Source organism: Pseudomonas sp. PONIH3 (assembly GCF_002934345.1).
GTDB classification, from domain to species: Bacteria; Pseudomonadota; Gammaproteobacteria; order Pseudomonadales; family Pseudomonadaceae; genus Aquipseudomonas; species Aquipseudomonas soli.
Map to the genome: position 1 here is coordinate 4,853,315 of NZ_CP026386.1, position 227,461 is coordinate 5,080,775.

Below are 227,461 nucleotides of genomic sequence, written 5' to 3' on the forward strand. Positions count from 1 at the left end.
CGGTCAGGTGATGAAATGGATTCACCATTATGGTGTCGATGATTTCGCCGCCATGACGAACGTCGGCAAGGTCTTGCGCGAAAAGCTCGAGGCCGTTGCCGAGATTCGGGGCCCGGAAGTGGTCAGCGAAGATATTTCCGCCGACGGTACCCGCAAGTGGGTGGTCCGCGTTGCCTCTGGCAGCTGCGTCGAGACCGTCTACATCCCCACCGACGATCGCGGCACCCTCTGCGTGTCGTCGCAAGCCGGCTGCGCCCTGGACTGCAGTTTCTGCTCCACCGGCAAGCAAGGCTTCAACAGCAACCTCACCGCCGCCGAAGTGATAGGCCAGGTGTGGCTTGCCAACAAATCCTTCGGGACCGTCCCGGCCAAGATCGACCGCGCGATTACCAACGTGGTCATGATGGGCATGGGCGAACCCCTGCTGAATTTCGACAATGTCATCGCCGCCATGAAGATCATGATGGAAGATCTGGGCTATGGCATTTCCAAGCGTCGCGTGACCCTGTCCACCTCGGGCGTGGTACCGATGATCGACGAGCTGGCCAAGCACATCGACGTGTCCCTGGCCCTGTCGCTGCACGCGCCGAACGACGAGCTGCGTAACAAGCTGGTGCCGATCAACAAGAAGTACCCGCTGAAGATGCTGCTGGATTCGTGCATGGGCTACATGTCCACCCTCGGCGGCAAGCGCGTGCTGACCATCGAGTACACCCTGCTCAAGGACGTCAACGACCAGCCCGAGCACGCCGCGCAGATGATCGAGCTGCTGCGTGATGTGCCGTGCAAGATCAACCTGATCCCGTTCAACCCGTTCCCGCACTCCGGCTACGAGCGGCCGAGCAACAATGCCATCCGCCGCTTCCAGGACCTGCTGCATCACGGCGGCTTCAACGTGACCACGCGCACCACCCGCGGTGATGACATCGACGCCGCGTGCGGTCAGCTGGTGGGCCAGGTCAACGACCGGACCCGGCGTAGCGAGCGCTACATCGCCGTACGTCAGCTGGCTGCCGACGAGCCGCAAGACAGCGCCGTGCGCCCCTGACGAGCCACTGCCCCATGAGCCTGCGCACCGCGCTGTCGATCCTGACGCTTTCGCTGCTGGCCGGCTGCGTGTCCGGCGGCGCGGGTGATCCCCTGGGCAACCGCCAGGGGCGCGAAGCGGCCCGGCAGGCCTATGTGCAGTTGGGCCTAGGGTATTTGCAACAAGGTTTGACCGAACGCGCCAAGGTTCCCTTGGCCAAGGCCCTGGCCCTCGATGCCCGTGACGCCGACGCCCATGCCGCGCTCGCCCTGGTATTCCAGGCCGAGGATGAGCCCGCCCTGGCCGGCGAGCATTTCGAAAAAGCCCTGGCCATCCGCCCGGATGACACGCGAATCCGCAACAACTACGGCGGTTTCCTATATGCTCAGGGCCATTTCGACGAAGCCCACGCGATGTTCCTCCAGGCTGCCGCCGATACCCTGTATCCTGAGCGTTCGCGCGTCTACGAGAACCTCGGGCTCACCGCCTTGAAGCGCGGGCAGGGCGCTCAGGCCCGCGAATATCTGGAAAAGGCCCTTCGGCTCAATCAGCGGCAACCGAAGGCTTTGCTCGAAATGGCTGAGTTGTCCTACGAAAACAGGCATTATGTGCCGGCCCGGAATTACTACGATCGATTCAGCCAGCTGAGCGACCAGAATGCCCGCAGCCTGCTGCTGGGCCATCGCCTGGCACTTGCCCTTGACGAGCAGGGCACCGCAGCCCGCTTGGGCCAGCAATTACAACGACTTTATCCCGGTACGCCGGAATATCAGCAATACCTGTCGGAGCAACGATGAAAGCCGCGCACACTGAAGTAGCAGCAGCGACTCGCCAGAACCCCGGTGACGTCTTGCGCCAGGCCCGCGAAAACCGCGATTGGAGCCAGGCTGAGGTCGCTCGCAAGCTCAACCTCACGGTATCTTCGCTGAACAACCTGGAAAACGGCGCCTTCGACAAGCTGCCCGGGCATACCTTCGCCCGTGGCTACATCCGCGCCTATGCCAAGCTGATGGACATGGACCAGGCGCCCCTGGTCGAGGCCTTCGACCAGATCACCGGGACCCACGCCAAAGGCAGTGAGGTGCATGCTCTCGGCCGCATCGAAGAGCCGGTGCGCCTGTCGCACAACATCCTGCGCGTGGTCAGCCTGTTGCTGCTGGTCGCCGTGGTCGGCGGTGGTTTCTTCTGGTGGCAGGACCAGAGCAGCCTGCGCGGCAAGGACCTGGCCAAGATCGCCCTGGAGCACGTCGAGGTCGAGAGCGCCGACGGCACCACGCAGATTCACCCGCTGGACGAACCGGAAGACCAGGCCGTGAGCGAGGGCCAGCAGGCCGAAGGCCAGGCCCTGCCGCTGGAACCGAGCAGTGCCGAGCAGGCGCCGGTCGCTGAGGCCCAGGCGCCAGTCGTCTCCGTTGCGCCTGCCACGCCAGCCACCAGCGCCGCGCCGACTGCCGCCGCGCCTGTGGCACCGGTTGTCGCGCCAGCCACCCCCGCCGTGCCTGCCGCCACCGCGCCAGCCGCCGCCGCTGCGGTCGCACCGACTGCACCCGCTGAAGCCGCACCGGCCCCGGCCGGCAGCGCCAAGGTTCATATCCAATTCACCGCCGATTGCTGGACCCAGGTCACCGACGGCAACGGCAAGGTGCTGTTCAGCGCCATCAAGCGCAAGGGCGACAGCCTGGAACTGACCGGCAAGCCACCGTTCGCGGTGCGCCTGGGCTTCGCCCGCGGCGCCCAGGTGAGCTACAACGGCCAGGCGGTCGATGTCGCCCCGTTCACCAGTGGCGAAACCGCTCGCCTGAAGTTGGGACAGTAATTCATGCACGGCGAATCTCCGATCAAACGTCGCGAATCCCGCAAGATCTGGGTCGGCAATGTGCCGGTGGGTGGTGATGCGCCCATCGCGGTGCAGAGCATGACCAACACCGACACCAACGATGTCGCGGCCACCGTGGCGCAGATCCAGCGCCTGGTCGATGCCGGCGTGGACATCGTCCGTGTCTCGGTGCCGGACATGGACGCAGCCGAAGCCTTCGGCAAAATCAAGAAACTGGTCAGCGTGCCGCTGGTCGCCGACATTCACTTCGACTACAAGATCGCTCTGCGCGTGGCCGAGCTGGGTGTCGACTGCCTGCGCATCAACCCTGGCAACATTGGCCGTGAAGACCGTGTGCGCGCCGTGGTCGATGCCGCCCGCGACCGTGGTATCCCGATCCGCATCGGCGTCAACGCCGGCTCCCTGGAAAAGGACCTGCAGAAGAAGTACGGCGAGCCGACCCCGGCGGCGCTGGTCGAATCGGCCCTGCGTCACGTCGAGCACCTCGACCGCCTGGATTTCCAGGACTTCAAGGTCAGCGTCAAGGCCTCCGACGTGTTCATGGCCGTCGAAGCCTATCGCCTGTTGGCCAGGCAGATCATCCAGCCGCTGCACCTGGGCATCACCGAAGCCGGTGGCCTGCGCTCGGGGACGGTGAAATCCGCCGTCGGCCTAGGTATGCTGCTGGCCGAAGGCATCGGTGACACCATCCGCATTTCCCTGGCCGCCGATCCGGTCGAGGAAGTGAAGGTCGGCTACGACATCCTCAAGTCGCTGCACCTGCGTTCCCGTGGCATCAACTTCATCGCCTGCCCGAGCTGCTCGCGGCAGAACTTCGATGTGGTCAAGACCATGAACGAACTGGAAGGGCGCCTGGAGGACCTGCTGGTGCCGCTGGACGTGGCGGTGATCGGTTGCGTGGTCAACGGCCCGGGCGAAGCCAAGGAATCGCACGTGGGCTTGACCGGCGGCACGCCGAACCTGGTGTACATCGACGGCAAGCCATCGCAGAAGCTGAACAACGACAACCTGGTCGACGAGCTGGAAAAGCTCATTCGCCAGAAAGCGGCCGAGAAGGCCGAGGCCGACGCGGCGCTGATCGCCCGCGGCTGAGACACAGATTCGTAAGGACTATTCGTGAGCAAATCGCTGCAAGCCATCCGTGGCATGAACGACATCCTGCCCGACCAGTCGCCGCTGTGGCGCTACTTCGAGGGCACCGTGGCTGGCTTGCTGGACAGCTACGGCTACAGCCAGATCCGCACGCCGATTGTCGAGTTCACCGAGCTGTTCAAGCGCTCGATCGGTGAAGTCACCGATATCGTCGAGAAGGAGATGTACACCTTCCAGGATAACAAGGACTCGCTTACCTTGCGCCCGGAAGGCACCGCCGCTTGCGTGCGCGCAGTGCTCGAACACGGCATCATCGGTAATGGCCAGGTGCAGAAGCTCTGGTACGTGGGCCCGATGTTCCGCCACGAGCGCCCGCAACTGGGACGCTACCGGCAGTTCCACCAGATCGGTGTCGAGGTGTTCAACCTGGCCGGCCCGGATATCGACGCCGAACTGATCATGCTCACCTGGCGCCTCTGGGCGTTGCTGGGTATCCAGGACGCAGTGACCCTGGAGCTCAACAGCCTTGGCACCAGCGAAGCCCGCGGGCGTTATCGCGATGCACTGGTGGAGTTCCTGTCCCAGCGCATTGATCAGCTGGACGAAGACAGCCAGCGCCGCCTGAAGAGCAATCCGCTGCGTATCCTCGACAGCAAGAACGCAGGCACCCAGGCCGCCCTGGTGGGCGCGCCGAAGCTCGAAGAGTACCTGGACGAAGAGTCCCGCGTGCATTTCGAGGGTGTGAAGGCGCGTCTTGACGCTGCTGGCATCCCGTTCGTGATCAATACCAAGCTGGTACGCGGCCTGGACTACTACAGCAAGACCGTATTCGAGTGGGTTACCGACAAGCTCGGTGCCCAAGGCACGGTCTGCGCCGGCGGGCGTTACGACGGCTTGGTCGAGCAGATGGGCGGCAAGCCGACCGCTGGCGTTGGCTTTGCCATGGGTATCGAGCGCCTGCTGCTGCTGATCGAAACCCTCGGCCAGGTGCCTGAGTCGATCAGCCGTACCATCGACGTCTACCTGTGCGCCTTTGGGGAGCAGGCCGAGCTTGCCGGGCTGAAGATCAGCGAGCAGCTGCGTGATCGTCTGCCGAACCTGCGCCTGGCGGTCAACGCCGGTGGCGGCAACTTCAAGAACCAGTTCAAGAAGGCCGACAAGAGCGGCGCGCTGTTCGCCCTGATCCTCGGCGACGACGAGCTGGCCAAGCAAGAGATTGGCGTGAAGCCCCTGCGTGGCCAGGGCGAACAACAGAACATTGCCTGGGATGCGCTTGCTGCGCACCTGGAAACCGCGATCGCCCAGGCGTGATGCGGTCCGACAACGAATAGGCGAATAGGAGTATTGGGGTGTCGAGTACCGATGATGAAGGCCTGGCAGCGGCCAAGGACTGGTGGAACCGCAACGGCAAGCCACTGCTGACCGGCGCCCTGCTGGCCGGTGTGGTGGTGATGGGCTGGCAGACCTGGCACAAGTACCAGGCCAACCAGTCCCAAGGCGCTTCGGCGCTGTACCAGGCCCTGCTGGAAACCTCGCTGACGCCGGATGGCAAGCCTGACGCGAGCAAGGTGGCGGAGCTTTCCGGCAAGCTCAAGAGCGAGTTCGGCGGCACTGCCTACGCCCAGTACGGCAGCCTGTTCGTCGCCAAGGTGGCGGTCGAGAGCGGCAAGCTGGACGACGCGGCGAGCGAACTCAAGAGCGTGATGGACAAGCCGGCTGACGCCACCCTGAGCGAGATTTCGCGCCAGCGCCTGGCCCGTGTGCTCGCGGCACAGGACAAGGCCGAGGACGCCCTCAAGCTGCTCGACGGCGACACCGACAAGGCCTTCCTGGCCAGCCGTGAAGAACTCAAGGGCGACCTGCTGGTGCAGCTGGGCCGCGCCGACGACGCGCACGGCGCCTACGAAAAAGCCAAGGCCGCGCTGTCCGACGACGCCGCGATCGGTGGCCTGCAACTGAAGCTGGATGACCTGGCCAAAGGGGACGCCTGAAGTGAAGGGTTGGAAACAAGCAGCAGTGCTCACCCTCGCCGTCCTGGCGGCGGGTTGCAGCAGCAACAGCAAGAAGGAACTGCCCCCGGCCGAGCTGACCAAGTTCACCGAGGAAGTGGTACTGAAGAAGCAGTGGAGCCGTTCGATCGGTGACGGCCAGGGTGAGACCTACAACACCCTGGTGCCGGCCATCGAGAACGACCGCATCTACGCTTCCGACGTCAACGGCGAAGTCTTCGCGCTGAACCGCATCACCGGTGACGTGGTGTGGAAGAAGGACCTCGAGCTGCCGGTTTCCGGCGCCGTGGGCGTGGGCTATGGCCTGGTCATGCTGGGTACCCTGAAGGGCGAGGTCATTGCCCTGGACTCCAGCACCGGCGAGGAGCGCTGGCGCTCGCGCGTCTCCAGCGAAGTGCTGGCACCGCCCGCCAACAATGGTGACGTGGTGGTGGTGCAGACCCAGGACGACCGCCTGGTCGGCTTCGACGCCGCCACGGGTGACCGTCGCTGGATCTACGAGAACAGCCCGGCCGTACTGACCCTGCGCGGTACCGGTGCGCCGGTGGTGACCAACCGCCTGGCCGTTGCCGGCCTGTCCACCGGCAAGGTGGTGGCGGTCGACATCAGCAACGGCGTGCCAGTGTGGGAAAGCCGCGTGGCTGTGCCGCAGGGCCGTTCCGAGCTGGACCGCGTGGTAGACATCGACGGCGGCCTGCTGCTGTCCGGTGGCACCCTGTACGTCAGCACCTACCAGGGCCGCGTCGCCGGCCTGGACCTGGAAAGCGGCCGAGTGCTGTGGCAGCGCGATGCCTCCAGCTACGTGGGTGTCGCCCAGGGCTTCGGCAACGTCTATGTCAGCGAAGCGTCGGGCACCGTGCAGAGCGTCGACGAGCGTTCTTCCAGCTCGCTGTGGAGCAACGACTCCATGGCCCGCCGTCAGCTGTCGGCGCCGGAAGTTTTCTCCAGCTATGTGGCCGTCGGTGACTTCGAGGGTTACCTGCACCTGCTCAGCCAGGTCGATGGCCGTTTCGTCGGCCGTGAGCGTATCGACAGCGATGGCCTGCGCGCCCGCCCACTGGTGGTCGGCGACACCATCTATGTCTTCGGCAACAGCGGCAAACTCGAGGCACTGACCATCCGCTGAAGCTATGCTTGGGCCCGTTCGCGGGCTCAGGTTGCGGCGTAGGAAACGCCGCCCGAACTCCGGCCGCTGCCTTGCAGCGGCCTTTGCATTTTCAAGAATTCAAGAGTGGAGAGCCGCATGGTTCCCGTAATCGCCCTGGTGGGCCGCCCCAACGTCGGCAAATCCACCATGTTCAACCGCCTGACCAAGACCCGCGATGCCATCGTCGGTGACCTGTCGGGCCTGACCCGTGACCGCCAGTATGGTGATGCCAGCTGGCAGGGTCGTTCCTACATCCTGATCGACACCGGCGGTATCACCGGTGACGAGGTGGGCATGGACGAGAAGATGGCCGAGCAGTCGCTGATGGCCATCGAGGAAGCCGACTACGTGCTGTTCCTGGTTGATGCCCGGGCCGGCATGACCGCCGCCGACCAGATGATCGCCGATCACCTGCGCAAGCGGAACAAGGAAGCGATCCTGGTCGCCAACAAGATCGACAACATCGATCCCGATATCGCCCGCGCCGAGTTCTCGCCGCTGGGCATGGGCAACGCCATCCCGGTGGCGGGCTCCCAGGGCCGCGGCATCAACGCCCTGATGGAGTCTCTGCTCGGCCATATTCCCCGTGATCCCGAGGAAGAAGCCCTCGACGAGGATGTCGCCGAAGGCGAAGAAGCCACGCGCATCCCCGGCCCGAGCGAGAAAGACGGTATCAAGATCGCCATCATCGGCCGCCCCAACGTTGGCAAGTCGACCCTGGTCAACCGCATGCTCGGCGAAGAGCGCGTAGTGGTGTACGACCAGCCGGGCACCACCCGCGACAGTATCTACATTCCGTTCGAGCGTGATGGCGAGAAGTACACCTTCATCGACACCGCCGGTGTGCGCAAGCGCGGCAAGATCCACGAGGAAGTCGAAAAGTTCTCGGTGGTGAAGACCCTGCAGGCGATCAAGGACGCCAACGTGGTGATCTTCGTCATGGACGCCCGCGAAGGCGTGGTCGACCACGACCTCAACCTGCTGGGCTTCGCCCTCGACGCCGGCCGCGCCGTGGTCATCGCCCTGAACAAGTGGGACGGCATGGAGCCGGGCGAGCGCGACTACGTGAAGACTGAGCTGGAGCGCCGGCTGTTCTTCGTCGACTTCGCCGACATCCACTTCATCTCGGCGCTGCACGGCACCGGCGTGGGCCATCTGTACAAGTCGGTGCAGGCCGCGTTCAAGTCGGCGGTCACCCGCTGGCCGACCAGCCGCCTCACGCAGATCCTCGAAGACGCCATCAGCGTGCACCAGCCGCCGTTGGTCAACGGCCGCCGCATCAAGCTGCGCTATGCCCACCTCGGTGGCGCCAACCCGCCGCTGATCGTGATCCACGGCAACCAGACCGACAAGATCCCCAACTCCTACTCGCGTTACCTGGAGAACACCTACCGCCGGGTGCTCAAGCTGGTCGGCACGCCGATCCGTATCGAGTACAAGGGTGGTGACAACCCGTTCGAGGGCAAGAAGAACACCCTCACCGATCGCCAGGTCAACAAGAAGCGCCGCCTGATGTCGCACCACAAGAAGGCCGAGAAGAAGCGCCGCGACAAGCGCTGATTCCGTGCTGGCTTCATCGCCGGCTAGCCGGCTCCCACAGCGTAAGCACAAGCCACAATACCTGTGGGAGCCGGCTTGCCGGCGATAGGGCTCTTTGATCCACCGCAATCCCCCTATTGTTTCAACCTTTTTCCTGACCGCTCGTTCCGCTATGCTCGGATCCACCCCCGTGCCGGACAAACCCCAGGAAAGAGGGCTCCATGATCCGCAGCAAACTGCCGAACGTCGGCACGACCATCTTCACCACCATGTCGCAACTGGCCATGCAGACCGGTGCGCTCAATCTGTCTCAGGGCTTCCCTGACTTCAACGGCCCCCAGGCCCTGCTCGATGCCGTTGGCCGCCACGTGGCCGCCGGGCATAACCAGTATTCGCCGATGACTGGCCTGCCAGCCCTGCGCCAGCAGGTTGCGGCCAAGATCGCCCGGCTGTATGGCGTGGCAGTGGATGCCGACCAGGAAGTGACCATCACCCCCGGCGCCACCGAGGCGATCTTCTGCGCGATCCAGGCGGTGATCCACCCCGGTGACGAGGTGATCGTCTTCGACCCCAGCTACGACAGCTACGAGCCGTCGGTGGAACTGGCCGGTGGCCGCTGCGTGCATGTGCCGCTGCGCGACGGCAGCTTCAGCATCGACTGGCAGAAGTTCAGCGATGCGTTGAGCCCGCGCACGCGCATGGTCATCCTCAATTCGCCGCACAACCCCAGCGGCGCGTTGATCAACCGCGACGACCTGGACCAGCTGGCCGCGTTGATCGGCAACCGCGATATCTACCTGGTCAGCGACGAAGTCTACGAGCACCTGATCTACGACGGTGTGCGCCACGCCAGCGTGCTGGCCCACGCGCAGTTGTACAGCAAAGCCTTCGTCATCAGCTCGTTCGGCAAGACCTACCACGTCACCGGCTGGAAAACCGGCTACGTGGTCGCGCCACCGGCCCTCAGCGCCGAATTGCGCAAGGTGCACCAGTACGTCAACTTCTGCGGCGTCACGCCCTTGCAGTGCGCGTTGGCCGACTTCATGGCCGAGCACCCTGAGCACATCGACGAACTGCCGGCCTTCTACCAGGCCAAGCGCGACCTGTTCTGCGATTTACTGCAGGCCTCGCGTTTCACCTTCACCCGCACCCCGGGCACCTATTTCCAACTGGTGGACTATTCGCAGATTCGCCCCGACCTGAACGATGTCGACATGGCGCTGTGGCTGACCCGTGAGCATGGCGTGGCCAGCATCCCGGTGTCGGTGTTCTACCAGCAACCCATCCCCGAGCAACGCCTGGTACGCCTGTGCTTTGCCAAACGCGAGGAGACGCTGCGCCAGGCAGCGGAAAGACTATGCGCGATTTGAGCCAACTGCCGAACCTGAAAATCGCCCTGGTGCAGACCACCCTGGCCTGGCACGACCGGGAGGCGAACTACGCGCACTTCGAGGAACTGATCACCCAGGCCGGTGAGGTGGACCTGGTGGTCCTGCCGGAAATGTTCACCACCGGGTTTTCGATGGAGTCCGAAAGCCTGGCCGAGCCGGAAAACGGCCCGACCTACAAATGGCTCAAGGCCCAGGCGAAGAAAGCCAACGCCGTGATCACCGGCAGCGTGATCATCCAGGCCGCCGACGGCAGCCATCGCAACCGGCTGCTGTGGGCGCGGCCCGATGGCGAGATCCTGCACTACGACAAGCGCCACCTGTTCCGCATGGCCGGTGAGCACAAGCACTACACCCCGGGCGAGCGCCAGGTGCAGTTCGAGCTCAAGGGCTGGCGGATTCGCCCGCTGATCTGCTACGACCTGCGTTTCCCGGTGTGGAGCCGCGATGCCCAGGACACCGACCTGCTGCTGTACACCGCCAACTGGCCGGCGGCGCGGCGCCTGCACTGGAACCGGCTGCTGCCGGCACGGGGCATCGAGAACCTGTGCTTCGTGGCAGCGGTGAACCGGGTCGGCACCGATGGCAAGGGCTTCGCCTACTCCGGCGACAGCCAGGTGCTGGACTTCCAGGGTGAGAGCCTGCTCAGCGCGGGCGAGGCCGACGGGGTGTTCACCGTGGTGCTGCGGGCGGCGGAGCTGGCCGCGTATCGGGCGCGGTTCCCGGCCAACATGGATGCCGATACCTTCGAATTGCATTGACCCCATCGCAGGGCAAGTCGGGACGGCGCCCCGACTTGCCCTGATGCTTTATTCAGTCAGTACACATCCCGCCGATAGCGCCCATCCTCGATCAGCTGCTGCACCCGCACCTCACCAAGCATGCCCTGCAGCGCTGCATCAACGCCGGCAGCCATGCCGTGCAAACTGCCGCAGACATACACGCAAGCACCGTCATCGACCCAGCGCTTGAACTCGGCGGCCTGCTGCAACAGCACGTCCTGCACGTAGATCTTCTCTGCCTGGTCCCGTGAGAAAGCCAGGTCCAGCCGCTGCAGGTCGCCGCTTGCCACCCAGCCTTGCAGTTCTTCACCGCACAGCAGGTCGTGCGCCCGGTTTCGCTCACCGAACAGCAGCCAGTTGCGCTGCTCACCCGCCGCGATGCGCGCCTTGAGCAGGCTGCGCAGGCCAGCCAGGCCAGTGCCGTTACCGATCAGCACCAGGGGGACCGATCCGCCGGGCAGGTGGAAGCCGCTGTTGCGACGCAGGCGTGCGCTGACGCTGCCATCGAGTGGCAGATACTCGGTCAGCCAGCCGGAACCCAGGCCCAGGCTGCCATCGGTGTGGCGCTCCTGGCGCACGATCAGCTCCAGCGCGCCGTCGCTGGCGATGGATGCAATCGAGTATTCGCGGGCGGCCAGCGGGATCAGGGCATCGACCAGCGCCTGGGCATGCAGGCCGACCAGGTGTTCGCGGCCGACCGGTAGCTGGCGGCTGGCCAGGGCCTGCGCCAGGCTTTCCTGCAGGCCGTCGAGTTGCACCGGGCAACGAGGGTCGAGGCCCAGGCCTGCCAGGAAGGCATCGACACGGGGCTGGCCATTGCGCGGCAGGATCTCGATCAGGTCGCCTGCTTCCCAGGTTGCGGGCATTTGCGCCTGCAGGCCCAGCAGGTAGACCGGCGCGCCCTGGCTGCCCGGGTTGAGCAGTTCACGGCGCAGCAGGCGCCAGTTGCCGAAGCTCGGTGGTTGCCAGGCAGCGACCGGAAGAGTGCCGGTCAGTTGCGTCAGTTCCTGTTGCCACAGCGCAAGCGCGGCAGGGTCGGCATTGTCCACTTCCACCGGGCTGAAGGCGCAGGTGGCGCCGCGCTCGCCGAGCCAGGCCTGGAGGCGGCGGGCGAAGCCGCAGAAGTGCGGGTACTGGCGGTCACCCAGGGCGAGCAGGGCGTAGTCCAGGTGCTCCAGCGCCCACGGCTGGCCGAGGACCTTGCGCTCGAAGCCGCGGGCACTGTCCGGGGCTTCACCGTCGCCGAAAGTGCTGACCACGAACAGTGCGCGGTTGGCATTGCGTAATTGGGCTTCGCCCAGCTCGGCCAGCGGACGGACCTGCACCGGCAAGCCGGCAGCTTGTAGCTGGCCGGCGCTCTGCCAGGCCAGCTGTTCGGCGAAACCGCTCTGGCTGGCGAAACCGATCAGCCAGCTGTCGCCGGCGTTGCCCTGATCACCCACCGCGCCACGGGCGGCGCGTACCTGGCGTTTCTTGCGGCGGCGGTCGAGGTACAGCAACCAGCCGGTGACGAAGAACAGCGGCATGGTCAGGCTGGCGAGGGTGACGATGATGCGCCCGGGCAGGCCGAAGTACTCGCCGACGTGCAGGGCATAGACGCTTTGCAGCAGTTGCGCCTTGAACGACTTGTCGGCATAGCGTTCGTGACGCTTGACCTGACCGCTGGCCGGGTCGAGGGTCAGGGTGTTGAAGGCCCGCTCGTGCTCGGCGCCCCGCAGCAGGTAGAACAGCGTCGCGGGCTGGCCGCCGGCCGGTGGCAGGCGCAGGTTGTAGGTGGCCAGGTCCGGGCCTGCAGCTGCCTTGAGGTTGGCCCAGATGGCGTCATAGTCCACCACCCGAGGCGGGGCGTTCTTGTCCACTTTGGGCGGGCCATGACGACCGCCACGGCCTTCGCCGCGTTTCTGCTCGCCCGCCGCAGGCTGGTCGGCCAGCAGGCGGTTGAGGCCCGCGCGGTACCACTCGTAGGACCAGAACAGCCCGGTCAGGGCGAACAGCAGGTAGAACAGCAGGCACCAAGTGCCGAACACCGCGTGCAGGTCCCAGTTGAAGGCGCGGCCTTTCTTTGCCCAGTCGAGGGTCAGCCAGGTCCGCCAGTTCAGGGCCTTGCGCGGCCAGCGCAGGTACAGCCCGGAGAGGCAGAAGAAGATCAGCATCAGGGTGCAGGCGCCGGTGATCTGCCGGCCGGTGTCGCCCATGGCCAGGAACCGGTGCAGGTTGAGCATGAGGTTGAAAAAGCCAAGGCCTGCGACTTCACCCTTGAGCTCGCCGGTGTACGGGTCGGCATAGCGCAGCGCGCCACGGCGCTCGCCGGGGGCCGGGGTGAAGAAGATCCGCGCCGCGTTGCCGTCGCGGGTATCGACCCAGAGCATGGAGATCTGGTCGCCTTGCGCGGCCTCGACCCGACGCACCAGCTCGGCCGGCGGCAGCACGCCTTCCTGGCGTACCTCGACCTTGAGCACCTCGGCGTTGAACGCGCGCAGCAGTTCTTCCTGGAATGACCAGATCGCGCCGGTGATGCCCATCAGCGCCAGAACCAGGCCGGCGGTGATGCCAAGCAACCAGTGCAATTGGAACAGCGTCTTCTTCACCACATCGATCACCTTGGTCTTGCCGCCAGCAACTGCGCGGCGTGCATTATGCCTTGATACGCAAAAGCCCCGTTCAATCGATTGAACGGGGCCTGGGGTGCGGCTTTTAGAAGTGGACGCTGGTGGTCAGCAATGCCGTTCGTCCCGCTGCCTGGTTGGCGAAGTGGGTGGAGAACGCCTTGTCGTAGTACACCTCGTTGGTGAGGTTCTGCACGTTCAACTGCAGGTCGATGTTCTTGGTCAGCTTGTAGGCCGCCATGGCGTCGTAGCGCACGTAGCTGTCGACCATGGTGGTGTTGGCCACGCTGCCGTAGACGTCGTCGACATAGAAGGCGCCGCCACCGACTGTCAACTTGGGCGTCAGCTGGTAGGTGGTCCACAGGCTGGCGCTGTTGTTCGGCGTGTTGGGCAGCTGGTTGCCGTCGTTGGCCTTGCCCAGCGGGCCACCGTCGATCTGGCGGGCCTGCATGTAGGTGTAGCCGGCGAACACCTGCCACTTGTCGGTCAGCTTGCCGCTGGCCGACAGCTCGATGCCTTGCACGCGGGTTTCACCGACGTTCTCGTAGGTGTTGGTGTTGACCTGGACCCGGGCGTTTTCCTTCTCGGTGCGGAACAGCGCCGCTGCCAGGGACAGGCGCTGGTCGAGCAGGTCCCACTTGGTGCCGAGCTCGTAGTTGGTGGTTTCTTCCGGCTCCATGTCACTGCCCAGCAGGTTGCCGGAGCGGTCGGTGGTGTTGCCCAGCGGGTTGCCTTCGGTACCTTCGCCGAGCATGGCGCCAGGCGGCGTGGCCGAGGTGGCATAGGACACATAGATGCTGCCGTTGTCGGCTGGCTTCCACACCAGGCCCAGCTGGCCGGTGATGAACTCGCTGGTGTCCTGGCCCTTGGCGGGCACGCCCTTGGCGCTCACCGCGGTGCTGCCGTCGGCATTGTAGCCACGGTAGTCGGTGTCGAAGTGGTCATAGCGCAGGCCCATGTTGAGCAGCCACTGCGGGGTCAGCTCCAGGGTGTCGAACACGTAGAGTGCGCGGGTCTTGCTGCTGGTCTTGGTGCCGGCGTAGTTGCGCGCGACGGTGCCGACCCAGGCATCGTCCGGGTTCGGGTTGTCCAGCGAGGTGCAGCTGCCGCCGCTGCCCGGCCCGGTGCAGGTGAGCTTGCTGTTGGGGGTGACAGTGTAGCTCTGGCGGTCGGACTCTTCCTTGGTGAACTCGACGCCGGTGGAGAAGCTGTTCTTCAGGCCGCCCAGGTAGAACTCGCCGAACAGGTCGGTCTGGTTGGTGGTGGTGGCGGTGTTGCCCACACGGGTGTTGGCGCGACGCCAGACGCCGTTGTTGTTGACGTTGCCGGCGCTGTCGTCAGGCTGGGTCAGCACATAGTCCTGCATGCTGTTGCCGTGGCGCAGGGTGTTCTTGATGGTCAGCGTGTCGGACAGGTCGTGCTCGATGGCGAAGGTCGCGATATCGACACGGGTCTTGCGGAAGTCGCGGCCGGTCAAGCCGTAGAAGTTGTCGCTGTCGCCGCCGTCCACCGGTTTGTCCGGATGGGCAGAGGTGCGTGCGGTGCTGCCAGCCCGTGGCACGCTGTAGGGGATGCCCGAATCCGGCAGGTCGTCGCTTTCCAGGTGGTAGTAGTCGAGATTGACGCGGGTCGGCGTGCCCAGGCCGAACGCCAGCGACGGGGCGATGCCCCAGCGGTCGTAGTTGACCTTGTCGCGGCCGGCGACGTTGCTCTCGTGGGTCATCAGGTTCAGGCGCCCGGCGACGCTGTCGCTGAACTGGTAGTTGCCGTCGAAGGTGTAACGCTGGGTCTGGTCGCTGCCCCAGGTCCAGGCGCCGTCCAGCGAGTTGCCCAGGTGCGCGCGCTTGCTCACCAGGTTGATGGTGCCGCCGGCTGCACCGCGGCCACCAATGGCCGAGTTCGGCCCCTTGGCCACTTCGACAGACTCGATGGCGAAGATTTCGCGGGTCTGGGCGCCGGTGTCACGCACGCCGTCCAGGTAGGTGTCGCCCTGGGCGTCGAAGCCGCGGATGAAGGGGCGATCGCCCTGCGGGTTGCCGCCTTCGCCGGCGCCGAAAGTGATCCCGGGCACAGTGCGCAGGGCGTCCTGCAGGGACATGGCGTTGGTGTCCTTGATCACCTGCTGGGGAATTACCGTGATCGAGCGCGGCGTGTCCACCAATGGCGCGGTGTACTTCTGCGACGAGGCCTTGTCGACCCTGTACTCGGTGCTTGCCTGTTCGGCCTTGCCATTGACGCTGGTGGCGTCGAGGGTGATGGCGTTGCTGGCGGCCGGGTCGGCGGCATATGCCGAGGTGGCGGTGATCGCCATGCCGATGGCGGAGGCGAGCAGACGTGGTGAACTCACAGCAGATGGCACGTGACGCATTGTTGTAGACCTTCCCCAAGGTATGAAGGCCGCGGATGTTAATGTAAGCGAATGTAAGGAACAATTGAGAAGCGTTACCATTCGCCGGAAATTTACATTCTTTACAATTTGGCGTTACGGTTTTAACGGTCTCGTGCGTCTTGCCCTGGTGAAAGGGGGGTGAAAGGGGCTTGTGGTGAGTAAAAGGTAATCAATATCATTGACGCCCCTATCGCTCTCGGTGCCGTCGCCATGCTGCTTCACATCCCAGGCCTGTTCGAGGCCGATGAAATCCTGCGCATTCGCGAGGCCCTGGAGCAGGCCGACTGGGCCGATGGCAAGATCACCGCCGGATACCAGTCGGCCAAGGCCAAGCACAACCTGCAGTTGCCCGAGGGCCATGCGCTGGCCAAGGAAATCGGCAGTGCGTTGATCGAGCGGCTGTGGCGCAACCCGTTGTTCATGTCCGCGGCGCTGCCGCACAAGGTGTACCCGCCGCTGATCAACTGCTATCGCGAGGGCGGCAGCTTCGACTTCCATATCGACAATGCCCTGCGCCAGCCCAAGGGCAGCCCGGAGCGCGTGCGTACCGACCTGTCCTCGACGCTGTTTCTCAGCGACCCGGACAGCTACGACGGCGGCGAACTGGTGATCCAGGACACCTACGGCGTGCGCCAGGTCAAGCTGGCCGCCGGCGACCTGGTGCTGTACCCCGGCACCAGCCTGCACAAGGTCAACCCGGTCACCCGCGGGGCGCGCTATGCGGCGTTCTTCTGGACCCAGAGCCTGGTGCGCGAGGACAGCCAGCGCACCTTGCTGTTCGAGATGGACAATGCCATCCGCCATCTCGGCGCCGATGTGCCGGAGCACCCGTCGCTGCTGCAACTGACGGGCACCTACCACAACCTGCTGCGCCGCTGGGCCGAGGTCTGAGCCGTGTCTTATCAATTGCGCCGTGAGGAAGTGGTGGATGTCGCCGGGCTGAAGGCGATGCTCGAGCACAGCCCGGGGCAGGCCGCGCAGGCGATCCTCACGGCGGCAGGGCAGGGGGCGGTCGAGGCGCAGCTGTTGCTCGGGCAGATCCTGCTCGATGGGCGCGGTATCGAAGAGGATGCCACCGTGGCCCGCCGTTGGTTCGCCATTGCCGCCCAGGGCGGCAGCGCCATGGCCCACAACATGCTTGGCCGTTGCCTCGAGCACGGCTGGGGGGGCGAGGTGGATCTCGCCCAGGCAGCCATTCACTATGCCCGGGCGGCCGACGCCGGGCTGGACTGGGGGATGTACAACCTGGCCAACCTGTTGGCCACCGGTCGTGGGGTGGCGGCCAACCAGTCCCAGGCGTTGATGTGCTACGAGAAAGCCGCGCAGTTGGGGCATGCCAAGTCGATGAACCTGTATGGGCGGTATCTGGAGCAGGGCATTGCCACCGCCGCGAGCCCGGTGCGGGCCATGCGCTGGTACCGGCGTTCTGCCGAGGCGGGGGATTTCCGCGGGATGTTCAGCCTGGCGCTGGTGCTGGTCGAGCGGGGGCAGATAGCCGAGGCCGGGCCTTGGCTGGACCGGGCCAGGGTCGAGGGCAACCTGAATTTCCTGCGCAGTGCGCTGGCGACGTTGCAGGGGGCGGGGCCGGTCTTGATGGCTTTTGCGGCGCGTTATGCCGAAGAGATCGAACAGCGTGGTACTTGAGTATGTCTGTTCCGGTCATATCGTGGGGCAAGCCCGCTTCCACGGGTATTCACGACGGGCGTGGGCTTGCCCCGCGATAGAATTGAAAACGGGGCCTTGCGGCCCCGTTGTGCATTACAGGTAGTAAGCCTTCAGCGGCGGGAAACCGTTGAACTCCACCGCGCTGTAGCTGGTGGTGTAGGCACCGGTGGACAGCCAGTACAGGCGGTCGCCGATGGCCAGGTTCAGCGGCAGGCCATACTTGTAGTTCTCGTACATGATGTCGGCGCTGTCGCAGGTCGGGCCGGCGATCACCACTTCCTCGGCCTCGCCTTTCTTCTCGGTCCAGATCGGGAACTTGATCGCCTCGTCCATGGTTTCGATCAGGCCGGAGAACTTGCCCACGTCGGTGTAGATCCAGCGCTCGACGGCAGTGCGCGACTTGCGTGCCACCAGCACCACTTCACTGACCAGGATGCCGGCGTTGGCGATCAGCGAACGGCCAGGCTCGAGGATGATTTCCGGCAGGTCGTCGCCGAAGTCTTCCTTGAGGAAGCGGATGATCTCCTCGGCGTAGGTCTCGAGGCTGTTGGTGCGGGTGATGTAGTTGGCCGGGAAGCCGCCGCCCATGTTGATCAGCTTCAGCTCGATGCCGTCTTCTTCCTTCAGGCGCTCGAAAATCACCTTGACCTTGGCGATGGCCGCGTCCCACACGCTGATATCGCGCTGTTGCGAGCCGACGTGGAAGGAGATGCCGTAAGGCACCAGGCCCAGGTCGCGGGCGAGGATCAGCAGGTCCATGGCCATGTCGGTCTGGCAGCCGAACTTGCGCGATAGTGGCCAGTCGGCGGTGGTGGAGCCTTCGGTAAGAATACGCACATAGACTTTCGAGCCCGGCGCGGCCTTGGCGATGTTGCGCAGGTCGGCCTCGGAATCGGTGGCGTACAGGCGCACGCCTTTCTCGTAGAAGTAGCGGATGTCCTTGGACTTCTTGATGGTATTGCCGTAGCTGATACGGTCCGCGCTGACGCCGCGGCCGAGCACCTTGTCCAGTTCATAGATCGAGGCGATGTCGAAGCTCGAGCCCTTTTCCTTCAGCAGGTCGATGATCTCGACCGCAGGGTTGGCCTTGACCGCGTAGTAGACCTTGGCGAATTCGAACCCGGCGCGCAGGTCGTCATAGGCCTGGCTGATCATCTGGGTATCGATGAGAACGAACGGGGTTTCCTGCTTGTCGGCGAACGCCTTCATTTTCTGGAAGGTGTCACGCGCAAAGTAGTCTTCGACCTGGATCGACATGCTCAGGGGCTCCATGGGCAAACTGAAAAGATAAGTGGCAGCAACTGAACGTCCTCCGTATCCCCACTTTGGTTCGCCTACTTCCCAAGGCATGTCGCCGAAAGCAAAAAGGTCAGTCGTGCCGGAAAAGGCGGATGACCTTGCTGTCTCGTCGTCAGTACTTGAGCCGGATGGATCGTTTCCAGCATGGACGTTCGGCGCGCACTTTAGGACGTGAAAACGGCAATATCAACAGGCAATCCCGGGGTGCTCGTCGCCTGTCGCGGAGCTGCCGTTGTGATAACCGACTGATGTGCGCCCGGTAGGTTCCTGAAAAGGCCACCAGCGTAAAAAATTGTGGAATAGGTGGCGATCTGGCCGCGATCGGCTGACAGCTTCATTCTTTGCATGATGGCTCTGGTTTCGCTGCGAAAGGGCGGAGGAAACCCTGGGTGACCGTTTGTCGGGGTTTGAGGCAGAGCGGCGAATGGTTACGGAGTGTTCAAATTTATGGCCACATGCTCAGCCCGGTTTTTACCGCAAAATTGGCCATAAATTTTTTGTTACGCAGAGCCCGTCGTGGCCATTGGTCGTGCAAGGGACATGTCGATTGCCGTCCTTGATGAGAAACATTACTATTCGCGACCTCATCTGCCTCCCTGACGACCCCGACCGTGTCCGGACCCAAAGGCTTCCTCGACCATTACCAAGAGCTGATCGGCACCTGGACGCGCAAACTGCGCAGTCGACAGCAGGCCGAGGACCTCACCCACGATGCTTTTGTGCGGGTGCTGGAAAACCCGCGCGAGCAGGTCGAACAGCCACGCGCCTATCTGCACCAGACCGCCCGTAACATCGCCGTCGACGGCTTTCGCCGCGAGGACCGGCGCCAGGCCCTGGAGCTTGAGACCTTCGCAGGGGGCATGGCCGCAGGGGACGACCCGGAAGCGTATGTACATGCCCTGGAACTGGCCGACAGCGTCGAGCGTGCGCTGGCCGAGCTGCCGCTGAATTGCCGCAGGGTGTTCATCTGGCAGAAGCTCGAAGGCCTGACCCAGGCCGAAATTGCCGAGCGCATGGGTTTGACTAAGAACATGGTCGAAAAGTATATGATCCGCACGCTCCGACATCTGCGTGAGCACCTGGATGTGTCGGCCAGATGAGTCAGGAGACCCCTTCGATGAAACAGCACGCGCCCGATCCCGTGGGCGAGCAGGCGGCCAGCTGGTTCGCCCGCGCCCAGGACGCGCCGCACGACAATGCCGTGCAGGCGGCGTTGCAGGCGTGGCTGGCGCAGCACCCCTCAAATCGGCAAGAGTACGAGCGCGTGGCGCAACTGTGGCGCGCCGCCGACTTCATTCCGCGTCAACGCCTCGAAGCGCTGTGCCAGCCCGAGCCGGTACGTCAGTTGCCGCGCCGCCGCCTGCTGCGCCAGGCATTGGCGGCCGGCGTGGCGGTGGTCGCGCTGGGGCTGGGCTGGACAGGTTGGCAGTATCAACAGCTCAACCATAAGGACACGTTGACTACGGCCCTGGGCGAGCGGCGTCAGGTCGAACTGCCGGACGGTTCACGGCTGGAGCTCAACAGTGCCACCCAGGTGCAGGTGATGTTCTCTGCGGGGCAGCGCCATGTGCGCCTGGGCGCGGGCGAGGCGATGTTCATCGTCGCCCATGACAGCGATCGTCCCTTCGTGGTGAGCACTGCCCAGGGCGATGTCACCGTCACCGGCACCCGCTTCGATGTACGCCAGGATCCGAACAGCACCCGCGTGGCGGTGGAGCAAGGTTCGGTGAAGGTACAGGGCGCGGGCGAGTCGCTGGCGCTGCTCACTGGGGGCCAGGGTTCGCATATCGATGCGCAGGGCAAGGTCGCCGCGCCCTATGCCATCGATGCCAACGCGGTGACCGCCTGGCGCCAGGGCAAGCTGGTATTCGACAACGCGCCGCTGAGCGATGTCGTGGCGGAAGTCTCGCGCTACCGTGCCCGGCCACTGCATGTGGCGCCCGGCAAGGCCGCCGCGCTGCGCCTGTCGAGCACCTTCAGCACTGACGACCCGGACGCCCTGTTGCGGGCCTTGCCGAGCATCCTGCCGGTGCGGGTGAAGACCCTTGCGGACGGCTCCAGCGAAATTGTTCTGAAATAGATTCAGGTTTTTTTCCGTTCGTTCGTCTTCCCCGCCAGCTGCAACTGCCAAGCATTTCCATTTGCGTGCGGTTGGCGTTTATCCCGACTCTCAGGACCCATCGAAGACGTGAACAACAATAATTCCCTTCTCCAGCTGCGCCGCCTGGCGCTGGCCCTGGCGGTCAGCGCCGCCGCCGGCAACAGCTACGCCGACAACATCCAGATCCAGGCCCAGCCATTGGCGGGCGCGCTCAAGCAATTGGGCCAGCAGACCAACCTGCAACTGTTCTTCAGTCCCGAGCTGGTGGATGGCAAGCAGGCCCCGGCGGTGTCCGGCAACCTGGCGCCGGAGCAGGCCCTGCAGCAACTGCTGCAAGGCAGCGGGCTGACCTTTGAGCAGTCCGCCGACACCGTGGTGGTCAAGCCGGCCCAGGCCGCTGGCACCCTGACCACCGGTAGCCTGGAGCTGGCGCCCACCGATATCAAGGTGGTCGGGGACTGGCTGGGCGACGCCGAGCAGAGCGTGGTGCAGAATCACCCGGGCGCGCGCACCGTGGTACGCCGTGAAGCGATGGTGGAGAAGGGCACGATGAACGTGCGTGACGCCCTGCGCGGTATCCCGGGCGTGCAGGTGCAGGATTCCAACGGCACCGGTGGCAGCGACCTGTCGCTGAATGTCGGCGTGCGTGGCCTGACGTCGCGCCTGTCGCCGCGTTCGACGGTGTTGATCGATGGCATCCCGGCAGCCTTCGCCCCCTACGGTCAACCACAGTTGTCGATGGCGCCGATCTCCTCGGGCAACCTCGACAGCATCGATGTGGTTCGTGGTGCAGGCTCGGTGCGCTATGGCCCGCAGAACGTCGGTGGGGTGATCAACTTCGTCACCCGGGCGATCCCCGAGAAGGCCAGCGGCGAGCTGTCCACCACCCTCGAGACTTCGCGCGATGGCGGCTGGAAGCACACCGAGTCGGCCTTCGTCGGCGGCACCGCCGACAACGGCATGGGCGTGGCGTTGCTGTATACCGGCGTGAATGGCGATGGCTATCGCGAAAGCAACAACGACAACGATATCGACGATGTGATGCTCAAGACCCACTGGGCTCCGACCGATGTCGATGAGTTCTGGCTCAATTTCCACTACTACGACGGCCGTGCCGACATGCCGGGCGGCCTGACCCAGGCCCAGTACGATCACAACCCGTACCAGTCGGTGCGCGACTACGACTACTTCAGCGGCCGGCGCAAGGACGTGTCGTTCAAGTGGCAGCGGCAGATCGACGATGCCACCCAGTTCGAGGTGCTGACCTACTACACCGACAGCTTCCGTGGCAGCGCCATCGCCGCCCGCGACCAGAAGACCCTGTCGTCGTATCCGCGCAACTACCACACCTTCGCCATCGAGCCACGCCTGTCGCGGATCTTCTTCGTCGGCCCGACCACCCAGGAAGTCAGCGTCGGCTATCGCTACCTGAAGGAAGCGATGCGCGAGCAGTCCACCCGCCTGGCGCTGGTCGACAACGTGCCGACCGTGACACCGACCTCCGACGGCCATGTGTTCCAGGACCGCAGCGGTGGCACCGAGGCCAGCGCCTACTACATCGACGACAAGATCGACGTCGGCAACTGGACCATCACTCCGGGCATCCGCTTCGAGCACATCAACACCGACTGGCGCGACCGACCGGTGCTGGACGCCAACTACCGTCCGGTGCCGGAGAAGAACCGTAGCATCACCAGCAACGAACCGCTGCCGGCGCTGAGCGTGATGTACCACATGTCCGACGCCTGGAAGCTGTTCGCCAACTACGAGACCTCGTTCGGCAGCCTGCAGTACTTCCAGCTGGGCCAGGGCGGCGTTGGCGACAGCACGGCAAACGGCCTGGAGCCGGAGAAGGCGAAGACCTACGAAATCGGCACGCGCTATGACAACGGCCACTGGGCCGGTGAGCTGACAGCCTTCTACATCGACTTCGACGATGAGCTGCAATACATCAGCAACGATGTCGGCTGGACCAACCTCGGGGCGACCAAGCACCAGGGCATCGAGGCTTCGGCGCGCTACGACCTGTCCGGCCTGGACCCACGCCTGCAGGGGCTGTCGGTGAATGCCGGCTACACCTACACCCGTGCCACCTACGAGGGGGAGATCCCTGGTTTCAAGGGCCGTGACCTGCCGTTCTATTCGCGCCAGGTAGCCACCGCCGGCGTGCGCTACGAGGTCAACCGCTGGACCTGGAACCTGGATGCCTACGCCCAGTCGAAGCAGCGCGCGCCGGGCACCGGGATGAACGCCAATGGCAGTTTCAACGGCAACTACATCACCGAGCCAAGCGCCGACGGGCAGTATGGCGATATTCCGGGCTACGTCACCTGGCATGCCCGGGGGGGCTATGCGTTCGGGCCGCAGCTGTCGAACCTGAAGCTGGCCGCCGGGGTGAAGAACCTGTTCGACAAGCAGTATTTCACCCGCTCCAGCGACAACAACGCGGGGATCTATGTGGGTGAGCCGCGCACGTTCTATGTGCAGGCCAGTGTAGGGTTCTGATCCAAGATTGCCGGGGCGCAAAGCGCCCCCCGGCTTTCTATCAGGAGGTCACTGCCTCGGCCGGCGACACGATCGAGGTCTTCGCTCCGCGCGAGCGCCCAGAACTCAGGTACGCCGCAATCGACTCCTGCGTCACCTCGCCCAGGAACACCTGCTCGGCATCCAGCACCGGCAACCACGCCCGGTTGAACTCGTACATGCGCGACAGCAGGATGCGCAGGTGCTCGTCGTGCGCCGCGGTGGCATTGAACGGACGCAGGAAGGCACCGCAGGTTCCTTGCTGGCGGTGCATGTCGCGGCGGCGCACATAGCCCAGCGCCTTGTTCGCGGCGTCTGTCACCACTGCATAACGGCGGTCGTGCTCATCCAGCAGCTCCAGCGCCTCGCTCACCGGTGTTTCCGGGCTCAGCGACGGCGCGTTGTCCGCCGCATCCTCGGCGCGCACCAGCAGCAGGCGCTTCAGGGTGCTGTCCTGGCCGACGAAGTTGCTGACGAAATCGTCCACCGGGTGTGCCAGCAGGGTGTCCGGGTGATCCAGTTGCAACAGCTTGCCAGCGCGGAAGATGGCGATCTTGTCGCCCAGCTTGATGGCTTCGTCGATGTCATGGCTGACCATGATCACCGTCTTGTTCAGTGCCCGCTGCATCTCGAAGAACTCGTTCTGGATCATCTCGCGGTTGATCGGGTCGACCGCGCCGAACGGTTCGTCCATCAGCAGCACCGGGGCCTCGGCGGCCAGGGCGCGGATCACGCCGATGCGTTGTTGCTGGCCGCCGGACAGTTCACGCGGGTAGCGTTGCAGGTACTGCTTGGGCTCGAGCTTGATCATGTGCATCAGCTCGCGGGCGCGGTCATGGCATTTCTGCTTGTCCCAGCCGAGCAGGCGCGGCACCACGGTGATGTTCTCCTCGATGGTCATGTTGGGGAACAGGCCGATCTGCTGGATCACGTAGCCGATACGCCGGCGCAGCGTCACCTCGTCCAGGCCGGTGGTGTCCTCGCCATCGATGAACACTTGCCCGGAGGTCGGGGTAATCAGGCGGTTGATCATCTTCAGCGTGGTGCTCTTGCCGCAGCCGGAGGGGCCGAGGAACACGCAGATTTCGCCTTCGTTGACGGTGAGGCTTACCGAGTCGACGGCTTTGACGTCCTTGCCGTTGACGTTGAAGGTCTTGCTGAGGTTCTTCAGTTCGATCATGAGCGCAGTCCTTCTGGAGTCAGGGCACGTTGCAGGGCTTGCAGGAGCAGGTCGGCGATGATCGCCAGCAGGCTGACCAGCACCGCGCCGACCAGCAGCATCGACATGTCGCTGCGGCTGATGGAGGTGAGAATGAGCACGCCCAGGCCGCCGGCACCGATGGTCGCGGCGATGGTCATCACGCCGATGTTCATCACCACGGCGGTGCGCACACCGGCGAGGATCACCGGCACGGCGATGGGCAGCTCGACCATGCGCAGGCGCTGGCCGAAGGTCATGCCGATACCGCGGGCGGCTTCACGAATACCGGGCTCGACGTTGGTCAGGGCCAGGTAGGTGTTGCGCAGGATCGGCAGCAGTGAATAAAGGAACACCGCGGTGATTGCCGGCAGCGGCCCCAGGCCCTGGCCGAATTTCGAGTAGAACGGCAGCAGCAGGCCGAACAGGGCGATGGAGGGGATGGTCAGCAGCACCGTGGCGCTGGCCTGCAGGGGGCCGGCGAACACCGGGAAGCGGGTCATCAGGATGCCCAGCGGCACGCCGACAAGGATCGCCAGGCTTACCGCGATGCCGACCAGCATGATGTGCTGCCAGGTCAGTTGCAGGACCTGTGCCCAGTCGAGGTGGGCGAAGGTGTCGAGCAGGTTCATGGCTGTACCTCGCTGAGTGGGTGCTCACGCAGGAACGCGGCGGCCACCACCGTCGGGCTCTGGTGCTCGACATCGACCTTGGCGTTGAGCTGGCGCATGGTCTCGTCGTCCAGTTGCTCGGCCAGCGGCTTGAGCAGGGTGGCCAGGCGAGGGTGGGCGTCGAGCACGGCCTGGCGCAGTACCGGGGCGGCGGTGTAGTCGGGGAAGTAGTGCTTGTCGTCCTCCAGCAGCTTGAGGTCGAACGCGCTCAAGCGCCCGTCGGTGGTGTAGACCAGGCCGGCGAACACCTGGTTGTTGCGCATGGCGGTGTACACCAGGCCGCCGTCCATCTGGCGGATGTTGCGCCGGTCCAGCGGCAGCTCGTACAGCTCGCGCAGGCCGACCAGGCCATCCGGGCGGTTGGCGAACTCGGTGTCCAGCGCCACCAGGTGGTTGCGGTCGGGCTCGTCACGCAGCACCTGGTTGAGGTCGCTGATCGAGTTGATCTGCGGGTAGGCCTCGGCGACGGCCTTTGGCAGGCCCAGGGCGTAGGTGTTGCTGAACTTCGACGGAGTCAGCCAGACCAGGCCCTTTTTCGCGTCGAGTTCTTTCACTCGCGCATAGGTGGCTGCGGCGTCGGGCATGCGCTCGTCGATATGGTTGTACGAGACCAGCGATACGCCGGTGTATTCCCACATCAGGTCGAGCTGGCCGGTTTCCTGGGCCTGGCGGGCGATATTGCTGCCCAGGCCGGTGGTCACCCGCACATCGAAGCCGTTGGCGCGCAGATACTGGGCGGTGATCTCGGCGAGCACGGTCTGTTCGGTGAACACCCGGGCACCGATGCGCAGCTGTGGTTTTTCCGCTGCCTGGGCAACGCCTGCGCAAAGCAGGGCCGCGCCCAGGAACAAGGCGATGGTTTTCTTCATGCTTTGCCTCTTGTTATTGGGCCAGGCCACGTTCCAGCCAGCGCTTGCTGGAGAAACTCACCAACGCATCGAGCGCCAGGGCCAGCAACGCCGTGCAGGCGGCGCCGAGCAGCAGCTGCGGTTGGTTGTTCAGGGCGATGCCGGGGAAGATCAGGCTGCCCAGGCTGTTGGCGCCGATCAGGAACGCCAGCGGCGCGGTGCCCACGTTCAAGGCCAGGGCCACGCGCACGCCGCCGACGATGATCGGCACGGCGTTGGGCAGCTCGACCTGCCACAACTGCTGGCGCGCGGTCATGCCGATGCCGGTGGCGGCTTCCTTGAGCGAGGCGGGGACGTTTTTCAGGCCCTCGTAGGTGTTGCGCACGATGGGCAGGAGGGAGGCGAGGAACAGTGCGAAGATCGCAGGACCTGCGCCGATGCCCAGGATACTCAGGGCAATGGCCAGGACGGCCAGGGGAGGAATGGTGTTGCCAACGTTGAACAGCTGCATGAAGCGCTCGGCCTTGTCGACCCGATGCGGTCGACTCAAGGCAATGCCGGCGGGGATGCCCACGGCCAGCGCCGCCGCCATCGAAGCCAGCACCAGGATCAGGTGCGCTTGCAGGTAGAACCCAAGATCGTCGCGGTAGCGGGCGATCGTGTCGATGCCGATCCAGTGGACCAGCAGGGCCAGGATGACGAGCACGGCGGCCCATCCCAACAGCCCTTTTCCGTAGCGTGCAGCCACAGGCGGACTCCTTTTTTATAGTCGGCGATCACACCCCCGTGCGGCCGGCCATTCCTGGCGGCGGGTGGTGTGCTCGCGAGTAGCAGCCGATGCGCGGCATCAGGCCATGAGCCGAACCCCGTCGGGCTCGTGAAGCAGGTGAAACCAGCCCTGAAGCGAAGCGGCTTGCAGGGGAGTGGACGTCTCCGTGAGCGTAAAGGTTCCCATCTGGGGCGGCATTTGGCCAGTGTTAATCACTGGGCTCTAGGAATTTTTACGCGAAAAAAAAGCGCGGATATTACGTGGAGGCGTTGAAGTACCTGCTATCGAGGCGTTTGCCGACGCGACGTTGGATGGCCCTGGGCTAGGCGATGTATGCGTGGCTGTCGTGATTCCTCGAATGCCATGTTCGGGCCGCCTTTCGTATCTTCGGTTTTGGCCCGCGCCCCGACTTCAGGTATGATATCGCCCCTTTTTGAATCCCCAGTCAGGCGATTTCCCATGACCAACCAGGCCGCCGAAGTCGCGAAGCGCCGCACTTTCGCAATCATTTCCCACCCCGACGCCGGTAAGACCACCATCACCGAGAAGCTCCTGCTGATGGGCAAGGCCATTGCCGTCGCCGGTACCGTGAAGTCGCGCAAGTCCGACCGCCACGCCACCTCCGACTGGATGGAAATGGAGAAACAGCGCGGCATCTCCATCACCACCTCGGTGATGCAGTTCCCCTACCGCGAGCACATGATCAACCTGCTCGACACCCCCGGCCACGAAGACTTCTCGGAAGACACCTACCGCACCCTGACCGCGGTGGACTCGGCGCTGATGGTGCTCGACGGCGGTAAAGGCGTCGAGCCGCGCACTATTGCCCTGATGGATGTGTGCCGCCTGCGCGACACGCCGATCGTCAGCTTCATCAACAAACTCGACCGTGACATCCGCGACCCGATCGAACTGCTCGACGAAATCGAGGCGGTGCTGAAGATCAAGGCCGCGCCGATCACCTGGCCGATCGGTTGCTACCGCGACTTCAAGGGCGTGTATCACCTGGCCGGCGACTACATCATCGTCTACACCCCGGGGCATGGCCACGAGCGCACCGAGGCGAAGATCATCGAGAAGCTCGACTCCGATGAAGCCCGCGCTCACCTGGGTGACGAGTACGACCGCTTCCTCGAACAACTCGAGCTGGTGCAGGGCGCCTGCCACGAGTTCGACCAGGACGCGTTCATCAACGGCCAGCTGACCCCGGTGTTTTTCGGGACCGCATTGGGCAACTTCGGTGTCGACCATGTGCTCGACGCGGTTGTCGACTGGGCGCCGCGCCCACTGGCCCGTGTCGCCCACGAGCGCACCGTGGAACCGGTGGAAGAGAAATTCACCGGCTTCGTGTTCAAGATCCAGGCGAACATGGACCCGAAACACCGTGACCGTATCGCCTTCATGCGCATCTGCTCGGGCAAGTACGAGAAGGGCATGAAGATGCGCCACGTGCGTACTGGCAAGGACGTGCGCATCGGCGATGCCCTGACCTTCTTCTCCTCCGAGCGCGAGCAGCTGGAAGAGGCCTATGCCGGCGACATCATCGGCCTGCACAACCACGGCACCATCCAGATCGGCGACACCTTCACCGAAGGCGAGGCGCTGGGCTTCACCGGCATCCCGCACTTCGCCCCTGAGCTGTTCCGCCGCGTGCGCCTGAAGGACCCGCTGAAATCCAAGCAGCTGCGCCAGGGCCTGCAGCAGCTGGCCGAAGAGGGCGCGACACAGGTGTTCTTCCCCGAGCGCAGCAACGACATCATCCTCGGCGCGGTCGGTGTGCTGCAGTTCGACGTGGTCGCCAGCCGCCTGAAGGAAGAGTACAAGGTCGAGTGCGCCTATGAGCCGATCACCGTCTGGTCGGCGCGCTGGATCAGCTGCGACGACAAGAAGAAGCTCGAGGAATTCCAGAACAAGGCGGTGGAGAACCTGGCCATCGACGGCGGTGGTCACCTGACCTACCTGGCCCCGACCCGGGTCAACCTGGCGCTGATGGAAGAGCGCTGGCCGGATGTGAAATTCCGCGCGACTCGCGAGCACCACTAAGAGCAGCTGCAAGCTTCAAGCTGCGAGCGTCAAGAAGAGGCGGGCCCGGAAAGGCCCGCCTTTTTCTTGTCGCTTGCAGCTTCAAGCTTGTAACTGACGTATGTCAGTTGCCGGCTTTTATGCTGGTCCAGATCCGCGTCCTGATGCGGTCGATCTTCGCCGGCATTGCTTCCAGCGCATACAACTTGCCCATCACGTCGTCACTCGGGTAGATCATCGTGTTGCCCTTCAGCGCCGGGTCCACCAGCGCATCCGCCTGCTGGTTGCCATTGGCGTACTGCACGAAGTTGCTGATGTTGGCCATCACTTCCGGCTGCAACAGGTAGTTCATGTACGCATACCCGGCCTTCTCGTCAGGTGCATCGGCCGGCATGGCCACCATGTCGAACCACATCGGCGCGCCTTCCTTCGGGATCGAGTAGCCCACCTTCACCCCGTTCTTGGCCTCCTCGGCACGGTTCTTCGCCTGCAGCACGTCGCCTGAGAAACCCACCACCAGGCACACGTCGCCATTGGCCAGGTCGCCGGTGTACTTCGAGGAATGGAAGTAGCTGATATACGGGCGCACCTGCATCAGCAACGCCTTGGCCTTGTCGTAGTCCGCCGGGTTCTGGCTGTGGTGGGGCAGGCCCAGGTAGTGCAGGGCGATCGGCAGCAGCTCGGGGCCGTTGTCCAGCACCGCCACGCCGCAGCTCTTTAGCTTGGCGAGGTATTCGGGCTTGAAGAACAGGTCCCACGAATCGATGGGCGCATTGTCGCCGAGCACCGCTTTGACCTTGTCGATGTTGTAGCCAATGCCGGTGCTGCCCCACAGGTACGGGAAGCCGTACTGGTTGCCCGGGTCGTTGACCTCCAGGGCCTTGAGCAGCACCGGGTTGAGGTTCTTCCAGTTGGGCAGTTGCGACTTGTCCAGCTGCTTCAGGGCCTTGCCCTGGATCTGCCGGGCCATGAAGTGGTTGGAGGGGAATACCACGTCGTAGCCGGAGTTGCCGGTCATCAGCTTGCCGTCGAGGGTCTCGTTGCTGTCGAACACGTCGTAGGTGGGATTGATGCCGGTGGTTTGCTGGAAGTGCTTCAGGGTGTCCGGGGCGATATAGCTCGACCAGTTATAGATCTTCACCGAGTCGGCGGCACTGGCCACGCTGGCGGCCAGCATCAGGGGAGCGAGAAGGAGAGTGCGCATGTCGGGGTTACCTTGCTTTGTCTGTTGTTATCGAAGGCAGGCGATCAGCGGATCAGAAAATGAGGACGTAGGTCTTGCGCACGGTCTCCTGGATATCCCAGGTGCCGAGGCTGTTGGCCGGTAGCATCAGTGCGTCTCCGGCTTCTATGACCAGGGGCTCGCCACCGTCGGGGGTGAAGGTGCAGCGGCCCTTGATGAAATGGCAGAACTCCTGCTGCATGATCTGCCGCCGCCAGCGCCCCGGGGTGCATTCCCAGATACCGGTCTCGACGCCGTCGTTGCGTTCGACGCAGGTGACCGAAGTCACTGCGACCGGCTCGCCGAGGGGCATGGCGACCGGGGTGCTGCTGTCCAGGATGGCGCTGTCGGTGTGCTTGAACTGGGTGATGCTCATGACCAGTGGATCCTGTGTGGTGGTGAGGGGAAGTCAGTGCATGAAGCCTTCCATGAAGTCGGCCAGCCCACTGGCCAGGCGTCGCCGCCAGGGCGCGCTGGCGGGGTTGGCGAGGGTCCGGTCCTCGTGGACGAAACTCTGGATGATCGCGTTGTAGCCCAGCCAGCGGCACGGCTCGGGTGGCCAGCTGGCCAGGCTCGACAGCGGGCGGTTGTCGTGCACCCAGGGCTGCGCGGTCAGTTCGTTGTGCTGACCGAGGATCAGCGCGGCCAGGGTGCGTCCACCGAGGTTGGTGGCGCCGACACCCTCGCCGCCATAACCGCCGGCCAGGGCGATGCCGCGCTGGCGGTCGCAGAGCATGTGGGGGCGGAAACGCCGGGCCATGCCGAGGTTGCCGCCCCAGGAGTGGGTGATGCGTACGTGCTTGAGCTGTGGGAACAGTTCGCCGAACAGGTAGCGGCGCAGCTCCACCTCGTCGGTGGTCAGGGTGAAATCCTCGCGCAGACGGCCTCCGAAGCGATAGCCGCCGCGGGCACCGAACACCAGGCGGTTGTCGGCGCTGCGCTGGCCATAGGTGACCTGGCGGCTGTTTTCGCTGAAGGCCTGGCCCTGGCCCAGGCCGATCTGCTCCCAGGTCGACTCCGGCAGCGGCTCGGTGGCCACCAGCAGGCTCTGTACCGGCAGCTGGTGCCGCCCGAGCGGTGGCAGGCTGGCGGCGTAGCCTTCCACGGCCGGCACCACCCAGTGGCTGCGGATGCGTGCCAACGGGGTGCGCACTTCGCCGGTCTGCCAGTCTATGGCTGGGGTGTTCTCGTAGATCGGCACGCCCATGGCCTCGACCGTCCGTGCCAGGCCACGCACCAGCCTGGCCGGTTGAATGGTGGCGACGTGCGGGCTGTAGAGGGCGCCGTAGGGGTTGCTTACCTTCAGCTGGGCATCCAGCTGTTCCGGACGCAGCCAGCGGTAGTCGTCTTCATTCATGCCCTGGCGGTAGAGGTCGTCGAGCCAGGCGCGCAGGTTGCGTTCCTGTTCCGGGTAGCGGGCGGCGCAGTAGAGCACGCCGCCTTTGCGGTAGTCGCAGGCGATGCCTTCGCGCAGCAGCACGTCGTGGACTTCGTCGGGGATGCCGTGCAGCAGGTCGATGCTTTCACGCCGTTGCTGCGGCGAGAGCGTGGCCAGCAGGCGGTCCTCGCCCAGCAGGTTGCCCATCAACCAGCCGCCATTGCGTCCGGAGGCGCCGAAGCCGGCGATGTTGGCCTCGATCACCGCGATGTTCAACTGCGGCGCCTGGCGCTTGAGGTAGTAGGCCGTCCACAGGCCGGTGTAGCCGGCGCCGATGATGCACACGTCGAGATCCAGGTCCTGGCGCAGGGCCGGGCGCGCGCACAACGGCTCGTCGAGCTGGTCCATCCACAGGCTGATCGTGCGCAGGGGTTGCATCGGGTCGGCCTCCACATCCGTTCAAGGTATGTGGACGATCCTAGTGAAGCGCGGTGAGGGCTGTCTTACGTGCGTGCACGCAGGGAAATTTGCTTGAGGTAGGCCTTGGGCGACAGGCCGGTGTGTTCGCGAAAGCACTTGTAGAACGCCGACAGCGAATTGAAACCGGCGTTGAACGCCAGGTCATCGACGGGCGCCGTAGCGCAGCTATTGTCCAACCGGCTCAGCAGGTGCTGCAGGCGGGCCTGGTTGACGTAGCGGTAGAAGCTCTGGCCAAGCACCTGGTTGAGCAGGTAGGAAATCTGGTTGCGGCTGTAGCCGCTTTCGTCGGCGACCTGCTGCAGGTCCAGTTCAGGGTCAAGGTAGGGGCGTTGGGCCTGGAAGTAGTGCTCCAGGTCCTGGGCCATGGTCGACAGCTGGCGTGGCGACAGGCCAAGCCGGCTGGTGGCCGGGCGCGGACCACCGGCGGGCCTGCCCTTGGCATCGCCGCGCACCAGCGTGGCGTATTCGTTGACCTGCCAGATCAGCCCGTCCCTGACCGTGATCGCCTCGCTGGACTGGAACGCCACCAGGCCGTCGCCGCCTTGTACGGTGACCTGGTACTGGATGAACGCGGTGCAGCCATCGACGCGGATGCGGTCGCTGTGGACGATGTCCTCCCCGGCCTCGTGGGGCAGGCTGGCGCGCACGTAGTCGCGCAGCTGGCTGAAACCGAGCACGCGGTTCTGGAAGAAGTCGTGGTACTGGATATCCGGGTGGTACAGGGCCATCACCCCGTCCAGGTCGCGATGCTTCCAGCACAGGTGGTAGCGCATGACGGTGGCGGCGGTGAGCGGGGTCTGCCCAGGGCCGTCGGGGACGGTGGTGATAGACATGCCGTGGATGGTGCCTCGCCGCGTCCCGGTCTGACAAGAACCAGCCCGTGTGCACAGGTCGCAGCCAGGGTTGCAGAAGGCCCTGCCGTTTCCGACCCGATCTGGCATTTTGCATGATGTTCAGATGTTGCCTACAAGCCAACCGCCTGATTTATAAAGAAGTCATGTTTTGACACAAAGTGGCACAGCCCCTGCACTGCCTTACCCGAGAAAGGACCTCCCCCTCAGATAAAGGCGTCGAATCATGATCACACCTGCCGACTACCCCACCAACGACCCCAATCGCTCCGGTGTTTCCTGGGCCGCGATATTCGCTGGCGCAGCAGCAGCGGCGGCCTTGTCCCTGATCCTGTTGGTACTGGGAACAGGATTGGGCCTGGCCGCTACCTCGCCTTGGGCCGACGAAGGCGCCAGCGCCAAGGCGCTTGGGATTTCCACCATCATCTGGCTACTGATCACACAGATACTGGCCTCGGGCCTAGGTGGTTACATCGCCGGTCGCCTGCGGATGAAATGGGCCAACCTGCACGGTGATGAAGTGTATTTTCGGGACACTGCACATGGCTTCCTGGCGTGGGCGGTTGCCACGCTCGTGGCGGCCATGCTGGTGCTCGGTACTGCTGGCAACTTGCTGGGCGCCGGCGCCACCGCTGTGTCCGGAGCGGCTACAACTGCCGCTGCGGGCGTGGCTGGCAGCGACAGCCAGGGCAAGGACCCGATGGGCTACTTCGTCGATAGCCTGTTCCGTGCTCAAGGCCCGGTGGCGGTCAGTGACGACGCTGCAAATGGTGTGGCAGCGCGTATTCTGACCCGCTCGCTGGCTCAGGGCGGCACGCTTGCGCCGGAGGACCGGACCTACCTGGCCCAGGTGGTGGCCCAGCGCACTCGCCTGACCCAGCCCGAGGCCGAAGCACGCGTTGATCAGGTCTATGCGCAACTGCAGCAAGCCAAGGTCGAAGCCAAGCAAGCTGCGGATGCTGCGACAAAGGCTGCGGCCTGGACCGCGTTGTGGACCTTCGTCGCCCTGCTTTGCGGCGCCTTCTTCGCCAGCCTGGCGGCACTCTTCGGTGGCCGGCAGCGTGATCGGGTTCAGTGGCTCGAAGCCAGTCAAGCAGACTACAACTTGCGCCACGCCTCCGCACCGATTCGATAACCCGCACAGGAACAAGGAGAAACATCATGCGCTCATTATTGCTGTGGATGCTCGGGGTACCTATTCCGGTGATCATCCTGATTGCACTGTTCATGCACTGAGAAATGAAAACGCCGCCCCCGAAGGGCGGCGTTTTCATTGGCGCATAACGCTACAGGAACTGCTCGGCGTAGTGGCAGGCCACCTGCCGCGTGCTCACTTTGCGCAACGCTGGGACTTCCTTGGCGCATCGTTCGGTGGCATACGGGCAACGTTTGTGGAAGGCACAGCCATCCGGCGGGTTCAACGGATTGGGCAGCTCACCGGCAATGCGGATCTTCGGTTTCAGCGGATCTGGATGGATCGCCGGGGTCGCAGACAACAGCGCCTGTGTATATGGGTGCAGCGGCTTGTCGTAGATGTCCTGCTTGGGCCCCATCTCCGCTGGCCGACCGAGGTACATGACCAGCACCTGGTCCGCCACATGGCGCACCACCGCCAGGTTGTGGGAGATGAATACGTAGGCGGTGTTGAACTCCTTTTGCAGGTCCATGAACAGGTTCAACACCTGGGCCTGGATTGACACGTCCAGCGCCGAGGTCGGCTCGTCGGCCACCAGTACCTTGGGTTGCAGCATCATCGCCCGGGCCAGGGCGATGCGCTGGCGTTGACCGCCAGAGAACATGTGCGGATAACGCTGGTAGTGCTCGGGGCGCAGGCCCACCTGCTCCATCATCTTCTGCACTTTCTCGCGGCGTTCCGCCTTGCTCAGCGAGGTATTGATCAGCAGCGGTTCGGCCAGCTGGTCGCCGATCTTCTGCCGTGGGTTGAGCGAGGCATACGGGCTCTGGAACACCATCTGCACGTCACGGCGCAGCTGTTTGCGCTGGTCCTTGCTGGCGCCCTTTACCTCCTGGCCGGCGATCTGCAGCGAACCGGAGGAAGGCTCCTCGATCAGGGTCAGGGCCCGCGCCAAGGTCGACTTGCCGCAACCGGATTCACCGACCACGGCCAGGGTCTTGCCGGCCTCCAGTTCGAACGACACGCCATTGAGCGCTCGCACCAGCGCTTGGCCCTTGAACAGGCCGCGGGATACTTCGTAGTGGCGGGTCAGCTCACGAGCGGAAAGTACGACGGCCATCACGCCACCTCCTGGTTCAGCGGATAGAAGCAACGCACCAGGCTGTGGGCCTGGGGATCGAGGGGCGGGCGCTGCCGGCGGCAGTTTTCCTGCACATAGGGGCAGCGCGGCGACAGCAGGCAGCCTTGTGGGCGGTCATAGCGGCCGGGGACGATGCCAGGCAGGGTGGCCAGGCGTTCGGCGCCGATGCTGTGCTCGGGAATGGCCGCCAGCAGCGCTTCGCTGTAAGGGTGGGCGGGTACGTCGAACAGCTCGGGCACCTGGCCTACTTCGACTGCTTGCCCTGCGTACATCACACACACGCGCTTGGCGGTTTCGGCGACCACGGCCAGGTCGTGGGTGATCAGAATGAGCGCCATGTTGCGCTCTTTCTGCAGGTTGACCAGCAGCTCCATGATCTGCGCCTGGATGGTTACATCCAGCGCGGTCGTGGGTTCATCGGCGATCAGCAGTTTCGGCTCGCCGGCGATGGCCATGGCGATGGCCACGCGCTGGCTCATGCCGCCGGACAGTTGGTGCGGGTAGGCGTCGAGGCGGCTTTCGGCAGCCGGGATCTCGACCTTCTTCAGCAGTTCCAGGGCGCGCTGGCGCGCAGCCTTGCCCTTGAGGCCGAGGTGCTGGCGCAGCACTTCCTCGATCTGGTAGCCCACGGTGTAGCTGGGGTTGAGCGCGGTCATCGGGTCCTGGAAGACCATCGCGATGTCCTTGCCCACCACCTTGCGGCGCTGGCGGCCGCTGAGCTTGAGCATATTGGTGCCGGCGAAGTCGAGCACGTCCGCGGTGATGCGCCCGGGGGCTTCGATCAGCCCCATCAGCGCCATCATGGTCACCGACTTGCCCGAGCCAGATTCGCCGACGATGGCGAGGATCTCGCCGGCATCCACGCTCAGGTCGAGGCCGTCCACCACAGGCACGGCATTGGCGTCGCCGAAGCGCACGTTCAGGTTGTTGATCTGCAACAGTGACATGGCGATCTCCTCAGGCGGCGTTCTTGAGTTTCGGGTCCAGCGCGTCGCGCAGGCCGTCGCCCATCAGGTTGATTGCCAGCACACTGAGCAAAATGGTCAGGCCGGGCAGGCTAACCACCCACCAGGCGCGTTCGATGTAGTCGCGAGCTGAGGCCAGCATGGTGCCCCACTCGGGGGTTGGCGGCTGCACACCGAGGCCGAGGAAGCCCAGGGCTGCGGCGTCGAGGATCGCCGAGGAGAAGCTCAGGGTAGCCTGCACGATCAGCGGCGCCATGCAGTTGGGCAGCACGGTGACGAACATCAGTCGCGGCAGGCCGGCACCGGCCAGGCGCGCGGCGGTGACGTAGTCACGGTTCAGTTCGCCCATCACCGCGGCGCGGGTCAGGCGCACGTAGGACGGCAGCGAGACGATGGCGATGGCGATCACGGTGTTGATCAGGCCTGGGCCGAGGATGGCGACGATGGCCACGGCCAGCAGCAGCGAGGGCAGGGCCAGCATCACGTCCATCAGACGCATGATCGAGGGGCCGAGGATCTGCGGGAAGAAGCCGGCAAACAGGCCCAGCAGGATACCCGGGATCAGCGACATCACCACCGACGACAGGCCGATCAGCAGCGACAGTCGAGCGCCCTGGATTAGCCGCGAGAGCAGATCGCGGCCCAGCTCATCAGTGCCGAGGATGAATTGCCAGGTACCGCCTTCGAGCCACACTGGCGGCGTGAGCAGGAAGTCGCGGTATTGCTCGCTGGGGTTGTGCGGCGCCACCCAGGGGGCGAACAGGGCGCAGAACACCACCAGGCACATGAACGCCAGGCCGGCCACCGCGCCTTTGTTGCGCGAGAAGGCCTGCCAGAATTCTTTATATGGCGAGGGATAGAGCAAGCTTTGGTCGACCACGCTGGGCGGGGTGACGGATTTTGGAATCGGGCTGGTCATGGCGTAGTCCTCAGCGCTGATGACGGATGCGTGGGTTGGCCAGGCCGTAGAGGATGTCCACGACGAAGTTGACCAGGATCACCAGGCAGGCGATCAACAGGATGCCGTTCTGGACCACGGGGTAGTCACGGGCACCGATGGCTTCGATCAGCCATTTACCGATGCCCGGCCAGGAGAAGATGGTTTCGGTGAGCACGGCGCCGGCCAGCAGCGTGCCGACCTGCAGGCCGAACACAGTGAGTACCGGGATCAGCGCGTTGCGCAGGCCGTGGATGAATACCACGCGCGACGGCGACAGGCCCTTGGCGCGGGCGGTACGGATGTAGTCCTCGCGCAGCACTTCGAGCATCGACGAACGGGTCATGCGGGCGATCACCGCCAGCGGGATGGTGCCCAGCACGATGGCGGGCAGGATCAGGTGCATCAGCGCATCCTTGAACGCGCCTTCCTCGTCGCTGAGCAGGGTGTCGATTAACATGAAGCCGGTTTTCGGCTCGATGTCGTAGAGCAGGTCGATGCGCCCGGAGACCGGCGTCCAGCCCAGGCTCACCGAGAAGAACATGATCAGGATCAGGCCCCACCAGAAGATCGGCATCGAGTAGCCGGCCAGGGAGATGCCCATCACCCCGTGGTCGAACAGCGAGCCGCGCTTGAGCGCGGCGATCACCCCGGCCAGCAGGCCGATGACCCCGGCGAACAGCAGGGCGGCCATGGCCAGCTCCAGGGTTGCCGGGAACAAGGTGAGGAATTCGTTCCATACGCTTTCACGGGTGCGCAGGGATTCGCCCAGGTCGCCCTGGGCGAGCTTGCCGACATAGTCCAGGTACTGGGCCGGCAGTGGCTTGTTCAGGCCCAGGCGCTCCATGGCCTGGGCATGCATTTCGGGGTCCACCCGGCGTTCGCCCATCATCACTTCGACGGGGTCGCCGGGGATCAGGCGTATGAGCGCGAAGGTCAGCAGGGTGATACCGAAGAAGGTCGGAATCAGCAGACCCAGGCGTCGGGCAATAAAACTCAACATTGTCAGGGGTACCTCATCAGCCGGAAACGGCGTGCCGCCGGGGCCTCTTGCACAAGGTCCGGCGGCTGTTGTTGTTCTACTTCACCTGGGTGGTGGCGAAGTTGTTGTTGGTCAGTGGGTTGATCACATAGCCTTCGACGTTCTCGCGCATGGCGGTGAACATCTTCGGGTGGGCCATGCTGATCCACGGTTGGTCTTCATCGTACACCGCCAAGGCCTCGTTATAGAGCCTGGCGCGTTCGTCGTTGTCGATCACTTCGCGGGCGCGGGTGATCAGGTCCTGGAATTTCTGGTTGCACCAGCGTGCATAGTTCTCGCCGCTTTTCACCGCGTCACAGCTGAGCATCGGCGTGAGGAAGTTGTCCGGGTCGCCGTTGTCGCCGGCCCAGCCCGCCGACACCAGGTCGGCCTCGCCCTTCTTGGCGCGACGCAGCATCTCGGCCCATTCCATCACGCGGATGTCGAGCTTGATGCCGATCTTGGCCAGATCCGACTGCAGCATTTCGGCGGACAGGCGCGGGTTGGGGTTGGTCGGGCCACCGCCGTTGCGGGTGAACAAGGTGATCACCGTGCCCTCCGGCACGCCGGCTTCCTTGAGCAGGGCGCGGGCCTTGTCGAGGTCATGGGGTGGGTTCTTGTTGTCGGTGTTGTAGCCGATCATGGTCGGTGGATACGGGTTGACCCCAACCAGGGCGTTGCCCTTGCCGAACAGCTGGTCGACGTGGGTCTGGCGGTCGAAGGCCATGTCGATTGCCTTGCGCACGCGCACATCGCTCAGGTATTTGTGCTGGGTGTTCATCGAGATGTAGCCGGTAACCAATGCTTCGATCTCGGCGACCTTGAGTTTCGGGTCGGTCTTGATACCCGGCACGTCGTCAGGCTTGGGATAGAGGGCAATCTGGCATTCGTTGGCGCGCAGTTTCTGCAGGCGCACGTTGCTGTCGGTGGCGATGGCGAAGATCAGCGCATCGGCAGGTGGCTTGCCACGGAAGTAGTCCGGGTTGGCCTTGTAGCGGACGTTGGCGTCCTTGTTGTAGCGCTGGAACACGAACGGGCCGGTGCCGACCGGCTTGCTGTTGAGGTCGCCGGTCTTGCCGGCCTTGAGCAACTGGTCGCCGTACTCGGCGGAGTAGATCGAGGTGAAGGCCATGGCCAGGTCGCGCAGGAAAGGCGCTTCCGGGCGGGTCAGGGTGATCACCACGGTGTGATCGTTGGTCTTTTCGACCGACTTGAGCAGGTCCTTGAAGGCCATGCTCTCGAAGTAGGGATAGCCGACGCTGGTCTTGTCGTGCCACGGATGGTCTTTCTTCAACTGACGGTTCAAGCTCCACAGCACGTCATCGGCGTTGAAGTCGCGGGTGGGCTTGAAGTAGTCGGTGGTGTGGAACTTGACGCCTTCGCGCAGGTGGAAGGTGTAGACCAGGCCGTCGGGGCTGACGTCCCAGCTGGTGGCCAGGGCCGGTTGGATCTCGGTGGTGCCGGGCTTGAAGTCGACCAGGCGGTTGAAGATGGCCTCGGCCGTGGCATCGGCGGTGACGGCGGTGGTGTACTGGACGATGTCGAAGCCTTCCGGGCTGGCTTCGGTGCACACCACCAGCGGCTTGGCCGCCAGATTCGATGCGGCGCCCAGGATGACGGCTGCCAGGGCAGCACGTAGCGGTAGCAATTTCATGGAACCTCCCTGCAGTGCTAGTTCCAGCGTAGCCGCCACGGCCCGTGGGGAGGCGGGCCGTGGCGCCAACGGTCAGAGGATGTTGAACGGAATGGTGGTGACGACGCGGAACTCGTCGAGACTGCCGTCGCTCTGCGCCTTGCTGGCACGGTGGGCGGTATAGGTGGCGCGGATGGTGGTGTCCTTCAGCATGCCGCTCTGCACCGCGTAGCTGGTGCCGATGCCCCACTCGTAGTGGTTCTCGCCGTCCTGGCCGCGCACGTCATAGGCGGTGCCCTTGTAGTGGGTACCGTCGATATCCCAGCCGCGGGCGTTGTAGACGTTGAACTTCAGGCCCGGCACGCCATACGGCGCCATGTTCAGCACATAGCTGATCTGCAGGGATTTCTCGTTCGGGCCGTTGAAGTCCGACAGCAGGGAGTTGGCCAGGTAGATGCCGTTGGTCTCGTGCAGGTAGTCGAAGTACTCGTTACCGTTGACCTGCTGCCAGGAGGCGGTGAGGGTGTGGGCCTGGTGGGTCAGGCCGAACGACAGGCTGTAGGTGTCGTTGTCGATCTCGCCCATCTTCTTGCTGCCTTCGTCCACGGTCTTGTAGTAGTTAAGACCGGTGGTCAGGCTCAGCACCGCGCTGTCGCCCAGCACGTGGTTGGCGCCGAAGTAGTACTGGTTCCAGAAGTCCTCGACCTTGGTCGCGTAGAGGCTGGTGGTCAGGCTCTTGAGCGGCTGGTAGTTGATGCCGACGGTGCTGGCGCGGTCGGTTTCCCTGCCGTTGCCGTATTCGCTGCGGAACTTGCTCAGGCTCTGCTCGGTACGCGGCGAAACGCGGTCGAAGGTACCCACGTCGAACGACAGGTTCTCGAACTCGGCGCTGTGCAGGAACGCGCCCTGGAAGCTCGATGGCAAGGCACGGTTACCGATGTAGGCGATCATCGGCGTGTCGACCGATTGACGACCGACGGTCAGCGTGGTGTTGGAGATGCGCGCCTTGACATTGCCCAGGCCCATCTTGCTCCACTGGCCGATCGGGTCGCCGTCGCTGTGGGTCAGGGTGCGGTTGTTCGGGCCGGCCACGGCGGCGCGGCCCTGCTCGAGGGCGATGGCATTGTAGGCCGCGGCCTCGACGGCGAAGCCCACGGTACCTTCGGTGAAGCCCGAGCTGTAGTTGAGGATGGTGCCCTGCACCCAGTTGTCGCGGCTGTGGGTGTCGTGGCGGGTGCCGTCGCCCTTGGTGTATTTCCACAGCGGCGCGCGGGTGGCGCGTTCGCGGGCATACCAGTTGCGGGTGCTGCCGGTCAGACTCTGGCCATCGATGAAGCCTTTGGCCTCGGCCTGTTCACTGCTGGACTTGAGCGCGAACGGCACGAAGTCCTGGCTTGCGGGTTCGGCCTGGGCGAGGGCGCAGAAGGCGCCGACGGACAAGGCCAGTGCGGTGGTGGTGGTACGAATCAACATGAAAGCTCCCTGATATTTTTCTAGTTATCACCCGACCTTGTGGGCCGGGCTTGTCACGGTGACGCGGTACTGCAGTGTCTGCCTGGGGGTTGCCAGGCAAATCCGGGCTGCACGCCGTCGCGGGAGTGGGTCGCATTCCCGGCCGGGCGTTGCAGGGTCAATCGATGCTGACGCCGGAGAAAACGTTGCGTCCGAAGGGGCTGACCTTGAAGTCTTTCACGCTGATGCTCAGCGGCTGGTTGACCGTGGAGTGCGCAACCGGGGTAATCGGCACCTGTTGCTTGAGACGTTGCTGGGCTTGTTCGTAGAGGCTGGTGCGCTGGTCGCGGTCGGTGACCTGCTTGGCTTTTTTCACCAGTGCGTCGTATTGCGAATCGCACCACAAGGAGTAGTTATTGCTGCCGATGGCGTCGCAGCTGAACAGGGTGCCGAGCCAGTTGTCCGGATCACCGTTGTCGCCGGTCCAGCCGATCAGGGCGATGTCATGCTCGCCGTTCTTCATGCGCTTGAGGTATTCACCCCATTCGTAGCTGACGATGCGCACCTTGAAGCCGAGCTTGCTCCAGTCGGACTGGAGCATTTCGGCCATGAGCTTGGCGTTGGGGTTGTAGGGGCGTTGTACCGGCATGGCCCACAGGGTGATCTCGGTACCTTCCTTGACCCCGGCCTGCTTCAGCAGTTGCTTGGCCTTTTCCGGGTCGAACGGGGCGTCCTTGATCGATTTGTCGTAGGACCATTGGGTCGGCGGCATGGCGTTGACGGCGGTCTGGCCGGCATCCTGGTAGACCGCCTGGATGATTGCCTGCTTGTTCACTGCCATGTCCATGGCCTGGCGCACCTCAAGCCGGTCGAAGGGTGGGTGCTGGGTGTTGTAGGCGATGTAGCCAAGGTTGAAACCGGGTTGTGTCATCACCTGCAGCTTGCCGTCTGCCTTGAGCGCGGGCAGGTCGGCCGGGCGCGGGTGCAGGGTGATCTGGCATTCGTTGCGGCGCAGCTTCTGGATGCGCACCGAGGGGTCGACGTTGATCGAGAACACCAGGTTGTCGATCTTCACCCGGTCCGGCGCCCAGTATTCCTTGTTGCCCTTGAAGCGGATCTGCGAATCCTTCTGGTAGCGCTGGAACACGAACGGACCGGTGCCGATCGGCTTCTGGTTGATATCGCTGGCCTTGCCGCTGGCCAGCAGGTGGTCGGCGTACTCGGCGGAGAGGATCGAGGCGAAGGCCATGGCGATGTTCTGCAGGAACGCGGCGTCGACCTGGTTGAGGGTGAAGACCACGGTCAGCGGGTCGGTCTTCTCGACCTTGGCGATGTTCTTGTCCAGCCCCATGCTGATGAAGTACGGGAACTCGGTGGGATAGGCCTTGCGGAAGGGGTGATCCTTGTCGAGCATGCGGTTGAAGGTGAACAGCACGTCGTCGGCGTTGAAGTCGCGGCTGGGCTTGAAGTCCTTGTTGCCATGGAACTTCACAGCGGGTCGCAGGTGGAAGGTGTACTTCAGGCCGTCCTCGGACACCTGCCAGTCGGTGGCCAGGCCCGGCTGCACGGCAGTGCCGCCGCGCTCGAACTCGACCAGGCGGTTATAGATCGGTTCGGCGGCGTCGTTGTCGGTGGCCGCGGTGTACTGGGCGGTGTCGAAACCTGCCGGGCTGCCTTCGGAGCAGAACACCAGGTTGTTGGCGAGGCTCGCGGGAGCCTGGCTCAGCAAGCCGAGGGCAAGCAGGGTGGAACTCAGTGTGGTAAGGCGCATGGCAGATCCTTTGTCCGTGTTTTCAGGCCGCGACAGGCAAAACGCGGCTGCTGCATCCCGGTCCTGACGATAGGCGCGCCAGAATGCGGGAACCAGGGTTCGCTACTGATTTGAGGGCGGGAGCGTTCTGGCGAATGCGAGGGAATAACCCTGCGTATCGCCCGATCATGTCACCGCCCCGCCGGCAAACGCCGGCGGGGCGGTCACGACCGTTACTTGTCCACGCTGACCCCGTAGAAGGAGTTCAGGCCGAAGGGGCTGATCTTGAAGTCCTTCACTTTCGCGCTCATGGGCTGATACACGGTGGAGTGGGCGATCGGGGTGATCGGCACCTGCTCCTTGAGGATGTGTTGCGCCTGCTTGTACAGCTCGGTGCGTTTGGCCTGGTCGGGGGTGGCCTTGGCTTGCTTGATCAGGTCGTCGTAGGGCTTGTAGCACCACTTGGAGAAGTTGTTGCCATCCATGGCATCGCAGCCATAGAGCGTGCCCAGCCAGTTGTCCGGGTCACCATTGTCGCCGCTCCAGCCAATCAGCATGGCGCCCTGCTCGCCGCCCTTGGAGCGCTTGATGTACTCGCCCCACTCGTAGCTGACGATCTTGGCCTTGATGCCGACCTTCGCCCAGTCGGACTGGAGCATCTCGGCCATCAGCTTGGCGTTGGGGTTGTACGGACGCTGCACCGGCATGGCCCACAGGGTGATCTCGGTGCCTTCCTTGATGCCGGCTTCCTTGAGCAGCTGCTTCGCCTTTTCAGGGTCGTACTTGGCGTCCTTGATCGTGGTGTCGTAGGACCATTGCGTCGGCGGCATGGCGTTGACCGCCAGCTGGCCGGCGCCTTGATAGACTGACTCGATGATCTGCGGCTTGTTCACCGCCATGTCCAGCGCTTCGCGCACCTTGAGCTGCGACAGTGGGTTGGGTTCGTTGCTGCCCTTGACCTTGTCCATCACGTTGTAGGCGATGTAGCCGAGGTTGAAGCCAGCCTGGTCAGGCATCTTCAGCTTCGGATCCTGTTTGAGCGGTGCGATGTCGGCCGGACGCGGGAACAGGGTGACCTGGCATTCGTTCTTCTTGAGTTTCTGCATGCGCACCGAGGCGTCGGTGCTGATTGCGAAGATCAGGTTGTCGATCTTCACGTCCTCGGGCTTCCAGTAGTCCTTGTTGCCCTTGTAACGGATCTGCGCGTCCTTCTAGTACTTGCTGAACACGAACGGGCCGGTGCCGATGGGCTTCTGGTTGATATCGGCAGCCTTGCCCTGCTTGAGCAACTGGTCGGCGTATTCGGCGGACTGGATCGAGGCGAAGCTCATGGCCAGGTTCTGGATGAACGCGGCGTCGACGTCGTTGAGCGTGAACTTCACAGTGTGCTCGTCGACCTTCTCGACCTTGGCGATGTTCTTGTCCATGCCCATGTCGGTGAAGTAAGGGAACTCGGTGGGGTAGGCCTTGCGGAAGGGGTGGTTCTTGTCGAGCATGCGGTTGAAGGTGAAGAGCACGTCGTCGGCGTTGAATGCACGGGTCGGCTTGAAGTACTCGGTGGTATGGAACTTCACGCCGTCACGCAGATGGAAGGTGTACGTCTTGCCGTCGTCGGAGACTTCCCACTTGGTGGCCAGGCCCGGGATCACTGCGGTGCCGCCACGCTCGAATTGAGTCAGGCGGTTGAACATGGTTTCGGCGGAGGCGTCAAAGTCGGTCCCGGTGGTGTACTGGCCAGGGTCGAAACCGGCCGGGCTGCCTTCGGAGCAGAACACCAGGTTGGTCGCGGCGAGGGCGGATGGAGCGCCGGCTAGCAAGCCTGCACTGACCAGGAACGGGATGACTGCGTGTTTGAGCATGGTGGCCTCATTGTTGTCATTTTTCGAATTGAGGCGGCCTCGTGAGCCGACCTGCGGATACTTATGCAGGGGGTATTCCCAATGCAACACTCAGCAGGATGGTTGACGCCAAAAACGTGGTACTGACGTACATGGATGTCGCATCCATATAACTTTGGCGAATGTTGAACGTTTGCGAGGGGGAAAAGGGCGAAAATTTCAGGATATTTCGCACTTTATATGACAAGCAGACGCACCCGTTTGGTGCGTAGGAAAGGTCTGAAACGGCTGTCCGAGACGGTTTTGACCATCTCGGACATCCAGTCGAGTGGGTCAGGGCACCTGGACTTCGATCAGGCCGTCGGCACTCATGCTAACTTCGCTGGTTCCGGCTTCGATATCCGGTGCCGGCGCGGATTCATCGGCGGCGCCCTTGGCCATCATCGCCATCGGTGCGTTGCGCAGGTAGGGGCGTGGGTAACCGCTGCTGTTGAGGTTCAGGCTGACCACCTTGTAGCCTTTGCCGCCCAGGGCATCGGTGGCCAACTGGGCGCGGGCCTTGAACGCGGCAACGGCATCCTTGAGCAGCTCGTCTTCATTGGACTTGCGTGTGGCCGGGGCAATGGAGAAGTCCATGCCGCCCATCTTCAGGTCTTGCAGCAGGTCACCGGTGAGCTTGGACAGGGCCGGGAAGTCGGCACTTTCCAGGCGCAGTTCGGCGCGCTCGCGCCAGCCGGTGATCTTCTGGCCCTTGGTGTCGTAGATCGGGTAGCTGTTGCGGCTGCCCTGGCTGATCTTCACGTCCTTGACCTGGCGGGCTTGCTGCATGGCCTTGTTCATGGTCTCGGTGATCTCTTTGGCCAGCTTGCCCGGGTCGGTGTTCTGCGCTTCGCTGTACAGCGTCACGACCATCAGGTCGCGTGCCACTTCCTTGCTGACTTCGGCACGCAGCGACACCTGGTTGTAGCGTGGCTCGTCGGCCGCCAGGGCCGGCAGGCTGGCGAGCATGCCGCAGGACAGGGCAACGGCGGCGGCGCCGCGACGGGTAATGTGCATGTGGAGCTCCTTGGCAGGGTAAGGCGTGGATGAGCAGATCCGTTCCACGCATGGCCGATCAGACCGGTGACAGTGTAGAGGGTTCAAAAGTGCCATCATGAATCTATGACAAAGTGTGGCGCTTTGCCGCATCGCTGCAGTGGAGCGCCCGGCTTCGGTATACTCCAGCCGATTTTCCTGGAGCACTCATTGGGAGAGCTCATGCTCGCCGTCGCACATCCGTTGTCTGCCACACGCCAGAACCTGTGGCGCCTGACCTTCATCCGCATCCTCGTCCTGGCGGCCCAGGCGGGCTCGGTAGGCGTGGCCTACTGGACCGAGCTGCTGCCGCTGCCGTGGTTCTCGCTGGCAGTCACGCTGGCCCTGTCGTCGCTGCTGTGCGCGTTCACCGCCCTGCGCCTGCGCCTGTCGCTGCCGGTCACCGAGCTCGAGTACGCCCTGCAGCTGGCCTGCGACCTGCTGATCCACAGTGCCCTGCTTTATTACTCGGGCGGCTCGACCAACCCCTTCGTCTCCTATTACCTGGTGCCATTGGCCATCGCCGCGGTGACCTTGCCGTGGCTCTACTCGCTGGTGCTTTCAGGTATCGCCCTGGTGGCCTACAGCCTGTTGCTGGTGCAGTACTACCCGCTGGAAACGCTGCCGCTGGCGCGTGACACCATGCAGGTCTACGGCATGTGGCTGAGCATCGCCCTGGCCGCAGGGGTGATCACCTTCTTCGCCGCGCGCATGGCCGAGGAGTTGCGCCGTCAGGAGAACCTGCGTGCCGAGCGCCGCGAGGAAAGCCTGCGCGACGAGCAGTTGCTGGCCGTGGCCACCCAGGCCGCTGGCGCCGCCCACGAACTGGGCACGCCGCTGGCGACCATGAGCGTGCTGCTCAACGAAATGCGCCAGGACCACGCCGACCCGCTGTTGCAGGAAGACCTGCAGATCCTTCAGGACCAGGTCAAGCTGTGCAAGGAGACCCTGCAGCAGCTGGTGCGCGCCGCCGAGGCCAACCGGCGCCTGGCGATCGTCGAGCAGGATGTCACCGCCTGGCTCGACGAGGCGCTCAACCGCTGGCACCTGATGCGCCCGGAAGCCAGCTACCGCTTCCAGCGCCTGCGCGATGGCGTGGTGCCGCGGCTGACGCCGCCACCAGACCTGACCCAGGCCCTGCTGAACCTGTTGAACAATGCCGCCGATGCCTGCCCGGACGACCTGGAGGTGCGCCTGGACTGGGACGCCCAGGATATCGTCATCAGCATCCGCGACCATGGCCCCGGCGTACCGCCGGCCATCGCCGAGGCTATCGGCAAACCTTTCATTACCACCAAGGGCAAAGGCTTCGGCCTTGGCCTGTTCTTGAGCAAGGCCAGCGTGACGCGTGCGGGCGGTTCGGTGAAACTCTATAGTCATGAGCAGGGTGGCACCCTGACCGAATTGCGCCTGCCCCATGGCAAGCGAGGAGATGCATGATGAGCGAAGAAAACCAGGTCGAAGGCGAAGAGCTGCCGCACCTGCTGCTGGTGGATGACGACGCCACCTTCACCCGGGTGATGGCCCGGGCGATGTCGCGTCGTGGCTTCCGTGTGAGCACTGCGGGTTCCGCTGAGGAAGGCTTGAAGCTTGCCGAGCAGGACCTGCCCGACTACGCCACGCTGGACCTGAAGATGGAGGGCGACTCGGGGCTGGTCTTGCTACCCAAGCTGCTGGAGCTGGATCCGGAGATGCGCGTGGTGATCCTGACCGGTTACTCGAGCATCGCCACGGCGGTCGAGGCGGTCAAGCGCGGGGCCTGCAACTACCTGTGCAAACCGGCCGACGCCGACGATGTGCTGGCGGCGCTGCTCTCGGAGCATACCGACCTGGATACCCTGGTGCCGGAAAACCCGATGTCGGTGGATCGCCTGCAGTGGGAGCACATCCAGCGCGTGCTGGGCGAGCACGAAGGCAATATCTCCGCCACGGCGCGGGCGCTGGGCATGCACCGGCGCACCTTGCAGCGCAAGCTGCAAAAGCGCCCGGTCCGGCGCTGAAGTCCACTTGGGGCGCTGCGCGCCCCATCGTCGCGGTTCGTCGCCACGAAAGGGCCACGTAGTGGCCCCCTGCGTTTTGTCAGGCTTTCCCTCCCGAGCGGTCAACCCGCACCGCAAGCTGTCCTGCTCCCGATGGCGCCTCGAACGCCATCTGTCCCCCTGCCGGCACTTTCGCCCGGCCAATCACCTTGCCATCACGCAGCAATTCCAGCGGCATACCTTCCATCGACTGGCCCGAAGCCAGTTCCAGTTTGACCTTGATATTCATCGGTGACCTCCTTGTCACGCGTTGCGATCGATATAGAGCGTTGTCTTTGCGTCCAGGCTGGCGATCAGTTCCGGCGAACCGCCGCGGAACTGGCGGAACAGGTTGCGCCCGCGTTGCTTGCCGTCCGCAGGCACCTGAACGCTCGGGTGGAACTGGTCGGTGAGCTCGGCATAGCCGCTCCATGGGCCAATGTACGACTCGTTAAGCTGGTCGGTGATGCTGAAGGCATAGCGCACCGCGTTGCCCCGTTGCCAGTTCAGGCCATCGGGCTCAAGGCGCTCCCAACCGGTGATCACCGGCGCGGTGGCGGGGGCATCGATGAAGCCGGTGGGCTTGTTCGGCTTGTAGTCCTTGAGCAGCAGGTAGGTGCTCCAGCCCCACCAGTCGCCGATGCGGTTACGGTCGTTGAGGTCGTTGACGTCCTTGCGCCGCAGCACCGCCTTGCCGTCCTGGAGGTACAGCGCGGCGAAGTTGCCGGGCACCAGGTCCTGTTCGGCGGCGCGCAGGTCGGGCGCCAGGCGCAGGGCCGAAAAGTCCTTGGCCTGGGGCGCGCGGCCCTCGGCGAAGGCCTGGAACACTTCATCGACCGAGCGCTGCACGGCGCGCGCCACTTGACGACGGTTGGCCACATCGACGCTGTCGAAGTAGCGCTTGTCGCCGTAGGCGCGCCATTGCTCGCCCTCGGCATTGCGCACGGCCAGGCCGTACTTGCTGTCCTCGTCGTGCATGAAGCGCGAGATCAGCGAGCCGACGTCGCTCGGCGTGACGGTGTCGGCCAGGGCCTTGCGCGGCACCCGCAGGTGGCCGGCGGAGAACAGGTCGGTGAGGAAGTGGTCGGCGAAGGCGTTCATTGCATAGGCCAGTTGCAGGTCGCGCTCGGCGCCGCTGGCGCGGGCTTTCAGCGCCTGCTGCAGGGCGGCGGCGTGGCCGGCCTGGTAGGCCAGCAGCGCCCAGGGGCCGAAGTGGTCCCAGTTGCTGGCGGCCAGTTTCAGGTAGCGGCCCAGGGGGAACAGGTCGGAGGCGAAGCTGCCGCCGCCGGTGATGCGGTTCCAGCGTGCCGACAGGCTGTCGCCCAGTGCATCATAGGCTTCATGGGGCTGCCGGCCGTCCTTGATGGCCTGGTTGGCGGCGCGGATTTCTTCCTGCATGACCGCGAGGATCTGTTCGGCTTCCGCCTTGGCCGCCTGCAGGCGCGCCAGGGAGTCGAAGGCCTGGATGAAGCGCTCGATCCGTTCGGCGTCGGTGCCGCCATCGGCGATCGGGCGCTCGGGCAAGCCATAGAAATCGCCGCCCAGGGCGATCACCTGGCCATAGGTCAGGTTCAGGCCGTTGGGCAGTGGCAGCGGCGACTGATGGGCGGGGATGCCCGGTTGGCCCACCTCGTAGCGCAGCAGGGCGTTGTCGCCGATGGCGGTGTGTTCGGCGCCTTCGAAGAAGAGCTCCGGGCCGCGCTGAGCAGCTTTGCCGCCAGCCGACGGTGGCGCAGGGCGGTGATACTTGAGGGTGTGGTGACCGTGCATGACCAGTACCAGATGGCTGTCGGGGCCGGGCAGGGCGATACCGTGCTCATCGAACAGCTGGTCGAGGTCAGCGACCACCAGCGTGGCATGGGCCTTCGCGGCCACAGGTGCAGCGTGCATTCCTGACATGATTTGCTCCTTGCAATGTCTGGACAATCCATTTTTTTACTGTATGCATATACAGTAGTACATATCATATGCAGGAAATTTCCTAGGTCAAGAGCCCTTTGTGCTGGCATCTGGCAGCTGTGGCGGGCGCAAGCCCCCGGCTCTCACGTATGATTGCGCTCCCTAACGGCATTTCCCGGGACCACGTTGCATGCTCGCCCTACTCATCCAGACACTGAACATCACGGCCCCTGTGTTCGCCATGCTGTTCATGGGCGTGCTGCTCAAGCGCATCCGCTTGATCGACGACAACTTCAACCGGGTCGCCTCCAAGCTGGTGTTCAACGTGTGCATGCCGGCGCTGCTGTTCCTCGGCATCTACCACGCCGACCTGGGGTCGGCGGTGAAACCAGGGGTGATGCTCTACTTTGTCGGCGCGACGCTGGCGTGCTTCGGTCTGGCCTGGGGCCTGGCGATCTGGCGCTGCCCGCGGGCTGACCGCGGCATCTACACGCAAGGCGCGTTTCGCGGCAACAACGGCGTGATCGGCCTGGCACTGGCGGCCAGCCTGTATGGCGACTACGGTATATCCCTCGGCGCGGTGCTGGCCGGGTTGGTGATCCTCATGTACAACTCGCTGTCGGCGGTGGTACTGGCGGTGTACAGCCCGGACCTGAAGTCCGACCCGTGGAGCATCTGCAAGAGCATCCTCAGCAACCCGTTGATCCTCAGCGTGCTGGTGGCAACACCCATGGCCTACGGCCAGGTGCCGCTGCCCAACTGGCTGCTGACCTCCGGCGACTACCTGGCGCAGATGACCCTGCCGCTGGCGCTGATCTGCATCGGTGGCACCCTGTCGCTGGCGGCCTTGCGCGACAGTGGCAGGCTGGCCGTCGATGTCAGCCTGGCGAAGATGGTCTGGCTGCCGCTGCTGGGCACCCTGGGTGCCTGGTTGTGCGGGTTCCGTGGTGCCGAGCTGGGCATCCTGTTCCTCTACATCGCCAGCCCCACTGCGGCGGCCAGCTATGTGATGGCGCGGGAGGCCAACGGCAACCATGAACTGGCGGCGTCGATCATCGTGATCACTACACTGATGGCCGCCGTCACCACGAACGTCGGGATTTTCTTCTTGCAATGGGGTGGATGGATCTAGTCCAGTTGCAAGCAAAACCAATAACACTGCCTCACCTAAAGGACACTTCATGCAAGACCAGAGCACGCCCGAGCGCTTGCAGCGCGGGCTGAAGAATCGCCATATCCAGCTGATCGCGCTGGGCGGGGCCATTGGCACCGGGCTGTTCCTGGGCATCGCCCAGACCATCCAGCTGGCCGGCCCGTCGGTGCTGTTGGGCTATGCCATCGCCGGCCTGATGGCCTTCCTGATCATGCGCCAGTTGGGCGAAATGGTGGTCGAGGAGCCGGTCGCCGGCAGTTTCAGCCACTTCGCGCACCAGTACTGGAGCGAGTTCGCCGGTTTCGTCTCGGGCTGGAACTACTGGGTGGTGTACGTGCTGGTCGGCATGGCCGAGCTCACGGCCGTGGGGATCTATGTGCAGTACTGGTGGCCGGACTTCCCGACCTGGGCCACTGCGGCGATTTTCTTCGTGGTGATCAACGCCATCAACCTGACCCAGGTGAAGGTGTATGGCGAAATGGAGTTCTGGTTCGCCCTGGTGAAGGTGGTGGCCATCGTCAGCATGATCGGCTTCGGCGCCTGGCTGCTGGGCAGCGGCCACGGCGGGCCGGATGCCAGCGTCGCCAACCTGTGGCAGTACGGCGGCTTCTTCCCCAATGGCGTCACCGGGCTGATCATGGCCCTGGCGGTTATCATGTTCTCCTTTGGCGGCCTGGAGCTGGTGGGCATCACCGCCGCCGAAGCGGCCAACCCGCGTGAGAGCATCCCGAAGGCGACCAACCAGGTGGTCTATCGCATCCTGATCTTCTACATCGGCGCGCTGGCCGTGCTGTTGTCGTTGTATCCCTGGCAGAAGGTGGTGCAGGGCGGCAGCCCGTTCGTGATGATCTTCCACGAACTGGACAGCGACCTGGTGGCGACCATCCTCAACATCGTGGTGCTGACCGCCGCGCTGTCGGTCTACAACAGCTGCGTGTACGCCAACAGCCGCATGCTGTTCGGCCTGGCCACGCAAGGTGACGCGCCGCGCCAGCTGCTCAAGGTCAGCCGCCGTGGCGTGCCGCTCACCGCGCTGGGCGTGTCGGCCTTTGCCACCGGCCTGTGCGTGCTGATCAACTACCTGATGCCGGGCGAGGCCTTCGGCCTGCTGATGGCCCTGGCGGTATCGGCGCTGGTGATCAACTGGGCGAGCATCAGCATCACCCACCTGAAGTTCCGCAAGGCCAAGCTGGCGGCCGGCATCACGCCGTTCTACAAGAGCCTGTGGCACCCGCTGAGCAACTACCTGTGCCTGGCGTTCATCGTGCTGATCCTGGTGGTGATGTACCTAACCCCGCCAATCCGTATCTCGGTGATGCTGATCCCGGCGTGGATCGCCGTGCTGTGGGTGGCGTTCCGGATGAAGAAGGCACGTCAGGCCTGATCTGCTCCATGTCGGTTTCAGGATCGCAGTGGCGATAACATCGCCACTGCCAACCACGAAACTCGAATTTCTTGCTCTTGCTCTTGCTCTTGCTTCTAAGCGCACGGTAGCCCAGGCGCCGCCGATTGCGACTTCAGGAGGCCGAGTGCAGGGCTTGCGTAGGGAGGCGACGGGCATGGATGCCCGTCGAGCGCCGATCAGGCCATGGATGGCCCGTCGGCGCGTACTCCCGGAGCAAGCCCGGAGCGAGGGAACCCCGGAGCGCAGCGCAGGGGCCGTATGAACGGAGCCGAACGGTTTTGCTTACTTTTCCCAAGAGAAAAGTAAGCCGCCGTAAAGGCGGAAAGGTGACTAAAAGTCGACATCTTCCGGGAATGTGCATGTAAAACTCAAAACAGCCACTTAAAGAACAACACCTCCCGTCCCTTGCACCACCCCCACCAACCCGCTATCGTCAAGCAATTCATCCGATGACTGGACGTAATCCCCCCGTGACCCCGCTCATCAAACGCAGCCTGGTAGAACAAGCCGTAGACCAACTCCGCGAGCGCATCGCCCAGGGCACCTGGTCAGTAGGCCAGCGCTTGCCCACCGAACCGGAGCTGGCCAGCGACCTGGGCATCAGCCGCAACACCGTGCGCGAGGCCATGCGCGTCCTCGCCTTCAGCGGCCTGGTGGAAGTCCGCCAGGGCGACGGCAGCTACCTGCGCACCGCCGTGGACCCACTGCATGCCGTACAGGTGATGTCGCGCTGCGCCGTCGAACACGCCCGCGAAACCCGCCATATCCTGGAAACACAAGCCATCGGCCTGGCCGCGTTGCGCCGCACCGAAGCCGACCTGCAGGCACTGCGCGACGCCCTGCAACACAGCGCGCAGCACTACCACGGCGATGTGGATGCCTATGTCGAATGCGACCTGGTCTTCCACCAGCGCCTGGTGGACGCCGCCCACAACCCCGCCTTGAGCGAGCTGTACCGCTACTTTTCCGGTGTGGTCGGCGCGGCCCTGCAGCACAACATGACGACCGTCCCCCGTTGCCAGGCCGTGTTCGACCTGCACGGGCAGATCCTCGACGCCCTCGAACAACGTGATCCGGAGCGGGCCAAGCACCTGAGCCGGACCCTCATCGAATCCTGACCACGAGAAGGCCATGGCCGAACAACTGACCCGCAACACCGCGCCCCGCGAGGCGGACCTCGAAGAACTGCTGATCGACGCCGAGGCCGACGATGAGCAAGTCCAGCAACAGCCCGTGGTGCTGCGCCGGCCCTGGCTGTTGTTGCTGGGCCTGGTACTGGTGGCGCTGAACCTGCGTCCGGCGCTGTCGAGCATGTCGCCCGTACTCGGGCAGGTGTCCGAAGGGCTGGGGCTCAGCGCATCGCAGGCGGGCCTGCTGACCACCTTGCCGGTGCTGTGCCTGGGGCTGTTCGCGCCGCTGGCGCCGATCCTGGCACGACGCTTCGGCAGCGAACGGGTCATCCTCGGCATCTTGCTGACCCTCGCGCTGGGCATCCTGGTGCGCAGTGCCCTGGGCGCCACCGGCGTGTTCATCGGCAGCCTGATGGCCGGTGCGAGCATCGGCATCATCGGCGTGCTGCTGCCCGGCATCGTCAAACGCGATTTCCCTCAACATGCAGGCACCCTGACCGGCGTCTACACCATGGCGCTGTGCCTGGGCGCGGCAATGGCCGCCGGTGCCACGGTGCCCTTGACCCGCCACTTCGATGACAGCTGGGCGCTGGGGCTGGGCTTCTGGGTGCTACCGGCGCTGCTGGCGATGCTGGTGTGGCTGCCGCAGTCGCGCCAGGGCCATGGCGTGCACAAGGTGGCCTACCGGGTGCAGGGCCTGTGGCGTGATCCGCTGGCATGGCAGGTGACCCTGTACATGGGCCTGCAGTCGTCGCTGGCGTATATCGTGTTCGGCTGGTTGCCGTCGATCCTGATCGGCCGTGGGCTGAGCCCGACCGAGGCGGGGCTGGTGCTGTCCGGCTCGGTGATCGTGCAACTGGTCAGTTCGCTGAGTGCGCCATGGCTGGCGACGCGCGGCAAGGATCAGCGCCTGGCCATCGTGGTGGTGATGCTGGTGACCCTGGGCGGGCTGTTCGGCTGCCTGTACGCGCCACTGGAAGGGCTGTGGGGCTGGGCGATCCTGTTGGGGCTGGGCCAGGGCGGCACCTTTGCCCTGGCGTTGACCTTGATCGTGCTGCGCTCCAAGGACGCCCATGTGGCGGCCAACCTGTCGAGCATGGCCCAGGGCGTGGGCTACACGCTGGCCTCCATGGGGCCGTTCGCGGTGGGGCTGGTGCATGACCTGACCGGGGGCTGGGGCGCGGTTGGCTGGATCTTCGCGGTACTGGGGATCGGCGCCATTGTGTTCGGGTTGGGTGCCGGGCGTGCGTTGCATGTGGGTGTGGTCAGCGAGCGGGTCTGAGAGCTGTCGGCACATGCCTGGGGCTTCGGCACCATTCATGGCGCAAATGGCTGTGGCGCCAAAGCCGGGCGGGGACTATCTTGCGCTTCTCGAGCCCCAGTACGGATAACCGCCAATGAGCGATGCCAACAGCGCCCTGATCACCCGTTTCTACCAGGCCTTCCAGCGCCTGGACGCCGAGGCCATGGTGGCCTGCTACAGCGACGACATCGTTTTCAGCGATCCGGTCTTCGGCACCTTGCGCGGGCAGGATGCCGGGGACATGTGGCGCATGCTCACCCGCCGTGCCAAGGACTTCACCCTGACCTTCGACAGCGTGCGCAGCGACGAGCGCGGTGGCGGCGCGCACTGGGTGGCGACCTATCTGTTCAGCCAGACCGGGCGGGTGGTGGTCAACGATATCCAGGCGCGCTTCGTGATCCGTGACGGCCTGATCTGCCAGCACGACGATACCTTCGACCTGTGGCGCTGGTCGCGGCAGGCCCTGGGCATGCCGGGCGTGCTGCTGGGCTGGTCGCCGATGCTGCAGAACAAGGTGCGCCAACAGGCGTTCAAGGGGCTTCGCGCATTCCAGCAGGCGTGCTGAGGCGTTAAGCTGGCGGCCTTCTTCCGTTGCACCGAACCGAGCCGTGAGCGAAACAGCGCCTTCCCCCGACTGCAAACCCTGGTACGTCTATCTGGTGCGTGCCGCCAATGGCTCGCTGTACTGCGGTATCAGCGACGATCCGCAGCGGCGCTTCATCAAGCACCAGAAAGGGCAGGGCGCGCGGTATTTCAAGACCAGCCCGGCGCAGGCGCTGGTGTATGTGGAGCAGTGGCCGGACAAAGGCGAGGCGCTGCGCCAGGAGCGTTTGGTGAAGAAGCTGCGCAAGGCGGCGAAGGAGGCGTTGGTGGCCTCCTATATTGGTCTCGCCACGGACCCATGACACGTTGCGGCGCCTTGGCCATGCTGTGCGGGCGCCATCGCGGGGCAAGCCCGCTCCCACGTAGCTAGGTACTGCGAAGTCCTGGCGTGGGAGCGGGCTTGCCCCGCGATCTGGCTTAATGCAACGTCGGTGCCTGTGCCGGCACCTGTACCTGGATCAACGCCGCTTCGAGCAGCACACGCAGCGACTCCATCTCATGCATCGACGCCATCATCAGCACGGCGGCCGGCGACTTGGGTTTGAGCTGCACGGCATGATGGGCCACGGTCAAGGCGCACAGGGCGTACTCGGTGGCCTGGATGAGGGTGTCTTCGAGGGAATGAGGGTTGTGGGGTGGATCGGGGACAATCTTCAGCATTGGCTTGGCTCTCTCAGAAGGGCCACCACCAACTGCTGTCAAACAAGTGGGTGGCAGCTATGCGTGGGTTGACAGACCGGTGAGAGAACCTGACCCGGCGCACACGAGGTGCCCCACGCACAACCGCCATAGAGCAAGCCATGCAAAAGGTTCTCAGCGGCCTGTCAAAGCCGATCGCTGAATATGCAGCGACCGCCCGAGACTAGAGGCCAACCCAGACCACCGCAATGGCTTGAAAGGGCTTGGGAGTATGTTTGGGAAATGGACTACAGGGAATGGGGAAAGTCTTATAAATCGAAGATCTTTCCGAGGTTGCCGGGGCTGCGCCGCAGCCCCAGACGATCTCAATCCTTGCGTCGCTTCAACTGGTCGATCAGTTGGGTCGGCAGGCCTTTGATGACCAGCGTCCCGGCTTCTTCGTCATACTCGACCTTCGAGCCGAGCAGGTGCGCCTCGAAGCTGATCGACAGCCCTTCGGCACGCCCGGTGAAGCGGCGGAACTGGTTGAGGGTGCGTTTGTCGGCCGGGATCTCCGGCGACAGCCCATAGTCGCTGTTGCGGATATGGTCGAAGAACGCCTCGGGGCGGTCTTCGTCGATCAGGCTGGAGAGTTCTTCCAGCGTTACCGGCTCGCCCAGCTTGGTCTGGGTGGTGGCGTAGTCGACCAGGGTCTGGGTCTTCTCGCGGGCGGATTCTTCCGGCAGGTCCTCTTTCTCGACGAAGTCGCTGAAGGCCTTGAGCAGGGTGCGGGTCTCGCCCGGGCCGTCCACGCCTTCCTGGCAACCGATGAAATCGCGGAAGTAATCCGAGACTTTCTTGCCGTTCTTGCCCTTGATGAACGAGATGTACTGCTTGGAGTTCTGGTTGTTTTTCCACTCGGACAAGTTGACCCGCGCCGCCAGGTGCAGCTGGCCCAGGTCCAGGTGACGCGAGGGGGTCACGTCGAGCTCGGCGTTAACTGCCACGCCTTCACTGTGATGCAGCAGGGCGATGGCCAGGTATTCGGTCATGCCTTGCTGGTAGTGGGCGAACAGCACGTGGCCGCCGGTGGACAGGTTGGATTCTTCCATCAGCTTCTGCAGGTGCTCGACGGCCACGCGGCTGAAGCTGGCGAAGTCTTTCTCCCCGTCCTGATATTGCTTGAGCCAGCCACTGAACGGGTAGGCGCCGGACTCGCCGTGGAAGAAACCCCAGGCTTTGCCTTGCTTGGCGTTGTAGCTGTCGTTGAGGTCGGCCAGCAGATTTTCGATGGCGTCGGAGGCCGCCAGTTCGCTGTCGCGAGCATGGAGCACGGCGGGGCTGCCATCGGGCTTCTTGTCGATCAGGTGAACGATGCAATGACGGATTGGCATGTAATTCTCGGTGATAGGAGCGGTGAAAAGCCGCGCTGCAAAAGGCGCTCAGTTTAACCCAGGGCGAGGGTGATGCAGTGGCCAGATGTTGGCGTATATGTCGGTTGTTCGTTTTTTGTTCAAATATTTGCGATTTTTCTGAAAGCCCCGAAAAACCTGAACAAAAACGCAGTCGGCAGCGGATATTTATCGATTCCTGTGGTAGCTTTGCGCGGTCTTGCGCCCCTTGGGTGGCGCATTGCTGGCAGATCGCTTGCGCAGTGTCGAACCAAACGCCGATTTGCGTATCTATGTTAATGGCCAATTAAACTGACCCACCTCTGGCCAACAATTTTGACCCACCCATAGTGGCATTGGCCACCGACCATGTAGCGTCACCCGCCTTATGCACAGGCCGGGGACAGATCATTGAAGGAGTGGGTTGTGATTCACAAGATCAAGGGGTTGTATGACCAGGGCCGAGGCCTGTCGGTCCGTGCCATCAGTCGTGAGCTGGGGATTTCCCGGAACACCGTACGCAAGTATCTCCACCTGGATGAGATGCAGATCAGCGCTACCATTGCTGACCCTTCACGCACCAAGGTGCTCGACGAGCACCGCGATTATCTGATTAATCAGTTGGGTCAGTTTCCAGCCCTGAGCGCAGTCAAGCTGGCCCGTCGCCTGAGGGAGCGCACCACCGAGCTGGCGGTGTCAGACCGGAGCATTCGCCGCTATGTGCAAGCGCTCAAGCAGCAGGTTGCCAGTGGCCAGTTGCGCTATTACGAGCCGGTCGTTGAGTCAGTGCCTGGCGTGCAGTGTCAGGTCGACCCCGGTGAGCTGCGAGGCGTCATGATTGGCGGCCTGGAGCGTGTCGTTCATTTTGTGGTGTTTGTGCTGTCCTGTTCACGGCTGATGTATGTCGGTCTGAACTTCCGGCCGCTGGATACCGAACGGTTTATCCAGATGCACGACGAGGCCTTCCGCTACTTCGGCGGCGTCACCGAGGAGTGCATCTACGATCAGACCAAGATGGTGGTGATCAACGAGCAGTACCGTGAGCTGACGCTGAACCAGCGCTTCCACCAGTATGCGACTACCGTCGGGTACCGCATCCATGCCTGCGAGGGCTATGACCCGGAGAGCAAGGGCAAGGTGGAGGCCGGGGTCAAGTACGTCAAGCGTGACTGCTTCTACGGCGAGCACTTCCAGGACGAGGCCGCCGTCCGACAGCACCTGAATGATTGGCTCGAGACTGTCGCCAACGCACGCGTGCACGGCACGACGGGGCAGCATCCAAGAGCGCATTTCGAGGCACTGGAGCGTAGTCAGCTCAAGCCCTATCTCGTCCCGCAGAACCTGCTGCACGTGGCGCCGACAAGGGAGACCCGCAAGGTCGACAAGACCGGCTTGATCTCATGGCAGGCCAACAAGTACTCGGTACCCATGGCCTGGCAGCAAGCCCGTGTCGGTGTCAGCGCACAGGACAACCAGTTGCTGATCCATGACCTGGAGAGCGGTGAACTCATAGCCACCCATGACCTGTGCAAGGCCAAGGGCCGGATGATCAAGAACAACAACCATTACCGAGACCATGCCCAGCGCATTACCGACCTGGAGCGCGGCATCGACTCGATCCTGCCCGATGCCCTTGGGGCAACCCTGTGCCAACTGCTCAAGCGTACTTCGCCGCGTATCTACAAGGATCAGCTGGTTGCTGCACGCGACCTGCTCATGGCCCATGCGCCGGTTGATACGGCGTTGCTCGGCGAGTTGTGCGAGCGCAGTGAACTGACCGCCACCGGGCTCAAGCGCTACCTCGAAGCATGGCAGCAAGCCAAGGCGCGGGGCCGGATCATCGGCGACCATGACTATGCGCCAGAGGCCGGTAGCCAGGTTAGTCACGCCGACCTGAACGCTTATGCCCGCATTGGCCAGTCGACTGGCCACGGGGTGACCCAATGAGCCTGCTCGACAGCACTATCGCGCAGTACCGAAGCCTGCGCCTCAGCGCGACCGCGGGTGAGCTGGCCACCCTGCTGGCCAGAGCCGAAGCCAATGAACTGTCCTACCTGAGCTTCGCCCAGTCACTGGTCGAGCATGAGCTTAACGCCCGCTCCAGTAGCCGCGTAAGCCGCAACCTCAAGCAGGCGCAGTTCCCCTCGGAGAAGCATCTGGAGGCCTTCGATTACCGGCACCAGACCACCATCACCAAGCGCCAGGTCAGCACCTTGCTGGACTTCAGCTTTATCGACAACCGCGACAACCTGGTGTTCATCGGACCACCGGGTGTGGGCAAGACCCACTTGGCCATTGGGATTGGCCACAAGGCGGTTCAGGCGGGCTACAAGGTGCTGTTCCGCACGGCTCTGGCGTTGGTCGAGGATCTGGAGCTGGCGGAAATGAAGGGCGAGCTGAAGAAGCGCCTTAATCAGCTGAGCAAATACGACGTGCTGATCATCGATGAGCTGGGCTACCTGCCGATGACGCGCCAAGCCCGGTACAACCTGTTCCAGTTAATCAACAACCTGTACGAGTACCGCTCGGTCATCCTGACCACCAACAAGGACTTCACCAGCTGGGGCGAGTTCTTCCATGACGACAACGTGGCCGTGCCCATCATCGACCGCGTGATCCACCATTCACACATCTTTATGCTGGGAGGTGAGAGCTATCGTTTGAAGCAGAAAACCGGCGGTTAGCGGTGAGCAAGTGGGTCAATTCTATTGGCCAAAAGTGGGTCAAAATTAATGGCCATTGACACGTATCTACATACGCGATCGACGCGGCCTCTGGATTGTCCCGGGCTGGCCCGACCACCGACCAAGCACGCTGCACAACTACTGAATTTGATAGGGAAGGAACACCACCATGGCACTGACCAAAGACCAACTGATTGCCGATATCGCTGAAGCCATCGACGCGCCGAAAACCACCGCGCGTAACGCTCTGGAGCAACTGGGCCAGATCGTCGCCGACCAACTGGAAAACGGCGCCGAAATCACTCTGCCAGGCATCGGCAAACTGAAAGTCTCCGAGCGCCCTGCCCGTACTGGCCGCAACCCTTCGACTGGCGCCGCCATCGAAATCGCTGCCAAGAAAGTCGTCAAGTTCGTTCCTGCCAAAGCCCTGAGCGACTCGATCAACAAGTAATTGTTGATTTGACGAAACCGCGCCCGGCTTGCCCGGGCGCGGTTTTTTCATGCCCGGGATTTGCGCAGGGTGCGCCATTGCTGGCGTGCACTCTCGTCGTGGAAACTCCAGGCAACCATGCGGCTCTGCTTCTGCCCCTGGCCCATTTCGACGATGCGCAGGTCCTTCACCCCGGCCTTTTTCAAGGCTGCCTCGATACCCGGCAGGTTGCTGGCCTTGGACACCAGGCTGGTGAACCACAGCACCTGGGCGGCGTACTGCGCGCTTTCGGCGACCAACTGGGCGACGAAGCGGATCTCGCCACCTTCGCACCACAGTTCATTGTTCTGCCCCCCGAAGTTCAGCACCGGCAGCTTGCGCTTGGGGTCCTGCTTGCCGAGGTTCTTCCATTTGCGTTGGCTGCCGCGGGTGGCCTCCTCGCGCGAGGCGTGGAAGGGCGGGTTGCACAGGGTCAGGTCAAAGCGCTCGTCGGCCTGCAGCAGGCCGCTGAGGATGCGCTTGCGATCCGCTTGCAGGCGCAGGCCGATGGCCTTGTCGAGCTTGTTGGCCTGGACGATGGCCTTGGCCGAGGCCAGGGCCACGCTGTCGATGTCGGAGCCTGTGAAGCGCCAGCGGTAGTCGCTGTGCCCGAGCAGGGGGTAGATGCAGTTGGCGCCGACGCCGATATCCAGGGCGTGCACCTGGGCGCCACGGGGGATTTCACCGCCGTTGTCTTCGCCCAGCAGGTCGGCCAGCACATGGATGTAGTCGGCGCGGCCGGGGATCGGCGGGCACAGGTAGTCGGCAGGAATGTCCCAGTGCTGGATGCCGTATTGGGCCTTGAGCAGGGCGCGGTTGAATACCCGAACGGCTTCAGGGTTGGCGAAGTCGATGCTGGGTTTGCCGTAGGGGTTGGTGATGGTGAAGCGGGCCAGGTCCGGATGTGCCTTGATCAGGGCGGGGAAGTCGTAGCGGCCCTGGTGGCGGTTGCGCGGATGCAGGGTGGGTTTCTGGGTCATGGTGGGGTCCTGAAAAAGCATCGCCGGCAAGCCGGCTCCCACAGGATAGTGCAGTACCTGTGGGAGCCGGCTTGCCGGCGATGGGCTGCGAAGCAGCCCCCTATGGCTTCACGTTTGAATTACAGCGCAGCAATCCGCGCATGCTGTTCGGTGAAGTTGGCCAGGGCCTGCTCCGATTCGGCCAGCTTGGCGCGTTCCTTCTCGATCACCGCAGGTGGGGCCTTGTCGACGAAGGCGGCGTTGGACAGCTTGCCGCCGACGCGCTGCACTTCACCCTGCAGGCGCTGGATCTCCTTGCTCAGGCGCGCAAGCTCGGCGTCCTTGTCGATCAGGCCGGCCATCGGCACCAGTACTTGCAGGTCACCCACCAGGGCGGTGGCCGACAGTGGTGCTTCGTCCTGTTCGCCGAGCACGGTGAACGACTCGACCTTGGCCAGCTTCTTGAGCAGCGCTTCGTTTTCCTGCAGGCGACGCTGGTCGTCGGCATTGGCGTTCTTCAGGAACAGCGGCAGCGGCTTGCCCGGGCCGATGTTCATCTCGGCGCGGATGTTGCGCAGGCCGACCATCAGCTCCTTGAGCCACTCGATGTCGCCTTCGGCGGCGGCGTCGATGCGGCTTTCGTTCGCTTCAGGCCATGGCTGCAACATGATGGTCTTGCCGTTGATGCCGGCCAGTGGCGCGATGCGCTGCCAGATCTCTTCGGTGATGAACGGCATGAACGGGTGGGCCAGGCGCAGGGCCACTTCCAGCACGCGTACCAGGGTGCGGCGGGTGCCGCGGGCGCGCTCGACCGGGGCATTCTCGTCCCACAGCACCGGCTTGGACAGCTCCAGGTACCAGTCGCAGTACTGGTTCCAGATGAACTCGTACAGCGCCTGGCTGGCCAGGTCGAAGCGGAACTGCTCGAGCTGGCGGGTCACCTCGGCTTCGGTACGCTGCAGCTGCGAGATGATCCAGCGGTCGGCCAGCGACAGCTCGTAGGCCTCGCCGTTCTGGCCGCAGTCCTCGCCCTTGTCCAACACGTAGCGGGCGGCGTTCCAGATCTTGTTGCAGAAGTTGCGGTAGCCTTCGACGCGGCCCATGTCGAACTTGATGTCACGACCGGTGGAAGCCAGCGAGCAGAAGGTGAAGCGCAGGGCGTCGGTGCCGTAGCTGGCGATGCCTTCGGGGAACTCGGCCTTGGTCTGCTTGGCGATCTTCTCGGCGAGCTTGGGCTGCATCATGCCGCTGGTGCGTTTTTCCAGCAGGGCGTCGAGGGTGATGCCGTCGACGATGTCCAGCGGGTCGAGGACGTTGCCCTTGGACTTGGACATCTTCTGCCCCTGGCCATCACGCACCAGGCCGTGCACGTAGACGGTCTTGAACGGTACCTGCGGGGTGCCGTCCTCGTTCTTGATCAGGTGCATGGTCAGCATGATCATCCGGGCGACCCAGAAGAAAATGATGTCAAAGCCGGTCACCAGCACGTCGGTGGAGTGGAACTTCTTCAGGAACTCGGTCTGTTCCGGCCAGCCCAGGGTGGAGAAGGTCCACAGGCCCGAGCTGAACCAGGTGTCGAGCACGTCGTCATCCTGGCGCAGTTTCACATCGTTGCCCAGGTTGTGCTTGGCGCGCACTTCGGCCTCGTCGCGGCCGACATAGACCTGGCCGGCCTCGTCGTACCAGGCCGGGATGCGGTGGCCCCACCACAGCTGGCGGCTGATGCACCAGTCCTGGATGTCGCGCATCCACGAGAAGTACATGTTCTCGTACTGCTTGGGCACGAACTGGATGCGGCCGTCTTCGACGGCGGCGATGGCAGGCTCGGCCAGCGGCTTGGTGGAGACGTACCACTGGTCGGTCAGCCATGGCTCGATGACGGTGCCGGAGCGGTCGCCTTTCGGTACTTTCAGGGCGTGGTCGTCGATGCTGACCAGCAGGCCTTGGGCGTCCAGGTCGGCGACCATCTGCTTGCGCGCGACGAAGCGGTCGAGGCCGGCGTACTGGGCCGGCAGCGAGGTGTCGAGCTGCTCGTTGACACTGCCGTCGAGGTTGAATGCCTGCACCGCGGCCAGCACGGTGGCGTTCTTGTCGAAGATGTTCAGCAGCGGCAGGTTGTGGCGCTTGCCGACTTCGTAGTCGTTGAAATCGTGGGCCGGGGTGATCTTCACGCAGCCGGTGCCGAATTCGGGGTCGCAATAGTCATCGGCGACGATCGGGATCAGACGACCGACCAGCGGCAGTTTGACGAACTTGCCGATCAGGGCCTGGTAGCGCTCGTCGTTCGGGTTGACGGCAACGGCGACGTCACCGAGCAGGGTTTCCGGACGGGTGGTGGCGACCACCAGGTGGTCCTTGCCGTCGGCGGTCTTGGCGCCGTCGGCCAGCGGATAGCGCAGGTTCCACAGGTGGCCCTTCTCGTCGTGGTTTTCCACTTCGAGGTCGGAGATTGCCGTGTGCAGCTTGGTGTCCCAGTTGACCAGGCGCTTGCCGCGGTAGATCAGGCCGTCTTCGTGCAGGCGCACGAAGGCTTCCTTGACCGCCTCGGAGAGGCCGTCGTCCATGGTGAAGCGCTCACGGCTCCAGTCCACCGACGAGCCCAGGCGGCGGATCTGGCGGCTGATGTTGCCGCCCGACTGGTCCTTCCACTCCCAGACCTTCTCCAGGAACTGCTCACGGCCCAGGTCGTGGCGGTTCTGGCCCTTGGCCTCGAGCTGGCGCTCGACCAGCATCTGGGTGGCGATACCGGCGTGGTCGGTACCCGGCTGCCACAGGGTGTCGCGCCCTTGCATGCGGCGGAAACGGATCAGGGCGTCCATGATCGCGTTGTTGAAGCCGTGGCCCATGTGCAGGCTGCCGGTCACGTTCGGCGGCGGGATCATGATGGTGTAGGACTCGCCTGCACCTTGTGGGGCGAAATAGTTCTCGGACTCCCAGGTGTTGTACCAGGAAGTTTCGATGGCGTGCGGCTGGTAGGTCTTATCCATGCGCGGCGGGACCCTTAGGCATTAATTCGGGAAAGCCGGGAAGTATAACCAAGCTGCGCGTTTCAAGACAGGTGTAGCGGGCAAGCCCGCTTGTGGAACGGGCTTGCCCCGCGATGCGGACGAAGGGTTACTCGGAACGCTTGAGCAACCGCTCCAGCCGCGCATCGAGGCGGCGCTTGATCTCGGTCTCGATGTGCGGGGTGAAGTCGTTGATCACGTCCTGCATGATCGACTGCGCCGCGGCGCGCAGTTCGGCGTCCAGATGCAGCAGGGTGTCCTGGCGGCGGGTCTGGGCATCCTCTTCGGGTGCCGGAGTCGGTGCCGGCGCTGCGGCGGCGGGCGCTTCGGCGCTCGGCTCGTCGAGCAGCAGGGGGATCTGCTCCACGGTTTCGGTCAGCAGGGGCGGTTGCAGGTCGGCGTCACCCAGCAGCTCGCGGATCGACTCGAGGTCGTCGAGCAGGTGGGCGGAATGGGTCAGGGAGTTCAGCTGCTTGTCCATCGTCGTCAAAGTCGCTGTAAGCGGTGGTCTTGCAGAGCATAGCCCTGTTCGCGGTAGAAACGGAATCGCTCGCGAGCGGCCAGGCGGATGGCCGGCTCCTCGACGACGATTTCGGCGACCCGTTCGAACTGGCCGACAAAGGCCGGAACCTCGCCACCCAGGTTGATCAGCAGGTCACGGTGTTGGCCAGCATCGGCGCCGACACCCAGCGCGACAACGGCGTCGGGGTGCTGTTCGGCATGGTCGTGGGGCAAGAAGGCCTCGCCCTTGAACTGCCACAGGCGCAGGTCAAGTTCGCTGCGCTGCGCCTCGTCCTGGCAGTGCAGGTAGACCCGGTGGCCGAGGCGCCAGGCCTTTTCGCACAGCTTGCAGGCGAAATCCAGGCGCACCGACAGCGAGTCGCTGGGCAGGATGTAGAAATCGACTTTGCTCATGATCGTTAAGTGCCGGCCGGTGGCGCAGGGACGCCACCGGCTGCGCGCCATCAGGCGCCGGCGCGGTCCAGCAGGTACTGGGTGAGCAGCGGTACCGGGCGGCCCGAGGCGCCCTTGTCCTTGCCGCCGCTGATCCAGGCAGTGCCGGCGATGTCCAGGTGCGCCCAGTGGTAGGCCTTGGCGAAGCGCGACAGGAAGCAGCCGGCGGTGATGGTGCCGGCCTTCGGGCCACCGATGTTGGCGATGTCGGCGAACGGGCTGTCCAGCTGCTCCTGGTACTCATCGAACAGCGGCAGCTGCCAGGCGCGGTCGTCGGCGCGCTTGCCGGCGTCGAGCAGTTGGCCGACCAGGGCGTCGTCATTGCCCATCAGGCCGGAGGTGTGGCTGCCCAGGGCGACGATGCAGGCGCCGGTCAGGGTGGCGATGTCGATCACCGCCTGTGGCTTGAAGCGTTCGGCGTAGGTGAGGGTGTCGCACAGCACCAGGCGGCCTTCGGCGTCGGTGTTGAGGATCTCGACGGTCTGCCCGCTCATGGTGGTGACGATGTCGCCCGGACGGGTGGCGCCGCCGCTCGGCATGTTTTCGGCGCAGGCCAGCAGGCACACCAGGTTGATCGGCAGTTGCAGCTCGAGCACGGCGCGCAGGGTGCCGAACACACTGGCGGCGCCGCACATGTCGTACTTCATCTCGTCCATGCCGGCGCCGGGCTTGAGGCTGATGCCGCCGGTGTCGAAGGTGATGCCCTTGCCGACCAGCACGAACGGTTTTTCGCTCTTCTTGCCGCCCTGGTAGTTGAGCACGATCAGCCGTGGTGGCTGGTCGCTGCCCTGGCCCACGGCGTAGAACGCGCCCATGCCCAGGTCCTTGATCTTCTTCTCGTCCAGCACCTCGACCTTGAGACCCTTGTGCGCCTTGCCCAGGTCCTTGGCCTGTTCGGCGAGGAAGCTCGGGTGGCAGACGTTCGGCGGCAGGTTGCCCAGGTCGCGGGTGAAGGCCATGCCGGTGGCGATGGCGCTGGCATGCTTGACGGCGCGCTCGGCCTCGGCCTGGCCGGCCTTGGCGGTGAGCAGGGTGACTTTCTTCAGGGCGCGCGGTTCGGCCTTCTGGCCCTTGTAGCGGTCGAACACGTAGTTGCCGTCGAGCAGGGTCTCGGCCAGCAGGCGGTACTTGCCGTAGTGGCCATCGCGGCCGGTGACGGCGATGTCGTCCAGAGCCAGCACGGCGTCGCCGCCACCCAGGCCCTTGAGCACGCCGGCGACGCTGGCCACCAGCTTGCGCCAGGCGCGGTCGCCGAGGGCTTCGTCCTTGCCGCTGCCGACCAGCAGCACGCGCTCGGCCTTCAGGCCCGGCAGGCAGTGCAGCAGCAGGGTCTGGCCCGGCTTGCCGGCCAGGTCGCCGCGCTTGAGCAGCGCGCTGATGGCGCCTTCGGTGGCCTGGTCGACGGCCTTGGCGGTGGCGCCGAGCTTGCGGCCTTCACCCACCGGCACGACCAGGGTTGCGGTCTTGACGGATACAGCGGCTACGCTTTTTACAACCAGTTCCATGTCTGGGGTCCCCGAATGATCTGTCAGTTGGCGCTGTCTTGGGCAAGCGCTCGTCAAACCGCCCCGGCAACCTTTGCCGGCCAGCGGAAAAGCTGCCAGTTTGAGCTTGCCGCGACCTTGCTGACAACCCCGTCATGCGCCAAGGTGCGCGGCCAAGTGACAGGCGCCGTCAATCACAGGATAATGCGCGCACTTTTACATGGAGGTTCGCCTTGGCGAACCGGCATTGGTCTTGGCTGTCCGAATCGTTCGTCTGGCTTTGAACCCCTGACAACCCAGGAGTGTCTGGTTTGATCGTCTTTCGTTATCTGTCCCGCGAGGTCCTGGTGACCTTGAGCGCCGTCAGCGCCGTGCTGCTGGTGATCATCATGAGCGGGCGCTTCATCAAGTACCTGGCCCAGGCGGCCCAGGGCATGCTCGACCCGGGCGTGCTGTTCATGATCATGGGGTTCCGCCTGCCGGGCTTCCTGCAACTGATCCTGCCGCTGGGGCTGTTCCTCGGTATCCTGCTTGCCTATGGCCGGTTGTATCTCGAAAGCGAGATGACCGTGCTGTCGGCCACTGGCATGAGCCAGCAGCGCCTGCTTGCCGTGACCATGGTGCCGGCGGCACTGGTCGCCCTGCTGGTGGCCTGGCTGAGCCTGAGCCTGGCCCCCCTGGGGGTTGCCCAGGTGCAGAAGATCATCGCCCAGCAGGATACCCTGACCGAGTTCGACACCCTGGTGCCGGGCCGTTTCCAGACCCTGCGCGATGGCTCGCGGGTGACCTACACCGAGCAGCTGTCCGATGACCGCATCAACCTGGCGGGCGTGTTCATCTCCGAGAAACGCTTCAACCAGGACAAGACCAAGGACCGCGCGCCTTCGGTGCTGGTCGCCGAGAAAGGCCACCAGGAAGTGCAGGCCGACGGCAACCGCTACCTGGTGCTGCAGAACGGATACCGCTACGACGGCAATCCCGGCCAGGCCGACTACCGTGCGATCAAGTACGACACCTATGGCGTGCTGCTGCCAAAGCCTGAGGTCGCCGAGGAGGTGACCGAGCGCGAGGCCATCCCGACTTCTGACCTGTTCGGGCATCAGGGGCTGCGTGAGCGCGCCGAGCTACAATGGCGCCTGTCGCTGCCGCTGCTGGTGTTCGTGGTCACCCTGCTGGCGGTGCCGCTGTCGCGCGTCAACCCGCGCCAGGGCCGCTTCCTCAAGCTGCTGCCGGCGATTCTCCTGTACATGGCCTATCTGACAATGCTGATTTCCGTGCGTGGCGCCCTGGAGAAGGGCAAGTTGCCTATCTCGCTGGGTATCTGGTGGGTCCATGGCCTGTTCCTGCTGATCGGCCTGGCGCTGATGTACTGGGAGCCGCTGCGTCTGAAGCGTGCCGCTCGCCGTGCGGAGGTGGCCCGTGGTTAAACTGGACCGCTACATCGGCCAGAGCGTGCTGCTGGCCATTCTCGCCGTGCTGGGCATCATCCTCGGCCTGGCCTCGTTGTTCGCCTTCATCGATGAGATGGGCGACCTGAGCGACACTTACACGGTCATGGATGCCAGCAGCTTCGTGCTGCTCACCGCGCCGCGCCGGCTCTACGACATGCTGCCGATGGCGGCGCTGATCGGCTGCCTGATCGGCCTGGGCAGCCTGGCCAGCAGCAGCGAGCTGACCATCATGCGCGCTGCCGGTGTGTCCATCGGGCGCATCGTCTGGGCGGTGATGAAGCCGATGCTGGTGCTGATGCTGGTCGGCCTGCTGATCGGCGAATACGTGGCCCCGGTGACCGAGAACAAGGCCCAGGCCGACCGTTCGCTGGCCCAGGGCGGTGGCGAGGCGCAGAGTTCCAAGCGCGGCATGTGGCACCGCCAGGGCGAGGAGTTCGTGCACATCAACTCGGTGCAGCCCAATGGCCTGCTGCTGGGCGTGACCCGCTACCGCTTCGACAGCGAGCGCAAGATCCAGACCTCCAGCTTCGCCCGCCGGGCGCAGTACGTCGATGGCAAATGGATGCTCAACGATGTGGCCACCACCTACTTCCGCGGTGACCACACCGAAGTGGTCAAGAGCCTAGAAGAGGTGTGGGACGTGTCGGTGACCCCGGAGTTGCTCAACACCGTGGTGCTGGCACCGGAGTCGCTGTCGATCACCGGGCTGTGGGACTACATCCACTACCTTTCCGACCAGGGGCTGAACAACGCCCGCTACTGGCTGGCGTTCTGGACCAAGGTCCTGCAGCCGGTGGTCACCGCGGCGCTGGTGCTGATGGCGATTTCGTTCATCTTCGGCCCGTTGCGTTCGGTCACCCTTGGCCAGCGCGTGTTCACCGGTGTGCTGGTGGGCTTCGTATTCCGCATCGCCGGGGAACTGCTGGGCCCATCGAGCCAGGTGTTCGGCTTCCCGCCGCTGCTGGCGGTGGTGATTCCGGCCGGCATCTGTGCGCTGGCGGGCTTGTGGTTGATGCGCCGGGCGGGTTGATGGCCTGAGCTGCATAAAGAAGCCGACCCTTGGGTCGGCTTTTTTGCGAGTGCATTTCGCAGGCCTGATGCCCGCGCAGCTCACTTCTTGCGCTTGGGCAGGCGTACCAGCTGGGTCTCGGAATAGATGTCGTGCCAGCTGCGTTTACGTTTGTCGAACAACGACCAGATGAAACCCAGCCCCAGGCACAGCCACGACGCGATCGACACCACGAAACGCAGCAATGCCTGCCAGAGGCTGATGGCGCTGCCATCGGCGTTCTGCACGCGCATGCCCCATACCTGCATGCCCAGGGTCTGGCCACCGTGGGTCCAGAACTTGGCGAAGAAGCCGAACAGGGCGAACAGCAGGATCGTCGACAGCAGCGGGTCGCCGTCCAACGCACCGGCCTCGGTCAGCTCGCGCATGCGCGCCTCGCCGATGATCGCCATCTGGATCATCTTGTAGGCGCCGGCAGTCACGATCAGCAGGGCCGTGCACAGCAGGAAGTCGTAGAACATCGCGGCCAGGCGACGGCCCAGGCCGACCGGCGGGAAATCACCCTGGGGGTTGAGCAATGGCTTGGACATGCATGACAGCTCCAGATGGCAAAGGCCCATTCTATGGAATTGCGCGCACAAAAAAGCCCCTGTGCGTCAACACAGGGGCTTTTTATCGGAAGATCAGCCTTCGGCCTGCACTTCGTCAGCCTGCATGCCTTTCTGGCCCTGGACGGCCACGAAGGTCACTTTCTGGCCTTCTTTCAGGCTCTTGAAGCCGTTGCCTTGGATGGCGCGGAAGTGCACGAACAGATCCGGACCGCTTTCTGGGGTGATGAAGCCGTAACCTTTTTCGTCATTGAACCACTTGACGGTACCGTTCTGACGCTCAGCCATTGTCTTATTTCCTATGAAGCTTAAATATTGATGACAGTTTCTTTCACACTTTTTGTAAGTGAAAGACTACTGGGCTGGGTTGCAGGAAAGTAAGAGACGTCGAACGGGTTGTAGCAGATTGCGGCTACTGGCCCAGGTCACGAACTGTTGCGACCCATGCAAACACAGTGCAGTGACTCTACGCCAACTGCCGAGCGAAAAACAAGCCCTTGCGACGGGTGAAAATCAGGCTTTTCCCGATCACCGAACGATTTGTCGGAAACGCCGTGGCGCCTGGCCTGGCGCTATGTTCAGAAGTTATTGGACAGGTTCGAAAACGAATATGTCGAACCCGTCCAATCCACTCATTCAGCCACGGTAGTAACGTTGCGCCACGAAAGGCATTTTGCTGACTTTCATGGCAACTTGCTTGCCGCGCACCATTGCAAACAGTGCAGTGTCCAGGGTGGTGTGTTCGTTATCGACATAGCCCATTGTGACCGGCGCGCCGAGCGTCGGGCCGAAGCCGCCGCTGCACACCTCGCCGACCACCTTGCCTGTCGCGTCGACGATCTGCGCGCCTTCACGCACCGGGGTGCGCTCCTGGGGCAGCAGGCCTACGCGCTTGCGCGCCACGCCGGACTGTTGCTGGGCAAACACGGTGTCGGCACCCGGGAAACCACCGGCCCGTGCGCCGTCGGCGCGGCGCACCTTGGAGATGGCCCACAGCAGGCTTGCCTCGATCGGCGTGGTGGTGGTGTCCATGTCGTGGCCGTACAGGCACAGGCCGGCCTCCAGGCGCAGTGAGTCGCGTGCGCCCAGGCCGATTGGCTGTACCTCTGGCTCGGCCAGCAGCCGGCGCGCCAGCGCTTCGGCCTTGTCGGCCGGCACGGAAATCTCGAAACCGTCCTCACCGGTGTAGCCCGAGCGGCTGACATAGCAGTCGGCGCCGAGTAGTTGAACAGGCTGGAACTGCATGAACGTCATCTTCGCCACCGCAGGTGCCAGGCGCTCCAGCACCTTGACCGCCGCCGGGCCTTGCAGCGCCAGCAGGGCGCGTTCCTCGAACAGTGGCTGGATCTCGCAGCGGCTGCCGATGTGCTGGCGCAGGTGGGCCAGGTCCTGCTCCTTGCAGGCGGCGTTGACCACCAGGAACAGGGTGTCGTCACCGAGGTTGGCGACCATCAGGTCGTCGAGGATGCCACCCTCGGCATTGGTGAACATGGCATAGCGCTGCATGCCCACCGGCAGGTCGATGATGTCCACCGGCACCAGGGTTTCCAGGGCCTTGGCGGCGTCGTTGCCGCGCAGGATGATCTGGCCCATGTGCGAAACGTCGAACAGGCCGGCCTGCTCGCGGGTGTGCAGGTGCTCCTTGAGCACGCCCAAGGGGTATTGCACGGGCATGTCGTAGCCGGCGAACGGCACCATGCGCGCGCCCAGTTCCAGGTGCAGGGCGTGCAGCGGGGTCTTGTGCAGTGTTTCGGACATCGGTGACTCCTTGGTTTTTATTCGGGTCAACATTCGATGATGTTGACGGCCAGACCGCCGCGGGCGGTCTCCTTGTATTTGCTTTTCATGTCGGCGCCGGTCTGGCGCATGGTGCGGATGACCTTGTCGAGGGAAACATAGTGCTGCCCGTCGCCGCGCAGGGCCATGCGCACCGCGTTGATCGCCTTCACCGAGCCCATGGCGTTGCGCTCGATGCAGGGCACCTGGACCAGCCCGCCAATGGGGTCGCAGGTCAGGCCCAGGTTGTGTTCCATGCCGATCTCGGCGGCGTTCTCCACCTGTTGCGGGGTACCGCCCATCACCTCGCACAGGGCGCCTGCGGCCATGGAGCAGGCCACGCCGACCTCGCCCTGGCAGCCCACCTCGGCCCCGGAGATCGATGCGTTCTCCTTGTACAGAATGCCGATCGCCGCGGCAGTGAGCAGGAAGCGCACCACCCCGTCCTCGTTGGCGCCGGGCACGAAGCGCATGTAGTAGTGCAGCACCGCGGGGACAATGCCGGCCGCGCCATTGGTCGGTGCCGTGACCACGCGTCCGCCGTAGGCGTTTTCCTCGTTCACCGCCAGGGCGTAGAGGTTGACCCAGTCGAGCACCGACAGCGCATCACGCAGGCTGGCTTCCGGATGCCGGCTGAGCTGGCGGTACAACGCCGGAGCCCGGCGCTTGACCTTCAGCCCGCCAGGCAGGATGCCTTCGTGCCGGCAACCGGCCTCGACGCAGTCCTGCATCACCTGCCAGATGCGCAGCAGGCCGGCACGGGTCTCGGCTTCCGGGCGCCAGGCGGCCTCGTTGGCCAGCATCACCTGGCTGAACGACAGGTGCTGCGCGGTGCAGTGGTCGAGCAGTTCCTTGCCGGTCTTGAAAGGGTAGGGCAGCACGGTGCTGTCCTCGACGATGCGGTCATGGCCGGCCGCATCCTCGTCAACCACGAAACCGCCTCCCACCGAATAGTACTCGCGGCTACGGATCTGCAGGCCGGCGGCATCGAAGGCGCGGAAGATCATGCCGTTGGGGTGGTAGGCCAGCGGTTTGCGGATCATCGCCAGGTGCTGTTTTTCGACGAAGTCGATGTCGTGTTCACCGAGCAGGCTGAGCCGACCGCTTTCACGAATGGCTTGCAGACGGGCGGGGATGGCTTCGGTATCGACGCTGTCCGGATGCTCGCCTTCCAGGCCAAGCAACACGGCCTTGTCGCTGCCGTGGCCCTTGCCGGTGGCGCCGAGGGAGCCGTACAGCTCGGCCTTGACCGTGGCCGTGCCGGCCAGCAGGCCATCACGGCGCAAGCCTTCGGCGAAGCGCGCGGCGGCGCGCATCGGCCCGACCGTGTGCGAGCTGGAGGGGCCGATGCCGATCTTGAACAGGTCGAAGACGCTCAAAGACATGCTGCTTCCTCCTGATGATGGCCAGTAAGCCCATTGGGGGCTGCTACGCAGCCCATCGCCGGCAAGCCGGCTCCCACAGCTTAGCGCTGAACCTGTGGGAGCCGGCTTGCCGGCGATGGGGCGCACAGCGGCCCCACCCGATCAGACGTCCTGGTAACTCTCGATCGACGGGCAGGCGCACACCAGGTTGCGGTCGCCGAACACGTTGTCGACCCGGCCGACCGGTGGCCAGTACTTGCCTTCCACCAGGCTCGGCAGTGGATACACCGCCTGCTCGCGGCTGTAGCCGTGGGCCCATTCGCCGGCCAGCTCCGCCGCGGTGTGCGGGGCGTTCTTCAGCGGGTTGTCGTCCTTGTCCAGGCTGCCGTTCTCGACCGCGCGAATCTCTTCGCGGATCTGGATCATGGCGTCGCAGAATCGATCCAGTTCCTCTTTCGACTCGCTTTCGGTCGGTTCGATCATCAGCGTGCCGGCCACCGGGAAGGACATGGTCGGGGCGTGGAAGCCGAAGTCGATCAGGCGCTTGGCGACATCGTCGACGCTGATGCCGCTGGTGTCCTTGAGCGGACGCAGGTCGAGGATGCACTCGTGCGCCACCAGGCCGTTGCCGCCGGTGTACAGCACAGGATAGTGCTCTTCCAGGCGACGGGCGATGTAGTTGGCGTTGAGGATCGCCATCTGCGAGGCGCGCTTGAGGCCCGCGCCACCCATCATGCGAATGTACATCCAGGTGATCGGCAGGATGCTGGCGCTGCCGAACGGTGCGGCGCATACCGCGCCCTGGGTGTTTTCCAGCTGGGCATGGCCCGGCAGGAATGGCGCCAGGTGCGCCTTGACGCCGATCGGGCCGACGCCCGGGCCGCCGCCGCCGTGGGGGATGCAGAAGGTCTTGTGCAGGTTCAGGTGCGAGACGTCGCCGCCGAACTTGCCCGGGGCGCACAGGCCGACCATGGCGTTCATGTTGGCGCCGTCGATGTACACCTGGCCGCCGTTGTCGTGAATGATCGCGCAGATCTCGCCGATGGCTTCCTCGAATACGCCGTGGGTGGACGGGTAGGTGATCATGATCGCCGCCAGGCGCTCGCGGTGCTCGATGGCCTTGGCACGCAGGTCGTCGATGTCGACGTTGCCGCGCGCGTCGCAGGCGGTCACCACCACGCGCATGCCGGCCATGTGCGCGGTGGCGGGGTTGGTGCCGTGGGCCGAGGACGGGATCAGGCAGATGTCACGGTGGCTGTCGCCACGGCTGCGGTGGTAGGCGCGGATCGCCAGCAGGCCGGCGTATTCGCCTTGGGAGCCGGCGTTGGGCTGCAGTGACACGGCGTCATAGCCGGTGGCGGCGCAGAGCATGGCTTCCAGCTCGCTGGTCATCTGCAGGTAGCCCTGGCTTTGCGCGGCCGGGGCAAACGGGTGCAGGTTGCCGAACTCGGCCCAGGTCACCGGGATCATTTCGCTGGCGGCGTTGAGCTTCATGGTGCACGAGCCCAGCGGGATCATGGTGCGGTCCAGGGCCAGGTCCTTGTCGGCCAGGCGGCGCAGGTAGCGCATCAGCTCGGTTTCGCTGTGGTAGCGGTTGAACACCGGGTGCTCGAGGATGGCCGACTGGCGCAGCAGGCCGGCCGGCAGGCGCACGGCGACGGTGTTGGCCAGGGCGGTGAAGTCAGGGCTGGCCTGGCCGTCGGCGAACAGCTGCCACAGGGCCTCGACATCGGCCTGGGTGCTGGTTTCGTCCAGCGACAGGCCCAGCTGGGCGGCGTCGACCTGGCGCAGGTTGATGCCCTGGACGCGGGCCTTGTCGTGCAGCGCGCTGGTGCTGGCACCGGTGGCCAGGGTGAGGGTGTCGAAGAAATCGCCGGTGACCACCTTGATGCCCAGCTTGGTCAGGCCGGTAGCGAGGATCGCGGTCAGCGCATGGGTGCGCTCGGCAATGCGCTTGAGGCCGGCAGGGCCGTGGTACACGGCGTACATGCTGGCGATATTGGCCAGCAGCACCTGGGCGGTGCAGATGTTGCTGGTGGCCTTCTCGCGGCGGATGTGCTGCTCGCGGGTCTGCATGGCCAGGCGCAGGGCCGGCTTGCCGAAGCGGTCGATCGATACCCCGACCAGACGGCCCGGCATGTCGCGCTTGAAGGCGTCGCGGGTGGCGAAGTAGGCCGCGTGCGGGCCACCGAAGCCCAGCGGCACGCCGAAGCGCTGGGCACTGCCGATGGCCACGTCGGCGTCGAATTCGCCCGGCGGGGTGAGCAGGGTCAGGGCCAGCAGGTCGGCGGCCACGGCCACCAGGGCGCCTGCGCCGTGGAAGCGCTGCACCACCTCGCGGTAGTCGAACACATCACCGTTGCTGGCCGGGTACTGCAGCAGGGCGCCAAAGAAGGCGCTGACGTCGCCCAGTTCGCGCTCGTCGCCCACCACCACCTCGATGCCCAGCGGTTCGGCGCGGGTGCGCAGCACGTCGAGGGTCTGCGGGTGGCAGTGCACGGAAGCGAAGAAGGCATGGCTGGCCTTGTTCTTCGACAGGCGCTTGCAGAAGGTCATGGCTTCTGCGGCGGCGGTGGCCTCGTCGAGCAGGGAAGCGTTGGCGATCGGCAGGCCGGTGAGATCGCTGATCAGGGTCTGGAAGTTCAGCAGCGCTTCCAGACGGCCCTGGGAAATCTCCGGCTGGTACGGGGTGTAGGCGGTGTACCAGGCCGGGTTCTCCAGCAGGTTGCGCAGGATCGGCGCCGGGGTGTGGGTGTTGTAGTAGCCCTGGCCTATGTAGCTCTTGAACAGCTGGTTCTTGGCGGCGATGGCTTTCAATGCGGCGAGGGCATCGGCCTCGCTCTGCCCGTCGTGGCTGCCGAGCACGCTGGTGCCCTTGATGCTGTCGGGGATGACGGCGGCGGTCATCGCGTCCAGCGAGTCGAAGCCCAGGGTCGTGAGCATGGCCTGCTCGTCAGCGGCGCGTGGGCCGATGTGGCGGGCAATGAATTCGTTGGCGGTGCCGAGGTTGATGGTCATGGTGATTCCTCAGGCGTCGTCGTTGGCTTTGAGCAGGCGGTCGTAGGCATCCTGGTCGAGCAGGGCATGCACTTCGCTCATGTCGGCGGGCTTGAAGCGGAAGAACCAGCCTTCGCCCAGCGGGTCTTCGTTGACCAGCTCGGGGTTGTCGTTGAGGCCTTCGTTGACCGCGACCACTTCACCGGCCAGTGGCATGTACACGCCGCTGGCGGCCTTGACCGACTCCACGGTGGAGGCTTCGGCGCCCTTGTCGTACTGCTGCAGCTCCGGCAGTTGCACATAGACCACATCACCCAAGGCGTTCTGGGCGTAGGCGGTGATGCCCACGGTGACGCTGCCATCGGCTTCGACGCGCAGCCATTCGTGATCTTCGGTGAAACGCAACTCGCTCATGGGAATTCCTCGGGAAGCAGGGGCGTTGGGCGCGGTAGGCTCCGCGCTCTTAAGGTTGGAATTCCCTTAGCAATAATGCGGCCAGTCTTAAAAATCCTTATAAATCAATTGGTTAGTTTGTTAATGCAATCGATTTGTCATTTTTGTGGAATGAAATCGATACAGGAGAAGGGTGATTCAAAAGCACAGTGGGATCAAACCCTTGTACCCAGGCACCCAGATGGGTGTGTAGCGAATTCTGTACAGTGGAATGATTTTAATACGGCCTGCTTCCGGAGCGGGACTGGGCCGGCGAAGCAGCATCAGGCCTTGTTTGGAATACCGTACTTGCGCAAGCGCTGGGCTATCGCGGTATGCGAGGTTTGCAAGCGCCCCGCCAACTGCCGCGTCGAGGGATAGCTGGCATACAGGCGTTGCAGCAACTCCCGCTCGAAATCCCCCACGGCCTGTTCCAGGCTGGCCACCTCGCCATCCTGCCCGCGGGCCACCGAGGTGCCGGCGATGTCCAGGTCGCCGATGTCCACCACGTTGCTTTCGCAGATGGCCGCGGCGCGGAAGATCACGTTCTGCAACTGACGCACATTGCCCGGCCAGGGGTTGCCCAGCAGCGCCGGATGGGTAGCGGGCGCCAGGCGGCAGGGCGGGCGCTGGATCTGGGTGCAGGCCTGCTGCATGAAGTATTGCGCCAGGGACAGGATGTCCTGGCCGCGATCACGCAGGGGCGGCACCTGCAGGTTGAGCACGTTGAGGCGGTAGAACAGGTCTTCACGGAAGGTGCCCTCGGCGACCATGCGCTCAAGGTCGCGGTGGGTGGCGCTGATGATGCGCACATCCACCTTCACCTCGCGGTCGCCGCCGACGCGGCGGAAGCTGCCGTCGCTGAGGAAGCGCAGCAGTTTGGCCTGCAGGTACGGCGACATCTCGCCGATCTCGTCGAGGAACACCGTGCCCTGGTTGGCCAGCTCCATCAGCCCGGGCTTGCCGCCGCGCTGCGCGCCGGTGAAGGCGCCTGGGGCGTAGCCGAACAGCTCGCTCTCGGCCAGGCTCTCGGGCAGTGCCGCGCAGTTGAGTGCGAGGAACGGCGCGGCATGGCGGCTGCTGATGGCGTGGCAGGCGCGGGCCACCAGCTCTTTGCCGGTGCCGGTTTCGCCATGCACCAGCAGCGGCGCGTCGAGGGCCGCCACGCGCAGGGCGCGGGCCTTGAGGGTGCGAATCGCCGGGGAGTCGCCGAGCATGGCGTCGAAGCCTTCGGCGTGGTCGTGGTGCAGGGCCGACAGCCGCTCGCCCATGCGGTTCGGCGGGTACAGCGTCAGCAGGCCGCCGGCGTGGGTGATCGGCGTGGCGTCGAGCAGCAGGCTCTGGCCGTTCAACTGCATTTCGCGCATGGGCAGGTGGAAATTGTTGTCCAGCAGGGCCTGCAGCAGCTCGGGGTCGCCGAACAGTTCGCCCACCGAACGCCCGGCGGACTCACGCCCGCACAGGGCGATCAGCGCAGGGTTGGCCAGCAGCACCTTGCCCGCGCTGTCCACCGCCAGCACCGGGTCGCTCATGGCGGCGAGCAGGGCGTCGAGTTGCAGGTGCCGGCGTTGGCCGGGGAGGATGTCGACCACTTCCACCGATTGCACGCCGCGTACCTCGAACAGCGCGTCGTGCAGCTCTTCGAGCACGGCGGGGCTCAGGGTCGGGGCGTCGATGTAGACGTTCGGCGGGACCATCTCCACGGCATCGAGGTTGAGGTTGCGGGCGCCGAGCAGGGCCAGGACTTCCTGGGTGATGCCGACGCGGTCGATGAAGCTGACGTGGATGCGCATGGGGAGATCGGGGCAGTGGCCAAGCGAGTGCGCCAGTATGCCTTGGGAAGGGCTCTAAACCCAATCGCGGGGCAAGCCCGCTGCCACGAAGCCCCGCGATTGCACTCAGCCCAGATGCTCAGGCTTGATCGAATCACCCGATTTGACATCGAGCTTCTGGCGAATGTCTTCGAACATGTAGTCGTAGAGCTTGTGCGGCGAACCGAGGCTCTCGAATTTCTTCGGCGCTGGCAGGTACGACTGGGCCTTGCGGCTCAACTGCATCAGAAAGCTGGGTAGCACCTGGTCCTTGGCCAGGAAGAACTTCTCATCGACGGCCTTGCCCTCGATGTGGCCATGCATGCGGAACTGGATACCGCGGCCTTCGCTGGGATCCGATACGGCCTCGTAGTCGATGCACAGGTCGTAGCTGTGGTCGTTGGTGTTCAGCGCAGTGCGCTCGATATGCACGTGACCGGGTTGATACTGGGCCATGGCGAGGTCCTCCGGAAGGTTGAAAACGGCCGGTGCCAGGCACCGGCCAACTGCGTTCAACGGTAGCTGATTCCCGGCTTGGCGGTGGAAACGCGGGTACCGGCGGTGCCTTTGACGATGTCCTCGATGTTCTCCAGCGAGCTGATTACCGCGACCTTGCCGGTATGCCGGGCGAAATCGCAGGCAGCCTGCACCTTGGGCCCCATGGAGCCGGCGGCAAAGCCCAGCTTCTCGAGCTCGTCGGGGTGCGCCTGGGCGATGGCTTTTTGTGTCGGCTTGCCGAAATCGATGTACGCAGCGTCGACGTCGGTGGCGATGATCAGCAGGTCGGCATCCAGCTGTTCGGCCAGCAGCGCCGAGCACAGGTCCTTGTCGATCACCGCCTCGATGCCCTTGAGCTTGCGGTTTTCGTCGTACATGGTGGGGATACCGCCGCCGCCGGCGCAGATCACGATGCTGCTTTTTTCCAGCAGCCACTTGATCGGGCGGATCTCGAAGATGCGCTTGGGTTTCGGGCTGGCCACCACCCGGCGGTACTTGTCGCCGTCGGGCTTGACCACCCAGCCCTTGTCCTTGGCCAGGCGTTCGGCTTCGTCCTTGGCGTACACGGGGCCGATGAATTTGGTCGGGTCCTTGAACGCCGGGTCGTTGGCGTCCACTTCAACCTGGGTGAGCAGCGTGGCGAACGGCACCTCGAAGTCCAGCAGGTTGCCCAGTTCCTGCTCGATCATGTAGCCGATCATGCCTTCGGTCTCAGCGCCAAGCACGTCCAGCGGATAGGCTTCATCCGGCTTGTACGACAGCCCCTGCAGCGACAGCAGGCCGACTTGCGGCCCGTTGCCGTGGGCGATGACCAGTTCGTTGCCGGGATGGATCTTGGCGATCTGTTCGGTGGCGGTGCGGATATTGGCACGCTGGTTGTCGGCGGTCATCGGCTCGCCGCGGCGCAGCAGGGCGTTGCCGCCCAATGCAACAACGATACGCATGGGGAATGTCCTTTGCGGATTTAGGGTAAGCGCCTCGTTCCTTTGTGGGAGCCGGCTTGCCGGCGATCACCGGCGAAGCCGGTGCCATGCACCGTGTTGCCCGTATAGCCGGCAAGCCGGCTCCCACAGAGTCAAGGCCGCTGTCAGAGATCAGCCAGGGTCGACACGAGGATCGCCTTGATCGTGTGCATGCGGTTTTCCGCCTGCTCGAAGGCGATGCACGCCGGCGACTCGAACACGTCATCGGTCACTTCGATGCCGTTGGCCAGGTGCGGGTACTGTTCGGCGATCTGCTTGCCGACCTTGGTCTCGGAGTTGTGGAACGCCGGCAGGCAGTGCATGAACTTGGTGCGCGGGTTGCCGGTGGACTTCATCAGCTCCTTGTTCACCTGGTACGGCAGCAGTTGCTGGATACGCTCGCCCCAGGCCTCGACCGGTTCGCCCATTGATACCCATACATCGGTGTGGACAAAGTCGACGCCCTTGACCGCGGCTTTCGGGTCTTCGGTCAGGGTGATGCGCGCGCCGCTTTCTTCTGCGTACTTTTTGCACCGTTCGACCAGGTCGTCATGCGGCCACAGGGCCTTGGGCGCGGCGATGCGCACGTCCATGCCGAGCTTGGCGCCGATCAGCAGCAGCGAGTTGCCCATGTTGTTGCGGGCATCGCCCAGGTAGGCATAGCTGATGTCGTGCAGCGGCTTGTCGCTGTGCTCGCGCATGGTCAGCACGTCGGCGATCATCTGGGTCGGGTGGTATTCGTCGGTGAGGCCGTTGAACACCGGCACGCCAGCGAACTTGGCCAGTTCCTCGACGATCTCCTGCTTGAAGCCGCGATACTCGATGGCGTCGTACATGCGCCCGAGCACGCGGGCGGTGTCCTTCATGCTTTCCTTGTGGCCGATCTGCGAGGAGTTGGGATCGATATAGGTGACGTTGGCGCCCTGGTCGTAGGCGGCGACTTCGAAGGCGCAGCGGGTGCGGGTCGAGGTCTTCTCGAAGATCAGGGCGATGTTGTTACCTTTCAGGTGCTGCTGCTCGGTGCCGGTGTACTTGGCGCGCTTGAGGTCGCGGGACAGGTCAAGCAGGTAACGCAGCTCGCGGGTGGTGTGATGTTCGAGGCTGAGCAGGTTACGGTTGTGGATGTTGAACGCCATGATGATTCTCCTTGAGTTCGGTAATCCCCCGGCCGCCGCTGGGTGAGCACGGCCGGGGTGATGGACGTTTAGTAGTCGATAGGGTCGCGCACGATCGGGCAGGTCATGCAGTGACCGCCGCCGCGGCCCCGGCCCAGTTCGCCGGCGCTGATGGTGATGACCTCGATCCCGGCCTTGCGCAGCAGGGTATTGGTGTAGGTGTTGCGGTCATAGCCGATGACCACGCCGGGCTCCACGGCCACCACGTTGTTGCCGTCATCCCACTGTTCGCGCTCGGCGGCGAAGCTGTTGCCACCGGTCTCGACCACGCGCAGCTTGACCCCCAGGTGCTCGCCGACCACCTCGATGAATGACTTGTTCTCGCGGCGCACGTCCATGCCGTAAGGCTTGCTTTCGTCCGGGCGAATGATGAACGGCACGATCTCTCTCACCACCTCCGGGAAGACCGTGACCAGGTCGCGGTCGCAGAAGCTGAACACGGTGTCCAGGTGCATCGCGGCGCGGGATTTGGGCAGGCCGGCGACGATGACTTTTTCCACCGCGCCTTTGGCGAACAGGCTCTGTGCCAGCTGGCCGATGGCCTGACGCGAGGTGCGCTCGCCCATACCGATGAGCACCACGCCCTTGCCGATCGGCATCACGTCGCCGCCTTCGAGGGTGGCGTTGCCGTGGTCCTTGTCCGGGTCGCCGTACCAGACCTGGAAGTCGGCGTTGGTGAACTCCTTGTGGAACTTGTAGATGGCGGTGGTCAGCAGGGTTTCCTGGCGTCGCGCCGGCCAGTACATCGGGTTGAGCGTCACGCCGCCGTAGATCCAGCAGGTGGTGTCGCGGGTGAACTGGGTGTTTGGCAGCGGCGGCAGGATGAAGCTGGAGTGGCCCAGGTAGTCGTTGTACATCTTGACCACGCTGGCGCCTTCGCTTTCCGGCAGGTCCTGGCCTGCCACGCCGCCGATCAGGAATTCGGCCAGGTGGCGTGGGTCGAGGCCCTCGAGCCAGCTACGCACTTCGTTGGTGAGGCCGACGCCGACGGTGTCGGAGGTGATCTTGCGGTCGAGAATCCACTTCAGCGCTTCAGGTTGCTGGACGATGTCGGTCAGCAGGTTGTGCATCTCCAGGACATCGACGCCGCGCTCACGCATCTTGGTGACGAAGTCGAAGTGATCGCGCTTCGCCTGGTCGACCCAGATCACATCGTCGAACAGCAGTTCGTCGCAGTTGCTCGGGGTCAGGCGCTTGTGCGCCAGGCCCGGGCTGCAGACCATCACTTTGCGCAGCTTGCCGGCTTCGGAATGAACGCCGTATTTCTGTTTCTCAGTGGACATGGTGAATCCTCCTGTAATGCGAAGACATGGGTTCAGAGCGTCAGGAAGCCGTCATACAAGCCGTAGGCAGCCAACAGGGCGCCCGCGACCACGGCGGCGAAGATCAGTTTTTCCACGCTGGTGAAGATCGGCTGGCCGACCTCGCGCTTGGCCTTGGCGAACAGGATCGCGCCGGGGGCGTAGAGCAGGGCCGAGAGCAGCAGGTACTTGACGCCACCGGCGTACAGCAGCCAGATCGCGTAGAGCAGGGCGATGCCGCCGATGATCAGGTCTTTCTTGCGTTCGGCCAGGGCCTGTTCGTAGGTTTCGTTGCGCCAGGCGAGCAGGAAGGCATAAGCCGCCGACCACAGGTAAGGCACCAGGATCATCGAGGTGGCGAGGTAGATCAGCGACAGGTAGGTGCTGTTGGAGAACAGGGTGATGACCAGGAAGATCTGCACCATGGCGTTGGTCAGCCACAGGGCGTTGGCCGGCACATGGTTGGCGTTCTCGCGGCGCAGGAACTCCGGCATGGTGTGGTCCTTGGCGGCGGCGAACATGATCTCGGCGCACAGCAGCACCCACGACAGCAGCGCCCCCAGCAGCGAGATGATCAGGCCGACGCTGATCAGCACCGCGCCCCAGTGGCCTACCACATGTTCAAGCACGGCAGCCATCGACGGGTTCTGCAGCTTGGCCAGCTCGGGTTGGGTCATCACGCCCAGCGACAGCACGTTGACCAGCACCAGGAACAGCAGCACGGTAATAAAGCCGATGACCGTGGCCTTGCCGACGTCAGAGCGCTTTTCCGCACGAGAAGAGAAGATGCTCGCGCCCTCGATGCCGATGAACACCCACACGGTGACCAGCATCATGTTGCGCACCTGGTTCATCACGCTGCCCAACTCCGGTGTGCCCACGGCCCAGATATCCGCGGTGAACACATCGAGCTTGAACGCGAACAGGCAGATCAGGGCGAACAGGGCCAGCGGCACGACCTTGGCCACGGTGGTGACCAGGTTGATGAACGCGGCTTCCTTGATGCCGCGCAATACCAGGAAATGCACGGCCCACAGCAGGACCGAGGCGCCGATCACCGCCGCCGGGGTGTTGCCCTCACCGAAAACCGGGAAGAAGTACCCCAGGGTGCTGAACAGCAGCACGAAATAGCCGACGTTGCCCAGCCAGGCGCTGATCCAGTAGCCCCAGGCTGAGGAAAAGCCCATGTAATCGCCAAAACCAGCCTTGGCGTAGGCGTACACGCCGCCGTCCAGGTCGGGTTTGCGGTTGGCCAGGGTCTGGAATACGAAGGCGAGGGTGAGCATGCCCACCGCGGTGATGGCCCAGCCGATCAGCACCGCGCCGACACCGGCACTGGCGGCCATGTTTTGCGGCAATGAGAAGATCCCGCCGCCGATCATCGAACCCACTACAAGTGCAACAAGCGCACCCAGTTTTAGTTTTCCGGGAGAATCAGACATTTATCGACTCCGTACCAGGAGAAAGTTGACCTCAGAATAAATCTGACGCCTGGATCATTCGCTGACTTAGATCAGTTCATGCCAGCATGAAGGTAAGAAAAAACCTTCATGCGTCTCCTGGAGGATGCCGACAGCTTCGTTGCAGGCCTTGTACGCTGGCACCTCCATGTCCTTCTGGAGCAAGCGCTCCGTTTTGCCTGCGAACCATGAAGTTAGTCTCGGCGGCGGCAAAAACTGAGTGCAACACCTGACCTTTCCGGTACGGTGCTGCCACTATGTCTTATACCGAACTCAGCGTTGAAGAGCGCGCCACCATTCAAATCGGTCGTACTCAAGGCTTCAGCCTGCGTAGGATTGCCTGCTTGATCAACCGATCCCCTTCGACCATCAGCCGGGAGCTGCGCCGCAATCGAGATGTCTGTGGCGGCTACTCGGCCCACGCGGCCCAGCAGCAGATGCAGGCTCGCCGCCAGGTGTGTCGACCGAAGCGAAAGCTGTTGCCGGGTGGTGAGCGCTTCGAGTTGGTGGCGCATATGCTCCGTGAGCGTTTGTCTCCCGAGCAGATTGCCGGCAAGCTGCGCAGCATGAACATTCCCAGCCTCAGAGATGCCTACGTCTGTCGCGAGACGATCTATAACGCGATCTATGCCCTGCCGGTCGGTGAACTGCGCAAGGAGCTGATCATCTGCCTGCGGCAAAGCAAGACGACACGCCGACCGCGCTCTGGTGGTGTGGATCGGCGCGGCCAGATCCCCGAGATGGTCAGTATTCATGTGCGCCCGCCGGAGATTGAAGACAGGCAGATGCCGGGGCATTGGGAAGGCGACCTCATCAAGGGTAAGGCCAACGCCTCGTCCGTCGGTACGCTGGTGGAACGCACCAGTGGCTACCTGATGCTGGTAAAGATGAACGACGCGACGGCGACTTCGGCGCTGGAAGGCTTCAGCGCCGCGCTCAATGGCATGCCGCTGGAGATGCGAAAGAGCATGACTTACGACCAGGGCCGGGAGATGGCGCGACACGCCGAGATCACCCAAAGAACCGGCGTGGCGATCTACTTCTGCGACCCGCACAGCCCTTGGCAGCGCGGTAGCAACGAAAACATCAATGGCCTGATCCGCCAGTACCTGCCCAAAGGCACAGACCTGTCGGTACACAGCCAGGAAGAACTGAATGCCATCGCACTGCAACTGAACATGCGTCCGCGTAAGCGCTTCGACTTCAAATGCCCAATCGAAGTTATGGGCGAGGTGATGCAGAAGGCCATGGCTATGCGGCATGATGCTCCAGTTTCAATTCAATGACCGTGTTGCACTCAGCTCCTGCAACCGCCCTCTTTTAGGCTTTTCGCAAATTTTTCACAGTAAATAGCGACGTATTTAGGTGGGGAGTGAGATACTTTGCAATTGTCACTTTTCACTCCCCCGCGCTATAGACAGTCCGGTTATGAGTGCTATAGCTTTAATGGCTCGATTCAATAAGAAACTTGTAACATTCATGTTGCCAAATACGTTTACGCGCACCCGCGCACGAGGAGCCCCATGAGCGAACCGGGACAGAAGCTACGCCTGGGCGCGCTGATCGCGTTGGTGGTCGGTTCGATGATCGGCGGTGGGATCTTCTCGTTGCCGCAAAACATGGCGGCGCGCGCCGATGTCGGCGCAGTGCTGATCGGTTGGGGCATCACCGCGGTGGGCATGCTGGCATTGGCCTTTGTGTTCCAGACCCTGGCCAACCACAAACCTGAGTTGGACTCCGGGGTGTACGCCTATGCCAAGGCCGGTTTTGGCGACTACATGGGCTTTTCTTCGGCCTGGGGCTACTGGATCAGTGCCTGGTTGGGCAACGTTGGCTATTTCGTGCTGCTGTTCAGCACCCTCGGTTTCTACTTCCCGGTGTTCGGCCAAGGTAATACGCCGATGGCCATCGGCTGTGCTTCATTGCTGCTGTGGGCGGTGCACTTCCTGGTGCTGCGTGGCATCAAGGAGGCGGCCTTCATCAACCAGGTGACCACTGTGGCCAAGGTCGTGCCGTTGCTGATATTCATCGTCATCGCGGCTGTCGCCTTTCGCGCCGATATTTTCACCCGCGACATCTGGGGGATGAGCAATCCGCAGTTCGGCAGCGTCCTCGAGCAGGTCCGCAACATGATGCTGGTGACGGTGTTCGTGTTCATCGGCATCGAAGGTGCGAGTGTCTATTCGGGGCGAGCGCTGCGTCGCACTGATGTGGGCAAGGCCACGGTGATCGGCTTTCTCGGCGTGCTGGCGCTGCTGGTGCTGGTCAACGTGTTGTCGCTGGGGGTCATGACCCAGCCGGAACTTGCCGGGTTGCAGAATCCATCGTTGGCGTCGGTGCTGGAGCACATCGTCGGGCCCTGGGGCGCATTACTGATCAGCCTCGGCCTGGCGGTGTCGTTGCTCGGGGCGCTGCTGTCGTGGGCGCTGTTGTGTGCCGAGATCCTCTTCGCCACTGCCCGTGACAAGACCATGCCGCGGTTCCTGGCGCGAGAAAACGCCAACCATGTGCCGGCCAACGCCTTGTGGCTGACCAACGTGATGATTCAGGGCTTTTTGCTGATCACACTGTTCTCCGCCGGTACCTATACCAGCCTGATCTACCTGGCGTCGTCGATGATCCTGGTTCCTTACTTCTGGTCGGCGGCCTATGCGGTGTTGCTGACCGTGCGAGGCGAGAGCTACCAGGGGCAGGCGGGGTTGCGGCGCAAGGACATGCTGGTTGCCGTGATCGCGCTGTCATATGCGGTGTGGTTGCTGTATGCCGGTGGGCTCAAGTACATCCTGCTGTCGGCGTTGCTCTATGCCCCGGGGGTGATCCTGTTCGCCCGGGCCAAGCGCGAGCAGGGGCAGGTGCTGTTCACCGCATGGGAGAAGCTGATTTTCGCGGCGGTGCTGGTGGGCGCCGGGTTGGCGGCGTATGCGCTGTATTCGGGCTTGCTTAGCCTCTGACTGCTCATGTCAGGCGCGATTGAATCAATTTTGCAATTCGACGCTGCCTTGCGGAACATGCCGTTCCGGGCGTGACCAGATCCATAGGTTGCCGAGCGCCATGCCGCCGATGGCAAGGAATACGGGCCAGTGGTGCTCGAGGACGATCAGCATGAGGCTTGCGCATAGCAACATGCTGATAGTGGCGCTGATCTTGGCGCGCCGCTGGATCACCTTGCCGTTGCGCCAATTGAAGAGGATCGGGCCGAACAGTCGGTGGTTCTCGAGCCACGCGGACAGCCGCGGCGAGCTGCGGGTAGCGGCCCAGGCGGCGAGGAGGATGAACTCGGTGGTGGGCAGCCCGGGAATGACGATGGCGACCAGGCCAATGCCCAGGCTCACATAGGCCAGGATCGCATACAGCAGGCGGGATACTTTGGAGCGGGCGATTCGGGTCATGGTCTCACTGCAACGGTGCGGCCGCCCGCAGACGGCCGGGTAAAGCGTGTCAGGCCAGCGCCGCGTCGGCGGCATAGGCATGCTTGAGCAGCTCGGTGAAGCGCTCGAAGGCGGCGACCGCGCCACGTTCGGCGGCGGCGTCTTCCTCGGGCGACAGGTCCAGGCTGTCGAGGATGCGGGTGAACTGTTTCCAGCCTTCGGCGCGACCGCCGGCCGGTTCGCCCAGGTGACGGGCACCGAAGGTTTCGGACAGTTCCAGGGCCACGGCGCGCTTGATCAGGAATGCGGCGCCCAGTTTGGAGCCTTCGGAGACGAAGATCCAGCCCAGGGCTTCGCCCAGGCTTGGCTTGCCCAGGGCGCCGGCGAAGGGCGCGGGCACTTCGGTGTCGAGGTCGGCCAGGTCGAGGCGGGCCTGCTCGGCGCGGCAGCGCTCGGCCAGGTCGGGGACGATGGCGATCAGTTGCGGGTCGGTGTACAGCGCCTGCAACTCGGACTGGAACAGGTACTGGGCGACCACGAAGCGGGCGAAGCTCTCGCGGCTGTCGAACGGCTTGTGCGACTTGACCAGGGCGTCCAGCTCGGTGTGCGGGGCATGGGTGACCTGGTTCAGGCGCTGGGAGCGCAGGTTGGCGCGTTCGGTGGAAGGGGCGGTCATGGGGGCATCCTTGGAAAATGGGGCGTCTAGTGACAAGACGAAACAGAAGACGCGGAACAGTAAAAAAACCTCACCTGCGAAGTGAAATCATTCGCACAGGGCTCGATGCAGCGCCGGGCAAGCCCGCTCCCACGCGGGAACTGGGGGAACGAGCTTGTCCGGCGATGGCGATCTCAACCCGTCAGATGTCCCACACCAGGTTGATGGCAAAGTTGCGGCCCGGCATGGTCAGGCGATCGAGATTGGCCGGCTGGGTCACTCCCGCTTCGCCAAGCGCGTCGTAGCCACGTACGTCATCCCACTGCCAGTACTTCTTGTCGGTCAGGTTGTAGAGGCCTGCGTTGACGGTGATGTCGTCGGTCACTTTGTAGTAGCCGGTCAGGTCCAGCACGCCGTAGCCAGGCGTGCGGAACTGCTTGCTGGCGCCATCGGGGGCGAAGAAGGTGGAGTCGTCGACGCGGTCCTTGCGCTTGACCAGGGTCCAGCTCAGCAGCCCCCCATAGTTCTGTTGCTCGTAGCCCAGGCCGAGGACCGCGGTCAGCGGGTTGACGCTGTTCAGTGGCTGACCGTTGTCATCGTTGCGGCCGCGGGCATAGGCCAGCGAGCCTTGGGTGTACAGGCCCTGGGCAGCGCCGAAGTGGTCGAGGTTGAGGCGGCCCTTGAACTCCGCGCCCTTGATGGTGGCGTGCTTGATGTTGTTGGCCTGGAAGGTCGAACCCAGGTTGGCCGACTGCACGGCGTCTTCGTTGATGAAGTCGCGGTACTTGTTGTAGAACACCGCGATATCGAAGTTGCCGGCCTCGAAGTTACCGCGCAGGCCGGTTTCGTAGCTCTTGCTCTTCTCTGGCTCGAGGTCCGGGTTGGGTTGGACGCTGTAGCCCAGGGTCGGGTTGTCGAAGCGGCCGAACATGGCCTTGGCGGTCGGGGTACGGAAGCCCTCGGCGTATTGGCCGTACCAGGTGTAGTTGTCGTTGAAGGCATAGGTCACGCCGAATTTTGGCGAAACGCGGTGCCATTTCTTGTCTGCGTCGTCGATGGCCCCAGGCGCTGCACCGTTACCCTGGACCCCGCGCAGGAACTCGCTGGTCATCTGCGGTTCCATGCGGGTGTAGTCGTACCGAGCGCCGGGCAGGAAGGTCCAGTTGTTCCAGCGGATTTCGTCCTGGGCGAACAGGCTGTAGGTGTTGACCGTCGGGTCGGGGAAGTCGCTGACCCGTACCTGGCCGTCGCCGGGGCTATTCTGGCCGATCGCCGTACAGCTGCCGCCGACGTTGAGGCAGGTGCCGGTACCGCTGCGTGAACCGGTGATCTTTTCATGCTTGAGGGTCGTGCCGTAGGTCAGCAGGTGGTCGGTGGCACCCAGGCTGAAAGCCTTGTCCAGCTGGGCGTCGAATACCCACTGGCGGTCCTTGTAGGTGGTCTGGCGATCGCGGAACACCTGGCGGCCACTGGCGAAATACAGCTCGTCGGTGCGTTGGTCGGTCTTGGCGATCTGGTAGTTCAGGCTCCATTTCACGTGGTCGGCGACCAGGCTTTCAAGGCCGAACTCATGGTTGATGCCAAAGCGCTCGCGGGTAACGGTGTCGTCGCCCTGGCGCATCCGATACATGTTCGAGGCGCCGCGGCCCGGAATGAAGGGGCCTCCGACGGCGCTGAGGATGTTCTGGTCGCGGTCGTCCTTGTAGTGCTCGTAGGTGAAGCCGAAGCGGGCATCGTCGGCGTAGTTCCAGCCAAGCTTGGCCAGGACGTTGGTGGTGCGCACGTCCTCCGGGTTGGCCTTGCTGCGGTTCAGGCCGGTGCCGCCGTGTTCGCCATACGATTCGGTTTCATGGCCGTTACGTTGGCTCAGGTGCAGCAGGCCATCGAAATCGCCCTGGCGACCGGCGACGGTAGCCGAGGTCAGCCAGCTTTCGTCGGCCGAGCTGTAGCCGGTCTTCAGACGGGCGCCGACATCCTTGCCCGGCTTGATGATGTCCTCGGGATCGAGGGTGTAGTAGCTCACCGCGCCGCCGATGGCGTTGCTGCCGTACAGCACCGAGGCCGGGCCGCGGAGGATCTCGACGCGCTTGACGATTTCCGGGTCGACATAGTTGCGCTGGGTCTGGGCGTAGGGGCCATAGAAGAAACTGTCGGGGATCGACACGCCGTCGACCTGGGTCAGGATACGTTCACCGTCGATGCCGCGAATGTTGTAGCCATTCAGGCCGCTGCGCTGGCCGACGCCACCGACGGAAACACCCGGCTCATAGCGCACCAGTTCCTTGATGTCGTTGACGTTCTGCCGGTCCAGTTGCTCGCGGGTCTGCACGCTGACGGTGCTCGGCACCTGGCTGACGTCCTGGGCGCTGCGGGTGGCGCTGACGGTCACCTGCTGCAGGGCGATGGCGTTGCCGGCGGCCTGGCGTTCCAGCACCACGTTGCCATTGCTGATCTTGCGGTAGCCCAGGCCGGTGCCGCGCAGCAGGCGCTGCAGCGCCGCTTCCGCGGCCAGCGATCCCTGTACGCCCGGCGAGGCCACACCGTCGGCCAGCTCGGCACTGAAGCCGACCTGCCAGCCGGTGACCTGGCTGAAGGCATTGATGGCTTCGACCAGCGGTTGCTGGGCGATGGCGAAGCGGTAATCGCCCATGCGCGGGCTACTCGCCTGGGCCGGTTCCACGGCCAGCGCGGGCAGGCTGCAGGCGCCGCTGGCGAGCAAAGCCAAGGTCAACAGGGACAATTGCCCGCAGCGGCGGGAAGAAGAGGACGGGCGAGTTTGACCTTTGGGCATCGAAAGCGCTCCCTGTCGCGCGTGAGTCATAGACAGTGTTTGTTCTCGTTTTCGAACGAGAATCAATCGTATTGGCTATAACGAGACGGGCGAGGTGTGGCGATCGCGTAAAAAAACTTGCAAGGTCAGTTAAGAATTACCACGGCTGGGTATTCATGCAGTTGCGCCGAGGTGATGTGGGCCAGGGCACGCAGCGTTTCCAGCGGCTGGTCGAGGCGATAGTTGCCGGTGACCGCGACCTGCTCCAGGTGCGCGTTGCGGTTGATGATCCAGCCCGGGTAGTAGCGGCGGACCTCCGCGAGCACCTGGCTCAGCGGGCAGTTCTCGAACACCAGGCGGCCTTCGATCCAGGCCAGGTCCTTGCTCATGTCGGGGCGCTGGCGCTGGCCGAAGCCCTTGGGGCCGACGCTGATGCTGTCGCCGGCGCTCAGGCGGATGCGTTGGTCGCTCGCGGCCTGCAGGTCGACATCGCCGCGTTGTACCCGCACCTGGGCCTCGCCATCGAGGTAGCGTACGGCGAAATCGGTGTCGCGCACGCTGGCGCGCAGTGGGCCGGCCTGGACTTCCAGCGGCGGCTGGCTGGCGTTGGACACCTGGAAATACGCCTCGCCCTGCAACAGCCGGGCGACCTTGCGGCCTTCGCGCTCGTCGCTGGCAAAGGCCGAATTGGTGTTGAGCAGCACCTTGGCGCCGTGGTCCAGCTCCAGGCGCTGGCGCTCGCCGACCACGGTCAGATGGTCGGCCTGCAGGCGCACTGGCAGGTTGCCGAACGTGAACAGCCCGACCAGCAGCACCGCGGCGGTGGCCAAAGGTTTCCAGTGGCTGCGCAGGCGCCCGGCAAGCGAGCGCTTGCGCCTTTGCTGCAGTTGCCCGGCCACCTGGCGCAGCGATGCGCCGTTCCACATCGCCTCGGCTTCGACATAGGCCTCGGCGTTTTCCGGCTCGGCGCCCAGCCAGTGCTCGAAAGCGCGGGTGTCGTCTTCGCTGGCGCATTGCAGGCGGATCAACCAGTCCAGCGCCTCTTCGCGGGCACGGGCGCGGGCATCAGGCTCGGCGGGTGACGGGCGAGGGGTGGGGTGGTCGGTCACGACGGATCCTTGCATTGGGCATTTTTTGCGCATGATCAGTGCAGACCTTGCCCATGGCAAGGGCTTTGCGCTGACCAGCGGCGAGCGGTCGCGTCACTGGTGACGATCGGCCACGCCCATGCAGATGGCCATGATCAGTTTCAGCTCCTTCTGCACGGTGCTGGCCGAGACGCTCAACTGCTCGGCGATTTCCAGGTAGCTGGCGCCGTGCAGGCGGCTGAGGATGAAGATGCGCTGCTGGCGTTCGCTCAACTGGCCGAGGCTGACGCTCAGGTGCTTGAGCAGTTGCTCGGCGTGGGCGGCATCCTCGCTGCTCGCGGCAGGGGCTGCGACGTTATGCAGGACCTGTTCGGGCACGTCGTCCACCAAGGTGCGCGCTTGCACCCGGCGCGTGCGCAGGTGGTCCAGGGCAAGGTTGCGGGCGGTCTGGAACACGAAGGGTTCCAGGTGCTCGATCGGGCGCTCGCCCAGGGCGCGGGTGACCCGCAGATAGGTTTCCTGCAGCAGGTCCTCGGCAGTGCTGGGGTTGCCCACCATGCGCTGCAGCGTGCGCAGCAGGGTGAGACGCTGGGTGAGGAACACTGAGTTGAACCGGGACTGACTCACGGGGGAACCTGGGCGTTTTGGGATGAATGATAATGCTTATCATCACCGACCAAGGTCAAGCATGGAAATGTCACGAATGAGTAAAGCTTGTGGCAGCAGCCCACTCCCACAAGACCTTACTCTGAAGACCTGACCCTGCCTTAACGCGCGTTGAACAACGCCAGGCAATTGTCCAGCATGCGGTTGGAGAAGCCCCACTCGTTGTCGTACCAGGCCAGCACCTTGAGCATCCGCCCGTTGGCGCGGGTGTGGTTGGCGTCGAAGATCGACGACAGCGGGTTGTGGTTGAAGTCGCACGACACCAGTGGCAGGGCGTTGTAGCCCAATACCCGGGAATGACGGCTGGCCTCGAGGAACAGCTGGTTGACTTCTTCGGCGCTGGTTTCGCGCTGCAGGTTGACGGTGAGGTCGACCAGCGACACGTTGATCACCGGCACCCGTACGGCCATTCCGGTGAGCTTGCCGGCCAGTTCCGGCAGCACCAGGCCCACGGCTTCGGCAGCGCCGGTCTTGCTCGGGATCATCGATTGGGTGGCCGAGCGGGCGCGATACGGATCGCTGTGGTAGACGTCGGTGAGGACCTGATCGTTGGTATAGGCGTGAATGGTGGTCATCAGGCCTTGCTCGATGCCGAACTCGCGGTGCAGCACCTGGGCAATCGGCGCCAGGCAGTTGGTGGTGCACGAGGCGTTGGAGATGATCTGGTGCGAGGCGCGCAGCACATCGTGGTTGACCCCGTAGACCACGGTGGCGTCGACACCCTTGGCCGGGGCGCTGACGATCACCTTGCCGGCCCCGGCGCTCAAGTGCGCCGCGGCCTTGGCACGTTCGGTGAACAGCCCGGTGCATTCGAACACCACATCGATGGCCAAGGTTTTCCAGGGCAGCTCGGCAGGGTTGCGGATGGCGCTGACGGCGATACGGTCGCCATTGACGGTGAGGCTTTCGTGGTCGGCCTCGACAGTGGCGTCGAAGGTGCCGTGGACGCTGTCGTACTTGAGCAGGTGGGCATTCATCGCGCTGTCGCCCAGGTCGTTGATGGCGACGACCTGCAGGTCCTGGCGGTAGCCCTGCGTGTACAGTGCGCGCAGGACGTTGCGTCCGATGCGGCCGAATCCGTTGATGGCGATGCGTAGGGTCATGGTATTACCTCTGGCAGTCGGGTGAAGCCTGTGGCACAAAGGACAGCTTCACTGAAACGGTTTTGTTGTTGGAATTACAAGATTATTCACCGAGAGATAGAAAACAAGCCTTTTTGCTGGCAGTATTTTGTTTAAACATACAACGAGTGGTTGGGTTGTCCCCTTGTCGAGCGGTGCTGGCGCCTTTTCATAGAGACTAGGTCGCAATCGTTTGGAGGGAAAATGCCCCAGTAAAGCCGCCCCACAGTTAGCCTGGAGTCCAGTACATGCATCCGCGCATCCTTGAGGTCACCGAACGGCTGATCGCCCGCAGCCGCCGTACCCGTGAACGCTACCTTGAGCTGATCCGTGGGGCGGCCAGTGACGGACCCATGCGCGCCCAGTTGCAGTGCGCCAACTTCGCCCATGGCGTGGCCGGCTGCGGCGGGGACGACAAGCAGACCCTGCGCCTGATGAACGCGGCCAACGTGGCCATCGTCTCGGCCTACAACGACATGCTCTCGGCGCACCAGCCGTACCAGCACTTCCCCGAACAGATCAAACAGGCGCTGCGTGAAGTCGGTTCGGTCGGCCAGTTCGCCGGCGGCGTGCCGGCCATGTGCGACGGCGTCACCCAGGGCGAGCCGGGCATGGAGCTGGCCATCGCCAGCCGCGAGGTGATCGCCATGTCCACCGCCATCGCCCTCTCGCACAACATGTTCGATGGCGCGCTGATGCTGGGCATCTGCGACAAGATCGTCCCCGGGCTGATGATGGGCGCCTTGCGTTTCGGCCACCTGCCGACGATCTTCGTGCCGGGCGGGCCGATGGTCTCGGGCATTTCCAACAAGGAAAAGGCCGATGTGCGCCAGCGCTACGCCGAGGGCAAGGCCACCCGCGAGCAACTGCTCGAATCGGAAATGAAGAGCTACCACGGCCCCGGTACCTGCACTTTCTACGGCACCGCCAACACCAACCAACTGGTGATGGAGGTCATGGGCCTGCACCTTCCGGGCGCCTCGTTCGTCAACCCCTACACGCCGCTGCGCGATGCCCTTACCGCCGAGGCCGCGCGCCAGGTCACGCGCATGACCAAGGCCAGTGGCAGCTTCATGCCCATTGGCGAGATCGTCGACGAAAAGGCCCTGGTCAACTCGATCGTCGCCCTGCACGCCACCGGCGGCTCGACCAACCACACCCTGCATATCCCGGCCATCGCCCAGGCCGCCGGCATCCAGCTGACCTGGCAGGACATGGCCGACCTGTCCGATGTGGTGCCGACGCTGTCCCACGTCTATCCCAACGGCAAGGCCGACATCAACCACTTCCAGGCCTCCGGCGGCATGGCCTTCCTCATTCGCGAGCTGCTCGACGCGGGCCTGCTGCACGAGGACGTCAACACCGTGGCCGGGCACGGCCTGCGCCGCTACACCCAGGAGCCGTTCCTCGAGGATGGCCGCCTGGTCTGGCGCGAGGGGCCGCGGCACAGCCTCGACGAAAGCATCCTGCGCCCGGTGGCGCGGCCGTTCTCCGCCGAGGGCGGGTTGCGGGTGATGGAAGGCAACCTTGGCCGTGGCGTGATGAAGGTTTCCGCCGTGGCGCCCGAGCACCGGGTGGTCGAGGCGCCTGCCCGGGTGTTCCATGACCAGCAGTCGCTGGCCGATGCGTTCAAGGCAGGCGAGCTGGAGCGGGACTTCGTCGCCGTGGTGCGTTTCCAGGGGCCGCGCTGCAACGGCATGCCCGAGCTGCACAAGCTGACGCCTTTCCTCGGCGTGCTGCAGGATCGCGGCTTCAAGGTGGCGCTGGTTACCGACGGGCGCATGTCCGGTGCTTCGGGCAAGATCCCGGCGGCCATCCACGTCTGCCCGGAGGCTTTTGATGGTGGCCCGCTGGCGCGGGTGCGCGATGGTGATATCGTGCGCGTCGATGGTGCCGAAGGCACGCTGCGGATCATGGTCTCGGCCGAGGAACTGGCCGGCCGTGAACTGCCAGCGCCACCCAAGGGTAACGACCTGGGCTGCGGGCGTGAGCTGTTCGGCTTCATGCGTGTGGCGTTCAGTTCCGCCGAGCAAGGCGCGAGCGCCTTCACCTCGGCTCTGGAGAACCTCGAATGAAGGCCTTGCTGGTCGGCGACATCGGTGGCACCAACGCGCGTTTCGCCGTGTGGCGCGACGAAGAACTGCAGGCGGTCCAGGTGCTGGCCACCGCCGACTACACCAGCCCCGAACAGGCCATCGAGGCCTACCTGGCCGACCAGGGTATCGCCCGTGGCGGCCTGGCGGCGGTGTGCCTGGCGGTGGCAGGCCCCGTGGACGGCGACGAGTTCCGCTTTACCAACAACCACTGGCGCCTGAGCCGCAGTGCGTTCTGCCAGACGCTGCAGGTCGATCGCCTGTTGTTGATCAACGACTTTTCCGCGATGGCGCTGGGCATGACCCGCCTGCGCGCAGGCGAATTTCGTGAAGTCTGCGCAGGCCTCGCCGATCCATCGCGCCCGGCGCTGGTGATCGGCCCCGGCACCGGCCTGGGCGTGGGCAGCCTGCTGCGCCACGGTGAGCATTGGCTGGCACTGCCGGGGGAGGGCGGGCATGTCGACCTGCCGGTGGGCAATGCCCGTGAGGCGGCGATCCACCAGGAAATCCATCGGCAGATCGGCCATGTCAGTGCCGAGACCGTGCTCAGTGGCGGTGGGCTGGTGCGCCTGTACCAGGCCATTTGTGCGCTCGATGGTGCTGCGCCGACGCACAAGACCCCGGCGCAGATCACCGACGCGGCGCTGGCCAACGAGCCACGGGCGCTGGCGGTGGTCGAGCAGTTCTGCCGGTTCCTCGGCCGGGTGGCGGGCAACAATGTGCTCACCCTCGGGGCGCGGGGTGGCGTCTACATTGTCGGTGGCGTGATTCCCCGTTTCGCCGAATTGTTCCTGCGCAGCGGCTTTGCCGCGAGCTTCGCCGACAAGGGCTGCATGAGCGGGTATTTCGCCGGGGTGCCGGTGTGGCTGGTGACGGCGGAGTTTTCCGGGTTGCTGGGGGCCGGAGTGGCTTTGCAGCAAGCGCTGGACCTCTAACCGACGGAGCCGCACTGCGGCCCCCCACAGCAGGCATCAAGATCTGCGTTTACAAAAGGACTGACCATTGTGACCACTGCCGGCAAATCGATCCTGATGGTCGACGACGACCAGGACATCCGCGAACTGCTGCAGACCTACCTCGCCCGCTGCGGCCTGCAGGTGCACGCCGAACCTGACGGCCAGGGCTTTCGCCGCGCCCTGGACGCCAACTCCTACGACCTGGTGATCCTCGACGTGATGCTGCCCGACGAAGACGGCTTCAGCCTGTGTCGCTGGGTTCGCCAGCACCCGCGCCAGGCGCGGGTGCCGATCATCATGCTTACCGCCAGTTCCGATGAAGCCGACCGGGTCATCGGCCTGGAGCTGGGCGCCGATGACTACCTCGGCAAACCCTTCAGCCCGCGTGAGTTGCAGGCGCGGATCAAGGCCTTGTTGCGTCGTGCCGATTTCGGCCAGGCGGCGCCGGCCAGTGCGGTGCTGGCCTTCGATGACTGGCGCCTCGACACGATCAGCCACCGTCTGTTCCACCGCGACGGCGAAGAGGTGATCCTCTCCGGCGCCGACTTCGCCCTGCTCAAGCTGTTTCTCGATCACCCGCAGCAGATCCTCGACCGCGACACCATCGGCAACGCCACCCGTGGTCGCGAGCCGATGCCGCTGGACCGTATCGTCGACATGGCGGTCAGCCGCCTGCGCCAGCGCCTGCGCGACACGGAAAAACCACCCCGGCTGATCCGTACCGTGCGCGGCAGCGGCTACCTGCTGGCGGCCAATGTCTGCCCGGCCTGACGAGCGTCGCTGGCGCCTGCTGCCGCGCTCGCTGCTGGGGCGCATGCTGCTGCTTACCTTGCTGGTAGTGTTGCTGGCCCAGGGCCTGTCCAGCGTGATCTGGGTCGCGCAATTGCGCGCCAGCCAGCTGCAGGGCTTGCGCGCCAGCGCCAGCAGCCTCGCGCATTCGATGAGTGCCAGTGTCAGCTACTTCCGTTCGCTGCCGGTGGCCTACCGGCCCATGGTGCTGGACCAGTTGCGCAGCATGGGTGGCACGCGCTTCTTCGTCTCGCTCAACGTCAAGCCGCTGGAAATGCCGGTGTTGCCGATCACCCCGCGCAAGCAGGCGGTGATCGACGTTTTTCAAGAGGTGCTGCACGAGCGCCTTGGCCAGCAGATGGAGATCTCCGTTGAGTTCGTCAGCCCTGACGATCTGCGCATCTTCAACAGCGGCCTGAAACTCGATGAGCTGCCCCGCTCCTGGGCGCACTATTCGCTCACCCTCGAGCCGCTCAACCCGCCGGTACTGGTGACCCAGCTCCGCCTCGGCGAGGGCGAGTGGCTGTACATCGCCTCGCTGTTGCCTGAGCCCTACACCAGCCTCGAGGCCGAACGCCTGCCGCGTCAGCAGATCGGTTTCATTGCCCTGACTACCGTGCTGTTGTTGCTGTTCATCGGCCTGCTGGTGCACTGGCAGAGCCGGCCGCTCAAACGCCTGGCACGGGCGGCGCGGGAAATGTCGCTGGGTGCCGACGTGGCCCCAGTGGCCGAGGGCGGCGGTAGCGAGGTGGTCGAGGTGGGGCGGGCGTTCAACAACATGCGCGAGCGGATCAGCCGCTACCTGACCGAGCGTTCCCAGCTGTTCAGCGCCATTTCCCACGACCTGCGCACACCGATCACGCGCCTGCGCCTGCGGGTGGAGCTGCTTGAGGACGAGAAGCTGCAGGCCAAGTTCAGCCGCGACCTCGATGAGCTGGAGCTGCTGGTCAAGGGCGCCCTGCAATGCGTGAAGGACACCGATATCCACGAGAACATCGAGCCGATCGATCTCAACCAGGTACTGGAGATGCTGGCCGAGCCTTATCTCGGCGATGGGCGCATCACCGTGGAGGGGCAGGCATTGGCACCGTACCCCGGAAAATCGCTGGCCTTGCGCCGCTGCATCGGCAACCTGATTGACAACGCCATCAAGTACGGCGAGCGCGCGCAGCTGCGCATCATCGATACCGCCGAGAGCTTCGTGCTGCAGGTGGACGACCAGGGGCCGGGGGTGCCCGAACAGCGCCTGGAGCAAGTGTTCGAGCCGCACTTCCGCCTCGCCGGGCAGCAGCAGGGGTATGGGCTGGGGCTGGGCATCGCGCGCAACATCGCCCATAGCCATGGCGGCGAGGTGAGCCTGTTGAACCTGCGCGAAGGTGGGTTGCGGGTGACCTTGTACCTGCCGCGTTCAGCCGAATGAGCCCTTGCTACGCGATAAGCGCTTCGATGTAACGATGTGGTGACAATCGAGCCGGGCTTCGTGACATGCCAGCCAGGACCGCTGGCTAGAATCGGCTGACAACAACAAGGAAGGTGCACCCATGGCCATCAGCTGGCTTGACTCCCCGACACACCATGCCTGGCTCGACGCCGAGGCCCTGCGCCTGCTCGCCTTCGCCAGGACTTCGCGCCTGCCCCAGGGGTTCGGCAACCTCGATGACGAAGGCCGCCTGCCCCGTTGCGCCCTGGCCGAGACCATGAACACCGCGCGCATGACCCACAGCTTTGCCCTGGCGCATATCCAGGGCGTTCCGGGTTGCCGCGAACTGGTCGGGCATGGTGTCGAGGCCCTGCAAGGCCCGTTGCGCGACAAGGAGCATGACGGTTGGTACGCGCAGCCTGAAGGTCATGGCGACACCGGCAAGGCCGCCTACCTGCACGCCTTCGTCGCCCTCGCCGCCAGCTCGGCGGTGGTGGCGGGCATCAGCCAGGCGTCGGCGTTGCTGGAGGCGGTGACCCAGGTCATCGAGCAGCGCTTCTGGTGCGAAGAGGAGGGCGCCCTGCGCGAGTCGTTCTCCCGCGACTGGCTGCACGCGGAGGCCTACCGGGGCGCCAACAGCAACATGCACGGCGTCGAAGCCTTCCTCTCCCTGGCCGACGTGACCGGCGACACGCAGTGGTTGCTGCGCGCCCAACGGATCGTCGAGCGCTTGATCCTGACCCGCGCCGCTGCCGACGGCATGCGCGTCACGGAACATTTCGATGCGCAGTGGCAGGCGCTCCCCGACTACAACCGCGAAAACCCCGTCGATGGCTTCCGTCCTTACGGGACCACGCCCGGCCACGCCTTCGAATGGGCGCGCCTGGTACTGCACCTGGAGGCGGCCCTGCAAAGGGCGCAACTGCCTGCGCCCGAGTCCTTGCTGCCCGCCGCCCGGGGCCTGTTCGACAGCGCCTGTCGCCACGCCTGGCAGGCAGATGGCGCGCCGGGGCTGGTCTACACCCTGGACTGGCACAACCGCCCGGTGGTGCGCGAGCGCCTGCACTGGGTGCATGCCGAGGCCTGTGCCACTGCCGCGGCGCTGTTGCGACGTACCGGTGAAGCCCAGTACGAACACTGGTACCGCTGCTTCTGGGACTTCATCGCCAGTCACTTCATCGACTGCGCCCACGGCAGCTGGCACCACGAACTCGACCCGGCGCTGCTGCCCAGTGCGCGCATCTGGGGCGGCAAGCCCGACCTCTACCACGCCTACCAGGCCTTGCTGCTGCCACGCCTGCCGCTGGCGCCGAGCCTGGCCACGGCGCTGGCTTTGTAACCAGACGATGACATTCGCGCATCCGTTCGTTACCTGGCGCCGGGCGCGACCTCCCTACACTCCATGCCATGCAAGCGACAGTCTTGCCTCGCATAACAACAAGAAAGGTAATCCCATGCATCCGACGCTTCGTCTCGCCGCCGCGATCTCCTTCGCCTCCCTGTTCTCCCTCAGTGCCCAGGCCGCCGACTCCAAAGGCAGCGTGGAAGTCGTCCATTGGTGGACCTCCGGCGGCGAGAAGGCCGCAGTCGACGTGCTCAAGGCGCAGGTCGAGAAGGACGGCTTCACCTGGAAGGACGGCGCCGTGGCTGGCGGCGGTGGCGCCACCGCCATGACCGTGCTCAAGAGCCGCGCCGTGGCTGGCAACCCGCCCGGGGTCGCGCAGATCAAGGGCCCGGATATTCAGGATTGGGCCGCCACCGGGTTGCTTGATCCCGACGTGCTCAAGGACGTGGCCAAGGACGAGAAGTGGGACGGCCTGCTCGACAAGAAAGTCGCCGACACCGTCAAGTACGACGGCGACTACGTGGCCGTGCCGGTGAACATCCACCGCATCAACTGGCTGTGGATCAATCCGGAAGTGTTCAAGAAGGCCGGTATCGACAAGGCCCCGACCACCCTTGAGGAGTTCTACGCCGCCGGTGACAAACTCAAGGCCGCCGGCTTCATCCCGCTGGCTCATGGTGGCCAACCCTGGCAGGACAGCACCGTATTCGAGAGCGTGGTGCTCTCGGTGATGGGCGTCGAGGGCTACAAGAAGGCCCTGGTCGAGCTGGATGAAAAGGCCCTGACCGGCCCCGAGATGGTCAAGGCGCTCACCGAGCTCAAGAAGGTCGCCACCTACATGGACCCGGACGGCAAGGGCCAGGACTGGAACCTTGAAGCGGCCAAGGTCATCAACGGCAAGGCCGGCATGCAGATCATGGGCGACTGGGCCAAGAGCGAATGGACCCTGGCGAAGAAGACCGCCGGCAAGGACTACCAGTGCGTGGCCTTCCCGGGCACCGACAAGGCCTTCCTCTACAACATCGACTCGCTGGTGGTATTCAAGCAGAAGGACAAGGGTACCGCTGCAGGCCAGCAGGACATCGCCCGCAAGGTCCTGGGCGAGGACTTCCAGAAGGTCTTCAGCATCAACAAGGGCTCGATCCCGGTGCGTAACGACATGCTCGCCGACATGGGCAAGTACGGCTTCGACAGCTGTGCCCAGACGGCGGCCAAGGACTTCCTGGCCGACGCCAAGTCCGGCGGCCTGCAACCGAGCATGGCGCACAACATGGCCACCACCCTGGCGGTACAAGGGGCATTCTTCGATGTGGTGACCAACTACATCAACGATCCCAAGGCCGATCCGGCCGACGCGGCGAAGAAGCTGGCCGCAGCCGTCAACGCCGCCAAGTAAGGATCTGACGGCCCTATCGCCGGCAAGCCGCGGCGGCGAACCGCGGCTCCCACAGGTACAGCGGAGCACACCTGTACCTGTGGGAGCTGGCTTGCCAGCGATGAGGCCCGCGCAGGCAATCTCGCATCGGGAACCCAGATCATGACTACAGCAACCGCCCGCCTGCGGGCCTCACCCCTGGACGCGCTGCAGCGTTGGCTGCCGAAACTGGTGCTGGCGCCAAGCATGTTCATCGTCCTGGTGGGCTTCTACGGCTACATCCTGTGGACCTTCGTCCTCTCGTTCACCACCTCGACCTTCCTGCCCACCTACAAGTGGGCAGGCCTGGCGCAGTACGCCCGGCTGTTCGACAACGACCGCTGGTGGGTGGCGAGCAAGAACCTGCTGCTGTTCGGCGGGTTGTTCATCGGCATCACCCTGGCCATCGGCGTGTTCCTTGCCGTGCTGCTCGACCAGCGCATCCGCCGCGAAGGCTTCATCCGCACCATCTACCTGTACCCCATGGCGCTGTCGATGATCGTCACCGGTACCGCCTGGAAGTGGCTGCTCAACCCCGGCATGGGCCTGGACAAGCTGCTGCGTGACTGGGGCTGGGAAGGCTTTCGCCTGGACTGGCTGATCGACCCCGACCGGGTGGTCTATTGCCTGGTGATCGCTGCCGTGTGGCAAGCCTCGGGCTTCATCATGGCGATGTTCCTCGCTGGCCTGCGCGGCGTCGACCAGTCGATCATCCGCGCCGCGCAGCTCGATGGCGCCAGCCTGCCGCGCATCTACTGGACCGTGGTTCTGCCCAGCCTGCGCCCGGTGTTCTTCAGTTCGCTGATGATCCTCGCGCACATCGCGATCAAGAGCTTCGACCTGGTGGCGGCGATGACTGCGGGCGGGCCGGGCTACTCCTCGGACCTGCCAGCGATGTTCATGTACTCGTTCACCTTCAGCCGTGGGCAGATGGGCATGGGCTCGGCCAGCGCCATCCTCATGCTGGGCGCGATCCTGGCGATCATCGTCCCCTACCTGTACTCCGAACTACGGGGCAAACGCCATGACTAGTCCTGTCGACAAACCCGCGCTGAACCTCAGCCGCATCGCCATCCATGCGGTGCTGCTGCTGGCGGTGCTGCTGTACCTGGTGCCGCTGGTGGTCATGCTGCTGACCAGCTTCAAGACCCCCGAGGACATCGGCAGCGGCAACCTGCTGAGCTGGCCGGCGGCGTTCACCGGCATCGGCTGGGCCAAGGCCTGGGCCACGGTCAACGGCTACTTCCTCAACTCGATCCTGATCACCGTGCCGGCGGTGCTGATCTCCACGGCGATCGGCGCGCTCAACGGCTATGTGCTGTCGATGTGGCGCTTCCGTGGCTCGCAGCTGTTCTTCGGCCTGCTGCTGTTCGGCTGCTTCCTGCCGTTCCAGACCGTGCTGCTGCCGGCCTCGTTCACCCTCGGCAAGCTGGGCCTGGCCAGCACCACCAGCGGCCTAGTGCTGGTGCATGTGGTGTACGGCCTGGCCTTCACCACATTGTTCTTCTGCAACTACTACGTGAGCATCCCCGAGGCGCTGGTCAAGGCCGCACGCCTGGACGGCGCCGGGTTCTTCACCATCTTCGGGCGGATCATCCTGCCGATGTCGACGCCGATCATCATGGTCTGCCTGATCTGGCAGTTTACCCAGATCTGGAACGACTTCCTGTTCGGCGTGGTGTTCTCCAGCGGCGACTCGCAACCGATCACCGTGGCCCTGAACAACCTGGTCAATACCAGCACCGGGGCCAAGGAATACAACGTCGACATGGCCGCGGCGATGATCGCCGGGCTGCCGACGCTGCTGGTCTACGTTATTGCGGGCAAGTATTTCGTGCGCGGGCTGACCGCCGGCGCGGTCAAGGGGTAAGTCATGGCAACACTCGAACTTCGCAATGTGCACAAGACCTATGGCGCTGGCCTGCCGGACACGCTCAAGGATATCCAGCTGGCGATCAAGGACGGCGAGTTCCTGATCCTGGTCGGGCCCTCGGGCTGCGGCAAGTCGACGCTGATGAACTGCATCGCCGGCCTGGAAAGCATCAGCGGCGGGGCGATCCTCATCGACGACGAGGATGTCAGCGGCATGAGCCCCAAGGATCGCGACATCGCCATGGTGTTCCAGTCCTACGCGCTGTACCCGACCATGAACGTGCGCGACAACATCGCCTTTGGCCTGAAGATCCGCAAGATGTCCCAGACCGCCATCGACGAGGAGGTGGCGCGGGTCGCCAAGCTGCTGCAGATCGAGCACCTGCTGGGGCGCAAGCCCGGGCAGTTGTCCGGCGGCCAGCAGCAGCGCGTGGCCATGGGCCGGGCGCTGGCGCGGCGGCCGAAGATCTACCTGTTCGACGAACCGCTGTCGAATCTCGACGCCAAGCTGCGGGTAGAGATGCGCACCGAGATCAAGCTGATGCACCAGCGCCTGAAGACCACCACGGTGTATGTCACCCATGACCAGATCGAGGCCATGACCCTGGGCGACAAGGTGGCGGTGATGAAGGACGGCATCATCCAGCAGTTCGGCACCCCGCAGCAGATCTACAACGACCCGGCCAACCTGTTCGTCGCCAGCTTCATCGGCTCGCCGCCGATGAACTTCATCCCTGTGCGCCTGATGAAGCAGGACGGCCGGGTGCTGGCACTGCTCGACAGCGGCCAGGCGCGCTGCGAGCTGCCGCTGGGCGTGGCGGCGGACGAGCTGGAAGGGCGCGAGATCATTCTCGGCGTGCGCCCTGAACAAATCTCGCTGGGCGCTGCGGAGGGCAACGGCATGCCCGCGATCCGCGCCGAAGTACAGGTCACCGAGCCCACTGGCCCGGATCTGCTGGTGTTCGTCACCCTCAACCAGACCAAGGTCTGCTGCCGCCTGGCGCCGGATGTGGCGTGCCGGGTGGGCGACAGCCTCAACCTGCAGTTCGACCCGGCGCGGGTGTTGCTGTTCGACGCCGGCAGCGGCGAGCGCCTCGACCTCGCCGCCAGTGGCACTGCCATCAAGGACAACGTGACTCGCTTCAAAGGCCGTTGAATCGTCTAGAACAATGCATAACAAGAAAAGAGGACGCAAAGGGATGGAACATCGCAATCGCATCAAGACCTTGGGATCGCTCGCCTTGCTGGCGGTGGTCGGCAGCAGCGGGGCCCAGGCCGCCGAGGCTTTCTCGTCGGAATCGAAATGGATGACCGGCGACTGGGGCGGCACCCGCACCGAGCTGCTGGAGAAGGGCTACGACTTCACCCTCGACTACGTTGGCGAAGTGGCCGGCAACCTGCACGGTGGCTACAACGACGACAAGACCGCGCGCTACAGCGACCAGTTCGCCCTGGGCGCGCACCTGGACCTGGAGAAGATCTTCGGCTGGAAGGACACCGAGTTCAAGCTGGCGATCACCGAGCGCAGCGGCCGCAACCTGTCCAACGACCGCATCAGCGACCCGCGTGCCGGGCAGTTCAGCTCGGTGCAGGAGGTCTGGGGGCGCGGCCAGACCTGGCGCCTGACGCAGATGTGGGTCAAGCAGAAGTACTTCGACGGCGCGCTGGACGTGAAATTCGGCCGCTTCGGCGAGGGCGAGGACTTCAACAGCTTCCCCTGCGACTTCCAGAACCTGGCTTTCTGCGGCTCGCAGGTGGGCAACTGGGTCGGCGGCATCTGGTACAACTGGCCGGTCAGCCAGTGGGCGCTGCGGGTCAAGTACAACATCACCCCGGAATTCTTCGTCCAGGTCGGTGCCTACGAGCAGAACCCGTCGAACCTGGAGACCGGCAACGGCTTCAAGCTCAGCGGCAGTGGCACCAAGGGCGCGATCCTGCCGGTGGAGGCGGTGTGGTCGCCGAAGGTCAACGGCCTGCCGGGCGAGTACCGCCTGGGCTACTACTACAGCACTGCCAAGGCCGACGACGTGTACGACGACATCAACGGCAACCCGCAGGCGCTGACCGGCGCGGCGTTCAAGTCGCACTCCAGCAAGCACGGCTGGTGGGTGGTGGCGCAGCAGCAGGTCACCGCCCATGCTGGCGACGTCAACCGCGGCCTGAGCCTGTTCGCCAACTTCACCGTGCATGACAAGGCCACCAACGTGGTCGACAACTACCAGCAGGTCGGCATGGTCTATAAAGGCGCCTTTGACGCCCGGCCCAAGGACGATATCGGCTTTGGCATCGCCCGTATCCACGTCAACGACGATGTGAAAAAGCGCGCCGAGCTGCTCAATGCCCAGTCCGGCATCAATGACTACGACAACCCAGGCTTTGCACCGCTGCAGCGCACCGAATACAACGCCGAGCTCTACTATGGCTTCCACGTCACCAACTGGCTGACCGTGCGCCCGAACCTGCAGTACATCAAGAGCCCGGGCGGTGTGGATGAAGTGGACAACGCGCTGGTCGCGGGATTGAAGATTCAGTCGTCATTCTGAGAAAAATTGTTGTAAATTTACGCCATCCATTTCGGCCTCCCGCTAACCACTGGTCTGCAGTGGTTAACGGGCACAGGCTGAGACAGCGCTATCTCGAACAACAAAAGAGCTTGGAAACCATGCCTGAACATCCGCTACATCGCTTCTTCACCTCGCAACGGCCGAGGCCGACCTTCGAGTGGGAGCGTTACCAGCAGCGCGATGTGCTGATCATCGACCACCCTCGCTGCCAGGCGGTGTTCAGCCGCCAGGGCGGGCAGCTCCTGCACTTTCAACCCGCCGGTGAGAAACCCTGGTTGTGGTGCGCCGAGCAGTGGCCGCAGGTGGGGGCCATCCGTGGTGGCGTGCCGGTGTGCTGGCCCTGGTATGGCCGCCATCCCAGCGAGGACCTGTGGCCGGCCCATGGCTGGGCGCGCCTGCTGGACTGGAAGCTGGTGGACAGCCGCGAGGACGAGGAAGGGGTGACCCTGAAATGGCGCCTGGACCTGTGCGACTGGCAGGTCGACCTGCATGCCCGGCTCGGGGCGAGCATGGAGCTGAGCCTGAGCACCGAGCACCAGGACAGCGAACCGTGCCAGCTGAGCCATGCGCTGCTGGCCTACTGGCGGATCAGCGACGTGTCGAAGATAGCGCTATCCGGGCTGGAGGACATCGACGGCTACGACCGCCTCAATCGCCAGGCCTGCCGCGAAGATGGCGCGCTGACCCTCAAGGGCGGTTGCCAGCGGGTCTATCCCGGCACGCCGCGGGTGCAGCTGCAGGACCCGGCTTGGCAGCGCGAACTGTGCATCGATACCGGCGACAGTGACGACACCGTGGTCTGGCACCCTGGCAATCGGCCCTTGATGGGCGTGAGCGGGCGGGAGTGCCAAGGCTTCGTCTGCGTGGAGGCGGCCAGCGGCAGTGACGAGGGCCTGAGCCTGGCGCCGGGCGAGCGGGCGCACCTGCGTTTGCAGGCGCACCGGCTCAGTTGAGGTCGTCGTCCTCGATCGGGTAGCGGCTGGCATTGAGGCTTTCCTTGATCTTGCGCAGGTGTGGCTGGAAGTCCACGCCGCGGCGCAAGGTCATGCCGGTGGCAAGCACATCGAGCACAGTGAGCTGGATGATCCGCGAGGTCATCGGCATGTAGATGTCGGTGTCCTCCGGCAGCGGGATATGCAGGCTGAGGCTGCAAGCCTGGGCCAGGGGCGAGCCGGCGGCGGTGAGGCCGAGCACCGAGGCGCCGTTTTCCCGCGCCAGGCGCGCCACCTCGACCAGCTCGCGGGTGCGCCCGGTGTAGGAAATGATCACGAACAGGTCGCCGGTATGGGCCACCGAAGCCAGCATGCGCTGCATCAGCACATCGGCGTGGGCCGACACGGCGAGGTTGAAACGGAAGAACTTGTGCTGCGCATCGAGGGCCACCGGGGCCGAGGCGCCGAGGCCGAAGAAGTGGATCTGCCGGGCCTGGATCATCATGTCCACGGCGCGGCTGACCTGCTGCGGGTCGAGCGCCTGGCAGGCGCTGTCGAGCGAGGCAATGGCACTGCCGAAGATCTTCTGGGTGTAGGCGGCCGGATCGTCGTCGGCCTCCACTGCACGGCTGACATAGGCGGCGCCGCTGGCCAGGCTCTGCGCCAGTTGCAGCTTGAGTTCGGGGTAGCCGCTGACGCCGAACGAGCGGCAGAAGCGGTTGACCGTCGGTTCGCTGACACTGGCTGCCTGGGCCAGGGCGGCGATGCTGAAGCGGGTGGCTTGTTGCGGGTTGAGCAGGATGACTTCGGCGACCTTGCGTTCGGCCTTGTTCAACTCGTCGAGGCGGCCCTGGATCTGTTCCAGGAGGTTTCGCACGCGGTCCATGGTGTGTCCTTGGGTCGGGAAGCAGGCTTTTTTGCGCTGGTGTGTATCCTACTGTCGGTAAGATTGTCACACCACTTGTCTGTAATGGCTGTATTGGATGTTGTGGTTTTTACTACATTAACCCTTGAAAAGCAGGGTTGAAACCGGTATTCCTAGTCCAACATTTATAAAAGAACCAACATCATGGCCGCGATCAGTGTCGAACCCTGCACCTTCGCCCTCTTTGGCGCCCTAGGCGACCTGGCATTGCGCAAGCTGTTCCCCGCGCTCTACCAGCTCGACCGCGCCGATCTCCTGCACCCCGACACCCGCCTGCTGGCCCTGGCCCGCGAGCCGGGCAGTGTGCAGGAGCACATGAACAACATCGAAGCTCATCTGCGCCGCCACGTGCCGGAGGCCGAGATCGATGCCGCTTCCCTGGGGCGCTTCCTCGCGCGCCTGAATTACCTGCACCTGGACTTCGTCGAGCCCGAGGGCTACCAGGCCTTGGCCGAACAGGCACCGAGCGAGCAGCCGCTTATCGCCTACTTCGCCACGGCGGCGGCGGTCTACGGCGCGATCTGCGAGAACCTCGACAAGGCCGGCCTGGCATCGCGTACCCGGGTGGTGCTGGAAAAGCCCATCGGCCACGACCTGGAGTCGTCGCGCCGGGTCAACGACGCCGTGGCGCGGTTCTTCCCCGAGAGCCGGGTCTACCGTATCGACCACTACCTGGGCAAGGAGACGGTGCAGAACCTGATCGCCCTGCGCTTCGCCAACAGCCTGTTCGAAACCCAGTGGAACCAGAATTCCATCTCCCATGTGGAGATCACCGTCGCCGAGAAAGTCGGCATCGAGGGCCGCTGGGGCTACTTCGACAAGGCCGGCCAGCTGCGCGACATGATCCAGAACCACCTGTTGCAGCTGCTCTGCCTGATCGCCATGGACCCGCCCAGCGATCTCTCGGCCGACAGCATCCGCGACGAGAAGGTCAAGGTGCTCAAGGCCCTGGCACCGATCACCGGAGAAGGGCTGAGCACCCATGTGGTGCGTGGCCAGTACATCGCCGGTTTCAGTGACGGCAAGCCGGTGCCGGGTTACCTCGAAGAGGACAACGCCAACGCCCAGAGCGACACCGAGACCTTCGTCGCCCTGCGCGCCGATATCCGCAACTGGCGCTGGTCGGGCGTGCCGTTCTACCTGCGCACCGGCAAGCGCATGCCGCAGAAGCTGTCGCAGATCGTCATCCACTTCAAGGAAACCCCGCACTACATCTTCGCCCCGGAACAGCGTTTGCAAATCGGCAACAAGCTGATCATTCGCCTGCAGCCGGACGAGGGTATTTCGCTGCGGGTGATGACCAAGGAACAGGGCCTGGACAAGGGCATGCAACTGCGCAGCGGCCCGCTGCAGCTGAATTTCTCCGACACCTGGCGCAGCGCGCGGATCCCGGACGCCTACGAGCGGTTGCTGCTGGAAGTGATGCGCGGCAACCAGAACCTGTTCGTGCGCAAGGACGAGATCGAATACGCCTGGAAATGGTGCGACCAGCTGATCGCTGGCTGGAAGCACACCGGCGACGCGCCCAAGCCCTATGCGGCCGGTTCCTGGGGGCCGATGAGCTCGATTGCATTGATTACACGTGATGGGAGGGCCTGGTATGGCGATATCTGAACTGCAACTGCCGGCGACCGTGAAGGTTCATCAGCTGGCCGATCCGAAAACCCTGGCGGCGACCCAGGCCCATGATGTGGCTGAACGCCTGCGCCAGGCGATCACCAGCAAGGGGCAGGCCTGCCTGGTGCTGTCTGGCGGCCGTAGCCCGGTGCCGTTTCTCGAGAAGCTGGCCGGTGAGGCGCTGGACTGGACCCGGGTCACCGTGAGCCTGGCCGACGAGCGCTGGGTGCCGGTGGCGCACGACGACAGCAACGCCGGCCTGCTGGCTCGCCACCTGTTCAAGGGACCGGCGGCCAAGGCTCGCTTTATCGGGCTCTACCAGCCCGCAGCGACCCTCGAAGCCGCTGCCGAGCAGGCCGACCAGGTGCTGGCCGACCTGCCGCCGATCGATGTGCTGGTGCTGGGCATGGGCGACGATGGTCATACGGCCTCGCTGTTCCCGGCCAGCCCCAACCTGCGCCAGGGCCTGGCCAAGGTCGGTGAGCGCCGCTGCCTGCCGATGCTGGCACCCAGCGTGCCACACCAGCGCCTGAGCATGACCCGCGCACTGCTGGCCACTGCCGGCCTGACCCTGTTGTCGGTGCAGGGCGCGGCCAAGCTAGCCACCCTGCGCACCGCGCTGGCGGCCGAAGACCCAACCGAAATGCCGATTCGCGCCTTTCTTCACGACCCCCTGGACATCTACTGGTGCCCATGAGCCAAGGATCCATTGTCATGACCACCCTCGAACGCCCACAGCCTTTGCTCTCGATGGCCGACAAAGCCGCGCGGATCGACGCGATCTGCAACAAGGCGCGCATCCTGCCGGTAATCACCATCGCCCGTGAGGAAGACATCCTGCCCCTGGCCGATGCCCTGGCCGCCGGCGGCATCCGCACCCTGGAAGTGACCCTGCGCTCGCAACACGGCCTGAAGGCCATCCAGGTGCTGCGCGAGCAGCGCCCGGAGCTGTGCGTCGGCGCTGGCACCGTGCTCGACCGCGGCATGTTCGCGGCGGTCGAGGCGGCGGGGGCGCAGTTCGTCGTCACCCCGGGCATCACCCAGGATATTCTCGAGGCGGGTGTGGACAGCGACATTCCGCTGTTGCCAGGCATCAGCACGCCGTCGGAAATCATGATGGGCTACGCCCTGGGCTATCGCCGCTTCAAGCTGTTCCCCGCCGAGATCAGTGGCGGCGTGGCGGCCATCAAGGCGTTCGGCGGCCCGTTCGGCGACATTCGCTTCTGCCCCACTGGCGGGGTCAACCCGGCCAACGTGCGCAACTACATGGCCCTGCCCAATGTGATGTGTGTGGGCGGCACTTGGATGCTCGACAGCAGCTGGATCAAGAACGGCGACTGGGCGCGGATCGAGGCGTGCAGCGCCGAGGCGATGGCGTTGCTGGACTGACAGATTTCGTTGTGTGCTACACGGCTTGTGGGGCGCTTGGTCGGCGCCCCTTTTTTTCGCCTGCGATTTGGGTGCTGCCGGTTCCGGCTCTATCGCGGGGCAAGCCCGCTCCCACGAGCCCGCGATGGGCTCGGGAAAACCAACAAAAAAGCCCGCATCGAGGATGCGGGCTTTGGTTATCAGCGTTGGCTTACGCCGCTTTGGCCTGCTGCTGGCTCAGCGAGCGGTTCAGTGCGCTGAACAGTGCCTTGAAGCTGGCGGTGGTGATGTTCTCGTCGATGCCCACGCCGTGCACCGGACGCCCGCCGGCCACGCGCAGCTCGATATAGGCCGCGGCCTTGGCATTGGTGCCGGCGCCGATGGCGTGTTCGTTGTAATCCATGATCTCCACGGCGATCGGCAGGCCGGCCACCAGTGCTTCGAGGGCGCCGTTGCCCTTGCCGTGCCAGTGCAGGGTGGTTTCGCCTTCACCGGAGACTTCCACTTGCACGTGGCTGCTGCCGTTCTCTTCCTGCAGGCGGTGGCTGACCAGGGCATATGGCGCGTTGGCCTGGAGGTATTCCTTCTGCAGCAGTTTGTAGATCTGCTCGGCGGTCATTTCCAGGCCGAGACGGTCGGTTTCGCCCTGTACCACCTGGCTGAACTCGATCTGCATGCGGCGCGGCAGGCTGATGCCATATTCCTGCTCGAGCAGGTAGGTGATGCCGCCCTTGCCCGACTGGCTGTTGACGCGGATTACCGCCTCGTAGCTGCGGCCGATGTCGGCCGGGTCGATCGGCAGGTATGGCACTTCCCACAGCTCGCCGTCCTGCTGCTTGGCGAAGCCCTTGCGAATGGCGTCCTGGTGCGAGCCGGAGAACGCGGTGTGCACCAGGTCGCCGACGTACGGGTGACGTGGGTGCACCGGCAGCTGGTTGCACTCCTCGACGACCTTGCGCACGCCGTCGATATCGGAGAAGTCCAGCTGCGGGTCGATGCCCTGGGTGTAGAGGTTCAGTGCCAGGGTCACCAGGTCGACGTTGCCGGTACGCTCGCCGTTGCCGAACAGGCAGCCTTCGGCGCGGTCGGCGCCAGCCATCAGGCCCAGCTCGGTGGCGGCGATACCGGTGCCCCGGTCGTTGTGGGTATGCAGGCTGATGATCACGCTGTCGCGGCGGTTGACGTTACGGCAGAACCACTCGATCTGGTCGGCGTAGACGTTCGGCGTGGCGACTTCGACGGTCGCCGGCAGATTGAGGATGATCTTGTGCTCAGGGGTCGGGTTCCACACCTCGATCACCGCGTCGCACACCTCTTTGGCGAACTCCAGTTCGGTGGCGCTGAAGGTTTCGGGCGAGTACTGGAAGGTCCACTGGGTTTCAGGCTGCTGCGCCGCGTACTTGACGAACAGCTTGGCGGCGTTGACCGCGATGTCCTTGACGCCCTGCTTGTCCTGGTTGAAGACGATGCGGCGGAACGACGGGCAGGTGGCGTTGTACAGGTGAACGATGGCCTTCTTGGCGCCGCGCAGGGATTCGAAGGTACGCGCGATCAGGTCTTCACGGGCCTGGGTGAGCACCTGGATAGTGGTGTCGTCCGGGATGTGGCCGTCTTCGATCAGGGTGCGCACGAAGTCGAAGTCGGTCTGCGATGCGGACGGGAACGAGGCTTCGATTTCCTTTACGCCTACTTGTACCAAGGTCTTCCAGAAACGCAGCTTCTTCTCGGCATCCATCGGCTCGATCAGCGACTGGTTACCATCACGCAGGTCGGAACTGCACCAGATCGGCGCCTGGGTGATGGTCTTCGACGGCCAGGTACGGTCAGGCAGGTCGATGGTCGGGAAAGCGCGGTACTTCTTCGATGGATCTTTGAGCATGGTCATGGAAGCAATCCTTTTATGTGCGGCCGTGATCGGGCCTGCCGAACGTGTACGAGATGAAAAGGCGAGGCGACGCGATTCACCCTGGTAGTCGGGCGCTGACCAGGCAGAGGCTGCGGTGTTGTTGGAGGAGGGTGCTGAAGATGTTCATATGCTCAACCCTAACCAGTGGGTTTGGGTATGGCAAGCATTGCGAGAAAATTGAGAGGAATGCTTAAAAAAACGAATTTACTGAGTTTTTATGGCTTTTAAATTTGACCTGATGAGATTTTATTGCGTTAAGTTTTTTCATTGCGCAAGTCGCGGGGCAAGCGTGGGCTACGTGGGGGCGGGCTCGCCCCGCGATTGCGATTTCAGGGCTGGAACGCGCCGATGAAGATCGCCGGATCCACCCGCGCATCGTTGAGGCTGACGTTCCAGTGCATGTGCGGGCCGGTGGCCCGGCCAGTGGAGCCCACGCGGCCCACCACCTCGCCACGGCGCAGCGCCTGGCCCGGCTTCACGTCGATCTTCGACATGTGGCAGAACATGCTGATGAAGCCTTGCCCATGGTCGACGAACACCGTGCGGCCATTGAAGAAGTAGTCGCCCACCAGGATCACCTTGCCATTGGCCGGGGTCTTGATCGGCGTGCCGGCGGGCACGGCGAAGTCCAGGCCGGCATGGGGGTTGCGTTCCTCGCCATTGAAGAAGCGGCGCACGCCGAACTTGCTCGACAGCGGGCCGTTGACCGGCTTGTCGAGGATCAGGTTGCTCGGAAGCGCAGGGCTGAAACTGCGGTAGGCCTTTATCTGCTCGGCCAGTTCGCGGTCGATGCGCTTGAGGTCCTGCGGTTCAGGGTTGACCTGGCGCTTGTTCTTCAAGGTGATGTGCTGCTCGGGGTACTTCTTGCTGCCGACACTGAAAGGAATGTTGCGCCCACCCTGGGTCAGCACGGCACTGCCGGGCTTTTGCGTCAGTGGAATACCGACGATGGCCAGCCAGTTGTCCTGCTCCCTGACCACCAATACCGGTTTGCCATCGAAGCGCGCGGTCGGGGCGCTGGCGGCCGGGCCCAGGTCGACCACCGCCACGCCGCCGGGCACGGGCTTGTTGAGGGCGCGGGTGATGTAGCTGGCGTGGGCGGCCGTGACCGGCAGCAGCAGGGCAAGGGCAAGCAGGGGCGCGAACAGGCGTGGCATGTGTCAGTCCAGTAGCGAGAGGGTGACCGGGGTCTGGTGGTTGTCCTCGACCCGCACCTTGAGCTCGCCTTCGTTGAGGCGGGCGGTCAGGCGTTGGCCGTTGTGGGTTTGCGCGGCGCTGCGGATGGCCTGGCCGCGCTCATCCAGGAGGATGCTGTAGCCGCGGGCGAGGGTGGCCAGCGGGCTGACCACCTGCAGGGTCTGCAACTGTGCCTGGAAGCGCTGGCGGCGGTCCTTGAGCACGTCGCGCATGGCCCGCGGCAGGCGTTCGGCGAGGCTGTCCAGGCGCTGCTTGAGCAGTTTCAGGCTGCGCCCCGGATGTTGCGCGGCCAGGCGCGTGTCGAGGCGGCCGAGGCGTTGCTGGCGCTGGTTCATGTCGAGCATGAAGGCGCGGCGCAGGCGCATGTCCAGGTCGTCCAGGCGCTGGGCCTGCTGGCGCAGGCGCTCGCCGGGGTGGCGCAGGCGTCGGGCCAGCCCGTCGAGGCGCAGGCGGTCGTGGGCCAGGCGGTTCTGCATGCGCAGCAGCAGGCGCCGTTGAAGGCCGTCGAGGCGCTGCTGCAGGCCGCTGCTGTCGGGGGCGAGCAGCTCGGCGGCGGCGGACGGCGTGGGGGCGCGCACATCGGCGACGAAATCGCTGATCGACACGTCGGTCTCATGGCCCACGGCGCTGACGATGGGCGTGACGCAGGCGGCCACGGCGCGGGCCACGGCCTCTTCGTTGAAGCACCAGAGGTCTTCCAGGGAGCCACCGCCACGGGCCAGGATCAGCGCGTCGAAGCCTTGCCGATCGGCCATCTGCAGGGCGCGGACGATCTGGCTGATCGCCTCGCGGCCCTGCACCGCGGTGGGGATCAGGTTCAACTCGACCTGCGGCGCACGGCGGCCAAACACACTGATGATGTCGCGAATCACCGCGCCGGTGGGCGAGGTGATGATGCCGATGCGTTGCGGGTGCGCCGGTAGCGGCTTCTTGCGTTCGGTGCTGAACAGCCCCTCGGCGCCGAGCTTTTCCTTCAGCGCCTCGAACGCCAGGCGCAGGGCACCGTCGCCGGCCGGTTCGACCGTATCGAGGATAAGCTGGTAGTCGCCACGCCCTTCGAACAGCGAGACCTTGCCGCGCACCCGTACCGCCAGGCCGTCACGCAGGGCCTGGCGCACCCGGGCGGCGTTCTGCCGGAACAGCGCGCAGCGGATCTGTGCGCCGCTGTCCTTGAGGGTGAAATACATATGGCCGGAGGCCGGGCGGGCGAGGTTGGAAATCTCGCCTTCCACCCAGACGCTGCGGAACACGTCCTCGAGCAGCACGCGGGCGCGGCCGTTGAGCTGGCTGACGGTGAGGACCTCGCGGTCCAGGCCGAGTCGTTCGAAAGGGTCTCTGATCATGGCGGGCATCATAAAGGAGCGAAGGCCTGGTTGTCTGTGCCGGCCTCTATCGCGGGCTTGACCCGCGATGAGGCCTTCAGCCTTGCATGATCGCCACGAACTGGCCCACCAGTTCCCCGGCATCCCGCCGGCAAGCCAGCGCCACGGTACTTTGGCACGCCTCGTCCAGCGGCACGAAATGCACCGCCGGCGGGGCAATCTCGCGCATGCTCGCCGGCAACAACGCCACCCCGAACCCGGCCTGGATCAGTTGCAGTTGCGTGGTCTTGCGCGATACCACCTGTGCTGCCTGCGGAAAGAACCCCGCATTCATGCACAGCGACGCCGACAGGTAGCTCAGGCCGCCACGCTGGCGATTGGGGATGGAAATGAAACGTTCCTCGCGCAGTTGGTCCAGTCGAACACTGCTTGCCGTGGCCAGTGGGTGGCCCGCCGCCACTGCCAGCAGCAGGGGTTCGTCGAACAGCGCATGCAGCTCCACGCCTTCATGCTGGCGCAGCACCGGCAGGCGCAACAGGCCGATCTCCAGGCGGCCTTCGGCGATGTCCTCCAGTTGCGCCTCCGACGATTGCTGAGCGATCTCCAGGGAAACGCCGGGATTATTCTCGAGGTAGCCGCCGAGGCGCTGCAGCAAATGGCCGGTCAGCGGCACGGTGCTGGAGTGGTTCAGTCGCAGGCTGCCGCGCAGGCCCTGGCCGATTTCCCGGGCCAGGCGCTCGGCCTTGTCCAGGTCGGCAAGCAGATGGCGGGCGCGCTCGAGAAAGGCCAGCCCGGCGACGGTCAGCCGTGGCTGGCGGGCAGTGCGTTCGAACAGGACGGTACCCAGGTGAAGCTCAAGCTCCTTGATCTGTCGGCTGAGGGCCGACTGGGCAATATACAGCCGCTCGGCGGCGGCGCTGAAACTGCCGGCCTCGGCGATTTCGACGAAGTAGCGCAGCTGGCGGATCGAAGTCATGTCATGCCTTTTCGAGATGTCTAGTGGCAAAAAAGCATATTAGTCGGCATGGCTCGTCACTGGCTAACCTTCAGTTGTCTTCAAGGGGACTGCCGCGATGCTCGCTCAACTGTCGTTTTCCACGTTCGACTGGCTGCCCATCCTGCTGGGAGTGGGGGTGGCCTATATCGTCTTCGGTATTGCCGGTTTCGGCACTGCGCTGGTCGCTGGCCCCGTGCTGATCCATTTCATGCCGTTGTCACGGATCATTCCGTTGCTGGTGCTGCTGGATTTCGTCGCAGCCTTCGGCAACCTGCTGCCGTCGCGGCGCGATGTGGTGCGCGGCGAGTTGCTGCGCCTGCTGCCGTTCATGGCCGTGGGTTGCGCCCTGGGCGTGGTGTTCCTGCTGCGGCTCAAGTCCGATGTGTTGCTGTTGCTGATGGGCATCTTCGTGACCGCCTATGCGGTCTATGGCCTGGCGGTCAAGGTACGCCCGGCTAGCCTGTCGGGCGCCTGGGCGGTGCCCATGGGCACGGTGGGCGGGTTGTTCGGCGCCTTGTTCGGCAGTGGTGGATTCCTCTACGCGATCTACCTCAGTGCCCGCCTGGAGGCCAAGGAACAGGTGCGCGCGACCCAGGTCGCGCTGATCAGCTGCAGCACGGTGGTGCGCCTGTCGCTGTTCCTGCTCGCCGGGGTGTATGCCGATACCAGCCTGTTGCTGCTCGCCGCCTGCCTGCTGCCGGTGATGTTCGCGGGCACCTGGTTGGGGAGGCGACTGACCTTGAAACTGTCTCGCGAGGCCTTCATCCGCCTGGTCACCTGGTTGGTCCTGGCCAGCGGCCTGGCCTTGATCGGTCGCTACCTGAGCGCCTGAGCAGGCGCTAGAATTGCGCCATTACCGCAGTCCGCAGGCCCGCCTCACCCATGAATACCCAGAGCATCATCGTCCCCAAACTGTCCACCGTGCCCGTCCATGAGGCCCGCGCCCGTGCCATCCTGCGCTGGTTGGTGCGCGAAAAAATCGTCGAGGAACAGTTGAGCACCTGTGGGCGCACCGGCAACCGCATGGGCCATGCCCTGGCGGAGGGGGCGCGCAAGGTGGCCCTGCATCCCGAGAAGTTGCCGTTCGGCGAGCAGGTCAACGGCCTGGAGGTAATGCTCAAGCGTTGCATCTACACCCCCACCGACGGTTTTCTCGAAGAAGCCGGTTGCCCGGAGTGCCGGCGCGAGGTCGGCGAGCCGCTGTTCGAGAGCCTGGAGGAGTGGATGCCGGGGGTGAGTGACAACTTCACGTGCCCGCTGTGCGGCTTCGAAGACGACATCAATGGCTTTCTCTATTTGCAGCCGTGTGCCTTTTCCAACCTGGGGTTCATCTTCAATAACTGGGGCGAGGCCGGGTTTACCCAGGCCTTCCTCGACAGCTTTGCCGACTGGTTGGACCAGCCAGTGGCGGTGGTGCAGGTAAAACTGCCGCAAGGCTGACCGAAGGCCCTTATTTTGCATTGAGCGGCGCGCCATGGATGGGTATAATGGCGCGCTTCCATTTTTCCCTCCCGGGAGCCCCCGCGATGCTGCGTATCAGCCAAGAAGCCCTGACCTTCGACGATATCCTCCTTGTACCTGGCTACTCCGAGGTACTGCCCAATGAAGTCAGTCTCAAGACCCGTTTGACTCGTGGCATCGAGCTGAACATTCCCCTGGTCTCCGCCGCCATGGATACCGTGACCGAAGCGCGCCTGGCCATCGCCATGGCCCAGGAAGGCGGCATCGGCATCATCCACAAGAACATGACCATCGAGCAGCAGGCCGGCGAAGTACGCAAGGTCAAGAAGTTCGAGGCTGGCGTGGTCAAGGACCCGATCACCATCGACGCCGACGCCACCGTGCGCGACCTGTTCGACCTGACCCGCTTGAACAACATCTCCGGTGTTCCGGTGCTGGAAAACGGTGACCTGGTCGGCATCGTCACTTCCCGCGACGTGCGCTTCGAAACCCGCCTGGACGCCAAGGTCCGCGACGTGATGACCCCCAAAGAGCGTCTGGTCACCGTCCGCGAAGGCGCCGACAAGAACGAAGTCCGCGAGCTGCTGCACAAGCACCGCCTGGAAAAAGTCCTGATCGTCGACGACAAGTTCGCCCTCAAGGGCATGATGACCGTCAAGGACATCGAGAAAGCCAAGGCCTACCCGCTGGCCAGCAAGGACGACCAGGGTCGTCTGCGCGTGGGCGCCGCGGTCGGCACCGGCAAGGACACCGGCGAGCGTGTTGCCGCCCTGGTAGCCGCCGGCGTTGACGTGGTTGTCGTCGACACCGCCCACGGTCACTCCAAAGGCGTGATCGACCGCGTTCGCTGGGTGAAAGAGACCTACCCGCAAGTGCAGGTGATCGGCGGCAACATCGCCACTGGCGCTGCCGCCAAGGCCCTGGCCGAAGCCGGTGCCGACGCGGTCAAGGTCGGTATCGGCCCAGGCTCGATCTGCACCACCCGTATCGTCGCCGGTGTCGGCGTGCCGCAGATCAGCGCCATCGCCAACGTCGCCGCCGCACTGGAAGGCACTGGCGTGCCACTGATCGCCGACGGCGGCATCCGTTTCTCGGGTGACCTGTCCAAGGCCATCGTCGCCGGTGCTTCCTGCGTGATGATGGGTTCGATGTTCGCCGGTACCGAAGAAGCACCGGGTGAAGTCGAACTGTTCCAGGGTCGTTCCTACAAGGCCTACCGTGGCATGGGCTCGCTGGGTGCCATGGCGCAGGCGCAAGGCTCGTCCGACCGTTACTTCCAGGACTCCTCGGCCGGCGCCGAGAAGCTGGTGCCGGAAGGTATCGAAGGTCGCGTGCCGTACAAAGGCGCCCTGGCCGCGATCATCCACCAGCTGATGGGCGGCCTGCGTTCGTCCATGGGCTACACCGGCAGCGCGACCATCGAAGAGATGCGTACCAAGCCGGAGTTCGTGCGCATCACCGGTGCCGGCATGGCCGAGTCCCACGTGCATGACGTGCAGATCACCAAGGAAGCCCCTAACTACCGCGTAGGCTGAGGCTTCCAGCAATTACCGAACGGGGCTGTCATACACAGCCCCGCGTCGTTTCCGATTTCCACTGACGAGATTGAGTCATGGCCCTCGACATTCACGCTCACCGTATCCTGATCCTCGATTTCGGTTCCCAGTACACCCAGCTGATCGCCCGCCGCGTGCGCGAGATCGGTGTGTATTGCGAGCTGCACCCGTTCGACATGGACGATGAAGCGATCCGCGAATTCAACCCGCGCGGCATCATCCTGGCCGGTGGCCCCGAGTCGGTCCACGAGGCCAACAGCCCGCGCGCGCCGCAGGCCGTGTTCGACCTGAAGGTCCCGGTGCTGGGCATCTGCTACGGCATGCAGACCATGGCCGAGCAGATGGGCGGCAAGGTCGAAGGTTCCGACCTGCGCGAGTTCGGCTACGCCCGCGTCGACGTGGTCGGCAAGAGCCGCCTGCTCGACGGCATCGAAGACCATGTCGACGATGACGGCGTGCTGGGCCTGGACGTGTGGATGAGCCACGGCGACAAGGTCACCCAGATGCCAGGCAACTTCAGCGTGCTGGCCAGCACCCCGAGCTGCCCGATCGCCGGCATGTACGACGATGCCCTGGGCTACTACGGCGTGCAGTTCCACCCGGAAGTGACCCACACCAAGCAAGGCGGCCGTATCCTGTCGCGCTTCGTCCAGGACATCTGCGGCTGTGAAGCCCTGTGGACCGCTTCGAACATCGTCGAGGACGCCATTGCCCAGGTACGTGCACAGGTTGGTTCGGCCAACGTTCTGCTGGGCCTGTCCGGCGGCGTCGACAGCTCGGTTGTTGCCGCGCTGCTGCACCGCGCCATCGGCGACCAGCTGACCTGCGTGTTCGTCGACAACGGCCTGCTGCGCCTGCACGAAGGCGACCAGGTGATGGCCATGTTCAAGGAGAACATGGGCGTCAAGGTGATCCGCGCCGATGCCGAGAAGCAGTTCCTCGACAACCTGCAAGGCGAAGCCGACCCTGAGAAGAAGCGCAAGATCATCGGCCGCACCTTCATTGACGTGTTCGATGCCGAGGCCAGCAAGCTGGAGAACATCCAGTTCCTCGCCCAGGGCACCATCTACCCCGACGTGATCGAGTCGGCCGGCGCCAAGAGCGGCAAGGCTCACGTGATCAAGTCGCACCACAACGTCGGTGGCCTGCCGGAGGAAATGAATCTCAAGCTGGTCGAGCCACTGCGTGAGCTGTTCAAGGACGAAGTGCGCAAGATCGGCCTGGAACTGGGCCTGCCGTACGACATGGTCTACCGCCACCCGTTCCCGGGCCCAGGCCTGGGCGTGCGTATCCTCGGTGAAGTGAAGAAGGAATACGCCGACATCCTGCGTCGCGCCGACCACATCTTCATCGAAGAACTGCGCAAGGCCGACTGGTACCACAAGACCAGCCAGGCGTTCGTGGTGTTCCAGCCGGTCAAGTCGGTCGGCGTCGTCGGCGACGGCCGTCGCTACGCCTGGGTCGTGGCCCTGCGTGCCGTCGAGACCGTGGACTTCATGACCGCGCGCTGGGCGCACCTGCCGTACGAGCTGCTGGAAACCGTCAGCGGCCGTATCATCAACGAAATCGACGGTATCTCCCGCGTCACCTATGACGTGTCGAGCAAGCCGCCAGCGACCATCGAGTGGGAATGATCCCGAGTCGCGGTTGAATGAAACGGGCCTGCATTGCAGGCCCGTTTTTTTGGGGGGGCTGAACCCTACTCAGCCCCGGGAGAATGCCCAAAATACGCCTTGTAGGCATGGCAGAAATTGGCCGGGTTGGCGTAGCCGACATGATAGGCAACCTGCGATACCTGCCAGCGACGCTCCAGCAGCAGGGCGCGGGCCAGCTCCATTCTCTGTTGCCGAACATACTGCAAGAGCGACCGACCGTATTCGTGGCTGAAAGCGCGGCGCAAGGTGGTCTCGCTCACCCCCAGCTGGCGAGCGAGTGCGGCAGCAGTGGGCGGTGCGTTCAGGTTTTCATCGAGCTGGCGGCGCGTTTCAATGGCCAGGTCGCGGCGCCCCCGGTCTTGACTCTTCTCGGCGGATCTGTGCCCGATCAGGTGGCTGGCCAGTTCCAGCAAGATGGCCAAGCTCAGGCTCTCGCAATGCAGGCGCCTGAGTCCGCCGGTATAGGGTGACAGATACAGCTGCCGGAACAGGCGGCTCACCGCTGGACACTGCGGTAGCTGGTCGAAGCGCATGCCGTCGGCGACAAGTGCCAACAGGGGCTTGAGCTGCGCGTCCTCCCGGGCCAGCTCTTGCAGGTAATCGCCGGCAATACGTACTCCGGCCATGCGGGCATGACTGTTGGCGGGCAGTTGGTCCTGCGCCTCCAGGCTTTCACCCAGGCTCAGCATGTGCAACTGGCCAGGGGCATAACTGTTGAGCCTTCCGTCCACCGTGTGCTGCCACGCCCCGTCGAACACCTGCACGATGCACAGGCTTTGCGGCAGCACCTTGTCGATCCTCAGCGGCTCTGGAAACTGCAGGTTGCAATCGAAGTATTGCAACCCGCTGTGTACCGTCTGCGCCCGATAGTGGCCGGTCGCGCTACCCATCACTCGCGCGCTGCTCGCATCCAGTACACCAGCATCAGCGAGTGACCCGGGGCTATCGAATGAAAAGTCGGTGTCGAGGTAGGGGCTGATCGATCGCATGTGCGCTTGGCATCCTTGGCTGAGGGCGGCATGGCCGCGAATGGTAACGCGTGCACATTTTCAGCGACAGCCGTTGTGCGTAGGGTGCTGTCTGTTGTGCAAGCCGGTCAGCGGGGTTGGCTAGTCGGGCCAGGCTTATTTCAATGGGCGTTTGTTTCGATTCAGGATGGAGAAGACATGCTCGCTTATCGCAAATGGACAGCCCTGGTGGTGGCTGCGTTCGCCCTGTGGCTGGGCCAGGTTCACGCTGAACAACGGCCGGAAGTGGCCGACCAGGTAGTTGCCTACATGGGGGCGCAAGGGACCAAGGTGTGGACGCTGCGTATCGGTGAACGTGCCGCCAACGAAGCGCTGGTACAAATCGAAGGCATCGATCACGACTGGAACATGCGCATCCAGAAAATGCAGGTGGAGAAGACCAGCAAGGACACCCGCTACTCCACCACCGTGGACGGCAAGAAGTACGTGGTGCTGATCATCCAGGGCAACTGGGGCGGCGAGTTGAACCTGCCGGGTGAGGCGCAGACACAGCAGGTCGGCTATTCGGAAGGGCTGTCGCGTGAGGGCAATGCCCAGGCGTTCCTTACCGATTATCTGGCAGCACAGAACACGGAGGCGCAATGATCATGAGCGAGTTCAACGACCCGCTCTCCGAACTGTCTGGCTCGCTGGGCCAGGACTACGAGCAAAGCCGTGCCGCCCAGCGCGACCGAGTGATCGCTGAGCTCAAGCAGGTAATCGAGCGCGTGCCCGAGCAGAGCGAGTTCACCAACTCCCGGCGTTACCGGATCTGGGGGCCAGTATTGTTGCTGGGTGCACTGATTATCACGGCCGTGACCTTCAATCCGGAACGCTTGGGGGCGGTTGCAGCAGGTGTCTTCATCACCTTGATCGCAGCAGCGGTGACCTGGCAACACCGTAATGCCGGTACCCAGGTCTTCATGCGCTTGACCCGCCGGCAGTTGTTCGTCGATACGCTGGATGCACCGGTAGACCTGGCGGAAGTGGAGGACGTTTCGGTCAAGGATGAAGGGCTGGTCATGGTACAGACGCTGGAAATGACCAGCGAAGCCGTCCTGCCAAAGCATCATGTGGTGAAACTGCAGTTCTTCGGTAACCAGGCCATGGTGTTGAAGAAGCCGCGGCCGCAGATCCGCATCATGTCCGCAGGCCTGGCCAGCAACGGACGCAAGCTGGGGAACGAGGAAGTGCTCGCGCTGCTGGCAGCCTACCGCGATGCGGCACATGCGCAACGGCAACTGGATCTGTTGCAGAACGATGGATAACGGCGAACGCGAAGCCCACCTCGCGTACCTGCAGGCTCAGGCTGATGGCCCCACCGATAGCTTCGTACTGCTGGAGCATTCGCTCGGCAAGGCGCTGGCATGTGCCGTGATTGGCCTGTTGTTCGGCGCGCTGGGCATATGGCTGACCACTCTGGCGGTGCGGTTCAGTCCCGGTGCCAGCAGCGGTGTCATCTGGCTGATGTCTGGTTTCGGCCTCGGCCTGGCCGGCGTCGGGGTGGCGGGGCTGGCCTGTGCCGTCGTGCTATACCGACGGCACGGCAAGCGGGTGCTGAGCGTGACACCAGATACCCTGTGCTTCGCCAACGCGCAGGCGCCGACCCCACTGGACTCCTTCGACGGCTTCGAGGTCGAGCAGGGTTACTTCACTACCCGGCTGATCTTTACCGTGTCGGCGTTCAGCCATGCACCAGTGCTGGCACCGGCCTGTTTCAGGGCGCTGGCCTCACCTGACGCGGTGGTCGTCGCGGGCGGCTTGCGCGTCAGGCTGTGGTTGTGCACGCCCGTCGTAGCCGGGCGCCGCCTTGGCCTGCAGGAACTGGTGGATCTGCTTTATGCCTATGTGCAAGCGGCCCAGGCCAGGCGTACGTTGGCGCAGCTGTTTCCGGGTGTGGCGCGTCTGGGTGAAGCGGCCAGATGAGCCTGAACGTGACCATTGGCGCTCTGGGGCAATGAAGCGCTTCGGTTGGGGCCTGATCCTGCTGCTGTTGCCTCTGGTGCTGTTTGGCTGGGGTAAAGTGCAGTACTGGCGGGCTGACACGGCGCAGGATCAGGCCCTGACCATACGGCAATGGCTGGCTGCCCCCAATGAGACGTTGCTACGCCAATTGCCGTGGGAAGCCCGCAAGGAGCTTGCCAGGCATGTCGATCCGCGGCAGGCCCTGCAGCGTCAACTGGACCTGCTCGATGCGGATCGTCTTTGGGTAAGCGTACGCAAGGTGATGGCCAGTGTGAGCTGCTGGCTGGCAGTGGCCGCTCTGCTGGCAGGCCTCTGGGCCTGGCTCAAGCTGAAGTTGGCTGCCTGGCGGGCGCTGCGCTCTGCGGCCTACCTGTATGAACGCATGATGGCCAACTGGCAGGCCTTGGGCTGTTGCTTGAGTCTCTACATGGTCATGCTTGCCGGTTCGCTGTGCCTGTTGCTGCTCTATGAGGCCAGTTCCGGAGCAAGCCGCGCAGCGCAGGGCGGCATGACGGTGCTGGTCGTGGTGCTGCCGCTGGCCTCAGTCCTGGTTGTGTGTGTTCGCCAGGTCTGGCGAATGCGTCGGCACTGGCCGCTGATGCAGTCTCCGACCGCCAGATTTCTCGCCCGCCCGCTAGGCAGGCAGGCGACGCCAGCGGTGTGGCAGTGGATCGAGACCTTGGCAACACAACTGCACGCGCCTGTCCCGGACCATATCGTGGTCGGCCTTGACCAGGGTTTTTTCGTCACCAGCGTTCCGATCCTGCTGCAGCCCGGTGGGCAGGTCCTCAGGGGGCGTACGTTGTATCTGCCTCTACCTTGCCTGGCCGCCTTGAGCCAGGCAGAGGCGGCCTCGGTCATCGGTCACGAACTGGGCCACTTCAGGCGCCGTGATACGGAGCGGGGCAGCGAAACCAGTGCGCGTTTCAGCCTGATGTGCGCGCATTATTCGGCCATGGTCGGCGACGAGGATGCTCCGCGCTGGGTGGTTCGGCCCACCTTGTGGCTGGCCGGGCAGTTCTTGCACCATTTTCAGCTTGCGGTTCATCACTGGGGGCGTGCACAGGAATTGCTGGCTGATCGGGCAGGTGCCGAGGTCGCTGGCCCGAAGCTGTTCGTACAGGCGCTGTTACGGGTGATTGCCCTGGGGCGGGTGATCGACGGCTTGTTGGTCGCCCACGGTGGCAGCAACCTTTTGCGGGCGCTGGCGGCGCACCTGCAAGGCACGCCGTTGCAACTGGGCGAGGAAGTGCTGGGGCTGGCCACTACCCATCCATTCGATACGCACCCCGACCTCGCCACGCGCCTGAACAACCTGGATATCCTGCTCGACCCACAATTGCTGCAGGCCGCCTTGCGCGTGCCGTCCGCTGATGACCAGCAGTGGTTCAATGACCTTTGTCTGGCTCCAGGCAGCACTTGTGATAGCAAGGCTGCGGGCAGCATCCAAAGAGACTTCACTTAATATTTCCCAATTGCAGGTGTATCGTATTCGCCCTTCATCGCCAGCCATGCTGGCAGCTTGATTGCGCAGAACACGAGGTACCCGCACCAATGTCCTTCACCCGTCGACAAATGCTCAAGGGCCTGACCGGCCTTGTAGTGGTAGGCCTGGGCGCCGGTGGCGCGGCGCGTTACTGGCTGGGCAAGGTCGAGGACGACAACGCCGGGCACGACTACGAGCTGATCGCCGCACCGCTGGATGTCGAGCTGGTGCCGGGCTTCAAGACCGAGGCCTGGGCCTTCGGCCCGTCGGCGCCGGGCACTGAGTTGCGGGTGCGCCAGGGTACCTGGTTGCGGGTGCGCTTCATCAACCATCTACCCGTCGAGACCACCATCCATTGGCACGGTATCCGCCTGCCGCTGGAAATGGACGGCGTGCCGTACGTGTCGCAATTGCCGGTCAAGCCCGGCGAATATTTCGACTACAAGTTCCGTGTGCCGGATGCCGGCAGCTACTGGTACCACCCACATGTGAGCAGCTCCGAGGAACTGGGGCGCGGGCTGGTCGGCCCGCTGATCGTCGAAGAGCGCGAACCGACCGGTTTCAAGCACGAGCGCACGCTGAGCCTGAAGAACTGGCACGTGGACGAGCAGGGTGCCTGGCTGCCGTTCAGCATCCCCCGCGAGGCGGCGCGCAACGGCACTGCCGGGCGGCTGATCACCATCAATGGCCAGGCCGAGTCGGTCACCGAGCTGCCGGCCGGGCAGGTGGTACGGGTGCGTCTGTTGAACCTGGACAACACCTGGACCTACCGCCTGAACCTCAAGGGCAACTGCGAGGCGATGATCTACGCCCTCGATGGCAACCCGATCACCCCGCGCCCGCTGGACGAGGAGTACTGGCTTGGCCCCGGCATGCGCATCTGCCTGGCGATCCGCATACCCGAGGCGGGCGAGGAGGTCTCGTTGCGTGATGGCTTCGTGCGCCTGGGCACCTTGCGCTCGGTGGCCAGCAGCGACGCTCCCGGCGACTGGCCCAAGGCGCTGCCGCCGAACCCGGTTGCCGAGCCGGACCTGGAGAATGCCGAGAAGCTCAACTTCAATTTCGAGTGGGTCGGCAAGGTTTCGGTGAATACCGAGAACGGCAAGCCGCCGAGCCTGTGGCAGATCAACGGCCAGGCCTGGGACATCACCGACAAGACGTGCGCCGACCGGCCCATCGCCACGCTGCAGAAGGGCAAGAGCTATATCCTCGAGCTGAAGAACATGACCCAGTACCAGCATCCGATCCACCTGCACGGCATGAGTTTCAAGGTGATCGCTTCCAATCGGCGCAAGATCGTCGAGCCGTGGTTCACCGACACTTACCTGCTGGGCAAGAACGAGCGGGCGCAGGTGGCGCTGGTGGCGGATAACCCAGGCACCTGGATGTTCCACTGCCATGTCATCGACCACATGGAAACCGGCCTGATGGCCGCGATCGCGGTGGTCTGATGCGTCCGCAGATCATCGATCGCAGCCGCGATCAGGAATTCATGCGCCTGGCCCTGGAACTGGCGGCCCAGGGCGCGGCCCTGGGCGAGGTGCCGGTGGGCGCGGTGCTGGTGCAGCACGGCCAGGTGCTCGGCCAGGGCTTCAACCGGCCGATCCTCGACAGCGACCCCAGCGCCCATGCCGAGATGGTGGCGATCCGCGCTGCGGCCAAGTCCGCCAGCAACTACCGCCTGCCGGGCAGCACCCTGTACGTGACGCTGGAGCCGTGCAGCATGTGCGCGGGGCTGATCGTCCATTCGCGGGTGGCGCGGGTGGTCTACGGCGCGCTGGAGCCCAAGGCAGGGATCGTGCAGAGCCAGGGGCAGTTCTTCACCCAGAGCTTTCTCAATCATCGGGTGATGTACGAGGGCGGGGTGCTGGCCGAGGAATGCGGCGCGATACTCAGCGAGTTTTTCAAGGCTCGGCGGGCCAAGGGCTAACCTGCGCCGGCCTCATCGCTGGCAAGCCAGCTCCCACAGGATGGCGCTCGGCTTTAGAAGGGCGATCAAGGGAGCTGGCTTGCCGGTGAAGTGGTCTTGAAGACTCACATCGGCGCCGCTTGCTCCGCTGGCTTGTCCTTGTTCACCGCAGGCACATGCAGGTTGCCCTCGGCCACCTGGCCTTCGAGCTGCGGTTGCGTGACCCAGGTGAGGATGTCGTAGTAGCGGCGGATGTTGGCGACGAAATGCACCGGCTCACCGCCCCGGGCATAACCGTACTTGGTCTTGCTGTACCACTGCTTCTGCGACAGGCGCGGCAGCATCTTCTTCACGTCCAGCCACTTGTTCGGGTTCAGGCCTTCGCGCTTGGCCAGGGTGCGGGCGTCTTCCAGGTGGCCGCTGCCGACGTTGTAGGCCGCCAGGGCGAACCAGGTGCGGTCCGGCTCCTTGATGCTGTCGTCGAGCTGGTCCTTGACCAGCATGAAGTACTTGGCGCCGCCCTGGATGCTCTGCCGGGGGTCCAGGCGGTTGGACACGCCCATGGCCTGGGCGGTGCGCTGGGTCAGCATCATCAGGCCGCGCACACCGGTCTTGGAGGTGACCTCCGGCTGCCACATCGATTCCTGGTAGCCGATCGCGGCCAGCAGCCGCCAGTCCACCTGTTCGACCTTGGAGCTGGTCTTGAAGTGTTTCTCGTACTTGGGCAGGCGTTGCTGCAGGTGCTGGGCGAAGGTGTAGGCGCCGACGTAGCCCAGCACATCGACATGGCCGTAGTAACGGTCCTTCAGGCGTTGAAGCGTGCCGTTCTTCTGCGACTTGTCGAGAAACTCGTTGATCTCGTTGAGCAGGCTGTTGTCTTCGCCGGCGGCCACCGCCCAGCGCTGGTCACGGGTGTCGCCCAGGTCGAAGGCCACGCGCACGTTGGGGAAGTAGACCTGGTTCATGGCCAGTTCGTTGGAGTCGACCAGGGTCAGGTCGATCTGGCCTTCGTCGACCATGCGCAGCAGGTCGACCACTTCGACGGCGTCGGATTCTTCATATTCCAGCCCCGGATACTGCTTTTTCAGCTCGGCCAGCTGGTCGGCGTGGCTGCTGCCCTTGAGCACCATGATCTTCTTGCCCACCAGGCCCTTGGCATTGGTCGGGCGCGAGCGGCCGTTGCGGTAGATGACCTGCGGGGTCACCTCGAGATAAGGGTGGGAGAACTTCGCCTGGCTGGCGCGTCGCTCGCTGCTGACCAGGCCGGCGGCGGCCAGCACCGGGCCGGAGGGTTTGCCCAACTGGTCGAACAATTGGTCGAGGTTGTCGGCGGTCTCGATCTCGAGTTTTACCCCCAGGTCATCGGCGAAGCGCTTGACCAGTTCGTACTCGAAACCGGTTTCGCCGTTGCGGTCCTGGAAGTAGGTGGCCGGGCTGTTGCGGGTAATCACGCGCAATACGCCATCCTCCTTGACGCGCTCGAGGGTGCTGGGTTTTTCAACGCAGGCACCGAGCATCAGGAAGAGTCCGGTTGCGAAGAGCCATTTGGCGCAACGCTGGCGCAAAGCAGTGTGGGCGAACATAGGGTGCAGTATACGCAAAGGACTGCCGGCGCCATATCTCGACAATAGGTGGCTTGTCTGGTAGCAGGCGCTGTGACGGGAGTGGCGCAAGGGGTGATTTTTTGACCCCTGGGTCCGGTTCCACCGCCCGGCAGCATTGGCTTAGAGCGGGTGCCGAAAGCCTGCGAATTAGGCTAGAATGCACGGCCTCCAAGCACACCCCTTCCTGAGGCTGTCCCGACGATGTTGATCCTGCGCGGCGCTCCTGCCCTTTCTGCCTTTCGCCACGGTAAATTACTCGAGCAACTGAGCCAGAAAGTCCCCGCTGTTACTGGTTTGTATGCCGAATTCGCCCACTTCGCCGACGTCGACGGCGAGCTGACCGCCGACCAGCAGCAGGTGCTGGGCCGTCTGCTCAAGTACGGCCCGAGCGTGCCGGTACAGGAGCCGAGTGGCCGCCTGTTCCTGGTCGTGCCGCGCCTGGGCACCATCTCGCCCTGGGCATCCAAGGCCAGCGACATCGCCCACAACTGCGGCCTGCAGTCGATCCAGCGCCTGGAGCGCGGCATCGCCTACTACGTAGCCGGCAATATCAATGACGCCGACGCCCAGGCCATCGCCGCCGAGCTGCACGACCGCATGACCCAGCGCGTGCTGGGCAAGCTGGAAGACGCCGCCGACCTGTTCAGCCACGCCCAGCCCAAGCCGATGACCTCGGTCGACATCCTGGCCGGTGGCCGCGCCGCCCTGGCCCAGGCCAACATCGACCTGGGCCTGGCCCTGGCCGAAGACGAGATCGACTACCTGGTCGCCGCCTTCCAGGGCCTTGCGCGCAACCCGAACGACATCGAACTGATGATGTTCGCCCAGGCCAACTCCGAGCACTGCCGCCACAAGATCTTCAACGCCAGCTGGGACATCGACGGCCAGGCGCAGGAGAAGAGCCTGTTCGGCATGATCAAGAACACCTACCAGATGCACAGCGAAGGCGTGCTGTCGGCCTACAAGGACAACGCCTCGGTGATCGTCGGTTCGGTGGCCGGGCGCTTCTTCCCGAACCCTGAGACCCGCCAGTACGGCGCGGTGCAGGAGCCGGTACACATCCTGATGAAGGTCGAGACGCACAACCACCCGACCGCCATCGCCCCGTTCTCCGGCGCCTCCACCGGCTCCGGCGGCGAAATCCGCGACGAAGGCGCCACCGGCCGTGGTGCCAAGCCCAAGGCCGGGCTGACCGGTTTCACCGTTTCCAACCTGCGCATCCCCGGTTTCGAGCAGCCTTGGGAAAAGCCGTACGGCAAGCCCGAGCGCATCGTCGACGCCCTCGACATCATGATCGAAGGCCCGCTGGGCGGCGCCGCGTTCAACAACGAATTCGGTCGCCCGGCCCTGACCGGCTACTTCCGTACCTTCGAGCAGGGCATCAACACCCCGCACGGCGAGGAAGTCCGTGGCTACCACAAGCCGATCATGCTCGCCGGCGGCATGGGCAACATCCGTGAAGACCATGTGCAGAAGGGCGAGATCACCGTCGGCGCCAAGCTGATCGTGCTTGGCGGCCCGGCCATGCTGATCGGCCTGGGTGGCGGCGCCGCTTCGTCGGTTGCCACTGGCGCCAGCTCCGCCGACCTGGACTTCGCCTCGGTGCAGCGCGAGAACCCGGAAATGGAACGCCGTTGCCAGGAGGTCATCGACCGCTGCTGGCAGCTGGGTGACAAGAACCCCATCGCCTTCATCCACGACGTCGGCGCTGGCGGCATTTCCAACGCCTTCCCCGAGCTGGTCAACGACGGTGGCCGCGGTGGCCGCTTCGAACTGCGCAACGTGCCCAACGACGAGCCGGGCATGGCCCCGCACGAGATCTGGTCCAACGAATCGCAGGAGCGCTACGTGCTGGCGGTCAGCGCCGAGGACTTCGAGCGCTTCCAGGCCATCTGCGAGCGCGAGCGTTGCCCGTTCGCGGTGGTCGGCGAGGCCACCGAAGAGAAACACCTGACCGTTACCGACAGCCACTTCGACAACACCCCGGTGGACATGCCGCTGGACGTGCTGCTGGGCAAGCCGCCGCGCATGCACCGCTCGGTCACCCGCGAAGCGGAGCTGGGCGATGAGTTCGACCCGAGCACCCTGGAACTCAAGGACTCGGTCGAGCGCGTGCTGCGTCACCCGGCCGTGGCCAGCAAGAGCTTCCTGATCACCATTGGCGACCGCACCATTACCGGCCTCGTGGCCCGCGACCAGATGGTCGGCCCGTGGCAGGTTCCGGTGGCCGACTGCGCCGTCACCGCCACCAGCTTCGACGTCTACACCGGTGAAGCCATGGCCATGGGCGAGCGTACCCCGCTGGCCCTGCTCGACGCCCCGGCGTCCGGGCGCATGGCGATCGGCGAGACCCTGACCAACCTGGCCGCCTCGCGCATCGAGAAGCTGTCCGACATCAAGCTGTCGGCCAACTGGATGTCCGCCGCCGGCCACCCGGGCGAAGACGCCCGCCTGTACGACACCGTCAAGGCCGTCGGCATGGAGCTGTGCCCGGAGCTGGGCATCACCATTCCGGTGGGTAAAGACTCGATGTCGATGAAGACGCAGTGGAGCGAAGCCGGCGAGCAGAAGAGCGTCACCTCGCCGATGTCGCTGATCATCACCGGCTTCGCCCCGGTCACCGACATCCGGAAGACCCTGACCCCGCAGCTGCGCATGGACAAGGGCGAGACCGACCTGATCCTGATCGACCTGGGCCGTGGCAAGAACCGAATGGGCGCCTCGATCCTGGCGCAGACCCACGGCAAGCTGGCCGCCCAGGCGCCGGACGTCGACGACGCCGAAGACCTCAAGGCGTTCTTTGCCGTTATCCAGGGCCTGAACGAAGACGGCCACCTGCTGGCCTACCACGACCGTTCCGACGGTGGCCTGCTGACCACCGTGCTGGAAATGGCCTTCGCCGGCCACTGTGGCCTGGAGCTGGAACTGGGCAACCTGACCAGCAAGCGCGAGAAAGTCGCCGCCATCCTCTTCAACGAAGAGCTGGGCGCGGTGATCCAGGTCCGTCAGGACGCCACGCCGGATGTGCTGGCGCAGTTCAGCGCCGCAGGCCTGGGCGAAGATTGCGTCGCGGTGATCGGCCAGCCGATCAACAACGGTGAAGTGCTGATCAAGTTCGAAGGCGAAGAGCTGTTCAAGGGCGACCGTCGCCTGCTGCAGCGCCAGTGGGCCGAGACCAGCTACCAGGTCCAGCGCCTGCGCGACAACGCCGACTGCGCCGACCAGGAGTTCGACGCGCTGCTCGAGGAAGACAACCCAGGCCTGTCGGTCAAGCTCGGCTACGACGTCAACGAAGACATCGCCGCGCCGTACATCAAGAAGGGCGTGCGCCCGCAAGTGGCGATCCTGCGCGAACAGGGCGTCAACGGCCAGGTCGAGATGGCCGCGGCCTTCGACCGCGCCGGCTTCGCCGCCGTCGACGTGCATATGAGCGACATCCTGTCTGGTCGTGTCGATTTCGAAGCGTTCAAGGGCCTGGTGGCCTGCGGCGGCTTCTCCTACGGCGACGTGCTCGGTGCCGGTGAGGGCTGGGCCAAGTCGGCGCTCTTCAACGCCCGTGCCCGCGATGCCTTCCAGGCCTTCTTCGAGCGTACCGACAGCTTCGCCCTGGGCGTGTGCAACGGTTGCCAGATGATGTCCAACCTGCACGAGCTGATCCCGGGCACCGAGTACTGGCCGCACTTCGTGCGCAACCGCTCGGAGCAGTTCGAAGCCCGTGTGGCCATGGTCGAGGTGCAGAAGTCCAACTCGATCTTCCTGCAGGGCATGGCCGGTTCGCGCATGCCGATCGCCATCGCCCACGGTGAAGGCCATGCCGAATTCGCCAGCGAAGAGGCACTGCTGGAAGCCGACCTGTCCGGTTGCGTGGCCCTGCGCTACGTCGACAACCACGGCAAGGTCACCGAAGCCTACCCGGCCAACCCGAACGGTTCGCCGCGCGGGATCACCGGCCTGACCAGCCGCGACGGTCGCGTGACCATCATGATGCCGCACCCGGAGCGTATGTTCCGCGCCGTGCAGAACTCCTGGCGCCCGGATGAGTGGCAGGAAGACGCGGCCCTGATGCGCATGTTCCGTAACGCGCGGGTGTGGGTGAACTAAGGCGTGTACAAGCTCGCCTTCTTCGTCCCCGACAGCCATGTCGAAGTGGTCAAGGCCGCTGTGTTCGCCGCCGGTGGCGGGCGCATTGGCGACTATGACCACTGCGCCTGGCAGACCCTCGGCCAGGGCCAGTTCCGCCCGTTGCACGGCAGCCAGCCGTACCTCGGGCAGACCGGTCAGGTCGAGGTGGTCGAGGAATGGAAGGTGGAGCTGGTGGTGGCTGATGCGCTTATCGCCCAGGTGGTCGCTGCGCTCAAGCAGAGCCACCCGTATGAAACGCCTGCCTATGATGTCTGGCCGCTGGCCGATTTCTAGGAAAGCGTTGAATGACATCGCGGGGCAAGCGCGCTCTCACGAAGCAAATTCGTGGGAGCGCGCTTGCCCCGCGATGCTTTTCAGCCTTGCAAGGCGGCGCCCAGCGCAGGCGCCTTGCCACCCACCAGCAGATGCCAGACGCCACCCGCCTGCAGACTCACTCCCAGGCATCCCAAGGCGGCCAGGTGATCCTGTTCCACCTTGCTCTCATCCCTGACTTGCACCCGCACCCGGCTCGAGGCCACGCACTGCGCTTCCAGCAGATTGTCGCGCCCGCCCAGGGCCTGCAGCCATTCATCCACGACGACCGTCTCGGTGACCACGGCGGCCTTCTCGGCCACCGCTGCCGTCACCCGCGCATGGGGTAGTTCACCACGGATCTCATCGGCCAGCGCATCGGCCATCGGCCCCACCACCACTTGGAGGCTGCCGCCGCTGCCAGGCCGTACCACCGCCATGGCGCCGAGGGCTTTCAAGGCCTGGTCTTGGGCCAGGCCGCGATCGGCAAGTACCAGGCGCAGGCGCGTGGTGCAGGCGTCCACCCCTTGCAGGTTGGCCGCGCCGCCCAGTGCGTCGATATAGCGCCGGGCCCTGGGCACCTCCGCCCCGGCCGCCGCTTCGTTGCCGGGTTGCTCCTCGCGTCCCGGCGTCTTGAGGTCGAAGCGGCGGATACAGAAGTCGAACACGAAGTAGTAGACCACCGCATACAGCAGGCCTACAGGGAACACCAGCCAACCATTGCTGGAGCGCCCCCAGCCCAGGGCCATGTCGATGGCGCCGCCGGAGAAGGTGAAGCCCAGGCGGATGCCCAGCAGGTCGCAGACCGCCATGGACACTCCGGTGAGCAGCGCGTGGATCAGGTACAGCAGCGGCGCGAGGAACATGAAGGCGAACTCGATCGGCTCGGTCACCCCGGTCAGCGCCGAGGTCAGCGCCATCGACAGCAGCACGCCACCGATCAGCTTGCGCCGGGCCGGCAGGGCGTGGCGATACATGGCCAGGCACGCGGCGGGCAGGCCGAAGATCATCACCGGGAACATGCCGGCCATGAACTGCCCGGCGTTCGGGTCGCCGGCGAAGAAGCGCGCCAGGTCGCCGGTGACCACCTGGCCGCTGGCCGCCTGGAAGCTGCCGAAGACGAACCACACCAGGTTGTTGAGGATGTGGTGCAGGCCGGTGATGATCAGCAGGCGGTTGAGCACACCGAAGAAGAACGCGCCGATGCTGCCGCTCTCCAGCATCAGTTGGCCGAGGCTGTTGATGCCGTCCTGGATCGGCGGCCAGACCAGGCCGAACAGCAGCCCGAGGAACACCGCCGACACCCCGGTGGCAATCGGCACGAAGCGCCGGCCGCCGAAGAACGCCAGGTAGTCCGGCAGCTGGATGTCCTTGAAGCGGTTGTACAGGCCACCGCCGAGCAGACCACAGATGATCCCGGCGAGCATGCCCATGTCGATCTTCGGGTCGATCACCTTCAGCGTCGCCACCAGCACCAGGTAGCCGATGGCTCCGGCCAGGCCGGCGGTGCCGTTGTTGTCGCGGGCGAAGCCCACGGCGATGCCGACGGCGAAGATCAGCGCCAGGTTGGCGAAAATCGCTTGCCCTGCGTCATGCACCAGGGCGATGTCGAGCAGGTCGGTGTCGCCCAGGCGTAGCAGCAGGCCGGCGATGGGCAGGATGGCGATGGGCAGCATCAAGGCGCGGCCGAGCCGTTGCAGGCCCTGGATGAAGTGCTGGTACATGGTGCGCTCCGATTATTGTTGTAGGGCCGCGGCGGCGGCCGGTTGGGCGTGGGACTGGGCGGTGAAGTCGCGGCAGGCCTGGCGCACTGCGGCGGCGCTGGACAAGCCCAGCAGGCCTTGGCTGAAGCGGCGGCAGGCGGCGGCATCGAGCTGGCGCACCTGCGCCTTGATCTCACCGATCTGCGGCGCGCTGACCGACAGCTCGGCCACCCCCAGCCCTATCAGCACCGGCGTGGCCAGCGGGTCGGAGGCCAGCGCACCGCACACGCCAACCCAGCGCCCGTGCTTCGCCGCGCCCTGGCAGGTCAGCTCGATCAGGCGCAGCAGGGCGGGGTGCAAGGCATCCACCCGCGCAGCCAGCCCGGCGTGGTCGCGGTCCATGGCCAGGGTGTACTGGGACAAGTCGTTGGTGCCGATGGAGAAGAAATCGGCATGTTCGGCCAGGCGCTCGGCGAGCAGCGCCGCGGCGGGCACCTCGATCATCACCCCCAGCTCGGCGCGTTGCCCGATGCCCAGCTCGCCGGCCAGCCGGTCCAGGCGCTGGCGGATGGCGATCAGCTCGTCGACTTCGGTCACCATCGGCAGCATGATCCGGCAACGCTGTTGCGGGCTGACTTGCAGCAACGCGCGCAACTGCTGGTCGAGCAGTTCCGGGCGCACCTGGCCCAGGCGGATGCCGCGCAGGCCCAGCACCGGGTTGGCCTCGGCCGGCAGGGGCAGGTAGTCGAGCTGCTTGTCGCCGCCCACATCGATGGTACGGATGATCACCGGGCGTTCGGCCATGGCATCGAGCACGGCCTGGTAGGCGCTGCGCTGCTCGGCCTCGTCCGGCGCGGTGGGGCGGTCGATGAACAGGAACTCGCTGCGCAGCAGGCCGATGCCGTCGGCACCTTGGGCCAAGGCCTCGGCGGCTTCCTCGGCACTGGCGACGTTGGCGGCAACCTCGATCACTTGGCCATCGCGGGTGCGGGCGCTTTGCTGGGCGGCGGCCCGCTGGCGTTGGCGGGTTTCGTGGCGCTGTTGCACATGACGCTGCACCTCGGCCAGGCGCTGCGCATCAGCCTCGGTTTCCAGGCGGCCCTGGTCGGCGTCCAGCACCAGCGGCGTGCCGGCGGGCAGCTCCAGCAGCGCTTCGCCCACGGCCACCAGGCACGGCAGGCCGCGGGCGCGGGCAAGGATGGCGACGTGCGAGGTGGCGCCGCCGGCGGCCATGCACAGCCCGGCGACCTCGTGGCGGGCCAGTAGCAGCAGGTCGGAGGGCGTCAGTTCATGGGCGACGACAATGGCCGAGGGCGGCAGGCGCAGTTGCCGGGTTTCACCAAGCAAAGCGCGCAGCACGCGCTGTTGCAGGTCGTACAGGTCGTTGGCGCGCTCGGCCAGCAACGGGTTGCCCAGGCTGCGCAGGATCTGGCACTGGGCATCGATGGCACGGCTCCAGGCATGGCTGGCGGCGACGCCGTTGGCGATATGCTGGCGGGCGTCGCCGAGCAGGGCCGGATCGTCGAGCAAGGCCAGGTGGGCCTCGAGGATCGCGGCCGCGTCCTCCTGGCCGCGCGGCAGGTGGCGCCAATCACGGTCAATGGCGTGGCGCACTTCGGCCAAGGCCGAGTTCAACGCCTGGTGCTGTGCGGCGGGATCGTTGTCGCCGTTATCGGGCGGCAGGCTGACCCCGTCCAGCCGGGCCAGTGGCCCTTGGGCCAGCCCGGGGGCGGCGCAGACACCGGTAAGCATGCCGGGCCCGGCAGCGGGCTTGGGCATGGCGGTGCTGGTCGGCGCGTGCGCGGCATGGCGCTCACCGACCGAGGCTGTCTGCACGGCGGCGGTCAACGCCAGCAGCGCGGCCTGGCTGTCTGGCCCGGTGCAGATCAGTTCGACTTCGGCACCTTCGCCAACGCCCAGGCCCATGACCGCCACCAGGCTGTCGAGGTCGGCCTCGCGCTCGGCGAAGCGCAGCACGGCATGGCTCTGGAAACCTTGCGCAGTCTGGCGCAGCAAGGCAGCGGGGCGGGCGTGCAGGCCGCCGTGATGAGCGACCCGGGCGTGACCGCGCGCGCTTTCATCGCTGACCGGCCGGGCCTGCGCTTCGTGACCTGTGGCCTCGACCTCCAGTAGCGCCGCGCCCAGCTGCGCAGTGCCTGCCTCCAGTCGCCTCAGGCCAAAGCCAGGGCCATTGCTGATCAGCATCACGGTGACCAGGCTGACACAGTGCTGCGCCACCAGGTCCATGTCGAAGCGCACCAGCGGCTGGCCTTGGCGGACTTGGTCGCCCAGCGCCACCAATGGCGAGAAGCCACGGCCCTGCAGTTGCACGGTGTCGACACCGATATGCAGGAGGATTTCCGCACCGTTGGCCGCGCGCAGGGTCAGCGCGTGACCGGTGCGGGCCAGTTGCACCACCTCGCCGGCACACGGGGCGTGCAGCACGTCGTTGAGTGGGTCGATGGCGACGCCGTCACCGAGGGTGGCGCTGCTGAACACCGGGTCCGGCACCTGCTCCAGCGGCACCAGCGGCCCGGCGAGCGGGGCATGGAGGATGATCTTGTTATTGTCGGGCATGCGCTGTTCCTCGCGGCTTCACTGCGTGCAGGTCACTTTGCTCAGGTGGCGCGGCTGGTCGGGGTCGAGGCCACGGGCCTCGGCCAGGGCCGCGGCCATGACGTAGAAGCTCTGGATCGCCAGCAGCGGGTCCAGGGCCGGGTGTTCGGCGCAGCTCAGGGTGAGGTCGCGCCCGGCGATATCGGCCGGCGCCGCCAGCAGCACATGGGCGCCGCGCTGGCGCATGTCGGCGGCCAGTTGCAGCAGGCCCGCCTGCTCGACGCCGCGCGGGGCGAACACCAGCAGCGGGTACTGGGCGTCGATCAGCGCCATGGGGCCGTGGCGCACCTCGGCGCTGCTGAAGGCCTCGGCCTGGATCACCGAGGTTTCCTTGAGCTTGAGGGCCGCTTCCTGGGCGATGGCAAAGCCGGCGCCACGGCCGATCACCATCAGCCGTTCGGCATCGCGCAAGGTATCGAGGGCCGGGCTCCAATCCTGGGCGGCGGCTTCACGCAATTGCGCGGGCAGGGCAAGCCCGGCTGCCAGCAGGGCGCGGTCCTGGCCCCAATGGGCGACCAGGCGGGCGCTGGCGCTCAGGGTGGCGACGAAGCTCTTGGTCGCCGCCACCGATAGTTCGGGGCCGGCGCCCAGCGGCAAGTGATGCTGGCAGGCCTGTTCCAGCGGCGAGCCCTCCGCATTGACCAGCGATACGGTAGTCGCGCCGCACTGGTTCAGGCGACGCAGGCTGTCGACCAGGTCCGGGCTCTGCCCCGACTGCGAGAAGCCCAGCGCCACCTGGCCGCGTACCCGCAGCGGCGCCTGCTGCAAGGTCACCACCGACATCGGCAGCGAGGCCACTGGCAGGCCGAGCTGCTGCATGGCGACATAGGCGAAGTAACTGGCGGCGTGGTCCGAACTGCCCCGGGCCACGGTCAGCGCCACCTGCGGGTCGAGCCGGCGCAGTTGTTCGCTCAGGGTTTCCAGGCGCGGGTCCAGTACCTGGTTCTGTCGTTCGACGACATCGGCGCAGCTACGAGCTTCTTCGAGCATCCTTGAGCTCATGCGGTTTCTCCTTCGACCATCACGGCGGTCAGGTTCAGTTGGCGATCGAGCAGCACCGTGTCGGCCCAGGCGCCCGGTTGCAGGCGGCCACGGTCGGCGATGCCGAGGTAATCGGCGGGGTAGCGGGACAGGCGCGCGGAGGCCTCGGCCAGGGGCAGGCCGATCTTCACCAGGTTGCGCAGGGCCTGGTCCATGGTCAGGGTGCTGCCGGCCAGGGTGCCGTCGGGCAGGCGCACGCCGCCCAGGCACTTGGTCACGGTGTGGCTGCCCAGGCGGTATTCGCCGTCGGGCATGCCGGCGGCGGCGGTGGAGTCGGTGACGCAGTACAGGCACGGGATCGCGCGCAGGGCCACCTTGATCGCCCCAGGGTGCACGTGCAGCAGGTCGGGGATCAGCTCGGCGTAGCGGGCGTGGGCCAGGGCCGCGCCAACGATGCCCGGCTCGCGGTGGTGCAGCGGGCTCATGGCGTTGTACAGGTGGGTGAAGCTGCTGGCGCCGGCCTCCAAGGCCGCCACGCCTTCCTCGTAGCTGCCCAGGGTGTGGCCGATCTGCAGGCGGATGCCGCGCTGGCTCAAGGCCTGGATCAGCGGCAGGTGCCCGGCGATTTCCGGGGCGATGGTGATGACCTTGATCGGCGCCAGGGCCAGGTACTCCTCGACTTCGTCGAGCAGCGCCTGGTGGGCGAAGTTCGGCTGGGCGCCGAGCTTGCCGGGGTTGATATATGGGCCTTCCAGATGAACGCCGAGAATGCGCGCGCCCTGGCGCGGCTGCTTGAGGTGCTCGCCCAGTTCGGCGAGCACGCGGGTCAGCTCCTCGCGGGGCGCGGTCATGGTGGTGGCCAGCAGCGAAGTGGTGCCGAAACGCCGGTGGGTACGGGCGATGGTGGCGAAGGCGTCGCCGCCCTGCATGATGTCGCTGCCCCCACCACCGTGCACGTGCAGGTCGATGAACCCGGGCAGCAGATACGGCAGGTCGTTGGTCTGCGGGTCGCACGGCGTACCCTCGATGGCCCGGATGCGGCCGTTTTCGAGGTGCAGTTGTCCGCGCACCCAGCCGTCGGGGGTGAGGATGTTGGCGATGTCCATGGGGGCTCCGGTCAGCGTCGCAGTTCGGCGACGAAGTCGTAGTAGTCGTTGCGGCAGTAGGTGTCGGTCAGTTCGATGGCGGTGTTGTCGTCGAGGTAGCCGATCCGGGTCATCAGCAGCATGGCGGTGCCGGGTGCGATGCCCACCTGGGCGGCCAGTTCGTCGCTGGCGTTGATCGCGCGGATATGCTGCAGGGCGCGCACCACCGGGCGGCCGAGCTGGTCGAGGTGCTGGTACAGCGAATCGCCGATGGCCTGCGGGTCGCCGAGCAGGCGGGCGGGCAGGGTGCTGACCTCCACCGCCATGACGATGTCGTCGGCCTTGCGCAGGCGCTTGAGGTGGGCCACCTGGTCGGTGGGCGACAGGCCGAGGCGGATCAGTTCGTCGCTGCTCGGCGTGCCGATGCTGCGCTCCAGCCACTGCGAGCTGGGCACGAAGCCTTTCATGCGCAGCATTTCGCTGAAGCTCGACAGGCGCGACAGGGGTTGTTCGAGGCGTGGCGTGATGAAGGTGCCGGAGCCCTGGATGCGCTGGATCAGGCCTTGTTCGAGCAGGACTTCCAGGGCCTTGCGCGCTGTGACCCGGGAGATGTCCAGGGTTTCGCTGAGGGTGCGCTCCGAGGGCAGCGCCTGGTCGGCGGTCCACTGGCCGGCATGGATGGCCTGCTCCAGGTTGCGTGCCAGCTGCAGGTAGAGCGGGGTGGCACTGGTGTCGTCGGGGCGCAAAGCGGTTAGAGGACGCATGGGCGGTGTCCGGTATTGTTGTGGGATGAAAATTAATACCACTTTAATACCAGGTCAATACCACTGGTCTGTATTAGTGTGTCGATGGGGATGAATATCGATAGAGATTTGGCGCCTATCGATGAACGCCCCGTCCTCCAAATCTCCTGTCGGACATTTCCGAACTTGAAACCAAATGCTTCAACCGGAAAAGCTTGGGAACTATCCTACGTGCTTGCCGGAAGCTGGCGCGTTGTCGGGGAAAGACCCCAGGGATAACTTCACCGGGTCGCCACATTGTGGTGACAGGGTGTGAGAACCCGCATCACGAAGAACGCCGCTCTGCTATGGCAGCCGTGCGCGGGCAGGTTCTGCCTGACCGGTTTTCTTCGTGACCGGGTTCTCACTCCGTGTACGGCTGCCACCCAATCATGTGAGAACGATCAAGTGGCGGTTCCTGTTAATCACGAAGGAACTTCCCAATGAAAAAACGCGTACCTGACCCACCCCGTCTCGCACCCTTCATCAGTATCCGTCCCACGCTCGCCCGCGAGGAGGCGATGGCCGCCGCCGTCGAGGTAGCCACTGCCATTTCCGATGTCCTCGATATCTACTTCCAGACCGAACCCGGTGAAGTTCAGGACCGTCTGTTCACAGCCAGCGACTACCTCGGCCAACTGGCCTGCGCCCTGCTCGAACACAAACCGGAGCTGCGACCATGACTCGCGGACATACTGCAGGTCGCACGGTCTGCCTGGACCTGTTCAAGGTCGAACCGGGTGTTTCCTTCGAGGACGCTTTCAGCGAGTTGTCGGTGCTGCTCGGCTGCATCCGCCACCTGACTTGCGAGGCGGAAATGGAGGGTGACCTGCTGGCCGGCAGCTCGGCGCGGATCCTCAGCGCCATGGCCAAGGCGCTGATCGATGACATGGAGGTGGGGTTGAACCGTTCTGGTTGAGCTGATGGCCCTATCGCGGGGCAAGCCCGCTCCCCCGCAGAGTGTGCAAATGTGCGATTGGCGTGGGAGCGGGCTTGCCCCGCGATAAGGCCGGTACAGCTTTACTCCGCCCGGCGCATCAACCCACACGCCAGCAACCCCACCTCGAACAGTACCCACATCGGCACCGCCAGCATGGTCTGGGAAAACACATCCGGCGGCGTCAGGATCATCCCCACCACGAAGCAGCCGACGATCACATAAGGCCGGCTGCGCCGCAGCGTGGCGACGTCGGTCAGCCCTGCCCAGACCACGATGAAGGTCGCCACCGGGATCTCGAAGGCCAGGCCGAACGCCAAAAACAGCGCCAGGATGAAGTCCAGGTACAGGCCGATGTCGGTCATCATCGCCACCCCGTCCGGGGTCACACTGGCGAAGAAACCGAACATCATCGGGAACACCAGGAAGAACGCGAACGCCATGCCGCCATAGAACAGCACGATGCTCGACACCAGCAGGGGCAGGGCGATACGCCGTTCGCGGCGGTACAGCCCCGGGGCGATGAAGCCCCAGGCCTGGTGCAGCAGCAGCGGCATGGCGACGAACAGCGCGCACATCGCCGTCAGCTTGAATGGCGCAAGAAACGGCGAGGTGACGCTGGTGGCGATCATGCTGGCGCCTTCGGGCAGGTAGCGGCGCAGCGGTTCGGAGATGTGCGTGTACAGCGTCTGGGCAAAGGGGAACAAGCCGCAGAACACCAGCGCGATCATTAGCAGGCAGCGCACCAGGCGCTTGCGCAGGTCGCGCAGATGATCGGTCAGCGGCATGCGCGCCGCCTGGTCGAGAGCGAGGGACATCAAGCGCTCTCCTTGGCATGGGCGACGGGTGTCGGGTCATTGGCCGGCGTCGCGTCGAGCTGGATGCCCTGGCGCAGATCCTGCTCCAGGCGCTGCAACGGCGCGGCATCCAGGGCGGGCATGTCGATCTCCCGTTCCACCTGCGCCTTCAACGCATTCAGTGCCCGACGGGCCTGGCCCAGCCCACGGCCCAGGGTCCGCGCCGCCACCGGCAGGCGCTCGGGGCCGAGCACCAGCAGGGCGACGATGCCCACCAACAGCAGTTCGGTGAAGCCGATCTCGAACATCAGGCCTGACGATCCGTTTGTGTCTGCTGCACCGGCTGATTGTTCAGCACTTGCGGGGGCTGCTCGACAGTGTTGTCAGCAGTACCGCCCATGGACTTGCGAAAGCCCTGGATCGCCTCGCCCACATCACCGCCCAGCCCCTTGAGACGCTTGGTGCCGAACAGCAGGAAGACGATCAACAGCACGATCACCAATTGCCAGATTCCGATGCCACCCATGTAAGACCACTCCTGTCAGGTCAAAGAAAAAGGAAGGCCAATCCTGCCCTGCGCAGATGACGGGCACATGACTGCCATCTGCCTGCAACAACCGGCGTGTTGACTGGCGCTTTTCAGCAGCCACGGGAAGACAGGGATGGGGCGCAGGCGACAACGGGGCGCAGCACTGTTGATGGTGCTGGTGGTGCTGGCGATGCTGGCGGCGGGGCTGGCCTGGCTGGTGGAGGATGGCCGGCGCCAGGTGGACGCGGTGCGCCTGTTGCACCAGCGGGTGCAGGTACGGGCCATGGAGCAGGCGGGACTGGCCTACGCCTCCCAGGCCTTGCGTGATCCGGCCTGGCGCGCCAGTCCGCTGTTCTGGCAGGCCCTGCGCGGGCAGCCGCTGACCTACGACTTTGGTGCCGGCAAGGCGCAGTTGCGGGTGATCGACCAGCACAGCTGCTTCAACGTCAACGCCCTGCTGGGGGAGGATGGCCCACGGGCCGAGCGCCAGTTGCGCCAGCTGTTGGGCGATGACATGGCTGCCGAACGGCTGGTCGATACCCTGGCCGACTGGCTGGACGCCGATAGCGATGCCCGCCTGCAGGGCGCCGAGAGCGCCCAGTACCTGCGCCAGCAACCACCGCGGCTGGCGGCCAACCAGCCCATGCTCGACACCAGTGAACTGAACCTGCTGCTGGAGCCGGACAGTGCTCGGCAAGGCCGCTATCGAATGCTCTGCGCGCTGCCGTCGACCAGCGGCTGGCGGCTCAATGCCAATGCCCTTGGGTTGGAGCACCTGCCGTTGCTGGAGGCGATGTATGAAGGGCGGTTCTCCCGTTCGATGCTCAGCCGCGTGATCAGTGGCCGCCCGGCGGCCGGGTATGTCGATGCCGCGGCGTTGCGCCAGGCGCTGGGGGCGGTGGATGACGAGACCTTCGCCCGGCTAAGCGAAGGGTTGCTGCTCAACAGCGGCCATTTCGTCCTGCAACTGTCGTTCGAGGAAGAGGGGCGCACGCTACGCAGCCAGTTCCAGATCGAGGCGCTGGGCGTGGTGCAATGGCATGCGCGGGTGCCGGCGCAGCAGGTGCGGGTCAGGGGCAGGGAGGCGGTGGCCTGGTAGAACAAAATCGCGGGACAAGTCGCATCGGTGCGCCGATGCGACTTGTCCCGCGATTGAGGTGAAAGCTGATCGATCAGACGGTGCCGATCTCTCCGCCATCGTTACGCTGGATCACCACCGTCGAAGCCCGTGGCCGCACCGGGGTGCCGGCCGGCGTGACGTCGGTGGCCTTGTCGGTGCTCGGCCAGTTGTCCGGGTGCTGGATGTTGACGAACATGGTCTTGTTGTCCGGGGTGAAGGCAATCCCCGTCACCTCGCAGCCATTCGGCCCGACGAAGAAGCGGCGCAGGTCCACCTGGTTGGTGGCGTTGACCGGGACCTGCTTGCCGTTGGCGTCCACCAGGTCGGTGGGGATCACTGCCAGCACCTGGTCGTTGGTGTAGCTGGTCAGGGTGGCTTCGCCGTTGTCGGTCTCGAACCACAGCACGCCGCGGCTATCGAAGCTCATGCCGTCGGGGCTGGCGAACTGGTTCAGTTCGGTCAGGCCCGAGCGGTTGATGTCCGGCGCACCGGCGGCGTTGGCGCCGAACACGAAGATGTCCCAGGTGAAGGTCTTGTGGTCGTCGCTGTCATGCCAGCGGATGATGTGGCCGTGGCGGTTCGGCCCGCGTGGGTTGGCCGCGTCGACCTTGGCCGCGGTGCGCGCGCTGTTGTTGGTGAGGGTCAGGTAGACGTCGCCGTTGAGCGGGTTGACGGCGGTCCACTCAGGGCGGTCCATGGGCGTGGCGCCCACGGCGTCGGCAGCGCCACGGGTGTTGAGGATGATGCCCGGCAGGTCGCCGAACTGCGCGCCCAGGGTGCTGCCGGCGGTGGTCGGGGTGGCCACGTCGAGCAGCAGCCACGCGCCGGTGCCGTTGGCATCAAAGCGGGCGACATACAGCTTGCCCTTGTCCATGTACTTGGCGCCGGTGGCCAAACGGTCGGCTGGGTTGGCGTCGGCCGGGTCCCACAGGGCGTCGGAGACGAACTTGTACAGGTACTCGTTGTTGGAGTCGTCGCCGGTGTACCAGACCAGCGGCTTGCCGGCCACCGGCAGGCCTGGGCAGCAGCCTTCATGGCGGAAGCGGCCCAGGGCGGTGCGCTTCACCGCCAGGGTGTTGTTGGTGTACGGGTCGATCTCGACGATGTAGCCGTAGGTGCTGGCTTCGTTGCGGAAGTCATCGGTGGCGCTGGCGCCGCTGGGGGTGATGTTGAAGCGGGCGAATTCGCCGGCCACTTCGCTGGCATCACCAGCCGCTGTTTCCCACTTGTACTGGCCACTGCTCGAAGAGACGCCGATCCGCACCTGGTCGGCCGGGCGCACACCCTTGTTGACGAAGATGCCGGGCCAGTTCTCCTCGCAGGTCAGGTAGGTGCCCCACGGGGTGTAGCCGTTGCCGCAGTTGTTGTTGGTGCCGCGGCACTGGGTGCCGGTGGGTGAAAACTTGGTCTTGACGTGGTCGGTGCCACGCATGGGGCCTGCGATATCCATCAGCGAGACGGTGGTGAAGCGGCGATTGAGCGGGTCGTTGTCGACCACCTGCCAGCGCCCGGCGACCTTGCTGATGCGCACCACGCCGGCGCCATGGGCGTTGATCTCCTTGCGCACCTCTTCGACCGGGCGTTTGCCTGCGACGGTGGTGGGTCCGGCCGGGTGCAGGGCGGCGGTGTCGATGTATTCGAAGTTGATCGCCAGCAGGCCATCACTGGAGCTGCCGTTGATGGGGAAGAAGTGCATGCCGTCATGGTGCATGCCCATGGCGTTGGCCTGGTCGGTGGAGGTGTTGCTGCCGTCGGCCTTCCATGGGTTGGCGGTGGCGTTCAACGGCGTGCCCCAAGGGGCCAGCACGTAGGCGCTGTAGCCGGCGGCGACCACGCAGGCGTCGGTGCGCGAGCCGGCGATGGAGTTGAAGCCCAGCTTGAGTTTGGGCTTCTCCGGCTGCGGCGCTGGATCGTCGTGATCCGAGCCGCCACCGCTGTCGAAGCAACCGGTCAGGCCGGCACCGGCGATCATGGCGATGGCCGCGCCGAGGCTGCCGCGCACCACGGAGCGACGGCTCAGGTAGGTGTCCATGACACTGGCCATCGGCAGGTTGCCGCTCTGGTTGCGGTCCAGGTTATCGCCGGTATCTCGACTCATCAGGGTGTCCTTTTTTGGCTGAGTTGAAGGAAACCGCGAATGTAGAGGGCAAGTATGATGATTGTTTGTCAGATTTGTTAAACAGCCTTTAAAACTCACCGCTATTACTAAAGCGTTAACCTGCGCTGTTTTGGAATTAAAGTCGGTTTTCTGCCATCAAACTGTCACGCAAGCGCCGCAATATCCGGAGCCCTACGTGAACAGGGATGGCGGAGTCGATGGCGAGCAGGCGCGAAGTGATCAGCTGGATGGGTGTCGGTGCCCTGGCACCGTTGCTCGGCGCCTGTTCGGCCCTGCCCATGCCCGGTGGCGCTGGCGACCGCGCGCTGGACCTGCTGTATGTCGCCGATACCCTCGATGCCCGCCAGCCGGGCCAGGCCGTGGTACCGGCCACGCGCCTCGGCCCGGTCAGCCACCTGGGGCGTGCCCCGTGGATGAGCGGGCCGAATGCGAGTGCCGGGCAGCTTGAGCTGGCGCCGTTGCTCGATGCCGGCCTTGCCGGCCAGGCCCAGACTGGAGGCTATGCAGTATTGGCCGCGCTGCTCGAACAGCTGCGGCGCGAGGCCGGCAGCGAACAATGCCTGACCCTGGAGAACGGCCAATGCTGGAACGGCAGTGGCCTGGCCTACCTCACCCAGGGCGAAAGCGGTGTCCAGGGCAGCCAACTGCTGGGCAGCGAGGTGCGGGTCAGCAGCGATGAACGCGTGCTGTGGCCACAGCGCAGTGCCGGACTCTATCGCCAGTCCTCCTCTATTACCCTGGGTGCCGGCCTGGCCGATGCCCAGGCCAAGGCCCTGGCCGATGCCCAGGCCAAGGCCCTGGGCGTCAAGGGGCTGCAGGTGTTCCAGCGTGGTGGTGTGCGCATTGCAGTGGTCGGCGTCACCGATCCTTATGCACAGGATCAGAAAGCCTCCCTTAAACAGTGGTACCAAGCCTTGCAACCGAGCTTCCAGCAAGCCCGGCGCGAGGCGGACTTGGTGGTGGCGCTGGCAGATGTCGGCACCGGCCCGGGCTTGTGGTTGGCCGAGCGCATACCCGAGGTGGATGTGCTGTTGTGCGCCCGTGGCCAGGACCTGTGGCCGGCGCCGGTGCAGGCCACCCAGGCCAGCGGCCGCCGGGTACCGGTGCTGTTCGCCGGTTGCCGGGCCAGTGGCGCGTTTCGCCTGCGCTGCCGCCAGGCAGGCGGCCAATGGCAGTTCGAGGCGCGGTTCTTCCCGGCCTTCGAGCACAGCCTCGCCCCCCAGACCCTGGCCCGCGCCAACCAGTTGCGCGGCGAGTTGCAACGCCAGCGTAGCGGCCATGCCGCCTGGCTCGACCAGCCGCTGGCCCGTGCCCCAGAAACATTGTGGCGCCGCGATACCCGTGGCGGCAGTTGGGACCGCCTGCTGCACCAGGCCTTGGCCGACGATTCGAGCATGCCGGTGCTGCTGCCCGGTCTGCGTTACGACTACCCTCTGCAAGCCGGTGAAGCGATCACCCGCGAGCATCTGATCAGCCTGACTGGCGGCTATCCCGCTCCGGTGGTGGAGGCCCCGGCGCGCCAGGTCGAGCAGGTGCTGGAAAACGCCGCCGAGCAACTGTTCGGCGACCCGTTGCTGCTGGACAACAGTCAGGACCTGCCGCGCTGGCAAAGCCAGGACTGGCAGGTCAGCTACAGCCCCAACGGCAAGCGCATCATCGGCCTGCAACCCGTCGAGGGCCTGTGCCGCACCTTTGGCCTGCACTTCGATGCCCAGGCCGGCGCGCCCTTGTGGCAGACCCTCGAAGCCTGGCTGACCCGCCAGGCGCCGGGCTGGGCCCTGGCACCCTTGCAACTGCCGGCCGTGCGCTACGTGCAGGGCCACCCTGGCTGGCACCCGCAACAGGTGGCCGCGTGATCTCGCGTGTTTTCAGCTTCGCGTTGCTGACTCTCGCCGGTTGGCTGGCGGCGCAGTGCGTGCTGCTGCTCAGCCGCCAGCCGCAACCTGCCAGTGCGCCGGTGTCGGCGCTGGCGCCGTTGCCGGGCTTGCTGGCCGAGCATTGGCAAGCGCCGGTGGACGACGGCCGTATTCCGCTGACCCGCCTGCCCCTGGCCTACCTGGGCGGGCTCAAGGCCCAGCCGCTGTCGGCCAGCGTGGTGGTACTGCGCCATGGCCAACAGGTGCGCACCCTCGGCCGTGGCCAGCGCCTGGCCCCGGGCATCGTACTGCAGGACATCGACGCCGATGGCCTGATCTTCGACAACAACGGGCGGCGCGAGCGCCTGCCCTGGCCACCACGCCCCGCCGTGACCGGCTTCAAGCGCCAAGGATGAATGATGATCGCAAGGTACTGTCTGGCCGGGCTGCTGATGCTCGGCATGTCCCTGGCCCGGGCCGAAGAGGCGGAAGTCTTCGCCGACGACGGCACGCCGCTGTACGAGGTGAACTTCGTCGATACCGAGCTCGGCGAGTTCATCGACAGCGTGTCGCGTATCACCGGCACCACCTTCATCGTCGACCCCCGGGTGCAGGGCAAGGTCACTGTGCGCACGGTCGATCGCCACGACGCCGACGCCATCTACGACATCTTCCTTGCCCAGCTGCGCGCCCAGGGCTTCGCCGCCGTGGACCTGCCCAACGGCAGCGTGAAGATCGTGCCCGACCAGGCCGCGCGCCTGGAGCCGGTGCCGGTGGAAACCGCGGGCAAGAAGGCCGAAGGCAGCGACGGCGTGGCCACCCGCGTGTTCAATGTGCGCAACGCCGCCAGCGAGCAGATGCTCGGCATTCTCAAGCCGCTGATCGACCCACGGGTCGGGGTGATCACCCCGTATCCGGCGGCAAACCTGCTGGTGGTCACCGACTGGCGCAGTAACCTGGAGCGCATCGACAGCCTGCTGCGCCAGCTCGACCAGGTCAGCGACGAGCCGTTGCAGGTGATGCCGCTCAAGCATGCCAGCGCCGCCGACACCGCTGGCCTGGTGACCCGCCTGCTGGCCCGCGAGCAGGGCGCCGACAGCGCCCAGGTGGTTGCCGACCCGCGCAGCAATGCGCTGCTGGTGCGCGGCAGCGCCGACAGCCGGGAGCGGGTGCGGGCGCTGCTGGTGCAGCTCGACCGGCCCAGCGACAGTTTGCGCAGCAGCAACACCCAGGTCATCTATCTGCGTCACGCCAATGCCGCCGAGGTGGTCAAGGTACTGCGCGGCCTGAGCCAGGCTGGCACGGTGCCGGCGGCGGAAGGCGAGGGCAAGGATGCGCCCGTGCCGGCGGCCAGCGACTCGGGCATTCGCCTGGAGTACGAGGAAGGCACCAACGCCGTGGTGATGGTTGGCCCCGACAGCGAGCTGGCCGCCTACCGCAGCATCGTCGAGCAGTTGGACATTCGCCGGGCGCAGGTGGTGGTCGAGGCGATCATCGCCGAGGTTTCCGACAGCAGCGCCCAGGAACTGGGCGTGCAGTGGCTGTTCGCAGATGAGAAGTTCGGCGCCGGCATCGTCAACTTTGGCGGCAACGGGGTGAACATCGCCAGCATCGCCGGGGCCGCCAGCAGTGGCGACAACGAGAAACTCGGCAAGCTGCTGTCGGCTACCACTGGCGCCACCGCCGGCATCGGCCATATCGGTGGTGGCTTCAACTTCGCCATGCTGGTCAACGCGCTGAAGGGCAAGAGCGGTTTCAACCTGCTGTCCACACCGACCTTGCTGACCCTGGACAACGCCGAGGCGTCGATCCTGGTGGGCCAGGAGGTGCCGTTCGTCACCGGCTCCGTCACCCAGAACAACGCCAACCCCTACCAGACCATCGAGCGCAAGGAAGTCGGGGTGAAGCTGCGCATCAAGCCGCAGATCAGCATCGACGACAGCGTGCGCCTGGACATCGTCCAGGAGGTGTCGTCGATCGCCGACTCCAGCGCCGCCAGTGACGTGATCACCAACAAGCGCGAGATCAAGACCAAGGTCATGGTCGAAGACAACGGCCTGGTGATCCTCGGCGGGCTGATCAGCGACGAAATGGCCACCAGCAACCAGCGCGTGCCGCTGCTCGGCGATATTCCCTACCTGGGCCGGCTGTTCCGTTCCGACGCCAGCAAGAACACCAAGCAGAACCTGATGGTGTTCATCCGCCCGCGCATCCTGCGTGACGGCGAGAGTCTGGCCGGGATCAGCCAGCAGAAGTACCGGAGCCTGCAGCAGAACACTGCGCTCAAGCTGCCTGCCCTGGCCGAGGGCCTGCCGCTCCTGCAGGTGTTTCCCTCCAGCCGGGCACGCCTTGAAGGCGGTGACTGGTGATGCTGCCCTATCGCCTGGCACGGCAGAGCGGGGTGGCCATGGCACCGGGTGAAAACGGCTGGCAGCTGTGGCTGCGCGGCGACGCCGAGAGTGACCAGTTGCAGGAACTGCTGCGCGTGCATGGCCAGCCGGTGGGCGTCGAGCAGCTCGACAGCGCGAGCTTCGACGAGCGCCTCGGCCAGCTCTACCAGGCCGGCGAGGCGGCGAACCAGGCCTTGATCGAAGGCATCGGCGAGCAGGTCGACCTGGACAGCCTGATGAGCGAGATGCCGCGCATCGAGGACCTGCTGGAGAGCGACGACGAAGCCCCGGTGATTCGCCTGATCAATGGCCTGTTCGGCCAGGCCCTGCGCCTGCGCGCCTCTGACATCCATATCGAGACCTTCGAGCAGAGCCTGGTGGTGCGCCTGCGCATCGACGGCCACCTGCGCGAGGTACTGCGCCCGCCACGGGCGTTGTCGGCGATGCTGGTGTCGCGGATCAAGGTCATGGCGCGGCTCGATATCGCCGAGAAGCGCCAGCCCCAGGATGGCCGTATCACCCTGCGCGCCGCCGGGCGCGAGGTGGATGTGCGGGTCTCGACCTTGCCCGGCATCCATGGCGAGCGGGTGGTGATGCGCGTGCTCGACAAGCAGGCCAGCCTGCTGGCGCTGGACAACCTGGGCATGCCTGCCGCAGTGCTGGGTGGCTTGCGCGGTTGCCTGGCGCGGCCCAATGGCATCGTGCTGTCCACCGGCCCCACCGGTTCGGGCAAGACCACCACGCTGTACGCCAGCCTCAACAGCCTGAATGACGGCAGCCGCAATATCCTCACCGTCGAGGACCCGGTGGAATACGCCATCGCCGGCATCGGCCAGACCGCCATCAACCCGCGTGCCGGGCTGACCTTCGCCAGTGGCTTGCGCGCCATCCTGCGCCAGGACCCGGACGTGATCATGCTGGGCGAGATCCGCGACCAGGAGACCGCGCAGATCGCCGTGCAGGCCAGCCTCACCGGGCACCTGGTGCTGTCGACCCTGCACACCAACAGTGCCGTGGGCGCGGTGACCCGCCTGCGCGACATGGGCATCGAACCGTTCCTGATTGCCTCGTGCCTGCGCGGGGTGCTGGCCCAGCGCCTGGTGCGGCGCCTGTGCACCTGCGCGGTGGCGCAGCCGCTGCAAAGCGCCGAGCGTGAACTGTGGCCTGAGCTGGGCAGCCTGCGTGAAAGCTTTCACCCGGTCGGCTGCGAGCAATGTCAGGGCAGCGGCTATGTCGGCCGGCTGGGGCTGTACGAGTTCATCGAGCTGGATGCCGGGCTGGTTGCCTTGCTCTACGACGGCGAGAGCGAACTGGCCATGCAGGCCTACCTGGATGGCCGCCGGCAGAGCCTGGTGGCTGAGGCCCGCGATTGCCTGGCCCGTGGCGAGACCAGCCTGGCCGAAGTGTTGCGCGTGGTGCAGGGCTGAGCATGCCGACCTATCGCTACCAGGCCGTGGATCTTGCCGGCAAGGCACACAAGGCCAGCGTGCAGGCCGACAACGAGCGCCATGCGCGGCAATTGCTGCGCGAGCAGGGGCTGTTCACCCGGCACTTGCAACGCCACGACAGCGCCCAGCCCCGTCGTCAGCGCCTGACCCGCGCCCAACTGTGCGAGCTGACCCGCCAATTGGCGACCTTGGTTGGCGCTGGCATCCCCCTGGTCGATGCCCTGGCCACACTGGAGCGGCAACTGCGCCAGCCGGCCTTGCACGCGGTGCTGGTGGCCTTGCGCGGTTCCCTCGCCGAGGGCCTGGGGCTGGCGCGTAGCCTGGCGCGACAGGGCGCGCCGTTCACTGGTTTGTACTGCGCGCTGGTCGAGGCCGGGGAGCGCTCCGGGCGCCTTGGCCAGGTGCTGAGCCGTCTGGCCGACCATCTCGAACAGGTTCAGCGCCAGCGCCACAAGGCACGCACCGCGCTGATCTACCCGGCGGTGCTGATGGGCGTGTCGCTGGCCGTGGTGGTCGGCCTGATGACCTTCGTGGTGCCCAAGCTCACCGAGCAGTTCGCCCACTCCGGGCAGAGCCTGCCTTTGATCACGTCGCTACTGATCGGCTTGAGCCAGGGGCTGGTGCAGGCCGGCCCCTATCTGCTGGCACTGGCGATCCTGGCCGCGCTGTTGGGCGGCTGGCTGCTGCGCAAGCCGCACTGGTGCCTGCGCCGCGACGACCTGCTGCTGCGCCTGCCGCGTATCGGCGTGCTGCTGCAAGTGCTCGAGAGCGCGCGGCTGGCGCGCAGCCTGGCGATCCTCTGCGGCAGCGGCGTGGCCCTGCTCGAAGCCTTGCAGGTGGCCACCGAGACGGTTGGCAACCGGCGCATCCGCGCAGCCATGGAGCAGGTGCGCCAGCAGGTGCAGGGCGGCACCAGCCTGCACCGGGCGCTGGACAACGCCGGGGAATTTCCGCCGCTGCTGGTGAACATGGTCGGCAGCGGCGAGGCCAGCGGCACCCTGGCCGACATGCTCGAACGGGTGGCCGATGACCAGGAGCGCGGCTTCGCCCGCCAGGTGGACACCGCCATGGCGCTGTTCGAACCGCTGATGATCCTGGTGATGGGCGCCGTGGTGCTGTTCATCGTGCTGGCAGTGCTGCTGCCGATCATGCAGCTCAACCAGGGATTGCAACTGTGACAAGGAGAACTTCGATGCAACGACGACGCAACCGCCAGCGGGGCTTCACGCTGATGGAAATCATGGTGGTGATCTTCATCATCGGCCTGCTGATCGCCGTGGTCGCGCCCAGCGTGCTGGGCAACCAGGACAAGGCCATGAAGCAGAAAGTCATGGCCGACCTCGCGACCCTGGAACAGGCGCTGGACATGTACCGCCTGGACAACCTGCGCTTCCCCAGCACCGAACAGGGCCTGGCGGCGCTGGCGAAGAAGCCGGCCCAGGAACCGCTGCCGCGCAGCTGGCGCAGTGACGGCTATATCCGCCGCCTGCCGGAAGACCCATGGGGCACCCCGTACCAGTACCGCATGCCCGGCGAGCACGGTCGGGTCGATGTGTATTCGCTGGGCGCCGATGGCGTGCCGGGCGGCGAAGGGCTGGATGCCGACCTGGGCAACTGGGCGCTTTAAGTTGATCAAGCCTATGGCCCACTCCCTCCAGCGCGGCTTCAGCCTGCTCGAACTGCTGGTGGTGCTGGCCATCGCCGCCTTGATGACCAGCATGGCCGTGGCCTGGCTTGACAGCGGCAGAAGCAGCATCGACCAGGCGCTCGATCGCCTGGCCGCCACCACCGTGGCCCAGGCCGACCTGGCGCGCCATGCCGGGCAGTTGCGCGGGCTGCGCTGGAACGGTCAACGCCCCGAGTTCGTCCGTCGGCAAGGCGAGCACTGGCAGGTGGAAAGCGTGGCACTGGGTGATTGGCCCAAGGGCTTGCGGCCGGACTGGCCAGCGAGCCAGGCGCCAGCGCTGCTGTTCACCCCCGATGGCTGGTCACGTCCGGGCACTGTGCGCTGGCACTGGGCCGAGGGCGGTCAGCGCTGGGACTGGGACCGCGGCGGGCAGTTGCGCGTGAGCGCGATGCCATGAAGCACCGGCAACGCGGCTTCACCCTGTTGGAGGTGAGCGTGGCCCTGGGCATCGCCGCCGTCCTCGCGGTGATCACCAGCCAGGTCCTGCGCCAACGCCTGGCGGTGCAGGACACCGTGCAGCAGCATCGCCTGGGCCTGCTGTGCGCCCGTGAGCTGCAGGCGCGCTTCGTGGTCGAGCAGTATTGGCCTGCGACCAACCAGGACAACGGCGTGCTGATGGAGGGCGGGCAGGCCTGTCATTGGCAGTTGCAGTTGCGCCGCACCGGTGTGCGCGACCTGCGCCGTGGCGAACTGCTGTTGCATGCCGATCGTGACCAGCGCCTGCCGCTGGGGCAGTTCACGGTGTTTCTGGAGCGGCCATGAAACGGCGCCAGGCGGGCATGACCCTGATCGAACTGCTGGTGGCCCTGGCCCTCACGGCCTTGCTTGGGGTGATGCTGTCGGCGCTGGTCAACGGCTGGCTGAAGGTGCGCGAGCGGCTCGATGAACAGGTGAGCGAAACCGGCGTAGTGGATTTTTGCCTGGCCTTGGAGCGGCGCTTCGACAGCCCGGTGCTGCGCCGCCTGTACGAGCAGCGTTTGCCGTTGGCGACGCGCTGGCTCGACTGGCAGCCCGACCGCCAGCAACTGCTGTGGGTGGCCGCCGCCGCCTGGCCGCAGGCCGAAGGGGGATCGCGCCTGCAGCGCCAGCGCTTGCGCTTCGAGCCGCGTGAACAACGGCTGCTGCTGGAAACCTCGGCCGACCTGTATGCCGCCGCGGCACCGGTTTGGGTGCTACGTGAACGGCTGGAGCGGGTCAGCGCGATGAATGTTCTCTACCACCAGGCCGGCCATTGGCTCGCCTGGCCTTCCGATCAACCAGCGCACCCCGGTAGGGGCGTGCGCGTGGAGCTAGTGCGTGATGGAGCACCTTATACCTGTACCTTCGTTCTGCCCTGGGGGCGCGCATGAAGCTTGAATGGCGCCGGCGGGCGCCGGCACAACCCTGGCTGCTGCTGCGCCCCGGGGAGGTCTGGGAGTGGCTGTTGGTCAGCCAAGGCCGTCCACTGCGCCAGGGGCATGGCGAACCTCCGGCGGGGCTCGGGGCGCGGGTTGCCCTGATCGTCCCCGGTGAACATTGCAGTCATTTCCAGCTGCCCGCGCCGCCTGGGCTGAAACGCGAGGAATGGCCCTTGCTGCTCGAGGATCGCTTGCTGCAAGGCGACGATGACGTGCTGTGTGCTTGTATCTGGCGCCACGCAGGGCAGTTGCGCCTGCTGGTGGTGGCGCGGGACCGGTTGAGCGAGTGGCGTGGGCAGTGCGCCGCCTGGGGCTTGGCCGTGGAATGTTGCTGGGCTGAGTTCCAGTTGCTGCCCGACTGTGCAGCAGAAGCGGCCTGGCATTGGCGACGAGGAGCGATGAGCCTGTACAAGGGCCAGACCCACTGGCTGGCCTGGCCGCAGGGTCTTGGCCCGCCTCCCGCGCTCGCCTGGCTGCCTGGCGAGGTCGAGGGCATCGATGGCGATTGGCCTGGTGTGCTTGCCCCGCTCGATGGCTTGCCTAGCTTGTTCGAAGCCCGCCGCCCCCGCCAAGGCCTGCGCCTGGCAAAAGGGCAGGCGCGCCTGGCAATTGCCTGCCTGGCGTTGATGTTGGCGTGGGGCGGGCTGTGGAGCGCGCAACAGTGGCGCCAGGCCCAGCTCTATCGCGCCCAGGTGCAGGCCGTGACCGGCCTTCAACCGACGCCTCGCCAGGCGGCGCGGGTGTTGACGCAACTGCAGGACGAGGCGCGTGAACGCCAGGTGCGCCTGCGCCAGCTCGAGGCGTTGCAGGCGCAAGTCCATGGATGGTTGAACGATCATCCCGGCTGGCGCCTGCAAGTGGTGCGCTTCGATGGCCAGCGTTGGCACCTTGAGCTGGTCGGAGAGGGTGCAGAGGCACCCTGGCAGGAAATGGCCACGGCAGCCGGCGTGCAGGTCCAGGTGGAAGACGAGGCGCGCCGCGTGGTGTTCGACCTGGGGAGCGCCGCATGAGCCGTGAATGGATGCGACAGCATCGGCTAGCGCTGGCCTGGGGTGTCGTCGCGCTGTTGCTGGGGTTGCTGGCGCTGCGCGAGGGCATGGCCTTGTGGCAGGAACAGCGGCAATGGCAGGCACTGGCCGAATCGCTTGCGGCACAGCCGCGCCAGCCTGCGCTGACCCTTGAAGCGTTGCACCAATCGGCCCAGACCCGGCATATCGAATTGGCCGAGGTGCAGTCCGAGGATCAAGGCTGGCTGCTGCGCGGCAAGGTGGTCGATGCCCAAGCCCTGCAGGGCTGGTTGCAGACCCTGCGCGATGACGGCGCGCAGCCGTTGCAATGGGGGCTGGAGCGAAATACCGAGGGGCTGCGTTTTACTGTGCGGCTTCGACCATGAACCGGCGGGCGTACCTTTGGATGGGTCTGGTGTTCTGGCTGACCCTGGTGGCAGAACTGCCGGTGCGTTGGCTGGTGGCGGGACTCGGGTTACCGGCGGAGGGGGTGAACGGCAGCCTGTGGCAAGGGCAGTTTGCCCAGCTCGGACCGGTGGGACCCGTGCAATGGACATGGCGTCCATGGCAGCGCGACCTGCAGGTGCGCCTGGGCTTCCAGGGGCAGGGCTGGCAAGGCCGGCTGAGCGGTTGGCCGTGGCGTTGGCAGGCCGACCTTAAGGCACTGGGCGCACAGCCAAGCGTCTTCGGTGACTATCGCCTGGCCGGGCAATGGCAGGGCAGCATCAAGCTGCAAGGCTCGGGGCAACATTGTCGAGCCGCCGCAGGCAGCATCACCGTCGCCGACCTGGCTTTGAACGCGCCCTGGTCGCTGGAGCTGGGGCAGGGCTCGCTGGCGATGGCCTGCCGTCAGGGCTGGCGGTTGAGCGCTGGCCTGGTTCGTCAAGGCCAGCACCAGATGAGCCTGGACGCCGACCTCGCGGCCCGGCAAGCGCAGGTCGATTTCGTGTTGCAGGCCGATGCCGTTTTGACGCCGGTGCTGCGCGGCGTGCAATGGCTGGGGCCCGAAGACACGGTCGGGCAGCGCCGGCTCAGGTGGTAGCTCGCTTGTCGGTCAGAGGGCGAGGGACCATTGCGCGACCCAGAAGCCTTGCTCCAGCGATTTGCGCGGGCGATCGCTGGCATGCAGTGCGCGTTGGTAGTCCAGGCGCACCGTACTGTGCGGCAGGTTCAACTCGACGCCAGCCGAGGCGCCGACCAGGCGCTGCGACGGGCTGGTGCGCGCATAACGGGCCCAGCCAAGGTCAACGCCGAAGGATGGGCGTACCTGCAGCGGCAGGGGCAGTGGCTGGCTGAAGGTGTTGCGCCATGCCCCGGCGCTGGCCCCCGCGACGTTGTGCTGGCGGAATCCGCGCACCGCCGAATGATCGCTCAGTTGCATCTGTTCGACGGCGGGCAGCACATGGGCGCTGTATTGCAGGGCCAGTTCGCTCTGCCAGCGCCAGGGCCATTGAGCCGGGCCTTGGCGCAGGTGCAGCAGGTTGGCGCGGTACTTGGTGAAGTCCGGGCGGGGCGCCTGCTTGTGGGCGAACGGGCGATCGGCGCCGAACCAGCGTACCCCTTGGCTTACGCCCAGGTAAGCGTTCCACAATCCACCTTCGAGCCACAGCAGGTTCAGCCCGGCTTCGACAGTCGCCAGGGTCGGGCTCTGCAGTGCCAGTACGGCGGGGCCGAAGCGGTTGAGCAATTGCTTGCGGTCCAGGCGGGCGCTGGCGCTGAGCATGCCTTGCTGGTTGCGCCACAGCACGCGCTCGGCGCTGACACCGTAGAATTCGCTGCGGCCACTGCTGGCGTAGCGGGTGTTCGGGATCGGTGCTCGGTAGCGCATCTGGCTGGCATTGAGCCTGAAGGTCCAGCGGCCATGGGGAATGCTGTAGTACAGGCTGGCGCCTTCATTCTGGCCGGGCGCGTCGAACACCACCGAATTAAGCGAAAGGCGCAGCTCGTCGTTCAGGCCCAGCGGGCTGTCCAGGCCAAGGCCCAGGTTGAAGCGGTGGCGACCGGTCAGTTCACCGCCTCGGTTGTCGAGCAAGGCATCCAGGTGGGCGCGGGAAGCGACGCGCCGAGGTTCGAGCACGACGCGGGTGCCGCCCTGCATCTCGCCCGGCAGCAAGGCCATTTGCAGGTCATAGGCACGCAGTCGGTTGAGTTGGTCCAGGCCTTGCTCGAGGTCTGGCAGGTGCAGGGGAAGGCCGAGCATGCCCGGAAATGCGCTTTGCAGCGACAGGGGCAGGTCGGTGCCAGCCAGTTCGATCGATTCGATGAAGCCTTCGACGATGACGATGTCCAGCGGGGCGCCGTGCTCGGGGGGGCGGGCCACATAGGGGCGACTGGTGGGATATCCGGCTTGCACGTAGTGCCGGATCAGTTGTTTGAGTAGCCGGTCAATTTCGGCGACACCCATGCAGGAGGACGACAGCGCACGCACGATCGGCTGCAGTTGCCGGGTATCGAGCATGCGGTTGCCGGCCAGGCGTACTCCGCTGATCGCCCAGCAGTGCTGGTCGGGGTCGAGCGTTGCAGTGTCGCGGTCTTCAGTGGCGTTGGCAGGTTGATTGCGCTGCCAGCGTTCGAGCCGCTGCTGCTGCTCCAGTTGTCGCACGGCCTGCTGCTGATCCCGTAACTGCTGGCTGGCCGGGTCGAACGTGGCGATGGCGTTGGCCGATAGCGTCATGATGAGGCAAGCCAGAACGACAGTGGCGACGCGGCGCATACCTGCACTTGATGGGCGGAAAATATGGGAAGAGAAGAACGGTACGTTCATGGGATTCGGTCCGATGCCGCTGTGGGAACGGGTGTGCCCGCTCCCGCAGAGTCCGTGTGGGAGGCTCAGCGACCCACAGGCCGCTGCCTGGCACGCGTCAGCGCTGGCGGCTCTCCTTTATCTGCGAGACATACTCGGTAGTGCGGTCGTGACCGGTGTTGCTGTACGCCTTGTGGTCGTCAGCCTTGTCGGTGTTGCCGGTGAACAGATTCGAGAGGTACGAATAGGCGGTACCTGCAAGACCGGTCGTCGACAAATCGACATTGACCTTCACATCCTTGGCGTAGTCCCGACCGCTCAGGTTGTCGCGGGCGACCGCGCCGCCGCCGAGTCCGACCTGGCCATCGGCCGCCTGCAGCGTGGCGCCGACCAGGCGAGTGTCGCCACCTACCTGCAGATCAATGCCTTGCGTGCCGGACAGGAGCGTCTGCTGGCTGACGGTGTCGTTGCTGCGCTTGGCGTAGTCGATCTTGACCGATGGGGTAAATTTCGCGGTGACTTTGTTCCACAGCGCCCCGGCGATTTCCGTGATGTTGCCGCCCTCGAAAACGCTCGCCAGCGAGGCCGGAGCGTCAGTGTCGGCAGTTGCCTGTTGCTTCTGGGCGAGACTGGCATCGATCTCTAGCTTCACGCTGTCGACCTGGTCCTGACGGCTGGCCACCCGCAGGTTGCCGTCGATCTTGCCTTCGATTGCCTGCGCCTCAAGTTGAGCGCCTTCGATGCGGGTATCGCCCTGGCTGCGCAAGTCGATCAGGTCGGCGCGCAGTTTGCTGTCATGCCAGGTGGTGTTGTCGCGTTTGTCCCGGCCGACCTTGACCTGGGCGTTGATGCCTCCAATGTCCATGGCATTGACCTTCAGGCCGCCACCAAGGGTAACGTCGAGGTTGTCGTGGCGCTCGGTGTTACTGGCCGCCTCGACCAGCAGACCACCATTGCCAGCGTCCAGACCTATCCGCTTGGCGTTGGCTTGCAGCCCTTGCACGTGTAGCGCGACGTCGTCGTGGGCAAGACTGGTGAGTTGCAGTGTGCCCTTGCTGTCGAACCGCGCACCAATGGCTGTACTGCCCCGCTCGTTGACCCAACCGAAGGTGCCCTGGCCACCCAGTCCGCCACCGGTGCTGCTGCCTTCGACATCCAGCTTGCCGCCCCTGGTCTGGCCCTGGCTCTGGCGTGTATCGCTGGCGGCTGTCACGCTCAGTGTGCCTTGGCTGTGCAGGGTAATATCGCCGTTGCCGCCGTCGACACGGACTCCCTCGTAGTGACCACTACGTTCGAGTTCTACCTGAACCCCCTGGCTGCCCTGCAAACTGCCTACTCGAGCTGTGGTTGTCTGCTTCAGCTGGTTCAGGGTGTTGCCATGACCTTCAAGTCTTGCTTTGAGATCAGTTCCCGTGATGGTGCTAACACGCAGGCTGCCGCCACCCGTGGTGTCGCGGACTTCGCTGCTGCTCTGATCCCGGGCGGCCAGCATCTGGTGCTCCCCAGCCTCGATGCGCAGGCTCCCGGTCCTGGCCTTGTAGGCGCTCCCTTCATCCATGAGCTGATTGGCTCGAATGGTGATGTCGCCACCGTCGAAGGTCGTGACCTGCGCGGTGCTGTCGGTGTCCTTGTGCACACGCGACGTGCGCTGCAGCGACAGGTCGGCGCCGGCGTTTGGGGAGGCCGCCTGGTCTGCGGCTTTCTCACCACCGAACAGCCTCTTGACACGATCGCTGAGGTATTTGTAATCGATACCGACGCTCAGGCCGCCCTGCCATTCAGCGACGCTGGTTTCGCGGACCTTGGTGTCGGCTGCTGCACGGTTGTCAATGTGCTCGGCGTCCACTTTCAAGGTACGTCCCGCTTTTAGCTGTGCAGCGGCCGTAGTCAGTTGCGTGGCGTCTATGTGCAGGTCGCGAGCTGACTCCAGATTGCTTCGTCGCGCGGTCGTTTCGTGCTCGAGTACCGCGGCCGGGCCATGCTGGCCATCGATGCCAAGGCCTACACGGTCGCTGCCGCCGGTGACGTTCAACGCGGCGCCGGTGCGGGTATCGAGGGTATGCCTGGCGTGGCTGTCGTAGGCCGCCGCCAGTTCGATTTCGCTGGCGGCCAGCTTGAGGTCTCCTGTGTCTGCCTGCACGTCCGAACCGCTGACCTTCAGTTTGCGATCGCTGCGCAGGGTGACGGAGCCCGCGTTGATGCTGCTGGCGACCTGGCGGGTCGCGGTGGTCTGCTCGTCGCTCTGCAGTTTTTCGTAGCCGACCTTGGCCGAGTACTGCTCCGAGTCCGGCGCGGCCTTGCCGGCGCTGGCCACGAACTCGCGCTTGCCAGTGGTGCGTTGGGCATGGTCGTTTTCCACGGCGCTTTCGATCCGCAGGGCGCCCTTGGCGTCGAGTTCGACCTGCTTGCGCGCCTCGAGGCGGGCGCCGGAGATCTGCATGTCGGCCCCGGCGCTGGCGATGAGAGTGCCGCCCTTGAGGGTGCTGGCCTTGACCCGCTCGGTGTGTACCTGGCTGTCGATATCGGTGCGGTCCAGATAGCGCCTGTGGGTGGACTGCTCGGCGATATCGAGAGTGTCCACGCCAGCGTCGATCGTCATCTTTCCACCGCTGCGCAGTTGCAGGGCGTTGTCCGCCTCCAGTTGCGTGGCCGTCAGGTGCAGGTCGGTACCGGCCTTCAGGCTGAGGCTGTCTTCGGCCACCAGACGGCTACCCAGTTGCTGGCGACTGGTTTGCGTGGCATTACCCTCATGGCTTTCGGTGGGGATGAACAGCCATTGCTTCGCCCAGTTGACCGGGGCGTCCGTCACCTGTTCGCGGGTGGCGGTGTCCAGGGACAGCTTTTTGCCAGAGTGAACCTCGATCTGCCTGGCCTTGCCATGGGCATGGGTGAGCTGCAGGTCGCCGTCGGCCTTCAAGTCCAGCTTGCCGGTGTTGCTGACCAGCCTGGCCTGGCGCTTGTCATTGCCCTGTACTTTCAGGTCACCCGCGGAGTGGATGATCAAGTCGCGGTCCGCGCGCAGCTCCTTGTCACCCACTTGTACGCCGGCGCCTTCGGCGGTACTGACGATGCGGATGCGTCCGGCCTGCATGGCGCCGAGCAGGTTGGCATCGATGGCGGTGGCGACGGGCAGGTGTTCGAGCACCTCGCGGCTGCCGGTGTCGACAAGGTTGCGGCCGATGGTCAGGTTCAGCTGCCCCTTGGCCAGCAAGTGCCCTGTGCTGTCGATGCGCGGCGCGATCAGGTCCAGGGCGCCTGCCGCATTGCTCTGGCCACGGCCCAGCACTTTCAGCGTGCCGTTGGCGTCGCGGCTGTCGAGCTGCTTGATCTGTCCATCGTGAATGTCCGCCTTGCCGACCAGGAAGCCGGCCCGGGTGGTATTGATGAAGCTGCCGCCGTTGAGGGTGATGCCGTTGGGGTTGGCGAGCAGGTAATCGGCTTTCTGGCCGAAGATTTCCTGAGCCCCCTCGATTCGCGAGGCGTTCTGGCCGACCACCTCGTTGAGGATGGTCGAGGCGGCGTGGCCCCGGAACTGCGGGTTGGCGCCCAACTGGCCGGCCAGCTGCGACTGTCCGGCCTGCAGGGCATTGTTCAGCACCAGCCCAGGCTTGCCGACGTTGTAGTCGAGGAACTGGTTGTGTGACAGGCCGCTGGCATTGGGTGCGACGATGTCGATGACCGGTACGCCATGGCCATTGTCGATGATCGGGGTGCCGCCAGGTCCTGATGTCGGTGTCAGGGCGCCTTGCGCCTGAACCTGGGTGCTGCCGAGCAGGGCAAGGAAGACAGCCCAGCGCAGGGTATCTGGTCTGATCTTGGATACAGGATTGTGCATGAAAACCTCGCAAGTGATGTACGAAATCGTGAAATCAGCTGCGGGAATTCTAAGAATGTCAGTGATGGCATTTATGTGGCCCAACGCCACTATATTGCGGGGAATGAGACGATTCTATCTGTAGGAAAAGTGGGCGATGGGGTGGCGAAAGAGGGCGCTAGAAAGAGAAGGCCCGTTCAGCGTGAGCAGGACAGGCCTTTGGTGCCAACGGTGAGCGCTCAGGGGCGGATTTCGATCAGCGTGCCATCCTTCACCATGCTCCACACCTCGCGCATGTCGTCGTTGCGCATGGCGATGCAGCCCTCGGTCCAGTCCAAGGTGTGGAAGTACCACTCAGGGTACTCCTCGTTGATCGGCGTGCCGTGGATCATGATCATGCTGCCAGCGGCGACCCCGTCGCGCCGTGCCTTGGCGGCGTCGGTGATATTGGGGTAGGAGATGTGCATAGCCAGGTTGTAGCGGTCGCTGACCTTGCGCCAGTCCAGCCAGTACAGGCCTTCCGGGGTCTTCTTGTCGCCTTCGCGTTCCTTGGCTCCCTTGGGCTGCTTGCCCAGGGAGATACGGTAGGTCTTGAGCGGTTCGCCACGGCTGATCAATTGCAGCCGGCGTTCGGACTTGATCACCAGCACCTTGTCGATCAGGCGTTGCTGCTGAACCCCGCTGGTGGCGGGCTGGACCGGCGACGGCGCGGCCGACGGCGTCTTGCGGATAATGGTCTCGGTGAAGGCGGCTTGCGACACCGAGGCGACACTGAGGCAGAAGAGGGCAAGCAGCCAGCGCATGAAACCGTATCCCTGAAAACTTAGGTGGTTGACGACGTGACGTTCATCGGCGGCAGATACTCATGGCCAATCGGATAGTGCTGCCTGACGCGGTCGCGATAATAGCATTCTAGTGTGCGTGTGACGGTGCGGAAAGCCAGCTCGCGCCATGGGATCTCGTGCTCTTCGAACAAGCGTACCTCGAGGCTCTCGATACCCACGGCGAAGTCCAGATCGACCAGTTCGGCGCGGAAGAACACGTGCACCTGATTGATGTGCGGCAGGTCGAACAGCTGATACAGGCTGGTTTCGCCGACCTGTGCGCATGCCTCCTCGACGGTTTCGCGACGGGCGGCGGCATCGAGGGTCTCGCCGTTTTCCATGAAACCGGCGGGCAGTGTCCAGAACCCTCGGCGCGGTTCTATTGCCCGGCGGCACAGTAATACCTGGGAGCCCCAGGTAGGCAATACCCCTGCGACGATATTGGGGTTCTGGTAGTGGATCGTCTGGCAATGGTCGCAGACATACCGCGCACGGCTGTCGCCTTCGGGGATCCGCTGGGTGACCGGTTGGCCGCACGCGCTGCAGAATTTCATGCTTTCATTCATTCCAGTGGGGTCGGGCTATCTTGGCGCGCCCGGCTCGCTTACCGCAAGCGGCCTGCGGGCGGGGCTTGGGTGCCTCGCGGCTTTGGTGCATCATGCAGGGCAGGCCTTGGACACGAGAGTGCGTAATGCTGGACGAGCTTCTTCGCCGAATGAGCAACCATACCCCCGCGTCACCGGAGACGGACCGCCGTTTCCCCGAAGCGGCGGTGCTGCTGCCCATTACCCGCAGCGAGGAGCCGGAGCTGGTGTTGACCCTGCGCGCCAAGGGCCTGTCCACCCACGGTGGTGAAGTCGCCTTTCCGGGCGGGCGGCGCGACCCGGAGGACCCAGACCTGGTGTTCACGGCCCTGCGTGAAGCCGAGGAGGAAATCGGCCTGCCGCCCGGGCTGGTCGAGGTAATCGGCCCGCTCAGCCCGCTGATCTCGCTGCATGGCCTGAAGGTCACGCCGTTCGTCGGTTTGATCCCGAACTATGTCGAGTACCGCGCCAACGACGCGGAAATCGCTGCCGTGTTCAGTGTACCGCTGGCGTTCTTCCGCCAGGACCCCCGCGAGCACACCCACCGCATCGACTATCAGGGCCGCAGTTGGTACGTGCCCAGCTACCGCTACGGCGACTACAAGATCTGGGGGCTATCGGCGATCATGATCGTCGAACTGGTCAACCTGCTGTTCGACGCTGGTATCAGCCTGCACCAGCCCCCCGAGCGTTTCATCGAAAATTGAGCGGGGCACACCCCGCCACTGGCGTTCAACCGTGAGGAGCGACACATGAAATACCGCCTGGGCGACCTGCGGGTCGAAGCCCATCCCGAGAGCTGGGCCGCGCCCACTGCCACGCTGATCGGCAAGGTGCGTCTGCAGGCCCGGGCCAGCGTATGGTTCGGCGCGGTACTGCGCGGCGACAACGAGTTGATCGACATCGGCGAGGACAGCAATGTCCAGGACGGCACGGTGATGCACACCGACATGGGCTCGCCGCTGACCCTTGGTCGCGGGGTGACCATCGGCCACAACGCCATGTTGCATGGCTGCACGGTGGGCGACTACAGCCTGGTCGGCATCAACGCGGTGATCCTCAACGGGGCGCGTATCGGCAAGCACTGCATCATCGGCGCCAACGCCCTGGTCCCCGAGGGCAAGGAGATACCCGATGGCTCGCTGGTGATGGGCTCACCGGGCAAGGTGGTGCGTGAGTTGACCGAGCAGCAGAAACGCATGCTCGAGGCCAGCGCCGCCCATTATGTGCACAATGCCCAGCGCTATGCCCGTGACCTGGTGAGCGACGATGACTGACGAGCGGCCCGTGGCCTCGCCCTGCGTCAATGTCTGCGCGCTGGACGAGCAGGATATCTGCACCGGGTGCCAGCGCACGGTGAGCGAGATCACGCGCTGGGGGCGTATGGACAATGCCGAGCGGCGCGTGGTGTTGCAGCGCTGTCATGAGCGGGCGGTGGCGGCCGGGCTGATCATCGGTCTGTAGAGCCGACGCCCGTGGCGCGGGCTTGTCCCGCGATGGTGCCGGCGCTAATCTGTGCGGCTGGCCCTCCGAAAACGCAGACCATGTTCTATCTCATCGCCTACATCAGCAGCGTGGTGCTGATCAACTTCGCCTTTTCCAGTGCGCCGCACCTGGACGTGATCTGGTCCGCCTGGGGCGGGTTGGTGTTCATCCTGCGCGACATGGTGCAGACCCGCTACGGCCATGGCGCGTTGTTGGCCATGCTGGTGGCGCTGGTGCTGTCCTATATCACCTCCGAGCCTGCCATCGCCCTGGCCAGCGCGACCGCGTTCTTCGTCTCCGAACTGATCGACTGGCTGGTGTTCAGCGTTACCCGGCGCCCCCTGCGCGACCGCCTGTGGCTGAGCTCGGCGCTGAGCATCCCGGTGGACACCTTCATCTTCTTCGGCATGATCGGTGCCCTGACGCCTGCGGTAATCGGCACGGCGATGGCATCGAAGTTCGCCGGGGTCACGGCGGTGTGGTTGATCATGGCCTGGCGGGCACGGCGCGCGGTGGCCACATCCTGATGTAGAATACCGGTCCATTTTTCAGCGGGCGGCAGCCAGCGTGGCGCGGCCCCGGACGCCTTCGAGGACCTGAAATGACCCGTATCGGAACCCCACTGTCGCCCACCGCGACCCGTGTACTGCTGTGCGGCTGCGGCGAGCTGGGCAAGGAAGTGGTGATCGAGCTGCAGCGCCTGGGCGTCGAAGTGATCGCCGTGGACCGCTACGCCAATGCGCCGGCGATGCAGGTCGCGCACCGCAGCCATGTAATCAACATGCTCGACGGCGTGGCCCTGCGCGCAGTGATCGAGGCGGAAAAACCGCACTACATCGTTCCCGAGATCGAGGCCATTGCCACCGCCACGCTGGTCGAGCTGGAAAGCGAAGGTTTCAATGTCGTCCCCACCGCCCGCGCCACCCAGCTGACCATGAACCGCGAAGGCATTCGTCGCCTGGCTGCCGAAGAGCTGGACCTGCCGACCTCGCCGTACCATTTTGCCGACACCTTCGAGGATTACAGCAAGGCGGTGGCCGACCTGGGCTACCCGTGCGTGGTCAAGCCGGTGATGAGCTCGTCCGGCAAGGGCCAGAGCCTGCTGCGCGGCGCCGATGACCTGCAGAAAGCCTGGGACTACGCCCAGGAAGGCGGCCGTGCCGGCAAGGGGCGGGTGATCATCGAAGGCTTCATCGACTTCGAATACGAGATCACCCTGCTCACCGTACGCCATGTTGGTGGCACGACCTTCCTCGCGCCGGTCGGCCATCGACAGGAGAAAGGTGACTACCAGGAGTCGTGGCAGCCCCAGGCCATGAGCCCGAAGGCATTGGCCGAGTCGCAGCGTGTGGCCCAGGCGGTCACCGACGCGCTGGGCGGCCGTGGGCTGTTCGGTGTAGAACTGTTCGTCAAGGGTGACCAGGTCTGGTTCAGCGAAGTGTCGCCACGCCCGCACGACACGGGCCTTGTGACCCTGATTTCCCAGGATCTGTCGCAGTTCGCCCTGCACGCGCGGGCCATCCTCGGCCTACCGATCCCGGTGGTGCGCCAGTTCGGTCCGTCGGCGTCGGCGGTGATCCTGCCTGAAGGCCAGTCGCAGCAGACCAGTTTCGCCAACCTGGGCGCGGCGCTGAGCGAGCCGGATACTGCCATCCGCCTGTTCGGCAAGCCGGAGATCAATGGTACCCGGCGCATGGGCGTGTGCCTGGCGCGTGATGAATCGGTCGAGGCGGCACGAGCCAAGGCGACCCGGGCTTCGCAGGCGGTCAAGGTCGAGTTCTGACCTCAAGCGATTGCGGGGCAAGCCCGTTCCCACGCCAGATCAGTCTGGCGTGGGCTTGCCCCGCGATTGATTCAAAGCTCGGTATTACGCGTTTCTTTCAGGCACAGCACGGCAATCAGGCTGATCAGCGCCGCCGCCGACACATAGCCTCCCACCCAGCTCAAGCCCCCCATGCTCACCAGCTTCTGGGCAAAGAACGGTGCCGCCGAGGCGCCGACGATACCACCCAGGTTGTAGGCCGCCGAGGCGCCGGTGTAGCGCACATGGGTCGGGAACAGCTCCGGCAGCAGCGCGCCCATCGGGGCGAAGGTCACCCCCATCAGGAACAGCTCGATGCTCAGGAACAACGCCACCCCGGTAGTCGAGCCCGAGGTCAGCAGTGGTTCCATGGCAAAGCCCGAGGCGATGGCCAGCAGCGCGCCGGCGATCAATACTGGCTTGCGCCCGTAACGGTCGCTCAACCAGGCCGACAGGGGCGTGGCCAGGGCCATGAACACCACGGCGAAGCACAGCAGGCCGAGGAAGGTTTCGCGGCTGTAGCCCAGCGTGGACACGCCATAGCTCAACGAGAACACCGTGGAGATGTAGAACAGCGCGTAGCACACCACCATCGCCGCAGCCCCCAGCAGGGTCGGCAGCCAGTATTGGGAAAACAGCTCGATCACCGGCATCCTGACCCGCTCCTGGCGGGCCACGGCCTTGGCGAACACCGGGCTTTCCTCGAGTTTCAGGCGCACATAGAGCCCGACCAGCACCAGTGCTGCGCTGAGCAGGAACGGAATGCGCCAGCCCCACTCGCGGAACTGCTCGTCGCTGAGCACCAGGGCCAGGGTGAGGAACAGGCCGTTGGCGGCGAGGAAGCCGATCGACGGGCCCAACTGCGGGAACATGCCGAACCAGGCGCGCTTGCCCTCAGGGGCATTTTCCGTGGCCAGCAGTGCCGCGCCGCCCCATTCGCCGCCCAGCCCCAGGCCCTGGCCGAAGCGCAGCACGCAGAGAATGATCGGTGCCCATACGCCGATGCTGTCATACCCGGGCAGCACGCCGATCAGGGTGGTCGAGACGCCCATCAGCAACAGCGAGGCGACCAGCGTGGACTTGCGCCCGATGCGGTCGCCGAAGTGGCCGAACAGCGCCGATCCCAGTGGCCGGGCGAGGAAGGCGATACCGAAGGTAAGGAAGGCCGCCAGCATTTGCGCGGTGCCGGAACCGGACGGGAAGAACACTGGCCCGATCACCAGCGCGGCGGCGGTGGCGTAGACGTAGAAATCGTAGAACTCGATGGCGGTGCCGATGAAGCTGGCGGTGGCCACTCGGGCAGGCGAGTTGACCGGGGCCGCCGAGGCAGGTTCGGCGTAGGTGCTGCTGGTAGTCATGCGAAAGTCCCTGACAGTCATGCTCCATGGGGCACGGCCCATGTGGCGGCCACACGGGAGCCGGAGCGTATTGTTGTTGGTCGCCGCCTGACGATAGCCCAAGGGATAGGCGCTGAAGCGGTGGCTGCTCGGGGTGCTGAGCAGGGCCGCGGGGCGTGTCAGTGGGGCGGACTGGCCGTCGGACGCCGGGTGCGGGTAGCGGGCGGGACGGCAGGGCTGGGTAAGCGTGACCCGAGTATAACTATCGAGCCAGTGTCCAGACCAGTACCTTGCTTGCGCAATTATCCTCCGTTTCGAGGATTTCCAGCCGATATCTGCCAATTTTCAGGCATACAGCGCTTTCTGGAATGCTTTCAAGTGCTTCGGTGACCAGGCCGTTGAGGGTTTTCGGCCCGCCATCGCAGGGCAGGTGCCAGCCCAGGGTGCGGTTGATCTCGCGCAGCGAAGCCGTCCCTTCGATGACGAAGCGGCCATCGGGCTGAGGGTGGACATGGGGGTTGTCCAGGCTCTGCTCGTCCTCGAACTCGCCGACGATCTCTTCGAGAATGTCTTCCAGGGTAACGATACCCAGGACTTCGCCATACTCATCCACTACCACGCCCATGCGTCGCTGCTGCTTGTGAAAGTTCAACAGCTGCATCTGCAGCGGTGTGCTTTCGGGCACGAAGTAGGGCTCGTAGCAGGCCGCCTGGAGCTTCTCCGGGGTGAGCTCTGCCCGTGGCAGCAGGTGGCTGATCAACTTGGTGTTAAGGACGGCCTCGACCTGGTTGATGTCGTCGTGATAGACCGGCAGGCGCGTGTGACGGCTGATGATCAGTTGCTCGATGATCTGCTCGATGGGATCGTCGAGGTTGATGCCGTCTACTTCGTTGCGTGGTACCAGGATGTCGTTGACGGTGATCTTGTCCAGCGCCTGCAGACCCTCCAGCAGGCCGTGCTGGCTGGTCTCGGTAGGTTCGTCTTCGTCGAATGTGGCGCCCTGCTGCGGGTGCAGTGCCACCGCGGTGGGTTGCAAGCGGAAAGGGCGCAGGATCACTTTGGCGCAGCCGTCTAGCAAGCAGCCCAGCGGCTGCAGCAGCGCCAGCGGCAATTTCAGCAGGTTGCCGCCCAGGTCCAGGAAGGCTTGCGGGTTACGGCGTGCCAGGCGGCGCGGCAGGTAGTCGGCGAGTACCAGCAGGGTGACGCTGGCGCCAAGGCCGGCCAGCCAGAAACCGTGTTCGCCGCTGTAGCGCTGACCAATAAGGCAGGCCAGGCCCAGTACCAGCAACTTGCCGAGGCTGGCGCCCAATACCAGGCCCTGGGCCGGCAGGGTCGGGGCACCGTGGCCATTGAGCTGCTGGCGGGCGCAATCTACCGCGGTGAACAACGCCGACCACAGCAGGGCCAGTGCGATGATGCCGAGCAGCGGGGCGTACGGCAGAGTGTCCATGGGCGGCCGTCAGATGTGCAGGATGAATTCGCGGACCAGCTTGCTGCCGAAGTAGGCCAGCATCAGCAGGCAGAAACCGGCCAGGGTCCAGCGGATCGCCTTGTGACCGCGCCAGCCCAGGCGAGTGCGACCCCACAGCAGCACACTGAAGACGATCCAGGCAACGCAGGCCAGCAGCGTCTTGTGCACCAGGTGCTGGGCGAACAGGTTGTCGAGGAACAGCCAGCCGGAGATAAGCGACAGCGACAGCAGCCCCCAGCCCGCCCAGAGGAAGCCGAACAGCAGGCTTTCCATGGTTTGCAGCGGCGGGAAGTTGCGGATCAGCCCGGACGGGTGCTTGTGCTTGAGCTGGTGGTCCTGCAGCAACAGCAGCAGGGCCTGGAACACGGCGATGGTGAACAGGCCGTAGGCCAGTATCGACAGCAGGATATGGGCTAGGATGCCTGGCTCTTCGTTGATCAGCGGCACCGTACCGGGTGGGGCGAACTGGGCCAGCAGCGCGGTCACCGCGCCGAGCGGGAACAGCAGCACCAGCAGGTTTTCCACGGGGATGCTCAAGCAGGCGAGCAGGGTCAGGCCGATCACCGCCACGGCGATCAGGCTGGCGGCGCTGAAGAAGTCGAGGCTCAGGCCCAGGGGCGTGATCAGCTGGAAGAACAGGGCACCGCCCTGGGCGATGACCGCCAGGGTGCCGAGCAGGGCAAGCAGCCGTTTGTCGGCGCGGGCGCCACGGGCCAGGCCGGTGGCCTGGTAGACGGTCGCGGCCAGATAAAGGAAGGCGGCGAGCAGGTTGGGGATGAGGCTGGGTGAAGAGAACATAAGTCCTGGCGTGCAAGCCCTAAAGGGACGGAGTTTGGCATAGAACGCGGTAGGCAAGGAAGACTGCGCATCAATCGCGGGGCAAGCCCGCTCCCGCGATCTACGTGAGGCAGCCAGGCCTGAGCCGCATGATTGGCCGGTGGTCCAGCGCGAGGTGTGCGTCTATCCCAGTCTCCGCTATAATCGCCGCCTTGTTGTGCCCAGCGTGTGTGCATTTCCACTTGGGCGCCTGAAAAACCTCGGCTTCAATGGGCCTGAAAGGATCACCATGTTCGAAAACCTGACCGACCGCCTGTCACAGACGCTGCGCCATGTCACCGGCAAGGCCAAGCTGACCGAAGACAACATCAAGGACACGCTGCGCGAAGTGCGCATGGCCCTGCTCGAGGCCGACGTCGCCCTGCCGGTGGTCAAGGATTTCGTCAACAGCATCAAGGAGCGTGCGGTCGGCACCGAAGTGTCGCGCAGTCTGACCCCAGGCCAGGCGTTCGTGAAGATCGTCCAGGCCGAGCTGGAAAGCCTGATGGGCGCGGCCAACGAAGAGCTGACCCTCAACGCCGCCCCGCCGGCCGTGGTGCTGATGGCCGGTCTGCAAGGTGCTGGTAAGACCACCACCGCCGGCAAGCTGGCGCGCCACCTGAAGGAACGCAAGAAGAAGAGCGTGATGGTGGTGTCGGCCGACGTCTACCGTCCGGCGGCGATCAAGCAGCTCGAGACGCTGGCCAATGATATCGGCGTGACTTTCTTCCCGTCCGACATCAGCCAGAAGCCGGTGGCCATCGCCGAAGCGGCGATCCGCGAAGCCAAGCTCAAGTTCATCGACGTGGTGATCGTCGATACCGCAGGTCGTCTGCACGTCGACGCCGACATGATGGACGAGATCAAGGCCCTGCACGCCGCGGTCAAGCCGATCGAAACCCTGTTCGTGGTCGACGCCATGACCGGCCAGGATGCCGCCAACACGGCCAAGGCCTTCGGCGATGCGCTGCCGCTGACCGGCGTGGTGCTGACCAAGGTCGACGGTGACGCCCGTGGCGGTGCCGCCCTGTCGGTGCGCGCCATTACCGGCAAGCCGATCAAGTTCATCGGCATGGGCGAGAAGACCGAGGCCCTCGAGCCGTTCCACCCCGACCGGATCGCTTCGCGCATCCTCGGCATGGGTGACGTGCTCAGCCTGATCGAGCAGGCCGAGCAGAACATCGACAAGGAAAAGGCCGACAAGCTGGCCAAGAAGTTGAAGAAGGGCAAGGGCTTCGACCTCGAAGACTTCCGCGATCAACTGCAACAGATGAAGAACATGGGCGGCCTCGGTGGCCTCATGGACAAACTGCCGAGCATCGGTGGCGTCAACCTGTCGCAGATGGGCAACGCCCAGGGCGCGGCCGAGAAGCAGTTCAAGCAGATGGAAGCGATCATCAATTCCATGACCCCTGCCGAACGTCGCGACCCTGATCTGATCAGCGGTTCGCGCAAGCGCCGCATCGCCCTCGGTTCCGGCACCCAGGTGCAGGACATCGGCCGGCTGATCAAGCAGCACAAGCAGATGCAGAAGATGATGAAGAAATTCTCCGCCAAGGGCGGCATGGCCAAGATGATGCGCGGCCTCGGCGGGATGCTGCCGGGTGGCGGCATGCCCAAGATGTAAGTGAATTCGGGCGACTGTCTTTTTATGAAGACAGTCGCCCAGCCCCCGCTTCGGCGGGAACAGTGCCGCCAAACGGCGGCTTAACCGGCAGATCTGAACGGTGGGTCAAGCGCTCGCCGAAAAAGGCATTTGCAAATGTCCGTGTATTCCCCGAGAATATGCGGCCTTTTGGGCACCCGTGTGCCCATTGGGCATTCAGTTTTGCAGCACCGACTATAGGAACGATGTTCACATGGTAACCATTCGTCTGGCCCGTGGCGGCTCGAAAAAGCGCCCATTCTACCACCTGACCGTGACCAACTCGCGTAACGCCCGTGACGGCCGTTTCGTTGAGCGCGTTGGCTTCTTCAACCCGATCGCATCGGGCGCCGAAGTCAAGCTGTCGGTCAACCAAGAGCGCGTCACCTACTGGCTGAGCCAGGGCGCACAGCCGTCTGAGCGTGTTGCTCAGCTGCTGAAGGAAGCTGCCAAGGCTGCAGCCTGAGCAGTATGAACGCGACGCCAGAAAAGGCTGATGACCTCATCGTCGTTGGCAAGATTTTTTCGGTTCACGGCGTTCGCGGCGAGGTGAAGGTGTATTCCTTTACCGATCCGATTGAAAACCTGTTGGATTATCCGCGCTGGACGCTTAGGCACGAAGGCAAGGTAAAGCAGGTCGAGCTGGTCAGCGGTCGTGGCTCCCAAAAGGGCCTGGTCGTGAAATTGAAAGGTCTCGAGGATCGTGATGAAGCCCGTCTTCTGAGCGGTTACGAAATCTGCATTGCGCGGAGCCTTTTGCCCAACCTGGCAGCCGACGAGTACTACTGGTACCAGTTGGAAGGCCTGAAGGTCATCAATCAGGACGAACAGCTGTTCGGCACGATCGATCACCTGTTGGAGACCGGTGCGAACGATGTAATGGTGGTCAAGCCTTGCACAGGCAGCCTGGATGATCGCGAGCGTCTGTTGCCCTATACGGAGCAATGCGTGCTGGCAATCGACCTGCAGGCCGGTGTGATGCGAGTCGAATGGGACGCGGATTTCTAGACGATGGGTAGCCTTCGCGTAGAAGTCATCACGTTGTTCCCCGAGATGTTCTCGGCCATCACGGAGTACGGCATTACCAGCCGAGCGGTGAAACAGGGGTTGCTGCAAGTGACCTGCTGGAACCCGCGGGACTACACCACAGATCGCCACCACACCGTGGATGATCGGCCGTTTGGCGGTGGTCCGGGCATGGTGATGAAGATCAAGCCTCTGGAAGACGCCCTGGTTAGCGCCAGGCAGGCGACCGGAGCTGCGGCAAAGGTGATCTACCTTTCGCCACAAGGCCGCAAGCTGACCCAGCAGGCGGTCAAAGGCTTGGCCGAACAGGAATCGTTGATCCTGATCGCCGGCCGTTATGAAGGCATCGACGAGCGCTTTATCGAGGCTCATGTCGATGAGGAGTGGTCGATTGGCGACTATGTGCTTTCCGGTGGCGAGCTGCCGGCCATGGTACTGATCGATGCGGTTACGCGGCTGCTGCCCGGAGCTTTAGGGCATGTGGACTCGGCGGAGGAAGATTCTTTCACCGACGGTCTGCTGGATTGCCCGCACTACACCCGACCCGAGGTGTATGCGGATCAGCGTGTACCCGACGTGTTGCTTAGTGGCAACCATGCACATATCCGGCGATGGCGGATGAAGCAGTCCCTTGGTAGGACCTTCGAACGACGCGCCGATCTTCTGGAAAGTCGCTCGCTTTCTGGAGAAGAGAAGAAGCTGCTCGAGGAATACCTCCGCGAGCGGGACGATAGTTAAACGTATCGATGGTGGATCGCGTTATCCATCTTAGGAGCACAGCATGACCAACAAGATCATCCAGCAGCTCGAAGCCGAGCAGATGAGCAAAGAGATCCCGACCTTCGCACCAGGCGACACCATTGTCGTCCAGGTCAAAGTGAAGGAAGGCGACCGCTCGCGTCTGCAGGCGTTCGAAGGCGTCGTTATCGCCAAGCGTAACCGCGGTCTGAACAGCGCCTTCACCGTGCGCAAGATCTCCAGCGGCGTTGGCGTAGAGCGTACCTTCCAGACCTACAGCCCGCAGATCGACAGCCTGGCCGTGAAACGTCGTGGTGACGTGCGTAAAGCCAAGCTGTACTACCTGCGTGACCTGTCCGGTAAAGCAGCTCGCATCAAGGAAAAACTGTCCTGAGTACAGTTTGTCCGGTGGCCTAGGCCCCCGTGCGAGAAAAAGCAGCCTTCGGGCTGCTTTTTTGCGTCTTGAATCTTGCCTTTGCGATGTGACTCCGAGATGACAACCCGAGACCAGGAAATCCAGCGCCGCACCGAACTGTCGGTGACCCGCGTGACCAAGGCGGTGTTCCCCAACACCACCAACCACCACAACACCCTGTTCGGCGGCACGGCGCTGGCGTGGATGGACGAAGTTTCGTTCATCGCCGCCACCCGTTTCTGCCGGCTGCCGCTGGTGACCGTGTCCACCGACCGCATCGATTTCAAGCACCCGATTCCGGCAGGATCGATCGTCGAGCTGGTGGGGACGGTGATCAAGGTCGGCAACACCAGCCTGCAGGTGCAGGTGGATGTGTTCGTCGAGAACATGTACCTCGATGGCCGCGAGCGGGCGATACATGGCGTGTTCAGCTTCGTCGCCATCGACGAGGACAAGCGCCCGGTGCCGGTGCTGCCGTTGGCCTGATTGCCATCGCCTTGATTTGACGCGTCCCTGTAGGAGCGGCTTCAGCCGCGATCACCCGCAAAGCGGGTGCCAGGCACCGCGACGCATTCATCGCGGCTAATGCCGCTCCTACAGGTCAATGTGCCACAGGCTGTTCGGTCAGTTCCGGCTCCACCAGCGCCACCAGTGTCCACCCCGGCTGTGGCTTGAGTGGGTTGTCCGGGCTGGCCACATGTACCCAGCCTTGCCCGTCGCGGGCGAACAGCAGCGTCGCCCGTGGGCCATGCAACTGCTGGTAGTCGCCCCAGCCGAAGGCCTCGGTCAGCGTGGTGCTGTACAGCTCGGCACCCTGATGCAGCAGTTTGGCCAGCTGCCCATAGGTCATCGCGCTCGACCCGAGCAATTGCCCGCGATGCTCCTCGCTGGCCCGATGCTTGTCGCTGCGCTGTTTCTCCAGGCCGCTGGCCAGCACGAAAAGCCGGGCGTGGCCGAAGTCATGACGAAAGCGCGCGCAGGCCAGGGCATTGAGTTCGCCCGCCGGCGACAGCCCCAGCAGGTGGCCAAGCCCGACCAGGTCGAGGTGGGCGTCAGCGTGCTGCGACGCGGGGTTGCCGAAGTAGGTCGGCAGGTTGTCCATGCGCGCAGCGCGGATGTTCTCCCAGCTCGAGTCGGTCAACAGTACCCGGCAGCCCAGTTGTTGCAGGGCCTTGGCGATGGCGCGCGCAGGTGGGTTGGCACCGACCAGGAGAAACCCGCTCGGTGCCGGTTCCGCCACCTTCAGCAGGCGCGCCAAGGGGCGTGCGGTGGCGCTTTGCAGGACCACGGTGCCGATGATCACGGCAAAGGTCAGTGGCACCAGTAGCAGTGCGCCCTCATGCCCGGCCTGGTCCAGGCGAATGGCGAAGATAGCCGAAACCGCCGCGGCGACGATGCCCCGCGGCGCGATCCAGGCCAGCAGCGCGCGTTCCCGCCAGTTCAGCGGCGATCCCAGGGTCGACAGCAACACGTTCAGCGGCCTGGCCAGCAACTGGATCACCAGCAGCAGTGCCAGCACCGCTGGGCCCAAGGCGAGCAGGGCCTGCAGGTCGAGGCGCGCCGCCAGCAGGATGAACAGGCCGGAGATCAGCAGCACGCTGAGATTCTCCTTGAAGTGCAGGATCTGCCGCACATCCACGCCGGGCATGTTGGCCAGCCACATGCCCATGACCGTCACCGCCAGCAGGCCCGACTCGTGGACGATCTGGTTGGCGGCGATGAAGATGCCCAGCACCGCGGCCAACGACGCCAGGTTGTGCAGATACTCCGGCAGCCATTGCTCACGCATGATCTGCCCGAGCAGCCAGCCTCCGGCGACGCCAAGCGCGCTGCCGCAGAAAATCACCCCGGCGAAGGTCGCCAGGCTGTGGCTCAGGCCTTCGCCAGCGGCGCTGGCGATGATGAAGCTGTAGACCACAACCGCCAGCAGCGCGCCGATCGGGTCGATGACGATGCCTTCCCAGCGCAGGATATTGGCGATCGTCGCCTTCGGCCGCACCACCCGCAGCATGGGGACGATCACCGTGGGGCCGGTAACCAGGGTCAAGGTGCCGAACAGGATCGCCAGGGGCCAGTCGAAACCCAGCAGCCAGTGGGTGGCCAGGGCGATCACCAGCCAGGTGCTCAGCGCGCCGACGGTAACCAGGCGATGCACCACGCTGCCGATCTCGCGCCATTGCGACAGGTGCAGGGTGAGGCTGCCTTCGAACAGGATCAGCGCCACCGCCAGCGATACCAGTGGCATCAGCAACGGGCCGAACAATGCCTGTGGTTGCAGCCAGCCCAGCACCGGCCCGGCGAGGATGCCGCACAGCAGCAGGAACAGGATCGCCGGCAGTTTCAGGCGCCAGGCCAGCCATTGGCAGAGCAGGGCGGCCGCGCCAATGCCACCGACGCTCAAAAGAATCTGCTGTTCGTTCATGCGGGCTCCCTCTGCATGCCATGTTGTGAAAGACTAAGCGTCATTTCGTCGTTTGCCACCGAGTTTTCATGCCTGCACTGGACCACCCGCTGATCGACCAGTTCCTCGATGCCTTGTGGCTGGAAAAGGGGCTTTCCGACAATACCCGCGCCTCCTATCGCAGTGACCTGGCCTTGTTCAACGGCTGGCTGCAGGAAAAGCACGTGCTGTTGCCCGATGCCGGGCGCGAACTGATCCTCGATCACCTGGCCTGGCGCTTCGACCAAGGCTACAAGCCTCGTTCCACCGCGCGCTTCCTGTCCGGGTTACGTGGCTTTTTCCGTTACTTGTTGCGTGAGCGTTTGATCGGCGTCGATCCGACCTTGCAGGTGGACATGCCGCAACTGGGCCGGCCACTGCCCAAGTCGCTGTCGGAGGCCGATGTCGAAGCTTTGCTGCAAGCGCCGGATCGTGGTGAGGCGATTGGCCAGCGCGACCGCGCCATGCTCGAAGTGCTGTATGCCTGCGGTTTGCGGGTGACCGAGCTGGTCAGCCTGACCCTGGACCAGGTCAACCTGCGCCAGGGCGTGCTGCGGGTGATGGGCAAGGGCAGCAAGGAGCGCCTGGTGCCGATGGGCGAGGAGGCGGTGGTGTGGATCGAGCGCTACCTGCGCGATGGTCGCGCCGAGCTGCTGGGGGGGCGCCCCAGCGACGTGCTGTTCCCCAGCCAGCGCGGCGAGCAGATGACCCGCCAGACCTTCTGGCACCGCATCAAGCATTACGCGCGGGTGGCCGGCATCGACAAGCCGCTGTCCCCGCACACGCTGCGCCACGCCTTTGCCACGCACTTGCTCAACCACGGTGCCGACCTGCGCGTGGTGCAGATGCTGCTGGGCCACAGCGACCTGTCCACCACGCAGATCTACACCCATGTGGCCAAGGCCCGGCTGCAGGAACTACACGCTTTGCATCACCCTCGGGGTTGACGCTCGGGCGATCATCCAGCAGATTTCGACACCTCAAACGCTCGATATGGAAATCAAGCATGACCAGGTTCAAGTGCCCTGCAGCCATGCCGTTGCCGGTCAGTAATGTCTGACGCCCTGTGGGCCGCCCGTGAGGGCGATGCGCTGATGCACACCTCGATGATGGCCGACATCGTCAGTGGCGTGCTGGAAGTGGCCGCCAACGTCGCCATCGGCATGCTGGCCACCGCGGCGGTAACCGCGGCGCTGGGCCTGACCGTGGTCACCGGCGGCCTCGGCTGCTTCGTGCTCGGCGCGGTGGTGGGCATCGTGGTCGGCGTGGTCATGAGCAAGACCGGGGCCGACAAGGGCTTGAGCAGTTTATGCGAGGGCATCGGCAACTTCCTGTTCCCGCCCTCGGTGCAAGCCAACATCCTCACCGGCTCGAAGAATACCCACACCAATGGCAAACCGGCCGCACGCGCTGCCGGCGTCATCGTTGCCGCCGCTGCGCCCGCCGGCAGCGACGCGGCTCAGTCGCCGGCCGAGGAGGAGGAAGAAAGCTTCCTCGACATGGCCAAGGGATTTTTCTCGCAGATGTGGCGGCCTACGGTCGCCAGCCCGGCGCCGAACACCGAGCCTGCCGACGACGACAAGATCCTCTGCAGCAAGCATCCGCCGATGCCGCCGCAGTACCTGGCCGAAGGCTCGAGCAAGGTCACCATCAACGGTCACCCGGCCTGTCGCAGCGGCGATCGCAGCACCTGCGAGGCGGTGATCGTCGACGCCGGGCTGGTCTCCGATAATGTGCGTATCGGCGGCGACTCGATCGTGGTCCGGGAGATTCGCAGCGGCAAGACCCCAGGCATCGGCCTGGCGATTACCGCCTTGATGATGCTGCGCGGGCGCGGCGGCAAGTTCTACAGCAAGTTCGGCTGCATGTTGATTGGCGGCATCGGCAGCGCCGTCACCAGCCAGGTTACCGGCGCGATCACCAGCGCCATCGCCGGCTCACCCAACCCGGTCCACAGCTCCACTGGCGCCAAACTGTTGAGCGGCGAAGCCGAGCTTGATTTCAGCCTTCCGGGCTTGATCCCGTTGGACTGGCAGCGCTACTACAACAGCCGGGATGAACGCCGCGACGGCCTGTTCGGTGCTGGCTGGAGCGTCGATTACGAAGTCTCCGTCGCTATCGAAGCGCATCCTGAAGGCGGCGAGCACCTGCTGTTCACCGATGAGCAGGCACGGGTCGTCGACATGGGCCATATCCCTCGTGGTGATGCCGTGTTCAGCGCCGGCGAAGGCCTCAGCGTGCGTCGCGCGCACAATGGCGAACTGCTGATCGAAAGCGTCGACGGTCTCTATCGTCTGTTCCAGCCCACCCCGAACAATCCGCAGCGCCTGCGCCTGGCGCAACTGGGTGACCGCAACGACAACCGCATCTACCTGGACTACGACAGCAACGGCCGCTTGCTCAGGCTGCGCGATACCTTTGATGTGGTCCAGGTGCAGTTGGTTTACAGCAGCCAATGGCCAGCCCGGGTCAGCCATATCGAGCGATGGTACAGCGACGAGTCGAACGAGCTGCTGGTCAGCTATGCCTATGACAGCAACGGCGACTTGGCCGAAGTCCGCGACGCCAGCGGCCAGGTGCAGCGGCGCTTTGCCTATGACCAGGGCCGGCGCATGGTCGAACACCAGCTGCCCAGCGGCCTGCGTTGCTTCTATGAATGGACTCGTGCCGTAGACGACTGGCGCGTGGCCCGGCACTGGACCGACGACGGTGACGAGTACCGTTTCGACTACGACATCGAAGCTGGCATCACCCGGGTCACCGACGGTTTGCAGCGGGTCAGCACACGCTACTGGAACCCGCAGTACCAGATCATCCAGTACACCGACGCCCTCGGCCACACCTGGCGTTTCGAGTGGAACGACGAACGCCAGTTGCTGGGCGCCACCGACCCGCAGGGTGGGCAATGGCAATATCTGTACGATGAGTCCGGCAACCTCTGCGAAAGCATCGATCCACTGGGCCGCAGCGAGGCGACCCAGTGGCTGGAGCACTGGTCACTGCCCCGGGTACAGACCGACAAGGCCGGTAAGCGCTGGCGCTATCGCTACGACCAGCGCGGCAACTGCAGCAGCGAAACCGATCCGCTGGGCCGCACCACCCGCTACCGCCATGACGAACGCGGCCAGGTGGTGGAGATCATCGATGCGGCGGGCAAGCACAAGCACCTGCGCTGGAACGAATTGGGCCTGCTGATCGAGCAGGTCGATTGTTCGGGGTACCCGACCCGCTTCAGCTATGACCGGCGCGGGCATCTGCAGGCGGTCACCGATGCCCTCGGCGAACGTACCGAGTACCAGTACGATGCCCAGGGCCGATTGCTCGGCTCGCAATTGCCCGATGGGCGCAGTGAGCACTATCAGCTTGATCGCAACGGCCAGCTCAACAGCTATACCGACCCTGCCGGGCACTCCACCCAATACCGCTATAACCGGCGTGGCCAGGTGCAGCAGCGTATCGATCCGCATGGTCGGCGGGTGCAGTTCAGTTACGACGCCTACGGGCGGCTGCTGGCGCTGACCAATGAAAATAGCGAAAGCTACAGGTTCAGCTGGGACCTGGCTGATCGCCTGACTGAACAGCAGGATCTTGACGGCAGCGCCAGCCGCTATCACTACGACCGGCTGGATAACCTCAGTTGCGTTGAGTACCTCCCCGCCCCCCAAGGCGATGCTGAAGCGATCATTCATCAATTGCACCGGGATGCCGTCGGGCGCTTGATCAAAAAGCGCACCGACGATGGTGAAACCCGGTACAGCTACGATCCCCTTGATCAACTGACGGCAATCAGCTTCACCGACAAGGCAGGCAACAGCGAGCAACTGGCCTTCACTTACGATGCCCTTGGCCAATTGCTGGAAGAGCACAGCGCCAGTGGTGTGCTGCAACATCACTACGACGAACTCGGCAACCTGATCCAGACCCAGCTGCCCGACGGCCGCTGGCTCAACCGCCTGTACTACGGCAGCGGCCATCTGCACCAGCTCAACCTCGACGGCAAGGTGATCAGCGATTTCGAACGCGACCGCCTGCACCGTGAAGTGCTGCGCACCCAGGGCCGGGTCAGCACCCGCAGCGAGTACGACCGCAGCGGTCGTTTGCGCTCACGCCTGCGCCGCCCCAACCACCAGCCGCCGCAACTGCCGGCTACGGTACAGCAACGCTTCGATTTCGACTCGGCAGACAACCTGATCGGCCGTTTCAACCAGCAGCCCGGCAGCCAGCACCAGCAATTGCTGCACTACGATGCCAGCGGCCGGATCATGGCCAGCCAGGACGCTGGCCAGGGCCAGAGCGAAACCTTCGCCTACGACGCCGCCGCCAACCTGCTCGATGGGCCGCAAGCCGGCATCGGCCTGGTGCGCCATAACCGCTTGCTCACCTACCAGGACAAACGCTACCGCTACGACGGCTTCGGCCGCCTGATCGAGAAACGCAGCAGCCGGCGTGGCATTCAACATTTCAGCTACGACGCCGAGCACCGCCTGATCCAGGTGCGCAGCCAGCACGGTGGGCGCGAACGGATACTGAACATGCGCTACGACCCGCTCGGGCGGCGTGTCGAGAAAAGCGAATATGACGATCAGGGCAATCTGCTCGACCAGACCCGCTTCGCCTGGGATGGCCTGCGCTTGCTGCAGGAGCATCGCCACAGCCAGACCAGCCTGTATCTGTATGTGGAAGACAGTCACGAACCTTTGGCTCGGGTTGACGGTACAGGGCAGTACCAGCAGGTGCGCTACTACCATACCGATCTCAATGGCCTGCCCGAACAGTTGACGGCTGACAGTGGCGAAGCGCTCTGGCAGGCACGCTATCAGGTCTGGGGCAATACCCTGCAGGAAGTGCGTGAGGCGCATTTCATCGAAGAGCAGAACCTGAGGTTTCAGGGCCAGTACCTGGATCGTGAGACTGGTCTGCACTACAACACGTTTCGGTTTTATGATCCGGATATCGGACGCTTTATCCAGACAGACCCGATCAGTCTGGCCGGTGGTATAAACCTCTATCAGTACAGTGCGAATCCGTTTGATTGGATCGATCCACTGGGGCTCTCCTGTGGACCTAGAAGGACCCGGCACGTTCCGAATCGCCACGTCCGGCGGCACAATGATGTAGGCAAAAGTAAATTCACGCCTGCGGAACATAGAAAGCTACAGGCAAAAAGCAAATACAGAAAGCCGAGTCAGTACAAGAAGCTAGAGGACAGAACCATGAAACAACCCACCAGAGTTATTCGTCAGAATGATGGTCGAATTCGTTATGAGCGTGATTATGGTAGGGTGATCGGTACACGGGGTGAGAAAGGTCATGTCACAATCTATGACCCTGTGAAGGATAAGGTAGTAACATCTTACCCCTCTCATTTTTAAGGTATTTTTTATGTTGGACTTCTCTTATTTGTCAGACAAGCGAGGCGATAAGCCTTTCCTTCAGCTAAGTGATGCTGACGTCGCACGCGTCCATGATGCCTTTGCTAGGTTACGCGAAAAAACGGGTGTTTATATTGATCCTTATGGTCGGACAAGAATCTATCCTGAACATCAAAAAATACTCATCACGCTCCTGTCGAAGGATGCGGATGGCAGCGTGCTTCTTTTTATTGATTTTTTGAAAGTTGCCAGTGAGGCAGATGAGGTTTTGCTGGCAGACGGTGATTGATAGTGTGTCGTAGATAGGTGAGGCGTTCCAAGATTTGCCAGAAACCTCAAAGGCTGTGCACTCATATATTCAAAGGGTGGCAATGAAAAGTAGAATCATTGTTGAAACCTACGTTAAAGTTTTCGACGGTTTTGTTGACTTCTTTGAGTTTCAAGGCGAGGAACGCCGCCTGGATCAAATTGAAGGGGCTTTGGTTCTATCGATCAATGGTAAAAGTCTAATTGACCAAAGCATGTTTGATTATGTCGACGACCTGTGGAGCTATTTGTCAGAGGGACTGCTGAAGGTCAGTGAGGGGCAATCGTTCAGCTGCTTTTTTCCGGACCAGCCAATCGAAGTCAAACTTACCCCTGCCAATGGTCGTCTGCAGGTGAGCGTCAATTGTCACAGCGAGGTGTCTGTCGCCGCCGATAAAGATGAATTTGTCAGGGTCATGAGCGAACACGCACGCAAATTTTTCACTCGGTTGCAGGAGATAGAGCCTGGCGCTAAAGGTACTTGCGACTACGCATTGGGACACCTGAACAAAATTCGTCGGTAACCGCCGCCCCTGGCGCACGCAGCCTTGCGCTCCCGATCAAGCACGCCTCGACCGCCGTCGCTTCTGTGGTAGGCTTGGGCGGTTTGCACCGAGGGCCGCAATGACACCCCGATTTCAGCACGGGCGTGCTGCATCCGGCCCCCTGTCCGCCTTCAGGAGTTCCCATGCGCGTGACCCAGATTTTCGCTGCCGCCGCCCTGGCGCTGGCCAGTACCTTTGCCTTCGCCGCGGCCACCGATACCAATGCCGGTGCCGAGCAGGCGATTCGCAAGTCGTTGCAGAACCTCCAGCTGGAGGTTCCGATCGAAAGCGTTGCCAGCAGCCCGCTCAATGGCCTGTACGAAGTCAAGCTGCAGGGCGGCCGCGTGCTGTACGCCAGCGCCGACGGCCAGTTCGTCATGCAGGGCTACCTGTTCCAGATCCAGGACGGCAAGCCGGTCAACCTCACCGAGAAGACCGAGCGCCAGGGCATCGCCAAGTTGATCAACGGTATTCCGGCCGGCGAGATGGTGGTCTACCCGGCCAAGGGCGAGACCAAGTCGCACATCACCGTGTTCACCGACACCACCTGCCCGTACTGCCACAAGCTGCACGCCGAAGTGCCGGAGCTCAACCGCCGCGGTATCGAAGTGCGTTACGTCGCCTTCCCACGCCAGGGCCTGGGTTCGCCGGGCGACGAGCAGTTGCAGGCGGTCTGGTGCTCCAGTGATCGCCGCGCGGCGCTGGACAAGATGGTCGATGGCAAGGAAATCAAGGCAGCCAAGTGCGCCAACCCGGTCAGCAAGCAGTTCCAGCTGGGCCAGTCGATTGGTGTAAATGGCACGCCGGCGATCGTTCTACAGAATGGCCAGGTGATTCCGGGCTACCAGCCGGCGCCGCAAGTGGCCAAACTGGCCCTGGCCGAGAGCAAGTAACCAATTCAGTACGCCGTCGTCATGGGGTGACGGCATGTTTCACGGTCGGCGCAGGTGCCGGCCGTTCTATGGGGAGTTCACAGTGAAACCGGTCAAAGTAGGCATCTGTGGGTTGGGGACCGTCGGTGGCGGAACCTTCAATGTACTTCAGCGCAACGCCGAGGAGATCGCCCGCCGTGCCGGGCGCGGTATTGAAGTGGCACAGATTGCCATGCGCTCGCAGAACCCGAACTGCCAGATTACCGGTACCCCCATTACCGCTGATGTGTTCGAAGTCGCGAGCAACCCCGAGATCGATATCGTCATCGAGCTGATCGGCGGCTACACCATCGCCCGCGACCTGGTGCTCAAGGCCATTGAAAACGGCAAGCACGTGGTCACCGCCAACAAGGCGCTGATCGCCGTGCACGGCAACGAGATCTTCGCCAAGGCCCGCGAGAAGGGCGTCATCGTCGCCTTCGAAGCTGCCGTGGCCGGTGGCATCCCGGTGATCAAGGCGATCCGCGAGGGCCTGTCGGCCAACCGCATCAACTGGCTGGCCGGGATCATCAACGGCACCGGCAACTTCATCCTCACCGAAATGCGCGACAAGGGCCGTGCCTTCCCCGATGTGCTGGCCGAAGCCCAGGCGCTGGGCTACGCCGAGGCCGACCCGACCTTCGACGTCGAAGGCATCGATGCCGCGCACAAGCTGACCATCCTGGCGTCCATCGCCTTCGGTATCCCGCTGCAGTTCGACAAGGCCTACACCGAGGGCATCACCCAGCTGACCACCGCCGACGTGAACTATGCCGAGGCCCTGGGCTACCGCATCAAGCATCTGGGCGTGGCCCGTCGCACCGCCGACGGCATCGAGCTGCGTGTGCACCCGACGCTGATCCCCAATGATCGCCTGATCGCCAACGTCAATGGCGTGATGAATGCGGTGATGGTCAATGGTGACGCCGCCGGTTCCACCTTGTACTACGGCGCCGGTGCCGGCATGGAGCCGACCGCCTCGTCGGTGGTCGCCGACCTGGTCGATGTAGTTCGTGCCATGACCTCCGACCCGGAGAACCGTGTACCGCACCTGGCCTTCCAGCCGGATGCGCTGTCGGCCCACCCGATCCTGCCGATCGAAGCCTGCGAAAGCGCCTACTACCTGCGTATCCAGGCCAAGGACCACCCGGGCGTGCTGGCCCAGGTCGCCAGCATTCTCTCGGAGCGTGGCATCAACATCGAGTCGATCATGCAGAAGGAAGCCGAGGAACAGGATGGCCTGGTGCCGATGATCCTGCTGACCCACCGTGTGGTCGAGCAGCGTATCGACGACGCCATCGTCGCCCTGGAGGCACTCCAGGACGTGGTCGGCAAGGTCGTGCGCATCCGCGTCGAACAGCTCAATTAATTCCGGCGTTGGGCCGCGACGGCGGCCCGCGCCCAGCATCGAAGGTTTGCACCCATGCGCTATATCAGTACCCGCGGCCAGGCTCCGGCCCTGAACTTCGAAGACGTCCTGCTGGCTGGCCTGGCCAGCGATGGCGGCCTGTACGTACCCGAGAACCTGCCACGCTTCACCCAGGAAGAGATTGCGTCCTGGGCTGGCCTGCCGTACCACGAGCTGGCCTTCCGGGTGATGCGCCCGTTCGTCGAAGGCAGCATCGCCGATGCCGATTTCAAGAAAATCCTCGAAGAGACCTATGGCAACTTCGCCCACGCCGCGGTCGCGCCGCTGCGCCAGCTCAATGGCAACGAGTGGGTGATGGAGCTGTTCCACGGCCCGACCCTGGCCTTCAAGGACTTCGCCCTGCAGTTGCTCGGCCGTCTGCTCGACCACGTGCTGGTCAAGCGCGGCGAGCGCGTGGTGATCGTCGGTGCCACCAGCGGTGACACCGGCTCGGCCGCCATCGAAGGCTGCCGCCGTTGCGACAACGTCGACATCTTCATCCTGCACCCGCACCAGCGCGTGTCGGAAGTGCAGCGCCGGCAGATGACCACCATCCTCGGCGACAACATCCACAACATCGCCATCGAAGGCAACTTCGACGACTGCCAGGAGATGGTCAAGGCCAGCTTTGCCGACCAGTCCTTCCTCAAGGGCACTCGCCTGGTGGCGGTCAACTCGATCAACTGGGCGCGGATCATGGCCCAGATCGTCTACTACTTCCATGCCGCGCTGCAGCTCGGCGGCCCGGCGCGCTCGGTGGCGTTCTCGGTGCCGACCGGCAACTTCGGCGATATCTTCGCCGGTTACCTGGCGCGCAACATGGGGCTGCCGATCAGCCAGCTGGTGGTGGCGACCAATCGCAACGACATCCTGCACCGCTTCATGAGCGGCAACCAGTACGTCAAGGACGCCCTGCACCCGACCCTGTCGCCATCGATGGACATCATGGTCTCGTCCAACTTCGAGCGTCTGCTGTTCGACCTGCACGGCCGCAATGGTGCCGCGGTTGCCCAACTGATGGACACCTTCAAGCAAGGCGGCGGCTTCAGCGTCGAGCAGGATCGCTGGACCGAAGCGCGCAAGCTGTTCGATTCGCTGGCCGTCACCGACGAGCAGACCTGCGAGACCATCGCCGAGGTGTTCCAGAGCACCGGTGAAGTCCTCGACCCGCACACCGCGATCGGCGTCAAGGCCGCCCGCGAGTGCCGCCGCAGCCTGGATACGCCGATGGTGGTGCTGGGCACCGCGCATCCGGTCAAGTTCCCCGAGGCGGTGGAGAAGGCCGGTGTCGCCAAGGCACTGGAGCTGCCGGCGCATCTTTGCGATCTGTTCACCCGTGAGGAGCGTTGCACGGTGCTGGCCAATGACTTGAAGACCGTGCAGGCCTTTGTCAGCCAGCATGGCAACCGCGGCAAACCACTCTAAGCCGACCCCAGTCACAGGGAAGCCCGTTTTGCACGGGCTTTTTTGTGGGTGCACAACAGGCGCGAACGGCTTTCAGATCTTTCCCATGTAGTTCGATGGTTCCCCCTACTAAAGTGGCGTTCAAACCAACACCACACATGGCTCCAGGGGGGAAGCTCATGCATCAGCTGAATGTTCTTATCCACCAGGCTCGGCCCTACTATCAGATGCTGTTACATCAGGCCTTCAATGCCCAAGGTGTGTACAACGTCCGGCTCACCGATGATGTTCCAGCAGCGACGGCCCATATGGCGCGGCGACAGCAGTCCGTTGATGTGCTGGTGCTTGATCCGGCAATGCCAAGGCGCCATGCCCGTCGCCTGTTCAAGTATCTGGTGCAGGCTTCCTGTACGGGAGGCTTGTTATTTGTCGGCAGTGACGGCGCTGAGGGTATCGGCCTGGCGCTCGAGGCGCGCAAGCAGGGTTTGAAAGTCCTGGCCGAGTTGCCCTGGCCGATGTCCATGGTGGGCCTGGAACAGGCACTGGGGCGCCTGTAGCCTGCTTAACGGCAGCAGGGCGGGGGCAGAGTATCTAGGCTGTCATGTTTGCGGCGCATGCTCGTGATGACGGGCCAGGGCGAACTTTCCGTCGGCCCCGATGGTCAGTTTCCTTACCCTAACCAGCGAGTAATCCGGATGGAAAGAATCTGCAGACTGCTCAACGATGCCCTGACCCCTTACCAGGCCGAAATTGGGCCGGCCGATAGCCGTGGCCGCCGGCACCTGAGTGTTCTCGATGAACACGGTTTGTCGATTCTGCGGCGTACGGTCTGTGAGCGAGAGCTGGTGGAGCAGCAATTGCTGGTCGACCTGGTTGATGGCCTGCACCGTGACCTGCAAATTGCCGAAGGTCGCCTGCAGCCTTGTGTGATCGCCGCCTTGCAGCATCAGAAGCAAATACCCGGAACCTTTGCCTGACCGGGCCGTCAGACACAGCAAGGGCAGTTTGATGGTGCTTTGCTCCGGTACCATTCAGGCTGTCACGGGAAGTCCCAAGGGCTTTCGCTTGACCCCGGTCGCCCCCCCCAGCGTCCGGGGTTTCTTTTGGCCTGAATTCACCCGCACCCGTGTAGGAGCCGTTACTGTCCCATGGACATCAACTCAGTGCGCAGGGGCTTCACCCTCTTCGAAGAAATGCCGGGCCTGGCCCAGGTAATCCTCCTGGAGTTCGGCATCCAGCCAGCGTGCATAGAGGCCCGGCAAGGTGTCGCGACGCAGCGCGGGCAGCAATTGGTCTATATGGTCGATCGCCTTGCGCCCCAGGACAGTGTCCGAGCAACCCACATGGAGGAACTGGTAGCGGTTGACGCTACGAATGGGATAGAACCGGTAATCGTCCAGTGAGCCATTCTGCTGCTGGATCAGGTAACGCATCTCCGGCCAGTAGCCGAGCACCAGTTGCAGGCGCCCCAATTGCTGCATTTGCAGCAGGCTGGCCGTGGCATCGTTGCCGTAGTGACGGCTGAACGCGGTATCGGGCAGTTGCCGCAGGACTTCGTCGACCTGCGCGCTGTAGCTGCGTTCAGCGACGATCCCCAGTTTGAGGCGGGTTTCGGTAAGCAAGCGCTGCAGGTCCACCTGCTGCCCTTCCAGGTATGGGGTCAATAGCGCCTGGTCTTGCTTGCGCACGATCAGGCCACTGCTCAACACTCCTAGCGATGGCAGAGAGAAGTGCACATACCGGGCGCGCTCGGGCGTCCACAGCAGGGTCGGATCGCAGGTGAAACTGGGCTCCTGGAGCATCTGCAGGCCCCGGGCTCGATTGACCCGGATGATGCTGTGATCGTACTCGGGCATCCGGGTGATCAGCATCGGCAGCAGTTGGTCGATCACCCCCTGGCCCTTGGCCGGCCCTTCGAAGATGGTGAACGGCGGCAGGTCGCGCACCAGCCACAGCAGGCGCTCCCTGGCCTCTGCCGCCTGCCCCGCGAGTGAGGTCAGCGCCAGACAGAGGATGATGGGCAGATGACGAATACCCATGGGACGTCGATCAGACCGTACCGGCCGCGCGCAGGCGGGCAATGGCGGCTGAGTCGTAGCCCAGGCCGGCCAGCACCGTAGCCGTGTGTTCGCCCAGGGCAGGGCCGATCCATTCGGTCGAACCGGGGGTGTCTGACAGCTTGGGCACGATGCCCGGCATCTTGAATGGTTTGCCATCCGGCAGCCGGGCCTGGAGGAACATCTCGCGGGCGAGGAATTGCGGGTCGCTCAGCATGTCTTCGGCGGAGTAGATCCGGCTGGCCGGCACCTCGGCGTCCTTGAGCACCTGCATCACCGTGTCCAGCGGCAGGCCGTTGGCCCAGCGGTCGATAACGCCGTACAGCTCGTCACGGCGGGCATCGCGACCATCATTGGTGGCCAGGGCGGCATCGTTGGCCAGGTCGTCACGGCCGATAGCCTGCATGAAGCGCTTGAAGATCGCATCGCCATTGGCGCCAATCTGCACATGTCGGCCATCGGCGGTGGTGTGAATGCATGAAGGGGTGATACCCGGCATGATATTGCCGGTGCGCTCGCGGATGAAACCGAACACGTCGAATTCCGGCACCATGCTTTCCATCATGGCGAAGATCGCTTCGTACAGCGCCACATCCACGACTTGGCCGTCGCCACCGTTGATTTCACGATGACGCAGGGCCATCAGCGCGCCAATCACGCCCCAGAGGGCGGCAATGGAGTCGCCGATTGAAATCCCCGTGCGCACTGGCGGGCGATCCTCGAAACCGGTGATGTAGCGCAATCCGCCCATGGATTCGCCAACCGCGCCGAAGCCTGGCTGGTCCTTCATCGGGCCGGTCTGGCCGAAGCCTGACAGGCGCACCATGACCAGGCGCGGGTTGAGGGCATGCAGCACATCCCAGCCCAGCCCGAGTTTTTCCAGCACGCCCGGGCGGAAGTTCTCGATCAGGATGTCGGCCTCGGCCAGCAGGCGCTTGAGCACTTCGCGGCCTTCAGGATGCTTGAGGTTGAGGGTCAGTGATTGCTTGTTGCGCGCCTGGACGAACCACCATAGCGAGGTGCCCTCGTACAGCTTGCGCCATTTGCGCAGCGGATCACCGCCATCGGGCGACTCGACCTTGATCACCTCGGCACCGAACTCGGCGCAGATCCGCGAGGCGAACGGGCCGGCGATCAGGGTGCCGAGCTCGATGACTTTCAGGCCGGCGAGGGGTTTGCTGGGCGTTGTCATGGGGCATCCGTGGCGTCTGGGCGTGACGCAGGTTGTATCACAGCTCGGCGGCGGCAGGTATATCGGCATTGTCTGAACCGGCGCTGACGCCTGGGATCAGTTAGACTGTGCGCCTTTCCCCCCGCAAGAAGCCTATTGCCCATGGCCCAGCCGTCCACCACCTACAAGTTCGAATTGAATCTGACCGACCTCGACCGCGGCGTGTACGAGAACGTCCGCCAGACCATCGCCCGCCACCCTTCGGAAACCGAAGAACGTATGGCCGTGCGCCTGCTGGGCTATGCCCTCTGGTACAACGAGCAGCTGTCCTTTGGCCGTGGCCTGTCGGACGTCGATGAGGCGGCACTGTGGGAAAAAAGCCTGGACGACCGGATCCTGCACTGGATCGAAGTCGGCCAGCCTGACGCCGACCGCCTGACCTGGTGCTCGCGGCGCACCGAGCGCACCAGCCTGCTGGCCTACGGCAGCCTGCGCGTGTGGGAGACCAAGGTGGTCGGCGCGGTCAAGGGCCTGAAGAACCTGAGCATTGCCGCCGTGCCGCAAGAAGTGCTGGAAACCCTCGCCACCGATATGCCGCGTACCATCAAGTGGGACGTGATGATCAGCGAAGGCACTGTGTTCGTCACCGACGACCGTGGCCAGCACGAAGTGCAGTTGCAATGGCTGCTTGGCGAGCGCGGCTGACCTGAAACAAAGCGGAATTGCGAAGACCCCATGCGTATCGAACCACGTCCCCTGCCGTCCCCCCTGCCGTTGCTGGGCAACCTGCCGCCCTTGCTGACCCGTCTGTACGCCGCCCGTGGCGTAGCGTCCGAGGCCGAGCTGGACAAGAGCCTGGCGCGCTTGCTGCCTTACCAGCAACTCAAGGGTATCGACGCGGCGGTGGAGCTGCTGGTCGAGGCGCTCGATCAGCGCCAGCGCATTCTCATCGTCGGCGATTTCGATGCCGACGGCGCCACCGCCAGCACGGTCGGCGTGCTGGGCTTGCGCTTGCTGGGTGCGGCCCATGTCGACTACCTGGTGCCCAACCGCTTCGAGTATGGCTACGGCCTGACCCCGGAGATCGTCGCGGTTGCGCTCGAGCGCCAGCCGCAATTGCTGATCACCGTGGACAACGGTATCTCCAGCGTCGATGGCGTGGCCGCGGCCAAGGCTGCCGGGCTCAAGGTGCTGGTCACCGACCACCACCTGCCGGGCGAGCAACTGCCGGCCGCCGACGCCATCGTCAATCCCAACCAGCCCGGTTGCGCGTTTCCGAGCAAGTCACTGGCCGGTGTCGGCGTGATCTTCTACGTGCTGATGGCCCTGCGTGCGCGGTTGCGCAGCCTGGGGCGCTACGAAACGCAGCCGCAGCCGAACATCGGCGAGCTGCTTGACCTGGTGGCACTGGGCAGCGTCGCCGACGTGGTACCACTGGATGCCAACAACCGCATCCTGGTGCATCAGGGGCTGGAGCGTATCCGCGCCGGTCGCGCCCGCCCGGGGCTCAAGGCCATCCTCGAAGTGGCGCGGCGCGACCACAAGCGCATCACTTCCACTGACCTTGGCTTCATCCTTGGCCCTCGGCTCAATGCCGCCGGGCGCCTGGACGACATGAGCCTGGGCATCGAATGCCTGTTGTGCGAAGACGCGGCGCTTGCGCTGGATATGGCCCAGCAACTGGATGGCCTGAACCAGGATCGCAAGTCCATCGAGCAGGGCATGCAGCGCGAGGCTTTGGCCCAGCTCAAGGATCTGCCGGTCGAGTCCATGCCTTATGGCTTGTGCCTGTTCGACGCCGACTGGCACCAGGGGGTGATCGGTATCCTCGCTTCGCGCCTTAAAGAGCGTTATCACCGCCCGACCATCGCCTTTGCCGATGCGGGAGAAGGGGTGCTGAAGGGCTCGGCGCGCTCGGTGCCGGGGTTCCATATCCGTGATGCGCTGGACGCCGTTGCGGCGCGGCATCCGAGCTTGATCAGCAAGTTCGGTGGGCATGCCATGGCGGCGGGGCTGTCCTTGCCGGCCGAGAATTTCCCTGCGTTTGCCGAGGCGTTCGACGACGAGGTGCGGCGCCAGTTGCGTGAGGAAGACCTGACCGGGCGGTTGTTGTCGGATGGCACGTTGGCGGTGGAGGAGTTTCACCTGGACCTGGCGCGGGCATTACGCAATGCCGGGCCCTGGGGGCAGCACTTTCCCGAGCCGTTGTTCCATGGGGTGTTCCAGCTGGTCGAACAGCGGGTCGTAGGGGAGCGGCATCTGAAAGTGGTGCTCAAGAGCGAGTGTGGGGCGGTGCGGTTGGATGGGATTGCCTTTGGGATTGACCGGGAGGTCTGGCCGAATCCTACAGTGCGGTGGGTGGAGTTGGCTTACAAGTTGGATGTGAATGAGTTTCGGGGGAATGAGAGTGTGCAGTTGATGATTGCGCATATGGAGGCGCGGTGATCTTTTGTTGGGGTTTTGGGGGGGGTGGGGGTTTTGGAGTTTTGGTTGTTTTGAAGTTGTATGCGCATTCATTTGCGATGGCGACGCATAGTCACCTTTCCGCCCTTACGGCGGCTTACTTTGGTCTTGGCCAAAGTAAGCAAAGCCGCTGCGCTCCATTCATCCGGCCCTCCGCTTCGCTCCGGGTTCCCTCACTCCGGCCTTGCTCCCGGGAGGACCGCGCTGAACGCCCCATCCTGGGGCGCAGCGCTTGACGGGCATCCATGCCCGTCACCTCCCTCCGCAAGACCTGCGTTCGGCCTCCTGAAGTCGCGAAGTTACGGGCGGCGCCTGCACTAACGCAGCTAGTCGCTAGTTGCCATCGTGGGAACTCTAGATCAACATCGCGGGGCAATGAAGAACAACATTACAGCCACTAACAAAACCAACATATCTGCTCTTAATCTGCTCTTGATCTTGCTTCTAAGTGCGCGATAGTTCAGGCGCCACCAATTGCGACTTCAGGAGGCCGAGTGGAGTTCTTGCGTAGTGGGGCGACGGCCATGGATGGCCGTCGAGCGCTGCGCCCCAGGATGGGGCGTACAGCGCGGTACCCACGGGAGCAAGAACGGAGCGAGGGAACCCCGGAGCGAAGCGTAGGGGCCGTATGAACGGAGCCGAACGGTTTTGCCTACTTTTGTCAAGACAAAAGTAGGTCGCCGTAAAGGCGACAGGGTGACTAAATGTCGACATCTTCTACGAATGCGCTCACAAAACCCAAAACAATCGCCCCGAACCCGAACCCGAACCCGAACCCGAACCCGAACCCGAACCCGAACCCTTACCCCCGAAACGCCCGAATAAAAACCCCCACCGCCTCCCGCACATGCGCCTCAGCCTCATCCCCCTCCAGCGCCGGCGAGCACCCCAGCAGCAACCGATAATCCGGCGCCCCCTTCACCAGGCAGAAGAAATGCTCCGCCGCCTGCCACGGGTTATCGATCCGCAGCAGTCCCCGCTGATCGACACAACGCAGCAACGCCTCCATCCCGCTCATTACCCGCTTGGGCCCCGCCGCGTAGAAGTACTGACCAAACCCCGGATCCTGGCTGCCCAGGGCAAAGATCAGGCGGCTCAGCTTGACGGCCTCGTCGCTGCTGATCAAAGCCTGGAAGCCACGGGCAATGTTCAGCAGCACGTCTTCCACCGCCGCGCCTTCGGGATACTCGAACATCAGGTCAGGCAACTGGTTCTGGCAGGTGGCCATGACCGCCGCGCCGAACAGCGTCTGCTTGTCGGTGAAATGGCTGTAGACGGTGAGTTTTGAAACACCTGCCGCCGCCGCGACCGCATCCATGCTGGTGTTGGCATAGCCAAGGCTGAGGAACAGGTGCTTGGCAGCTTCGAGGATGGCCTCGCGCTTAGCCAGGTCCTTGGGCCGGCCGGGGCCGATGGGTGCGTCGTTGGACATGAGGGACCGCATTCTCTGTGAAAGGGGCACATCTTACCGGGTCCGCGGGCGGTCGGCTGCAGCGTACGTCGTATCACTAAAAAGGCATTTTCTCTGAAACGCCCGCTTCCCCGACCAGGTTCGCTAATTTAATATACTCATCAGTATAAATATTCAAAGCGCCCTCTGCCAAAGGTCATTCATCATGTTGCGTCGTGCATTGTCACTCGCCCTGCCGGCCGCCGCCGTGCTGCTGCTCACCGCCTGCGGCCAGGAGGCCGCGCCGCCCACCGCGCCGCGTCCGGCGCTGGTGGTTCAACCACAACCGGCTGGCGCCTCCGCCGACAGTTACCCCGGCGAGGTGCGGGCGCGCTTCGAACCTGACCTGGCGTTCCGTATCGGTGGCAAGGTCAGCAAACGCCTGGTGGAGGAGGGGCAGCGGGTCAAGGCCGAGCAGCCGCTGGCCGAACTCGATCCCCAGGACGTACGCCTGCAACTGGAAGCCAACCGCGCTCAGCTGGCGGCGGCCGAGGCCAACCTGGCGCTGGTGCGCGCCGAGCGCGATCGCTACCAGAAACTGCTGCATCGGCAAATGGTCAGCCACTCTCAGTTCGACAATGCCGAGAACCTCTATCGCGCCGGCATGGCCCGTCTGAAGCAAGCCAAGGCCGAGTACGAGGTAGCGGGTAACCAGGCCGAGTATGCCGTGTTGCGCGCCCCTCAGGCCGGCGTGATTGCCAAGCGCCAGGTCGAAGTGGGGCAGGTGGTGGCGGCAGGGCAAACCGTCTTCACGCTGGCCGCCGATGGTGAGCGCGAAGTGGCCATAGGCCTCCCAGAGCAGCAGTTCGCCCGCTTTGCCGTGGGGCAGGTAGTCAGCGTTGAACTTTGGTCGCACCCGAACCGGCGATTCGAAGGGCGGATTCGCGAGCTCTCCCCGGCGGCGGACCCCCGTTCGCGCACCTTCGCCGCGCGCATCGCCTTTACCTCCAACGCCACCCCGGCCGAACTGGGTCAGAGCGCACGGGTGTTCATCGACCATGGCGAACGCTCGCCGCTGGCGGTGCCGCTGTCGGCGGTGACCGCCGAAGCGGGGCAGGCCTATGTCTGGCGGATCGGCCAGGATAACCGCCTGGAACGCGTCCCCGTGCGCCTCGGCGCTTATGGCGCGGACAGCGTGCCGGTGCTCGAAGGCCTGCAGGCCGGCGACTGGGTGGTTGCCGCCGGTGGCCACGTGCTGCGCGAGGGGCAACAAGTGCGGCCTGTGGACCGCAGCAACCGTGAAGTGAACCTGGCGGCCAAGGAGTAAGTCCCGATGGGTTTCAACCTTTCCGCCTGGGCGCTGCGCAACCGCCAGATCGTGTTGTTCCTGATGATACTGCTGGCAGCAATTGGCGCCATTTCCTACACCAAGCTCGGACAGAGCGAGGACCCTCCGTTCACCTTCAAGGCCATGGTCATCCGGACCCTTTGGCCGGGCGCGACCGCCGAGGAGGTCGCCCGCCAGGTCACCGAGCGTATCGAAAAGAAACTGATGGAGACTGGCGAGTACGAGCGGATCGTCTCGTTCTCCAGGCCCGGTGAGTCCCAGGTCACCTTCATGGCCCGCGACTCGATGCATTCGGCGCACATCCCCGAGTTGTGGTACCAGATCCGCAAGAAAGTCGCGGATATCAAGCACACCCTGCCCCCCGAAGCGCAGGGGCCATTCTTCAATGACGAGTTCGGCACCACCTTCGGCAATATCTACGCCCTGACCGGTGCCGGCTTCGACTATGCGGTGCTCAAGGACTACGCCGACCGTATCCAGATCCAGCTGCAGCGGGTCAAGGACGTGGGCAAGGTGGAGCTCATCGGCCTGCAGGATGAAAAGATCTGGATCGAACTGTCCAACGTCAAGCTGGCCACGCTCGGGGTGCCGCTCGCCGCCGTGCAGCAGGCACTGCGCGAGCAGAACGCGGTGAGTACCGCGGGCTTCTTCGAAACCCCCAGCGAGCGCCTGCAACTGCGGGTCAGTGGGCGCTTCGACAGCGTCGAACAGATTCGCCAGTTCCCTATCCGCATCGGTGACCGCACCTTCCGCATCGGTGATGTCGCCGAGGTACAGCGCGGTTTCAACGACCCACCCGCGCCGCGCATGCGCTTCATGGGCGAGGACGCCATCGGGCTGGCGGTATCGATGAAGGACGGCGGCGACATCCTGGTGCTCGGCAAGGCCCTGGAAGGCGAGTTTGCCCGCCTCGCGCAGAGCCTGCCGGCGGGCATGGAGCTGCGCAAGGTGTCCGACCAGCCGGCGGCGGTGAAGGCCGGGGTTGGTGAGTTCGTTCAGGTGCTGGTTGAGGCCTTGGTCATTGTCCTGCTGGTGAGCTTCTTCTCGCTCGGCCTGCGCACCGGCCTGGTGGTGGCTCTGGCGATCCCGCTGGTGCTGGCCATGACCTTCGCTGCCATGCACTACTTCGGCATCGGCCTGCACAAGATCTCGCTGGGGGCGCTGGTGCTGGCCCTGGGCCTGCTGGTCGACGACGCGATCATCGCGGTGGAGATGATGGCGATCAAGATGGAACAGGGCTACGACCGGCTCAAGGCGGCGAGCTATGCCTGGACCAGCACGGCGTTCCCGATGCTCACCGGCACCCTGATCACCGCCGCAGGCTTCCTGCCGATTGCCACGGCGGCTTCGGGTACAGGGGAATACACCCGTTCGATCTTCCAGGTGGTGACCATCGCCCTGCTGACCTCCTGGGTTGCCGCAGTGGTATTCGTGCCCTACCTGGGCGAGCGCCTGCTGCCGGACCTGGCCAAGCTCCACGCGGCCCGCCGCGGCGCTGACGGGCACGCCCCCGACCCCTATGCGACGCCGTTCTACCAGCGTGTCCGGCGTGTAGTGGAATGGTGCGTGCGGCGGCGCAAGACGGTGATCGTGCTGACCATCGCCGCGTTCGTCGGTAGCATCCTGCTGTTCCGCTTCGTACCGCAGCAGTTCTTCCCCGCGTCCGGGCGGCCGGAACTGATGGTCGATCTTAAGCTGACCGAAGGCGCTTCGCTGAACAACACCGCCGAGCGGGTCAAGCAATTGGAGGCGCTCCTCAAGCAGCAGGACGGTATCGCCAACTATGTTGCCTATGTCGGCACCGGTTCGCCGCGTTTCTACCTGCCGCTGGACCAGCAACTGCCTGCGGCGAGCTTTGCCCAGTTCGTGGTGCTGGCCAAGTCGCTGGAGGACCGTGAACGCCTGCGCAGCTGGTTGATCGGAACTCTGGACCAGCAGTTCCCCGACCTGCGTTCGCGTGTCACGCGCCTGGAAAACGGCCCGCCCGTAGGCTACCCGGTGCAGTTCCGGGTTACCGGCGAACACATCGAGAGGGTTCGCGCCCTGGCCCGCGAGGTGGCGGCCAAGGTGCGCGAGAACCCGCATGTGGTCAACGTGCACCTGGACTGGGAAGAACCGAGCAAGGCGGTGTACCTGGACATCGACCAGGACCGTGCCCGGGCGCTGGGCGTGAGCACTGCGCACCTGTCGAGCTTCCTGCAGAGTTCACTGACCGGCAGCAACGTCAGCCAGTACCGCGAAGACAACGAGCTGATCGAGATTCTCCTGCGCGGTACGCCAGAGGAGCGCCGTGAGCTGGGCAACCTGGGCAGTCTGGCGGTGCCCACCGACAACGGCCAGAGCGTGGCCCTGTCGCAGGTGGCGACCCTGGAGTACGGCTTCGAGGAAGGCATCATCTGGCACCGTAACCGCCTGCCCACGGTCACCGTGCGCGCCGATATCTACGACAAGGAACAGCCGGCGACCTTGGTCAAGCAGATCCAGCCGACGCTGGCGCAGATCAAGGACGAGCTGCCTGATGGCTACTTGCTCGAGGTGGGCGGGACGGTGGAAGACTCCGAGCGTGGCCAGCGTTCGGTGAACGCCGGGATGCCACTGTTCATCGTGGTGGTGCTGAGCCTGCTGATGATCCAGCTGCGCAGTTTCTCGCGGATGTTCATGGTGTTCCTCACCGCGCCCCTCGGGCTGATCGGCGTGACCCTGTTCCTGCTGGTGTTTCGCCAGCCATTCGGCTTCGTCGCCATGCTCGGGACCATCGCCCTGGCCGGCATGATCATGCGCAACTCGGTGATCCTGGTGGACCAGATCGAACAGGACATCGCCGCGGGGATGGAGCGTTGGCAGGCGATCATCGAGGCCACGGTGCGACGCTTCCGGCCAATCGTGCTGACCGCGCTGGCGGCGGTGCTGGCTATGATTCCGTTGTCGAGGAGTGTGTTCTACGGGCCGATGGCGGTAGCGATCATGGGCGGGTTGATCGTCGCCACGGTGCTGACCCTGCTGTTCCTGCCAGCGTTGTATGCGGCGTGGTTCAGGGTCAAGAAATACTGAGGAACGAGCGGGAGGGCTTTGCCCTCCTATCGCCGGCAAGCCGGCTCCCACACGAGTTGCGCAGTACCTGTGGGAGCTGGCTTGCCAGCGATAGGGCTGCACAGCAGCCCCACCGGTTTTCAGCTCAACATCACAGCGCGCCGAACACCTTCTTGGCCAGGCTGGTGGCCGCACCGGCCGGGTTCTGGCGAATGCTTTCTTCCTGCTTGCCGATCATTTCGAACAAGCCGTCCAGCGCCTTCTCGGTCACATAGTTCTCGATATTGGCGTCATCCTTGATCAGGCCCAGGCCTTTGGCCTGCCCTGCAAAGCTGTTGTACTGCTGGGCCAGGCCGACCTTGTCGGTGGCCTGCTTGACGATCGGCAGGAACTTGGCGCGGATCTGCTCGCGGCTGCTCTTGTTCAGGTACTGGGTGGCCGAGTCCTGGCCGCCGCTGAGGATGCCCTTGGCATCGGTCACGGTCATCTTCTTCACCGCGTCCACCAGAATCGCCTGGGCTTGCGGCACGGCAGCCTCGGCGGCCTTGTTCATGCTGGTTTCCAGGGCATCGACCTGGTCACCCTTGCCGAACATCTTCATGGCTTTGGCCGCTTTGCCGAGGTTGCCCGGCAGCTCGATGCGCACGTCCGGGTTGTTGCTGAAGCCGCCGGGGGTGCTCAGTTGCTTGACGGCGATCTGCGCGCCTTGGGTAAGGGCGTCCTTCAGGCCGCCGGAGGCGTCGCTCTGGGACAGGTCACCGAGCGACAGGGCCAGGGCGCTGGCCGACAACAGCAGGCCGGCGCACAGAGTGGTGAAGCGCAGGGAGGAGCGGATCATGGGGCTTCCTTATGGGCAGAGTGGAGCAGGTTCAGCGTATCGTTTAGTCCGTGATCGGGCCAGTCAGGCAGTCGCCGCGGGTTCCGCTGTTTCATCGCGGTGCAAGGCCACCTGGCGGATCGACAGGCGCAGCTCGGCCGACAGCACGCGCTTGGCCACGCCTTCGGCCAGCTCGGCGAGCTTGTCGTGGTAGCCCAGCGTGCCGGCGCTGTCGGGGCGCAAGACCCCTTCACGTACCAGCGTCTGGATGAAGTGGCGGAACAAGGTCTTGTCGAAGAACTCGGGCGCATTCAAGCCATGCAGGATCGACAGGCGCTGGGCCATCATCACGCACAGCTCCTCCAGTTCTTCGGCGTTCAGCGTGTGCTGGCCGCTGTTGAGCAGCAGCGAAGTGGCCATGTAGAAGCGCTGCAGGGTCTGGGTGATGGTACGGGCCAGCAGCGTCAGCAGCACGAACTGCCGCGAGCTGGGCGCGGGGCGCATGTAGATGTCTTGTTCCTTGCGCAGCAGCCCCTGTTCGACCAGCGCCGCCAGCCACTGGTCGATCACCTCGTCCAGTTGCTCGGGCGTCCAGCGCAGGAACAGTTCGGCCTGCAGGTACGGATACAGCGCCCGCACGTACTGGCCCAGCAGTTCGCGGCTCATGCGCGAGCTGCTGAGGAAGAAGCTCGCCAGCAGCCCCGGCAGGGCGAAGATGTGCAGCACGTTGTTGCGGTAGTAAGTCATCAGTACCGCGTTGGCTTCGTCCAGGTAGAGGATGCGACCCAGCGCATCCTTCTGCTCAGCCAGCAGGTCCATGCCCAGTACGTGCTCGATAAGTGTCTTGCCGTCACCCTCGGGTAGGGTGGTGTGCGGCGAGTAGGGCACCTGGCGCAGCAGGGCCAGGTACAGGTCGAGCACGCGGGTCAGGGCGCGTTCGTCCAGGGCCAGGCGGCTGGTCGACAGCAGGGCCAGCGCCACCAGGTTGACCGGATTGATTGCCGCGGCCTCGTTGAGGTGGCGGGCAACCGTTTCGCCCAGGCGGGTGGTAGTCTCGTTGAGCCAGTCCGGGCGGAACTGCGGGGCCAGCGCCTGTTCGCGCCAGCCGGGTTGCTGCTGGTCGAGGAAGCTGTTCAGGCGGATTGGCTCGCCGAAGTTGACGTACACCTGGCCGAAGCGCTGCTTGAGCGCGCCGATAACCTTGAAGATGTCGAAGATCGATTCCTTCTTCTTGCTGGCGCCGCGCAGCTCGCCCAGGTAGGTGCGGCCTTCGAGCACCCGCTCGTAGCCGATGTACACCGGCACGAAGACGATCGGCGTGCGCGAGGAGCGCAGGAAGCTGCGCAGGGTGATCGCCAGCATGCCGGTGCGCGGTTGCAGCATGCGCCCGGTGCGCGAGCGCCCGCCTTCGACGAAGTACTCCACCGGGAAACCCTTGGTGAACAGGGTGTGCAGGTATTCGTTGAACACGGCGGTGTACAGCGGGTTGCCCTTGAACGTGCGGCGCATGAAGAACGCCCCGCCGCGGCGCAGCAGGCCGCCGATCACCGGCATGTTGAGGTTGATGCCGGCAGCGATGTGTGGCGGCGTCAGGCCGTTGCGGAACAGCAGGTAGGACAGCAGCAGGTAGTCGATATGGCTGCGGTGGCAGGGCACGTAGATCACTTCATGGCCGGGGGCGATGCCTTGCACCTGCTCGATGTGGTTGACCTTGATGCCGTCGTAGATCTTGTTCCAGAACCAGCTCAGCACCACTTCGAGGAAGCGGATCGCGGTGTAGGTGTAGTCCGAGGCGATCTCGTTGCCATAGTACAGCGCCTTGGCCTCGGCCTTGGCGTAGGGGATCTTCTCGCGGTCGGCCTCGTCGCTGATCGCCTGGCGCACCAGCGGATCGTGCACCAGCCCTTTGACCAGGTTGCGACGGTGCGAGATGTCCGGCCCGATGACCGCGGTCTTCAGGTTGCGAAAGTGCACGCGCATCATGCGTTGGGCCATGCGCACGGTGCGCTCATGGCCCTTGTTGTGCTGCACCAGCTCGCGCAGGTGGATCGGCGCGGAGAACTGCACCCGGGTCTTGCGCCCGAGGATCAGCACGCTGAGCAGGCGGCGCAGGCGGCCGGTGACCGCCCAGCTGTCGGCGAAAAGCAGCTTCCACGGGCTCGACTCGCTGGCTGGGGTTTGACCCCAGAACACGCTGACCGGGATGATCTGTGCGTCTTCCTCGGCATGCTGGCTGATTGCCGCGACCAGGCGCTCGAGGGTGGGCGGCGCGCCGCGTTTGTCTTGCCGGCCGAGCCAGTCAGGGTCGGGGGTCAGGTAGAAGAACGCCGCTGGCTCCTGCAGCGGGCCGACGGCCACCGGCAGTACCGGGCGCGGCAGCCCTGCTTTGGTGCACTCGTGGTCGACCACGGCCAGGTCGGTGAGCGACGGCGAGGAGAGGGCATAGAACACCGGTCGGCTGCGGTCAAGCTTGAGCGTCAGCGAAGACTGGTTGATGGTTTCGGAGCGCACCCACAGGTAGAGAACGCGACGCAGGGCGCCGAAGATGAGGCGGCGCAGGGGAGAACGGGTCATGGGGTGGGCCCTGGGTGGAAGTAACAGTGTTTTTTCAGCACGTTAGTCTGCCGTATCTGCGTAAGTTCAGCAAAATTCCGCCATAAATGCCCCTGTCATGAATTTTTTTTGTTCCCTGTCATATACTCGGCCTGCCGCTTGCAGGATATTCGTGCAAGCTGCGTCGGCGCGGGCGGTGAGCCCATGCCAGCAAGGCGATCTTCAAAATAAAAATCCGGAGTAGTTCAGATGTCGTCTCGTGAGACTGGGAATGTGAAGTGGTTCAACGATGCCAAGGGTTATGGCTTCATTCAGCGCGAAGGTGGTGCGGACGTGTTCGTCCACTATCGGGCTATCCGCGGTGAGGGGCATCGCACCCTGGTCGAGGGACAGCAGGTGGAGTACGCACTCGTGCAGGGCCAGAAAGGCCTGCAGGCAGAGGATGTAGTCGGGCTCTGAGCCTTCCGGCTGCACGCTCAAGCTGCAAGTTGTCCGTGGAACTTGCAGCCTGATGCGAACGGCCTCAGCTGGTACGCCAGGTGATTTCCTCTTCACCGTCGGCGCTGATGCGGATCCAGCGATCGGCATCTTCTTCCCCGTCTTCTTCCGCCCAGCTACCTGGCGCGCAACGCACTTCGACGTTCAGCGCAGCGAATGCCGCACGGGCGCAGGCGATGTCGTCGGCCCAGGGTGTCTGGTCGCTTTCCAGGTACAGGCTGTTCCATTTCCCCACAGCTTTCGGTAACCAGGTGACCGGGATGTTACCGGCCGTGCACTTGAAGGTCTGGCCTTTCTGCTTCCATTCGCTGCACGGGCCAAGGGCCTGGGTCAGCCAGTCGGCGATCTGCTTGTGATCGACCTCGGCGTCCTTGAGGTAGATCTCGATATCGGGTTGACGCATGGGAAGCTCCAGTGTGCTCAGTCTTGGCGCACGAAATAGTCATAACGCATGGAAACGGTGACCACGAAGGGTTCGGGCTGTTCGATCACTTGTGCGCGCTTCTCGGCGCTGGCCCGCCAGCCGTGCGGGGTCATCGCCAGCAGGTCGGCGCGGGCCTTGGCCTCGACCAGGCTCAGGCGGAACTCGAGGATCTCGCCGTGGGCGTGGGTCATGCCTGCCGGGACCAGGGCCAGGTGCTTGTCGTCGGCGTAGGGGCGCACTTCATCGTAGAGCACCTCGCGCAGCTCCATCAGATGGCCGCTGGTCGGGCCGACCCGCATCAGGCCGCCGCCCGGGGTGAGCAGGCGCCTGGCCTCCTGCCAGTCGAGCGGGCTGAACACGCTGGCGATGAAGCTGCAGCTGGCATCGGCCATGGGCACGCGGGCCATGCTGGCCACCATCCAGGTTACCTCGGGCGCACGGCGGCAGGCACGCTTGACCGCCTCGCGGGAGATGTCCAGGGCGTAGCCGTCGGCCGCCGGCAGCGCCTGGGCGATCTGCGCGGTGTAGTAGCCTTCGCCGCAGCCGATGTCCAGCCAGGCCTGCGGCTGGCGCTCGGCCGCCAGTTGTGCCAGGCGGCGTGCCACCGGGGCGTAATGGCCGGCGTCGAGGAAGTCGCGACGGGCTTCGACCATGGCCTGGTTGTCGCCCGGGTCGCGGCTGTTCTTGTGCTGCACCGGCAGCAGGTTGAGGTAGCCCTGGCGGGCGCGGTCGAAGCGGTGGCCGGCGGGGCAGGCCACGCCATTGTCGAGCTGCGCCAGGGTCGCCTGGCAGAGAGGGCAGGCGAGCATCAGGCGAGCAACCGGACCAGGGTCTGGTAGTAGATCTCGGTCAGCAGGTCGAGATCGCTGGCCAGGATACGCTCGTCCACCTGGTGGATGGTGGCGTTGACCGGGCCGAGCTCGACCACCTGGGTGCCCATGGTGGCGATGAAGCGGCCATCGGAGGTACCGCCACTGGTCGATGGTCGGGTCTCGCGGCCAGTAACGGCCTTGATGCTCGACGACACCGCATCGAGCAATTCACCCGGCTCGGTGAGGAACGGCAGGCCCGACAGCGCCCAATCGATGCTCCATTCCAGCTGGTGCTTGTCGAGGATCGTCGCGACGCGTTGCTGCAAGCCCTCGACCGTCGATTCGGTGGAGAAACGGAAGTTGAACAGTGCCGTCAGTTCGCCCGGGACCACGTTGGTGGCGCCAGTGCCGGAGTTGAGGTTGGAGATCTGGAAGCTGGTCGGCGGGAAGAATGCATTGCCTTCGTCCCAGTGCTCGGCGGCCAGCTCGGCCAGGGCCGGCGCGGCCAGGTGGATCGGGTTGCGCGCCAGGTGCGGGTAAGCCACATGGCCTTGCTTGCCGCGCACGGTCAGCTTGGCGCCAAGCGAGCCGCGGCGGCCGTTCTTGACCACGTCACCGAGCAGGGTGGTGCTGGACGGCTCGCCGACGATGCACCAGTCCATGCGCTCGTTGCGCGCCTTCAGGCGCTCGACCACAGCCTTGGTGCCGTGGTGGGCCGGGCCTTCCTCGTCGCTGGTGATCAGGAATGCGACCTTGCCACGGTGGTTCGGGTAGTCGTGCACGAAGCGCTCGCAGGCCACCACCATCGACGCCAGGCTGCCCTTCATGTCGGCGGCGCCGCGGCCGCAGAGCATGCCGTCGGCATCGATCAGCGCTTCGAACGGCTCGTGCTGCCACTGCTGCACCGGGCCGGTGGGGACCACATCGGTGTGGCCTGCGAAGCACAGCACCGGGCCTTCCTGGGTGCCATGGCTGGCCCAGAAGTTGTCGACGTCTTCGATGCGCATCGGCTCGAGCTGGAAGCCGACGGCGCCCAGGCGGTTCATCATCTGGGTCTGGCAGTCGGCATCGACCGGGGTGACCGACGGGCGGCGGATCAGGTCGCAGGCCAGTTGCAGGGTAGGCGAAAGCTCGGCAGGGGCCGTCATTGCAAGACTCCGGGGGCAAGGCAGGGCGGGAAACTGGGGCGTTATCTTATATCAAATGATGCCTGCGGACACGATGTGCTTCGTGGGAGCGGCGGCGCGCCGCCGCTTCCACGCTACATCAAACGACCTGTGCTTCGCTTGCCTTCTCCGCCGGCTTGGGCAATGACGACAGCAACGCCATCACCAATGCCGCCAGGTACGGCAACGACTGCACCAGCAGCATCGCCACCCAGAAGCGCATGTCCGAACTCGGCAGCCCCTGCACCAGGTAGATCCCCAGCGCCGCGCCCCACAGCATCAGCATGATGAACAGCTCTTCGCGGGCCTCGGCAATCGCCACCAGCAGACCATGGCTGTCGGCATTCTTCGGCGTGCGGAAGAACGGCATGCTGCTGGTGAAGAAACCGTACAGGACCGCCTTGGCGATGGTATGCGACAGCGCCAGCCCCGCCAGTGCGGCGGCGAAGGCATCCTTCAGGTCGACCCCCACCGCGCGGCGATAGAGGAACAGGATCTTGCCGACCTTGAAGAAGAACAGCGCCAGCGGCGGGATGGCGAACATCATCAGCGGCGGATCGACCCGATGCGGCACGATGATCATCGCCGCCGACCACAGCAGGGCGCCGACGGTGAAGAAGATGTTCATGCCATCGGCGATCCATGGCAGCCAGCCGGCCAGGAAGTGGTAGCGCTGGCCGCGGGTCAGCTCGCTGCCCTTGCCGCGCAGCAGCGCGCCGGCGTGGTGCTTGATGATCTGGATGGCGCCGTAGGCCCAGCGGAAGCGCTGCTTCTTGAAGTCGATGAAGGTGTCGGGCATCAGGCCCTTGCCGTAGCTGTTGTGGGCGTAGGCTGCCGACAGGCCTTTCTCGAACACTCGCAGGCCCAGCTCGGCGTCTTCGCAGATGCACCATTCGGCCCAGCCGAGCTCCTCGAGCACGCTGCGCCTGGTCATGGTCATGGTGCCGTGCTGGATGATCGCGTCACGGTCGTTGCGGGTGACCATGCCGATATGGAAGAAGCCCTTGTACTCGCTGTAGCACAGCTTCTTGAAGGCGCTTTCGTGCTGGTCGCGGTAGTCCTGCGGCGACTGCACCACGGCGATCTTCGGGTCGGCGAAGTGCGGCACCATGTGTTTTAACCAGTTGCGGTCGACGCAGTAGTCCGAGTCGATCACCGCGATCACCTCGGCGTCCTTGGCGGTGTGCGGAATCAGGTAGTTCAGGGCGCCGCCCTTGAAGCCGGCCAGGGGCGCGACGTGGAAGAACTTGAAGCGCTCGCCGAGCTTCTCGCAGTGGGCCTTGAGCGGTTCCCACACGGCCGGGTCCTTGGTGTTGTTGTCGATCACCAGCACTTCGTAGTCTGGGTAGTCCAGCGCGGCGAGGGCGTCGAGGGTCTGCTTGACCATCTCCGGCGGCTCGTTGTAGCACGGCACATGCACCGAGACCTTGGGTCGATAGGCGCTGTCGCCCTGCACGGGCAGGAACTCGCGTCGGCGCTTGTGGATCCACACCGCCTCGGCCAGTTCGTGGGCCTCGGTCAGCAGCACGATGAATACCCCGAGGGCGCCCAGTGCCAGCAGCACGCCCACGGTCAGGCTGAACCAGGTGCTGTACTGCTGGCTGTAGTCGTAGGCGATCCATACCAGCACCGACCCGCACAGGAAGGTGATGAAGGTGAGGAAGGTGCGCCCGCGCTGGCGCAGGGCCGAGCCGTCGATCAGTAGGATGGCCAGGGCGATCATCGCCAGCACTACCGAGGCCACGGCCAGGGCGCGCCATTGCGGGATCGCCACGATCGGGCCTTCAAAGTTGAACTTCTGTTGGCGCTCGGCGTTGTACACGCCCCAGTAGGCGCCCACCGAGCCTTCGTCGCTGGCCTTCCATGGCTGGTCGTAGGCCTCGATGACGAAGTAGTTATAGCCACGACGGTTGAGGGTGTTGACCAATGTGCGCAGGTAGATGGCCTGGTCGGCCTGGGTGGCGTCGGCGCCACCGCGCATGCGGCCATTGCTCGGCCAGCCGACCTCCGAGAGCAGCAGCGGTTTGCGCGGGAACTGCTTGCGCAGCTCGCGGGCACGGTCGAGGACGAATTGCACCGAGTCCTTCATGGGCACGAATTCCCAATAGGGCAGTATGTGCGCGGCGATCAGGTCGACGTGTTTCGCCAGCTCCGGGTGTTCCTTCCAGATGTGCCACTGCTCGCTGGTGGTCACCGGCACCTTCACTGCGGCGCGTACCCGGTCCAGGTAGCCGATCAGCTGTTCGGCGGTGACCTCCTCGCGAAACAACGCTTCGTTGCCGACCACCACCCGCACCACGCTGCGTGAGGTATTGGCCAGGCCGATGGCCTTTTCGATCTCGCGCTCGTTGCGCTCCTGGTCGTTGCTGATCCAGATGCCCAGGGTCACGCGCAGGCCGAGCTCTTCGGCCAGGCGCGGTACCTCGGCCTGGGTGCCTTCGACGGTGTAGATGCGCACGTTGTCGGTCAGTTTGTTCAGTTGCTCGAGGTCCTGGCGGATCTCGTCCTCGCTGGGGTACTGGCCTTTCTGCGGGCTCTGCCCCAGGCGGAAGGGCGAATAGGAGAAACCGGAAATCTGTTCCGGCCAGGCGGGGGCGGACACCGGGCGGTTGATCAAGGCCCAGAACCCGGTGAACAGCGCGGCAATGGCCAGGACCACTACCAGGTTGAGACCGAATTTACGTGATGACATAGGTGTTCGAGGTTCCGAAGAGGGGAGCGAGGGTCGCTGTCGCAGGCCGTGGGTCCTACAAGTGCCGGAGAAGGTAATCCGTTGGATTATCGGCAAGGAATGTAGTTCTCAGGCCGCTCACTTGTCGTCCAGATATATTTGCTTGATAGGACATTAAAGCAGGGTCGGTAGGTTTTGTTCCAACCCCGGCCCGCTCTGCCACGCCCTTGCGGCGTGTTCACGCGCTGTGCTCCCCCCGCAGCGCATGCCTTGGCATATAATGCGCGCCGGTTTTTTCGAGGTACCCACATGAGCACAGAAGATCCACGCTTCGCCGGCGTTGCCCGGCTCTACGGCGACGACGGCTTGCAGCGCCTGCGTCAGGCCCATGTGGCCATCGTCGGCATCGGCGGGGTCGGCTCGTGGGCGGCCGAGGCCCTGGCGCGCAGCGGCGTGGGCGAGATCAGCCTGTTCGATCTAGACGACGTCTGCGTGAGCAACACCAACCGTCAGGCCCACGCCCTCGAAGGGCAGGTGGGCCGCCTCAAGGTGGAGGTGATGGCCGAGCGTCTGCGGGCGATCAACCCGGCCTGCACGGTGCACGCGGTGGCCGACTTCGTCACCCGCGAGACCATGGCCGAGTACATCACCGAACAGATGGACTGCGTGATTGACTGCATCGACAGCGTGATGGCCAAGGCCGCGCTGATCGCCTGGTGTCGCCGACGCAAGATCGCCATCGTCACCACTGGTGGCGCCGGCGGGCAGATCGACCCGACCCAGATCCAGGTCGGCGACCTCAACAAGACCTTCAACGACCCGCTGGCTTCACGGGTGCGCTCGACCTTGCGCCGCGACTACAACTTCTCGCGCAACACCAGCCGCAACTATGGCGTGCCGTGCGTGTTCTCCAGCGAACAGCTGCGCTACCCCAAGGGCGACGGCAGTGTGTGCCTGCAGAAGAGCTTTGTCGGTGAAGGCGTGCGCCTGGACTGCGCAGGTGGTTTCGGCGCGGTGATGATGGTGACCGCGACCTTCGGCATGGTGGCGGCGAGCAAGGCCGTTGAAAAGCTTGTAGCCGGGGCGCGGCGCCCTTCGGAGCGGGTCAAGGCTGATTAGGCTATCGCGGGGCAGTGGTTCAGCCCTGGGTAGCGAGTTCGGCCATCCTCAGTAGCACCGCATGCAGCCCATTGCTGCGCGACGGTGACAACTGCCGCTCCAGCCCCAGTTGGGTAAACCAGGCGCTCAGGTCGAGCGCTGCCAACTGATCGCTGGCCAAGCCTTGCACTCGCACAAGAAGAAGTGCCAGCAATCCCCGCAGCATCCGCGCATCGCTGCCTGCCTTGAACCGCCACTGGCCGTCATCCTGCACCGCCACCAGCCAAACCAGGCTCTCGCAGCCATGCACCCGGTTGGTCTCGGTCTTGTCGCTGTCGCCCAGTGGCTCCAGGCGGTCACCCCACTGCATCAGCAACCGCGCCCGCTGCTCCCAGCCACGCGCCTGTTCGAACGCTTCCAGCGCTTGGCTGGCCTCTGGCGAAAGGTTCATCGCAACAGCTCCAGGCCTTTGTCGAGCGCTTCGAAGAAACGCTGCAGGTCGTCGCTGTCGGAGTACAGCCCCAGCGATACGCGGATCGCGCCATCGAGCCCCAGGTGCCTGAGCAGTGGCATGGCGCAATGGTGCCCGGCGCGCACGGCGATACCCTGTTCTGTCAGCAGGTGGGCGATATCGGCGTTGTGCACGCCATCGATGACGAAACTGGCCAGTGCCACCTCGGGCGAGCCGAGCAGGCGAACTCCCTCGCGATCGGCCAGGCCACGTACCAGGCACTGGTGCAAGCTGGCTTCATGGGCGGCCACGGCATGTACGTCGAGGCTGGCCAGGTAGTCCAGGGTGGCGCCCAGGCCGATCACCCCGGCAATCGGCGGGGTGCCGGCTTCGAAACCCAGTGGCGCGGGGCGGAAGCTGGCGCTCTGGTAGTCCGCCATCTGCACCATTTCTCCGCCGTATTGCCAGTGACGCAGCAACGCCAGCGCATCCTGGCGGCCGTAAAGTACGCCCACTCCGTCCGGACCATAGAGTTTGTGGCTGGAGAACACATAGAAATCGCAGGCCAGTTGCTGCACGTCATGTCGGCCATGAACCACGCCCTGGGCGCCATCGACAACGCTCAGCGCGCCTTGGGCGCGGGCATGCGCCAGCAAAGGCGTCAGCGGTTGCCAGGTACCCAGCACGTTGGACAGTTGGCTGATCGCCAGCAGGCGAGTGCGCGGGCCTATCAGTTGCAGGGCCTGCTCCAGGTCGACATGCCCCTGGTCAGTAACCGGCAGGACCACCAGGCGCAGGTTGCGGCGATGCGCCAGTTGTTGCCAGGGCAGCAGGTTGGCGTGGTGCTCCAGGCCGCTGACGGCGATTTCGTCGCCTGCCTCGAAGCGATGTTCCAGACCATAGGCCAGCAGGTTCAAGGCCGAGGTAGCACCGTGGGTGAATACGATCTGGCGGGCATCGGCTGCATTGAGCCAGGCGGCGACCTTGTCCCGTGTGCCCTCGAAAGCCTGTGTCGCCAAGGCGCCGGGCAGGTGCTGGGCGCGGTGTACATTGGCTGCGCCATGGCCGTAGTAATGGCTCAGGGCATCGAGCAGGGCCTGGGGTTTCTGCGTGGTGGCGGCGCTATCCAGGTAGGTCTGGTGCTGCCGTTGCAGGGCGGCGATGGCCGGGAAATCGGTACGCCAGGGGGAGGGCTGGAACATGTTCGCGGGGCCTGGAATGAAAAATCGGGTCTGCCCGTAGGAGCAGACCCGATCTTATCACCTCAAACCCAGGCAGAGCCTCAGTTGTGAGCGTGCAGTGCCTCGTTCAGCTCGATGGCCGACTTGTGGGTCTTGCACTCCACGGCGCCATTGAGCGAGTTGCGGCGGAACAGCAAGTCGGTCTGGCCGGCCAGATCGCGCGCCTTGACCACCTTGACCAGCTGGTTGTTCTCATCCAGCAGGTTCACCTTGGTGCCGGCGGTGATGTACAGGCCGGCTTCGACGGTGTTGCGGTCGCCCAGCGGGATGCCGATACCGGCGTTGGCGCCGATCAGGCAACCTTCGCCGACCTTGATGACGATGTTGCCACCACCGGACAGGGTGCCCATGGTCGAGCAACCGCCGCCCAGGTCGGAGCCCTTGCCGACGAACACGCCAGCGGAGACGCGGCCTTCGATCATGCCCGGGCCTTCGGTACCGGCGTTAAAGTTGACGAAGCCTTCGTGCATGATGGTGGTGCCTTCGCCAATATAGGCGCCCAGGCGCACACGAGCAGTGTCGGCGATGCGCACGCCGGCTGGCACCACGTAGTCGGTCATCTTCGGGAACTTGTCCACCGAGAACACTTCCAGCAGTTCGCCTTTCAGGCGCGCTTCCAGTTGCCGCTCGGCAAGCTCGGCCAGGTCGACCGCGCCCTGGTTGGTCCAGGCGACGTTGGGCAGCAGCGGGAAGATGCCGGCCAGCGATACACCGTGCGGCTTGACCAGGCGGTGCGACAGCAGGTGCAGCTTGAGGTAGGCCTCGGGGGTGGAGGCCAAGGCGCCGTCTTCGGCCAGCAGGGTGGCGACCAGCGGCTTGTGGCTCTCGGCCAGGCGGGTCAGCAGGGCTGCTTGCGCTGCATCAACGCCCTTGAGCGCGTCGGCCAGTTGGGCGGCCTGGGCGGTGCTGAAGGCGATGGCCTGGTTGCCACCTTCATAACCGAGAACCGGCGCGATGGCCGCGACCAGTTCGGCGGACGGCTTGAGCACAGGCTGTGCGTAGAAGACTTCCAGCCAGGTGCCCTGGCGGTTCTGGGTGCCGACACCGAAGGCCAGGCTGAACAGCGATTGAGACATGCGATTACCTCATGCGAAATGGGGATGGAGCGTAATGCGTGATCAGGCCAGCGCCGCCGCGTAGAGATCGGGCTTGAAGCCGACCAGCGTGCGCTCGCCGAGGTCGAGCACCGGGCGCTTGATCATCGAAGGTTGGGCGACCATCAGTTCGACGGCCTTGGCCTGGTCGAGGTTGGCCTTGCTGGCGTCGTCGAGCTTGCGGAAGGTGGTCCCGGCGCGGTTCAGCACGACTTCCCAGCCATGCTCGTCGCACCAGCGGTTCAGGCTGTCGCGGTCGATGCCCTGGGTCTTGTAGTCGTGGAAGTCGTAGCCAATGGCCTTTTCTTCAAGCCAGGTACGGGCCTTTTTCATGGTGTCGCAGGCTTTGATGCCGTAGAGAGTGTAAGCCATTGAAATGCCTGGGGCTGCCGGCGGTGGCCTGGCGTCCCCGATACTCCTTGAAGATTGGGTGGCAGCGATTATGCGGTATCGATGGGGTTGGCGCCACGGCTGCGGGCCCGAAGGTATGGGGGGATGTATGTCACATCGTCTCAAGTAGCATTGTGTTACATATTCGCTGGTGGGTTGCGACTAACGTGCAGCGGTCCACAATAGAAGGTCCTCGCTAACATATTGTTTCAATGGCGATGTTTCGCCTTGCTGTCGTTTCTCCGATCACACAGGAAGCTTGCTGATGCAGTCAGCCTATACCGTTCTTATCCTGCTGATGCTGGTGAGCGTGTCGAAACTGGTGGGGCGCGTGTTGCCACTGCCGCTGCCGCTGGTACAGATTGGCGCGGGTGCCTTGCTGGCCTGGCCAACCCTGGGATTGCATGTGGCGCTGGACCCGGAGCTGTTCCTGTTCCTGTTTTTACCGCCGTTGCTGTTCGCCGATGGCTGGCGCATGCCCAAGCGCGAGCTGTGGCGCATACGCGGGCCGGTGGTGGCCCTGGCGGTGGGGCTGGTGCTGTTCACCGTGGTCGGCGCCGGGTATTTCATCCACTGGCTGCTGCCGAGCATTCCCCTGCCGGTGGCCTTTGCCCTGGCGGCGGTGCTGTCGCCCACCGATGCCGTGGCGGTCTCGGCCATCACCCAGGACCGCCTGCCCACGCCCCTGATGCACATGCTCCAAGGCGAGGCGTTGATGAACGACGCCTCGGGCCTGGTGACCTTCAAGTTCGCCCTGGCCGCCGCCATCACCGGCGTATTCTCGCTGACCGAGGCCAGCCTGACCTTCGTGCTCGTCGCCCTTGGTGGCCTGGCGGTGGGCGTGGCGCTGAGCTGGCTGGTGGGGCGCCTGCGCATGTGGATGATCACCCGCGGCTGGGACGATCCGGCCACCCACGTGGTGTTCATGCTGCTGCTGCCGTTCGCCGCCTACGTGCTGGCCGAGCGCCTGGGCGTGTCGGGCATCCTCTCGGCGGTGGCCGCGGGCATGATGCAGAGCTGGCTCGACCTGTTGCCGCGCCAGACCAGCACCCGCCTGCTCAATCGCAGTGTCTGGTCGTTGCTGGAGTTCGCCTTCAACGGCCTGATCTTCCTGCTGCTGGGCCTGCAGTTGCCGGACATCATCAAGGCGGTGGTCACCGACGAGGCAACTGTCTGGCCGACCCTGGTCTGGCGCTGTCTGGACGTGGTGGCGATCTTCGCCGCGCTGGTGCTGCTGCGCTTTGTCTGGGTGCAGAGCATCTGGCGGGCTATCGGCGTGGTACGGCGCTGGCGCGGCAAGCCGACGCTGGTACTGATGCCGACCGCCCGCTCCTGCTGGCTGCTGACCTTCGGTGGCGTGCGCGGGGCGGTGACCCTGGCGGGCGTGATGTCGGTGCCGCTGCTGATGGGAGCGGGCAAAGCCTTCCCAGAGCGCGACCTGCTGATCTTCATCGCCGCCGGTGTGATCCTGCTGTCGCTGGTCAGCGCGGTGATTGCCCTACCTATTTTGCTGCGTGGCGTTACCAAGAGTCCCGATGAGCGCTTGCACCAGGAGGTGCAGGAGGCCTGGCGGCGCACGGCCGAAGCGGCTATTCATGCCCTGGAAGCCGAAGAGGTGATCGATGCCAATGCGCCCCAGGACGCCGCCCAGGCCACCCTGGCCACTGAGCTGAAAGCGCGGTTGATGGCCGAATACCGGGATGAGCTGGACAGCTATAACGACACCGCAGAAGCCCGGGCGCTGGCAGAGCAGATGGATCTGCTGGAGCGTCGCCTGCGCCTGCGGGCATTACGTGCTCAGCGCCTGGAACTGTACGAGCTGCACCGCCAGCATCAGGTGGGTGATGAGGTGGTGCGACAGGTGCTGGGGGAACTGGACATGAGTGAGGCGAACCTGGGGCAGGTTCGCTAGGCTCTGTACGAAAAGCCTTGATACTTGTTCATGCTGCGTTGAAAACAGCCTCGGAATGCTCATGTACTCCAGTACAGTCGGGCGCGACCCCGGCCGTTCCTCGGCTGTTTTCGCCTTGCCTGACCTGCGTCTCAAGACTTTTCGTACAGAGCCTAGTGAAGCAGGGGGCGCAGGGCGCCCCCATGCAACTCAACGGTTGTGCAGGAAGTCCCGAATTCTCTCGGCGGCCTCGATGCACTCGGCCAGCGGCGCGACCAGCGCCATGCGCACGCGCCCGGCGCCCGGGTTGACCCCGTCCACCTCACGGGACAGGTACGAGCCCGGTACCACCGTGACATGCTCGGCCTCGAACAGGTCGCGGGTAAAATCGGCATCGCTGCCCGCCACCTTGGCCCACAGGTAGAAGCTGCCATCCGGGCGCTGCACATCCATTACCGGCTGCAGGATGCCGAGCACGGCGTCGTATTTGGCGCGGTACTGGTCGCGGTTCTCGCGCACGTGGGCCTCATCCTGCCAGGCGGCAATGCTGGCGAGCTGGGTTTGCACCGGCATGGCGCATCCGTGATAGGTGCGATACAGCAGGAACGGCTTGATGATCTCGGCGTCCCCGGCCACGAAGCCCGAGCGCAGGCCTGGCAGGTTGGAGCGCTTGGACAGGCTGTGGAACACCACGCAGCGCTTGAAGTCACTACGGCCAAGCGCTGCGCATGCACTCAGCAGGCCCGGTGGCGGTGCGTCCTCGTCGAAGTACAGTTCGCTGTAGCACTCGTCGGCGGCGATCACGAAGTCGTGTTTGTCGGCAAGGGCGATCAGTTTTTTCAGGGTGTCCATCGGCACCAGGGCACCCGTGGGATTGCCTGGGGAGCACAGGAACAGGATCTGGCAGCGCTCCCAGGTCTCGGCCGGCACGGCATCGAAGTCGGGGTTGAAGCCGTTGCTTTCCAGGCATGGCAGGTAGTGCGGGGTGGCGCCGGCCAGCAGGGCCGCGCCTTCGTAGATCTGGTAGAACGGGTTGGGGCTGACCACCAGCCCGTCGTCTTCGCGGTTGACCACGGCCTGGGTGAAGGCGAACAGCGCTTCGCGGGTGCCATTGACCGGCAGGATATGACGCTCGGCGTCCAACCAGCCCGCCGGCACGCCGAAGCGCGTCTGGCACCACTGAGCAATTGCCTGGCGCAAGGCCGGCAGGCCGAGGGTGCTGGGGTAGACCGCCAGCTTGTCGAGGTTGTCGGCCATGGCCTTGGCGACGAACGCCGGCGATTCATGCTTCGGCTCACCGATCGACAAGGCGATGGCACGCTTGTCGGCTGCCGGTTTCACGGTGCCCAGCAGGGCGCGCAGTTTCTCGAATGGGTAGGGCTGGAGCTGGGTCAGGGCGTGGTTCATCGGCGCAAGGTCTCGTTAGCGTCAAAAGGTCATGCGGGTAGGGCTGGCGTCGCTGGCCTGACCGGCCTGCAACTGCTGGACGATGGCTTCCTGCAGGCGGCTGCATAGCTGCGGGTCGGACAGCGGCTGGTTATCGGCGTCGGTGATGAAGAACACGTCTTCCACGCGCTCGCCGAGGGTGGCGATCTTGGCGTTCTGCAGCGAGATGTCGAACTCGAGGAAGATCCGCCCGATCCTGGCCAGCAGGCCGGGGCGATCGGGCGCAGTGATCTCGAGGATGGTCACCGGGCGCTGGGCATCGTTGAGGATGGTCACCTGCGGCGGGAAGTCGAAGTGCTTGAGCTGGCGTGGCACCCGGCGCTGGATGATCGCCGGGTAGTCCTCGGGGTTGCGCAAAGCGCTGGTCAGGCCGTCACGGATCTGGCTGACCCGCTTGGGATTGTCGCCGATCGAGCCGCCGTCGTTGTCGAGCACGATATAGGTGTCGAGGGTGAACTGGCTGCTCGAGGTGATGATCCGGGCATCATGAATGTTCAGGTTAAGCTGGGCCATGGCGGCCACGGTCACGGCGAAGAAGTCGTGCTGGTCGGGGGCGTAGATGAAGATCTGCGTGCCGCCCTCGAACTCGCGCTGCGTGGTTTCCTTGATCAGCACCAGCGGGCCGCCATCGGCCGGTTGCTGGAGGATCGCATCGCTGTGCCAGGCCACATCCGCGGCAGTGTGCTTGAGGAAGTAGTCGTCGCCCAGCTGCGACCAAAGCTGCTCGACATCGTCCGGGTCTGTGCCTTCGCGTATCAGGATATCCAGTGCCGCGCTCTGGGTCTGGCGGATCTGCTCTTCGCGGTCCAGTGGGTTTTCCAGGCCGCGGCGCAGGGCGCGCTTGGTCTCCGTATAGAGCTGGCGCAGCAGGCTCGCCCGCCAGGAGTTCCACAGGCTGGGGTTGGTGGCGTTGATATCGGCCACGGTCAGCACGTAGAGGTAGTCCAGCCGCGTCTCGTCACCGACATGCAGGGCGAAATCGTTGATCACCTGCGGGTCGGAGAGGTCCTTGCGCTGGGCGGTGGTGGACATCACAAGGTGGTTCAGCACCAGCCAGGCGATCAGGCGGCTGTCCCAGGCGGGCAGTTGGTGCCGTTCGCAGAACTGCTGCGCATCCACCGCGCCCAGTTCGGAGTGATCGCCCTGGCGACCTTTGCCGATGTCGTGGTACAGGCCGGCCAGGTAGATCAGCTCGGGCTTTGGCAGGCGGCCCATGAGCTTGCTGGCCAGCGGGAATTTCTCCGAGACCGGCGTGTATTGCAGTTTGCGCAGATGCTTGATCAGGTTGAGGGTGTGGGCATCGACCGTGTAGATGTGGAACAGGTCGTGCTGCATCTGCCCGACGATCAGGCCGAACTCCGGCAGGTAGCGGCCAAGGATGCCGTAGCGATTCATCCGCCGCAGATTGCGGTGGATGCCTATCTCGCACTTGAACAGCTCGATGAACAGGCTCGTGTTGCGGATATCGTGGCGGAACTTGTCGTCGATCAGGTGGCGATGTTCGCGCAGCAGGCGCACGGTGTCGGCACGCACGCCCTTGATTTCGGGATGCTGGGCCATCAGTACGAAGATTTCCAGCATGGCGAACGGGGTGCGCCTGAAAACGTTCGGGTTGACCGCTTCTATATAGCCATCGTGCAGACGGAACCGGGCGTTGACGGGCTGCGTGGCGCCGCTGTCGTCGTCGGCCAGGATCACCTCCTCGAAATGCTGGATGATCAGGTCGCACAGCTGGCTGATGCTCATCACCACCCGGTAATACTGCTGCATGAACTGTTCGATGGCGCGTTTGGGGTTCTCGTCGGTGTAGCCCAGCAGCGTGGCGATGCTGCGCTGGTGGTCGAACAGCAGGCGGTCTTCGGCGCGCCCGGCGAGCATGTGCAGGGCGTAGCGCACACGCCAGAGGAAGGCCTGGGACGAGGCCAGTAGCTCGTTTTCGCTCTCCAGCAGGAAGTCCTCGCCCGCCAGCGCGTGCAGGTTCAGCGTGCCGTACTGGCGCCTGGCTACCCAGAGCACGGTCTGGATGTCGCGCAGGCCGCCCGGGCCGCCCTTGACGTTGGGCTCGAGGTTGTACTCGGTGTCGTTGTACTTGTGATGGCGGGCCTTGAGTTCGGCACGTTTGGCCAGGAAGAACTCTTTGCTGGGCCACATGTGCGCGGTGCTGGTCGCGTCGAGCATGCGCTGGCGCAGGGCCTCGGGGCCGGCGATGGTGCGGCTTTCCATCAGGTTGGTGATGACCGTGAGGTCGGCCCGGGCCTGCTCGGCGCACTCGTCGACGGTGCGCACGCTCTGACCGACCTCCAGGCCGATGTCCCAGAGCAGGGTGAGGAAGCGCTCGATGGCATCGCGGTACTGCTCGTGTTCGGCGGCGTCGAGCAGGATCAGCAGGTCGATGTCCGAATACGGATGCAGCTCGCCGCGGCCGTAGCCGCCCACCGCCACCAGGGCGATGCCGCCTGGCGCGCCCCAGCTGAACTGGTGCCAGGCCTGTTGCAGGATGTTGTCGACGAACCAGGCGCGGTCCTCGATCAGCCGGCGGATCTCGCGGCCTTCGCGAAAACGCTTGTCGAGCACCTCGCCGGCCATGCGTATGGCCTTCTTGAAAGCGGCGATGGGGCTTGCCTTGAGGGCCAGTTCCGCCTGGAACTGGCCACGGTCGAACAGCTCGGGATCCACCTGGGGCATCGAGTCGCGTTCCTGTCGTTCAGTATCAGGCCGAGGTGCGCGGGATGGTGTCGTCCTTGCGCAGGGTGAAGATCTCGTAGCCGGTGGCGGTCACCACCAGGGTGTGTTCCCACTGGGCCGAGAGTTTGCGGTCCTTGGTGATGGCGGTCCAGCCGTCGCCCAGTACCTTGGTGTCGGCCTTGCCCTGGTTGATCATCGGCTCGATGGTGAAGGTCATGCCTTCCTTGAGCTCCATGCCGGTACCGGCACGGCCGTAGTGGACGATCTGCGGTTCTTCGTGGAACACCTTGCCGATGCCGTGGCCGCAGAACTCGCGGACCACCGAGAAACCATTCTTCTCGGCGTGCTTCTGGATCACCTCGCCGATGTCGCCCAGGCGGCAGCCGGGCTTGACCAGTTCGATGGCCTTGTACAGGCACTCCTGGGTGACCTTGGACAGGCGCTCGGCCCACGGCGCGACGGTGCCGACATGGAACATGCGGCTGGTGTCGCCGTGGTAGCCGTCCTTGATCACGGTCACGTCGATGTTGATGGTGTCGCCATCCTTGAGTGCCTTGTCATTGGGGATGCCATGGCAGACCACGTGGTTGATCGAGGTGCAGATCGACTTGGGGAAGCCCTTGTAGTTCAGCGGCGCCGGGATGGCCTTCTGCTCGTTGACGATGTAGTCGTGGCAGAGGCGGTCGAGCTCCTCGGTGGTGATACCGGGCTTGACGTGTGGCTCGATCATTTCCAGCACTTCAGCGGCCAGGCGGCCGGCGATGCGCATCTTCTCGATGTCTTCTGCGGTCTTGATGGTGACAGTCATTACAGGCTCTCTACGGCGCCGCGCGCGGCGCGAACAAACGGGAAAGGCCGGATTCTACCAGAGCGCGGCGGCGATCTGTCGGGATAGTCCAGCAGATCCGGTGGTCTATTGAGGGCATTCTGGCCCCAAAAGGCGGGGGCTGCAAAAGCCGCTGACGGACGAAGCATCATCCGGGTTCCGTTCGCTCGCCGGCTGTGGTATAAAATGCGCCGCTTTCGGGGGATGTCCTCCGTCAGCTCAAACCCACACACGTGTCGACACGATGGCCTGGGTGCCCGGTTTCCCTGGAAACACGGGTTGGTCATTGGGATACGTGGAGGCCCAACCCGACTTATCAAGGAACTATCATGTCCCAAGTCAACATGCGCGATATGCTGAAGGCCGGTGTGCACTTCGGCCACCAGACCCGTTACTGGAACCCGAAAATGGGCAAGTACATTTTCGGCGCGCGCAACAAGATCCACATCATCAACCTGGAAAAAACCCTGCCGATGTTCAACGAGGCTCTGTCCTTCGTAGAGCGCCTGGCCCAGGGCAAGAACAAGATCATGTTCGTCGGCACCAAGCGTTCCGCCGGCAAGATCGTCGCCGAGCAAGCAGCTCGTTGCGGTTCGCCATACGTTGATCACCGCTGGTTGGGCGGCATGCTGACCAACTACAAGACCATCCGCGCTTCGATCAAGCGTCTGCGTGACCTGGAAACCCAGGCCGAAGATGGTACTTTCACCAAGCTGACCAAGAAAGAAGCTCTGATGCGTTCGCGCGATCTGGAGAAGCTGGACCGCAGCCTGGGTGGTATCAAGGACATGGGCGGTCTGCCTGATGCTCTGTTCGTGATCGACGTCGACCACGAGCGCATTGCCATCACCGAAGCCAACAAGCTGGGCATCCCGGTTATCGGCGTTGTCGATACCAACAGCAGCCCTGAAGGTGTTGACTACATCATCCCAGGTAACGATGACGCCATCCGCGCTATCGAGCTGTACATGACTTCGATGGCCGACGCCGTCATCCGCGGCCGCAACAACGTTGCCGGCGGCACTGAAGTCTATGTTGAAGAAGCGGCTGCACCTGCTGCCGAGTAATTGACGCTTAGCGTCTACTTGGCACGCAAAAAGGGGGCTTTGCCCCCTTTTTGCCACCTTGAAATCCTGCTGTCAGCGAAGGCCCCGCATCATGGGCCGGCTGAGGTATAAAACAGCGGATTTGCAGAATTTAACGCCCGTGACGAACGGGTGGAATGGTTGAAAAACTTTCCAAGAGGATTTTGAAATGGCAGCAATTACTGCAGCGCTGGTCAAAGAACTGCGCGAGCGTACCGGCGAAGGCATGATGGATTGCAAGAAGGCCCTGGAAAAGGCCGGCGGCGACATCGAGAAAGCCATTGACGACATGCGTGCCTCGGGCGCCATCAAGGCCGCCAAGAAGGCTGGCAACGTTGCCGCCGAAGGCGCCATCGCCGTCAAGACCGACGGTAAATCCGCCGTCCTGCTGGAAGTGAACTCGCAGACCGACTTCCTGGCCCTGCAAGACGACTTCAAGAACTTCGTTGCCGAAAGCATCGAACAGGCCTTCGCCGAGAAGCTGACCGACGCCGCTCCGCTGATCGCTTCGCGTGAAGCTGCTCGTGAAGCCCTGGTCGCCAAGTGCGGCGAAAACGTCAACATCCGTCGCCTGGTGCGCGTTGAGGGTGACGTTGTCGGTGCCTACCTGCACGGTAACAAGATCGGTGCAGTTGTTGTCCTGAAAGGCGGTGACGTCGATCTGGCCAAGAACATCGCCATGCACGTTGCCGCTTCGAACCCAGAGTTCCTGGACGCGTCGGAAATCTCCGCCGAGGCCATCGAGCGCGAGAAGAACGTCTTCCTGCAGCTGAACGCCGACAAGATCGCCGGCAAGCCGGAAAACATCGTTGAAAACATGATCAACGGTCGTATCTCCAAGTTCAAGGCCGAAGCCTCGCTGAAAGAGCAAGCCTTCGTGATGGATCCGGAAGTCAAAGTCGGCGCGCTGGCCAAGAAGGCCGGTGCCGAAATCGTTTCCTTCACCTACTTCAAGGTTGGCGAAGGCATCGAGAAGCCGGTTGACGACTTCGCTGCCGAAGTTGCCGCCCAGGTAGCTGCCGCCAAGCAGTAAGACGGACTCGTCTGTCGCCCCAAAGAGGCTGCCCGCTCACGCGCGCAGCCTCTTTGTCAAAGCGGGAGTGGTTTACGAGGCCGCTGCTCGCTGACGCAGTAGCTGCGTCACGCTAGAGTTACGCGCAGGCTGAAAACAGCCAGCCAGATTTTTACAAACGCCGCAGGAGAGATTCGCAATGGCTCAGCAGGGCAGTGGTCATCAGGCTCGCTATAAACGCATTCTACTCAAACTTAGCGGCGAGGCCCTGATGGGCTCGGAAGAGTTCGGGATCGACCCCAAGGTCCTGGATCGCATGGCGCTGGAAGTCGGCCAACTGGTCGGCATCGGCGTCCAGGTCGGCCTGGTGATCGGTGGTGGCAACCTGTTCCGTGGTGCGGCGCTCAGCGCAGCCGGCATGGATCGGGTCACTGGCGACCACATGGGCATGCTGGCCACCGTGATGAACGCACTGGCCATGCGCGACGCGCTGGAGCGGGCGAACATCACCGCGATCGTCATGTCGGCCATCTCCATGGTCGGTGTAACCGATCACTATGATCGCCGCAAGGCCATGCGCCACCTGAACTCGAAAGAAGTCGTGATCTTCGCTGCCGGTACCGGCAACCCGTTCTTCACCACCGACTCCGCCGCTTGCCTGCGCGCCATCGAAATCGATGCCGACGTGGTATTGAAGGCAACCAAAGTCGATGGTGTATACACTGCAGATCCATTCAAGGACCCGCATGCCGAGAAGTTCGATCATCTGTCCTACGATGAAGTGCTGGATCGCAAGCTGGGTGTAATGGACCTGACGGCAATCTGCCTGTGCCGCGATCACAAGATGCCGTTGCGCGTCTTCAACATGAACAAGCCCGGCGCCCTGCTGAACATCGTGCATGGCGGCGCGGAAGGAACTCTGATCGAGGAAGTTCAAAAATGATCAACGAAATCAAGAAAGACGCCCAGGCGCGCATGCAAAAGTCGCTGGAGTCGCTGATCCACGCATTTGGCCAGATCCGCACCGGCAAGGCGCACCCGAGCGTCCTGGGCAGCGTGATGGTGCCTTACTATGGCACCGACACCCCGCTGGCCGGCGTGGCCAGCGTGACCGTGAAAGACAACCAGACCCTGCAAGTGGTGCCTTTCGAGCGCAACATGCTGGGCGCCATCGACAAGGCCATCGGCAGTGCCGGCTTGAACCTCAATCCGACCAATCTGGGCGAGTTGCTGCTGGTCAACATGCCCCCGCTGACCGAGGAAACCCGCAAGGGCTTCACCAAGCAGGCCCGCGCCGCAGCCGAGGATGCCCGAGTTGCCGTGCGCAACATTCGTCGTGACGCCATGAGTGACCTGAAGAAGCTGTCCAAGGACAAGGAAATCAGTGAAGACGAAGAGCGTCGTGCCAGTGCCGAAATCGACAAGCTGATCAAGGATTACGAGGCGAAGATCGCCAAGGCTACCGATGATAAAGAAAAGGACCTGATGGCCATCTAAGGGTCAGGACACCTTCATGGAAAAGACCAAGCAGACTGTGCCCTCCGTGGTGCCGCGTCACGTGGCGATCATCATGGATGGGAATAATCGCTGGGCGAAGAAGCGCTTCATGCCCGGCGTTGCCGGGCATAAAGCGGGTGTCGATGCGGTACGCGCCGTGATCGAAGTGTGCGCCGAGGCCAAGGTCGAGGTGCTCACGCTGTTCGCGTTCTCCAGTGAGAACTGGCAGCGACCGGCGGACGAAGTCAGTGCCCTCATGGACCTGTTCTTCAAGGCGCTGCGCCGCGAGGCCAAGCGCCTGAACGATAACAACATCAGCCTGCGCATTATCGGCGACCGCTCACGCTTCCACCCTGAACTCCAGGCTGCGATGCGCGAGGCCGAGGCTGCGACCGCCGGCAGCAACCGCTTCATCCTGCAGATCGCCGCCAACTACGGTGGCCAGTGGGATATCGCCCAGGCTGCCCAGCGCCTGGCGCGTGAAGTGCAGGCCGGTCATCTGCGCCCGGACGACATCACCCCGGATCTGCTGCAGACCTGCCTGGTCACGGGCGACCTGCCATTGCCCGACCTGTGCATCCGCACCGGTGGCGAGCACCGCATCAGCAATTTCCTCTTGTGGCAGCTGGCCTACGCCGAGCTGTACTTCTCCGACCTCTATTGGCCGGACTTCAAACACGAGGCCATGCGCAATGCGCTGGCCGATTTCGCTTCGCGCCAGCGCCGCTTCGGTAAGACCAGCGAGCAGGTCGAAGCCGGAGCCCGTGCTTAATGCTTAAACAACGCATCATAACCGCCCTGATCCTGCTGCCGATCGCGGTGGGTGGTTTCTTCCTGCTCAATGGTGGGGATTTCGCCCTCTTCATCGGTTTCGTGGTGACGCTCGGCGCCTGGGAATGGGCGCGCCTGGCCGGCCTGGTGGCGCAGCCGCTGCGTATCGCCTACGCCACCGTGGTCGCGGGCGGGCTGATGCTGCTCTACCTGATGCCCGACCTTGCGCCCTGGGTGCTGGGCGCTTCGGTGATCTGGTGGGCGCTGGCCACGTGGTTGGTGCTCACCTATCCGCGCAGCGGCGAGCTGTGGAGTAGTGCCGCCTGTCGCCTGCTGATCGGCCTGCTGGTGTTGCTACCCGCCTGGCAGGGCCTGGTGCTGCTCAAGCACTGGCCGCTGGGCAACTGGCTGATCCTGGCGGTCATGGTGCTGGTCTGGGCGGCTGATATCGGCGCCTATTTCTCCGGCCGTGCCTTCGGCAAGCGCAAGCTGGCGCCACAGGTCAGCCCGGGCAAGAGCTGGGAGGGCGTGTATGGCGGTCTCGCGGTCAGCCTGCTGATCACCTTGGGCGTGGGCATTGCCCGTGACTGGAGTGTCGGTCAGGTGCTGCTGGGCTTGCTGGGCGCCGTGGTGGTGGTGATGTCCTCGGTGGTCGGCGACCTGACCGAGAGCATGTTCAAGCGTCGTGAAGGCATCAAGGACAGCAGCAACCTGTTGCCGGGCCATGGTGGCGTGCTTGATCGCATCGATAGCCTGACTGCGGCGATTCCGATGTTTGCCGTACTGTTGTGGGCGGCTGAGTGGGGTGTGATGTGAGTCGCGTGCAACGCATTACCGTGCTGGGGGCCACCGGCTCCATTGGCTTGAGCACGCTGGACGTCATCGCTCGCCACCCTGACCGTTACCAGGTGTTCGCCTTGAGCGGCTATTCGCGCATCGACGAACTGCTGGCCCTGTGCGAGCGCCATTGCCCGGCCTATGCCGTGGTGCCGAGCGCCGAGGCGGCCGGGCGGCTGCGCGCGGGGCTGGCCAAGGCCGGATGTGCCACCGAGGTGCTGGAAGGTGAGGCCGGACTGTGCCAGGTCGCCTCTGCATCGGAGGTCGATACCGTGATGGCCGCCATCGTCGGCGCTGCCGGCCTGCGTCCGACCCTGGCCGCGGTCGAGGCGGGCAAGAAGGTGCTGTTGGCCAACAAGGAAGCCCTGGTGATGTCCGGGGCCCTGTTCATGCAGGCGGTGCAGCGCAGCGGCGCGGTGCTGCTGCCGATCGATAGCGAACACAACGCGATATTCCAGTGCATGCCCGGTGACTACGCCCGTGGCCTGGGTGCTGTCGGCGTGCGTCGGATCCTGCTGACTGCCTCTGGCGGCCCGTTCCGCGAAACCCCGGCCGAAGCTTTGCTGGATGTCACGCCGGAACAAGCCTGCGCCCATCCGAACTGGTCCATGGGGCGCAAGATTTCGGTCGACTCGGCGAGCATGCTGAACAAAGGCCTGGAACTGATCGAGGCCTGCTGGCTGTTCGACGCCAAGCCTTCGCAGGTTGAAGTGGTTGTGCATCCGCAGAGCGTCATTCACTCGTTGGTGGACTATGTCGATGGCTCGGTGCTTGCCCAGTTAGGCAACCCGGACATGCGCACGCCGATCTCCAATGCCCTGGCCTGGCCGGAGCGCATCGATTCGGGCGTGGCGCCGCTGGACCTGTTCGCCATCGCCCGTCTGGATTTCCAGGCCCCCGACGAACAGCGCTTCCCATGCCTGCGCCTGGCGCGTCAGGCTGCCGAGGCGGGCAACAGTGCGCCGGCGGTGCTCAATGCCGCCAATGAAGTGGCTGTCGAAGCGTTTCTCCAGCGGCGTATCCGCTTCCCGGAGATCGCGGGTATGATCGAACAGGTGCTCGACCAGGAGCCTGTGGTGGCATTGCCCACGCTCGACGCGGTATTCGCCGCCGACCAGCGTGCCCGGGAGCTGTCCCGGGAATGGTTGCGACGCCACGGCCGCTGAAGCCTGCGGCCGGCTCCGCCGAATGTCATCCGGAGATAGGACATGACTGCGCTCTACATGATTGTCGGCACGCTGATTGCGCTCGGCGTGCTGGTCACCTTCCACGAGTTCGGCCACTTCTGGGTGGCGCGGCGCTGCGGGGTCAAGGTCCTGCGTTTCTCGGTGGGCTTCGGCACGCCGTTGCTGCGCTGGCACGATCGCCAGGGCACCGAGTTCGTTGTCGCCGCGATTCCTTTGGGCGGCTACGTCAAGATGCTCGACGAGCGCGAGGGCGAGGTGCCTGCGGCGCTGATCGAGCAATCGTTCAACCGTAAATCGGTACGCCAGCGCATCGCCATCGTGGCGGCCGGCCCGGTCGCCAACTTCCTACTCGCCATCCTGTTCTTCTGGGTGCTGGCCATGCTCGGCTCGCAGCAGGTGCGCCCGGTCATTGGCGCGGTCGAGGCGGGCAGCCTTGCGGCCAGCGCCGGGCTGGGCGTCGGCCAGGAAATCGTTTCCATCGATGGCAAGCCGACCAACGGCTGGTCGGCGGTCAACCTGCAGTTGGTACGTCGCCTTGGCGAGAGCGGCACGCTGCGAGTGGGCGTGCTCGACGAAGGCGCAACGACCGAGCGCCAGCTCGACATTACTCTGAACAATTGGCTTAAAGGCGCCGATGAGCCTGACCCGATCCAGTCACTGGGGCTGCGCCCGTGGCGACCTGCGATGGTTCCGGTGCTGGCGGAGATCGATCCAAAAGGGCCGGCCGCTGCCGCCGGGCTCAAGACCGGTGACAAGCTCCTGGCACTCGACGGTGTGGCGCTGGGCGACTGGCAGCAGGTGGTCGACGCGGTCCGTGCTCGCCCCGAGCGTACGGTGAGCCTGAGCATCGAGCGCGACGGCGCGACGCTCGAAGTACCGGTCACCCTGGCGCGCAAGGGCGAAGGCCAGGCATCCGGTGGTTACCTCGGCGCCGGGGTCAAGGCCGGCGAATGGCCGGCGAAGATGCTCCGCGAGGTCAGTTACGGCCCGCTGGAGGCGGTGGGCGAGGGCTTGTCCCGCACATGGAACATGAGCGTCCTGACCCTCGAATCGCTGAAGAAAATGCTGTTCGGAGAGCTCTCGGTAAAAAACTTGAGCGGACCGATAACCATTGCTAAAGTGGCGGGCGCTTCAGCCCAGTCGGGCGTTGGGGATTTCCTGAATTTCCTGGCCTACCTGAGCATAAGCCTGGGGGTTCTGAACCTGCTGCCCATCCCCGTACTGGATGGGGGGCATTTGCTGTTCTACCTGATCGAGTGGGCGCGCGGTCGTCCACTCTCGGATCGGGTGCAAGGTTGGGGGGTCCAGATCGGTATCAGTTTGGTCGTTGGGGTGATGTTGCTCGCCCTGATCAACGATCTGGGTCGACTATAAAAGCTTCGCTCAATCGCGAAACCTGCCGCTTTCTTTGCGGCGGGTTGTTTATTGCCAGTTGGAATAAAAGGACTTCATGAAACGTCTGCTGCTAACTGCGGTGCTCTCCGCACTGATGATCGCTGAAGTTCACGCCGAGTCCTTCACCATCTCCGATATTCGTGTCAACGGCCTGCAGCGGGTTTCCGCCGGCAGCGTGTTTGGCGCGTTGCCGCTGAACGTCGGTGACCAGGTCGACGACCGCCGTCTGGTGGACTCCACTCGCTCGCTGTTCAAAACCGGCTTTTTCCAGGACATCCAGCTGAACCGCGACGGCAATGTCCTGATCATCAACGTGGTCGAGCGCCCTTCGGTGTCGAGCATCGAGATCGAAGGCAACAAGGCGATCAGCACCGAAGACCTGATGAAGGGGCTCAAGCAGTCGGGCCTGGCCGAGGGCGAGATTTTCCAGCGCGCGACGCTGGAAGGCGTGCGTAACGAGCTGCAGCGCCAGTATGTGGCCCAGGGCCGCTACTCCGCTGAAGTTGACGCCGAGGTCGTGCCGCAACCGCGCAACCGTGTCGGCCTGAAGATCAAGATCAACGAAGGTACCGTGGCCGCGATCCAGCACATCAACGTGGTGGGCAACACGGTCTTCGACGACGAGACCCTCGGCCAGCTGTTCGAACTCAAGACCACCAACTGGCTGTCGTTCTTCAAGAACGACGACAAGTACGCCCGCGAAAAACTGTCCGGTGACCTGGAGCGCCTGCGTTCCTACTACCTGGACCGCGGCTACATCAACATGGACATCGCCTCCACCCAGGTGTCGATCACTCCGGACAAGAAGCACGTCTACATTACCGTCAACATCAATGAAGGCGAGAAGTACACCGTACGCGACGTCAAGCTGTCCGGTGACCTGAAAGTGCCGGAAGACCAGGTCAAGTCGCTGCTGCTGGTGCAGCCTGGCCAGGTGTTCTCGCGCAAGGTGATGACCACCACGTCCGACCTGATCACCCGTCGCCTGGGTAACGAAGGCTATACCTTCGCCAACGTCAACGGCGTGCCGCAACCGAACGACCAGGATCACACCGTCGACATCATGTTCGTCGTCGATCCGGGCAAGCGTGCCTACGTCAACCGCATCAACTACCGCGGCAACACCAAGACCGAAGACGAAGTGCTGCGCCGCGAAATGCGCCAGATGGAAGGCGGCTGGGCGTCGACCTACCTCATCGACCAATCCAAGACCCGCCTCGAGCGCCTGGGCTTCTTCAAGGAAGTCAACGTCGAGACGCCGCCGGTGCCGGGCACCGATGACCAGGTCGACGTCAACTACAGCGTCGAAGAGCAGGCCTCCGGCTCGATCACCGCCAGCGTCGGTTTCGCCCAGAGCGCGGGCCTGATCCTCGGTGGCTCGATCAGCCAGAACAACTTCCTGGGTACCGGTAACAAGGTCTCCATCGGCCTGACCCGCTCCGAATA

At 64.4% G+C, this 227,461-nt stretch carries 195 protein-coding genes and 1 pseudogene (2 of these 196 cut by a window edge); 109 read left to right on the forward strand and 87 right to left on the reverse strand.

The genetic code is table 11. The annotated features are described in order from the left end of the window. The 10 genes from rlmN to C3F42_RS22620 all read left to right on the forward strand — a co-directional run. A protein-coding gene (rlmN, locus tag C3F42_RS22575; protein ID WP_023630073.1) for a 23S rRNA (adenine(2503)-C(2))-methyltransferase RlmN crosses the window boundary here: on the forward strand, nucleotides 1–1,048 show its 3' portion. 95 nt of this gene lie to the left of the window's left edge; only the last 1,048 of its 1,143 coding nucleotides appear in the window; its start codon lies beyond the left edge, outside the window; the stop codon is at nucleotides 1,046–1,048. Nucleotides 1,049–1,062: 14 nt separating this feature from the next. Continuing rightward, the gene (pilW, locus tag C3F42_RS22580; RefSeq protein WP_104444934.1) at nucleotides 1,063–1,824 is read left to right on the forward strand and encodes a type IV pilus biogenesis/stability protein PilW; all 762 of its coding nucleotides are present in this window, start codon (nucleotides 1,063–1,065) and stop codon (nucleotides 1,822–1,824) included. Further along, nucleotides 1,821–2,843: a RodZ family helix-turn-helix domain-containing protein gene (locus tag C3F42_RS22585; RefSeq protein WP_094011723.1), complete on the forward strand. Its 1,023-nt coding sequence runs from the start codon at nucleotides 1,821–1,823 to the stop codon at nucleotides 2,841–2,843. Before pilW ends, C3F42_RS22585 begins: the two co-directional genes overlap by 4 nt. Before the next feature lie 3 nt (nucleotides 2,844–2,846). Next, on the forward strand, nucleotides 2,847–3,956 hold the full coding sequence (gene ispG / locus C3F42_RS22590) for a flavodoxin-dependent (E)-4-hydroxy-3-methylbut-2-enyl-diphosphate synthase (RefSeq protein WP_023630055.1): 1,110 nt from the start codon (nucleotides 2,847–2,849) through the stop codon (nucleotides 3,954–3,956). Between the two features lie 24 nt (nucleotides 3,957–3,980). Continuing rightward, nucleotides 3,981–5,267 carry a histidine--tRNA ligase gene (gene hisS, locus C3F42_RS22595; protein ID WP_038706768.1) on the forward strand — a complete coding sequence of 429 codons (1,287 nt, stop codon included), beginning with the start codon at nucleotides 3,981–3,983 and terminating at the stop codon, nucleotides 5,265–5,267. Nucleotides 5,268–5,305: 38 nt separating this feature from the next. Next, the gene (locus tag C3F42_RS22600; RefSeq protein WP_038706767.1) at nucleotides 5,306–5,947 is read left to right on the forward strand and encodes a tetratricopeptide repeat protein; all 642 of its coding nucleotides are present in this window, start codon (nucleotides 5,306–5,308) and stop codon (nucleotides 5,945–5,947) included. Beyond that, complete coding sequence (gene bamB / locus C3F42_RS22605) at nucleotides 5,922–7,091, forward strand: outer membrane protein assembly factor BamB (RefSeq protein ID WP_094011722.1); 1,170 nt, start codon at nucleotides 5,922–5,924, stop codon at nucleotides 7,089–7,091. Before C3F42_RS22600 ends, bamB begins: the two co-directional genes overlap by 26 nt. A 117-nt stretch (nucleotides 7,092–7,208) precedes the next feature. Next, nucleotides 7,209–8,672: a ribosome biogenesis GTPase Der gene (gene der, locus C3F42_RS22610; protein ID WP_023630727.1), complete on the forward strand. Its 1,464-nt coding sequence runs from the start codon at nucleotides 7,209–7,211 to the stop codon at nucleotides 8,670–8,672. 200 nt (nucleotides 8,673–8,872) lie between these two features. Further along, a complete protein-coding gene (locus tag C3F42_RS22615) occupies nucleotides 8,873–10,021 on the forward strand; it encodes a pyridoxal phosphate-dependent aminotransferase (RefSeq protein ID WP_023630728.1) in 1,149 nt (382 codons plus the stop codon). Continuing rightward, nucleotides 10,009–10,800 carry an amidohydrolase gene (locus C3F42_RS22620; protein ID WP_046854260.1) on the forward strand — a complete coding sequence of 264 codons (792 nt, stop codon included), beginning with the start codon at nucleotides 10,009–10,011 and terminating at the stop codon, nucleotides 10,798–10,800. The genes C3F42_RS22615 and C3F42_RS22620 overlap by 13 nt, the downstream gene beginning before the upstream one ends. Nucleotides 10,801–10,856: 56 nt before the next feature. Here C3F42_RS22620 and C3F42_RS22625 read toward each other — a convergent pair whose 3' ends face one another. Together C3F42_RS22625 and C3F42_RS22630 are read right to left on the reverse strand one after the other, a co-directional pair. Continuing rightward, nucleotides 10,857–13,412, reverse strand: a complete 2,556-nt coding sequence (locus C3F42_RS22625; RefSeq protein ID WP_104445332.1) for a sulfite reductase flavoprotein subunit alpha — start codon at nucleotides 13,410–13,412, stop codon at nucleotides 10,857–10,859. 103 nt (nucleotides 13,413–13,515) lie between these two features. Further along, the gene (locus C3F42_RS22630; protein WP_104444935.1) at nucleotides 13,516–15,795 is read right to left on the reverse strand and encodes a TonB-dependent siderophore receptor; all 2,280 of its coding nucleotides are present in this window, start codon (nucleotides 15,793–15,795) and stop codon (nucleotides 13,516–13,518) included. A 231-nt stretch (nucleotides 15,796–16,026) separates the two neighbouring features. Between C3F42_RS22630 and C3F42_RS22635 the strand changes: the two genes are divergently transcribed. Both C3F42_RS22635 and C3F42_RS22640 read left to right on the forward strand, forming a co-directional pair. Continuing rightward, nucleotides 16,027–16,707, forward strand: coding sequence for a Fe2+-dependent dioxygenase (locus C3F42_RS22635; RefSeq protein ID WP_023632550.1), 681 nt, complete (start codon nucleotides 16,027–16,029; stop codon nucleotides 16,705–16,707). Between the two features lie 3 nt (nucleotides 16,708–16,710). Continuing rightward, nucleotides 16,711–17,460 (forward strand): tetratricopeptide repeat protein, encoded by a 750-nt coding sequence (locus C3F42_RS22640; RefSeq protein ID WP_038706763.1) that lies wholly within the window; start codon nucleotides 16,711–16,713, stop codon nucleotides 17,458–17,460. 114 nt (nucleotides 17,461–17,574) lie between these two features. Here C3F42_RS22640 and C3F42_RS22645 read toward each other — a convergent pair whose 3' ends face one another. Beyond that, on the reverse strand, nucleotides 17,575–18,738 hold the full coding sequence (locus C3F42_RS22645) for a type III PLP-dependent enzyme (protein ID WP_025337787.1): 1,164 nt from the start codon (nucleotides 18,736–18,738) through the stop codon (nucleotides 17,575–17,577). A gap of 653 nt (nucleotides 18,739–19,391) precedes the next feature. On the opposite strand from C3F42_RS22645, the gene C3F42_RS22650 reads away from it, so the two are divergent. The 3 genes from C3F42_RS22650 to C3F42_RS22660 all read left to right on the forward strand — a co-directional run bounded on the left by C3F42_RS22650 (nucleotide 19,392) and on the right by C3F42_RS22660 (nucleotide 23,386). Continuing rightward, complete coding sequence (locus C3F42_RS22650) at nucleotides 19,392–19,880, forward strand: RNA polymerase sigma factor (protein ID WP_038706762.1); 489 nt, start codon at nucleotides 19,392–19,394, stop codon at nucleotides 19,878–19,880. 17 nt (nucleotides 19,881–19,897) lie between these two features. Next, nucleotides 19,898–20,860 carry a FecR family protein gene (locus tag C3F42_RS22655; protein WP_104444936.1) on the forward strand — a complete coding sequence of 321 codons (963 nt, stop codon included), beginning with the start codon at nucleotides 19,898–19,900 and terminating at the stop codon, nucleotides 20,858–20,860. Between the two features lie 108 nt (nucleotides 20,861–20,968). Beyond that, nucleotides 20,969–23,386, forward strand: coding sequence for a TonB-dependent siderophore receptor (locus tag C3F42_RS22660; RefSeq protein WP_104444937.1), 2,418 nt, complete (start codon nucleotides 20,969–20,971; stop codon nucleotides 23,384–23,386). Between the two features lie 40 nt (nucleotides 23,387–23,426). Here the strand turns inward: C3F42_RS22660 and C3F42_RS22665 are convergent, their stop codons facing one another. From C3F42_RS22665 to C3F42_RS22680, 4 genes are read right to left on the reverse strand one after another with little or no spacing between them, the layout of a single operon-like run. Continuing rightward, complete coding sequence (locus C3F42_RS22665) at nucleotides 23,427–24,584, reverse strand: betaine/proline/choline family ABC transporter ATP-binding protein (RefSeq protein ID WP_104444938.1); 1,158 nt, start codon at nucleotides 24,582–24,584, stop codon at nucleotides 23,427–23,429. Next, nucleotides 24,581–25,234 (reverse strand): ABC transporter permease, encoded by a 654-nt coding sequence (locus C3F42_RS22670; RefSeq protein ID WP_023630617.1) that lies wholly within the window; start codon nucleotides 25,232–25,234, stop codon nucleotides 24,581–24,583. The genes C3F42_RS22665 and C3F42_RS22670 overlap by 4 nt, the downstream gene beginning before the upstream one ends. After that, a complete protein-coding gene (locus C3F42_RS22675) occupies nucleotides 25,231–26,142 on the reverse strand; it encodes a glycine betaine ABC transporter substrate-binding protein (protein WP_023630618.1) in 912 nt (303 codons plus the stop codon). The genes C3F42_RS22670 and C3F42_RS22675 overlap by 4 nt, the downstream gene beginning before the upstream one ends. Nucleotides 26,143–26,155: 13 nt before the next feature. Beyond that, nucleotides 26,156–26,869: an ABC transporter permease gene (locus tag C3F42_RS22680; protein WP_038706760.1), complete on the reverse strand. Its 714-nt coding sequence runs from the start codon at nucleotides 26,867–26,869 to the stop codon at nucleotides 26,156–26,158. A 480-nt stretch (nucleotides 26,870–27,349) separates the two neighbouring features. Here C3F42_RS22680 and C3F42_RS22685 point away from each other — a divergent pair, with 480 nt between their 5' ends. Next, a complete protein-coding gene (locus C3F42_RS22685; protein ID WP_023629783.1) occupies nucleotides 27,350–28,933 on the forward strand; it encodes a peptide chain release factor 3 in 1,584 nt (527 codons plus the stop codon). 103 nt (nucleotides 28,934–29,036) lie between these two features. Here C3F42_RS22685 and C3F42_RS22690 read toward each other — a convergent pair whose 3' ends face one another. From C3F42_RS22690 to C3F42_RS22705, 4 genes are all read right to left on the reverse strand, one after another. Beyond that, the gene (locus C3F42_RS22690; RefSeq protein WP_023629782.1) at nucleotides 29,037–30,116 is read right to left on the reverse strand and encodes a polyamine ABC transporter substrate-binding protein; all 1,080 of its coding nucleotides are present in this window, start codon (nucleotides 30,114–30,116) and stop codon (nucleotides 29,037–29,039) included. A gap of 52 nt (nucleotides 30,117–30,168) precedes the next feature. Beyond that, the gene (locus C3F42_RS22695) at nucleotides 30,169–30,510 is read right to left on the reverse strand and encodes a cupin domain-containing protein (RefSeq protein ID WP_104444939.1); all 342 of its coding nucleotides are present in this window, start codon (nucleotides 30,508–30,510) and stop codon (nucleotides 30,169–30,171) included. Between the two features lie 33 nt (nucleotides 30,511–30,543). Continuing rightward, entirely contained in the window at nucleotides 30,544–31,950 is a 1,407-nt protein-coding gene (locus C3F42_RS22700; protein ID WP_104444940.1) for an FAD-binding oxidoreductase, read from the reverse strand. Nucleotides 31,951–32,015: 65 nt separating this feature from the next. Then, entirely contained in the window at nucleotides 32,016–32,825 is an 810-nt protein-coding gene (locus C3F42_RS22705) for an AraC family transcriptional regulator (protein WP_104444941.1), read from the reverse strand. A gap of 244 nt (nucleotides 32,826–33,069) precedes the next feature. On the opposite strand from C3F42_RS22705, the gene C3F42_RS22710 reads away from it, so the two are divergent. Continuing rightward, nucleotides 33,070–33,978: a hypothetical protein gene (locus tag C3F42_RS22710; protein ID WP_094011711.1), complete on the forward strand. Its 909-nt coding sequence runs from the start codon at nucleotides 33,070–33,072 to the stop codon at nucleotides 33,976–33,978. Nucleotides 33,979–34,129: 151 nt separating this feature from the next. On the opposite strand, the gene C3F42_RS22715 is transcribed toward C3F42_RS22710, so the two are convergent. The 9 genes and pseudogenes from C3F42_RS22715 to C3F42_RS22755 form a co-directional block, all read right to left on the reverse strand. After that, nucleotides 34,130–35,098 carry a peptide ABC transporter ATP-binding protein gene (locus C3F42_RS22715; protein ID WP_104444942.1) on the reverse strand — a complete coding sequence of 323 codons (969 nt, stop codon included), beginning with the start codon at nucleotides 35,096–35,098 and terminating at the stop codon, nucleotides 34,130–34,132. Next, nucleotides 35,098–36,066 (reverse strand): ABC transporter ATP-binding protein, encoded by a 969-nt coding sequence (locus tag C3F42_RS22720; protein WP_023632049.1) that lies wholly within the window; start codon nucleotides 36,064–36,066, stop codon nucleotides 35,098–35,100. Before C3F42_RS22720 ends, C3F42_RS22715 begins: the two co-directional genes overlap by 1 nt. 10 nt (nucleotides 36,067–36,076) lie before the next feature. Next, nucleotides 36,077–37,003, reverse strand: coding sequence for an ABC transporter permease subunit (locus C3F42_RS22725; protein WP_038706756.1), 927 nt, complete (start codon nucleotides 37,001–37,003; stop codon nucleotides 36,077–36,079). Between the two features lie 10 nt (nucleotides 37,004–37,013). Next, complete coding sequence (locus C3F42_RS22730) at nucleotides 37,014–38,024, reverse strand: ABC transporter permease subunit (RefSeq protein ID WP_023630501.1); 1,011 nt, start codon at nucleotides 38,022–38,024, stop codon at nucleotides 37,014–37,016. Nucleotides 38,025–38,100: 76 nt separating this feature from the next. After that, nucleotides 38,101–39,696 (reverse strand): ABC transporter substrate-binding protein, encoded by a 1,596-nt coding sequence (locus C3F42_RS22735; protein WP_104444943.1) that lies wholly within the window; start codon nucleotides 39,694–39,696, stop codon nucleotides 38,101–38,103. A 72-nt stretch (nucleotides 39,697–39,768) separates the two neighbouring features. Continuing rightward, complete coding sequence (locus tag C3F42_RS22740; RefSeq protein ID WP_371041586.1) at nucleotides 39,769–41,148, reverse strand: OprD family porin; 1,380 nt, start codon at nucleotides 41,146–41,148, stop codon at nucleotides 39,769–39,771. Nucleotides 41,149–41,305: 157 nt separating this feature from the next. Beyond that, nucleotides 41,306–42,898, reverse strand: coding sequence for an ABC transporter substrate-binding protein (locus tag C3F42_RS22745; RefSeq protein ID WP_023630504.1), 1,593 nt, complete (start codon nucleotides 42,896–42,898; stop codon nucleotides 41,306–41,308). Nucleotides 42,899–43,110: 212 nt separating this feature from the next. Further along, nucleotides 43,111–44,736: pseudogene (locus C3F42_RS22750) on the reverse strand (ABC transporter substrate-binding protein). Nucleotides 44,737–45,048: 312 nt separating this feature from the next. Beyond that, nucleotides 45,049–45,771: an SIMPL domain-containing protein gene (locus tag C3F42_RS22755; RefSeq protein ID WP_104444944.1), complete on the reverse strand. Its 723-nt coding sequence runs from the start codon at nucleotides 45,769–45,771 to the stop codon at nucleotides 45,049–45,051. A 201-nt stretch (nucleotides 45,772–45,972) separates the two neighbouring features. Here C3F42_RS22755 and C3F42_RS22760 point away from each other — a divergent pair, with 201 nt between their 5' ends. After that, nucleotides 45,973–47,229: an ATP-binding protein gene (locus C3F42_RS22760; RefSeq protein ID WP_038706754.1), complete on the forward strand. Its 1,257-nt coding sequence runs from the start codon at nucleotides 45,973–45,975 to the stop codon at nucleotides 47,227–47,229. Next, entirely contained in the window at nucleotides 47,229–47,789 is a 561-nt protein-coding gene (locus C3F42_RS22765; protein ID WP_023632665.1) for a response regulator transcription factor, read from the forward strand. Before C3F42_RS22760 ends, C3F42_RS22765 begins: the two co-directional genes overlap by 1 nt. Nucleotides 47,790–47,868: 79 nt before the next feature. Here C3F42_RS22765 and C3F42_RS22770 read toward each other — a convergent pair whose 3' ends face one another. Next, the gene (locus C3F42_RS22770) at nucleotides 47,869–48,057 is read right to left on the reverse strand and encodes a hypothetical protein (protein ID WP_023632666.1); all 189 of its coding nucleotides are present in this window, start codon (nucleotides 48,055–48,057) and stop codon (nucleotides 47,869–47,871) included. A 14-nt stretch (nucleotides 48,058–48,071) separates the two neighbouring features. Further along, the gene (locus C3F42_RS22775) at nucleotides 48,072–49,706 is read right to left on the reverse strand and encodes a phospholipase (protein WP_104444945.1); all 1,635 of its coding nucleotides are present in this window, start codon (nucleotides 49,704–49,706) and stop codon (nucleotides 48,072–48,074) included. A gap of 190 nt (nucleotides 49,707–49,896) precedes the next feature. On the opposite strand from C3F42_RS22775, the gene C3F42_RS22780 reads away from it, so the two are divergent. The 6 genes from C3F42_RS22780 to C3F42_RS22805 all read left to right on the forward strand — a co-directional run bounded on the left by C3F42_RS22780 (nucleotide 49,897) and on the right by C3F42_RS22805 (nucleotide 55,602). Continuing rightward, complete coding sequence (locus tag C3F42_RS22780) at nucleotides 49,897–50,838, forward strand: AEC family transporter (RefSeq protein WP_104444946.1); 942 nt, start codon at nucleotides 49,897–49,899, stop codon at nucleotides 50,836–50,838. Nucleotides 50,839–50,887: 49 nt separating this feature from the next. Continuing rightward, on the forward strand, nucleotides 50,888–52,243 hold the full coding sequence (locus tag C3F42_RS22785) for an amino acid permease (RefSeq protein ID WP_023631899.1): 1,356 nt from the start codon (nucleotides 50,888–50,890) through the stop codon (nucleotides 52,241–52,243). Nucleotides 52,244–52,713: 470 nt separating this feature from the next. Beyond that, nucleotides 52,714–53,382 carry a FadR/GntR family transcriptional regulator gene (locus C3F42_RS22790; protein ID WP_094011705.1) on the forward strand — a complete coding sequence of 223 codons (669 nt, stop codon included), beginning with the start codon at nucleotides 52,714–52,716 and terminating at the stop codon, nucleotides 53,380–53,382. A 13-nt stretch (nucleotides 53,383–53,395) separates the two neighbouring features. Next, entirely contained in the window at nucleotides 53,396–54,676 is a 1,281-nt protein-coding gene (locus C3F42_RS22795; protein WP_104444947.1) for an MFS transporter, read from the forward strand. Nucleotides 54,677–54,791: 115 nt separating this feature from the next. Further along, on the forward strand, nucleotides 54,792–55,262 hold the full coding sequence (locus C3F42_RS22800) for a nuclear transport factor 2 family protein (protein ID WP_023629130.1): 471 nt from the start codon (nucleotides 54,792–54,794) through the stop codon (nucleotides 55,260–55,262). 43 nt (nucleotides 55,263–55,305) lie between these two features. Then, nucleotides 55,306–55,602 (forward strand): GIY-YIG nuclease family protein, encoded by a 297-nt coding sequence (locus tag C3F42_RS22805; RefSeq protein ID WP_094011703.1) that lies wholly within the window; start codon nucleotides 55,306–55,308, stop codon nucleotides 55,600–55,602. A 115-nt stretch (nucleotides 55,603–55,717) separates the two neighbouring features. Here the strand turns inward: C3F42_RS22805 and C3F42_RS22810 are convergent, their stop codons facing one another. Continuing rightward, on the reverse strand, nucleotides 55,718–55,960 hold the full coding sequence (locus C3F42_RS22810) for a hypothetical protein (RefSeq protein ID WP_094011702.1): 243 nt from the start codon (nucleotides 55,958–55,960) through the stop codon (nucleotides 55,718–55,720). 344 nt (nucleotides 55,961–56,304) lie between these two features. Beyond that, a complete protein-coding gene (gene yejK, locus C3F42_RS22815; RefSeq protein WP_094011701.1) occupies nucleotides 56,305–57,312 on the reverse strand; it encodes a nucleoid-associated protein YejK in 1,008 nt (335 codons plus the stop codon). Between the two features lie 423 nt (nucleotides 57,313–57,735). Between yejK and istA the strand changes: the two genes are divergently transcribed. From istA to C3F42_RS22830, 3 genes are all read left to right on the forward strand, one after another. After that, the gene (istA, locus tag C3F42_RS22820) at nucleotides 57,736–59,256 is read left to right on the forward strand and encodes an IS21 family transposase (protein ID WP_081273177.1); all 1,521 of its coding nucleotides are present in this window, start codon (nucleotides 57,736–57,738) and stop codon (nucleotides 59,254–59,256) included. Then, nucleotides 59,253–59,993 (forward strand): IS21-like element helper ATPase IstB, encoded by a 741-nt coding sequence (gene istB / locus C3F42_RS22825; protein WP_064491510.1) that lies wholly within the window; start codon nucleotides 59,253–59,255, stop codon nucleotides 59,991–59,993. The genes istA and istB overlap by 4 nt, the downstream gene beginning before the upstream one ends. 169 nt (nucleotides 59,994–60,162) lie before the next feature. Continuing rightward, nucleotides 60,163–60,444: an HU family DNA-binding protein gene (locus C3F42_RS22830; RefSeq protein ID WP_008098055.1), complete on the forward strand. Its 282-nt coding sequence runs from the start codon at nucleotides 60,163–60,165 to the stop codon at nucleotides 60,442–60,444. Between the two features lie 47 nt (nucleotides 60,445–60,491). Here C3F42_RS22830 and rlmF read toward each other — a convergent pair whose 3' ends face one another. From rlmF to C3F42_RS22855, 5 genes are all read right to left on the reverse strand, one after another. After that, nucleotides 60,492–61,442, reverse strand: coding sequence for a 23S rRNA (adenine(1618)-N(6))-methyltransferase RlmF (rlmF, locus tag C3F42_RS22835; protein ID WP_104444948.1), 951 nt, complete (start codon nucleotides 61,440–61,442; stop codon nucleotides 60,492–60,494). A gap of 119 nt (nucleotides 61,443–61,561) precedes the next feature. Beyond that, the gene (locus tag C3F42_RS22840; protein ID WP_023629114.1) at nucleotides 61,562–64,408 is read right to left on the reverse strand and encodes a valine--tRNA ligase; all 2,847 of its coding nucleotides are present in this window, start codon (nucleotides 64,406–64,408) and stop codon (nucleotides 61,562–61,564) included. Between the two features lie 127 nt (nucleotides 64,409–64,535). Beyond that, a complete protein-coding gene (locus C3F42_RS22845) occupies nucleotides 64,536–64,907 on the reverse strand; it encodes a hypothetical protein (RefSeq protein ID WP_046854295.1) in 372 nt (123 codons plus the stop codon). 5 nt (nucleotides 64,908–64,912) lie between these two features. Beyond that, nucleotides 64,913–65,341, reverse strand: a complete 429-nt coding sequence (locus C3F42_RS22850) for a DNA polymerase III subunit chi (protein WP_023629112.1) — start codon at nucleotides 65,339–65,341, stop codon at nucleotides 64,913–64,915. Nucleotides 65,342–65,391: 50 nt separating this feature from the next. Then, the gene (locus C3F42_RS22855) at nucleotides 65,392–66,885 is read right to left on the reverse strand and encodes a leucyl aminopeptidase (RefSeq protein ID WP_104444949.1); all 1,494 of its coding nucleotides are present in this window, start codon (nucleotides 66,883–66,885) and stop codon (nucleotides 65,392–65,394) included. 290 nt (nucleotides 66,886–67,175) lie between these two features. Here C3F42_RS22855 and lptF point away from each other — a divergent pair, with 290 nt between their 5' ends. After that, nucleotides 67,176–68,291 carry an LPS export ABC transporter permease LptF gene (gene lptF, locus C3F42_RS22860; protein ID WP_023632478.1) on the forward strand — a complete coding sequence of 372 codons (1,116 nt, stop codon included), beginning with the start codon at nucleotides 67,176–67,178 and terminating at the stop codon, nucleotides 68,289–68,291. Beyond that, complete coding sequence (gene lptG / locus C3F42_RS22865; protein WP_104444950.1) at nucleotides 68,284–69,345, forward strand: LPS export ABC transporter permease LptG; 1,062 nt, start codon at nucleotides 68,284–68,286, stop codon at nucleotides 69,343–69,345. The genes lptF and lptG overlap by 8 nt, the downstream gene beginning before the upstream one ends. Before the next feature lie 80 nt (nucleotides 69,346–69,425). Here the strand turns inward: lptG and C3F42_RS22870 are convergent, their stop codons facing one another. From C3F42_RS22870 to arcD (C3F42_RS22925), 12 genes are all read right to left on the reverse strand, one after another. Further along, entirely contained in the window at nucleotides 69,426–69,914 is a 489-nt protein-coding gene (locus C3F42_RS22870; protein WP_046854298.1) for an RDD family protein, read from the reverse strand. A gap of 93 nt (nucleotides 69,915–70,007) precedes the next feature. After that, the gene (locus tag C3F42_RS22875; RefSeq protein ID WP_046854299.1) at nucleotides 70,008–70,220 is read right to left on the reverse strand and encodes a cold-shock protein; all 213 of its coding nucleotides are present in this window, start codon (nucleotides 70,218–70,220) and stop codon (nucleotides 70,008–70,010) included. 348 nt (nucleotides 70,221–70,568) lie between these two features. Further along, entirely contained in the window at nucleotides 70,569–71,690 is a 1,122-nt protein-coding gene (gene gcvT / locus C3F42_RS22880) for a glycine cleavage system aminomethyltransferase GcvT (RefSeq protein WP_094011698.1), read from the reverse strand. Between the two features lie 26 nt (nucleotides 71,691–71,716). Continuing rightward, nucleotides 71,717–73,093, reverse strand: coding sequence for an L-serine ammonia-lyase (locus C3F42_RS22885; protein ID WP_104444951.1), 1,377 nt, complete (start codon nucleotides 73,091–73,093; stop codon nucleotides 71,717–71,719). A 141-nt stretch (nucleotides 73,094–73,234) separates the two neighbouring features. Beyond that, complete coding sequence (gcvP, locus tag C3F42_RS22890) at nucleotides 73,235–76,090, reverse strand: aminomethyl-transferring glycine dehydrogenase (RefSeq protein ID WP_094011697.1); 2,856 nt, start codon at nucleotides 76,088–76,090, stop codon at nucleotides 73,235–73,237. 9 nt (nucleotides 76,091–76,099) lie between these two features. Continuing rightward, complete coding sequence (gcvH, locus tag C3F42_RS22895; protein ID WP_094011696.1) at nucleotides 76,100–76,483, reverse strand: glycine cleavage system protein GcvH; 384 nt, start codon at nucleotides 76,481–76,483, stop codon at nucleotides 76,100–76,102. Nucleotides 76,484–76,785: 302 nt separating this feature from the next. After that, the gene (locus tag C3F42_RS22900; RefSeq protein WP_038706747.1) at nucleotides 76,786–78,294 is read right to left on the reverse strand and encodes a sigma-54-dependent transcriptional regulator; all 1,509 of its coding nucleotides are present in this window, start codon (nucleotides 78,292–78,294) and stop codon (nucleotides 76,786–76,788) included. Between the two features lie 105 nt (nucleotides 78,295–78,399). Next, a complete protein-coding gene (locus tag C3F42_RS22905; RefSeq protein ID WP_031315061.1) occupies nucleotides 78,400–78,768 on the reverse strand; it encodes a DUF5064 family protein in 369 nt (122 codons plus the stop codon). A 56-nt stretch (nucleotides 78,769–78,824) separates the two neighbouring features. Then, a complete protein-coding gene (gene arcC, locus C3F42_RS22910; RefSeq protein WP_023630520.1) occupies nucleotides 78,825–79,754 on the reverse strand; it encodes a carbamate kinase in 930 nt (309 codons plus the stop codon). A gap of 143 nt (nucleotides 79,755–79,897) precedes the next feature. Continuing rightward, nucleotides 79,898–80,908 carry an ornithine carbamoyltransferase gene (locus C3F42_RS22915; protein WP_094011694.1) on the reverse strand — a complete coding sequence of 337 codons (1,011 nt, stop codon included), beginning with the start codon at nucleotides 80,906–80,908 and terminating at the stop codon, nucleotides 79,898–79,900. Nucleotides 80,909–80,976: 68 nt separating this feature from the next. Next, entirely contained in the window at nucleotides 80,977–82,230 is a 1,254-nt protein-coding gene (gene arcA, locus C3F42_RS22920; RefSeq protein WP_038706746.1) for an arginine deiminase, read from the reverse strand. A gap of 32 nt (nucleotides 82,231–82,262) precedes the next feature. After that, nucleotides 82,263–83,690, reverse strand: coding sequence for an arginine-ornithine antiporter (gene arcD / locus C3F42_RS22925; RefSeq protein WP_023630518.1), 1,428 nt, complete (start codon nucleotides 83,688–83,690; stop codon nucleotides 82,263–82,265). Between the two features lie 275 nt (nucleotides 83,691–83,965). Between arcD (C3F42_RS22925) and C3F42_RS22930 the strand changes: the two genes are divergently transcribed. Together C3F42_RS22930 and arcD (C3F42_RS22935) are read left to right on the forward strand one after the other, a co-directional pair. After that, nucleotides 83,966–84,994, forward strand: coding sequence for an IS30 family transposase (locus C3F42_RS22930; protein ID WP_100774681.1), 1,029 nt, complete (start codon nucleotides 83,966–83,968; stop codon nucleotides 84,992–84,994). A 237-nt stretch (nucleotides 84,995–85,231) separates the two neighbouring features. Further along, a complete protein-coding gene (gene arcD / locus C3F42_RS22935; protein WP_023630516.1) occupies nucleotides 85,232–86,659 on the forward strand; it encodes an arginine-ornithine antiporter in 1,428 nt (475 codons plus the stop codon). Between the two features lie 24 nt (nucleotides 86,660–86,683). Here the strand turns inward: arcD (C3F42_RS22935) and C3F42_RS22940 are convergent, their stop codons facing one another. From C3F42_RS22940 to gap, 6 genes are all read right to left on the reverse strand, one after another. Further along, a complete protein-coding gene (locus C3F42_RS22940; protein WP_104444952.1) occupies nucleotides 86,684–87,097 on the reverse strand; it encodes a YbaN family protein in 414 nt (137 codons plus the stop codon). 49 nt (nucleotides 87,098–87,146) lie between these two features. Beyond that, nucleotides 87,147–87,752 (reverse strand): biliverdin-producing heme oxygenase, encoded by a 606-nt coding sequence (locus C3F42_RS22945; RefSeq protein WP_038706745.1) that lies wholly within the window; start codon nucleotides 87,750–87,752, stop codon nucleotides 87,147–87,149. Between the two features lie 181 nt (nucleotides 87,753–87,933). Beyond that, nucleotides 87,934–90,522: a TonB-dependent receptor gene (locus tag C3F42_RS22950; protein WP_104444953.1), complete on the reverse strand. Its 2,589-nt coding sequence runs from the start codon at nucleotides 90,520–90,522 to the stop codon at nucleotides 87,934–87,936. A 125-nt stretch (nucleotides 90,523–90,647) separates the two neighbouring features. Beyond that, a complete protein-coding gene (locus tag C3F42_RS22955) occupies nucleotides 90,648–91,610 on the reverse strand; it encodes a FecR domain-containing protein (RefSeq protein ID WP_104444954.1) in 963 nt (320 codons plus the stop codon). Nucleotides 91,611–91,703: 93 nt separating this feature from the next. Further along, nucleotides 91,704–92,216: an RNA polymerase sigma factor gene (locus C3F42_RS22960; protein WP_023632569.1), complete on the reverse strand. Its 513-nt coding sequence runs from the start codon at nucleotides 92,214–92,216 to the stop codon at nucleotides 91,704–91,706. A 140-nt stretch (nucleotides 92,217–92,356) separates the two neighbouring features. After that, complete coding sequence (gene gap, locus C3F42_RS22965; RefSeq protein ID WP_038706743.1) at nucleotides 92,357–93,358, reverse strand: type I glyceraldehyde-3-phosphate dehydrogenase; 1,002 nt, start codon at nucleotides 93,356–93,358, stop codon at nucleotides 92,357–92,359. 266 nt (nucleotides 93,359–93,624) lie between these two features. Between gap and edd the strand changes: the two genes are divergently transcribed. The 11 genes from edd to C3F42_RS23020 all read left to right on the forward strand — a co-directional run bounded on the left by edd (nucleotide 93,625) and on the right by C3F42_RS23020 (nucleotide 106,782). Continuing rightward, entirely contained in the window at nucleotides 93,625–95,451 is a 1,827-nt protein-coding gene (gene edd / locus C3F42_RS22970) for a phosphogluconate dehydratase (RefSeq protein WP_094011692.1), read from the forward strand. Further along, entirely contained in the window at nucleotides 95,448–96,404 is a 957-nt protein-coding gene (locus C3F42_RS22975) for a glucokinase (RefSeq protein ID WP_038706741.1), read from the forward strand. The genes edd and C3F42_RS22975 overlap by 4 nt, the downstream gene beginning before the upstream one ends. A gap of 96 nt (nucleotides 96,405–96,500) precedes the next feature. Further along, the gene (locus C3F42_RS22980) at nucleotides 96,501–97,196 is read left to right on the forward strand and encodes a response regulator transcription factor (RefSeq protein WP_201754994.1); all 696 of its coding nucleotides are present in this window, start codon (nucleotides 96,501–96,503) and stop codon (nucleotides 97,194–97,196) included. Continuing rightward, a complete protein-coding gene (locus tag C3F42_RS22985) occupies nucleotides 97,180–98,634 on the forward strand; it encodes an ATP-binding protein (protein ID WP_094011690.1) in 1,455 nt (484 codons plus the stop codon). The genes C3F42_RS22980 and C3F42_RS22985 overlap by 17 nt, the downstream gene beginning before the upstream one ends. A gap of 121 nt (nucleotides 98,635–98,755) precedes the next feature. Continuing rightward, nucleotides 98,756–99,973 carry an AGE family epimerase/isomerase gene (locus tag C3F42_RS22990; RefSeq protein WP_094011689.1) on the forward strand — a complete coding sequence of 406 codons (1,218 nt, stop codon included), beginning with the start codon at nucleotides 98,756–98,758 and terminating at the stop codon, nucleotides 99,971–99,973. Between the two features lie 115 nt (nucleotides 99,974–100,088). Then, complete coding sequence (locus C3F42_RS22995) at nucleotides 100,089–101,375, forward strand: ABC transporter substrate-binding protein (RefSeq protein WP_094011688.1); 1,287 nt, start codon at nucleotides 100,089–100,091, stop codon at nucleotides 101,373–101,375. A gap of 141 nt (nucleotides 101,376–101,516) precedes the next feature. Further along, nucleotides 101,517–102,425, forward strand: a complete 909-nt coding sequence (locus tag C3F42_RS23000; protein WP_023630395.1) for a carbohydrate ABC transporter permease — start codon at nucleotides 101,517–101,519, stop codon at nucleotides 102,423–102,425. Continuing rightward, complete coding sequence (locus tag C3F42_RS23005) at nucleotides 102,418–103,263, forward strand: carbohydrate ABC transporter permease (RefSeq protein WP_104444955.1); 846 nt, start codon at nucleotides 102,418–102,420, stop codon at nucleotides 103,261–103,263. The genes C3F42_RS23000 and C3F42_RS23005 overlap by 8 nt, the downstream gene beginning before the upstream one ends. 3 nt (nucleotides 103,264–103,266) lie before the next feature. Beyond that, nucleotides 103,267–104,421: an ABC transporter ATP-binding protein gene (locus C3F42_RS23010; protein WP_094011687.1), complete on the forward strand. Its 1,155-nt coding sequence runs from the start codon at nucleotides 103,267–103,269 to the stop codon at nucleotides 104,419–104,421. Between the two features lie 13 nt (nucleotides 104,422–104,434). Continuing rightward, the gene (locus C3F42_RS23015) at nucleotides 104,435–105,808 is read left to right on the forward strand and encodes a carbohydrate porin (protein WP_371041597.1); all 1,374 of its coding nucleotides are present in this window, start codon (nucleotides 104,435–104,437) and stop codon (nucleotides 105,806–105,808) included. Nucleotides 105,809–105,927: 119 nt separating this feature from the next. Continuing rightward, a complete protein-coding gene (locus tag C3F42_RS23020) occupies nucleotides 105,928–106,782 on the forward strand; it encodes a D-hexose-6-phosphate mutarotase (protein ID WP_038706736.1) in 855 nt (284 codons plus the stop codon). Here C3F42_RS23020 and hexR read toward each other — a convergent pair. Further along, nucleotides 106,775–107,638 (reverse strand): DNA-binding transcriptional regulator HexR, encoded by an 864-nt coding sequence (hexR, locus tag C3F42_RS23025; protein ID WP_172670918.1) that lies wholly within the window; start codon nucleotides 107,636–107,638, stop codon nucleotides 106,775–106,777. The genes C3F42_RS23020 and hexR overlap by 8 nt on opposite strands. 192 nt (nucleotides 107,639–107,830) lie before the next feature. On the opposite strand from hexR, the gene zwf reads away from it, so the two are divergent. The 3 genes from zwf to C3F42_RS23040 are packed head-to-tail and all read left to right on the forward strand — an operon-like array spanning nucleotide 107,831 to nucleotide 110,692. Continuing rightward, complete coding sequence (zwf, locus tag C3F42_RS23030) at nucleotides 107,831–109,300, forward strand: glucose-6-phosphate dehydrogenase (protein ID WP_104444956.1); 1,470 nt, start codon at nucleotides 107,831–107,833, stop codon at nucleotides 109,298–109,300. Next, complete coding sequence (gene pgl, locus C3F42_RS23035; RefSeq protein ID WP_094011685.1) at nucleotides 109,287–110,000, forward strand: 6-phosphogluconolactonase; 714 nt, start codon at nucleotides 109,287–109,289, stop codon at nucleotides 109,998–110,000. Before zwf ends, pgl begins: the two co-directional genes overlap by 14 nt. 17 nt (nucleotides 110,001–110,017) lie before the next feature. Then, a complete protein-coding gene (locus tag C3F42_RS23040; RefSeq protein ID WP_046854326.1) occupies nucleotides 110,018–110,692 on the forward strand; it encodes a bifunctional 4-hydroxy-2-oxoglutarate aldolase/2-dehydro-3-deoxy-phosphogluconate aldolase in 675 nt (224 codons plus the stop codon). A gap of 190 nt (nucleotides 110,693–110,882) precedes the next feature. Here the strand turns inward: C3F42_RS23040 and leuA are convergent, their stop codons facing one another. From leuA to C3F42_RS23060, 4 genes are all read right to left on the reverse strand, one after another. Continuing rightward, nucleotides 110,883–112,556, reverse strand: coding sequence for a 2-isopropylmalate synthase (gene leuA, locus C3F42_RS23045; protein ID WP_023632519.1), 1,674 nt, complete (start codon nucleotides 112,554–112,556; stop codon nucleotides 110,883–110,885). A gap of 350 nt (nucleotides 112,557–112,906) precedes the next feature. After that, nucleotides 112,907–113,734 carry a M23 family metallopeptidase gene (locus tag C3F42_RS23050; protein ID WP_094011684.1) on the reverse strand — a complete coding sequence of 276 codons (828 nt, stop codon included), beginning with the start codon at nucleotides 113,732–113,734 and terminating at the stop codon, nucleotides 112,907–112,909. 3 nt (nucleotides 113,735–113,737) lie between these two features. Beyond that, complete coding sequence (xseA, locus tag C3F42_RS23055; protein WP_038707595.1) at nucleotides 113,738–115,117, reverse strand: exodeoxyribonuclease VII large subunit; 1,380 nt, start codon at nucleotides 115,115–115,117, stop codon at nucleotides 113,738–113,740. Nucleotides 115,118–115,193: 76 nt separating this feature from the next. Beyond that, complete coding sequence (locus tag C3F42_RS23060) at nucleotides 115,194–116,072, reverse strand: LysR family transcriptional regulator (protein WP_104444957.1); 879 nt, start codon at nucleotides 116,070–116,072, stop codon at nucleotides 115,194–115,196. 97 nt (nucleotides 116,073–116,169) lie between these two features. On the opposite strand from C3F42_RS23060, the gene C3F42_RS23065 reads away from it, so the two are divergent. The 4 genes from C3F42_RS23065 to guaA all read left to right on the forward strand — a co-directional run bounded on the left by C3F42_RS23065 (nucleotide 116,170) and on the right by guaA (nucleotide 120,744). Next, nucleotides 116,170–116,925 (forward strand): sulfite exporter TauE/SafE family protein, encoded by a 756-nt coding sequence (locus C3F42_RS23065; RefSeq protein ID WP_038706731.1) that lies wholly within the window; start codon nucleotides 116,170–116,172, stop codon nucleotides 116,923–116,925. 50 nt (nucleotides 116,926–116,975) lie between these two features. Continuing rightward, the gene (locus C3F42_RS23070; RefSeq protein ID WP_023628476.1) at nucleotides 116,976–117,533 is read left to right on the forward strand and encodes a hypothetical protein; all 558 of its coding nucleotides are present in this window, start codon (nucleotides 116,976–116,978) and stop codon (nucleotides 117,531–117,533) included. Between the two features lie 86 nt (nucleotides 117,534–117,619). Continuing rightward, on the forward strand, nucleotides 117,620–119,089 hold the full coding sequence (gene guaB, locus C3F42_RS23075; protein ID WP_023628475.1) for an IMP dehydrogenase: 1,470 nt from the start codon (nucleotides 117,620–117,622) through the stop codon (nucleotides 119,087–119,089). Nucleotides 119,090–119,166: 77 nt separating this feature from the next. After that, nucleotides 119,167–120,744 carry a glutamine-hydrolyzing GMP synthase gene (gene guaA / locus C3F42_RS23080; protein WP_038706730.1) on the forward strand — a complete coding sequence of 526 codons (1,578 nt, stop codon included), beginning with the start codon at nucleotides 119,167–119,169 and terminating at the stop codon, nucleotides 120,742–120,744. Nucleotides 120,745–120,809: 65 nt separating this feature from the next. Here guaA and C3F42_RS23085 read toward each other — a convergent pair whose 3' ends face one another. Continuing rightward, nucleotides 120,810–121,754, reverse strand: a complete 945-nt coding sequence (locus C3F42_RS23085) for a helix-turn-helix transcriptional regulator (RefSeq protein ID WP_050704159.1) — start codon at nucleotides 121,752–121,754, stop codon at nucleotides 120,810–120,812. Between the two features lie 177 nt (nucleotides 121,755–121,931). Here C3F42_RS23085 and C3F42_RS23090 point away from each other — a divergent pair, with 177 nt between their 5' ends. The 6 genes from C3F42_RS23090 (at nucleotide 121,932) to tadA (ending at nucleotide 127,153) form a co-directional block, all read left to right on the forward strand. Then, nucleotides 121,932–122,378, forward strand: a complete 447-nt coding sequence (locus C3F42_RS23090; RefSeq protein WP_094011681.1) for a hypothetical protein — start codon at nucleotides 121,932–121,934, stop codon at nucleotides 122,376–122,378. A gap of 2 nt (nucleotides 122,379–122,380) precedes the next feature. Beyond that, nucleotides 122,381–123,040: a hypothetical protein gene (locus C3F42_RS23095; RefSeq protein WP_104445333.1), complete on the forward strand. Its 660-nt coding sequence runs from the start codon at nucleotides 122,381–122,383 to the stop codon at nucleotides 123,038–123,040. Further along, nucleotides 123,000–123,698, forward strand: a complete 699-nt coding sequence (locus tag C3F42_RS23100) for a hypothetical protein (protein ID WP_256586224.1) — start codon at nucleotides 123,000–123,002, stop codon at nucleotides 123,696–123,698. The genes C3F42_RS23095 and C3F42_RS23100 overlap by 41 nt, the downstream gene beginning before the upstream one ends. A gap of 31 nt (nucleotides 123,699–123,729) precedes the next feature. Beyond that, nucleotides 123,730–125,202, forward strand: a complete 1,473-nt coding sequence (locus C3F42_RS23105) for a M48 family metallopeptidase (RefSeq protein WP_094011679.1) — start codon at nucleotides 123,730–123,732, stop codon at nucleotides 125,200–125,202. Between the two features lie 89 nt (nucleotides 125,203–125,291). After that, a complete protein-coding gene (locus C3F42_RS23110) occupies nucleotides 125,292–126,674 on the forward strand; it encodes a multicopper oxidase family protein (protein WP_046854334.1) in 1,383 nt (460 codons plus the stop codon). Next, a complete protein-coding gene (gene tadA, locus C3F42_RS23115; RefSeq protein ID WP_038706726.1) occupies nucleotides 126,674–127,153 on the forward strand; it encodes a tRNA adenosine(34) deaminase TadA in 480 nt (159 codons plus the stop codon). The genes C3F42_RS23110 and tadA overlap by 1 nt, the downstream gene beginning before the upstream one ends. Nucleotides 127,154–127,257: 104 nt before the next feature. Here the strand turns inward: tadA and mltF are convergent, their stop codons facing one another. Next, entirely contained in the window at nucleotides 127,258–128,715 is a 1,458-nt protein-coding gene (gene mltF / locus C3F42_RS23120; RefSeq protein WP_023631723.1) for a membrane-bound lytic murein transglycosylase MltF, read from the reverse strand. Nucleotides 128,716–128,937: 222 nt separating this feature from the next. Here mltF and purL point away from each other — a divergent pair, with 222 nt between their 5' ends. Further along, on the forward strand, nucleotides 128,938–132,837 hold the full coding sequence (purL, locus tag C3F42_RS23125) for a phosphoribosylformylglycinamidine synthase (RefSeq protein WP_038706725.1): 3,900 nt from the start codon (nucleotides 128,938–128,940) through the stop codon (nucleotides 132,835–132,837). Between the two features lie 3 nt (nucleotides 132,838–132,840). Next, a complete protein-coding gene (locus C3F42_RS23130) occupies nucleotides 132,841–133,152 on the forward strand; it encodes an NGG1p interacting factor NIF3 (protein WP_104444959.1) in 312 nt (103 codons plus the stop codon). An 80-nt stretch (nucleotides 133,153–133,232) separates the two neighbouring features. Here the strand turns inward: C3F42_RS23130 and nagE are convergent, their stop codons facing one another. From nagE to C3F42_RS23155, 5 genes are read right to left on the reverse strand one after another with little or no spacing between them, the layout of a single operon-like run. Further along, the gene (gene nagE / locus C3F42_RS23135; protein WP_094011676.1) at nucleotides 133,233–134,894 is read right to left on the reverse strand and encodes an N-acetylglucosamine-specific PTS transporter subunit IIBC; all 1,662 of its coding nucleotides are present in this window, start codon (nucleotides 134,892–134,894) and stop codon (nucleotides 133,233–133,235) included. Between the two features lie 12 nt (nucleotides 134,895–134,906). Next, nucleotides 134,907–137,450 (reverse strand): phosphoenolpyruvate--protein phosphotransferase, encoded by a 2,544-nt coding sequence (gene ptsP, locus C3F42_RS23140; protein WP_094011675.1) that lies wholly within the window; start codon nucleotides 137,448–137,450, stop codon nucleotides 134,907–134,909. Nucleotides 137,451–137,468: 18 nt separating this feature from the next. Continuing rightward, nucleotides 137,469–138,491: an SIS domain-containing protein gene (locus C3F42_RS23145; RefSeq protein ID WP_038706722.1), complete on the reverse strand. Its 1,023-nt coding sequence runs from the start codon at nucleotides 138,489–138,491 to the stop codon at nucleotides 137,469–137,471. Then, entirely contained in the window at nucleotides 138,488–139,576 is a 1,089-nt protein-coding gene (nagA, locus tag C3F42_RS23150; protein WP_104444960.1) for an N-acetylglucosamine-6-phosphate deacetylase, read from the reverse strand. Before nagA ends, C3F42_RS23145 begins: the two co-directional genes overlap by 4 nt. Before the next feature lie 11 nt (nucleotides 139,577–139,587). After that, nucleotides 139,588–140,319, reverse strand: a complete 732-nt coding sequence (locus tag C3F42_RS23155; RefSeq protein ID WP_038706720.1) for a GntR family transcriptional regulator — start codon at nucleotides 140,317–140,319, stop codon at nucleotides 139,588–139,590. Nucleotides 140,320–140,780: 461 nt separating this feature from the next. On the opposite strand from C3F42_RS23155, the gene C3F42_RS23160 reads away from it, so the two are divergent. Beyond that, complete coding sequence (locus C3F42_RS23160; RefSeq protein ID WP_094011672.1) at nucleotides 140,781–141,020, forward strand: hypothetical protein; 240 nt, start codon at nucleotides 140,781–140,783, stop codon at nucleotides 141,018–141,020. Continuing rightward, a complete protein-coding gene (locus C3F42_RS23165; protein ID WP_050704173.1) occupies nucleotides 141,017–141,256 on the forward strand; it encodes a DUF3077 domain-containing protein in 240 nt (79 codons plus the stop codon). Before C3F42_RS23160 ends, C3F42_RS23165 begins: the two co-directional genes overlap by 4 nt. Before the next feature lie 101 nt (nucleotides 141,257–141,357). Here the strand turns inward: C3F42_RS23165 and tatC are convergent, their stop codons facing one another. From tatC to tatA, 3 genes are read right to left on the reverse strand one after another with little or no spacing between them, the layout of a single operon-like run. After that, complete coding sequence (gene tatC / locus C3F42_RS23170; RefSeq protein WP_094011671.1) at nucleotides 141,358–142,092, reverse strand: twin-arginine translocase subunit TatC; 735 nt, start codon at nucleotides 142,090–142,092, stop codon at nucleotides 141,358–141,360. Further along, entirely contained in the window at nucleotides 142,092–142,379 is a 288-nt protein-coding gene (tatB, locus tag C3F42_RS23175; RefSeq protein WP_094011670.1) for a Sec-independent protein translocase protein TatB, read from the reverse strand. The genes tatC and tatB overlap by 1 nt, the downstream gene beginning before the upstream one ends. Continuing rightward, nucleotides 142,379–142,597, reverse strand: coding sequence for a twin-arginine translocase TatA/TatE family subunit (tatA, locus tag C3F42_RS23180; protein ID WP_201754980.1), 219 nt, complete (start codon nucleotides 142,595–142,597; stop codon nucleotides 142,379–142,381). The genes tatB and tatA overlap by 1 nt, the downstream gene beginning before the upstream one ends. A 136-nt stretch (nucleotides 142,598–142,733) precedes the next feature. Between tatA and gspK the strand changes: the two genes are divergently transcribed. Continuing rightward, nucleotides 142,734–143,699 (forward strand): type II secretion system minor pseudopilin GspK, encoded by a 966-nt coding sequence (gene gspK, locus C3F42_RS23185; protein ID WP_104444961.1) that lies wholly within the window; start codon nucleotides 142,734–142,736, stop codon nucleotides 143,697–143,699. A gap of 73 nt (nucleotides 143,700–143,772) precedes the next feature. Here gspK and C3F42_RS23190 read toward each other — a convergent pair whose 3' ends face one another. Beyond that, the gene (locus C3F42_RS23190) at nucleotides 143,773–145,818 is read right to left on the reverse strand and encodes a PhoX family phosphatase (protein ID WP_094011668.1); all 2,046 of its coding nucleotides are present in this window, start codon (nucleotides 145,816–145,818) and stop codon (nucleotides 143,773–143,775) included. A gap of 206 nt (nucleotides 145,819–146,024) precedes the next feature. On the opposite strand from C3F42_RS23190, the gene C3F42_RS23195 reads away from it, so the two are divergent. Genes C3F42_RS23195 through C3F42_RS23250 form a run of 12 tightly spaced genes read left to right on the forward strand, consistent with a single transcriptional unit; the run spans nucleotide 146,025 to nucleotide 156,666 of the window. Next, nucleotides 146,025–147,695, forward strand: coding sequence for a lipoprotein UxpA (locus C3F42_RS23195; RefSeq protein WP_104444962.1), 1,671 nt, complete (start codon nucleotides 146,025–146,027; stop codon nucleotides 147,693–147,695). After that, nucleotides 147,692–148,111: a pilus assembly protein PilZ gene (locus C3F42_RS23200; RefSeq protein WP_038706716.1), complete on the forward strand. Its 420-nt coding sequence runs from the start codon at nucleotides 147,692–147,694 to the stop codon at nucleotides 148,109–148,111. The genes C3F42_RS23195 and C3F42_RS23200 overlap by 4 nt, the downstream gene beginning before the upstream one ends. A 3-nt stretch (nucleotides 148,112–148,114) precedes the next feature. Then, nucleotides 148,115–150,064 carry a type II secretion system secretin GspD gene (gspD, locus tag C3F42_RS23205; RefSeq protein ID WP_104445334.1) on the forward strand — a complete coding sequence of 650 codons (1,950 nt, stop codon included), beginning with the start codon at nucleotides 148,115–148,117 and terminating at the stop codon, nucleotides 150,062–150,064. Beyond that, nucleotides 150,064–151,512, forward strand: coding sequence for a GspE/PulE family protein (locus C3F42_RS23210; RefSeq protein ID WP_104444963.1), 1,449 nt, complete (start codon nucleotides 150,064–150,066; stop codon nucleotides 151,510–151,512). Before gspD ends, C3F42_RS23210 begins: the two co-directional genes overlap by 1 nt. A 2-nt stretch (nucleotides 151,513–151,514) precedes the next feature. After that, nucleotides 151,515–152,711 (forward strand): type II secretion system inner membrane protein GspF, encoded by a 1,197-nt coding sequence (gene gspF / locus C3F42_RS23215; protein ID WP_038706714.1) that lies wholly within the window; start codon nucleotides 151,515–151,517, stop codon nucleotides 152,709–152,711. A gap of 14 nt (nucleotides 152,712–152,725) precedes the next feature. Continuing rightward, nucleotides 152,726–153,160, forward strand: coding sequence for a type II secretion system major pseudopilin GspG (gene gspG, locus C3F42_RS23220; RefSeq protein ID WP_094011664.1), 435 nt, complete (start codon nucleotides 152,726–152,728; stop codon nucleotides 153,158–153,160). 13 nt (nucleotides 153,161–153,173) lie between these two features. Further along, entirely contained in the window at nucleotides 153,174–153,617 is a 444-nt protein-coding gene (gene gspH / locus C3F42_RS23225; RefSeq protein ID WP_104445335.1) for a type II secretion system minor pseudopilin GspH, read from the forward strand. Beyond that, a complete protein-coding gene (locus C3F42_RS23230; RefSeq protein WP_104444964.1) occupies nucleotides 153,614–153,982 on the forward strand; it encodes a type II secretion system protein in 369 nt (122 codons plus the stop codon). The genes gspH and C3F42_RS23230 overlap by 4 nt, the downstream gene beginning before the upstream one ends. After that, nucleotides 153,979–154,569 (forward strand): prepilin-type N-terminal cleavage/methylation domain-containing protein, encoded by a 591-nt coding sequence (locus C3F42_RS23235; protein ID WP_038706711.1) that lies wholly within the window; start codon nucleotides 153,979–153,981, stop codon nucleotides 154,567–154,569. Before C3F42_RS23230 ends, C3F42_RS23235 begins: the two co-directional genes overlap by 4 nt. Next, nucleotides 154,566–155,627 carry a GspL/Epsl periplasmic domain-containing protein gene (locus C3F42_RS23240; RefSeq protein WP_104444965.1) on the forward strand — a complete coding sequence of 354 codons (1,062 nt, stop codon included), beginning with the start codon at nucleotides 154,566–154,568 and terminating at the stop codon, nucleotides 155,625–155,627. The genes C3F42_RS23235 and C3F42_RS23240 overlap by 4 nt, the downstream gene beginning before the upstream one ends. Next, entirely contained in the window at nucleotides 155,624–156,010 is a 387-nt protein-coding gene (gspM, locus tag C3F42_RS23245; RefSeq protein ID WP_104444966.1) for a type II secretion system protein GspM, read from the forward strand. The genes C3F42_RS23240 and gspM overlap by 4 nt, the downstream gene beginning before the upstream one ends. 20 nt (nucleotides 156,011–156,030) lie before the next feature. Further along, on the forward strand, nucleotides 156,031–156,666 hold the full coding sequence (locus tag C3F42_RS23250; protein WP_256586226.1) for a type II secretion system protein N: 636 nt from the start codon (nucleotides 156,031–156,033) through the stop codon (nucleotides 156,664–156,666). Nucleotides 156,667–156,678: 12 nt separating this feature from the next. Here the strand turns inward: C3F42_RS23250 and C3F42_RS23255 are convergent, their stop codons facing one another. The 4 genes from C3F42_RS23255 to C3F42_RS23270 all read right to left on the reverse strand — a co-directional run bounded on the left by C3F42_RS23255 (nucleotide 156,679) and on the right by C3F42_RS23270 (nucleotide 163,559). Continuing rightward, nucleotides 156,679–158,337: a ShlB/FhaC/HecB family hemolysin secretion/activation protein gene (locus C3F42_RS23255; protein ID WP_104444968.1), complete on the reverse strand. Its 1,659-nt coding sequence runs from the start codon at nucleotides 158,335–158,337 to the stop codon at nucleotides 156,679–156,681. Between the two features lie 148 nt (nucleotides 158,338–158,485). After that, complete coding sequence (locus C3F42_RS23260; RefSeq protein WP_104444969.1) at nucleotides 158,486–162,202, reverse strand: hemagglutinin repeat-containing protein; 3,717 nt, start codon at nucleotides 162,200–162,202, stop codon at nucleotides 158,486–158,488. Between the two features lie 218 nt (nucleotides 162,203–162,420). After that, nucleotides 162,421–162,984 carry a murein L,D-transpeptidase family protein gene (locus C3F42_RS23265; protein WP_094011655.1) on the reverse strand — a complete coding sequence of 188 codons (564 nt, stop codon included), beginning with the start codon at nucleotides 162,982–162,984 and terminating at the stop codon, nucleotides 162,421–162,423. 20 nt (nucleotides 162,985–163,004) lie between these two features. After that, complete coding sequence (locus C3F42_RS23270) at nucleotides 163,005–163,559, reverse strand: NUDIX hydrolase (RefSeq protein ID WP_094011654.1); 555 nt, start codon at nucleotides 163,557–163,559, stop codon at nucleotides 163,005–163,007. A 137-nt stretch (nucleotides 163,560–163,696) separates the two neighbouring features. Here C3F42_RS23270 and C3F42_RS23275 point away from each other — a divergent pair, with 137 nt between their 5' ends. The 5 genes from C3F42_RS23275 (at nucleotide 163,697) to purT (ending at nucleotide 166,857) form a co-directional block, all read left to right on the forward strand. Further along, entirely contained in the window at nucleotides 163,697–164,296 is a 600-nt protein-coding gene (locus tag C3F42_RS23275) for a CoA pyrophosphatase (protein WP_023629804.1), read from the forward strand. Between the two features lie 45 nt (nucleotides 164,297–164,341). After that, nucleotides 164,342–164,866, forward strand: a complete 525-nt coding sequence (locus C3F42_RS23280) for a gamma carbonic anhydrase family protein (protein WP_023629805.1) — start codon at nucleotides 164,342–164,344, stop codon at nucleotides 164,864–164,866. Then, a complete protein-coding gene (locus tag C3F42_RS23285; protein WP_023629806.1) occupies nucleotides 164,859–165,053 on the forward strand; it encodes a DUF1289 domain-containing protein in 195 nt (64 codons plus the stop codon). Before C3F42_RS23280 ends, C3F42_RS23285 begins: the two co-directional genes overlap by 8 nt. Before the next feature lie 80 nt (nucleotides 165,054–165,133). Continuing rightward, nucleotides 165,134–165,601, forward strand: coding sequence for a VUT family protein (locus C3F42_RS23290; protein ID WP_023629807.1), 468 nt, complete (start codon nucleotides 165,134–165,136; stop codon nucleotides 165,599–165,601). A 74-nt stretch (nucleotides 165,602–165,675) separates the two neighbouring features. Beyond that, nucleotides 165,676–166,857 carry a formate-dependent phosphoribosylglycinamide formyltransferase gene (gene purT / locus C3F42_RS23295; protein ID WP_023629808.1) on the forward strand — a complete coding sequence of 394 codons (1,182 nt, stop codon included), beginning with the start codon at nucleotides 165,676–165,678 and terminating at the stop codon, nucleotides 166,855–166,857. Between the two features lie 71 nt (nucleotides 166,858–166,928). Here the strand turns inward: purT and C3F42_RS23300 are convergent, their stop codons facing one another. The 3 genes from C3F42_RS23300 to C3F42_RS23310 form a co-directional block, all read right to left on the reverse strand. Continuing rightward, on the reverse strand, nucleotides 166,929–168,233 hold the full coding sequence (locus C3F42_RS23300) for an MFS transporter (protein ID WP_046854366.1): 1,305 nt from the start codon (nucleotides 168,231–168,233) through the stop codon (nucleotides 166,929–166,931). A 241-nt stretch (nucleotides 168,234–168,474) separates the two neighbouring features. Further along, nucleotides 168,475–169,662, reverse strand: a complete 1,188-nt coding sequence (locus C3F42_RS23305) for a transporter associated domain-containing protein (protein ID WP_038706706.1) — start codon at nucleotides 169,660–169,662, stop codon at nucleotides 168,475–168,477. 9 nt (nucleotides 169,663–169,671) lie between these two features. Beyond that, nucleotides 169,672–170,481, reverse strand: coding sequence for an inner membrane protein YpjD (locus C3F42_RS23310; protein ID WP_104444970.1), 810 nt, complete (start codon nucleotides 170,479–170,481; stop codon nucleotides 169,672–169,674). A 268-nt stretch (nucleotides 170,482–170,749) separates the two neighbouring features. On the opposite strand from C3F42_RS23310, the gene ffh reads away from it, so the two are divergent. From ffh to C3F42_RS23340, 6 genes are all read left to right on the forward strand, one after another. Further along, nucleotides 170,750–172,126: a signal recognition particle protein gene (gene ffh / locus C3F42_RS23315; RefSeq protein WP_023629809.1), complete on the forward strand. Its 1,377-nt coding sequence runs from the start codon at nucleotides 170,750–170,752 to the stop codon at nucleotides 172,124–172,126. A gap of 232 nt (nucleotides 172,127–172,358) precedes the next feature. Next, complete coding sequence (gene rpsP, locus C3F42_RS23320; RefSeq protein WP_011535318.1) at nucleotides 172,359–172,610, forward strand: 30S ribosomal protein S16; 252 nt, start codon at nucleotides 172,359–172,361, stop codon at nucleotides 172,608–172,610. Between the two features lie 5 nt (nucleotides 172,611–172,615). Beyond that, entirely contained in the window at nucleotides 172,616–173,152 is a 537-nt protein-coding gene (rimM, locus tag C3F42_RS23325; RefSeq protein ID WP_023629810.1) for a ribosome maturation factor RimM, read from the forward strand. Between the two features lie 3 nt (nucleotides 173,153–173,155). After that, complete coding sequence (trmD, locus tag C3F42_RS23330) at nucleotides 173,156–173,908, forward strand: tRNA (guanosine(37)-N1)-methyltransferase TrmD (RefSeq protein ID WP_023629811.1); 753 nt, start codon at nucleotides 173,156–173,158, stop codon at nucleotides 173,906–173,908. A 43-nt stretch (nucleotides 173,909–173,951) separates the two neighbouring features. Continuing rightward, entirely contained in the window at nucleotides 173,952–174,302 is a 351-nt protein-coding gene (gene rplS / locus C3F42_RS23335) for a 50S ribosomal protein L19 (RefSeq protein ID WP_023629812.1), read from the forward strand. A 99-nt stretch (nucleotides 174,303–174,401) separates the two neighbouring features. After that, the gene (locus C3F42_RS23340) at nucleotides 174,402–174,809 is read left to right on the forward strand and encodes an acyl-CoA thioesterase (RefSeq protein WP_023629813.1); all 408 of its coding nucleotides are present in this window, start codon (nucleotides 174,402–174,404) and stop codon (nucleotides 174,807–174,809) included. Between the two features lie 115 nt (nucleotides 174,810–174,924). Here the strand turns inward: C3F42_RS23340 and C3F42_RS23345 are convergent, their stop codons facing one another. Next, the gene (locus C3F42_RS23345) at nucleotides 174,925–176,745 is read right to left on the reverse strand and encodes a sodium:proton antiporter (protein ID WP_094011652.1); all 1,821 of its coding nucleotides are present in this window, start codon (nucleotides 176,743–176,745) and stop codon (nucleotides 174,925–174,927) included. Nucleotides 176,746–176,813: 68 nt separating this feature from the next. On the opposite strand from C3F42_RS23345, the gene xerD reads away from it, so the two are divergent. The 9 genes from xerD to C3F42_RS23390 all read left to right on the forward strand — a co-directional run bounded on the left by xerD (nucleotide 176,814) and on the right by C3F42_RS23390 (nucleotide 187,686). Further along, the gene (gene xerD, locus C3F42_RS23350) at nucleotides 176,814–177,710 is read left to right on the forward strand and encodes a site-specific tyrosine recombinase XerD (RefSeq protein WP_104444971.1); all 897 of its coding nucleotides are present in this window, start codon (nucleotides 176,814–176,816) and stop codon (nucleotides 177,708–177,710) included. A gap of 105 nt (nucleotides 177,711–177,815) precedes the next feature. Beyond that, nucleotides 177,816–182,135, forward strand: coding sequence for an RHS repeat-associated core domain-containing protein (locus tag C3F42_RS23355; protein ID WP_104444972.1), 4,320 nt, complete (start codon nucleotides 177,816–177,818; stop codon nucleotides 182,133–182,135). 10 nt (nucleotides 182,136–182,145) lie between these two features. Continuing rightward, nucleotides 182,146–182,424, forward strand: coding sequence for a hypothetical protein (locus tag C3F42_RS23360; protein WP_023630107.1), 279 nt, complete (start codon nucleotides 182,146–182,148; stop codon nucleotides 182,422–182,424). An 82-nt stretch (nucleotides 182,425–182,506) separates the two neighbouring features. Beyond that, nucleotides 182,507–182,965: a hypothetical protein gene (locus C3F42_RS23365; RefSeq protein ID WP_104444973.1), complete on the forward strand. Its 459-nt coding sequence runs from the start codon at nucleotides 182,507–182,509 to the stop codon at nucleotides 182,963–182,965. Between the two features lie 164 nt (nucleotides 182,966–183,129). After that, nucleotides 183,130–183,879 (forward strand): DsbC family protein, encoded by a 750-nt coding sequence (locus C3F42_RS23370; protein ID WP_023630109.1) that lies wholly within the window; start codon nucleotides 183,130–183,132, stop codon nucleotides 183,877–183,879. Nucleotides 183,880–183,961: 82 nt separating this feature from the next. After that, a complete protein-coding gene (locus tag C3F42_RS23375; protein ID WP_023630110.1) occupies nucleotides 183,962–185,266 on the forward strand; it encodes a homoserine dehydrogenase in 1,305 nt (434 codons plus the stop codon). Between the two features lie 54 nt (nucleotides 185,267–185,320). Next, entirely contained in the window at nucleotides 185,321–186,730 is a 1,410-nt protein-coding gene (thrC, locus tag C3F42_RS23380) for a threonine synthase (protein WP_023630111.1), read from the forward strand. A 158-nt stretch (nucleotides 186,731–186,888) separates the two neighbouring features. After that, nucleotides 186,889–187,266 carry a response regulator gene (locus tag C3F42_RS23385; RefSeq protein WP_023630112.1) on the forward strand — a complete coding sequence of 126 codons (378 nt, stop codon included), beginning with the start codon at nucleotides 186,889–186,891 and terminating at the stop codon, nucleotides 187,264–187,266. A 138-nt stretch (nucleotides 187,267–187,404) separates the two neighbouring features. Then, the gene (locus C3F42_RS23390; protein WP_031314914.1) at nucleotides 187,405–187,686 is read left to right on the forward strand and encodes a DUF3509 domain-containing protein; all 282 of its coding nucleotides are present in this window, start codon (nucleotides 187,405–187,407) and stop codon (nucleotides 187,684–187,686) included. Nucleotides 187,687–187,869: 183 nt separating this feature from the next. Here the strand turns inward: C3F42_RS23390 and C3F42_RS23395 are convergent, their stop codons facing one another. Continuing rightward, a complete protein-coding gene (locus C3F42_RS23395; protein ID WP_104444974.1) occupies nucleotides 187,870–188,748 on the reverse strand; it encodes a TIGR02285 family protein in 879 nt (292 codons plus the stop codon). Nucleotides 188,749–188,758: 10 nt separating this feature from the next. After that, a complete protein-coding gene (locus C3F42_RS23400; RefSeq protein WP_094011648.1) occupies nucleotides 188,759–189,958 on the reverse strand; it encodes a CaiB/BaiF CoA-transferase family protein in 1,200 nt (399 codons plus the stop codon). A gap of 141 nt (nucleotides 189,959–190,099) precedes the next feature. Here C3F42_RS23400 and C3F42_RS23405 point away from each other — a divergent pair, with 141 nt between their 5' ends. Together C3F42_RS23405 and recJ are read left to right on the forward strand one after the other, a co-directional pair. Then, nucleotides 190,100–190,642, forward strand: coding sequence for a YaeQ family protein (locus C3F42_RS23405; protein WP_038706702.1), 543 nt, complete (start codon nucleotides 190,100–190,102; stop codon nucleotides 190,640–190,642). Between the two features lie 30 nt (nucleotides 190,643–190,672). Next, nucleotides 190,673–192,382 carry a single-stranded-DNA-specific exonuclease RecJ gene (recJ, locus tag C3F42_RS23410; RefSeq protein WP_094011647.1) on the forward strand — a complete coding sequence of 570 codons (1,710 nt, stop codon included), beginning with the start codon at nucleotides 190,673–190,675 and terminating at the stop codon, nucleotides 192,380–192,382. Between the two features lie 820 nt (nucleotides 192,383–193,202). Here recJ and C3F42_RS23420 read toward each other — a convergent pair. Further along, entirely contained in the window at nucleotides 193,203–193,844 is a 642-nt protein-coding gene (locus tag C3F42_RS23420) for a TetR/AcrR family transcriptional regulator (RefSeq protein WP_104444975.1), read from the reverse strand. A gap of 172 nt (nucleotides 193,845–194,016) precedes the next feature. Between C3F42_RS23420 and C3F42_RS23425 the strand changes: the two genes are divergently transcribed. Both C3F42_RS23425 and C3F42_RS23430 read left to right on the forward strand, forming a co-directional pair. Beyond that, nucleotides 194,017–195,117 (forward strand): efflux RND transporter periplasmic adaptor subunit, encoded by a 1,101-nt coding sequence (locus C3F42_RS23425; RefSeq protein ID WP_104444976.1) that lies wholly within the window; start codon nucleotides 194,017–194,019, stop codon nucleotides 195,115–195,117. Nucleotides 195,118–195,123: 6 nt separating this feature from the next. After that, a complete protein-coding gene (locus C3F42_RS23430) occupies nucleotides 195,124–198,189 on the forward strand; it encodes an efflux RND transporter permease subunit (RefSeq protein ID WP_104444977.1) in 3,066 nt (1,021 codons plus the stop codon). Nucleotides 198,190–198,319: 130 nt separating this feature from the next. Here C3F42_RS23430 and C3F42_RS23435 read toward each other — a convergent pair whose 3' ends face one another. Together C3F42_RS23435 and plsB are read right to left on the reverse strand one after the other, a co-directional pair. Further along, nucleotides 198,320–199,006: a DUF4197 domain-containing protein gene (locus tag C3F42_RS23435; RefSeq protein ID WP_023631317.1), complete on the reverse strand. Its 687-nt coding sequence runs from the start codon at nucleotides 199,004–199,006 to the stop codon at nucleotides 198,320–198,322. 63 nt (nucleotides 199,007–199,069) lie between these two features. After that, entirely contained in the window at nucleotides 199,070–201,559 is a 2,490-nt protein-coding gene (gene plsB, locus C3F42_RS23440; RefSeq protein WP_104444978.1) for a glycerol-3-phosphate 1-O-acyltransferase PlsB, read from the reverse strand. Nucleotides 201,560–201,787: 228 nt separating this feature from the next. Here plsB and C3F42_RS23445 point away from each other — a divergent pair, with 228 nt between their 5' ends. Further along, a complete protein-coding gene (locus tag C3F42_RS23445) occupies nucleotides 201,788–201,997 on the forward strand; it encodes a cold-shock protein (RefSeq protein WP_011535295.1) in 210 nt (69 codons plus the stop codon). Nucleotides 201,998–202,061: 64 nt separating this feature from the next. Here C3F42_RS23445 and C3F42_RS23450 read toward each other — a convergent pair whose 3' ends face one another. The 4 genes from C3F42_RS23450 to C3F42_RS23465 form a co-directional block, all read right to left on the reverse strand. Then, the gene (locus tag C3F42_RS23450) at nucleotides 202,062–202,439 is read right to left on the reverse strand and encodes a hypothetical protein (RefSeq protein ID WP_023631318.1); all 378 of its coding nucleotides are present in this window, start codon (nucleotides 202,437–202,439) and stop codon (nucleotides 202,062–202,064) included. Between the two features lie 17 nt (nucleotides 202,440–202,456). After that, complete coding sequence (locus C3F42_RS23455) at nucleotides 202,457–203,269, reverse strand: putative RNA methyltransferase (RefSeq protein ID WP_104444979.1); 813 nt, start codon at nucleotides 203,267–203,269, stop codon at nucleotides 202,457–202,459. Further along, a complete protein-coding gene (gene dapE, locus C3F42_RS23460) occupies nucleotides 203,269–204,420 on the reverse strand; it encodes a succinyl-diaminopimelate desuccinylase (RefSeq protein WP_023631787.1) in 1,152 nt (383 codons plus the stop codon). The genes C3F42_RS23455 and dapE overlap by 1 nt, the downstream gene beginning before the upstream one ends. Before the next feature lie 118 nt (nucleotides 204,421–204,538). Further along, nucleotides 204,539–207,130, reverse strand: a complete 2,592-nt coding sequence (locus tag C3F42_RS23465) for a glycosyltransferase (protein WP_094011642.1) — start codon at nucleotides 207,128–207,130, stop codon at nucleotides 204,539–204,541. Nucleotides 207,131–207,418: 288 nt separating this feature from the next. Here C3F42_RS23465 and tcdA point away from each other — a divergent pair, with 288 nt between their 5' ends. Then, complete coding sequence (gene tcdA / locus C3F42_RS23470) at nucleotides 207,419–208,228, forward strand: tRNA cyclic N6-threonylcarbamoyladenosine(37) synthase TcdA (protein ID WP_038706694.1); 810 nt, start codon at nucleotides 207,419–207,421, stop codon at nucleotides 208,226–208,228. Nucleotides 208,229–208,247: 19 nt separating this feature from the next. On the opposite strand, the gene C3F42_RS23475 is transcribed toward tcdA, so the two are convergent. The 4 genes from C3F42_RS23475 to C3F42_RS23490 all read right to left on the reverse strand — a co-directional run bounded on the left by C3F42_RS23475 (nucleotide 208,248) and on the right by C3F42_RS23490 (nucleotide 211,365). Beyond that, nucleotides 208,248–208,658: a SufE family protein gene (locus tag C3F42_RS23475; protein WP_094011641.1), complete on the reverse strand. Its 411-nt coding sequence runs from the start codon at nucleotides 208,656–208,658 to the stop codon at nucleotides 208,248–208,250. Then, a complete protein-coding gene (locus tag C3F42_RS23480) occupies nucleotides 208,655–209,860 on the reverse strand; it encodes a cysteine desulfurase (RefSeq protein ID WP_104444980.1) in 1,206 nt (401 codons plus the stop codon). Before C3F42_RS23480 ends, C3F42_RS23475 begins: the two co-directional genes overlap by 4 nt. 80 nt (nucleotides 209,861–209,940) lie before the next feature. After that, nucleotides 209,941–210,975, reverse strand: coding sequence for a 2,3,4,5-tetrahydropyridine-2,6-dicarboxylate N-succinyltransferase (gene dapD, locus C3F42_RS23485; RefSeq protein ID WP_038706693.1), 1,035 nt, complete (start codon nucleotides 210,973–210,975; stop codon nucleotides 209,941–209,943). Between the two features lie 42 nt (nucleotides 210,976–211,017). Beyond that, complete coding sequence (locus C3F42_RS23490) at nucleotides 211,018–211,365, reverse strand: ArsC family reductase (protein WP_023631566.1); 348 nt, start codon at nucleotides 211,363–211,365, stop codon at nucleotides 211,018–211,020. Between the two features lie 283 nt (nucleotides 211,366–211,648). Here C3F42_RS23490 and C3F42_RS23495 point away from each other — a divergent pair, with 283 nt between their 5' ends. Further along, the gene (locus tag C3F42_RS23495; protein WP_038706692.1) at nucleotides 211,649–213,295 is read left to right on the forward strand and encodes a Na+/H+ antiporter; all 1,647 of its coding nucleotides are present in this window, start codon (nucleotides 211,649–211,651) and stop codon (nucleotides 213,293–213,295) included. A 189-nt stretch (nucleotides 213,296–213,484) separates the two neighbouring features. Here the strand turns inward: C3F42_RS23495 and dapC are convergent, their stop codons facing one another. The 3 genes from dapC to map are packed head-to-tail and all read right to left on the reverse strand — an operon-like array spanning nucleotide 213,485 to nucleotide 218,213. Further along, nucleotides 213,485–214,681, reverse strand: a complete 1,197-nt coding sequence (gene dapC / locus C3F42_RS23500) for a succinyldiaminopimelate transaminase (RefSeq protein ID WP_104444981.1) — start codon at nucleotides 214,679–214,681, stop codon at nucleotides 213,485–213,487. A gap of 21 nt (nucleotides 214,682–214,702) precedes the next feature. Continuing rightward, on the reverse strand, nucleotides 214,703–217,405 hold the full coding sequence (locus C3F42_RS23505; protein ID WP_094011638.1) for a [protein-PII] uridylyltransferase: 2,703 nt from the start codon (nucleotides 217,403–217,405) through the stop codon (nucleotides 214,703–214,705). A gap of 25 nt (nucleotides 217,406–217,430) precedes the next feature. Further along, a complete protein-coding gene (gene map, locus C3F42_RS23510; protein ID WP_094011637.1) occupies nucleotides 217,431–218,213 on the reverse strand; it encodes a type I methionyl aminopeptidase in 783 nt (260 codons plus the stop codon). Nucleotides 218,214–218,560: 347 nt separating this feature from the next. Between map and rpsB the strand changes: the two genes are divergently transcribed. The 9 genes from rpsB to bamA all read left to right on the forward strand — a co-directional run. After that, complete coding sequence (rpsB, locus tag C3F42_RS23515) at nucleotides 218,561–219,298, forward strand: 30S ribosomal protein S2 (protein WP_023629884.1); 738 nt, start codon at nucleotides 218,561–218,563, stop codon at nucleotides 219,296–219,298. A gap of 187 nt (nucleotides 219,299–219,485) precedes the next feature. After that, complete coding sequence (gene tsf / locus C3F42_RS23520) at nucleotides 219,486–220,349, forward strand: translation elongation factor Ts (RefSeq protein ID WP_023629890.1); 864 nt, start codon at nucleotides 219,486–219,488, stop codon at nucleotides 220,347–220,349. A gap of 178 nt (nucleotides 220,350–220,527) precedes the next feature. After that, nucleotides 220,528–221,271 (forward strand): UMP kinase, encoded by a 744-nt coding sequence (pyrH, locus tag C3F42_RS23525; RefSeq protein WP_023629889.1) that lies wholly within the window; start codon nucleotides 220,528–220,530, stop codon nucleotides 221,269–221,271. Beyond that, on the forward strand, nucleotides 221,268–221,825 hold the full coding sequence (gene frr, locus C3F42_RS23530; RefSeq protein WP_094011636.1) for a ribosome recycling factor: 558 nt from the start codon (nucleotides 221,268–221,270) through the stop codon (nucleotides 221,823–221,825). The genes pyrH and frr overlap by 4 nt, the downstream gene beginning before the upstream one ends. 16 nt (nucleotides 221,826–221,841) lie before the next feature. Beyond that, complete coding sequence (gene uppS / locus C3F42_RS23535; protein ID WP_046854395.1) at nucleotides 221,842–222,597, forward strand: polyprenyl diphosphate synthase; 756 nt, start codon at nucleotides 221,842–221,844, stop codon at nucleotides 222,595–222,597. Further along, nucleotides 222,597–223,412, forward strand: coding sequence for a phosphatidate cytidylyltransferase (locus tag C3F42_RS23540; protein ID WP_104444982.1), 816 nt, complete (start codon nucleotides 222,597–222,599; stop codon nucleotides 223,410–223,412). The genes uppS and C3F42_RS23540 overlap by 1 nt, the downstream gene beginning before the upstream one ends. Then, nucleotides 223,409–224,599 carry a 1-deoxy-D-xylulose-5-phosphate reductoisomerase gene (gene ispC / locus C3F42_RS23545; RefSeq protein ID WP_094012425.1) on the forward strand — a complete coding sequence of 397 codons (1,191 nt, stop codon included), beginning with the start codon at nucleotides 223,409–223,411 and terminating at the stop codon, nucleotides 224,597–224,599. Before C3F42_RS23540 ends, ispC begins: the two co-directional genes overlap by 4 nt. A gap of 42 nt (nucleotides 224,600–224,641) precedes the next feature. Further along, nucleotides 224,642–225,994, forward strand: a complete 1,353-nt coding sequence (gene rseP / locus C3F42_RS23550) for an RIP metalloprotease RseP (RefSeq protein WP_094012424.1) — start codon at nucleotides 224,642–224,644, stop codon at nucleotides 225,992–225,994. Between the two features lie 76 nt (nucleotides 225,995–226,070). Next, on the forward strand, nucleotides 226,071–227,461 hold the 5' portion of the coding sequence (gene bamA / locus C3F42_RS23555; RefSeq protein ID WP_094012423.1) for an outer membrane protein assembly factor BamA. The gene runs 970 nt beyond the window's last position; the window shows 1,391 of its 2,361 coding nt (coding positions 1–1,391); the start codon lies at nucleotides 226,071–226,073; the stop codon falls past the right edge of the window.

Excerpts from the sequence above, each read along its gene's own strand:
- C3F42_RS23465 (WP_094011642.1), bottom strand. The coding sequence starts at position 207,130 with ATGTCATCACGTAAATTCGGTCTCAACCTGGTAGTGGTCCTGGCCATT.
- C3F42_RS23040 (WP_046854326.1), top strand. The coding sequence starts at position 110,018 with ATGACCACCCTCGAACGCCCACAGCCTTTGCTCTCGATGGCCGACAAA.
- C3F42_RS23385 (WP_023630112.1), top strand. The coding sequence starts at position 186,889 with ATGCATCAGCTGAATGTTCTTATCCACCAGGCTCGGCCCTACTATCAG.
- C3F42_RS22810 (WP_094011702.1), bottom strand. The coding sequence starts at position 55,960 with ATGCTGAAGATTGTCCCCGATCCACCCCACAACCCTCATTCCCTCGAA.
- frr (WP_094011636.1), top strand. The coding sequence starts at position 221,268 with ATGATCAACGAAATCAAGAAAGACGCCCAGGCGCGCATGCAAAAGTCG.
- C3F42_RS22655 (WP_104444936.1), top strand. The coding sequence starts at position 19,898 with ATGAAACAGCACGCGCCCGATCCCGTGGGCGAGCAGGCGGCCAGCTGG.
- rplS (WP_023629812.1), top strand. The coding sequence starts at position 173,952 with ATGACCAACAAGATCATCCAGCAGCTCGAAGCCGAGCAGATGAGCAAA.
- gspM (WP_104444966.1), top strand. The coding sequence starts at position 155,624 with ATGAGCCGTGAATGGATGCGACAGCATCGGCTAGCGCTGGCCTGGGGT.
- C3F42_RS22615 (WP_023630728.1), top strand. The coding sequence starts at position 8,873 with ATGATCCGCAGCAAACTGCCGAACGTCGGCACGACCATCTTCACCACC.
- C3F42_RS22790 (WP_094011705.1), top strand. The coding sequence starts at position 52,714 with ATGACTGGACGTAATCCCCCCGTGACCCCGCTCATCAAACGCAGCCTG.
- C3F42_RS22875 (WP_046854299.1), bottom strand. The coding sequence starts at position 70,220 with ATGGCTGAGCGTCAGAACGGTACCGTCAAGTGGTTCAATGACGAAAAA.
- C3F42_RS22780 (WP_104444946.1), top strand. The coding sequence starts at position 49,897 with ATGCTCGCCCTACTCATCCAGACACTGAACATCACGGCCCCTGTGTTC.
- C3F42_RS22740 (WP_371041586.1), bottom strand. The coding sequence starts at position 41,148 with ATGTTGATTCGTACCACCACCACCGCACTGGCCTTGTCCGTCGGCGCC.
- C3F42_RS22800 (WP_023629130.1), top strand. The coding sequence starts at position 54,792 with ATGAGCGATGCCAACAGCGCCCTGATCACCCGTTTCTACCAGGCCTTC.
- C3F42_RS23495 (WP_038706692.1), top strand. The coding sequence starts at position 211,649 with ATGCAGTCAGCCTATACCGTTCTTATCCTGCTGATGCTGGTGAGCGTG.
- C3F42_RS23060 (WP_104444957.1), bottom strand. The coding sequence starts at position 116,072 with ATGACTTCGATCCGCCAGCTGCGCTACTTCGTCGAAATCGCCGAGGCC.
- ffh (WP_023629809.1), top strand. The coding sequence starts at position 170,750 with ATGTTCGAAAACCTGACCGACCGCCTGTCACAGACGCTGCGCCATGTC.
- C3F42_RS23270 (WP_094011654.1), bottom strand. The coding sequence starts at position 163,559 with ATGAAATTCTGCAGCGCGTGCGGCCAACCGGTCACCCAGCGGATCCCC.
- C3F42_RS22845 (WP_046854295.1), bottom strand. The coding sequence starts at position 64,907 with ATGGACAAGCAGCTGAACTCCCTGACCCATTCCGCCCACCTGCTCGAC.
- C3F42_RS23240 (WP_104444965.1), top strand. The coding sequence starts at position 154,566 with ATGAAGCTTGAATGGCGCCGGCGGGCGCCGGCACAACCCTGGCTGCTG.
- tadA (WP_038706726.1), top strand. The coding sequence starts at position 126,674 with ATGCGTCCGCAGATCATCGATCGCAGCCGCGATCAGGAATTCATGCGC.
- C3F42_RS22685 (WP_023629783.1), top strand. The coding sequence starts at position 27,350 with ATGACCAACCAGGCCGCCGAAGTCGCGAAGCGCCGCACTTTCGCAATC.
- gspF (WP_038706714.1), top strand. The coding sequence starts at position 151,515 with ATGCCGACCTATCGCTACCAGGCCGTGGATCTTGCCGGCAAGGCACAC.
- C3F42_RS22705 (WP_104444941.1), bottom strand. The coding sequence starts at position 32,825 with ATGTCTATCACCACCGTCCCCGACGGCCCTGGGCAGACCCCGCTCACC.
- rpsB (WP_023629884.1), top strand. The coding sequence starts at position 218,561 with ATGTCCCAAGTCAACATGCGCGATATGCTGAAGGCCGGTGTGCACTTC.
- thrC (WP_023630111.1), top strand. The coding sequence starts at position 185,321 with ATGCGCTATATCAGTACCCGCGGCCAGGCTCCGGCCCTGAACTTCGAA.
- C3F42_RS22725 (WP_038706756.1), bottom strand. The coding sequence starts at position 37,003 with ATGACCAGCCCGATTCCAAAATCCGTCACCCCGCCCAGCGTGGTCGAC.
- C3F42_RS23195 (WP_104444962.1), top strand. The coding sequence starts at position 146,025 with ATGGCGGAGTCGATGGCGAGCAGGCGCGAAGTGATCAGCTGGATGGGT.
- C3F42_RS22645 (WP_025337787.1), bottom strand. The coding sequence starts at position 18,738 with ATGTCGATCCAGGTCGAAGACTACTTTGCGCGTGACACCTTCCAGAAA.
- tatC (WP_094011671.1), bottom strand. The coding sequence starts at position 142,092 with ATGTCCCTCGCTCTCGACCAGGCGGCGCGCATGCCGCTGACCGATCAT.
- C3F42_RS22730 (WP_023630501.1), bottom strand. The coding sequence starts at position 38,024 with ATGTTGAGTTTTATTGCCCGACGCCTGGGTCTGCTGATTCCGACCTTC.
- C3F42_RS23370 (WP_023630109.1), top strand. The coding sequence starts at position 183,130 with ATGCGCGTGACCCAGATTTTCGCTGCCGCCGCCCTGGCGCTGGCCAGT.
- leuA (WP_023632519.1), bottom strand. The coding sequence starts at position 112,556 with ATGACCATGCTCAAAGATCCATCGAAGAAGTACCGCGCTTTCCCGACC.
- C3F42_RS22975 (WP_038706741.1), top strand. The coding sequence starts at position 95,448 with ATGAAGGCCTTGCTGGTCGGCGACATCGGTGGCACCAACGCGCGTTTC.
- C3F42_RS22850 (WP_023629112.1), bottom strand. The coding sequence starts at position 65,341 with ATGAGCAAAGTCGATTTCTACATCCTGCCCAGCGACTCGCTGTCGGTG.
- tsf (WP_023629890.1), top strand. The coding sequence starts at position 219,486 with ATGGCAGCAATTACTGCAGCGCTGGTCAAAGAACTGCGCGAGCGTACC.
- C3F42_RS23105 (WP_094011679.1), top strand. The coding sequence starts at position 123,730 with ATGAAGCGCTTCGGTTGGGGCCTGATCCTGCTGCTGTTGCCTCTGGTG.
- C3F42_RS23390 (WP_031314914.1), top strand. The coding sequence starts at position 187,405 with ATGGAAAGAATCTGCAGACTGCTCAACGATGCCCTGACCCCTTACCAG.
- C3F42_RS23190 (WP_094011668.1), bottom strand. The coding sequence starts at position 145,818 with ATGAGTCGAGATACCGGCGATAACCTGGACCGCAACCAGAGCGGCAAC.
- C3F42_RS22710 (WP_094011711.1), top strand. The coding sequence starts at position 33,070 with ATGATCACACCTGCCGACTACCCCACCAACGACCCCAATCGCTCCGGT.
- gspK (WP_104444961.1), top strand. The coding sequence starts at position 142,734 with ATGGGGCGCAGGCGACAACGGGGCGCAGCACTGTTGATGGTGCTGGTG.
- C3F42_RS23395 (WP_104444974.1), bottom strand. The coding sequence starts at position 188,748 with ATGGGTATTCGTCATCTGCCCATCATCCTCTGTCTGGCGCTGACCTCA.
- pyrH (WP_023629889.1), top strand. The coding sequence starts at position 220,528 with ATGGCTCAGCAGGGCAGTGGTCATCAGGCTCGCTATAAACGCATTCTA.
- rseP (WP_094012424.1), top strand. The coding sequence starts at position 224,642 with ATGACTGCGCTCTACATGATTGTCGGCACGCTGATTGCGCTCGGCGTG.
- gspH (WP_104445335.1), top strand. The coding sequence starts at position 153,174 with ATGGCCCACTCCCTCCAGCGCGGCTTCAGCCTGCTCGAACTGCTGGTG.
- C3F42_RS23155 (WP_038706720.1), bottom strand. The coding sequence starts at position 140,319 with ATGCGTCCTCTAACCGCTTTGCGCCCCGACGACACCAGTGCCACCCCG.
- C3F42_RS22620 (WP_046854260.1), top strand. The coding sequence starts at position 10,009 with ATGCGCGATTTGAGCCAACTGCCGAACCTGAAAATCGCCCTGGTGCAG.
- C3F42_RS23425 (WP_104444976.1), top strand. The coding sequence starts at position 194,017 with ATGTTGCGTCGTGCATTGTCACTCGCCCTGCCGGCCGCCGCCGTGCTG.
- gcvP (WP_094011697.1), bottom strand. The coding sequence starts at position 76,090 with ATGACCATCAACCTCGGCACCGCCAACGAATTCATTGCCCGCCACATC.
- nagA (WP_104444960.1), bottom strand. The coding sequence starts at position 139,576 with ATGGACATCGCCAACATCCTCACCCCCGACGGCTGGGTGCGCGGACAA.
- C3F42_RS22670 (WP_023630617.1), bottom strand. The coding sequence starts at position 25,234 with ATGAACCTGCTCGACACCTTCGCCCACCTCGACTGGGCACAGGTCCTG.
- C3F42_RS22900 (WP_038706747.1), bottom strand. The coding sequence starts at position 78,294 with ATGCGCATCCACGTCAGCTTCATCGACCGCGTCGGCATCACCCAGGAA.
- rpsP (WP_011535318.1), top strand. The coding sequence starts at position 172,359 with ATGGTAACCATTCGTCTGGCCCGTGGCGGCTCGAAAAAGCGCCCATTC.
- arcA (WP_038706746.1), bottom strand. The coding sequence starts at position 82,230 with ATGTCCACTGAGAAACAGAAATACGGCGTTCATTCCGAAGCCGGCAAG.
- C3F42_RS23450 (WP_023631318.1), bottom strand. The coding sequence starts at position 202,439 with ATGCGTCAACCCGATATCGAGATCTACCTCAAGGACGCCGAGGTCGAT.
- C3F42_RS22795 (WP_104444947.1), top strand. The coding sequence starts at position 53,396 with ATGGCCGAACAACTGACCCGCAACACCGCGCCCCGCGAGGCGGACCTC.
- C3F42_RS23235 (WP_038706711.1), top strand. The coding sequence starts at position 153,979 with ATGAAACGGCGCCAGGCGGGCATGACCCTGATCGAACTGCTGGTGGCC.
- purL (WP_038706725.1), top strand. The coding sequence starts at position 128,938 with ATGTTGATCCTGCGCGGCGCTCCTGCCCTTTCTGCCTTTCGCCACGGT.
- guaA (WP_038706730.1), top strand. The coding sequence starts at position 119,167 with ATGGCCCTCGACATTCACGCTCACCGTATCCTGATCCTCGATTTCGGT.
- gcvT (WP_094011698.1), bottom strand. The coding sequence starts at position 71,690 with ATGTCCGAAACACTGCACAAGACCCCGCTGCACGCCCTGCACCTGGAA.
- C3F42_RS23345 (WP_094011652.1), bottom strand. The coding sequence starts at position 176,745 with ATGAACGAACAGCAGATTCTTTTGAGCGTCGGTGGCATTGGCGCGGCC.
- C3F42_RS22700 (WP_104444940.1), bottom strand. The coding sequence starts at position 31,950 with ATGCAACCCCTGCGCACGATCAGCCTGTGGATGGACCAGCTCGACGAG.
- gap (WP_038706743.1), bottom strand. The coding sequence starts at position 93,358 with ATGACCCTACGCATCGCCATCAACGGATTCGGCCGCATCGGACGCAAC.
- C3F42_RS22690 (WP_023629782.1), bottom strand. The coding sequence starts at position 30,116 with ATGCGCACTCTCCTTCTCGCTCCCCTGATGCTGGCCGCCAGCGTGGCC.
- C3F42_RS22745 (WP_023630504.1), bottom strand. The coding sequence starts at position 42,898 with ATGCGCCTTACCACACTGAGTTCCACCCTGCTTGCCCTCGGCTTGCTG.
- C3F42_RS22695 (WP_104444939.1), bottom strand. The coding sequence starts at position 30,510 with ATGAGCATCACCCAGTTCAAGCACACCGACAGCGCCATCCTGGACAGC.
- gspD (WP_104445334.1), top strand. The coding sequence starts at position 148,115 with ATGATCGCAAGGTACTGTCTGGCCGGGCTGCTGATGCTCGGCATGTCC.
- dapE (WP_023631787.1), bottom strand. The coding sequence starts at position 204,420 with ATGACGGCCCCTGCCGAGCTTTCGCCTACCCTGCAACTGGCCTGCGAC.
- C3F42_RS22905 (WP_031315061.1), bottom strand. The coding sequence starts at position 78,768 with ATGGCCCAGTATCAACCCGGTCACGTGCATATCGAGCGCACTGCGCTG.
- trmD (WP_023629811.1), top strand. The coding sequence starts at position 173,156 with ATGGGTAGCCTTCGCGTAGAAGTCATCACGTTGTTCCCCGAGATGTTC.
- C3F42_RS23020 (WP_038706736.1), top strand. The coding sequence starts at position 105,928 with ATGCCTGAACATCCGCTACATCGCTTCTTCACCTCGCAACGGCCGAGG.
- yejK (WP_094011701.1), bottom strand. The coding sequence starts at position 57,312 with ATGCCAATCCGTCATTGCATCGTTCACCTGATCGACAAGAAGCCCGAT.
- C3F42_RS22915 (WP_094011694.1), bottom strand. The coding sequence starts at position 80,908 with ATGGCGTTCAACATCCACAACCGTAACCTGCTCAGCCTCGAACATCAC.
- C3F42_RS22945 (WP_038706745.1), bottom strand. The coding sequence starts at position 87,752 with ATGACCGCCCCTTCCACCGAACGCGCCAACCTGCGCTCCCAGCGCCTG.
- C3F42_RS23260 (WP_104444969.1), bottom strand. The coding sequence starts at position 162,202 with ATGCACAATCCTGTATCCAAGATCAGACCAGATACCCTGCGCTGGGCT.
- C3F42_RS22950 (WP_104444953.1), bottom strand. The coding sequence starts at position 90,522 with ATGCCCAAAGGTCAAACTCGCCCGTCCTCTTCTTCCCGCCGCTGCGGG.
- C3F42_RS22755 (WP_104444944.1), bottom strand. The coding sequence starts at position 45,771 with ATGCACATTACCCGTCGCGGCGCCGCCGCCGTTGCCCTGTCCTGCGGC.
- C3F42_RS22980 (WP_201754994.1), top strand. The coding sequence starts at position 96,501 with ATGGTCGACGACGACCAGGACATCCGCGAACTGCTGCAGACCTACCTC.
- C3F42_RS23420 (WP_104444975.1), bottom strand. The coding sequence starts at position 193,844 with ATGCGGTCCCTCATGTCCAACGACGCACCCATCGGCCCCGGCCGGCCC.
- der (WP_023630727.1), top strand. The coding sequence starts at position 7,209 with ATGGTTCCCGTAATCGCCCTGGTGGGCCGCCCCAACGTCGGCAAATCC.
- C3F42_RS22855 (WP_104444949.1), bottom strand. The coding sequence starts at position 66,885 with ATGGAACTGGTTGTAAAAAGCGTAGCCGCTGTATCCGTCAAGACCGCA.
- C3F42_RS22765 (WP_023632665.1), top strand. The coding sequence starts at position 47,229 with ATGAGCGAAGAAAACCAGGTCGAAGGCGAAGAGCTGCCGCACCTGCTG.
- C3F42_RS23230 (WP_104444964.1), top strand. The coding sequence starts at position 153,614 with ATGAAGCACCGGCAACGCGGCTTCACCCTGTTGGAGGTGAGCGTGGCC.
- tatA (WP_201754980.1), bottom strand. The coding sequence starts at position 142,597 with ATGGGTGGCATCGGAATCTGGCAATTGGTGATCGTGCTGTTGATCGTC.
- ptsP (WP_094011675.1), bottom strand. The coding sequence starts at position 137,450 with ATGCCCGACAATAACAAGATCATCCTCCATGCCCCGCTCGCCGGGCCG.
- dapC (WP_104444981.1), bottom strand. The coding sequence starts at position 214,681 with ATGAACCACGCCCTGACCCAGCTCCAGCCCTACCCATTCGAGAAACTG.
- C3F42_RS22885 (WP_104444951.1), bottom strand. The coding sequence starts at position 73,093 with ATGTCTTTGAGCGTCTTCGACCTGTTCAAGATCGGCATCGGCCCCTCC.
- plsB (WP_104444978.1), bottom strand. The coding sequence starts at position 201,559 with ATGACCCGTTCTCCCCTGCGCCGCCTCATCTTCGGCGCCCTGCGTCGC.
- C3F42_RS23095 (WP_104445333.1), top strand. The coding sequence starts at position 122,381 with ATGAGCGAGTTCAACGACCCGCTCTCCGAACTGTCTGGCTCGCTGGGC.
- C3F42_RS23210 (WP_104444963.1), top strand. The coding sequence starts at position 150,064 with ATGCTGCCCTATCGCCTGGCACGGCAGAGCGGGGTGGCCATGGCACCG.
- C3F42_RS22930 (WP_100774681.1), top strand. The coding sequence starts at position 83,966 with ATGTCTTATACCGAACTCAGCGTTGAAGAGCGCGCCACCATTCAAATC.
- C3F42_RS23015 (WP_371041597.1), top strand. The coding sequence starts at position 104,435 with ATGCATAACAAGAAAAGAGGACGCAAAGGGATGGAACATCGCAATCGC.
- xerD (WP_104444971.1), top strand. The coding sequence starts at position 176,814 with ATGCCTGCACTGGACCACCCGCTGATCGACCAGTTCCTCGATGCCTTG.
- C3F42_RS22985 (WP_094011690.1), top strand. The coding sequence starts at position 97,180 with ATGTCTGCCCGGCCTGACGAGCGTCGCTGGCGCCTGCTGCCGCGCTCG.
- recJ (WP_094011647.1), top strand. The coding sequence starts at position 190,673 with ATGCGTATCGAACCACGTCCCCTGCCGTCCCCCCTGCCGTTGCTGGGC.
- ispG (WP_023630055.1), top strand. The coding sequence starts at position 2,847 with ATGCACGGCGAATCTCCGATCAAACGTCGCGAATCCCGCAAGATCTGG.
- C3F42_RS23250 (WP_256586226.1), top strand. The coding sequence starts at position 156,031 with ATGGGTCTGGTGTTCTGGCTGACCCTGGTGGCAGAACTGCCGGTGCGT.
- C3F42_RS23405 (WP_038706702.1), top strand. The coding sequence starts at position 190,100 with ATGGCCCAGCCGTCCACCACCTACAAGTTCGAATTGAATCTGACCGAC.
- arcD (WP_023630516.1), top strand. The coding sequence starts at position 85,232 with ATGAGCGAACCGGGACAGAAGCTACGCCTGGGCGCGCTGATCGCGTTG.
- mltF (WP_023631723.1), bottom strand. The coding sequence starts at position 128,715 with ATGTTCGCCCACACTGCTTTGCGCCAGCGTTGCGCCAAATGGCTCTTC.
- C3F42_RS23340 (WP_023629813.1), top strand. The coding sequence starts at position 174,402 with ATGACAACCCGAGACCAGGAAATCCAGCGCCGCACCGAACTGTCGGTG.
- C3F42_RS22760 (WP_038706754.1), top strand. The coding sequence starts at position 45,973 with ATGCTCGCCGTCGCACATCCGTTGTCTGCCACACGCCAGAACCTGTGG.
- C3F42_RS22990 (WP_094011689.1), top strand. The coding sequence starts at position 98,756 with ATGGCCATCAGCTGGCTTGACTCCCCGACACACCATGCCTGGCTCGAC.
- bamB (WP_094011722.1), top strand. The coding sequence starts at position 5,922 with ATGACCTGGCCAAAGGGGACGCCTGAAGTGAAGGGTTGGAAACAAGCA.
- gcvH (WP_094011696.1), bottom strand. The coding sequence starts at position 76,483 with ATGAGCGAGTTGCGTTTCACCGAAGATCACGAATGGCTGCGCGTCGAA.
- C3F42_RS23480 (WP_104444980.1), bottom strand. The coding sequence starts at position 209,860 with ATGTTCCAGCCCTCCCCCTGGCGTACCGATTTCCCGGCCATCGCCGCC.
- C3F42_RS23540 (WP_104444982.1), top strand. The coding sequence starts at position 222,597 with ATGCTTAAACAACGCATCATAACCGCCCTGATCCTGCTGCCGATCGCG.
- C3F42_RS23310 (WP_104444970.1), bottom strand. The coding sequence starts at position 170,481 with ATGTTCTCTTCACCCAGCCTCATCCCCAACCTGCTCGCCGCCTTCCTT.
- C3F42_RS22840 (WP_023629114.1), bottom strand. The coding sequence starts at position 64,408 with ATGGATAAGACCTACCAGCCGCACGCCATCGAAACTTCCTGGTACAAC.
- C3F42_RS23300 (WP_046854366.1), bottom strand. The coding sequence starts at position 168,233 with ATGACTACCAGCAGCACCTACGCCGAACCTGCCTCGGCGGCCCCGGTC.
- C3F42_RS23475 (WP_094011641.1), bottom strand. The coding sequence starts at position 208,658 with ATGAACCTTTCGCCAGAGGCCAGCCAAGCGCTGGAAGCGTTCGAACAG.
- C3F42_RS23455 (WP_104444979.1), bottom strand. The coding sequence starts at position 203,269 with ATGCTCGCCTGCCCTCTCTGCCAGGCGACCCTGGCGCAGCTCGACAAT.
- C3F42_RS23265 (WP_094011655.1), bottom strand. The coding sequence starts at position 162,984 with ATGCGCTGGCTGCTTGCCCTCTTCTGCCTCAGTGTCGCCTCGGTGTCG.
- arcD (WP_023630518.1), bottom strand. The coding sequence starts at position 83,690 with ATGTCTGATTCTCCCGGAAAACTAAAACTGGGTGCGCTTGTTGCACTT.
- C3F42_RS23090 (WP_094011681.1), top strand. The coding sequence starts at position 121,932 with ATGCTCGCTTATCGCAAATGGACAGCCCTGGTGGTGGCTGCGTTCGCC.
- edd (WP_094011692.1), top strand. The coding sequence starts at position 93,625 with ATGCATCCGCGCATCCTTGAGGTCACCGAACGGCTGATCGCCCGCAGC.
- nagE (WP_094011676.1), bottom strand. The coding sequence starts at position 134,894 with ATGTACCAGCACTTCATCCAGGGCCTGCAACGGCTCGGCCGCGCCTTG.
- C3F42_RS23275 (WP_023629804.1), top strand. The coding sequence starts at position 163,697 with ATGCTGGACGAGCTTCTTCGCCGAATGAGCAACCATACCCCCGCGTCA.
- C3F42_RS23110 (WP_046854334.1), top strand. The coding sequence starts at position 125,292 with ATGTCCTTCACCCGTCGACAAATGCTCAAGGGCCTGACCGGCCTTGTA.
- uppS (WP_046854395.1), top strand. The coding sequence starts at position 221,842 with ATGGAAAAGACCAAGCAGACTGTGCCCTCCGTGGTGCCGCGTCACGTG.
- gspG (WP_094011664.1), top strand. The coding sequence starts at position 152,726 with ATGCAACGACGACGCAACCGCCAGCGGGGCTTCACGCTGATGGAAATC.
- C3F42_RS23305 (WP_038706706.1), bottom strand. The coding sequence starts at position 169,662 with ATGGACACTCTGCCGTACGCCCCGCTGCTCGGCATCATCGCACTGGCC.
- C3F42_RS23400 (WP_094011648.1), bottom strand. The coding sequence starts at position 189,958 with ATGACAACGCCCAGCAAACCCCTCGCCGGCCTGAAAGTCATCGAGCTC.
- C3F42_RS23165 (WP_050704173.1), top strand. The coding sequence starts at position 141,017 with ATGACTCGCGGACATACTGCAGGTCGCACGGTCTGCCTGGACCTGTTC.
- pgl (WP_094011685.1), top strand. The coding sequence starts at position 109,287 with ATGGCGATATCTGAACTGCAACTGCCGGCGACCGTGAAGGTTCATCAG.
- tcdA (WP_038706694.1), top strand. The coding sequence starts at position 207,419 with ATGAGCACAGAAGATCCACGCTTCGCCGGCGTTGCCCGGCTCTACGGC.
- tatB (WP_094011670.1), bottom strand. The coding sequence starts at position 142,379 with ATGTTCGAGATCGGCTTCACCGAACTGCTGTTGGTGGGCATCGTCGCC.
- C3F42_RS23280 (WP_023629805.1), top strand. The coding sequence starts at position 164,342 with ATGAAATACCGCCTGGGCGACCTGCGGGTCGAAGCCCATCCCGAGAGC.
- C3F42_RS23145 (WP_038706722.1), bottom strand. The coding sequence starts at position 138,491 with ATGAGCTCAAGGATGCTCGAAGAAGCTCGTAGCTGCGCCGATGTCGTC.
- C3F42_RS23445 (WP_011535295.1), top strand. The coding sequence starts at position 201,788 with ATGTCGTCTCGTGAGACTGGGAATGTGAAGTGGTTCAACGATGCCAAG.
- C3F42_RS23285 (WP_023629806.1), top strand. The coding sequence starts at position 164,859 with ATGACTGACGAGCGGCCCGTGGCCTCGCCCTGCGTCAATGTCTGCGCG.
- C3F42_RS22675 (WP_023630618.1), bottom strand. The coding sequence starts at position 26,142 with ATGAAGAAAACCATCGCCTTGTTCCTGGGCGCGGCCCTGCTTTGCGCA.
- C3F42_RS23065 (WP_038706731.1), top strand. The coding sequence starts at position 116,170 with ATGCTCGCTCAACTGTCGTTTTCCACGTTCGACTGGCTGCCCATCCTG.
- zwf (WP_104444956.1), top strand. The coding sequence starts at position 107,831 with ATGGCCGCGATCAGTGTCGAACCCTGCACCTTCGCCCTCTTTGGCGCC.
- C3F42_RS22630 (WP_104444935.1), bottom strand. The coding sequence starts at position 15,795 with ATGCGTCACGTGCCATCTGCTGTGAGTTCACCACGTCTGCTCGCCTCC.
- C3F42_RS22995 (WP_094011688.1), top strand. The coding sequence starts at position 100,089 with ATGCATCCGACGCTTCGTCTCGCCGCCGCGATCTCCTTCGCCTCCCTG.
- C3F42_RS23005 (WP_104444955.1), top strand. The coding sequence starts at position 102,418 with ATGACTAGTCCTGTCGACAAACCCGCGCTGAACCTCAGCCGCATCGCC.
- rimM (WP_023629810.1), top strand. The coding sequence starts at position 172,616 with ATGAACGCGACGCCAGAAAAGGCTGATGACCTCATCGTCGTTGGCAAG.
- C3F42_RS23085 (WP_050704159.1), bottom strand. The coding sequence starts at position 121,754 with ATGCGATCGATCAGCCCCTACCTCGACACCGACTTTTCATTCGATAGC.
- C3F42_RS23100 (WP_256586224.1), top strand. The coding sequence starts at position 123,000 with ATGCGCAACGGCAACTGGATCTGTTGCAGAACGATGGATAACGGCGAA.
- C3F42_RS22720 (WP_023632049.1), bottom strand. The coding sequence starts at position 36,066 with ATGTCACTGTTGCAGATCAACAACCTGAACGTGCGCTTCGGCGACGCC.
- istB (WP_064491510.1), top strand. The coding sequence starts at position 59,253 with ATGAGCCTGCTCGACAGCACTATCGCGCAGTACCGAAGCCTGCGCCTC.
- map (WP_094011637.1), bottom strand. The coding sequence starts at position 218,213 with ATGACTGTCACCATCAAGACCGCAGAAGACATCGAGAAGATGCGCATC.
- C3F42_RS22585 (WP_094011723.1), top strand. The coding sequence starts at position 1,821 with ATGAAAGCCGCGCACACTGAAGTAGCAGCAGCGACTCGCCAGAACCCC.
- C3F42_RS23255 (WP_104444968.1), bottom strand. The coding sequence starts at position 158,337 with ATGCGCCGCGTCGCCACTGTCGTTCTGGCTTGCCTCATCATGACGCTA.
- C3F42_RS23355 (WP_104444972.1), top strand. The coding sequence starts at position 177,816 with ATGTCTGACGCCCTGTGGGCCGCCCGTGAGGGCGATGCGCTGATGCAC.
- C3F42_RS23435 (WP_023631317.1), bottom strand. The coding sequence starts at position 199,006 with ATGATCCGCTCCTCCCTGCGCTTCACCACTCTGTGCGCCGGCCTGCTG.
- guaB (WP_023628475.1), top strand. The coding sequence starts at position 117,620 with ATGCTGCGTATCAGCCAAGAAGCCCTGACCTTCGACGATATCCTCCTT.
- C3F42_RS22775 (WP_104444945.1), bottom strand. The coding sequence starts at position 49,706 with ATGTCAGGAATGCACGCTGCACCTGTGGCCGCGAAGGCCCATGCCACG.
- C3F42_RS22770 (WP_023632666.1), bottom strand. The coding sequence starts at position 48,057 with ATGAATATCAAGGTCAAACTGGAACTGGCTTCGGGCCAGTCGATGGAA.
- xseA (WP_038707595.1), bottom strand. The coding sequence starts at position 115,117 with ATGATCAGAGACCCTTTCGAACGACTCGGCCTGGACCGCGAGGTCCTC.
- C3F42_RS23360 (WP_023630107.1), top strand. The coding sequence starts at position 182,146 with ATGTTGGACTTCTCTTATTTGTCAGACAAGCGAGGCGATAAGCCTTTC.
- C3F42_RS22635 (WP_023632550.1), top strand. The coding sequence starts at position 16,027 with ATGCTGCTTCACATCCCAGGCCTGTTCGAGGCCGATGAAATCCTGCGC.
- C3F42_RS22735 (WP_104444943.1), bottom strand. The coding sequence starts at position 39,696 with ATGAAATTGCTACCGCTACGTGCTGCCCTGGCAGCCGTCATCCTGGGC.
- C3F42_RS23070 (WP_023628476.1), top strand. The coding sequence starts at position 116,976 with ATGAATACCCAGAGCATCATCGTCCCCAAACTGTCCACCGTGCCCGTC.
- C3F42_RS22870 (WP_046854298.1), bottom strand. The coding sequence starts at position 69,914 with ATGTCCAAGCCATTGCTCAACCCCCAGGGTGATTTCCCGCCGGTCGGC.
- C3F42_RS23010 (WP_094011687.1), top strand. The coding sequence starts at position 103,267 with ATGGCAACACTCGAACTTCGCAATGTGCACAAGACCTATGGCGCTGGC.
- C3F42_RS23490 (WP_023631566.1), bottom strand. The coding sequence starts at position 211,365 with ATGGCTTACACTCTCTACGGCATCAAAGCCTGCGACACCATGAAAAAG.
- C3F42_RS22830 (WP_008098055.1), top strand. The coding sequence starts at position 60,163 with ATGGCACTGACCAAAGACCAACTGATTGCCGATATCGCTGAAGCCATC.
- C3F42_RS23505 (WP_094011638.1), bottom strand. The coding sequence starts at position 217,405 with ATGCCCCAGGTGGATCCCGAGCTGTTCGACCGTGGCCAGTTCCAGGCG.
- C3F42_RS23000 (WP_023630395.1), top strand. The coding sequence starts at position 101,517 with ATGACTACAGCAACCGCCCGCCTGCGGGCCTCACCCCTGGACGCGCTG.
- C3F42_RS22665 (WP_104444938.1), bottom strand. The coding sequence starts at position 24,584 with ATGATCGAACTGAAGAACCTCAGCAAGACCTTCAACGTCAACGGCAAG.
- C3F42_RS22715 (WP_104444942.1), bottom strand. The coding sequence starts at position 35,098 with ATGGCCGTCGTACTTTCCGCTCGTGAGCTGACCCGCCACTACGAAGTA.
- pilW (WP_104444934.1), top strand. The coding sequence starts at position 1,063 with ATGAGCCTGCGCACCGCGCTGTCGATCCTGACGCTTTCGCTGCTGGCC.
- C3F42_RS23365 (WP_104444973.1), top strand. The coding sequence starts at position 182,507 with ATGAAAAGTAGAATCATTGTTGAAACCTACGTTAAAGTTTTCGACGGT.
- C3F42_RS23050 (WP_094011684.1), bottom strand. The coding sequence starts at position 113,734 with ATGCCACGCCTGTTCGCGCCCCTGCTTGCCCTTGCCCTGCTGCTGCCG.
- arcC (WP_023630520.1), bottom strand. The coding sequence starts at position 79,754 with ATGCGTATCGTTGTTGCATTGGGCGGCAACGCCCTGCTGCGCCGCGGC.
- C3F42_RS22940 (WP_104444952.1), bottom strand. The coding sequence starts at position 87,097 with ATGACCCGAATCGCCCGCTCCAAAGTATCCCGCCTGCTGTATGCGATC.
- C3F42_RS23160 (WP_094011672.1), top strand. The coding sequence starts at position 140,781 with ATGAAAAAACGCGTACCTGACCCACCCCGTCTCGCACCCTTCATCAGT.
- rlmF (WP_104444948.1), bottom strand. The coding sequence starts at position 61,442 with ATGACCCAGAAACCCACCCTGCATCCGCGCAACCGCCACCAGGGCCGC.
- C3F42_RS22785 (WP_023631899.1), top strand. The coding sequence starts at position 50,888 with ATGCAAGACCAGAGCACGCCCGAGCGCTTGCAGCGCGGGCTGAAGAAT.
- C3F42_RS23290 (WP_023629807.1), top strand. The coding sequence starts at position 165,134 with ATGTTCTATCTCATCGCCTACATCAGCAGCGTGGTGCTGATCAACTTC.
- purT (WP_023629808.1), top strand. The coding sequence starts at position 165,676 with ATGACCCGTATCGGAACCCCACTGTCGCCCACCGCGACCCGTGTACTG.
- C3F42_RS23430 (WP_104444977.1), top strand. The coding sequence starts at position 195,124 with ATGGGTTTCAACCTTTCCGCCTGGGCGCTGCGCAACCGCCAGATCGTG.
- dapD (WP_038706693.1), bottom strand. The coding sequence starts at position 210,975 with ATGTCTCAATCGCTGTTCAGCCTGGCCTTCGGTGTCGGCACCCAGAAC.